A 190,023-nucleotide genomic window follows, 5' to 3' on the forward strand; every position below is an offset into this window, starting at 1 on the left:
GGTGAATCTAACTCGCGTGCTCGCAGCAACAGTGAAGGGCCCATAACGCGGCTACCAGCGTCCGACTAACCCACGACCTCGTACGGACCAAGGAGATACGACGTCAGCGAGCGACCAACACGATTTTCAGCCCGGAACGGGCCGCATCGCCAGAGGCGACAGGGACTAACCCCACCCCACCCCCGACGCCTCGTTGATCATGAGGTTATTGCCCTCCGGTTCGGCGTGTCGTGGCGATAACCTCATGATCAACGCCGCGGAGGGCGCTGCGGAGGGGCCCTGCGGAGGGGGTCTGGGTGGGTGGTTTTTTGGGGGTTGGGCGCATGTTCTGCGGTGTGCGGGATAGAAGGCCACATGACCACCGAAGCCTCCGCCGCGCCGGTGCTGAATCGTCAGCAGATCCGGCTGCTCATGTTCGGCCTGATGACCGGCATGCTGTTGGCCGCACTCGACCAGACCATCGTCGGTACGGCCCTGCCGACAATCGTCGGGGAGTTGGGCGGGATCAACCACTACTCGTGGGTGGTCACCGCGTACCTGCTCGCCTCGACGGCGTCGACGCCGTTGTACGGCAAGATGGCCGACCTGTACGGACGCCGTCCGGTCTTCCTCTTCTCGATCGGCACGTTCCTGGTCGGGTCGCTGCTGGCCGGGCTGTCGCAGAACATGACCCAGTTGATCATCACCCGGGGCATCCAGGGCCTCGGCGCCGGCGGTCTGCTGACGCTCGCGTTCACCATCATCTCGGACGTGGTGTCACCCCGTGAGCGCGGGCGCTACCAGGGTCTCTTCGGTGCGGTCTTCGGGATCTCGTCGGTGGCCGGGCCGCTGGTCGGCGGGTACTTCGCGGAGACCGACTGGCGGTGGATCTTCTACATCAACGTGCCGCTGGCGATCCTGGCCATCGTGGTCTGCTACCACGTGATGCGGTTGATCCCGTTCGAACGACGGGACCACTCGATCGACTGGCTCGGTGCCGGGCTGTTGGTCGCCGGGGTGAGTTCGCTGCTGCTCGCGCTGAGCTGGGGTGGCAACGAGTACGCCTGGGGATCGGGTGTGATCATCACGCTGTTCGTCGTCGGTGCGGTGCTGGGGGTGCTCTTCGTCCTCCAGGAGGCCCGGGTGGCCGAGCCGATCCTGCCGCTGCGGCTGTTCCGCAGCGCCACCTTCGCCCTGGCCAACTCGGCGCTACTCGTCATCGGTCTGGTGATGTTCGGTTCGATCATCTTCATCCCGCTGTACCTGCAGATCGTCAAGGGCGCCTCGCCGACCCGCAGCGGTCTGCTGATGCTGCCGATGATGGCCGGCATCATCATCACCTCGATCCTTACCGGTCGCGCGATGACCCGGATCGGCCGGTACAAGTGGTTCCCGGTGGCCGGTTCGGTGACCCTGCTGGTCGGCATGTTCCTGTTCACCCGGCTGGAGGTCAGCACCTCCCTCTGGGTGGCGTTCGGGTTCATGGTGGTGATCGGCGTCGGTCTGGGTCTGTGTATGCAGTCGCTGATCCTGGCGGTGCAGAACGCGGTGTCCGTCCGCGACCTGGGCGCCGGTACGTCCTCGGCGACCTTCTTCCGGTCACTCGGTGGTTCGTTCGGGGTGGCGATCCTCGGCACGGTGCTCTCGTCCCGACTGGCCAGTGGGCTCGGCGACCGGCTGCCCGGCGCGATCGCGCAACTGCCGCCGCAGGAGCAGGCCGCCGTGGCGGCCAGTGGCGGCACCAACATCTCGATCAACGATCCGGCCACCATCCTGGCCCTGCCGGGGCCGGTACGCGCGGCCATCCAGGGCGCCTTCGTCGACGCGCTGGACATGGTCTTCCTGACCGCCGGCCTGATCGCCATCGTGGCGGTGGTGGTCACCCTGACGTTGCCCAACACGCAGCTGCGGGGTGCCGGCCCGCAGGGTGCCACCGGCGGTGCCGACCCGCTCGGCGGTGAGGCCCCGGCCCCGGGCGGCAAGCCGCTGACCCGCGAGTCCAAGGAGGAGGCCGCCGCCGACATGGAGGCCAAGTCCCAGACGATGATCTGACCGGTGCCTGCCGGCCAGTTCGGCCCGACCGCGGGCTGAGGCAACCGGCAGGCCACCGTGCTCGACTCGGGGTCAGTGAAGTCGGGGTGTCCGGGTGACAGGGATGCCCCGACTTCCGTGAGCCGGAGTCGATCTTGAGGGGCCGAAAGGGTCAGTTGGGGCGGCGGTAGACGCCGTACCACCAGGTTGCGGCCAACTCCCGGGCGGCCGCCGCGTCGGTCTCGGGGTCGGCCGAGGTGGCGCTGACGTGGTCGGCGAGGAAGCGGTCACCGCCGACCACGATCAACCGGCTCGCGGTCTCCGCGTCGATGCTCGCGGGGGTACGCCCGGCCTCCTGCTCGGCGCGCAGCGCCTGCGTGGTGCGGGTGACGAACTGCTCCAACCCCGCCGCCCAGTACTCCCGGACCACCTCGTCGTAGGCGGCGACCTCGCTGATCGCCGCCAGCACCGGGGCGTACGTCCGGTATATCCGGATCACGTCGGCGAAGATCTCGGTGAGCACCGCGAGCGGATCACCCGCACCGCCGGGGTTCCAGTCGCCGGTGCGGCCGAACGAGCTCTCCCGCATGGTGCCGGCGAGGCGCATGAGCAGCTCACTCTTGTCGCGGAAGTGGGTGTAGAAGGTCGACCGCGCCACCCCGGCCTCGGCGGCGATCCGCTGGACGCCGAGGTCGGTGAACCGAACCCCCTGTTGGAGCAGTCGCTCGGTGGCCGCCAGCACCCGTGCCTCGACGGCTGCTCGTCCGTCGGGGTTGCTCGGGCGGCGGCGGGTGATCGAGGGCATAGCCGGAATCCTAGGTGGCCAGGTCCTCGATCGGCGACGTACGCTCGTTGCCGGACACACTGTCCGACACTATGACCAGGGAGCGCCCGACCGTGGCCTCCGAACCGCGCACCACGAGGAGCGACACGTGAAGTACCGACTGCTGGGCACCACCGGGGTGTACGTCTCGGAGATCTCGCTCGGCGCGATGACCTTCGGCGGCAGCGGGCATCCGCTCTGGGGCACCCTCGGCGGCCTGGCGCTGCCCGAGGTGCAGCGGCTGGTGGACACCGCGCTGGACGCCGGGGTCAACTTCGTCGACACCGCCGACGGCTACAGCGACGGCGAGAGCGAGGAACTGCTCGGCAAGGCGCTCGGCAAGCGCCGTCGCGACGTGGTGCTGGCCACCAAGGTCCACTCCCGGACCGGCCCCGGCCCGAACGACGTCGGCACCTCCCGGCTGCACATCATGCAGAACCTGGAGGACAGCCTGCGGCGGCTCGGCACCGACCACATCGACCTGTACCAGATCCACAACTTCGACCAGGTCACTCCCATGGAGGAGATGCTGCGCGCGCTCGACGACGCGGTCCGGCAGGGCAAGGTCCGCTACATCGGCGCCGCGAACTTCGCGGCCTGGCAGCTGTCCAAGGCGCTGGGCATCTCCGCCCGGGAGAAGCTGGCCGGCTTCGTCTCGGTGCAGGAGTACTACTCCCTGCTGGGTCGCGACGTCGAGCGCGACGTGGTGCCGATGGCACTCGACGCGGGCATCGGGCTGACCGTGTGGAGCCCACTCGCCGGCGGTTTCCTCTCCGGCAAGGTCAGCCGGGACGGCGCCGTCGCCGACAGTGGCGCCCGTAGCGCCCAGCCCGGCTACGCCAGCTTCACACCGTTCGATCCTGACCTCGCCTTCGGCGTGGTCGACGTGCTCAAGGGCGTCGCCGCGCGGCACGAGGTCAGCCCGGCCCGGGTGGCGGTCGCCTGGCTGCTGTCCCGGCCGGCCGTGACAAGCGTGATCGTGGGGGCCCGCAAGCACGAGCAGTTGGTGGACAACATCGCCGCCTCGGATCTCACGCTCACCGCGCAGGACCTCACCGAGCTGGACGAGGTCACCAAGCTGCCGGTCGCGTACCCGAACTGGATCCAGGAGGGGTTCTTCGCCGGCCTCCGCCTGCCGCAGTGAGGCACGGCCCCGGGGTCGGTGACCCCGGGGCCGCCCCCTACTTGAGGATGAGCCGGTTGGTCTGTTCGAAGACGTCCAGGTCGGCAAGGGTTTCGGTGACCGAGGTGGAGAGCGGGGCGGGCAAGCGGTCGCGGGGGAAGAAGCCGGCGTCGGTGGTCTCGTCGGTGACCCGGGCGAGCTGCCCGTCCCACTCCTCCACCCGGAACGCCGTGGTGAAGACCTGGTAGGTGTGCCCGTACATGTTGGTGCTCGTCCGGTCCGGGCCGGTGTAGAGGGCGAACGCGCAGACCCGCAGCGCACGGAGCCCGGTCTCCTCGCGGACCTCGCGGACCGCGCAGTCGGCGATCGACTCGCCCAACTCCATCGCCCCGGCCGGCATGGCCCACTGGCCGTTGTCCGAGCGTTGGATCAGCAGGATGCGTCCGGCGTTGTCGCTGACCACGGCGCGGGCACCGACGAACATCAGCGTCCGATCCCCGGCGAGCGCGCGCAACTGCCCCACGTACGAGTCGGCCCAGGAAATGCTCACCTGCGACAATTTACGGGGGTTCCCAACGTGTGATCGCCGACACTAGCTTGTTACCCATGCGTAGCACGATGATGGACGCCCCTCTGCAGGTCTCCCGGATCCTCGATCACGGCGCAGGAGTGCACGGTTCTGCCGAGGTGGTCACCTGGACGGGCGCCGAGCCCCGCCGGATGACGTACGCCGAGGTGGGTCGCACCGCCGCCCGGCTGGCACACGCGCTGCGCGACGAGTGTGGGGTGACCGGCGACGAGCGGGTCGCCACCTTCATGTGGAACAACAACGAGCACCTGGTCGCCTACTTCGCGGTACCGAGCATGGGCGCGGTGCTGCACACGCTCAACATCCGGCTCTTTCCCGACCAGGTCGTCTACATCGCCAACCACGCCGAGGACCGGGTGGTGCTCGTCGACAGCACGCTCATCCCGCTGCTGGCCCGGGTGATCGGTGAGCTGACCACGGTGCGGCACGTCGTGGTGGTCGGCGGTGGTGACCCGGCGCCGCTGGTGGCGGCGGCCGGTGACCGGATCACCGTGCACCACTGGGACGCGCTGCTCGCCGACCGGCCCGAGGTGTACGACTGGCCCGAGGTGGACGAGCACGACGCCGCGGCGCTCTGCTACACCTCCGGCACCACCGGCAACCCGAAGGGCGTGGCCTACTCGCACCGCTCGATCTACCTGCACTCGTTGCAGGTCTGCATGCCGGAGGGCTTCGGTCTCGGGCCGACCGACCGGGAGTTGGCCATCGTGCCGATGTTCCACGCCATGTCGTGGGGTCTGCCCTACGCGGCCTTCCTCTCCGGCGCGTCGCTGATCATGCCGGACCGGTTTCTCCAGGCCGCGCCGATCGCCGAGATGATCGCCGCCGAGCGGCCCACCCTGGCCGGCGCGGTCCCGACCATCTGGACAGATCTGCTGGCCTACCTGGACGCCCACGACGTGGACACGTCCTCGCTCACCGAGGTGATCGTCGGCGGCTCGGCGTGCCCGCCGGCGCTGATGCACGCGTTCGACGAGCGGCACGGAATCGACGTCATCCACGCCTGGGGGATGACCGAGATGTCCCCGCTGGGGTCGGTCTCCCGTCCGCCGGCCGGTGCCACCGGCGAAGAGGCGTGGCGCTACCGCTACACGCAGGGGCGGGTGCCGGCGGGCGTGCAGGCGCGGATCGTCGGCCCGTCCGGCGACCCGATGCCCACCGACGGCACGGCCGTGGGCGAGCTGGAGGTCCGTGGGCCGTGGGTGACCGCCCGGTACGTCGGTGACGACGCCCCGGACGAGGAGAAGTTCCGCGACGGCTGGTTGCGCACCGGCGACGTGGGCACGCTCTCGCCGGACGGCTACATCAACCTGACCGACCGCGCCAAGGACGTGATCAAGTCCGGCGGTGAGTGGATTTCCTCGGTCGAGCTGGAGAACGCGCTGATGGGCCACCCGGCGGTGCTGGAGGCGTGCGTGGTGGGTGTGCCGGACGAGCGGTGGGACGAACGTCCGCTGGCCACCGTGGTGGTCCGGGAGGGCGCCGCGGTGACCGCCGAGGAGCTGCGGGACTTCCTGGCCGGCTCGGTGGCGCGCTGGCAGCTGCCGGAGCGCTGGGCGTTCATCGACACGGTGCCGAAGACCAGCGTGGGCAAGTTCGACAAGAAGGTCGTCCGTTCGCGGTACGCCGACGGCGAGCTGACTGTCCGGGAGCTGACAGCGCCGTAACGTTCCCCCCGGCACTGTCGCCGCACGGCGGGGAGTGCCACGCGACATTCCTCCGCAGGGGCGGCCCCGGCGTTCGCACCGCGCCGGGGCCGCCCGTTCCACGCGGGGTGACCCGCATAGTCATTGTTGCGAAACTTGTTCGCCTCTGTCCTGATGACGGGGAAATCAGGTGGTCAGCGGACCCGATCAGGCATCGCTCGTGGCGATGAGCACCTTGCCCACCGTCGAGTCCTCCACCGCCTGGTGCGCCGCAGCCGTCTCGGCCAGCGAGTAGCGGTGCAGCGGCAGGCCGGCGTCGGCACCGACCCGCAGACCGCCCTGGTTGGCCGCCGCCGCCACGTCCTTGACGCCCTGCGCCTTGGCCGCCTTCGGCTCGGTGTAGACAAGCACGAACTGCCACCTGGCGTTCGGCACCATCATCGCCCGGATCGGGATGCTCACCTCGTCGCCGCCGTCGTCGGCGTACATGCAGACCGCGCCGCCGTGCCGCAGCACCTGTGCGTCGATCGCGGCGTTGCGGGCAGGGGAGACCTCCACGATCGTGTGCACCCCGTCGGGAGCGATCTTGCGGACCTCCTTGACCACGTCCTGCTCCCGGTAGTTCACCACGTAGGAGGCACCGGCAGCCGCCGCGAGCTGTGCCTTCTCGGCGCTGCTCACCGTGGCGACCACCGTGGCGTCGGCCCAGCGGGCGAGCTGGATCGCGGCGTTGCCCACCGCGCCCGCCCCGCCCTGCACCAGCACCGTGTGGTCGGCCAGCGCACCGGCGCGCAGCGTGTCCGGCATGAACTCGCCGGCGGTCAGACAGCGGTGCGCGGTGAGGAACGGAATGCCCAGCGCGGCCCCCAGCTCGAACGGGGCGTCGCCGAGGCGTACCGCCTGCCGGACCGGCACCAGCGTGTATTCCGCCGCCGTGCCCCACGGCCGCTGCCAGGCGGCTTCCCAGATCCAGACGCGCTCACCGATCAGGTCCGGGTCGACACCCGCACCGACCGCCTCCACCACTCCCGCGCCGTCCTGCCCGGGAATCTGCCAACCCTTCGGCGCGAAGGAGCGCCGGGACTTCCAGTCGGTCGGGTTGACCCCCGACACCGCCATCCGGACCAGGACCTCGCCAGCCCCCGGTTCGGGCACCGGCCGATCGACCAGCTCCAGCACCGAAGGGTCGCCGGTCTGCTCGTACACGATCGCTTTCATCCGTGGTCTCTACCCCTCTCGACCGGTGTCAACCCAGGCTCTCCACCAGCTCCGGGGTCAGCTCCCCGATCGCCCCGAGCGTCACCGCGGCGAGCCGGGCGGCATCCGGGTCGAGCGGGTACGACAGGTGCGGCACGGCCACCACCCGCATCCCCGCCGCGGCGGCCGACCGCACCCCGTTCGACGAGTCCTCCACCGCCACACAGCGGGCCGGGTCGACGCCGAGGCGCTCAGCGACGCTCAGGTAGACGTCCGGTGCCGGCTTGCCGCGCTCGGTCTGCTCGGTGGAGAGCGTCGCCCCGAACGCGTCGGTCAGACCGGTGGCGGCCAGCGCCGCCTCGATCAGCCGGGTCGGCGACGAACTGGCCAACCCCAGCGGCCACCGTGCGGCCAACCGGCGGACGACCTGGTCGGCGCCGGCGATGAGGGGTACGTGGTCCCGGTAGCGTCGGGTCATCTCCTCGACCACCTCGGCGGCGACCTGCTCGGGGGTGCGGCCGACGCCCAGCTCGCCGCTGAGATAGTGGGCCCACTCGCCGGTGCTCATCCCCATCAGCCGACGTTGCGTGTCCGGCTGCCACGTCCCGCCGTGCGTCGCCACGTACGCCCGGCGGACCTCCTCCCACACCGGCTCGGAATCCACGATCACGCCGTCCAGGTCGAAGACCACCGCATCTGCCACGGGCCCATCCTGCCCGATCGGCGGGTGCCCGGTCAGCCCGGCAGCGCGGGCAGGGCGAGCGGGCTGCTCTCGGGGAGCAGGGTGTGGCCGGACCTGGCGATCGGCTCCAGCAACTCCCGGAGCCGGTCCGTGCCGTCCGGGCCGAGCGCCTGCCACGGGTGGGCAGCCGCCCGGTCGGTGGCGTCCTCGATGGCCTGGAACCCGTCCCGGGCGTGGTCGGTGGCCGCGCCGTCCCCGGTCAGCCAACCCCGCTCGGTGAGCCGCTTCCGGGCGGCGTGCCACTGCTCCTCGGACCAGCCCCGGCCCAGCAGGTACTGCGGCGACGAACCGTCCAGAGCGACCCGCCCGGTCAGCGTCTCCACCGGGTCCAGTCCGGCGGCCACCAGCGCCGCCACGTGCCCGTCTCCACGATGCTCACGAAGCGTGGTCGCGGCCTGCCAGAGCCGGGCCAGCGGATATTCCCCGACCGGCAGCGCCGCGTTGACCGCGCCGAGCACCCGGCCGGCGGTCTGCGCCGCCGAGGCGGCCCGCTCCAGCAGGTCGGCGGCCTCCGCCAGGTGCGACTCCGGCAGCTCGTAGGTCAGCTCGGCCAGCGCCTGCACGGCACCGGTCAGGCGGGCGCGCAGCGCCTCCGGCGGGGTGGCCAACCCCCACACCGCCGGCAGCGCGCGGGACACCATCGGCGGCGCGAAGGTGAAGAAGGCGGCGATCACCGGGGCCGCCTCGGCGGCGCCCAGCGGCGCGGCCCGGCCGGCGAAGTAACCGCGCCAGTAACCGCGCAGCCCAACCGCCTCGTACGCGGCGCGGGCCCGAGGGTGCAGGTAGGTGACCGCGTGCACCGGCTCGAAGTAGGCCCACATCGACCGGGCGGTCCGCCCAGGCTCGTCCAGCGCCGTCATCTGCACCTCCGCGTCGGAGTCCCGGATCACCCCGGACGGCGAACCGCCCGGGGTGAGGCCGAACCTACTGCCGCTGGGTGACGGGCCGGAAGCCCCATGTGAACAACTCCATCGCGCCCCGGCGACAACCGGGGCGATCCGGACGGGGTCACTGGGCGGCGAGCACGTCCACCACAAAGCGCAGCGGCCCCTCGGGAGCACCCTGCGCGGCGGCGTCCTTGCCGTACGCCAGCTCCATCGGGATGTCGAGCTGCACCCGACTGCCCACGGTCACGCCGACCAGGCCCTGATCCCAGCCGGGGATGACCCGGCCGACGCCGATCGGAAAGGTGGCCGGCTGCCCGCTGTTCCAGGACGAGTCGAACTCCTTGCCGTCCTTGTAGAGCACCCCCACGTAGTTCGTGGTGATGTTCTGGCCCTTCTGCACGGCCGGGCCGGACCCCTTGATCAGCGGGGTGACCGTGAGCTTCTTGAGCTCGCCCGTGCCCGGCTTCACCGTCGGCTTGCTGCCCAGCGCCGGGTCGGCGCCGGCCGGCAACTGCGGAGCGGGGGGCGCGGCGGCGTCGGGGCCGTCGGGGGCCGGGGCGGACGCGGACGGCGTCGCGTCGGCCTGGTTCTTGGGCTTGTCGTCGCCACCGCCGCCGATCGCCACGAAGACGGTGATCAGCACGCCGGCAACGGCGACGGCGGCGAGACCGCTGGCCCACGCGTTGCGCCTGCGCTTCCGGTCGGCAGCCTTCTTCGCCGCCAACTGGGCGGCCAGCCGGCGCCCCGACTTGGTCGCCGGGCTCTGGTCCTGGTCCGCCGGCCGGTTCTGCTGCGTCCGCTCGCTCACGTCGTCGACTCCCTGCTGCGAAGTGTGGCCGGCACCCGGTGCCGGGGGGAAAGCCGACGCACACGGTACCCGCACCACGGCCCACCGTGCCGGCCACGGACACCTCGGATCGCCCAGCGCGGCAGTTCCGGGCTCATCCCGGGCGGTTATCCCGGGATGACCATGAAGTCGGTCACGAACGAGGTGACCCGACCGTCGGCGGTACGCCCGATCCAGGTGCCGTAGCAGCCGTCGCCCCAACCGGTGGCCACGGTGACGACGTTGGCGCCGCTGGCCTCGTCCAGGACGGCGTTGATCAGCCTCGGGACCGGGGACGTGGGCAGCTCGCCGGAGAGGAAGACCTGCTCGACCCGGTCGTAGTCCCAGCTTTCCAGCACACCGAGCGCGGTCGGGTCGGCGAGGGTGCCGACACCGGCGTCCACCCCGTACCCGAAGTAGTCGTCCGCGCCGAGCGTGGACACGTCCTGGTCGCCGGCGACGGCCGGCTCCCACCGGGTCGTCGGCTCGGCGGAGACGACCAACTCCAGTGCGGCCACCCGCCGGTCGACCTCGGCGTCCTCCCGGAGCACCACGGCCACCCAGGCACGGGCGGCATACCGCCCCGGCGGCACGACCACCGTGAACGGCTCGGCGTCCGGGCAGACCAGCGGGTCGCACCCGACCACCTGGCCGGTGGGCAGCGCCACGTCGTCCACCGGGTGGACCTCGATCAGGTACGCGCCGTGCTGGTCGGTGAAGCGGGCGCCGGGCGTCAACAACCGGTCCAGGTCAGGGGTGTACGGCATGGGGGCTCCTCCGGTGGCCAGCGGCCGGCGGAGCGTACCCGGCCCGCCGGACATCGCCGTCGCTGCCGTACCGGTCAGGCGCTCTTGCGGGGTGCGGTCTTGCGGGCGGTCGTCTTCTTCGCCGGCTCGGTCTTCTTCGCGGCGGTCTTCTTGGCCGGCTCGGCCTTCTTCGCGGCGGTCTTCTTCGCCGGCTCCGTCTTCTTCGCCGCGGTCTTCTTCGCGGGGGCCTTGGCGGCCTTCTTCTCCGCCGCCTTCTGCGCCGACCGGGCCGACGAGATGGGTGTCGGCTCGCCACCGCCACCGCCACCACGGGCGGGTTGCTCGCCACGGGCCGCCTTGGCCCGCTCCACCGAGGCCTTCAACGCGGCCATCAGGTCCACCGCCGCGGCCGGGGCCTCCTCGGCCTCCTCCGGCTGGACGACCTCCCGACCCTCCACCTTGGCGTCGATGACCTCCTGCAACGCGGCCCGGTAGTCGTCGGTGAAGACGTCCGGCTCGAACTCGCCGGTCATCGAGTCGATCAGGGAACTGGCCATCGCCAACTCCGGTGGGCGCACCTTGAGGTCCTCGTCGAGGAAACCGAAGTCCGGGGTACGGATCTCGTCCGGCCAGAGCATGGTGTTGAGCAGCAGCACACCCTCGCGGACCCGCAGGGTGGCGAGCTGCTCCCGCTGGCGCAGCGCCACCTTGACGATGGCCACCCGCTCCGAGTCGATGAGCGCGTCGCGCAGCAACACGTACGGCTTGGTGGCCGTGCCCTCCGGCTCCAGGAAGTACGCCTTGTTGTAGAGGATCGGGTCGACCTGCTCGGCCGGCACGAACTCCAACACGTCGATCGCGCGGGAGCTGGTCAGCGGCAGGTCGGCGAAGTCCTCGTCGGTGAGGATCACCATCTCGCCGCCGCCGATGTCGTAGCCCTTGGCGATGTCGTCGTAGGTGACCTCCTCGCCGCAGACCGAGCAGGTGCGCTTGTAGCGGATCCGGCCACCGTCCTCACGGTGCACCTGGTGGAACCGAATGTCCTTCTCCTCGGTGGCCGAGTAGAGCTTCACCCCGATCGAGACGAGCCCGAACGACACGGCTCCCTTCCAGATGGCACGCATCCTGCGCTCCCTTCCCCGGTATCGACCATGCTCGCATCCCGATGAACCGGACGCGAGGTGTTCGGCCTGCTACTACAGTCGGGTCGTGCCCGGCGCGCCGCTCAAGCCGATGCTCGCGATGACCGGGCCGCTCCCGGCGGGTGACGGCTGGGCGTACGAGTTCAAGTGGGACGGGGTTCGCGCGCTCGCCGACATCTCCGGCGGCGACCAGCACCTGTACGCCCGCTCCGGCGTGGAGATCACCGCCGCGTACCCCGAGCTGGCCACCCTTGGAGAGCAGGTCGACGACGTGCTGCTCGACGGCGAGGTGGTGCTGCTCGGTCAGGGCGGGCAGCCGTCGTTCACCGCGTTGGCCGAGCGGATGCACGTCCGGGACCGGGCCAAGGCGGCCCGGTTGGCGGCGGTCATGCCGGTGACGTACATGATCTTCGACCTGCTGCGGCTGAACGGCGACGACCTGACCGGCTGGCCGTACGAGCACCGCCGGGAGGCGCTGGACGCGCTCGCGCTCGGTGGTCTCCGGTGGGCGGTGCCGCCGATGTTCGCCGACGGGCCGGCCACCTACGAGGCGGCCGGTGAGCACGGCCTGGAGGGAGTGATGGCCAAGCGGGTCGGTGCCGTCTACCGCCCGGGGGTGCGCTCGCCGGACTGGGTGAAGGTCAAGCTGGAGGTGACCGGCGACTTCGTCATCGGCGGCTGGCGACCGGGCGCGCGTCGGATCGGCGGGCTGCTGGTCGGGGTGCCCGGTCCGGACGGCCGGCTGATCTACCGGGGTCGGGTCGGCGGTGGGATCGGGGCGGCCATCGAGCGACAACTCCTCGCCGAGTTGGAGCCGTTGCGCTCCGGCGTGTCACCGTTCGCGCCGGGTGTGCCGCGCGAGGATGCCCGGGGTGCCATCTGGGTAGAACCTCGGGTGGTGGTGGAGGTGAAGTACGGCCAGCGCACCCCGGACGGCCGGCTGCGCTTTCCCCGGGTGCTGCGGTTGCGCCCGGACAAGCCGCCGGAGGAGGTCGACGATGCCGGCTGAGCGGCTACGGGTGGACGTCGAGGGCCGCCCGCTGGAGCTTTCCAACCTGGACAAGGTGCTCTACCCGGCGGCCGGTTTCACAAAGGGTGAGGTGATCGACTACTACACCCGCATCTCTCCGGTGCTGCTGCCGCACCTGCGGGACCGGCCGGTGACCCGGATCCGCTTTCCCAACGGCGTCGACGACAAGTCGTTCTTCGAGAAGAACACGCCGGCCGCCACCCCGGACTGGGTGCGGGTGGAAAATCTGCCCGCGCCCGGGTCGACGAAGGGCCGGGAGACCATCGACTACGTGGTCGCCGACGACCTGCCCACCCTGGTGTGGCTGGCCAACCTGGCCGCGTTGGAGCTGCACACGCCGCAGTGGAAGGTCGGCCAACACCCGGACATGATGGTCGTCGACCTGGACCCGGGGCCGCCGGCCGGGCTCGCCGAGTGTTGTCCGGTGGCGGTGCTGATGCGCGACCGGCTCGCCGACGACGGCATCGAGTCGTACCCGAAGACGTCCGGCAAGAAGGGCATGCAGCTCTGCTGCCCGATCGCGGGCACCCAGCCCTCCGACGACGTCTCCGCCTACGCCCGGCGGATCGCCCAGGAGTTGGAGCAGGCCCACCCGAAGCTGATCGTGTCGAAGATGGCGAAGAACCTGCGCCCCGGCAAGGTCTTCATCGACTGGAGTCAGAACAACGCGGCGAAGACCACTGTCGCGCCGTACTCGCTGCGGGCCCAGTCGGTGCCGTCGGTGTCGACGCCGCTGACCTGGGACGAGGTCGAGGCCGGCGCCCGCGGCCGCAAGCCGGCCGTCCGCCAGTTCACCGCCGCCGAGGTCCTGGCCCGGGTCGAGGAGTACGACGACCTGCTCGCCCCCCTGCTCGACGGAGGCCCGGAACTGCCGGCCATCAGCCGGTCGAGCTAGCGCGGACCGAGGCCCCGGGAGGACGGGTTTGAACGGGTCGTGACAGTTGTTCTTGTCCGGTACCGTCCGAGCCGCAACTCCTAACAACCGGGGGAACCCTTGACCAAGTCCTTCACTTCCCGCCGCGTGCTGGCCTGGACCGCGCCCGTGGCGCTGGCGCTGACCGCGCTCGCCCCGGCCCTGCCGGCCCAGGCCGCGGCGAAGCCCACGCCCACCGTCACCGCCGGTCCGGTCGACAAGGACCTCAACGGTGACGGCGTCGCGGACCTGGTCGCCGTCGGCGGCCCAGGCACTCGCCTCGCCTCCGGCGTCTGGTCGGCGCTCGGCCTGAAGTCTCGCAAGACCGGCGTCGGCACCGGCAAAGTGCAGACTCCGGCCACCAACATCGGCCTACTCGGCAATGGTGTCACCGGAAACGCGTCCGGAGCGGACTTCGACGGCGCCCAGGTCATCACCGGTCGCTTCACCGGCACCGAACGCCAGGACTTCCTCTATTACTACCCGACCGGCAACTCCGCCGGTACCGGCGGCGTCCTCCGCGGTGCCGGAGACGGCACGATGCCCAGCCCCTACAACAACCAGTTCTCCATTCCGTACGAGTTTCTGGCAGACGCCAACGGCAACAGCCCTCTGCAACTCGCGAACGCGTTCCAAGCTGACGGCGTCGACACCGGCATCCCGGATCTGTTCGGCATCGCCGGCGACGCCACCAACGGCTACCGGCTCGGCTACCACCCCAACTTCCACGCGCCGGGCCTCTACTTCGGTGTCACCGGCCTGACCAACCCCACGCCGACCGGCGCGGCCGACTGGCAGAACTGGACCATCGCCAGCACCGAGACCGCCTCGGGGGTGGCTCTCATCCTGCGTAACGCCGGCACCGGGCACCTGTACCTGTGGACCGGGGTCACCATGGTCGACAACGGTGACGGCACCGGCACGTTGACGCACACCCAGTACCGGGTGGCGACGAACTGGAACACCGGCGTCGCGATCAGCGCGCTGCAGGCCGCCGACATCAACGCCGACGGCACCCCGGACCTGTGGACGGTGCTGCCGAACGGCACCTACCGGGCGTACCTGATCTCCGGTTTGTCCAGCAGTGGCACCGCGACGGTCACCGCCACCCGCGCCCGGCGGCTTGCCTAACCTCCAGGAGTGCCCTGCCCGGCGTTTCGATCGGTGTCGGCGACCTCGTGCTGGCAAAGAAGGAGGCCCGGCGTCCACGTGGGTGGACGCCGGGCCAAGGTGACTTCTCCGAGCGTTGCCGGTCAGCGGTGTCCGAAGACCTTCCGGCTGGAGCCGAGCCGCAGGAGTACCGTCTCGCCGGTGGCGTCCTGCACCCCGTCGTTGTCGGTGATCGCGTACACCTCGCCGTTGCCGGCGACGGTCAGGCCCTCCAGCTTCTCCTGGGTCCAGCCGTTCGTGGCGCGCAGCGCGGGCAGCACGTCGACGGCGAGCGTCTTCGGCAGCACGGTCAGCGGGCCGGACGCCGCCGCGCCCGGCAGCGGCACCGTGTAGATCCGCTTGACCCTGGCGGCCGGCCCGTTCAGCTTGTCCCGCTCGACGACCGCGAGCCGGTCGCCGACCACGGTGATCTCGGAGAGGCCCATCCAGTCACCGGGCACGCTGGTGGCGCCCAACCGGTAGCCGTACCAACTCCAGGTGCCCGCGTTGACGTCGTAGCGGCCCAGCCGGACGATCCCGGCCGGGTCGGTGCTCAGCTCCCGCTGCACGGCCACCCAGACGACCTCCCGGCCCTGCCGGTCGGTGGTCGCGGTGACCCCCTCCAGGCCCTGCTTGCCCAGGCCGGCGGCGACCTCGGCGGGCAGCGCGACGGTCTGCCGGGTCACCCCGGCGGCGTCGAGCCGGACCAGCTTGTTCTCCGCGCCCTTGGCGCCCTCGACGGCGAGCCAGAAGCCGCCCTGCGGGCGGGCGAAGATGCCCTCCGCGTCGTACCCGACCGGGGCGCCGGCCGTGTCCCGCACCGGCAGCGCGCCGGTGATCAGGGCCGGCGTCCGCTTCGCGTCGATGGTGAGGATGCGGGTCTGGCTGTACGCCGCGTCGGTGACGCTGTAGAGCTGGTCCCGCTTGCCCGGTACCGCGCTCAGCGCTCCGAGCGCGCCCCAACCGATCGGGGTGCCGGTGCGGTCCGCGCCGGAGACGATGCTCGGGAACTCCGGGGTGCCCTTGCCGAGTTGGAAGAGCGACACCGAGGCGCGGACGTTGACCGAGGCGTCGTCCTCCTCACTGGAGACCGCGAGCAGCCCGCGTGACGGGATGGGCAGCAGCCCCTCCGGCCCGTTGGTGGTCGGCAGCACCTGCTTGAACACCGGCCGGACGGGGTTGCCCAGGTCGTAGACGGCGACGAAGTTGCTTCGCTCCGAGCCGACGAACGCGTACCGCACGCCGTCGTACTCGGCGACGGCCACGCCCTCCGGCTCGGTGCCCTTCTTGCCGGCCCGGTCCTCGTTGTGCAGCCCGTAGGTGACGGCGAGCCGCTCGAAGGTGTTGCCGGCGTCCCAGGCGACCCGGCCACTACGGCTGTCGAAGATCGTCCAGCCGCGGGTGCCGCCGTGCCAGTCACCCTCGTTGGCCGTGGCCAGGTAACGGTCGTCGACCCAGGCCACCGCGTCCGGCTCGCGGGGGACGTCGGTGATGCTGCCGGTCAGGTCGATGACACCGTCCTTCCTGGTGTCGATCCCGTTGATGGTGGCGGTGCCAGCACTGAACACCGTGGTGATCCGACCGGTGGGCAGGTCGATGAGGGCGACACCGTTGTTCTCCTGGAGCGTCACGGCCAACTGGTTGCGGCTGTTGATCGAGACGTACTCCGGCTCCGGGTCGGTCGGCGCGGCGAGACCGGCCTGGACCAGGGCGGGCAGCGCGCTCCCGTCGGCGCCGGTAAGCGCGACCGGGCGCAGCCGCCAACCGGCCGGGGACTTCCCGGTCAGGTCGACGATCTGCACGAAACCGGCGGGCGCTTGGGGCAGGTCGCCCTCCGCACCGCCGGGCGGGGTGGCCTCCTCGTCGCGCTCGTTCTCGATGGCGATCGCGGCGTACCGCTTGTCCTTGCTGATCGCGATCGAGTCGGGTTGACCACCGAGGTCGAAGCTGGCCACCCGCTCGCGGCTGGCCAGCTCGATCACGTCGAGGCGGCCGGTCGGCTCGGTGTAGTTGGCGCTGGTGTTCACCACCACCAGCACGTATCGACCGACCACGGCGACCGAGGTGGGCTCGTCCTCGGCGTTGCCGAGCTGCGCCAGGGAGAGCGTGCCGAGGCCGCGCGGCCGGTCGGCGCGGGAGATGTCCAGGAAGCCGATGCGCCGGGCCAGCGCGTCGGTGTGGATGAGTGTGCGGCCGTCCTCGCTGACCGCCGAGATCTCGGCGACCGTCGGGGTCGCCGGGTCCTCCCCGGCCGGGCGGTTCTGGAACACCGGGTACGTGGCGACCCGGTCGAAGGCGAGCGACGGGTGGTGGTGTCCGCCGGCCGACGCGGGGGTGGCCCCGGTCAGGCTGGCGGCGGCGACACCGGCTGCGGTGAGCGCGGCGACTGCATTTCTGAGAGTCAAGGACTTCCTCCGTTAGGTCGTACCCGCACGGAGGCTGACAGTTGTTGGGGAGCGTCAGCTTGCGCCGACATGAACAGTCGGCGAAGCCCGTCGCAGCCGCCACCAGGCACCGCCGAACAGGGTGACCGTGACGACGGTGACCGCGATGTCGCCGGCCAGGGCCGCCGCCGGAGAGGCCGGGGAGTACGGCGGCACCACGTACGCGAACGCGGCGGCCATGACCAGGCCCGCGCTACCGGCGACGAGTACGTGCCGCTGCCCCCAACCGCTGAGCGACGACAGGTAGGCGATCAACCCTCCGGCGGTGGCCGCGAGCGCCAGTGCGATCGCCATCCCCGGCCAGCCGGGCGACAGGTCGGAGCCGAGGCGGACGAGGACGACAGGCAGACCCACCCAGAGCGGATGCGGCGCCCGGCGGGTCCGGCGCGGGTGGTGGCGGCGCCAGCGGGGCAGCAGCGCGGCTCCGACGAGCGCGAGGACCACCGCGGCGGTGGAGGCCAGTTGGAGTGGGCTGGCCAGGAAACCCTTGTCCTGGTAGATGTTGGAGAAGATGAACAGACTGCCGAGCAGGTAGATCAGGCCGACGACGAGGAGACCGGGTCGGCCCAGCCACGGCCGGAGCCGGCGGTCCGGCCCGAGGAACGACTCGATCAGCACGATCGGCGCGCAGATCGTCAGCACGATGTGGTTGCCCACGTAGTCGAGGGCCTGCCGGAGGCTGAATTCGAGCCCCGGCACCAGCGTCGCCTCGGCGGCGGCCCGGGTGTCGGCGTACTGGGTGTCGTCGAGGAAGTCGGGATTGAACAGCGACTGGTCGACCAGCCCGGCCTGGAGTACGCCGAACGCGGCGGCGAGCAGCACGATCGTCGGCCAGCTCGCGCCGAGGTGCCGAGCGGTCTCCCGGATCAGGATCGCCGCGCCGCCGTACATCGGACCCAGGAAGATCAGCACCGGGAGGAAGTCGTCGATGGCGAAGCCGCCCCAGGAGCACTCCGCCGCCCAGGGTGCGAGCAGCAGCAACGCGATCACCGGCAGGAGCCGCCGGCGCAGCGGCAGCCGGTCGGCGGTGGCGGGGCGGTCAAGGGCGACGGGGCGGTCGGCGCTAGCAGGCCGGTCGGCGGTGGCAGGCCGGTCGGCGGTGGCAGGGCGGTCGGCGGTGGCAGGGCGGTCGGCGGTGGCGGGGCCGTCGACGGGGTCGGGTCCGGTGGGCACGGGCGCTCCTCGGCGTTTCGGGGGTCACCTGCACCGTGCGCCGGCCACCCGGTCACCCGATACGGCCATCGGCCGACGACCGGCGCGACCAAAGTCGTTGAGTAGGGTGGTGCCGACGTCGCACTCGGGGAGCGTGGGAATGCAACCAACCGTCACGGCCGAAGCCGAGTACCCGCTGCTCAGTTACCGCGACGAGGCGACCGGCGAGCGTGTCGACCTCACCGCACAGCAGATCGGCTCCTGGGCGGCGCGCAGCGCGAGCCTGCTGCGCGACGGCTGCGGTCTCGGCCCCGGCAGCCGCGTGGCGGTGCTGCTGCCGCCGCACTGGCGTACCGCCGCGGTGTTGTTGGGCGCGTGGGCGTCGGGCCTGGCGGTGTCGTTCCGACCGCGCGCCACCGCGGGCCTGCCCGTGCTCGAACCGGGCGGCGACCGGCCGTTCGACGCGGTCCTGGTGACGCCGGAGCGGCAGGACGACTGGCTGGAGGACGTCCCGGACGCACCGCACCGCTACCTCGTCGGCACCGGCCCGGGGCGGTTGGCCGACGTGCCGCTGGGTTGGTTGGACTGGTCCGCCGAGGTGCTTCGCCACGGCGAGGCAACGCCCGAGCACGCCGCCATCCGCCAGTCGGACCCGGCCACCGCGGACGGCACCACCTATGGCCAGTGGGGCGCGATCGCCCAGGAGTACGCGAAGATGCTGGGCCTACGCGCCGGTGATCGTCTGCTGGTCGACGCCGCCGAGCACGAGGAGCCGTTGAAGTGGCTGCTCGCGCCACTCTCGGCTGGCGCGTCCGTGGTGATCAGCGCCAACCTCGACCCGACGCGACGGGACGCCATCGTCGCCGCCGAGCGGGCGACGCGCATCCTCTGATCAACTCGGCTTTCATGAAACCGGGGCATCGACCTGTCCCGGACGCCGCGACTTCCTGAAAACCGAGTCGATCAGGGCCGCGTCACCCGTCCGGTGGAGGCGGTCAGTTCCGCCCGCTCTCACGTTTTTCCTGCTCCTACGCTTCGCCGAAGGCACGCGCGTGGTCAGTGCGCCGGCCACTGTGCACGTTGGCGGAGGAGACATGGCGTCACGGCGTACCCGTCGGGGTTGTGGTTTCGGTGGTGGCCGGCGGCCTGTTCGCCCTCGGGGTGGTCGCGCCGGGTCCGGCAGCGGCGCCGCTGCCCCGCGTGGCCCAGGCCGACGGCTCCACCGCCCCCGACCCGCGCGAGCCGCGCCCGCCGCTGCTCCCCGCCGACTTCCAGGGCACCGGCCGGTACGTCGTGCGGGACCTCGGCATCGACGTGCCATTCAGCTGGCAGGGCCGCAACGGCAACAGTCAGATGATCGCCGGCGGACCGGAACACCCGATCTGGTTCACCAACCTGATCTACGAGAACACCCTCTACACACTCACCTACAGGTGGCCGAACATCCCGCTCTTCCCGCCCCGCGCCTGTAGCAAGGTTCCGGGGTTCTTCAACCGGCAGATCTTCAACGACAAGCTGAAGACCGCGCGGTACGTGGGGCCGGAGGTCCTGCAGGGTGACCAGGACCGGCACGTCGACCACTGGCGGGTCGGTGTGGTCGGGGGATCCACCGTGCCGGGGGAGTTCTTCCGGTTCCCGCTCGCGCTCGGCGACATCTACGTCGACCAGCGGGACCCGACCCGCTGGTGGCAGGTGTTGCAGTTCGGCCTGCAGAACCTCTTCGACCCGGAGTTGGACGAGTGGTTCACGATGGACACCTTCGACCACCGCCCCGGCGAGGTCATCCTCCCCGACCGCTGCCCACCACCCACGTCGTAACGCTCCAGCGGTCCCGCGCCCTCGCCCTTGATCGACTCGGCTTTCTTGAAAGCGGGGCATCAACCTCTTCCGGATGCCCCGACTTCCCGGGAGGCCGAGTCGATCAGGCCCGTGCGGCACGGCAAGGCAGGTGGCTACAGGGCGAACAGCAGGGCGGCGTCCAGGAGGACGACGACGGCGGTGGCGAAGTGGATGCCGAAGGCCACGGCCTTCGTCCCGCCGTTGCGGAGCACGATGACGGTGTCGCCCAGCGGGACGAGCGCGACGACCAGCATGAACCACGCGACCGCGTCGGCGGTGGTGAAGGCGATCAGGGCGAGGCCGAGCAGGCCGTAGCTGAGATCGCGTACGCCCTTGACGGAGAGGTAGGCGGGATCTCCGTCCGGCCGGGCCGGCACGCCGTACCCGGCCGCCGACGCGGTGGGCACCAGCAGGAACCGCGCACCGATGAAGACGATGAAGAGGTTGAGTACGACGGCGAGCCCGTAGGCGAGGGGTGACAACATGGTCCGCTCCAATTGCTAGCGCTGCTAGATGTGAGAGCGACGCTAGCAGAGCGACGGCAGTATTCCTAGCGGTGCTAGAGTTCTGGCCATGTCGACTCAGACGCGCCGGGAGCGCGAGCGGGCGGAACGGGAACGGGCCATCATCGCCGCGGCTCGTGACCTGGCCCTGGCGGAAGGCTGGGACGCGGTCACCACCCGCCGGCTCGCCGCCGAGATCGAATACAGCCAGCCCGTCCTCTACAGCCACTTCAGAGGCAAGGACGCCATCATGGCGGCGGTCGCCGTCGAGGGCTTCGCCGAACTGGCCACCGCGCTCGCCGCGGCCCGCGCCTCGGCCGCCGACCCCCGGCAGGCGGTCGCCGACGTCGCGGCGGCGTACACCACCTTCGCCGAACAGCGGCCCGCGCTCTACGACGCGATGTTCACCCTCGCCGTGGACCTGCCGTTCGCCAGCCAGGACGTCCCGACCGATCTGGCCCGGGGCTTCGCCGAACTGGCCGAGGCGGTGCGCCCGGCGGCCGGAGACGACGACCTGGAAGCGGTCACCGAGACGTTCTGGAGCGGCCTGCACGGGCTGGTCACGCTGATGCGCGGCGGCCGGCTCCGCCGCGCCGACCACGATCGCCGGCTCGCGGTCCTGGTGGACCGCTTCTCCCGCTGAGGGTCAGGGCTGACCGAGCCGTCGTCCGCGCGGCGCGAGGTGGTCGACCGGCAGGGCACAGCGCGCGCTGCCGGGCAGCGGCCGATCACAGAACACCCAGTGTCGTACGCCCTGCTGGTCCTCCGCCGAGACGGTCACCCCGCCGGGCTCGACCCGCGCGCTGAGCCGGACCAGCACCCGAGCTGCGGTACGCGCGAAGATCCGGGCGCGCAGCAGGTCCGGCGCGGTGATCGGCAGGTGGATCACCCAACGCTCGCTCATCAGCGACTGCCCTTCGTCGGACGGGATCGACGTGCAGGGGCGGCCTCCGCCGGTTGCGGTCGGCGGAGACCGCCCCGCCCTGCTGCCGTTCCGGAGGTACGGCGGCAGGCCCGCGCCGGGGGAGCGCGGCGGGAGGGGTCTCGGCGGCGATGCGAGCCGACACGAGAGGCGCCAACCGACCGCAGCAGCACCGCATCACCGAGAGCGACGCTATTGCCACTGAGTCACCTATGTCAAGCGCGTCAGTGAGTTATCTACCCGCTTATGTCACTCGCGCTACATGCGTTGCCTGCGTCGAAGCGGCTGATCAATACTGGGCGGGCCAACCGACTGCAAGGGGCTCCGCGTGCCTATCCCGCCCACAATGGACGAGCTGCTCGACGATCTCCTGAAGAAGATCAAGGACGGCACCTACGCGCCGGGGTCGCAGCTCCCGTCCGGGCGGGTCTTGGCGGACGAATACGACGTCTCCCAGTCCACGATCAGCCGGGCGGTGGCGAAGTTGCGGGAGCAGGGCGTGCTGGTTGGCCGGCCAGGGCGTGGCGTCTTCGTCGCGGAGTCCCGTCGACGTTGATCGGCCTTCACGGCCAGTGCTCGCGGCGCGGCTGCCGTCTGGGAGTTTGCGGCGCGTGACCCTGTCGTACGTTTGCTCCGCGCGGCGGGTGCCGACTCGTCACCGCCCGCGATGACCAGGACCTCGGCGAGCATCCTCCAGCTCGGCCGGGTCGGACCAGATTGTGCTGGCACCTCCCACCCGAGGGCTGATTCGTTTACGACATCAGCTCCACAGCGAGCGCGAGCAGCACCCCGCCCCGGACGACGTGGCCCCCGACCGGCATCGATCGACTCGGCTTTCGTGTAATCGGGGCATCTACCTGCCCTGGACACCCCGACTTCCGGGAAACCGAGTCGATCAATGTCGCACCGGCGCGGGCGCCGCGATCTTTGGTCAGGCGGCGGCGCTTTCCTGCTCCTGCTTGAATCCGGCCGCTGTGCCCTTGCTGGCGCTGCCGCCCGCAGCCTTTCTCGGTGCCAACTGCGAGACACGCTGCGGCGAAATGCCAAGGAGTGCACCCGCGTCGCGGACCGTATAGCCCTTCGCCAGGAGTGCCTGTGCGGCGGTGACTGTCGCCTCCTCGGCGGACTCTTCGGCCTTGCGCAGGGCGCTTCGGGCTTTGCGGGCGCGGGCCACCTCTTGCGGGAGGTCGGGCTGCACATCGATGTCGAAGCTGTGTGGCTCGATGTCGAGCATCAGCGCAATGGCTTCACGTGTCATGGCTTCTACCTGGTCTAGGCGACGTGCCTGGGAGAACACACCCTTGATCTCCGGCACGGTGATGGCCCACCAGTCACCTGAGCGTACGCACTTCGCGGTGTACTTCATCGGCGAGCGCCCCCTAACTCAAGCCCAGGCTGCGGAGGATACCCCGCGCCGTCAGTTCGTTGATCTCCTTGTGGCGAGGTATGACGACGTTCTGCGAGTCGTACCGCTAGATCGTGTGGCTGCCACCTTCGCGGACCTTCTCGAAGGTCACGCCCGCGTTGGCCGCTGCCTTACTGATCCTGTTGATCAGGTCAACCCGCTTCACGCGCCTAGTCTAGGGTACTGGATCGAATAAGTAGAGTGCCCTGGACTTGCGTCGCCGCCGGTCAGTCGACCGTCGGGAGCTTCGGGCCGAGGACGTCGTCGGCGTCGATGATCGTGTACGCGTACCCCTGCTCGGCGAGGAAGCGCTGCCGGTGCGCCGCGTACTCCGTGTCGATCGTGTCCCGGGACACCACCGTGTAGAAGTGCGCCTGCCGCCCGTCGGCCTTCGGCCGGAGCACCCGCCCCAACCGCTGCGCCTCCTCCTGCCGCGACCCGAACGTCCCCGACACCTGAATCGCCACCGCCGCCTCGGGCAGGTCGATGGAGAAGTTGCCGACCTTCGAGATCACCAGCGTGCGGATCTCACCGGTGCGGAACGCGTCGAACAGCCGCTCCCGCTCCTTGTTCGTGGTCGAACCCTGGATGATCGGCGCGTCGAGATATTCGCCGAGCTGGTGCAGCTGGTCGATGTACGCCCCGATCACCAGCACCTGGTCGTCCGGGTGCCGGTCGACGAGCGCCTTCACCACCGGCAGCTTCGTGCGGGCGGTCGCCGCCATCCGGTACCGCTCCTCGGCCTCCGCCGTCGCGTACGACATCCGCTCCGCGTCGGTCAGCGTCACCCGGACCTCGGTGCACTCGGCCGGGGCGATCCAGCCCTGCGACTCGATGTCCTTCCACGGCGCGTCGTACCGCTTCGGGCCGATCAGGCTGAACACGTCACCCTCGCGGCCGTCCTCGCGTACCAGGGTCGCGGTGAGGCCCAGCCGACGGCGGGCCTGGAGGTCCGCCGTGAACCGGAAGATCGGCGCGGGCAGCAGGTGCACCTCGTCGTAGACGACCAGGCCCCAGTCGCGGGCCCCGAACAGGTCCAGGTGGGTGAACGCGCCGCCGCGCCGCGAGGTGAGCACCTGGTACGTGGCGATGGTGACCGGGCGGATCTCCTTACGCTCTCCCGAGTACTCCCCGATCTCCTCCTCGGTCAGCGACGTGCGGGCGATCAGCTCCCGCTTCCACTGCCGGCCGGCGACCGTGTTGGTGACCAGGATCAGCGTGGTCGCCTTCGCCTCGGCCATCGCCGCCGCGCCGACCAGGGTCTTACCGGCGCCGCACGGCAGCACCACGACACCCGATCCGCCGGCCCAGAACGCCTCGACGGCCTCCCGCTGGTACGAGCGCAGCGTCCACGGCTTGCGCCCGTCCTTGCCGGCCTCGGCCAGTTCGATCGGGTGCGCCTCACCGTCGACGTAGCCGGCCAGATCCTCGGCCGGCCAGCCCAGCTTGAGCAGCGCCTGCTTGAGCCGGCCGCGCTCGGACGGGTGCACCCGGATGGTGTCGTCGTCGATCTTGTCGCCGAGCATCCCGGCGAGCTTCTTGCTCTTGGCCACCTCGATCAGCACCAGCCGGTCCAGTGCGCGCAGCACCAACCCGTACGCCGGGTCGTTGGCGAGCTGGAGCCGCCCGTACCGGTCCATCGTGTCGGCCACGTCCACCAGCAGCGCGTGCGGCACGGGGTAACGGGAGTACTTGAGCAGCGAGTCGACCACACCCTCCGCGTCGTGCCCCGCCGCCCGGGCGTTCCACAGGCCCAGCGGGGTCAGCCGGTAGGTGTGCACGTGCTCCGGGGAGCGCTCCAGCTCGGCGAACGGCGCGATCGCCATCCGGCAGGCCTGTGCGTCGGGGTGGTCGATCTCCAGCAGCAGCGTCTTGTCCGACTGCACGATCAGTGGTCCACCGCTCACGCCAGCGTCCTCTCCTCGGTTGGTCGCCCGGCTGGAACGGGTGCATACCCGCCGCTGGCCGACCATCCAGTGTTGCACGATGTGGGATCCCCGAAGAAAGATGCGCACCGGCCGCAACCGTGACGGCACTCACGAACGTCTAGTAAAGGGACGATGGCTGGGGAGGTTCCAATGCAACGAGTCCGGATCACCTCCCGACTGGTCGCCCTGACGGTGGTTGTGCTGGTCGGCGTCGGTGCGTGCGCGTTCGATCCGCAGTCCGGTGGGAGTGGTGGCGGGGGAGCGGCCCCAGCCGGTGCGGCGGAACAGGCAACGGGGGCGAGCGCCACGCCCGGCCCGGACCAGCGCGGCCGGCCCACACCGGCCGCACCCAGCCCGACGCCGAAGGCAACCCGGTCTCCGGCGCCGAAACCCACAGGCAGCGCGTCGCCGAAGCCGACCACCGGCACCGGTACGCCGACGGTCGCCGGCTGCCCCCAGGGGCAGCACCAGCGCGAGGTGGAGACCTACCTGGCCCGACTGGGCGGATTCGGGGCCGTGACCGTGGACGGGCGGCAGTCCGCCGCTGACTGCGCCGCGATCAAGAAGTTCCAGAAGAGGTACGGCATCCGCCCCGTCGAGGGTCGCGCCGGACCAACCACGTACGACGTGGCCCAGCGCCTCGCCACCACCGACCCGGCACGGTGCAAGGCCGGCACGGGCACCACGTTCTGCGTGGACCTGACCCGGCAGACCGTCTGGGCGGTCCGCGGCGGCAAGGTGATCATGCCGCCGACGGTGACCCGCACCGGAATGTCCGGCTACCGCACCCCGGCCGGCACGTTCACCATCAACTTCCGCAACCCGAAGGAGTGGTCCGACCCGTACGAGGTGTGGCTGCCGTACTGGCAGCACTTCACCCAGGGCATGGGCTTCCACGAAACCACCACCTACCTGCACGACAAGTCGATCGGCTCGCACGGCTGTCTCAACCTGCTGCACGCCGACGCCGTCCGGATGTGGGAGCTGGGCAGGGTCGGCACCCGGGTGGTGCTGATCGGCCGCCGGCCCGGCACCTGACCGACGCCCAGCGAATCGCGGGGGATAACCCCCTGTCCGACCGGCCCAACGAGTGTCACGCTGGGAGGCCAGGGCCGGACCGGGCGGGGAGGCTGGGCATGACGGTCGACCGTGAGGTGATCCCAGAACACGAACAAGCTCCACCCGACGAGGTGTCCCGTGCGACAGTGCTCGCCTATGCCGTCGCCGCGACGCTTCTCCTCGGGTGGTTCCTCTTCGGCTGGCTGGTGCTGCGCCAGGGCTTCGTCGACTCGGTCGGGGAGTCCGCCGGCGCCGGCTTCGCACTGCTTCTGGTCATCTCGGTGGTCGGCACCGTACGCCGCAGCCGCAGCCGCAGCCGCCGCTGACCGACCAGCCCAACGACCTCGCCCCGCTCAGTCCGCCAGCACCGCCGCGGTGATCCGGTGCAACGCGAACGTGTGCAGCATCTCGGTCCGTTCGTCCTCGGCGCGGAGGTAGCCCGCACCGATCGACACCGGTTTGACCAGCCGGGACGCGGTTGCCCCGTGCGCGTCGACGTAACCGACCCAGACCAGCGCCTTGTCGCGGACCGCCTGCTGGAGCACCGCCAGAGCCTCGCTGTGCGTGTGCGCCGGCACCGGGCCGCCGCCCAGCCCTGCCGCCCCGCCCCGCACCACCGCCGGTGCCCGCCGGGCCGCCCGCGCCGCCGCGTCACCCCGCCGGATGTGCTCCACCACCCCGAGCAGCCGGGGCATGGGCAGCTTCGGGACGGCCAGCGGATCGAGTGTCCGGGTGGTCATCGACACCCGGGCCGGGGCCCGCCGGATCCGTGGCCGGGCCAGCACGGTGCTGCCGGTGCCGTCCTCCTGCACCGGGGCGAACCCGGCGTCGCGCAGCGCGCCCAACAACCGACCAACCTGGTACGGCGTGCACAGCACCGTCGGTGCGAGCCGGCGCAGAGCCAGCGACTCCAACCGGCGGTCGGCCAGCACCTCGCTGATCAGCGTCTCGTCGTCGCTGCGCAGGTACGCACCGGCCAGCCCCACCCGCAGCCCACCGTGCTTACGGGCCACGTCGTCCACCAGGTAGGTGAGCCCCTGCGGCACCGGGGTACGCGACCGTCGCCGGAACACGTCGTGCAGGTCGTCGGCCGTGTAGCCGGAATCCAGTGCACGCCGCACGCTCGCCGTGGTGACCCGGTGCACGCTGGCCCCGCCGGCCGACTCGAGTTCGGTCATCGCCTCCAACTCGGCGGCGAGCGCCGGCTCGGGTGGGCCGGGCACCACCACGGTCAGGTCGGCCTGCACCAGGAAGTGGTCGACCGGGGCGGGCAGCAGCGCGTCCAGGGCTCGGGCGGCACTGGACGGGTCACCGCTCTCCACGTCGGCGTGTACGCCCAGCGGGTCGTCGCCCCGCTCGTCGGCCGACGTCAGGTCACCGAGCAGCAGCCGACCGTACGACGTGAGTGCCCCCAGCCCGGTCACGCCGAGCTGCGCCGCCTCGGCCAGCACCTCCCGGTGGGCGGCGTCCCGGCCCCGGCTGCGCCGCGGCGCCCGCCAGTCCAACAGGTCCTGCACCTCTTCGGCGGTGGGCGCGGTCGCCGGCTCCAGGTCGGCGAGCACACCGAGCACCGCCCGCCGGGTGGCCGGCGCGCTGGCCCGTTCGGCCTCGGCGGAGAGCGCGGTGATGGGCCGGTCCCGGTCGTCGCGGCGGCCGACCAGCCCGACCTGCCGGCTCATGCTCAGCCAGGCGCGGGCGAGCTGCTCCCATCGTTGGGCCAGCGAGGCGGCCCGCCACACCTCGTACCCGCCGGTCGGCAGCACCTGCTGGTCCGCCCCGTACCGGCTGGTGGTCGCACCGGGCATCTCCAGCTCACCCGCGAGCCCCGCCGCGTACGCCACCTCGAGCAGCAGCGCGGTCGTCGACTCGTCCAGCCCGGCGGTACGCGCCAGCCGTCGCAGGTCCCGCACACCGATGCCACCCGAGCGCAGCACCGGCGCGGGCTCGTCGGCGAGCTGCTCCAGCAGCCCTTCGGTGTGCCGGACCACCTCCATCGTCTGCCCGGCGCCGGCCGAGTCGACAGCCTTCGGCTCGCGCGGCGCGGCGGTCACCGGCGGTGGGCTGGTGCGCAGCGGCCCGAGTGGCCCGCTGTCGCGGCGGAGCAGCAGGCCGACCTCACGGGGCAGCTCCACCGTGCCGCTGGCCGTCGACGAGCCGGTCGCCACGGGGACCAGGAGCCGGTTGTCGACGAGCCACCGCACCGGGGAACCGGTCGGGGCGCCACCGTTTGTCGGGTCGGCGAGCACCGGATCCTCCGCACCGAGCGGCGGCGCCTGCAGAGCGCCCGGGGGCACGCTGCCCACGGGCGGACCAGCCGCCAACCGGTCCAGGATCGCCCGGGCCGAGGGCGGGGCGGCGAGCAGCGTCCGTCGTAGCTTTGCCGGGTCCGCGCAGAGCGCGGCCGTGCGCGGGTCCAGCTCCGCCGCTGGCCGGCCGAGCCCGGCGGGGTACGGGGAGACTTCGTCGACGGCGGGCACCACGTGCAGCGCGTGCTCCGGGCCGTACAGCAGGAAGAGCGCGCGCAGCCGGCCCACGGCGGCCCGGACGGCCGTCGGCGCGGGCGGGTGCGGCCCGGTGGTCGCCAGGGCGAGTACGGCGTCGGTGGCCGTGGTGCCGTCGTCCGGGTCCCGGGTGAGGCGGGCGGCGTCGAGGATCTGCTGGGTGAACTGGTCCAGCCCGTCCAGCGCGCGGGCCACCGACACCCGGGACTGTGCCCGGATGGACAGGGCGGAGATGTCGGCTGGCACGGGCACGACGAGGTCGGGCCGCAGCTGGAGGAGCGCGGCCAGTGACTCGTCGGGCAGCGACCGCAGGTGGTCGGCGAGTGAGGTGGTCATCGTGTTTCCACGCTAGCCCGGCAGTGGGCTTCCGCGCCCCTCGGACGTCCGGCCGACCGGGGGTCGCCGGGTAGGTTTCTCGACATGCCCGCACTGACCGTCGGATTCGACCTCGACATGACCCTGGTGGATTCCCGCCCCGGCATCGCCGCGGCCTACCGGGCGCTGACCGCGAGGACCGGTGTGCCGGTGGACGCCGAGTTGGCGGTGTCGCGGCTCGGTCCGCCGCTGCGTACCGAGATCGCGCACTGGTTCCCGCCGGAGCAGATCGAGTCGGCCGTACGGGTGTACCGCGAGCTGTACCCGGCGTACGCGATCACCCCTTCTGTCCTGTTGTCGGGCGCGCGCGAGGCCATCGACGCGATCCGTGCCCGGGGCGGACGTGTGCTTGTCGTCACGTCCAAGATCGGCCGGTTGGCCCGCCTGCACCTGGACCACCTGGGCCTCGCGGTCGACGAGTTGGCCGGTGACCTCTTCGCCGAGCAGAAGGCGACGGCCCTACGGGAACACGACGCCACCCACTACGTCGGTGATCACGTGGCGGACATGGTCGCGGCGGCGACCGCCGGGGTGCCCGGCATCGGGGTCGCGACCGGCCCGTGCTCCCACGATGAGCTGCGCACGGCCGGGGCGAATGTGGTGCTGGACGATCTCACCGAATTCCCGGCGGCGCTCGACGGCATGATCCAGCTAGCCTTGGAGCAGTAGCGGCTCAAGTGAAGCAGGGGTTTTCAGGTGCCTACGGGTCGAGTGAAGTGGTACGACACGGCCAAGGGATATGGCTTCGTCACCAGTGACGAGGGCGGCGACGTGTTCCTGCCCAAGGGTGCGCTGCCGGCGGGTGTCACCGACCTCAAGGGTGGCCAGCGGGTCGACTTCAGTGTGGTGGACAGTCGCCGGGGCGCGCAGGCCATGGGAGTCAAGCTGCTGGACGCGCCGCCGTCGATGGCGGAGTTGCGCCGTCGGCCGGCCGAGGAGCTGCACGGCCTCGTCGAAGACATGATCAAGGTGCTGGAGGCGAAGGTCCAGCCGGACCTGCGCCGCGGTCGATACCCGGACAAGAAGGCGGCGCAGAAGATCGCTCAGCTCGTCCACGCGGTCGCACGCGAGCTGGAGGTCTGAGGCACCAGGCCGGCGGTGGCGGCTCGATCGAGCAGTGCCGCCACCGCGGCGAAACCGGCCTCGCCCAGGTCCGCGGTGAACTCGTTGACGTAGAGGCCGATGTGCCGGTCCACCACGTCGAGTTCCATCTCCTGGGCGTGCGCCAGCACGTACTCCCGGCTGGCCGCCGGGTCCGCCCAGGCCTGGCGGACCGACTCGCGGACCCAGCCGGCCGCGGCCTCCGGGTCCACCGCGCCGCGGCGGGCGAGGATCGCGCCGAGGGGAATGGGCAGCCCGGTGTCGGCCTCCCACCACTCGCCCAGGTCGACCAGGGCGGTCAGCCCGTGCCGGTGGTAGGTGAACCGGGCCTCGTGGATGACCAGCCCCGCGTCGTAGCGGCCCGCCGCGACGCCCGGCATGATCTCGTGGAACGGGACCACCTCGATCCGGGCCGGCGGCCGTCCGGCCGACCAGAGCCGGAACAGCAGGTACGCGGTGGTCCGGTCGCCCGGCACCGCCACCGTGGCACCGGTCAGGTCGGTGCGGTCGCCCTTGGTGAGGACCAGTGGCCCGCAGCCACGACCGAGTGCGCCGCCGCAGGGCAGCAGGTGGTAGTCGTCGAGCAGCCAGGGCAGCGCCGCGAAGCTCACCTTCACCAGGTCGAACGCGCCCCGCTCGGCCGCCGTGTTGGTGACGTCCACGTCGGCGTACGTCACCTCGACCGGCGGCGCGCCGGGCACCCGCCCGTGGACCAGGGCGTGGAAGACGAACGTGTCGTTGGGGCAGGGCGAGATCGCCAGAGAGAGCGCCACGCCCGTCACGTTAGCCCCGCCCCAGCGTGTCCGGTCGGCGCGGTCCGGTGCCTGTGACCTGTCGGGCACCCACCGCCTGTCCGCGAGCGACCGCCAGTCCCGGCCGCCGATCGTCCGCGCGCCGCCGCCGGGTCCTGGCTGCTTGTTGTCCGCGCGCCGCCGTCGGGTCCTGGCTGCCTGTTGTCCGCGCGCCGCCGCCGGGGCACGGTCGTCACCTCTGCTCCCTGTAGAGCTGCCCCAGCTGTGGGGCGCGCCGGCGTCCGCGAGGTGCCGGGGCCGTGTCGCGCCATGCTGTGCCGTGGCCGTGGCCGTGGCCGTGGCCGTGCCGTGCCGTGCTGTGCCGTGGCGGTGCCGTGCCGTGGCCGTGGCCGTGCGGTGGCCGTGCCGTGGCCGTGCCGGCGAGGTGCACCCCCTCTTGCCCCACTGCCGGGGCAGCTCTACAGGTGCTGAGGGAAGGATGTACACAGCGGCAGGGACGCTGTCCACAGGGTTATCCACAGGCGGGCTGATGCTGTTGACGGCGCGAGCTGACCGGAAAACCATGGACGGGTGGCTGCCGACAAGGGTGCGATCGACGTGGGGGCGGCCCTGCGGGATCTTCGTCGACGTGCCGACTTGAGCCAGCGCGAGTTGGCCGAGCAGTCCGGGATCCCGAAGAGCACGTTGGCGCGCATCGAGGCGGGGCAGGGTGCCGGGCCGGCGTTCCGCACGGTGGAGCGGCTGGTCCGCGCTGCTGGCGGTGAGCTCGTGCTCAAGCTCCCCGACGCCTCTTCCGCCGCGGCGGTTGACGAGTCACCACCGGCGCCCGACCACGAGCTGCGGGACGAGGCCGGCCGCCGCTACCCGGCGCACCTCGACGTCCGTCGGGTCCTGACCCTGAAGGACTGGCCCGGTGCCTGGTGGGTGCACTCCTACACGCTTCCGCGGCGGTTGTGGCCGGTGCGCGTCCCGGAGCTGACCTACGACCTCGATCGGGCGCGACGTGACGAGCGGCGGTTGCGGGCACAGGCGCGGGCCCAGGTGCGGTTTCGGCGCGCCCTCGAAGGGCTGCCGGCCACGTCGTGGCACTTTCTCGCCGAGCTGCCCGGGGCCGGGCCGGTCGGTGAGTTGAGGGCCCACGAGCGAAGCCTGGATCTCCTCCTCGGTGAGGATTGGGGCGACCGACGTGAGCTGGTGCTGGAGGGCGTTGTCGTTGCGCCCGGCCTCCGGACGCTGGGCATCGCGCGTCGGCTGATCGAGCTGCTGGCCAGCGAGATGGCAGTCGCTGACATCCGGACCGTGCACGCGACAGCCGACGGTGGCAACGTGCTCTTCCTGCTCGCCTGCGGGTTCGAGGTGCAGGCGGGTCGGCCGTCGGCGCTCACGCTCGACGTCCGTCCCCCTCGGTCGTAGTCAGCGCAGCGCCGGGGCCGCCGCCGTGAGGGCGGTGAGGGCTTCGCGCAGGCGCCAGCCGTCGCGATCGCGGGGGCCGATCGGGTTGGAGATGGTGCGCAGCTCGGCGAAGGGCACCCCGGCCTGCGCTGCGGCGACCGCCACGCCGTACCCCTCCATGGCCTCGGCGACTGCCTCCGGATGCCGGCGGCGCAGCCCTTCGGTGCTGGCGGCGCTGCCGGTGACCGTGCTGACCGTGAGCACCGGGCCAGCCGTGGCCCCGGGAAGGGCGGCCCGCAGTGCGGCCAGCAGGATCGGGTCGGCCGGCACCACGCTGCCGGTACCGAGCAGCGCGAGTGGCATGCCCAACTCGTCGACGGGGATGAAACCGTCGGGTGACTCCGCGCCCAGGTCGGCCGCGACGCTTGCGGTGCCGAGCACCGTGGCGCCGACCTCGGCCCGGCCGGTGAAGCCACCGGCCACGCCGGCGCTGACCACCGCGCGGTACGGCCGTCCGGCGGCCTCGGCCAGCACCAGCAGGCGTGCGGTGGCGGCAGCGGCGGCGGCCGGACCCACACCGACCGGGGCGACGGTCACGGTCGGGTCGGTCAGCCCGGCGCGGACCGCGTCCGCTTCGGCCGGCACCGCCGTCACCACCAGCAGACCAGTCACGAGAGCGAGCCGGGGGACTCGCGGCGGGTCTCCTCGTCGGCGCCGCCACCCGGGCCGCCGACAGCGGAGGACGGCCGGTAGATGTGGTAGCCCGGCGGGGCCAGGCTCGGATCCTCGTACGACGGGGAGCTGCTCTGCGCCGGTGCCGGCGAGGTGGGCGTCGCGTCTTCGGGCTCGTCGGCCGGCTCGTCCTCGGTCAGTTCGTCGTCACCGAGTGGTCGGCCGGCCAGCTTCTCGCCGCGCAGGCGGGCGGCGACCAGCACACCCCGGATCGCGGCCAGGACGCCCACACCGGCGGCCACCGCGATACCCACCCGGCCGTCGAACGGCACCAGGCCGAGCCCTCCACCGGCGACGAAGGCGAGCATCAACGCCGTCTCGGAGTGGGCGAAGGAACTCGCTCGCAGCCGCTCCGGGATGCGCTCCTGGATCGAGGCGTCCACGGCCAGCTTCGAGATCCCGCTGACCAACGCCGCGACCAGGCAGAGCAGGGCGACCATCACCAGCGAGAACTGGATGACGGTGAGCACCGCCACTCCCGCCACGATGATCATGCTGCTGGACTGGATGGCGGTCGGTCGGTGGATGCGCAGCCGGGTGCCGACGGCGGTGGCCAGGAACGTGCCGACCGCGAGCGCACCGCCGACCAACCCCAACGCCCACTCGGCGCCCAGATCCCGGCCGAACGCCACAGTGGTCAGGTCGCCCTTCTTGATCGCGAAGGCGAGGAAGAGCAGCAGGAAGCCGTACACCGCGCGTAGCGTCGCGGAACCGATCAGGGTGGCGATCACCAGCCGGCCGGCGGGCCGCCCCCGACCCAGTGGCCGGTCGCCGCGGTGTCGACCCAGCGCGCGTAGCGGCCGGGGGACCCGCTCCGGCGGCTCCGAGTCGGCCTTCGGTGGCAACCGGAGCGAGATCACCATGCCGATCAGGAAGATCACCGACGCGACGCGTAGCGGCCACTGCGGGCCGAACCAGAACGCGGCCAACCCGATCGGCGCCACCAGCGCGCCCGCGACCGTGCCGTAGACGCTGGCCCGGGCACCCACCTGGGAGAGACCGAGCCCCTCCGGCAACAACCGGGGCACCGCCGCGGAGCGGGCCACGCCGTACGCCCGGGACAGGGCGAGCACCCCGAACGCGGCCGGATAGAGCCCGAAGCCGTGGATGTAGTCGGAGATCAACCAGGCCAGGAACGCGCGGCCGAGCATCGTGGCGGCCAGCGCGTAGCGCCGGCCGTGCCGGAAGTGGTCCAACAGCGGACCCACCACGGGGGCGAGCATGGCGAACGGCACCATGGTCACCAGCAGGTAGAGCGCGACCTTGCTGCGGGCCTCGCCCAGCGGGACGTTGAAGAAGATCGTCCCGGCCAGGCCGATGGCGATCAGCGTGTCACCGGCACAGGAGACCGCGTGCAGATCGAACAGGCGAACCATGCCGACCTCGCCGCCAGCACCCCGGGCCCGGGCCCGGCCGGCCCGCCGGGTCACCCAGCGGCCGCTGCCCACCGAACCACGCAGCAGCAGGCGAATGGCGCGAATGGCGGTGCCGACGGTGCGCCCGAGGACGGATCGCCCGGAGCGGGAGTACGACGGCATGTGCACCATCCTCGCCCATCTGATCCGGGTACGCCGCACCACCGCGGGGAAAGGTTCCCCGGGAGTCACTGTCACCCCTGCGGGGCGCATGGGGAACAATGGTCAGGTGACCAGGCCCGCCTCCACCCGTGCCGCCCGTCTCGACCAGGTCTGCGCCGCCGCCGTCGAGGTGGCCCGCGCTGGCATCACCGAGGTGGACGCCGACGACGTCGGCGACCACCTGCAGGTCGTGGCCGAAGGTGAACGCCTGGTCACCCACTACTTCGAGTGCCTCCTCGCCGGCTATCGCGGCTGGCGGTGGGCGGTCACCGTCACCCGGGTGTCGCGCAGCAAGACCGTGACCATCTGCGAGACGGTGCTGCTGCCCGGCCCGGACGCGCTGCTCGCGCCCGGCTGGCTGCCCTGGCAGGAGCGGCTCAAGCCGGGCGACCTGGGTCCGGGTGATCTGCTGCCCACCGCGCCGGATGACGATCGACTGGTCCCCGGCTACCTGCTCTCCGACGACCCGGCGGTCGAGGAGACGGCGTGGGAGCTGGGCCTCGGGCGGGCGCGCGTGCTCTCCCGCGAGGGCCGCATCGAGGCGGCGCAGCGCTGGTATGACGGCGACCACGGCCCCGCCGCGCCCATCTCCACCGCCGCGCCGGCCGCTGCCCGTTGCGGCACCTGCGGGTTCTACCTGCCGCTGGCCGGTGCGATGCGGCAGGCGTTCGGGGCCTGTGGCAACTTCTACGCACCGGACGACGGCCGGGTGGTGAGCGCCGACCACGGCTGCGGCGCCCACTCCGAGACGCTCATCGAGGCGGCCGAGACCGCCGTCGAAGAACTACCGACGGTGTACGACGACAGCGCGGTGGAGGCCATGTCGGTCAGTCGCGCCCCGGGCTCGGTGGAGGCGGCCGAGCCGGCGGAGCCGTACGGGCACTCCTGACCGTTCGCGCCGGGGTGACCCGGGCGCAGTGGTCAGGTCAGTTCGCGCGACGGCGGCGACGGTTGGCGTCGTGCCGCAGCATCACGGCGAGGCCCGGGAAGCCCCACAGGAAACCGGCGAGGCAGGTCCAGAGCCAGTTCTGATGACCGTGGTCGGTCAACCAGCCCCGAAAGAAGATCAGCAGGACCAGCCCGGCCACCGCCCAGGCGATCAACCCGGCGAGAGCGAACGGCACCATCGGCGGGTCCAGTGGTGCCGGCCGCGGCGGCTGCTCGTTCGGCATTCGGCAAGCGTACGCGATCCACTTCCCCTGCCCGCTGGTGATCTGGGACGATGCGCGCGACAACCGGAAGATCACCTGCGAGGACCTGATGGCAGTAGCGCCGCCCGAGACCGGCACACCTCCCAACCCCGCTCATCCGCGTAACAGCTTCGACCGGTTCTTTGAGATCTCCGCCCGTGGCTCGACGGTGAGCCGTGAGGTACGCGGCGGCCTGGCGACCTTCTTCACGATGGCGTACATCGTGGTGCTCAACCCGCTGATTCTGGGTGGTGCCGTCGACGGTGACGGCAAGACCCTCCCGATTGCCGCGCTGGCTGCCGGGACCGCGTTGGTCGCCGGCCTGATGACGATCCTGATGGGTGTGGTCGGCCGATTCCCGCTGGCGCTCGCCGCCGGTCTGGGTGTCAACGCGCTCGTCGCGTACGAGATCGCTCCCGAGATGACCTGGGCCGACGCGATGGGCCTGGTGGTGATCGAAGGTGTGATCATCGCGGTGTTGGTGCTGACCGGTCTGCGGACCGCCGTGTTCCGTGCGGTGCCGACGCAGATGAAGACCGCGATCGGGGTCGGCATCGGGCTGTTCCTGACCATCATCGGTCTGGTGGACGCCGGCTTCGTCCGGCGGCTCCCGGACGCCGCCAACACCACGGTCCCGGTTGGCCTGGGCATCGGCGGCAAGCTGGTGAGCTGGCCGCTGCTGGTCTTCGTGGTGGGTCTGCTGATCACCCTGGTGCTCCTGGTGCGCCGGGTGAAGGGCGCGATCCTGATCGGCATCCTCGCCTCCACCGTGCTGGCGGTGATCTTGGAGGCGATCGGCAACATCGGCCCGTCGTTCGTGGACGGGAAGCCCAACCCCAAGGGCTGGGCGTTGAACGTGCCGGAGTTGCCGAAGACGGTGGTCGACCTGCCGGACCTGTCGCTGCTCGGCAAGTTCAACCTGTTCGACTCGTGGGGGCGGGCCGGCTGGGTCGTCGTGCTGATGTTCGTCTTCACGCTGCTGATCACCGACTTCTTCGACACCATGGGCACGATGGTGGCGGTGGGCCAGGAGGGTGGCCTGCTCGACGAGCAGGGCACCCCGCCCCGGGCCAAGGAGATCCTGCTCGTCGACTCGATCGCGGCGGCGGCCGGCGGTGCGGCCAGCACCTCCAGCAACACGTCGTACATCGAGAGTGCCGCCGGTGTCGGCGAGGGTGCCCGGACCGGCGTGGCCAGCCTGGTCACCGGCGTGCTCTTCCTGCTGGCGATGTTCCTCGCGCCGCTGGTGGTGATCGTGCCGTTCGAGGCGGCCTCGACGGCCCTGGTGGTGGTCGGTTTCCTGATGATGACCGCGGTCCGGACGATCGACTGGTCCGACTACGAGATCGCCATCCCGGCGTTCCTCACGATCGTGCTGATGCCGTTCACCTACTCCATCTCCAACGGCATCGGTGCCGGCCTGATCACCTTCGTGGTGCTCAAGCTGGTGCGGGGTAAGGCCCGGGAGGTCCACCCGCTGCTGTACGGGGTGGCCGCGCTGTTCGTGCTGTACTTCCTGCGTGGACCCATCGAATCGCTCGTGCTCTGACGCGTGTCCGGGCGGGGAGTCGAACGGGACTCCCCGCCCGGAACAGCACTGACCTCCTCGTGAGCCTGGTCATAACCGATGTCGTTAGCCATGCTCATTAGTTAAGCTAACTACTGTGACGGAGCGGACGGTGACGGCGAAACGCGTGCCACCGGCGCAGCTGGCCCCCCAGTTGCGTGATGCGATCACCCGACTCAACCGGCGGGTCCGCCAGGCCCGACCGGTCGGCGACCTCACGGTCACCCAGGTCTCCGCGCTCACCAGCCTGCGGCTGGCGGGTGCGATGACCCCCCGGGAACTGGCCGATGTCGAGCGGGTGCAGCCACCGACGATGACCAAGATCGTCGGGAAGTTGGAGGACCGCGGCCTCGTGCGGCGGACACCCCATCCGACCGACGGTCGGCAGGTCATCCTCGCGGCGACCGAGGGAGGGCACGCCGTGCTCGACCAGTTCGAGCGGGCCCGCGACGAGTGGCTGGCCCACCGGCTGGCCGCGCTCGACGAGGACGAACGGGAGACCCTGCAGAGGGCCGCCGAGATTCTTCAGCAGCTCGCTCGCGCCTGAGTCGCACCAAGCCCCACCGGGCCGTGCCGTCACCTGTCGATGACGCGTACGTCCGAGGAGGCGCACCAAGAGTGCAGGCCAAGCTGAGCACGATGTTCCAGTCCCTACAGGTTCGCAACTACCGGCTCTTCGCATCCGGGCAGCTGATCAAGTTGATCGGTGTCTGGATGATGTTCATCGCCCAGGACTGGCTCGTCCTCGACCTCTCCAACAATTCGGCCACCGCGCTCGGTGTGGTGACCGCCTGCCAGTTCACCCCGGTGCTGCTGCTCACCCTGCTCTCCGGCCGGCTGGCCGACCGGTACGACAAGCGGGTGCTGCTCTTCGTCGCAAACGCCTTCTGGAGCCTGCTGGCGCTCGGCATGTCCCTGCTGGTCCTCACCGACCTGGTGCAGCTCTGGCACGTCTTCGCCTTCGCGGCGCTGCTCGGCACGGCCAACGCCGTGGAGACCCCGGTCCGCCAGGCGTTCGTCTCCGAGTTGGTCGGCACGCCCCTGCTGCCGAACGCGCTGTCGCTGAACGCCGCCGTGTTCAACTCGGCCCGGATCGTCGGCCCGGCCGTCGCCGGCCTGGCCATCGCCGCGTTCGACGTCGGCCCGGTCTTCCTCTTCACCGCCGTCAGCTCCATCGCGCCCCTGGTCAACGTCGTCCGGATGCGGACGGCCGAGCTAGAGCGCGACGCCCTGCTGCCGCGCGACGAACGGGCGTCCGCACGGGTCATCGACGGGCTGCGGTACGTGTGGCGTCGACCCGACCTGCTGTTGCCGATGGCGGTCATGTCGGTGATCGGCATGTCGCTCTTCAACTTCCAGCTCACCCTGGCCGCCCTGGCGAAGACGGTCTTCCACACCGGTGCCGCCTCCTTCGGCCTGTTCAGCACGGCGCTTGCCGTCGGCGCGCTCGGCGGTGCGCTCAGTGGCACCGGCCGGCGCAGTCGCCCGTCGGTCTGGCTGGTGCTCGGTGCCGCGATCGCCTGCGCCAGCTTCGGCACCCTGGTCGGCCTCGCGTCGGCGTACTGGCTGGTCGTGGTGCTGCTGGTGCCGACCGGCTTCTTCATGGTCTTCTTCGCCCAGGCCGCCAACCAGCGGGTTCAGTTGGGTGTGGATGCGGCCTTCCGGGGTCGGGTGATGTCCCTGTGGGTGCTTGTCTTCCTGGGCACCAATCCGGTCGGCGCGCCGCTCATCGGCTGGGTCGCGGAGCACTTCGGCGCCGGCGCCAGCATCTGGATGGGTGCGTTGATTTCGTTGGCCGCCGCACTGATCGCCCTCACCTGGCAGCTGCGCCGCTCCGGCGCCCGGCTGCGCTTCCGGGTGCTCCCGATGCCCCGCTTCTACGTGACCTCCGCCGACTGCTGACGTTTACCGCCACTCGGGCCGCGTCGTGTTGATCGGATTGTGCGGATGCGGCCAAATCGCTGGCGACTCGGCACGGCGGGGCTTAGCGTCGATACGTGGGAGTCGGACGCGCGCTGGTGCTGGCCTTGGCGTTCCTTGCCGTCGCCAGTCTGCCGGCCGCATTCGCCCTGCTCTTCTGCTATGACGAGATCCTCGACCGGGTCGTCTGCGGCTGGTCCGAGTGGCGGGAGCGCAGGCAGGAGAAGCGCACCATCGCCCGCCTGGACCGGGCCGTCGAGGCCGACGCGCTGACCCGCGACATCGATCTCAGCGCGTTCGACCGGGTCGACCGGCGCCCCCTGGAGCAGCTCGCCGCCGACCTGCGCCGCCTCGGCGGTCAGCGGCTCGGGGGCAGCGGTCGATCGATGGTCTGGCATGGCGCGCTCCTCCAGGCGTACGACGACCGGCTCCGGCTGGCCTGCCGCGCCCTCGGCATCGACGAACACCTCGCCGACCTGGAGGGTGTCGACCAGGAGATCGAGCGGGTCCGGGTGGAGGGTGTGCTGCACGCTGCCGGGCTGGCACTGCCCGCGGCCCGCGCCGGGCACCGGCAACGGCACCGCTGAGCGCACGACGGCATGCGGCTCTTCGTTGCCGTCAACCCGCCTGCCGCGGCGATCGATCACCTCGGCGCACAGGTCACCCGGCTGCGCGTCACGGCGGCGAGCGCCGCCGGCGTCAACGTCCGGCTCGCCGGTCCGGCCCAACTGCACGTCACAGTGAGTTTCCTTGGCGACGTCGAGGCGGCCCGGCTGGTCGAGGTGGAGAGTGCGCTGGGGTCGGCCGCCCAGCATCTCCATGACGGCCGGCACGCCGTGCCCCGGCTCAGCCTCGGCGGCGGGGGCCGGTTCGGTCAGGGCCGGTCGACGGTGCTCTGGGTGGGCCTGCGAGGCGAGGTCGAGGCGCTGCACGTGCTGGCCGGGCTGGTCCGGTCCCGATTGCGGCAGGCCCGGCTGCCGTACGACGCCCGGCCGTTACGCCCACACCTGACCGTGGCCCGGCCCGCCGACCGGATGGACCCGGCCGACATCGAGGCCGACCGTGCCGACCTGGACGACTACCGGGGACCGGAGTGGCAGGTGACCGAGCTGCTGCTGATGCGCAGCCAGCTCGACCCCCGAGGCTCGCGCTACGACCGGCTCGCCGCCTGGCCGCTCTGACTCGTCGAGCGTCAGGACGACTCGCGCGCGGCCGGCCCGCTGCCGAAGAGCACGTCGTCCCAGCTCGGCAGGCGCTTGCGCGGCTTGCCGTTGGCGTCGGTGGACTCGCCACCGGCGGCTGCCGCGGCGCCCGTGCGGCGGGGCCGCAGCACCGCCAGCGACGGCACGGCCGGCACCTCCTTGGGCGCGTCCGAGTCGTCGTCGAAGGCCGACCCCTGGCCGCCGCCGAGCAGCGCGGCGGCACCCCCGCCGACCGGCCGCTGCCGAGGCGCGTCCGAACCGGCATGAGCAGCCGGGGTGCGCGGCTCAAGGCCACGACCCGACGAGGCACCGAGCGGGCGGTCCAGCGAGGCGAGCAGCGCGTCCCGCCCGGCCCGGATCGGGTCCCGACCAGGGCGCGGATGCTCGGAAGCCGCCGGCAACCCGTGCCCACCACGGCTGGGCTCGCCGCGCGAGGGACCGGGCAGGCCGTGCCCGCTCCGCTCCGGCGCCGGCTCCTGGCCGAGGATCGGCGTGGGCCGCTCAGCGCACAGGTATTGCGCCATGTCGTCGTGCGGGGCGACCGACTGCCGGGTCTTGTCGAGATCCCAGATGGCCTGCGCGGTGGCCTTGCCGGACGGCCAGGTGGCGATGATCCGCCAGGTGCCGTCGTCCCGCCGGTACGCGTCCCAGGAGATCTTCTCGGTGTCGATGCCGTGCTGGCTCAGCCGACCGTTGACCACCTCGGCGAGCGGGGTCGGCTTCTCCGCTCCCTTGAGGCGGGTGCGGCGGGCATGCTGCGCGAGCATCGCCCGCTCCTGGAGCACCGGGCCGGCATAGCGCAGCACCCGGTCGACCGGCACGCCGGCGATCCGGGCGACATCCTCGGCGGACTCACCGGAGCGGATGCGAGCCTGAATGTCCCGAGGGGACAGGGACGGAATCGGGTCGGCAGCGGCCGGTGCCGCCGGCAGCGGCGGCGCCCCGGGCTCGGCGTGCAGCGCACCCGAGATCCGGTCGTCGATCGGCAGGGCGAGCAACCGCCCGACCTCGTCGGCGAGAACCAGGGCATGGCCGTCCTCGGAGAGGGCGACGAAGCGTACTGGGCGCATAGCGTTGCCTCCGTCCCGCTTCGCTGGCCGCACGCCACGAGTCGGCCACCCAGGCGTCTCGGACCACCGTACGCGCATCTGTCTCGGGGTGGGGGAAGCGACACCCCGCATGTCGCGACTGAGCTGCAACGATGATCACGGTCGGTGTCCGTGGAGGCCTCCACGAACACCGACCGTGACGAACGTCAGAGTCGCTCGATGACGTAGTCGATGGACGCGGTCAACGCCTCGACATCCGCCGGCTCGACGGCCGGGAACAGCGCCATCCGCAGTTGGTTGCGGCCGAGCTTGCGGTACGGCTCGGTGTCCACGATGCCGTTGGCGCGCAGCGCCTTCGCGATCGCGGTGGCGTCCACTGCGTCGGCGAAGTCGATCGTGGCGACCACGTTGGAGCGCAGTGCCGGGTCGGTGACGAACGGGGTGGCCACGCTGGACCGGTCCGCCCAGCCGTACACCGTGGCGGCGCTCTCGGCGGTGCGCTTGGCCGCCCAGGCCAGGCCACCCTGCGCGTTCATCCAGTCGGTCTGCTCGGCGGCCAGGAAGATGGTGGCCAGCGCCGGGGTGTTGTAGGTCTGCTCCAGCCGCGAGTTGTCGATCGCGGTGGCCAGGTCGAGGAAGGCGGGGATGTAGCGCCCGGACGCCTTGATCTCGGCGGCGCGATCCAGCGCGGCCGGTGACATCAGAGCCAGCCAGAGACCACCGTCGGAGCCGAAGCACTTCTGCGGAGCGAAGTAGTAGACGTCGGTCTCGCCGACGTTGACGTCCAGGCCACCCGCGCCGGAGGTCGCGTCGACGAGCAGCAGCGCGCCGTCGTCTGCCCCGGCCACCCGGCTGATCGGGACGGCCACGCCCGTCGACGTCTCGTTCTGCGGAGTCGCGTAGGTGTCCACGCCGGACTCGGCGACCAGGGTCGGCGCGCTGCCGGCCTCGGCCTTGCGAACGGTCGGCTCACCGAGGAACGGCGCGTCCTTCACCGACTTGGCGAACTTGGCACCGAACTCGCCGAAGCTGGCGAACTGGGCGCGGTCGCGAACCAGGCCGAAGGTGGCGACCTCCCAGAACGCGGTGGTGCCGCCGTTGCCGATCACGACCTCGTAACCCTCGGGCAGCGAGAAGAACTCGGCGATGCCGGAGCGCAGCCGGGCCACCTGGTCGCGGACCGTCTTCTGCCGGTGCGAGGTGCCCAGGTAGCTGGTGGCGACCTCGGTAAGTGCGGAAACCGCCGCGGGGCGGACCTTGGACGGGCCGCAGCCGAAACGTCCGTCGGCGGGCTTGAGGTCATCGGGAATCCGGATGGTCGGTGCGTCAGCCACGGTCTTGAAGATCCTTCCGCAAGGGCGAGGGCGGGCCCGGCGACACTGCCGGCCCTCATCCTCGCACTCGGACCCATCGGTGGAAGCCGGGCCCCCGAGGGCGGGGCTGAGTCCTTCGCCACACCTCGACGGCACCCGCCCGCCAGACGCAGCGAAGGGTCCCTCCGCCACGTCCGGCGTGGCGGAGGGACCCTTCGCGACCGGTCAGACGCCGTGCGGAATGGCGGCCCAGCCTTCGACGCCGGACGGCTTGCGGGGCTCCGGGCCGACGTAACGGGCGGACGGGCGGACCAGCCGCTGCAGGCGCTTCTGCTCCAGGATGTGCGCGCTCCAACCGCCCATCCGCGCGCAGGTGAACATCGAGGTGAACATGTGCGCGGGCACCTCGGCGAAGTCCAGCACGACGGCCGACCAGAACTCGACGTTGGTGGCCAGCACCCGGTCCGGGCGGCGGGCCTGCAACTCGGCGAGCGCGGCCTTCTCCAGCGCCTCGGCGATCTCGAAGCGCGGCGCGCCCAACTCCTTGGCCGTGCGGCGGAGCACGCGGGCGCGGGGGTCCTCGGCCCGGTAGACCCGGTGGCCGAAGCCCATCAGCCGCTCGCCGCGATCGAGCACGCCCTTGACGTAGCCCTCCGCGTCGCCGCTGCGCTCCACCGCCTCCAGCATGCTGAGCACCCGGGACGGCGCGCCACCGTGCAGCGGGCCGGAGAGGGCGCCGATGCCCGACGAGATGCAGGCCGCCGCGTCCGCTCCGGTGGAGGCGACGATGCGGGCGGTGAAGGTGGAGGCGTTCAGACCGTGCTCGGCGGCCGAGATGAAGTACGCGTCGACGGCCTTGACGTGCCGCGGGTCGGGCTCGCCGCGCCACCGCTTCATGAACCGCTCGACGATGGTCTGCGCCTTGTCGATCTCCTTCTGCGGCACCGCCGGCAGGCCGAGGCCCCGAGCCGACTGGGCGACGAAGGAGAGCGCGGTCACCGAAACCCGGGCGAGGTCCTCGCGGGCCTGCTCGTCGGAGATGTCCAGCAGTTGGTTGAGACCCCAGTACGGGGCCAGCATGGCGACCGCGGACTGCACGTCGACACGGATGTCACCGGAGTGCACCGGCACCGGGAACGGCTCCGCCGGCGGCAGGCCCGGCCCGAACCGGCCGTCGACCAGCAGTGCCCACACGTTGCCGAACGACACCTGGCCGATCAGATCCTCGATGTCGACTCCGCGATAGCGCAGCGCACCGCCCTCACGGTCAGGTTCGGCGATCTCGGTCTCGAAGGCGACGACGCCCTCCAGCCCGGGTTTGAAATCGGCCATGTCGCTCTCCTGGATCTGGTCGGTGCGCCCGGTCGGCTCATCCGGCCCGGTCGGCCGAGCGCCCTCTAGGCGACCATCAGGGATGTGTTCGCAACATCTTGCCTGCTGAGTGACCGGATACGCGACCCACAGCGACTGTGCTGCACGCGACATCCCCAAACGCGCATTCTCCGCCGGACTCGGTGAGACTGGGCGGTGCGGGCTGGCCAGCGCGGGAGGGCGCCGCCGGACCTGCCGAGAAGGAGTGGGGACGTGACGGGCGACACACCCGCCCCGGCCGCGATGCGTAACGAGTACGCCGCGGACCTGGGCCTGACCGAAGCTGACCTGGCCGCCGACTGGCACACCCAGTTCGGCACCTGGTTCGCCGACGCGGTGGCCTTCGGGCTGCCCGAGGTGAACGCGATGGTGCTGGGCACCGCGGACCCGGCCGGCCGGCCGAGCGGTCGGACGGTGCTGCTCAAGGGGTACGACCCGGACGGCTTCGTCTTCTTCACCAACCACCTGTCGCGCAAGGGCGTCGAGGCGACCACCAACCCGTACGCCAGCCTGGTCTTTCCGTGGTTTCCCATGCAGCGGCAGGTGGTGGTCGCCGGGCAGGTCGAGCCGGTCGACCGCGCGACGAGCGCGGCGTACTTCGCCAGCCGACCGCGCGGCTCCCAACTGGGCGCCTGGGCCAGCCCGCAGTCCCACGTGGTGCCGGACCGGGCGGCGCTGGAGGAGAGCTACCAGGAGGTGGCCGAGCGGTTCGCCGACGAGGCGGAGATCCCGATCCCGCCGCACTGGGGTGGGTTGCGGGTCCGACCCGAGTCGGTGGAGTTCTGGCAGGGCCGGGCCGGTCGGTTGCACGACCGCCTCCGCTTCCGCCTCGACGAGGGTGGCTGGATCGTCGAGCGGTTGGCGCCGTGACGGGTGTGCGGGAGGCCGGGTCGCGCGGGGCGCGCCGCTGGGCGATCGACGTACGTCCGCTGCGGGTACCCGCGTACCGGCGGCTCTGGCTCGGCAACACCGTGGCGATGTTCGGGTTCCAGTTCACGGCCGTCGCGGTGCCGGTGGAGATGTACGCCCTGACCCGGGACTCGTTCTGGGTGGGCCTGCTGGGCGTGGCTGCCTTCGTACCGTTGCTGATCTTCGGGCTCTGGGGTGGCGCGGTCGCCGACGCCCACGACCGCCGTGCCGTGCTGCTCGGCGGGTCGGTCCTGCTCTGGGCGTCCACCATCGGGCTGCTGGTCCAGGCCCTGCTGAACGTGGGCAGCCCGGTGTTGCTGCTGGCGTTGATGGCGTTGCAGTCGGTGGCGTTCGCGATCACCTCGCCGGCCCGCAGCGCCATGCTGCCCCGTCTGGTGCCGGACGACCTGGTGCCGGCGGCCAGCACCCTGAACTACACGACCTTCACGGCGGCCTCGGTCGCCGGCCCGCTCGCTGCCGGCCTGATCCTCTCCGCCTCGGCCGACACCACAGTCGTGCTGCCCATCGCGTACGGGGTGGACGCGGTGTTGTTCACCGCGATGCTCTGGGCGGCGCTGCGCCTGCCCGCGCTGCCGCCCGAGCCGACCGCCGACGGTGAGCCCCGCCGCGCCGGCCTGGCCAGTGTGGTCGACGGATTCCGCTATCTGGCCACCACGCCGGTGCTGCTGCTGTCCTTCGGGGTGGACCTGATCGCGATGATCCTCGCCATGCCCCGCGCGCTCTTCCCGGAGATCGCCCACGAGAGGTTCGGCGGCGGCGGAGCTGTCGGCCTGCTCTACAGCGCCATCGCGATCGGTTCGATGATCGGTGGGTTGACCTCCGGCTGGATCGGCCGGCTCCGCCGGCAGGGCCTCGGCCTGGTGGTCGCGGTGGTCGCCTGGGGAGTCGCGATCGCCGCGGCCGGCCTCGCCCACCAGCTCTGGTTGATGGTCCTCCTGCTCGCCGTGGCCGGGGCCGCGGACCTGGTCAGCGCGGTGCTGCGCCAGTCGATGATGCTCGTCTACGCACCGGACCGGATGCGTGGCCGGCTCCAGGGCGTCAACACGGTCGTGGTGGCCGGTGGTCCTCGGCTGGGCGACCTGCGGGCCGGAACGATGGCCGCCGGGTTCGGCGGCGGGGTGGCCTGGGTGGCCGGCGGACTTGCCTCGGCGGTGCTCGTCGTGGTGCTCGCGGTCGCGTTCCCGGCACTGCTGCGCTACCGGGCGGCGGCGTCGAGCGGCGACCGGACGTGACCGGTTAGGGTCGCCGACATGGAAAGCCCCGAGCAGCGCGCGTTCTCCGGCGCCCAGTGGACCATCTCCGCCGCCGGTCACGAGGCCGTCATCGTGGAGGTGGGTGGTGGGCTCCGGACGTACCGGCACGACGGTGTCGACCTGGTCGACGGTTACCAGACCGACGAGGTCTGCCCCGGCTGCGCCGGACAGGTGCTGGCGCCCTGGCCGAACCGGATCCGCGATGGCCGCTACCCGTTCGGCGAGCGGACGCACCAGCTCCCGTTGACCGAGCCGGAGCGGCACGTCGCGATCCACGGGCTGGTCAACTGGGTGCCGTGGCAGTTGCTGGAGCAGTCGGCGGACGCCGTGACCCTCGGCTACGACCTGCCGCCGCAGCCGGGCTACCCGTGGCCGTTGCGGCTGGTCAGCCGGTGGAGCGTCGGCGCGGACGGGCTGCGCGCCGAGCACGAGGTGACGAACGTCGGTGACGAGTCGGCGCCGTTCGGCTTCTCCGTGCACCCGTACCTGCAACTGCCGGGCGTCGCGGTCGACGACCTGGTCATGCGGCTGCCGACCCGGACCCGGATGCTCGTCGACGGCCGGCTGCTGCCGATCGGCGCGACGCCGGTGGCCGGCACCGAGTACGACTGGACCAGCCCGCGCCGGATCGGTGCCGCCGAGCTCGACCTGTGCTTCGGCGAGGTGATCCGCGACGCCGACGGCGGCTCGTCGGTGAGCCTGTCCGCCCCGGACTCCTCGGCCGGGGTGAGCATCTGGGCCGATGCGGAGTTCGGCTGGTGGCAGGTGTTCACCGGGGACGTGCTCACCGGTGTGCGGCACCGCCGTTCGGTGGCGATCGAGCCGATGACCTGCCCGCCGGACGCGTTCCGGTCGGGGAGGGACCTGCTCTCGCTCAAGCCGGGCACGACCTGGCGGGGTGCCTGGGGCATCCGGCCGGGGGCCTGATGGAGTTCGCCGAGGTCGTCCGGCGTCGGCGGATGGTGCGCAACTACGACCCGGACCGCCCCGTCCCGCCCGACGTGGTGGACCGGCTGCTCGACCACGCGATCCGTGCCCCGTCGGCCGGCTTCGCCCAGGGCTGGGGCTTCCTGGTGCTGGAGGAGCCGGCCGACCGGGAGCGGTTCTGGGCGGCCACCACCCCCGACGGCGGTGGACGGGAGCGTTGGCTGGCCGGGATGCGCCGGGCGCCGCTGATCGTGGTGCCGCACGCGAACGAGTCGGCCTACCTACGGCGCTACGCCGAGCCGGACAAGGGCTGGACGGACCGGTCCACCGATCGTTGGCTGGTGCCGTACTGGCACGTGGACACCGGCTTCGCGGCGTTGCTGATGCTGCTCACCGCCGTGGACGAGGGGCTGGGGGCCTGTTTCTTCGGCATCGCGCCGCAGCGGCTGGCCAGCTACCGGGACGCGTTCGGCGTGCCGACCGAGTACCAGCCCATCGGTGCCGTCACAATCGGTTACGGCGCACCCGACCATCGGTCACCATCGCTGCGCCGTGGGCGTCGTGGAGTGGACGAGGTTGTCCGTCGCGGCAGGTGGAGCTGAGCAGGAGTGTCCCGTTCGTCCGGTTGAGGATCGGACGAGCGGTAGCGAAACTGACATCAGGGAGCAGAACGCAGCGAGCGATGGGCGGCTAGGCTGGCACGGTCATCGGTGCCGCGCCGCGCGGTGCCCGCCGCGGCCCGGCTCGGCGCTGTCGGTCGGCCCGGCCACGGGGAGGGGAGCGTGCCGTCGTGATCTTCAGAGCGGTCCGGGACGGGCGTCCCTACCCGGAGCACAACCTGACCCTGAAGCAGTGGGCGGAGATCCCGCCCCGTCCGCTGCGCCTGGATCAGATGATCACCACCAAGCGCGAGTTGGCGCTGGACAAGCTCCTCGCCGAGGATTCCACCTTCTACGGCGACCTCTTTCCGCATGTCGTGCAGTGGAACGGCGGGCTCTACCTGGAGGACGGGCTGCACCGTGCGTTGCGCGCCGCCCTGCAGCAGCGCAACCAGATCCACGCCCGGGTGCTGGTGCTCGCCGAACCGATCGAGTGACGAGCCCTTCTTCCGCGCGCTGAACCTTCGTTAAGGTGGCGTCCATGACCGCTCCGCTCGATCTGCTCGACCTGGACCAGTCGCTCAGCGAGGAGGAGCGGCAGATCCGCGACGTCGTCCGCCAACTCGTCGACGACCGGGTGCGTCCGCACGTCGCCGACTGGTACGAGGACGGTCAGGTGCCCGCCCGGGACCTGGCCCGCGAATTCGGCAAGCTCGGACTGCTCGGCATGCACCTGAGCGGCTACGGCTGCGCCGGCGCGTCCGCGGTCGCCTATGGACTCGCCTGCCAGGAGCTGGAAGCCGGAGACTCCGGCCTCCGTTCCCTGGTCAGCGTGCAGGGCTCGCTCGCCATGTACGCCATCTGGCGCTACGGCAGCGAGGAGCAGAAGCAACACTGGCTCCCGTCGATGGCCACCGGCGAGGCGATCGGCTGCTTCGGCCTGACCGAACCGGACCACGGCTCCGACCCCGCCTCGATGACCACCCGGGCACGCCGCGACGGCGACGACTGGCTGCTCACCGGCGGGAAAATGTGGATCACCAACGCGCCGATCGCCGACGTCGCGGTGATCTGGGCGCGCACCGACGAGGGCGTGCGCGGTTTCGCCGTACCCATGGACACGCCAGGTGTCACGGCCCGCGAGATCCGCCGCAAGATGTCGCTGCGCGCGTCCGTGACCGGCGAGATCGTGCTCGACGACGTCCGACTCCCGGCGGACGCCCAACTACCCGAGGCGGTCGGGCTCAAGGCGCCGCTGAGCTGCCTCACCGAAGCCCGTTACGGCATCGTCTGGGGCGCGATCGGCGCCGCCCGTGACTGCCTGGAAACAACCCTGGCGTACGCCACCACCCGCACCCAGTTCGGCCGCCCGCTGGCCGGCTTCCAGCTCACCCAGGCGAAGCTCGCCGACATGGCCGTCGAGCTGGTGAAGGGGCAACTGCTCGCGCTGCACCTGGGCCGGCTCGCCGACACCCACCGGCTGCGGCCCGAGCAGGTGAGCGTCGGCAAGCTGAACAACGTGCGGGAGGCACTGGCCATCGCCCGGCAGTGCCGGACCATCCTCGGCGCCAACGGCGTCTCCGGCGAATACCCGATCATGCGGCACGCCAACAACCTGGAGAGCGTGCTGACGTACGAGGGCACCTCCGAGATTCACCAGCTGGTCGTCGGGCAACGGCTCACCGGGTTCTCCGCGTTCGCCTGACCTGCCCTCTTGTCACTTCCCGGCGCTCGACGCGCGGCTGTCGCAGTGGGGCCGTACCGTCATCGGCAGACGACGTGTCTGACGAGGACGGTGAGCGTGATGGCCCGCGACGCTGGCAACAACGAGCCCACGAGGGAGTTCCCCGGTTACCCGACCGGCGACGATCTCCGGGAGCGGTCGACCGCTACACCCGAGCCGACCGCCGACACACCGGGCGGCTTTGGAAGTGCTGGCGGCCCGGGTGGCCCCGGTGGCCCTCCGGCCGGCCCTCCCGGTGGCCCGACGGCCGGTGGCGACGGCGGTGGTGGGGCCGCTCGCGGCCTGCTCCTGCTGCTCGGCGCCGCCGCGCTCGCCGTGGTGGTGCTGCTCGGCATCCAGGCGACCGGCTTCCTGCCGGAGTTCCGCAACCCGTTCGCCAAGGAGCAGACCGACCGCAGCCAGCCACCGCTGCTGAAGTCGATCCAGGACCTCAGCCGCTACGTGGCCGCGGAGGGCAACTTCCAGGTCGTCGTCGACACCCAGAACGACAGGCGCAACGTGCCGGACTTCCTGCTCAACGAGCGCACCCTGTTCGTCGGAGCCGGGAGTGTCGAGGCGTACGTCGACTTCACCAAGATCAGTGACGGTGCCATCGTCCGGTCCGCCGACGGCAAGTCCGTCGAGATCAAGCTGCCCGCGCCGCAGCTCGGCGAGACCAACCTCGACATGGAGAAGAGTTACGTCTTCGCGGAGGAGCGTGGTCTGCTCAACCGGCTCGGCGACCTGGTCGGCAACGACCCCAACCGGCAGCAGCAGGTCTACCAGCTCGCCGAGGAACGGATCACCGCCGCCGCCCGGGACAGTGGGCTATCTGCCCGAGCCGAGGAGAACACCCGCAAGATGCTGGAAGGGCTGCTGCGTTCCCTTGGCTATGAGCAGGTCACCGTTACCTACACGGCCCCCTGACCTGGCAATTCCGTAATGCCGAGCGCCCGCCCCGACGTCCGTCGGAGCGGGCGCTGCGGTTCCCCGTCACCGCCCGCTCCGTCATGATCCACACGACATCAGCGAAAACGGGGTGTCCCGATGCTTCGGTCACCCCGCCATCAGCAATGCCGAGTGGATCTACAGCTGGGTCGAGACGGCATCCGTCGGAGGTGCCCGATGCGGCGTGGGCCGGGCGTGCGGGCGCGGCGTCGGCGGCCGTGCTGGCGTGCCGGCCTGCCGGTGGGGCGTGCGGCGTGGGCCGGGCGTGCGCCGAGCGGGCGTGCCGCGCCTCCGCCCACCCCCGGGCCCCTTGCTCAAGATCTGCGCAACTTCAGGGATGGTGCTGCCTCCGCCGCTCGTGAGGCAGCAGCTTCACCGAAGTTGTTGCCGCACGGCCTGGGTGAGGCGGGGTTGGGGTGGCGATTGGAGGGAGTCGGTGGGTCGGCACTGCGCCAGCCCGGGAGACCGGCTGGCTTCGGCTTCGCGGAAGGCCACCACAATCATGTTGTGGTGGCCTTCCGGACGCGATGTGGCCCCGACGGGGCGGTGTGCGGCGAGCGTCAGTGCTGGGTGGAGGCCAGGTAGCGGTCCTCATTCGGCATGAGCACCCAGAGGACCAGATAGACGATCACCTGGGTGCCGGGCAGCAGCAGGGACAGCAGGAACAGCAGCCGGACCATCCCGGCGGACATGCTGAACCGTCGACCGAGGCCGGCGCAGACACCGGCGAGCATGCGCCCCTCGCGGGGCCGGACCAGTTTGCGACTCATCGTCGTACTCCCACTCTGCGGCGGTGCGCCGCGTCTGCAATCCACGGTAGAAGGGGGTGGCCAGCTCGCCCTCCGTCCCGAGGATGAGCGGCGACCCGTGGACCCGTAGGTGCTTTACCCGGGTAGCCCCTCGCTGACGCCTCCCTGAGCCCGCCTGCCGCCGCCCGCCGCGTCCGTCGGCCCCGGTGTCCGTGCGGACCAGGCGAAGATCGCGCTCGATCCTGGTTGTAGTGGCATCGAGGACCGAGGGAGACCACTACAACCAGGATCGAGCACGATCTTGCGAGGCGAGGCGAGGCGAGGCGCGGCGGCGCGGAGCAGAGCGGCGCGGGGCGCGGGCAGAGCGGCGCGGGGCGCGGGCAGAGCGGCGCGGGGCGCGGGCAGAGCGGCGCCGGGGCGCGGCGGTGCGGCGCGGGGCGCGGGCAGTGCGGCGCGGGGCGCGGGCGGAGCGGCGCCGGGGCGCGGCGGGCGGGCGCAGGGCGCGTGAGGCCGGCAGTGGACCTCCGGGCCACGGCCGTGCGAGGTGGCGGTGGAATGGCGGGCAGGTGCACACTCCCGGTGGTCGGGTTGGGCGTTGAGCTGGGCGGGTAGGCTGGCAGATCGGCCACCCACACCCCGGGCGGCCGGAACTCATACCCCGGTGATCACGAGCAGGGCTGCCAGACCGGCGGTCCTGGGGCGGCCGGGTCCCGTACGCCGGGTCGACGGCGAGGAAGCGCAGCCATGATCAGTGTTTTCGACCTCTTCAGCGTCGGTATCGGGCCGTCCAGCTCGCACACGGTGGGGCCGATGCGGGCCGCGCGGACGTTTGTTGCCGGGCTCAAGGCCGACGGGCTGCTCACCGAGGTCGCGCGGGTGCAGGCTGAGCTGTTCGGTTCGTTGGGTGCCACCGGGCACGGCCACGGCAGTGGTCCGGCGGTGCTGCTCGGGTTGGCGGGCGAGTCGCCGGAGACGGTCGACACGGACACCATCGGTCCTCGGGTCGAGCGGATCCGGGCCGAGCGGCGGATCAGCATCCTGGCCGCGCACGAGATCGACTTTGACCCGGATCGGGACCTGACGTTGCACCGCCGTCGATCGTTGCCGTACCACCCGAACGGGATGACCTTCGCGGCGTACGACGACAAGGGCGCGGAGGTGCGCAGCCGCACCTACTACTCCGTCGGTGGTGGGTTCGTGGTGGACGAGGCCGCGGCCGGCGCGAACCGGATCAAGCCGGACAGCACGCGGGTGCGGTATCCCTTCCTGACCGGGGGGCAGCTCCTCGACGTCACCACCTCCACCGGCCTGTCGATCAGCGAGGTGATGCTGGCCAACGAGCGTTCCTGGCGCAGCGAGGCGGACATCCGGGCGGGCCTGCTGGAGATCTGGCGGGTGATGCGGGAGTGCGTGGAGCGCGGCTGTGAGCGCGACGGCGTACTCCCTGGTGGGTTGAAGGTTCGGCGGCGGGCTGCGGAGCTGCGGCGTGGCCTGGAGGCGGACGCCGGGACGGCCGACCCGCTGCACGCGATGGACTGGGTGACGCTGTTCGCCCTCGCGGTCAACGAGGAGAACGCGGCCGGTGGCCGGGTGGTCACGGCGCCGACGAACGGCGCGGCCGGGATCATTCCGGCGGTTTTGCACTATTACACCCGGTTCGTTCCGGGTGCCAGTGACGATGGTGTGGTGCGGTTCCTGCTGACGGCCGGCGCGATCGGCGTGCTGTTCAAGGAGAACGCGTCGATCTCCGGCGCGGAGGTCGGCTGCCAGGGTGAGGTGGGTTCGGCGTGCTCGATGGCGGCGGCCGGGCTGGCCGAGGTGCTCGGCGGCACCCCGGAGCAGGTGGAGAACGCGGCCGAGATCGGGATGGAGCACAACCTCGGGCTGACCTGTGACCCGGTGGGTGGCCTGGTGCAGATCCCCTGCATCGAGCGGAACGCGGTGGCTAGCATCAAGGCGATCACGGCCGCCCGGCTGGCGCTGCGCGGCGACGGTGTGCACAAGGTGTCGTTGGACAAGGTCATCAAGACCATGCGGGAGACGGGCGCCGACATGAAGGTCAAGTACAAGGAGACGGCGCGTGGCGGTCTGGCCGTCAACGTGATCGAGTGCTGAGTCCGGCGGATTCGGGGCACTCGTTCACCGACTGCTAACCTGTCGTCCGTTTCAGGAGGCGGGAGGCTCGCGGTGACCTCTGGCGTCGCGGCGTTGTGGTCGCACCGCAACTCGCTGCGCATCCTGGTCCGCCGGGATCTGGCGGTCAAGTACCAGCAGTCGGTGCTCGGCTACTTCTGGTCGTTGATCGAGCCGCTCGGCATGGGTGCCATCTACTGGTTCGTGTTCGGGGTGCTCTACTCCCAGGACACCGGCCGGCATCTGGGCGAGGCGGCGGGGTCGTACCCGTTGTTCCTGATCACCGGGATCTTCGCCTGGATGTGGACGAGTTCGGCGCTGAGCGAGGCGACGAACGCGCTGACCGGCCAGTCCCGGTTGATCACCACGATGAACGTGCCGCGGCAGGTCTTCCCGATCGGCCGGGTCACCGGCCGGTTCGCCGAGTACGCCGCCGGCCTGCCGATCCTGATCGCCATCGCGGTGATCTACGCGGTGCACGGTCGGATCCACCCGGGCTGGTCGCTGCTCGCCCTGCCGCTCGCGGTGGCCGTCCAGGCCGTCCTGTTGACCGGGCTGGCCCTGCTGCTGTCCGCGTGGAACGTGTTGATGCGCGACGTGGAACGGTTCCTGCGGCTCGTCATCCGGGTGCTCTTCTACGCCACGCCGATCATCTATCCGCTCAGCCTGGTCCGGGAGTCCGAGCTGCCCGGCTGGCTGAAGGTGGTGTACGAGCTGAACCCGCTGGTCGGGATCTTCCAGCTGCACCACGCGATCTGGTACCCGGACGAGTTCCCGAACGCCCGGCTGCTCGCCACGACCGTCGTCGGTAGCGTGCTGGTGCTGGCCGCCGGCTGGTGGTCGTTCCGCCGGTTGGAACCCGCCGTGCTCAAGGAACTCTGACGTGGCCGCGCCGATCATCGAGGCCGACGGCCTGGGCATCCGGTTCGTCCGCAACCGGCGCCGGCAGCTACGGCTGCGGGAGTTGTTGATCCACCGGGGCGGGCGCGGCGCCCTGCCCGGCCAGTTCTGGCCGCTGCGCGACGTGTCGTTCACCGTCGAGCCGGGCGAGACGGTCGGGGTGATCGGCCGCAACGGCACCGGCAAGAGCACCCTGCTGCGGCTGATCGCCGGGGTGCTCATCCCGGACGAGGGCAGCATCCGGGTGCACGGCGCGGTGGCGCCGTTGCTGGAGTTGTCCGCCGGCTTCGCCAACGACCTGACCGGACGGGAGAACCTGCACCTGGTCGGTGGGCTGCACGGGCTGTCGACGGGCTACCTGAAGCGGCACTTCGACGAGATCGTCGAGTTCGCCGGTGAGCAGGTGCAGGGTGCCATCGACACGTCGGTGCGGCACTACTCGTCGGGGATGAAGGTGCGGCTGGGCTTCGCGATCATCTCGCACCTGCCGCACCCGATCCTGCTGATGGACGAGGTGACCGCGGTCGGAGACGCGGAGTTTCGCAAGAAGTGTTACGCGACGATTGATCGTCTGCTCGGGGAGGGGCGCACGCTGGTGCTGGTGTCACACAACGAAAAGGACCTGACCCGGTTCTGCCGTCGGGGGTTGTACCTCGACGCGGGCCGGTTGACGCTCGACGGCACCATCGCCGAGGCGCTCGACGCGTACCACGCCGCGGTTCCGCGGTGACGCTCGCGATCGTGCTCGCCGCCGAGACGCCCGCGGCGGGCCTGACCACGTCGACCGGCGAGCCCCTGACCGAGCGGCTGGCCGGCCAACTGCGCCGGGCCGGCGCGGACGAGGTGCGGTTCGCCGCCGACCTCGACGAGCTGGCCGCGCTTGTCGACGCCGCCGACGGCCCGCTGCTGATCACCGCCGCCGACCTGGTCGCCCACACGGCCGTGCTGCGGCACCTGGCCACCAGCCCGGTCGGGCCGACGGTGGCGTTGGTACTCACCGACCCGCCGGTGCCCGGTCGCACCGCCGTGCGGGAGGAACGCGGCCAGGTGGTGGACGCCGGCCCGCTGGAGGCCCTCGACGGCGACGCCACCGGCGTGTTCGGTGGCGCGCTGCGGGTCGGTGTGGACGACCTGCCGACGCTTGCCGCCGCCGCCCGTGCCGCCGCGTCCGGGGTGCTTCCGGTCGCCGCCCCGATCGGTCCGGTCGGCGACGTGTCGCCGCTGCCGGCTGCCGGGGGAGCCGGACACGGCGTCCCCGGGTCCGCCGTGGACCGGCTCGTCGCGGGTCTCGCGGCGCTCGGCACCCTGATCTTCGCCCAGCGGGTACGACTGCTCGTCGCGCACCGGGTCACGGACGCGTCCGGGTTGGCGGCTGCCGAAGCCGCGGTGACAGCTGTCGACGAGGACCGGGCCGAGCTGCGGCTGTCGGTCAAGGAGAAGGACGACTTCTTCTCCACCTACTTCGTCAGCACCTGGTCGCCGTACGTGGTCCGGCTGTCGGCCCGACTCCGGCTCACCCCGACCGGGGTGACGGCGATCTCGGTGCTGTTCGCGCTGGCGGCGGCGGTGCTGTTCGGGGTCGGCGGGCGACCCGCCCTGGTCGGCGGCGCGGTGCTGCTCTACCTCGGCTTCGTGCTGGACTGCGTGGACGGGCAGTTGGCCCGCTACACCCGGCACTTCAGCGCCTGGGGCGGCTGGCTGGACACCATGGCGGACCGCGCCAAGGAATACCTGGTCTACGCCGGCCTGGGCTTCGGGGTGAGTCACGCCGGGTTGGGCAACGGTTGGGCGTTGGCGATCGCCGCGATGACGCTGCAGACCGTCCGGCACATGACCGACACCTGGTACGGGGTGCTGCACGACGAGGCAGCCCGCCGACCCCGGGTGGCGGCGGGCGCCAGCGGTGGCATCGGCGACCGGTTGAACGCGGCGTCGACCCGGGTGCAGGCGGACACCGGCTCGGTGTCGTACTGGCTCAAGCGCACGGTGGTCTTCCCGATCGGTGAGCGCTGGGCGTTGATCGCGGTGACCGTGGCGCTGTTCAATCCGCTGGTCAGCCTGATCGCGGTGCTGGTCTGGGGGGTGCTGGCGTTCGCGTACACCGGGGCTCTGCGGACGCTGCGCGCCCGCTGGATGTGGGTGCCGGTGCTGGACACGGTCGACGCCACCCTGCACCGCGACGACGGGCCGTTGGCCCGGCGGCTGCCCGTGGTCCGCCCGATGGGGCCGCTCACCCTTGCGGTGCTCGCCGCACTCGGCCCGGCGGTGCTGCTGGTCGTCGCGCTGCTGGGGGATGCGCCGGGCGGGCTGCGCTGGGCGGTGCCGGTGGCGCTGCTGGTGCTGCTGGCCGGTGGTCTGGGCGCCGGGGCGGCGCACAACGGGCCGTTGGACTGGCTGGTGCCGGCGGCGCTGCGGGCGGCCGAGTACCTGTTCGCCATCGCGGTGGGCGTGGTCGGCGACGTGCCAGGTTGGCTGATCTTCGGGTACGTCTTCGTGCTCACCGTGCACCACTACGACCTGACCGCCCGGCTGGAGAAGCGGCAGGCGGCGCCACCGCTGCACGCGGCCACGCTGGGTTGGGAGGGACGGTCGGTGCTGCTGGCCCTCGCGGCGATTGCCGGCATCGCGGGTATCGGGCTGGCTACACTCGGTGCGTACCTTCTCGTGCTTTTCGTGGTGAGCGTCGTCCTGGCCTGGTTCGTCCGACCGGCCCATAGCGCGCGGGCGTTTGTCGCGCCGGTGAGCGCCGGAGGTGCCGCGCCACGCTGACGGAGGGACGGCCGGATGACCCTGATCAGCTTCGTGGTGCCGGCCTTCCGGGTGCAGGGATACCTGCGCGAGTGCCTGGACTCCATCCTCGGTCAGCCGGAGACCGACATCGAGGTGATCGCCGTCGACGACTGCTCGCCGGATGCCAGCGGCGACATCATCGACGAGTACGCGGCCCGCGACCGGCGGGTCCGGTCGGTCCGGCTGCCGGAGAACGTCGGCCTCGGTCCGGCCCGCAACATCGGGCTGGACCGGGCCGTCGGCGAGTACGTGTGGTTCCTCGACGGCGACGACTGGCTGGCGCCGGAGTGCCTGTCGGAGGTCGCCGAGCGGTTGCGGGTGACCCGACCGGACGTGCTGCTCGTCGACCACGTCCGGACCCACTGGAACGACACCGCCACCCGCAGCGCGATGGCCGAGGTGTTCCCCGAGTCGCCCGGCTCGGGCACCTTCCGGTTGCGGGACCGGCCGGCGGCGATGCGCCTGCTGCACACCGCGTGGAACCGGTTGGTCCGCCGGGAGTTCCTGACCGACCTGGGGCTACGGTTCGCGCCCGGCTGGTACGAGGACGTGTCGTTCAGCTACCCGGTGCTGATGGCGGCGCAGCGGATCGGCGTACTGGATCGGGTCTGCGTCAACTACCGGCAACGCCGCGCCGGCGCGATCACCCGGACCCGGGGGGACCGGCACTTCGAGGTCTTTCCGCAGTGGCACCGGGTCTTCCACCTGATGGACGCGTGGGGCTCGGCGACGGACTCCCTGCGCCCGGCGGTCTTCGAGCGGATGATCTGGCACTACCTGACCGTGCTCGGCAACGGTCAGCGGATCGCCCCGGAGTTGCGGCCGGCGTTCTTCGCGCAGATCACCGCCGACTACGAGCGCTGGTTGCCCCCCGGCGGTTATCCGGTGCCGGACGGAGTGGAAGGGCTCAAGCACCGGCTTGTCGCTTCCGGTCGGTGGCACACCTTCAGCGCGTTGCGGGCCGCGAGCCGGGCCCGGGACGCCGCCCGCCGGAAGGCGCGCACCGCCCGGCGTCGGGTAAGCCCGGTCGCTCGGCGCGGTGCTCGGCTGACCCGCGACGGGTTGCTGCGCGAGTACTACCGGGCTGAGCTGCGACGACCTGTCGATCCGACGCTCGCCGTGTACGCCGCCTACTGGTACCGGGGTTACTCCTGCAACCCGGCGGCGATCTACGAGGTGGCCCGCCGGTTGGCGCCGGGGATCCGTGGGGTGTGGATCGTGCGCCGGGACCGGGTGGACGCCGTGCCGGCCGGGGTGGAGTACGTGGTCGCCGGCACCCCGGCGTACTACCGGGTGCTCGCCCGCGCCCGCTGGTTGGTCAACAACGTCAACTTCCCGGACTTCGTCCGCAAGCGGCCCGAGCAGGTGCACCTGCAGACCCACCACGGCACTCCGGTCAAGGTGATGGGGCTGGATCAGCAGCGCTACCCGATCGGTGCGGGCCGGATGGACTTCGCCGGGCTGCTGCGCCGGGTGGACCGCTGGGACTACAGCGTCAGCGCGAACAGCTTCTCCACCCAGATGTGGGACCGGGCGTACCCGGCCACGTACACGACGCTGGAGGTGGGTTACCCGCGTAACGACCGGCTGGTCACCGCCGGCCCGGACGAGGTGCGCCGACTGCGCGCGGAGTTCGGCCTCGGCCCCCACGAGCAGGTCGTGCTGTACGCCCCGACGCACCGCGAGCACCTGCCCGGCTACCGGCCGCCGTTCGACCCGGACCGGTTCGTGCGGGCGCTCGGTGACTCGGGCCGGCTGCTGATGCGCAGTCACTACTTCCACGACCGGGATCGGCGTCCCGGTCGACCGGCGGACTGGGAGCGGGTCCGCGACGTCAGCGGCCACCAGCGGGTGGAGGATCTCTACCTGGTGGCGGACGTACTGGTCACCGACTATTCGTCGGCGATGTTCGACTACGCGGTGCTGGATCGGCCGATCGTTCTGTATGCCCCGGACTGGGAGGCGTACCGGCTGGCCCGTGGTGTCTACTTCGACGTGACGGCCGAACCGCCGGGTGCGGTGGCCACCACCTTCGACGATCTGCTCGACCTGTTCCGGACCGACGCGGTGCGGTCGGACGCGGCGGCCAGGGCGCGCGAGCATTTCCGGGGTCGGTTCTGCACATTGGACGACGGGCACGCGGCGGAGCGGGTGGTGCGTCAGGTGTTCCTCGGCGAGCCGGGTGAGCGGTCCGGAAGCTGCTGATCGGACTTTTGTCGCTTAATAGCAGCGTCACTCACTGAACATAGGACGTTTACCCGATGTCCTAAACCAATGATCCTGGTCACAGTCTTCAGGGGTTCGGCCGAACAACTGGGGGGGACGACGGTGAGTACCGTCACGCTCAAGGATGTGACCAAGGTATTCAGAGATGGCACCATGGCCGTCGACAGCATCAATCTCGATGTCAACGACGGCGAGTTCATGGTGCTCCTCGGGCCGTCCGGTTGCGGAAAGTCCACCGTGCTGCGGATGATCGCCGGGTTGGAGGACCCGACCAGCGGGGCCGTCCTGCTGGACGGCGAGCTGGCGAACGACCTGCCGCCCCGGGACCGCAAGATCGCCATGGTCTTCCAGGACTTCGCGCTCTACCCGCACATGACCGTTGGCGACAACATCGCCTTTCCGCTGCGGCTGGCCGGGGTGGAGCCGGAGCCGCGCGGTGAGCGGGTCGGTGACGTGGCCAGCGCGCTGGGCATCGGTGACGTACTGGCCCGCAAGCCTGGCCAGCTCTCCGGTGGGCAGCGGCAGCGGGTGGCGATGGGCCGGGCGATCGTCCGCCGACCCGGCCTGTTCCTCATGGACGAGCCCCTGTCGAACCTGGACAGCGGCCTGCGGGCGGAGTTGCGCGCGGAGATCTCGGGCCTGACCCGGGAGCTGGGCGTCACCACCGTCTACGTCACCCACGACCAGGCCGAGGCGCTCACCATGGCCGACCGGGTGGCCATCATGCGTAAGGGTGTTCTCCAGGACGTGGGCACACCCACCCAGGTGTACGGCCGGCCGGCGACGCTCTACGTGGCCGCCTTCCTGGGCAGCCCCCGGATGAACCTGTTGGAGGCGTCGGTCTACGTCCACCTCGACCGCTACGTCACGCTCAACCTCGGTGACCAGTCGCTCTACCTGCCCTGGAACGACATCCGCAGTCGGGCGGTGGCGCATTACCACGGTGAGCGGATCGTGGTCGGCATGCGGGCCGAGGCGCTCACCCCGGTCGCACCGGACAGCCCCGGCGACGTGCTGCGCGGGCGGATCCGCTACCTGGAGCACCACGGGCACGAGTCGCTGGCGTTCCTCGACATCGGCGCCACCGCGATCATGGTCGACGAGATGGGTGCGCCGCTCGACCCGCCGCCGGTGGGCCAGCGCGGCCTGCGTCGGTTCGGCTCGGTGATGCAGCGACTCACCGGTAAGCCGGTGGAGCCCCAGGAGACGCCGAGCAGTGGCACCCAGACCAGCGTGCTTCCCGATCCGGGCCGGCACCACCGCCGCCCGGCGGAGCTGGCGGTGCGGTTGGCGCCGTACCCGGCGGTCAGCGCCGGCCACCCGCTCGCCGTCTCGGTTCGGATGGACGCGCTGCACTTCTTCGACGAGCGGGGCGCCCGGATCGACGTGGGTTGGCGCTGAGGACTCGCCGGAGCAGGGTGGCGGCCCGGCCCGGGGTGCCCTACCGTCTGCCCACCAGTCCACAGTGAAAGACCACCGAAAGGGGTGCGCCCGTGTCGGGTGACCGTCCCAGTCCGCTCGTCATCGAGCGCATCCTGCGTGATCGTGAGGGCATCTGGCAGCAGATCGTGGCCGAGGGTGACCTCAACAAGCTGACCGGGCGCATGCTGACCAGCTCCGCCATCGCGTTGGCCTGCTACGGGGCGGTGCTGGGCTTCTTCCACAGCCCGCTGATGGCGCTGACCTCGGCGCTGAAGCTGCCGCTGCTGTTCCTGGTCACCCTGGTCATCTGCCTGCCCACGCTCTACCTGTTCAACCTGGTCTTCGGCGCCCGGCTCTCGGTGCGTCAGTCGTTGGCGCTGGTGATGGTGGCGATCACGGTCACCTCGATGCTCGCGGTGGCCTTCGCGCCGATCAGTCTCTTCTTCCTGATCACCGCGAACGACTACGGGTTCTTCAAGCTGCTCAACGTGGCGATCCTGGCCCTGTCGGCACTTGTCGGGCTGCGCTTCCTGACCAGCGGCATGCAGGTGCTCAACGACCACGGCCTGCTCGCCGCGCCGTCGACCGCCAACGCCCAGGTCAACGCGCACGCCACCGCCCCGGCTCCGGCGGCGCCGGCCGCGGTGCCCACCGCCTCGGCGCCGGCAGCCGCCCCGGCCGTCGGTGCGGGTGCCGCGCCGGCGACCGTACCGGCCGCGGTCGCGGTGGCCGAGCCCGCTCCGAACGGCGCGACCGCCGCCCCGGCGCACGTTCCGGCGCAGGGGAGTGGCCAGACCGCCGGTGCGGCTCCGATGGGCACGCTGCCGCCCGGTTACCCGCTCTCGTGGAACGACCGCTCGATTCGACGGAGCGAACCGGCGCAGCGGCCGGCGAGCATGACCCTGCTCTACATCTGGATCCTGCTCTTCGGCTTCGTCGGCACCCAACTGGCGTGGACGCTGCGTCCGTTCTTCGGCGACCCGGGTCAGGATTTCGCCTTCTTCCGCAGCATCGACGGCAACTTCTACGCCGAGATCCTGCGGACGATCGCCAACCTCTGAGCCTCGGCCGAAGGTGAGAAAAACGCCTGTTGCCGGCCTGGTTACCGGCTAGTAACGTCGGCTCATGACCATCGACTCCCGCCAGGTGGCGGCCGGCATGCTCGAAGCGGTGCCCTTCGCCCGTACGCTCGGGCTCGAATTCGTCGAGGTGGCGCCCGAGGCGGCGGGCGGGGTCCGGGCAGTCGTCCGGATGCCCGACTCGCCGGCCACCCACAACCACGTCGGCGGCCCGCACGCGGGCGCCCTCTTCACCCTCGGCGAGACGGCCTCCGGCGCGGTCGTGCTGGCGGCCTTCGGGCACCTGCTCGACCGCGCCGTGCCGCTCGCCGTCCGAGCCGAGATCGCCTACCGCAAGCTCGCCATGGGTCCGGTACGGGCCACCGCGCGGCTCGGCCGGCCGGCCCTCGACGTGATCGAGGAGTTCGAGTCCGGCCGGCGGCCGGAGTTCGGGGTCGACGTGGAGATCGCGACCGAAGACGGCACGCCGACCTCGGCCCTGACGGTGATCTGGACGCTGCGACCCAACTGAGACCGTGCCAAGGAGGCCGAAACGGGTTTGCGGGCCCAGCGGGGTGGATAGATTCGTACCGTGCTGGGCCTACCTGCTCACGTGACCGCCTGTCTCTTCGATCTGGACGGTGTGCTGACGCAGACCGCCCGCGTGCACAACGCCGCCTGGACGCAGACGTTCGACGAGTTTCTCCGGCAGCGCGCCACCGTCTCCGGCGAACCGTTCCAACCCTTCGATCCCGGGCCGGACTACAACCGCTACGTCGACGGCCGACCCCGCGCCGACGGCGTCCGGACGTTCCTCGCCTCCCGCGGCATCGTGCTTCCCGAGGGCACCCCGGACGACCCACCGGACGCCGACACCGTCAACGGCCTGGGTAACCGCAAGAACGTCCTGCTGCTGCAACGTCTGCGTACCGCCGGCGTCGAGGTCTACCCGGGCTCGGTGCGGTATCTGCAGGCGGCGGCCGCCGCCGGGCTGCGCCGGGCAGTGGTCACCGCCAGCGCCAACGGGGCTGAGGTGGTCGCCGCGGCCGGGCTGACGCCGCTGCTGGAGGCCCGGGTCGACGGGCTGGTGGCGCGGGCCGAAGGGCTGCGCGGAAAGCCGGAACCGGACACGTTCCTCGCCGGGGCCAGGCTGCTCGGCGTGGACCCGACGCAGGCCGTCGTCTTCGAGGACGCGCTCTCCGGGGTGGCCGCCGGCCGTGCGGGCGGCTTCGGTTACGTGGTCGGCGTCGACCGGGTCGGGCAGGCCGACGAGTTGCTCGCGCACGGCGCCGACATCGTGGTGCAGGACCTGGCCGACCTGCTCGACGCCGCCGATCCGCCGGAGCCGGCGCGCACCGCTGCCCCGCACCAGCCGAGCGCCCAACGGGACCAGACGTGATCCGGGAGCGGGCCTATCCGGTCGAGCCGTGGCACGTCCGCGAGACCCGGCTCGACATGGACGTGCTGGCCCAGTCGGAGTCGGTCTTCGCGCTCTCCAACGGGCACGTCGGGCTGCGCGGCAACCTCGACGAGGGCGAGCCGCACGGCCTGCCCGGCACCTACCTCAACTCGTTCTACGAGCTGCGCCCGCTGCCGTACGCGGAGGCCGGCTACGGCTTCCCCGAGTCCGGGCAGACGATCGTCAACGTCACCAACGGCAAGCTGATGCGGCTGCTCGTCGACGACGAACCACTCGACGTGCGGTACGGGGAGCTGCTGGCCCACGAGCGGATCCTCGACATGCGGGCCGGCACCCTGCACCGGGAGCTGCACTGGCGCTCGCCCGCTGGCCGGGAGGTCAAGGTCCGCAGCACCCGCCTGGTCTCGTTCACCCAGCGCTCGGTCGCCGCGATCAGCTACGAGGTGGAGGCCGTCGACGGCCCGCTTCGGCTGATCGTGCAGTCCGAGCTGGTGGCCAACGAGTCGCTGCCCGCGCAGAGCAAGGACCCCCGGGTCGCCGCGGTGCTGGAGTCACCGCTACAGGCCGAGGAGGAGCTGACCACCCCGGACGGGGGGCAGCTGATCCACCGCACCAAGGTCTCCGGGCTGCGGGTCGCCGCCGCGATGGAGCACGAGGTGCACGGCCCGGACCACACCACCATCGAGTCCGAGGGCTACCAGGACTGGGTGCGCACCACGATCGCCTGCGTGCTCAAACCCGGCGAGAAGCTGCGGGTGATCAAGTATCTGACGTACAGCTGGTCGAGTCGGCGGTCTCTGCCCGCGCTGCGCGACCAGGTCGGCGCGGCACTGGCCGGCGCCCGGCTGGACGGCTGGGACGGTCTGCACCGGGAGCAGCGCAGCTACCTCGACGCGTTCTGGGACGCGTCCGACGTGCTGGTCGAGGGTGACCCGGAGGTGCAGCAGGCGGTCCGGTTCGGTCTCTTCCACGTGCTTCAGGCCGGCGCGCGGGCCGAGCAGCGGCCGATCTCGGCGAAGGGGCTTACCGGTCCCGGGTACGACGGGCACGCCTTCTGGGACACCGAGATGTTCGTGCTTCCGGTGCTCACGTACACCCAGCCGAGCGCGGTGCGCAGCGCGTTGCAGTGGCGGCACAGCACGCTGGACTCGGCGCGGGAGCGTGCCGAGACGCTCAACCTCAGGGGTGCCGCGTTTCCCTGGCGGACCATCGAGGGGCCGGAGTCCTCCGGCTACTGGCCGGCCGGCACGGCGGCTTTCCACATCGCTGCCGACATCGCCGACGCCGCGCGCCGCTACGTGATGGTCACCGGAGACACCCAGTTCGAGCGGGACATCGGGTTGGAGCTGCTGGTGGAGACCGCCCGGCTGTGGCGTTCGATCGGCCACCACGACCGGCACGGCCAGTTCCACATCGACGGTGTCACCGGCCCGGACGAGTACACCGCCGTGAAGAACGACAACATCTACACCAACCTGATGGCACAGCGGAACCTGCTCGCGGCCGCCGACGTGGTGATGCGCTACCGGGACGAGGCGTTCCACCTCAAGGTCACCGACGAGGAGGCGGCGAGCTGGCGGGATGCCGCCACCTCCATGCACGTTCCGTACGACGAGGAACTCGACGTGCACCAGCAGGTGGAGGGCTTCACCCGGCTACAGGAGTGGGACTTCCCGCACACCCCCGCGGAGAAGTACCCGCTGCTGCTGCACTACCCGTACTTCGAGCTGTACCGCAAGCAGGTGGTCAAGCAGGCCGACCTCGTCCTCGCCATGCACTGGCGAGGGGACGCGTTCACCGCCGAGCAGAAGGTCCGCAACTTCCTCTACTACGAGCGTCGCACCGTACGCGACTCGTCGTTGTCGGCCTGCACGCAGGCGGTGCTCGCCGCCGAGGTGGGCCACCCGGAACTCGCGCACAGCTACCTGCGTGAGGCAGCCCTCATGGACCTGCACGACCTCAACGAGAACACCCGCGACGGCGTGCACATGGCGTCGTTGGCCGGCGCCTGGCTCGCCCTGGTCAGTGGGCTCGGCGGGCTCCGGGACCACGACGGCGAGTTGTCCTTCGCGCCCCGGCTCTCCAGCCGACTCAGCCGACTGGAGTTCTCCCTGCAGTGGCGGGGGCTGGCGCTGCGGGTGGATGTCCGCCCGCACCAGACGACGTACTCGCTGCGTCACGGTGGTCCGGACGACGTGGTGGAGTTGCGCCACCACGACCAGGTGCTGCGGGTGACCTGCGACGAACCGGTGACGGTGCCGGTGCCGCAGGCCGAGCCGTCCGGTCCGCCACCCGAGCAGCCACCGGGCCGGTCACCACTGCTGCGGTTGCCCGAGCGCACGAACGCGCAGTGACGGTCGGGGCGGGAGTGGTCCCGCCCCGACCGTCACCATCCACGTCACGTCAGACGGGTTCGCCGGTCGACGGCCGCCCGATCGCGTCTCGGGGCGCCGCGGCCTTCGGATCGTCGGGCAGGCGGGCCGAGGCGGCCTGGTCGCCGAAGTCCGGGTCGCGCTTGGCGTCCTGTTCACGCCGGGCCTGCTCGGTCGTCTGCTGCTGTTGCTGGGAAATCTGCTGCTTGGCCATGGCGATCCTCGCGATCCGTCGGGGCGCGGTTGCGCCGACACGGTCTGCGGTCGTTCGTCGCCTACCCGATGGGCCGTCCGGCAAACGGGGCCGACGGCGACTCCGTTCGGGTGCGTGCGGTGCGGTGGGTGGGGTATCCGGGGCGGCAGACGAGCGCTCCGGAGGTGGGCATGGACGAGCAACGCGGCACGGTGACCATCCCGGTCGGCGACGTTCAGCTCCCCGCCGACCTGATGCTGCCTCCCCAGCCGGTCGGCGTGGTGCTCTTCGCGCACGGCAGTGGCAGCTCCCGGCACAGCCCGCGCAACGTCGCGGTGGCCCGTACGTTGCACGGCCGCGGGCTCGGGACGGTGCTGGTGGACCTGCTCAGCCCCGCCGAGGACGAGGTGGACGCCCGCACCGCCGAGCTGCGGTTCGACATCGGGCTGCTGGCCAGCCGGCTGGCCGGGATCATCGACTGGCTGGCGGTCGAGCGTCCCGCCGGTGACGTTCCGATCGGTTTGTTCGGGGCCAGCACGGGAGCCGCCGCCGCCCTGGTCGCGACGGCGTCCCGCGCGGATCGGGTGGGTGCCGTGGTCAGCCGGGGCGGTCGGCCGGACCTGGCCGGTGCCGCGCTGGCCCAGGTGCGTACCCCCACGTTGCTGCTGGTGGGCGGTCTGGACGAGGAAGTGATCACGCTGAACGAGCGGGCGCTCGCGGAGTTGGGGGAGGTCGGTGAGCTGCGGGTGATCCCCGGTGCCACCCACCTCTTCGAGGAGCCCGGCACCCTGGAGCAGGTCGCCGAGCAGGCTGGCGAGTGGTTCACCACGCGGTTGCGCTGACGATCACCCTCAGGACGTGAGGGCCGAGGCTGCGCGACGCTGTTGGACGGTGTCGATGACGCGCCAGAGGACGGCGGTGATCGGGACGCTGACGAACGCGCCGGCAATCCCCGCGATCAGCGTGCCGGCGGTGACCGCCACCAGGATCACCGCCGGGTGCAGCCGGACCTGCCGCTTCATGACCAGCGGCTCCAGCAGGTTGCCCTCGATCTGCTGCACGGCGATCACGGCGGCCAGGGTGAGCAGGGCGGTGGTGGGACCCTTCGCGGCCAGTGCCACCAGTACGGCGACCGCACCGGCCACCGTCGCCCCGATGATCGGCACGAACCCGCCGAGGAAGGTGATCAGCGCCAGCGGCAGGGCGAGCGGCACCCGCAGCACCACGAGCGCCAACCCGATGCCCAGCGCGTCGATGGCGGCGATGAACATGGTGCCCCGGCTGTACGCGCCCAACGTGTGCCAGCCGGCCCGGCCGGCCTCCGCCAGCACCGGCTGGTTCGGGCCGGACACCCGGGACAGCACCCAGTGCCACATCGACCGGCCGTCCTTGAGCAGGAAGAAGAGCAGCACCAGGGCGAGCAGCGCGGAGCCGAACACCTCGGTGGCGGTCCGGGCACCGGCCACGGGGTCCGGCGAGCTGCCGCTGAGCCCCTGCCGGGCCTGGTCGACCAGCCGGTCCAGCTGTGCTTCGCTGACCGGCAACGTGGACGTCACGAAGTCCCGGCTGCGCTCCACACCCTGCGTCAGCTCCTGGCTGAGCTGATCGAACTGGCTGGCGGTCAGGTTCCACACCAGAGCGCCGACACCGACCAGGATGCCGAGCAGCAGGAGTACGGTGCACAGCGCGGCCAGCGCCGCCGGCAGGCGCAGCCGCCGGAGCAGGAGCAGCACCGGGTCGAGCAGTGCGGTGAGGAAGATGGTGGCGGCCAGCGCGATGGCCAGCGGTGCCAGCAGGACGGCGATCCGGCCCAGCAGGTAGAGCCCGGCGATGATCACCACCAGGCAGGCGCTCCACACCACCGCGCTTCGGACCAGCCAGGGCAGCGCCGCCCACGAGTGGCGTGGTCCGGCGCCGTCCGTTGTCTCCCCGGTGCCCGCCCCGGAATCCTCTGCCGCCATGTCGGTCCTCCTCGATCTCGGCGAGTCGGTACCCGCCCGGGCGTACGCCGACACCCCGTCGCACCAACGCCTGATGACGGGTCGACGTGGCGGGGATGACGTACCCGGTGTCTCCCGGGCCGCCGAGGTGTCGGCGACCCGGGAGTGTCCGGTCCGGACCGTGCGGTCAGCGCTGCTGCTTCTCGCGCAGCTCGCTCATCGAGGTCGGCCGGCCGCTCAGCGCGTCGCGTAACCGGTCGATCATCCCGGTGCCCGGGTTGAGCAGCTTGTTCGCCGGCGGGTGGTCCGGTGCGTCCGGGTGTGGTCGGGTCGGCGCGACCTTTTTGAACGCCGTCACCTTGCCGGCCAGCTCGACGAGCTCCTCTCGGGCCGTGGCGGCACGCAGCCGGGGGAACAACTCGTTCTCCTCGTCCTGCACGTGGTGCCGGATGGTGCTGGTCAGGTGGGCGAGCAGTTCGTCGAAGCGGGGGTCGGTCGGATCGAGCGACTCCAGGTCCTTCATGGTCCTCTCGGCGTCGGCGTGTTCGGTGATCTCGTGATCGGCGATCTCGTCGCCGTCGGGGAGTGTCTTGCGGGCCGTCGGGTAGACGTACGCCTCCTCGGCGACGGCGTGTCGGACGAGCTCGGCGATCACCACGTCGACGACCTGCCGGCGGTACTCCGGGGTGCCCTGCCGGGTCTCCAACTCGACGAAGAGTGTCTCGACCTCACGGTGGTCGGCGACCAGGATGTCGACGACGTCCTGGTCGGCGTTCGGTGGGTTGGTCATGTCACGGCCCCTTACCGGTTGCGGATCGGTGGGAGGTGTGTGGCCCTGGTACCCCCACGGGGCTGCACAAACCTACGGATGCCGATGGGCTGCACGGTGCCGGTGGTGTCGGTGGGGCGCGTCCGGCACGATTGCGCGGCCGATGCCGGGGTAACCGCCGCCATGACCGACGACCGCCCACCCGCCGACCGCGAGCAGTCGCGGCTCGACGACGCCGCCCAGCGGGGCGGCCGGGCGGTCCGACGGGTGCGACACCGCAGCGGGCAGGCCGGCCGGATCCGGGCCCGACAGTGGGAGGTCACCCTGGTGATCTCACTCCAGGCCGGGTTGGCCGCCGCGATCGCCGCGCTGCTCGCCAAGAATCTGCTCGGTCCCGGATCGCACGTCTTCGCCCCCGCCGCCGCCGTCGGTACGATCGCCACCGCCATCGGGCAGCGGGCCCGGCGCACCTTCGCGCTGCTGGCCGGAGTGGCCCTCGGCATCGTCATCGGCGACACGCTGCGTTTCCTGCTCGGCTCCGGTCCGTGGCAGACCGGCGTGGTGGTCGCGCTGGCCATCGCCGCCGCGTTGCTGGTGGCCGGCAAGGGCGGCCCGCTCGTCGGTCAGGCCGGCGGTACGGCCGTGCTGATCGCCACGCTGGCCCCGATGGAACGAGGGCTGGAGCTGCCCCGGATCTTCGACGCGCTCGTCGGCGGGGTGGTTGGTCTGGTGGTGGTGGCGCTGCTGTTGCCGATCAACCCGATGCGCGTGCTGGACCGGGCCGCGGCGCCGATCTACGCGACCCTCTGCGCGCAACTCGGCGATCTGGCGACCGCGTTGCGGGCGCGCGACGGCGACGGGACGTTGCGCGTCCTGGAGCGGCTGCGCAGCACCGACGCCGACCTGGGTCGGCTCCACGACGCGCTCAGCGGCGCGGAGGAGGTGGTGACGATCGCGCCGGTCCGCTGGCACCGCCGCGAGCAGTACCACAGGTACGCCCGCAGCGCGGATCACCTGGAGCGGCTGCTGCTGGACACCCGCGCGTTGGCTCGCTGGGCGTCGACCGCACTTCAGTACGACGAGCCGATCCCACGCGAGTTGCCGGACGCGATGGGCCGGTTGGGTCAGGCGGTGGCAGAGATGCGCAGGGAGTGCCGGGTGGGTGATGATCCCCGGCGTACCCGCCGGCTGGTCGAGGAGAGCGCCGAGTTGGCCGGGCGGGCCTCCGCGAGCGGGGTCAAGTCGTTCGGCGAGGCGCTCGTCACCGGGTTGCGGACGTCGGCGAGCGACCTGCTCCGGGCGTCCGGTTGTGAAGCCGACGACGCCAACCGGATCGTGCGCCGGGCGGCCGGCGTCGGCGTGGCCGAAGTCCACCCGCCGGTGCGGCGACAACTGCGGCGGATCCGTCCGACCCGGGCCGCCCGGGTTCGTCGTCGTGAGCACCTGGCCGCCCGGATGCGCGACGACAGCCGGGCCGGCCGCCCCGCGAGGGAGCGACCGGCCCGGTGAGCCGTTCGGGTTGGTCAGGAGGAGTAGCCGCGCTCGGCGATCCAGTTGGCGACCTTCGGCAGGCTCATCCAGTACTCGCCGAGCGCCGGGTCGGCCGGGTCGGCGACCCGGATGCTGTCGCCACCGTCGCCGTAGCCGACGAGGGCCACGTAGTGGCCACCCTCGTACGAGTGCGGGTTGCCGTCGGTGTCCACCGTGGTGCCCTTGATGTTGGCCACCACCGGTCGGCCGGCGTCCACCGCGGCCCGCACGTCCCGGCGTAGCTGCTCGACCTGGTCCGGGCGGGCCACCGAGTCACGAATCTCGGTGGTCCGGTACTTGCCGCCGGTCAGCTCGTTCAGCACCCGGGTGGTGTCCAGAGCCGACGGGGTGCCCGCCTCGGTGGTGCCGAGCAGCTTGGCCACCTCGTCCTGGGAGAGCGCCTTGCCCTGGGCGGACAACGCGATACGCGTCGCGGCCGGGCCGCAGTAGAAGAAGTTCGGCTGCGCCTGGTAGTCGACGCTCAGGACCCGCTCGGCGGACCGGTCGGTCTGGCTCGACGAGGTCGGCGCGGCCGCAGCCGGTGCGGCCTGGGCGGCTACCGCCGGGCCGAGGGCACAACCGCCGGCGACCAGCATGCCGACGACGGACAGACCGCTCTTCTGGATGATCGGGTTCATGGTCGAGTCTCCGTTCGGGGGTTGGCGCCTCCTACTGGCGGAGGGCGCAGCACCGGGAATGGCGCTCGGCTCAGCACCGGGGCGACGACCAGCGGGGATCTGGGCCGCTGCCGTACCGGGGACGTAACGGCCCTGCTCCGGCGGGCATTCCGCCGGTCGCGGAGGTGCGGGGGTCGCGAGAGGGTGCAACGACTGCCGGCCGGGCGGGATTCCTGGGTACCTCGGGGGTCAGAGGCTCCCGAGCAGCCCGGTGACGGTGATCTCGATGACGACGCGTTCCGGATTCGGACGTGGGGTGCGATACCGCTCGGCGTAGCGGCGCTCCGCGTCCGCCACGGCGGCCCGATCCGACCGCAGCACCGCGCGGCCCTCGATGGTCAGCCAGCGGCGGCCGTCCACGTGGCAGACCGCCACCGCCGCGCCCGCCGCACCGGCGGCGGCCACCTGACGGGCCTTGCGGGAGCTGCCGGAGGTGATGACCCGGGCCAGCCCGGCCGCCGGGTCGAGGGTCACCCCGACCGGTACGACGTGTGGGGTCCCGTCCGCACGAATGGTGGTCAGGGTCGCGAGGTGCCGTTCCGCGCAGAAGGCGACAACACGCTCGTCGTGCACGTCCAACCGATGATCGCCCGCCATGCCCGTCCCCTGTCCACCGAACCGACCCCGATCATGGCACCTGACGGCGTGCCCGCTCCCGATCGGTCGACGAATCAGGCTGGCCGGGCAGTTGGTGGCCGGCTGCCCGGCGCTTGTGCACCAGCCGGGTGAGGTAGATCAGCGCGCCGGCCAGGACACCCATGTCGTCCAGGTAGATCGGGTCCGGGAGGACGTCGATCGGGAAGATCGTGTAGATCAGCGCGCCGTAGAAGGCGACCTTGCCGCCGGTGCCGAGGCCGGTCAACATCCGCCGCGTACGCACCACCCGCACCGCCAGCACCACGGCACCGACAAGTGTGGCGATGGCCAGGATGCCGGCGATCACCACGAGGACCCACGCCTCTCGGGACATGCCGTCACGCTAACCCACCGGGAGCCGCGCGGCTCAGAACGCGGGCACCGCCGCGCGGCTCAGAATGCGGGCACCGCCGCGCGGCCGCGAGCGGTCACCGTGTTTTCCCGGGTCTGCTCGACCGACGGCTTGACCACCTCGCTGAGCGGCAGCACCGACGCCGACTCGGCGACCCGTCGCCCGGTGGCGGCGTGGGCCTCCTCGCGCAGACTGCGGGCCGCCGCGACGGCCATCTCGGCCGCCCGCCAGGCAACCTGCTCCTGCTCGCGGGCCGCGGCGTGCCGGGCCGCCAGGTTGTCGCGAATCGCCCGCCGCAGCACCAGCTCCTGTGCGACCGGGTGCAGCCGTGGGTCCCAGCCGTCGCGGTGCGCGAAGACGTCGCTGAGCTGCTCCACCGACAACTCCCGCCGCCAGTACGCGTCAAGCGCGGCACGGTGCAGGTAACGCTCGCGGTCTGCGTACTCGGCGGGAGTGCGGGTGGTCTGCGGCAGGGGCATGGCGGCTGCCGCGTCGAGTCGCCGGACGGCGGCCTCGGCCGCCTCGTACGTCTGCCAGGCTGCCTCGACCGCCTCCTGCGCGGCCACCCACTCCGTTCGGCGGCGCTGAGCGGTGGTGGTCGCCCGCGCCGCGGCCACCGCGACCTCCTGCGCGTAGCGGCTCTGCTCCCGCTCCTCCTGCGCCTGTTCGAGTTGGCTCGGCATGGCCGCGCGGCGGATCCGGGCGCCCGGGTCGAGGCGGAGCCGGCCGGGCCGTAGCAGCAGAGCGGCGACGGCGACGCCGACGAACCCGAGCAGGCTCAGCCAGATGACAGCGGCCCGGGACAGGTCGGGCAGGGCGGCGGAGAGGATGGTTTGCATGATCAGCACCTCGCGGTCGAAGGCGGGTATCGACGGGTGGCAGGAGGAGCCCGACGGGAGCGGGCGGCCGGGCGACGGGGTCATCCCGTCGGGGGCGACTCAGCTGCTGTGGCGGACTACCGGAGGCCGGGCAGGGCCCCGGGGATCACCGGGCCAGGATCAGCGGACGGGCGGACCGCGTCGCGCGGGGGTGCCACGGCCGGGATCGATGGCTGGGGCCTGACCCCGGCTCTCCGCGATCGGCGAGGTCTCCGCGGTGGTGCCCGCCGGGTCAGCCGGCCGGACGGCAGCGGGCTGGGCCGCCCGCTCGGTGGCCGGCGCGGCATCGGGGCGGACAGTCGCCACCCGGCTGCTCACGGCACTGGGCCGCAGCTGCGTCGAGGCAGGTGGTGGGGTCGCGGCGAGGGCGCCGCCCAGGCCGACCGCGAGCACCAGCGCGGTGATCGCCAGTCGGGTCAGCTCACGCAGCGACCGCAGCACAGCCCAACGGGCCGGGCGGACCAACACTGCGGACGACACCCGACCAACCTAACGCCTGCCCTGCCGTGGCGCAGCACGGCGACGGCCCGGGAGGCCGTGACCGCCACCACCCTGCGCACTGTGGACGGCGGGTGTCCCACCTGGTGTCGAGTGGGTCAGACCTCGGGGTCGACCTCCGTGGTGGGCGTTTCGGCGAACAGCGCGAGCAGGTCACCGACCTGGCGGTCGGCCTCGGCGGGGTGCCGGAACCGGCCGGCCGGATTGAGGGTGTACTCGTTGCGCCGTCCGACGCGGGTGCGGTGCAGGTAACCCTCCGCCTCCAGGTCGGCGACGATCGCCTGCGCGGCCCGTTCGGTCACGCCGACCTCCGCGGCGACGTCGCGTAGCCGGGCGGTGGGGTCGCGGGCGATGGCCAGCAGCACGTGCCCGTGGTTGGTGAGGAACGTCCAGTTCCGCCCGCCGCCGGTGGCACCCGTCGCGGTGCTCGCCATCGTGTGACCGCCTCTCCGGGCGTCCGCCCTGCCCTCCGGGAGTCTCGCCCGTCGTGCGTTCGGCGCGTCACCCAGGGGTCGAACCGACGTCAACGTATGAAATCTAAATCACGCATACCTTGACGCATCTTAGGGTGCGTGTGACGGTGGAGCCCGAGCCAGCGCCGTCGCCGGCCCGCTGATAAGCCCTCTGACCAGGTCAGACGCATGAAGACGAGGTGCGGGGATGAGTCGTCCTGGAACTCCCGGCGGGCAGCCGGGTCCGCAGCGGATCGCCGACCGGGCGTCCGCGCCCACCGAGCCGGCCCAGGCGTACGCCGAACTGACCGCCGGCAACCGGCGCTTCGTCAGCGGCGCCCCGCGCCACCCCAACCAGGACGCCGGGCGCCGGTCCGCCGTGGCCGACGGGCAGCACCCGTTCGCGGTGATCGTTGGCTGCTCCGACTCCCGACTGGCCGCCGAGATCATCTTTGACCGAGGGCTGGGCGACCTGTTCGTGGTCCGCACGGCCGGGCACACGGCCGGTCCGGAGGTGCTCGGCAGCGTGGAGTACGCGGTGACCGTCCTCGGCACCCCGCTGGTGGTGGTGCTCGGCCACGACTCGTGCGGGGCGGTCCAGGCGGCGCGGGAGACCGCGGCGACCGGCACCCAGCCTCCCGGGCACCTGGGCGCGGTCGTCGATGCCGTGCTGCCCAGCCTGCGCCGGGCCGAGGCCGAGGGCGTGGACGACATCGACGGGATCGTCGACATCCACATCGCGCAGACCGTCGAGACGCTGCTCGGGCAGTCGCCCGTGCTGGCCGCCGAGGTGGCGCAGGGGCGGTGCGCGGTGGTGGGGGTGTCGTACCGGCTCGCCGCCGGGGTGGTGCGCCCGGTGGCCGCCGTACCGGCCGGCTTCGCGACGCTCGGCGTGCCGACCGGGTCGGCCGACCCGGCCGCGGCCGCCTGACACGTCGAGGGCCGCTCCGCGCGACGCGGAACGGCCCTCGACGAAGGATGCTGCGGGTCAGAGCATCGACATGTGCACGTGGTCGGTGTGGTTCGACGGCCCGCTGTACGACTTCCAGCCGGTCGCCGGGAACCAGATCTGCCGGTTCCAGATCACGTAGTAGATGCCGAGCCGGTCCGCGTTGCGGATGAGGAACGCGGCGACGTTGTTGCCGTACGTCCGGGTGTCCTCGTTGTGCCAGGGTGAGAAGCCGCTCTTCTGGAGCGACCAGTCGCAGGCGCGGCCCTTCGGGTGCTCGTACGGTCCACCATTGCGGTGACAGCCGACGAACCGGGTGAAGCCGGCCCGCCGGACCTCCTTGTACGCGTGCAGCGTGCGCGGCGTGACGCAGCCGGACGTGGTGGGGTCCTTCTCGCTACAGGACTGCGCCTTCCAGTCGCCGTCGGCGGTGCGACCCGGGCCGATCTTGGCGACCGGCGAGGTGGCGTCCACCAGGCCACCGGTGAAGCCCTTGCCGCCGACCAGGGCGAGCGCCTTGTCGGCCTCGCTCTTGCGCTTGGCCATCACGGCGGTCTGCTTCTGCTGCTCGCGGACCTCGGTGTCGAGGAGCAGCTTGGCCTGCTCGGCACGGGCCTTCGCCGCGTTGACCTCGGCGAGCTTGTTCTCGTTCACCATGTTGATCTCGTCGAGCATCGCGGCGCGCTGCACGAACGTGTCCGGAGCGTTGCTCTCGAGCAGCATCGCGAGCGCACCGATCCGACCGGTCCGGTACGACTGGGAGGCGATCTGCCCGACCTGTGGCGCCAGCGCGTCCAGGTCGGCCTTGGCCCGGTCCACCGCCACCGCCAACTCCAACTGCCGTTTCTTGGACTTGTCCAGTTTGGACTTGGCGGCGGAGTAGTCGCGGTTCACCTGCTCGATGACGTCGTTGAGCAGCTTGGGCTCGTCGTCCTCCTCGTGCCCGGACGGTGTGGGGGTCGTCGGGGCGGCGTGGGCCGGGAGGGGGCCGGCGAGCACGGTCAGTGCGGCGATCACGGCCACCACGGGTGTCAACCAGCGGCGTAGGGGTGCCGTCACAATGTTCCCTTCCGTCGACCGCCGACCGGGTTAGCTGACGGGTTCGGGGCGGAAGTGGCCCCTACCGCTGACGCGGATTCACCCCACACACCTGGGTCCCCGGCTCGCCGGTTGGCGATTGGGCGGTGGCACCGCAGGCGCCGCTTCGCGCCTTCATCGGTAACCGGCAGCGAGGTTACCCGAGAGTCGACTGGGTGAGCTACGCCTGGATGCCGACCAAAAGTGTCATTTCGCCATAGCGTTGGGTAACCAGTGACGCGGTTCTCAGGGGGGAGACCCGATCTGGTCACGCTGAGGAGTGTCACCATGCCGTATCCGTGCTCCTGTTCGACTCCGGCCACCCGTCGGTGGCGGTGGATGGGGGCGGGGTCCGCGTCTGGTCCGGCTCGTCGGGTCGAGAGGCGCGCGGCGAACTGAGGGCGGCCAGCGCCTCCGCCCGGTCGGCCTGGGGGCGCGGCCGAGCCACCTCGGCGGGCGGCGTGGTCTCGCTCGGCGGCGTGGTCTCGGCGCGCCCGGCGGCGGTCACGATCGCGGCCAGCCCGGTGGTCAGTGGCACGGCGGCGATCAGCCCGAGGGTGGCGACCGCGCTGCGGACGATCTCCTGCGCGAGGAACTCGCTGGTGAGCAACTGCCCGATCGGCCGAGCGTCGGCGGTGAGCAGGAGCAGCAGGGGCAGCGACGCGCCCGCGTACGCCAGCACGATGGTGTTGACAGTGGAGGCGATGTGCGCCCGGCCGACGCGGGTCGCCGCACGGTACAGCTGCAGCCGGGTCAGCCCGGGATTGGCGTTCGACAGCTCGGTGACGGTGGCCGCCTGGGTGACCGTCACGTCGTCCAGCACCCCGAGCGAACCGATGATGATCCCGGCGAGCAGCAGGCCGTGCAGGTCCACGTCACCCTGGAACATCGACAGTGTCGTCGCGTCCTCGCTGCCGAAGCCGGTGAGGTGGGTCGCCGCGGTGGCGACGGTGGCGAGCGCGCCGGTCAGCACCAGGCTGCCCAGGGTGCCGAGCACCGCGACCGAGGTCTGCGCGGTGACGCCGTGGGTCAGATAGAGCACCACGAACATGATCAGGGCGGCGCCGACCACCGCCACCAGGAGCGGTGACCGGCCGGCGCCGATGCCCGGCAGCACGAAGGTGAGCAGGATGGCGAAGCTGGCCGCCAATCCGGCGAGCGCGGCCAACCCCCGCCACCGGCCGAACGCGACGATCGCGGCGGCGAAGACCACCGCCAGCCACACCAGCGGGGTGCCGCGCTGGTGCTCGGCGATGTTCCAGTTGCTGACCGTGGGATCGGTCGGATCGGTCAACTCGACCAGGATGACCTCGTCGCCGACGTCGACACGTGGCGCGCCCGGGCCGTCGGGCACCGGTGTCCGCACCTGCTGGCCGGCTGCGGGTCCGTCGTCCACCCGGACGTCGACAGTGCCGCACGGCCCGGTGCCGACCCTGGGTGTGCCCTCGGGGCTCGACGGCAGCGGCGGGCACGGCTCGGTCACCACCCGGGTCACCGTGCCGGCGTAGCGCGGCACGTCCGCTCCGCCGTCGGTCTGCGGTGCTCCTCCGCGCGGCCAGAGCAGCGCCGCGGCGACCACGGTGGCGACGAAGAGGGGCACCACGGTCATGACGAGGATCCGTCGCACCCGGGGCGGGGCGGACGGAGCGGGGCGGGCGTGGTCGGAACCCAAGTCGAGACTCCCAACGATCCGGTGCGGGATACGTGTCAGCGGGCCGCGCGGTTCAGTGTCCTCGCCGAAAGGCGGCGCGAGGCGCGGCGGATCGCGGACCGACGACCACGCGATCACGGACGGTCAGTGCCCGACCCTGGTTGCCCGGAAACCGACCTCGCGCCGCGGGTGCCGGCACCCGGGCGTGTCGTCAGCTGCGCTTCATCAGCCGGCCGACCGCCGCCATCATCTCGGTGGCCATCTCGTCGGCCCGACCCTCGGCGGCCCCCTCGTGCATGCAGTGCCGGGCGTGCCCGTCGAGCAGCCCCAGCGCCACCTTGTCCAGTGCGGCCTGGATCGCGGAGATCTGGGTGAGCACGTCGATGCAGTAACGGTCGTCGTCGACCATCTTCTCGATGCCGCGGACCTGACCCTCGACTCGGCGGAGTCGCGCGAGCAGCTGGTCCTTGCTGGCGGTGTACCCGCGGATCGGGGTGGGTGCGCTCATGCCGACCAGGATAACCTACCCCCTGGGGGTATGGTACGGTGCAGTCCGGTGGTGATACCCCCACCGGGTACCGGTACGGCGAAGGAGACGATCCGATGGTCAACACGACGTTCCAGGTGCAGGGCATGACCTGTGGGCACTGCGTCAGCGCGGTGAGCGTCGAGGTCGGCGGCATCGCGGGCGTCCGCGACGTCCAGGTCGACCTCGCGACCGGGCAGGTCACCGTGAGCAGCGAACAGCCGCTGGACGTGCAGCTCGTCCGGGCGGCTGTCGACGAGGCCGGCTACGACCTCGTCGACGCGTGAGCGGAGGGGCCGACATGCGTACCGGGACGAGACTTGTCGGATTCGCTGTCGGCCTCGCGGCGATCTTCGGGGCGACGTACGGGATCGGCCGGGTGGTCGACCGCACTCCGGTCGCCGAGAGCCGGCACGACGGGGGCGCCGCGAGCCGGCACGACGGGGGCGCCGAGAGCCGGCACGACAGCGACGCCGTCCCGGCGACGGGAGAGCGCGGCGGGCCGGCCGACCGGATTCCCGGTGGGCTGCTCGTCACCGACCGTGGCTACACCCTCGACCCGGTCGACGCCCCGGCCGACGAGTTCGCCTTCCGGATCACCGGTCCGGACGGCCAACCGGTGACCCGGTACGACGTGGCGCACGACAGGAGGATGCACCTGATCGTGGTCCGACGGGACCTCTCCGGTTTCCGGCACGTACACCCCGACCTGGCTGCGGACGGCACCTGGCGGGTCGGCACGCCGCTGGCCGGCCCCGGGCAGTGGCGGGCGTTCGCCGACTTCGCCCCGACCGGGGGTGAGCCGCTGACGCTCGGTGTCGACGTGACAGTCCCCGGCGAGCTGACCGAACGACAGCTGCCCGCCCCGGCGACCAGCACCACCGTCGACGGCTACACGGTGACCCTGACTGGCTCGCCGCAGCCCGGCCGCACCGCCCCGCTCACGTTCACCGTCAGCCGGGACGCTCGACCGGTCACCGACCTGGAGCCCTACCTGGGCGCGTACGGGCACCTGGTGGCACTGCGTCGGGGTGACCTCGCGTACCTGCACGTGCATCCGGACGGGACGCCGGGCGACGGACGGACCCGGCCCGGCCCGGCCGTCAGCTTCCTCGCCGAGGTCCCCTCGGCCGGCAGTTACCGGCTCTACCTCGACTTCCAGCACGGCGGGACGGTGCACACCGCCGAGTTCACAGTCGTCGCCGGCACCCCGCCGACCGGCACCCCGCCGACCGGCACCAACCCGAGCGGACCCGCGCCGAGCGGGGGCGCCGACCACGGCACCCCCGGACACGGGCACAACTGACGGGACCACACGATGACCACCACCAGCAGACCGCTGCCCGCGGCGCCCAACCGGATCGAGTTGGCGATCGGTGGGATGACCTGCGCCGCCTGCGCCGCCCGGATCGAGAAGAAGCTCAACCGGATGGACGGCGTGAGCGCCGCCGTCAACTACGCCACCGAGAAGGCCACCGTCCGGTACGCCGACGGCGTCACGCCGGACGACCTGATCGAGACCGTGCGCAAGACCGGGTACACGGCGGCGCTGCCGACCCCGCAGCCGATCGAGGAACCGGCCGATCCGCTGCGTGGCCCGCGTACCCGGCTCTGGGTCTCGGTGGTGCTCAGCGTCCCGGTGGTCCTGCTGGCCATGGTCCCGGCCTGGCAGTTCGACTACTGGCAGTGGCTGTCGCTGACCCTCGCGGCCCCGGTGGTGGTCTGGGGTGGGCTGCCGTTCCACCGGGCCGCCTGGACGAACCTCCGCCACGGCGCGGCCACCATGGACACGCTTGTCTCACTCGGCACCCTGGCCGCGTTCGGCTGGTCGCTCTGGGCGCTGTTCCTCGGTGACGCCGGCCTGCCCGGAATGACACACCCGTTCCGCTTCGACATCACCCGCACCGACGGCGCCGGCACCATCTACCTGGAGGCGGCCGCCGGGGTGACGGTGTTCATCCTGGCCGGCCGCTACTTCGAGGCCCGGTCCAAGCGGACCGCCGGTGCGGCCCTGCGCGCCCTGCTCGACCTCGGCGCCAAGGAGGTGGCGGTGCTGCGCGACGGGGTGGAGACCCTGATCCCGGTGGACCGGCTGGCCGTCGGTGACCGGTTCGTGGTGCGTCCCGGGGAGAAGATCGCCACCGACGGGGTGGTCGACGAGGGTACCTCCGCCGTCGACGCCAGCATGCTCACCGGTGAGTCGGTGCCGGTCGAGGTCGGTCCCGGCGACGGCGTGGTCGGCGCCACCATCAACGCGGGTGGACGGCTGATCGTCAGCGCCACCCGGGTCGGCGCGGACACCCAACTCGCCCGCATGGCCGACCTGGTCGAGCAGGCGCAGAGCGGCAAGGCCGCCGTGCAGCGCCTCGCGGACCGGATCTCCGGTGTCTTCGTGCCGATCGTCATCACCCTCGCCGTGGGCACGCTCGGCTGGTGGCTGGGCACCGGGGCCGGCCCGACCGCCGCGTTCACCGCCGCCGTCGCCGTGTTGATCATCGCCTGCCCCTGCGCGCTCGGCCTGGCCACCCCGACCGCGCTGCTGGTCGGCACGGGTCGGGGCGCCCAACTCGGTGTGCTGATCAAGGGTCCGGAGGCGCTGGAGTCGACCCGCCGGGTGGACACCGTCGTGCTGGACAAGACCGGCACCGTGACGACCGGCCGGATGACCCTGGTGGACGTGGTCCCGACGAGTGGCGTGGATCGGGGCGAGTTGCTCCGGCTCGCCGGTGCGGTGGAGGCCGCCTCCGAGCATCCGATCGCCCGCGCGGTCGCGGCGAGCGCCGCCGAGGAGGGGTCGCTGCCCCCGGTGACGGGCTTCGGCAACCTCGAAGGGCTGGGCGTGACCGGCACTGTCGACGGAAGGGTCGTGCTCGTCGGTCGGGTCCGGCTGCTGCGGGAGCGGGAGATCGACGTACCGCCGGAGGTCGAGTGGGCCGTCCGCGACGCGGAGGCCGCCGGCCGTACGGCGATCGTCGCGGCCTGGGACGGGCGCGCCCGGGGCGTGCTCGCGGTCGCCGACGTGGTCCGGCCGACCAGCCGGGCGGCGGTGGCCCGGCTGCGGGCGCTGGGGCTCACCCCGGTCCTGCTGACCGGGGACAACACCACGGTGGCCCGCGCGATCGCCGCCGAGGTGGGCATCGACGAGGTGATCGCCGAGGTGCTGCCGGCCGGCAAGGTCGACGTGGTCAAGCGGCTCCAGGCGCAGGGGCGGTCGGTGGCGATGGTCGGTGACGGGGTCAACGACGCCCCGGCGCTGGCCCAGGCCGACCTGGGGTTGGCGATGGGTACCGGCACCGACGTGGCGATCGAGGCGTCCGACCTCACCCTCGTCCGGGGCGACCTGGACGCCGCCGTCGACGCCATCCGCCTGTCCCGCCGCACGCTCGGCATCATCCGGGGCAACCTGTTCTGGGCGTTCGGTTACAACGTGGCGGCCCTGCCACTGGCCGCCGCCGGGCTGCTCAACCCGATGATCGCCGGCGCCACGATGGCGCTGTCCTCGGTCTTCGTGGTGGCGAACAGTCTGCGGCTGCGCCGGTTCCGCCCGGCCGCTGTCGGTCGCGGACTGTGACGGCGGTAATGGTTGGAGCGGTGACGGTGGGGGTACTGGTCGAGTTGTAGCGACGCTTGCAATGGAGGTTGGCAATGGGATTCGACGACAAGATCAACAACGCCACCGAGGACGCGACCGGCAAGCTGAAGGAAGGCGCTGGTCGCGCCACCGATAACGAGCAGCTCGAGGCCGAGGGTCGCGCTGACCAGTCCACGGCCAAGCTCAAGCAGGCCGGCGAGAAGATCAAGGACGCCTTCAAGAGCTGACGTACGACGTAACCCGCACGCCGGGTCGGTGATCATTCACCGGCCCGGCGTGTCTGTGTGTCCGGCCCCGTTCCGCGACCCTGAGAACCCCCTGATTCCACCCTCGGTCCGTATCGCCGTGTCGGCATACCTGCTAACTTCTCTTTGCATGTGCGAGGGCCGGTTGTGAGCAGTGCTCCATCGCCGATCGGCGACGACCTGGTGCGGGTGCTGGCCTCGTTGGCCAACCCGCACCGGCTGCGGATCATCGCCGCGCTGGCCCGCGAGCGTGCCTACGTCAGCGGGCTGGCCCGGCAACTGGGAATCAGCCGAGCGCTGTTGCAGGTCCACCTACGGAAGCTGGCGGCGGCCGGGCTGGTCACCGCGAGCCTGGAGTTGTCGGAGGACGGGAAAGCCATGAACTACTACGAGGTGCAGCCGTTCGTGCTCACCCTCACCCCCGAGATCATCGCGGCGGCGGCCGAGACGCTGACCGTGCCCGACTCGGTCGAGCAACCAGGAGCGAACCGATGACCGGAATGAGCGACCACGACTGGACCGAGGTGGTCGGCGCGATCGGCATCTTCGCCTTCCTGGTCAGCGTGGTCACGGTGACCATCGTGCAGCTCGCGAAGACCCGGCGGGCCCGGTACGAGGCGTCCCGCGCGGACGACTACCGCCGGCTCGCCGAGACGGCCGCTCAGGCCCAGGCGGAGAACGCCCGACTGCTCGCGGCCATGGACGGCCGGCTCGCCGGGATGGAGGCCCGGATGACCACTGTCGAACGCGTCCTGGTCGAGGTCGACTGACCGCTGACGAAGGCCCCGGGCCGTCGAGCGGCTACTCGACGGCCCGGGTGGAAGCAGCATCACCTCGCCCAGTGGGCGAGTTTCACCGGCAACGCTCCCTCACGGAGAGGACAGCACTTCATGCTGCGTGTACGCAAATCCGCCGTCGGCTGGGCGACCGCTCTGGCCCTCACGGCAGCCGGGCTGACCCCGGCCAGCCCGGCCACCGCCCACCCCACCATCGAGTGGCAGCCCTGCGTCGAGGAAACCCCCGCCCAGGACACCCCCACCCAGGACCCCCCAGTCGAGGAGACCCGCGCCGAGTGCGGCACCCTCTCGCTGCCGGTCGACTGGAGTCGACCACGGGGGGAGCGCTTCGACCAGGCACTGGCCCGCCGGGTCGCCACCGACCCGTCCGCCCGACAGGGTTCGCTGATCTTCGGCCCCGGCGGGCCGGGTGACAGCGGCGTCGACCGGATGGTCAACGGCAGCTCCCGGTTCAGTGCTGACCTGCGACGCCGGTTCGACATCGTCAGCTTCGACCCTCGCGGCACCGGCGGCAGCAACCCGGTGGTCTGCTCCCGGGCACTGCTCGCCCAGCAGCCGCAACTGATCGCCGACCAGGCCCAGTTCGACGCCACGCTGGCCGGCAACGAGTTGCTGCGGGCCGACTGCCGGGCGCGCACCGGGCCGCTCTACGACCACGTGGACACGATCAGCGCCGCCCGCGACCTGGACGCGATCCGCGCCGCGCTCGGCGAGCGGCAGCTCACGTTCCACGGCAGCTCGTATGGCACCCTGCTCGGTGAGCAGTACGCCGAACTGTTCCCGCACCGGGTCCAGGCCATGGTGCTGGAGGCCGCGGTGGACCACAGCGTCGGCACCCGCGCCTTCCTGGACACCCAGGCCGTCACCTCGGAGGACGCGTTCGACGAGTTCGTCGCCTGGTGTGACAGGTCCGCCGCCTGCGCCCTGCACGGGCGGGACTTCCGGGCCATCTGGGAGGGGCTGCGCGCCCGCGCCGAGGCCGGCATGCTCACCGACCCGAAACGGCCAGGTGTCGTGCTGACCCCGTTCGAGTTGAGCCGGCTCACCCACCGGGAGTTCTACGACACCTGGCGCTGGCCGGGGCTCGCCGAGTGGTTGGGCGCGATGGAAGCCCCCGCCACGGTGCGAAGGGCCGGCCCGTCCATAGGTGACGCTGTTGCGCCGTACCCCTTCGCGGTCTTCTGCCAGGACTGGAGCCTGCCGGTCCGCGACTACCGGGAGTACGACGAACACCTGCGCCGGGTGGCCCGGCTCGCGCCCGACCTGCGCTACCCGACGGCGGTGTTCGCCCTCGCGACCTGCCTGGGCACCCCGACGCCCGTCGCCAACCCGCAGCACCGGCTGCGGGTGCGCACCGACGTGCCGTTGCTGATCGCCGCCACCGTGCACGACCCGGCCAGTGGGTACAACTGGGCCACGAACGTGGCGCGGCAGTTGGGCAGGCACGGCGTGCTGCTCACCTACGCGGGTTGGGGGCACGGCAGCTACAGCACCAGCCCGTGTGTCAAGCGGGCCGTCGACGCCTACCTGATCGACCAGAAGGTGCCGGCCCGGGGCACCACCTGCCCGGCCGTCGACCCCGACGTGTGACCGCGCCGCTGCCGGCCGCCGGGGGTCAGACCTGCCCGGCGGCCGGCGGCCGTCGCACTCCCGCCAGCCGGGCGGCCTTCAGCTCCAGGTACCGCTGCTCGGGCCGGCTCGTGGTGCCCCGGGCCGCCGCCAGGTACGCCTCCCGCGCCTCCCCGACCTCCCCGGCCAGCTCCAACAGGTGCGCCCGGACGGCGGCGAGCCGATGGTGCCCGGCGGTGCGCTCGTCCGCGTCCAGGGACGTGAGCAGGGCCAGCCCGGCCCGTGGACCGTCCACCATGGCAACCGCCACCGCCTGGTTGAGGGTGACCATCGGGTTCGGCGCGATCCGGGCCAGCAGCCGGTAGAGCGCGACGATCTGTCGCCAGTCCGTCTCCGCCGCCGTCCGGGCCTCGGCGTGCACCGCGGCGATCGCCGCCTGGAGTTGGTACGGCCCCGGCGGCGACCAGGTCAACGCGTCGGTGATCAGCGCGATCCCCTCGGTGCTGGCGGCGACGTCCCACCGGGTGCGGTCCTGCTCGGCGAGCGGCACCAACTCCCCGTCCGGGCCGAGCCGAGCCGCCCGGTGCGCGTCGGTGAGCAGCATCAACGCCAGCAGCCCGCTCACCTCGCCGTCGTCGGGCAGCAGCCCGTGCAGGATGCGGGCCAGCCGGATCGCCTCGCCGGTCAGCTCGGCCCGGTGCAGATCCGGGCCACTGGACGCGGTGTAGCCCTCATTGAAGATCAGGTAGAGCACGCGGAGCACCGTGCGCAGCCGCTCGTCCCGTTCGGCGGGACCGGGCATGGTGAACCGGGCTCCGGCGGCCTCGATCCGCTGCTTGGCCCGGCGGATCCGTTGGCTCATCGTCGCCTCCGGCAGCAGGTGCGCCCGGGCGATCTGGGCGGTGCTGAGACCGCCGACCGCGCGCAGGGTGAGCGCCACCTGCGCCGATCCGGTCAGCGCCGGATGGCAACAGAGAAACAGCAGGGTGAGGGTGTCGTCGGCGTCCGCCACCGCGGGCTCCGCGTCGGCCGCCGGGGCCACCCCGGCGTACGCCGGCTCGCGCAGCGTCACCGCCAGCTCGCGGTCCCGGCGGGCGTTCTCGCTGCGCCACTCGTCGGTGAGCCGGCGGGTGGCCACGGTGAGCAGCCACGCGCGCGGACTGTCCGGTACGCCCTGCGTGGGCCACTGCGTCGCGGCGGCGAGCAGCGCCTCCTGGACCGCGTCCTCGCACCTGTCGAACTGGCCGTGCCGGCGAACCAGCAGGCCGAGGACCTGCGGCGCGACCGTGCGCAGCAGATCCTCGACCGTCCGGTCGTCGGTCACATCTCCGCTCCGGACTCGTCCATGATCGGGCGAACCTCCATGGCGCCGCCGAAGCGCACGTCCGGCCAGCGGGCGGCGATCTCGGCGGCCCGCTGCGGGCTGTCGCAGTCGACCGCCAGGTAACCGGCGAACTGCTCCTTGCTCTCCATGAACGGCCCGTCGATGACCTCGGCCCGGCCGTCGACGGCCCGGACCGTCAACGTCTGCGACGGGTTGGCCAGCGCCTGCCCGCCGATCAGCTCGCCGGTCTCGGTCAACTCCTTCATGATCTCGTCGACCTCGCCGAACAGGGTGGTGCGGTCCTGCTCGGAAAGCTCCTCGGTGAAGCCGGGCCGGTTCCAGATCAGCAGCATGTACTTCATCGCGACGCTCCTCAGACTCGTGCCGTACCCCGGTCGGGGCGCGACTCACCGGAGGGTCGGAGCCGACGACCCGTTCCCTACGGCGTAGCGCAGAAAATCGCAGATATCGCCGCCGGTGGTGGTCCCACGCCGGGCGGCTCAGCGCCGATCGGGTCGGCCCGGCACCTGGCGGGGCTTCCGCCCGCCGCCGACGTCCAGCGACGCCCGGTCGGCGGCCGAGGTGCCCGACGACCAGCCCTCGGCGTCGCGCACGCTGAGTCGGTGCCGGGTGACGCCGGGAAAGAGCGTGTCCAGCCGCTCCCGGACCGCCTCGCCCCGGGCGGCGAGCACCGGCAACAGTCGCTCCGCCCCGGCCGTCTCGGCCGCCGCCTGGTCCGCCGCGTCGGTTGCCGCCTCGGTGGCCGCGCGCAGCCGTTCGCCGATCCGCAGCGCGAACGCGTTGAGGAACGACTCGTCCCAGACCTTCGTCCGCCGTCCGGACCCCTGCCGACGCTCGACCCGCCCGCGCAGCATGGCGGCGGTGGCCTGGACCAGCAGCGAGGTGTAGAGCAACTCCACCGCCACCAGGTCGGCCGGCCAGCCCAGCACGGTGGCGAAGCCGAGATCGTCGGACCAGACCGCCTCACACCTGTTCGCCGCCGCCACCTCCTGCACCAGCAGTGCCTTCGCGCCCGCGTACGGGGTGTCGGTGCTCAGGCGTACCCCGCCGGGCACGTCGCCGCGCTCCGCCCCGGCGGCCAGCAACGCCTCGTCGATGCTGTGCCGGGCGATCAGCTCCTGCGCCTTACCGGTGAGCGCCTCCGCCTCGGCCGGGAAGGTCGTCGACTCGGCCTTGGCCAGTAGCGCCCGGACCCGGTCCAGCATCGGCGACCCGCTGCGCGCCGGACCGGCCGACCGGGCGGTCGCCGCCCCGCTCGACCCGGGTGGCGGGCGCAACACCGCGATCGGCGGCAGGCTCTCCACAAGCGCGAGGACGTCCACGGCGGTGCGGAGCGCGTCGACCCGGTCCAGCGCCTCCCGGGCGGACCAGCCGGACAAGACCCGGTCGTCGTCCGCCCGCACCTCGGCGGCCAACGCGCGCAACTGCTCGTCGAACCAGGCCGGTACCGGATCCGACTGCTCGCGCCGCTGCACGGCCATCGCGTCCCGGACCAGTCGCGCCGCGCGGCCGTCGAGCCGCCGCCCGGTGATCCGGTCCACGTCGACGGGCTGCCAGCCGCGCGGCCAGAGCCGCGCCAGGCCACGGACCAGGCGACGCAGCAACGCCGCGTCCACCGCCGTGGTGCCGTCCGCCGCGCCGGTGCCGACCATCAGTTGGTCCAGCTGCCGTTCGGCCTTCCGTACGTCGGTGCCGCGCACCGCCGCGAGCGCGTTGGCGACGAGTTCGTCCGCGTCCGGCACTGGCACCTCCTTCTCGGGTTCCGCTGCCGGCGAGGCTGCCCGACCCGCCCCAGCTCCATGATCATGCCGCGCGAGGCCCCGAAGGCACGAAACGGGGATGTTGCCGCCGACCGCGCCCGCCGTGCGCGGTGCCCGTCCGGCGGCCTCGATCGCCCGGCGTGCCCGTCCGGCGGCCTTGACCCGCCCGGCGTTCCCGTCCGGCGGCCTTGACCCGCCCGGCGTGCCCGTCCGGCGGCCTTGACCCGCCCGGCGTTCCCGTCCGGCGGCCTTGACCGCCGCGCCTGCGCTTGATCAACACGGGGTACTGAAAAGCGGGGCATCCCACCCGGCCGGACACGCCGATATCGCTGATCTCGTGTTGACCTTGGGGTGGGCGTGTCGCCGCGCCGGCCTTGGTGGCCGAGATTCATGGTGTTTGGGGGTATTTTGGCCTCGACCGGTGGATGCGAGGTGTGTGGTGGCCGAGTCGAGTCTGCCGAGGGCACGCACCGTCGACGTTCGGGCCTCCGTCCTCGTCGGCGTCCTGATCGGCATCGCGATCATGGCCGCGGTGGACGAGATCGTCTTCCATCAGTTGCTGGCCTGGCATCACTTCTACGACAGGTCGACGCCGTCGGTGGCGCTGCTCTCCGACGGGCTGCTGCACGCGGCCGAGGTGATCGCCCTGGTCGCCGGGTTCTTCTGGTTCGCCGACCTGCGCCGGCGACACGCCCTGTCGGCCCGGCTCGCCTGGGGTGGCCTCCTGCTCGGCGCCGGGGGGTTCCAGCTCTTCGACGGGCTGGTCGACCACAAGGTCCTCCGGCTGCACCAGATCCGTTACGGGGTGCACCTCGTGCCGTACGACGTGGTGTGGAACGTGGCCGGCGCGGCACTGCTGCTGGCCGGCGCCGTGCTGATCTGGCGGGCCCGGTCGCGCGACGGCCGCCGATGACGGTGCCGCTGCCGGCTCCGCCCGCCTGGTCCGTTCCGCCGTTCGCGCACGGCGGGCAGGCGGCGGATGCGTCGTCCTGGCTGTCGCTGTTCCCGGTCGCGCTGCTGGCCGGCGGCTACCTGCTGGCCGCCGCGCGCGACCCCCGGGGTTGGGATCATCGCCGGACCGCCGCCTGGCTGGTCGGGTGCGGAATGTTGGCGATCGCCGTCGGGCCGTTGGCCCAACTCCCCGGCGATCCGCGCGGGCATCTGGCGCAGCATCTGCTGCTCGGCATGCTGGCCCCGCTCGGGCTGGTGCTCGGTGCCCCGGTCACTCTGCTGCTGCGGGTCGCGCCGCCACCGGTACGCCGGGCCGTGGGCCGGTTGCTGCGTGCCCGCCCGCTGCACCTGATCGCACACCCGGTCATCGCCGCGCTGCTCAGCACGGGTGGGCTGGCGCTGGTGCTGCTCACCCCGCTGTACGCGACGGCCGAGCGTCAGCCCGCGCTGCATCACGCCGTACACCTGCACTACCTGGCCGCCGGCTATCTCTTCGCCTGGTCCCTGACCGGGCCGGACCCGGCGCCGCGCCGTCCGGGCCTGGCGGTACGGGTCGGCGCGCTCCTGGGTGCGGCGGCCGGACACGCCGTTCTGGCCAAGTACCTGTACGCCCAGGCCGAAACCCTCCCACCGGGCCTCACCGACCGGGATCCGGAGGCGTTCCGTTCCGCCGCCCAGCTCATGTACTACGGCGGCGACCTGGCCGAGCTGCTACTCGCGACGGCCCTCTTCGCCACCTGGTACCACTCCCGCCGCCCCCACCCCACTCACTCGATCAGGAGGTTTGCGTCGCCGAGGGGCGGCTCCCTGGCGCAAACCCCAAGATCAACAGGGTGAGGGCGGGGTCAGGGCGGCGGAGAGCTGGTGCAGGAACGAACGGATGCTTTCCTCACTGTGCCGCGTCTCAGCCTGGTCGTTCAGCGGACCCGAACAGCGCAGCGCCTGGCCCAATGCCTCCCGCGTCTCGGCGCGGTTCCCCGGGTAGAGCCCAGCGGTGACCCCGTCGGCCACCCGAGTCACCACCGTGTCGTCGAGCACCTGGTCGAACTGCACTCCATAGAGGATTCCGTTGACGTGGCTCTTCCACAGGTCCATACTCGTTTGCTCCCTGCGTCGAGGTACGCGGTGATCTGGGAGACGGCCGCGCGTCGCGTGCTCGTCGCCGAGATCCGCCGACACACCGACAGGATCCACCGGACCGGGTCGGTGAGACAAACCCGCCCTGCGCCACCGCGTTGGGTCAGTTGCGCCGCGGCCAGTCGGTGAGGATCTGCTCGACCGGTAGGACGTCCTGCTCCGGGTCCGGTGCCGGAGTTGGCCGGTCGGCCGGCGTCCGGTCGAAGCGGGGCGCCGGGGCCGGTTGGATCTCGCCGCCGACCTCGACGAAGGTGCCCCGCGCGGCGTTGTGCGGGTGTTGGTGCGCCTCACCGGGGGCGAGCACCGGCGCCACGCAGGCGTCCAGGTCGGTGAAGACCGCCGTCCACTCGTCCCGGGTCCGCTCGGCGAACCGTGCGGTGAAGCGCCGGCGCAGCTCATCCCAGCCGCTCGGGTCGTACTGCGCCGGCAGGTCCGGGTCGTCGGCCAGGTCGAGGCCGGTGAGGAGTACGTCGTAGAAGGCCGGTTCCATCGCGCCGACGGCCATGAATCCGCCGTCGGCGGTGGCGTACGTGTCGTAGAACGGCGCACCGCCGTCGAACATGTTGCGCCCGCGCGGCGCGGCCCACAGGCCACTGCCGAGCAGCCCGTGCAGGAACGACGTGAGCAGCGCCGACCCGTCCACCATCGCCGCGTCGACCACCTGGCCGACACCCGAGCGTTCGCGTTCCAGCAGCGCCGCCAACACGCCGACGGCGAGCAGCATGCCGCCCCCGCCGAAGTCGGCGAGCAGGTTCATCGGCGCGTACGGGCGCTCGCCGGCCCGACCCAGCGGCTCCAACGCCCCTGCCACCGCGATGTAGTCGATGTCGTGCCCGGCCCGGGACGCCAGCGGGCCGTCCTGGCCCCAGCCGGTCATCCGCGCGTACACCAGCCCGGGGTTGCGCCTCTGGCACACCTCCGGGCCGAAGCCGAGCCGCTCGGCGACCCCCGGGCGGTACGCCTCGACCAGCACGTCGGCCCGCTCGACGAGGCGCAGCAGGTCGGCCACCCCGGCCGGGGACTTCAGGTCCAGTGCGGTCACCCGCCGGCCGCGCTGCAACGGCCCGCCGGTCGGCGCGGCCAGTCGCCCCGCGCCCGGGGCACCCGGCCGGTCCACCCGCACCACGTCCGCCCCGAGGTCGGCGAGCACCATGCAGCCGAACGGGGCCGGCGCGAGGCTCGCCAACTCGACCACCCGCACCCCGGCCAACGGCCCGCCGCGCGAACCGCCCGGTGCGGCGCCCGGGTCGTCGCGCCGTGCGGCGCCCGGGTCGTCGCGCCGTGCGGCACCCGGGTCGTCGTGCCGTGCGGCGTCTGGGTCGTCGCCCCGTGCGGCACCCGGGTCGTCGGCCCCATCCGGTCTGCCGGGGCTCGGCCAGGAGGCCGTCACGCGACGCCAGCCGGTTCGGCGGGACGGGCGGCGAGCCTGTCGACCAGGTCGGCCGGGGGCGTGAACCGGTCGCCGTACCTGTCGGCCAGTTCGCCGGCACGGGTTGCGAAGCCGGCAGGGCCGCCCGCGTACTGGCGGACGTAGCGGATCACGCCGCCGGTCCAGGCGGGGAACCCGATGCCGAAGATCGAGCCGATGTTGGCGTCGGTCTCGGTGCGCAGCACCCCCTCGTCGAGGCAGCGCAGCGCGTCCAGCGCCTCGGCGAAGAGCATCCGCTCCTGGAGGTCGGTGAACGGCACCGCCCGGCCGGCGTCGGTGACCAGGTCGGCGAGGCCGGTCCACAGCCGGCCCCGGGTGTCGTCGTCATAGGAGTAGAAGCCGCGACCGGCCGCACGTCCCGGCCGGTCGTACGCGTCGACCAGCTCGTCGACGAGCCGGTGCGCGGGCAGCGGCAGGTACTCCTCGCTGGCCGCCTCGAACTGGCGGCGGATCCGCTGGATCAGGGTGAGGCTCACCTCGTCGGCCAGCGCGAGTGGCCCGGTCGGGTAGCCGGCCTGCAACGCGGCCTGCTCCACCGACGCGGCCGGTACGCCCTCGGCGACCAGGCCGACCGCCTCGTCGAGGAACCTGCCGATCACCCGGCTGGTGAAGAAACCCCGGCCGTCGTTGACCACGATCGGGGTCTTGCCGATCCGCCGCCCCAGGTCGAACGCCCGCGCCAGGGCGGTGTCGCTGGTCCGCTCGCCGACCACGATCTCCAGCAGTGGCATCCGGTCCACCGGGGAGAAGAAGTGCATGCCGATGAGGTCGGCCGGCCGGTCCACCCCCTCGGCCAGCCCGGTGATCGGCAGGGTGGAGGTGTTGGAGGCGAGCAACGCGTCGGGTGCCAACACCGGCAGCACCTCGGCGAAGACGGCCTGCTTCAGCGCAGGGTCCTCGAAGACCGCCTCGATGACCGCGTCGCAGCCGGCCAACTCGTCCACCTGGTCGGTGGTGGTGATCCGGTCCAGTACGGCACGGGCGTCCGCCTCCGTGGCGCGGCCCCTGCGCACCGTGCGGGTGAGCAGCCGTTCGGCGTGCTCCCGGGCACGGCCGGCGGCCTCCGGCGTGACGTCCTTGACCACGACGTCCAGGCCGGCGCTGGCGCAGGCGTAGGCGATGCCCGCGCCCATCATGCCGGCGCCGAGCACGGCCACCCGGCGCACCGGCGGGGCGTCCACGCCGGACGGTCGGGCGGCCCCTCCGTTGACGGCCTTCAGGTCGAAGAAGAACGCGCCGATCATGTTCTTGGCGACCTGCCCGGTGAGCAGGCCGATCAGGTGCCGGGTCTCCACCGTCAACGCGGTGTCCAGGTCGACCTGTGCGCCCTCGACGGCGGTCGCCAGGATCGCCTCGGGTGCGGGCAGCCGGGCACCCTTGAGCTGCTTGCGCAGGGTGGCGGGGAAGGCCGGCAACTGGGCGGCCAGCGAGCGGCTGGCCGGTGTGCCACCGGGCATCCGGTAGTCCGGTCGGTCCCACGGCTGGGCCGGATGCGGGTTCGCCGCGATCCAGGTGCGTGCCCGGTCCAGCATCTCGGTGTGCGTGGCGGCCACCTCGTCCACGATGCCCGCGGCCAGGGCGTCGGTGGGGCGCATCCGCCGACCGGTGAGCAGCACCGTGGTCAGCGCACCGGCCAGGCCGAGCATTCGTACCGTCCGGGTGACACCGCCGGCCCCGGGCAGCAGGCCCAGGGTCACCTCGGGCAGCCCGAGCCGGCTGTCCGGCGCGTCCAGCGCGATCCGGTGGTGGCAGGCGAGCGCGATCTCCAGGCCGCCGCCGAGCGCGGAGCCGTTGATCGCGGCGACCACCGGTCGGCCCAGCGTCTCCAGTCGCCGCAGGTCCCGTTTGATGGTGCCGAGCAACTTGGCGAGGGCGGGCGCGTCGGCGCGGGTGGCCCGGATCATCTCGGGCAGGTCACCGCCGGCGAAGAACGTCGACTTCGCGCTGGTCACGAGCACGCCGACGAGATCGCGCTCCGCCTCCAAGCGGTCCAGCGCGGCGCTCATCGAGGCGGCGTACGCGCGGTTCATGGTGTTGGCGGACTGCTCGGGGTCGTCCAGGGTGAGCGTGACGATGCCGTCGTCGCCGCGGTCGTACCGGATGGTGGTGGTCATGTGTCTTTCCCCCGGGTCAGCAGCGCTCGAGAACGGTGGCGACGCCCATGCCGCCGCCGATGCAGAGGGTCACGAGGGCACGGCGCAGGTCGCGGCGCTCCAACTCGTCCAACGCCGTGCCGAGCAACATGGCTCCGGTGGCCCCCAGCGGGTGGCCGAGCGCGATCGCGCCGCCGTTGACGTTCACGCGGTCCGGGTCGAGGCCCAGGTCGCGGACGTACTTGAGCACCACGGCCGCGAACGCCTCGTTGATCTCGAACAGGTCGATGTCGTCGACTGTCAGCCCGGCGACGGCGAGCGCCTTGTGGGTGGCCGGGATCGGGCCGGTGAGCATCAGCGTCGGGTCGGCCCCGGTGACCGCCGCGCCGACGATCCTCGCGCGCGGGGTGAGGCCGAGGTCCTGCCCGACCTGCTCCGAACCGATCAGCACCAGCGCCGCGCCGTCCACGATGCCGGACGAGTTGCCGGCGTGGTGGACGTGCTCGATCGCCTCCAGCCAGTGGAACTTCTGCAACGCGACCGCGTCGAAACCGGCTGCCTCGCCGAGGGTGGCGAACGACGGGGTGAGCCGGGCCAGCGCCTCCCGGGTGGTCTCCGGGCGGGGGTGCTCGTCGACGGCGAGGATGTCCAGCCCGTTGCCGTCGCGGACCGGCACCACCGAGCGGGCGAAGTGCCCGCCGGCCCACGCCTTCGCGGCCCGCTCCTGCGACCGCAGCGCGTAGCCGTCCACGTCGTCGCGGGTGAACCCCTCCAGGGTGGCGATCAGGTCGGCGCTGACGCCCTGCGGCACGAACGACGTGGCGAGCGCGGTCTGCGGGTCGGTGGCCCAGGCCGCGCCGTCGGAGCCCATCGGCACCCGGGACATCGACTCCACCCCGCCGGCGAGCAGCAGGTGCTCCCAGCCGGAGCGGATCCGCGCGGCGGCGGAGTTGACCGCCTCCAGTCCGGAGGCGCAGAACCGGTTGAGCTGCACCCCGCCCACCTCGTCGGGCAACCCGGCCAGCAACGCGGCGGCCCGCGCCAGATCGCCGCCCTGCTCGCCGACCGGGGTGACGATGCCGAGCAGCAGGTCCTCCAGCCGACCGACGTCCAGGCCGGGGTTGCGCTCACGCAACGCGTCGATCAGGCCGACGACCAACGAGATCGGCTTGACCCCGTGCAGCGCGCCGGTGTCCCGGCCGCGTCCGCGCGGGGTGCGGACCGCGTCATAGACGTACGCCTCAGAGGGCACGGGCGATCAGCTCCTTCATGATCTCGTTCGTGCCGCCGTAGATCTTCTGGACGCGGGCGTCGGCGTACATCTGGGCGATCGGGTACTCCGTCGTGTAGCCGTAGCCGCCGAAGATCTGGAGACAGCGGTCGATGACCTCGCACTGCCCGTCGGTGAGCCAGGACTTCGCCATCGCCGCGGTCGCCACGTCCAGGTCGCCGCGCGCGTGCCGGACGATGCAGTCGTCCAGGAAGACCCGGCTGACCCGGGTACGCGTGGCGCACTCGGCGAGCACCATCCGGGTGTTCTGGTGGCCCATCAACGGCTTGCCGAAGGCGGTGCGCTGCTTGGCGTACGCGACGGTCAGCTCGACCGCCCGTTCCATGGCCGCGACCGCGCCGACGCCGATGACCAGCCGTTCCTGGGGGAGTTGCTGCATGAGCTGGACGAAGCCCAGCCCCTCGGCGTCGCCGAGCAGGTTGGCCGCCGGCACCCGGAACCCGTCGAAGAACAGCTCGGCGGTGTCGTTGGCGTGCAGCCCGATCTTGGACAGCAGTCGGCCCCGACGGAAGCCCTCCGGATCGCCGCCGACCTCGCAGACCAGCAGCGAGACACCTGCGGCCCGCTGCTCGGGATCGGTCTTCACGGCCACGATGACCAGGTCGGCCAGGCCGCCGTTGGTGATGAACGTCTTCGCGCCGGTGATCAGGTAGTCGTCGCCGTCGCGGACCGCCCGGGTACGCATCGCCTGGAGATCGGAGCCGCCGTCCGGCTCGGTCATCGCGATCGCGCCGACCAGTTCACCGCTGCACAGGCCGGGCAGCCACCGCCGCTTCTGCTCCTCGCTGCCGTACGCGACCAGGTAGCCGGTGACGATGCCACTGTGGACGGCCAACCCGAGGCTGCTCTCCCCGGTGTACGCCTGCTCGTGCAGCAGCACGGCCTCGTGGGTGAACCCGCCGCCCCCACCGCCGTACTCCTCCGGGACGGACAGGCCCAGCAGCCCCAGCTCGCCGGCGCGGCGGTAGTGCTCGCGGTCCGGGTGGCCCTGCGCCAGCAGGCGGTCGGTGTGCGGCAGCACCTCCTTGGTGAAGAAGGTGCGGGCCAGGTCGGCGAGGTCGTCGTGCTCCGCCTCGCGCCAGGGCGAGGGGGGACCGTCGGGCGTCGGCATGTGCACCACCCTCGCGCGCTGTTGGCAACATGTCAATAAGTCTCGATCGGCAGCCGGCCGCAGGTCGTCAGGACGTCCGCGGCGGGCGGGTGTCCGCTGCCCGGCACCGCTGCGCCGGACCGCCGGGGCCTGACTGGGGTACGACAGCACGAGATCGCGCGGCCCCGGGGCCTAGACGCTGTCGATCATGGAGTCGTGGTGCCCCGCAAAGAGGGAACGCGCGGCCATATCGCCCACCACAACTCCATGATCGACGACGGCCAGGGCGGCACGCGCGGAGATCTTGGACAGTTTCCGTTCACCGCTAACGGAAACTGTCCAAGATTGCGGAGAACTCGCGCCTTCGGGCGTGCGGCGTGTCGATCACGGGGTTGTGCAGGGGGATCGATCGTGCGAACCCGGTGCTGCTGGGCGCCGAGCCGGTACTGATGCCCAGTTCGACCGGGCGCCATGGGCGGGCGGCGAGTGGGCGGGCGCGAAGCGGGGCGTGCGGGCTACTCGGCCTCGTCGCCGTCGGTGGGGCGCGGCGGTCGGTGCTCGGCGATCCACGCCTCCACGTCAGCGCGCAGCCACACCTTCATTCCGCGCAACTCCTGGTAGGGCTTCGGAAAGCTTGGCCGCATGGCGATCTGCTGAAACCGGCTCCGCGACACGTTGAGCCGCTGGCCGATCTCATACGGCCCCATCAGCTCGCCCGGCCCCTCAGCTCCCACACCTGGACGGTAGGCACGTTCAACCATCCCCAATCGGTGATACCCGATCGGGGGTCCCCGACTTGACAGGGCGTGGGACGCTGACCGAGAGTGGTCGGAGGGTGTCGTTCCGCTGCTGGACCGGGCGGGCGTCGGCGTTGTTCCGAGAAAGGTGGGCCGCGATGGATCAGGCGACGGAGTTGGCGTGGCTGCGGGAGCGGGTCGGGGGATTGGAGACAGCGCTGCACTGTGCGCGGAGGGAGTTGTTCGATCTCCGTTGTCGATTGACGTTGATCGGCCGGGTGGTCCAGGACGTGGATCGAGTGCAGCGAGCGCCCGGGGTCGCGGTTGGGGCGATCAACGCGGCGCTCTACTCCGAGACGTCCAACCTGCGCCACGTCGCCCGGCACCTGGTCCGGCGCCATCAGGGTGTGCGGTGATCAAGGTGAGGGCGATGGTCGCCCTGTGAGCGCTCGATAGGGTCGTGCAGATGAGTGTCGAGACGACTCCTCGCCGCCGCCGTTTGGAGCCGGACGCCCGGCGCGGGCAGATCCTGGCCTGCGCGGTCCGGCTCTTCGGCGAGCGCCCGTACGCGGAGGTGTCGACCACCGACGTCGCCCGGGAGGCGGGTGTCGCTCGTGGGCTGGTCAACCATTACTTCGGCGCGAAGAAGGACCTCTACCTGGAGGTCGTCCGGGTCATGGTGACCATCCCGGAGGTTGCCCTGGAGCGGCTACCCAAGGGGGATCTGCGGACCCGGATCGACGCCAGCGTCACCTGGTTCCTCGACGTGGTGTCCCGGCACAGCACCTCCTGGTTGGCCGCCGTCACCGCGCGGGGCATGGGCGGCGACGCCGACGTGGAGCGGGTGCTCGCCGAAGCCGAGGAGGTCGCCGCGGACCGGATGCTGGTCGCCGTCGGTCTGGCCGGCGAGGCGGAGCACCGCGAGGAGTTGCGCGGGATGGTCCGGGCGTACGGCGGGCTAGCCACGTCGACCGCCCGGGAATGGCTCCAGCGTGGCGCGCTGACCCGTGCCCAGGTACACCTGCTGCTCACCACCACCCTGCTGACCATCGTCGAGCAGGTCATCCCGCAGGCCATCGCCGACCCGACCCGGCCAGCGCCGCCCGCCTGAGCTGCCCGATCCCGCCCTGGTCGGGCCGCCCGCCGACGAAGTCCAGGCACCGCCACCGGTGCCGGGCTTCAGACCGGCGCGGCGGCGGGGGCCGACTCGCGGAGCTGGAGCGCGATGACGGCGGCCAGGATGACGATGGCGATCGGGTCGAACACCAGCGAGACGAGGTTCAGGTCGGCTCGCATGCCGGCGTCGACGGCGGTCAGGGCGAGAAACACCGACTGGCCGAGGACGAACGGCGGCAGCTTCACCGCCAGTTGTCCCTGCTCTACGCCGCCCACGACCCCGAATGTCAGACCGACGAGACGGGGGAACCCGGGACCGCGTAGCCCGCTTGCCGGTGACGCGGAGCACCGAAGAAAGTCTCGCCGGTCGACGCCGCCGGCGATCAGGCGGCGCGACGTCCGCCGGCCCGCCCACCGCGCTCGGCACGCGCCGCCGCGGCGGCAAGGCCAGCACGCGCCGCCGGGGCGGCATGCCGGTCGGCGGCCTGCGCCGGGTACGACTCGGCGCGGACCACCCGCAGCGGCCGGTCCACCTCGTCGGTGCCGAACCGCCAGCGCGACGGTGCTGGCTGCCGCTGCGGCGAAGGTCCACCGGGGCGCAGGCCGGGCCGGGACAACAACACGGTGATCAGGTAGCCGACCACCAGGAACCCGTGACTGACCAGCCGCTCCCCGCCCACCGATCCGGTGGCCAGGTCGTTGACCGAGAGCAGCAGCAACGTGCCGACGAAAGCGCTGAGCATCGGCAGCAGCCCGGCCGGCGGGCTGCGGCGGACCGCCACGAAGAGGAACCCGGCACCCACCGCCACGTTCCACGCGGCCGACTCGTGCCACAGGTGCTGGCCGGCCGGGTGCAGATGATCGGCGGTCGCGCCCCGGCCCACCTGGGCCAGCCCGAGCACCAACTGCACCGCGCCGAGCAGCCCGAGCGCCGCGCGTAGCCCGGCGACCAACCCCGCGCGCCCGGAGGCCGCGCGTAGCCCGGCGACCAACCCAGCGCGCCCGAACGCCGCGCGCAGGCCGGCGACCAACCCAGCGCGCCGCCACCACGACCGGCGGGCCGGTTCCGCCGCGACGGCGGCCAGGATCGCCGCGGTCCGGTCGGGCACATCGGCCACCAATCGGGTACGAACCCGACGCGTCACCGCGGCCGCCGCCGTGAACCAGGCCCGACAATCGGCACACCCGTCCAGGTGCCCCTGCACCGCCGTCAGTTCGGCGGCGGTCTCCTCCCCGTCCAACTGCGCGGACAGGACCTCCCGCCACTGCTCACACCCCATGTACCGGTAGTCGCTCCGGGGGGCGCTCCGGTTCCCGGCGACCGGGGGCTGTTGTGGAATACTCGCCCGATCATGACGCGTTACGGCCTGCTGATCCTGCCCGCCACCAACCGGGTGTACGCCCGCTCCGCCATCGACCTCACCCGGGCCGAGCTGGAGATCTTCGGCCGTTCGGCCCTCGACGGCCAGATCGGCGAGCTGGACACCGAGATGGTCGGTGGGGCGTCCTACGTCACCTTCACCGGTGACGGGTTGACCGAGCGGGACCTGGCCGCCCTGGGCAACCTCTCCGCCGGGTACGCGCTGTTCGAGATCGTCGGTGAGCTGCTGCGGCCGATCGAGTGGAGCCGACTGGACCGCTACGACGACGACCTGCTCACCATCCAGAAGTACCCGGGCAAGACCAACGAGCAGTTCACCAAACTGCTGCTCAACGTCACCCTGCTCGCCTCGGACTGGGCCGGTGAGCTGACCACCCGCCGGTTCCGGGTGCTCGACCCGCTCTGCGGCCGGGGCACCACCCTCAACCAGGCCCTGATGTACGGGTTCGACGCCGCCGGCATCGAGCGCGACCAGAAGGACGTCGAGGCGTACCGGGCGTTCATCACCACCTGGCTGAAGCAGAAGCGGGTCAAGCACCGGGTGCTGGAGTCGGGGCCGGTACGGCGGGAGCGCAAGGTGGTCGGCCGGCGGGTACGGATCGAGTTGGCCCCGACCCGCGAGGAGCACAAGGCCGGCCAGACCCAACTGCTGGACGTGGTCAACGCCGACACCGCCCGCTCGGCGGAGTTCTTCCGCCCGGAGACCGTGGACCTGGTCGTCGCCGACGCGCCGTACGGCGTGCAGCACGGCAGCCGTACCGCCGACAAGGGCCTGACCCGCGATCCGCTGGCGTTGCTCGCGGACGCCGCGCCGGTCTGGGCGCGGCTGCTGCGTCCCGGCGGGGCGCTCGGGATCTCCTGGAACACCCACGTCGCCAGTCGCGAGGACGCGGCGGCGGCGTTGGCCGACGCCGGCCTGACCGTGGTCGACACCGAGCCGTACCGCGCGCTGCGGCACCGGGTCGACCAGTCGATCATGCGCGACGTGCTGGTGGCCCGCCGCCCGGCCTGACCCGGCCCCGCACCTCCGCCCGCCCGGGACCCCGCCCCGCACCTCCGCCCGGCCCCGCACCTCCGCCCGCGCTGCACCTCCGCCCGCGCTGCACCGCGCCGCCGTCCGCTCCGGGTCGCGGACGGTCCCTCCGCGTCCTTTGCTCTGCTTCAACCAGCGCAACGGTTAGTGCGCCTCGTTGTTGCGCCCGCTGAAGCAGAGCAAAGGACGCGCAACTGGCCCCCACCCCCGGACAAGCGCGGAGTCTGTGCCGCATTTCACCTGTTCAGTGGGCGGGTGTGAAAACCACGTCAAGAAAAGGTTCGGCTCCGTCATGGTCGCGTTATGACCCCTGCCGTCGGCGAGTGGTGGGGCTTTGATTGCCCGGCGCGACCGGAAGGCGGTCGCGACGAACCTTTCCGGCTGAGGAGTCAGCGTGTCTGACGTGGTGTTCGTGGTCCTGACGGTGGTGCTGTTCGCAGTGCTCGCCCTGGTGGTCCGGGCGGTGGAGAAGCTGTGAACGCGGTAAACGCCGTCGGTCTGGTGCTCGCGATCGTCCTGGGCGCGTTCCTGGTGTTCGCCCTGCTGTTTCCGGAGCGCTTCTGATGACCATGACAACAGCGGGCGTCATCTTCATCGTGACGCTGGTGGCGGCTCTCGTCGCCGTCTACAAGCCGTTCGGTGACTACATGTTCCGGGCGGTCGCCGGCACGAAGCAGTCCCGGGTCGAGCGGGGCATCTTCCGGCTGGTCGGGGTCAACCCGGCCGCCGAGCAGACCTGGGGCGTGTACGCCCGCAGTGTGCTGGCGTTCTCCGCCGTCTCGATCCTGTTCCTGTACGTGTTCCAGCGGGTGCAGAACCACCTGTGGCTGTCCCTGGGCTTCGACCCGGTGGTGCCGCACGGCGCGTGGAACACGGCCGTGTCGTTCGTGACGAACACCAACTGGCAGTCGTACTCGGGTGAGTCGACGATGGGCCACCTGGTGCAGATGGCCGGTCTGGCCGTGCAGAACTTCGTGTCGGCGGCGGTCGGCATCGCGGTGGCGGTCGCGCTGGTACGCGGCTTCGCCCGCAGCCGCACCGGGCAGCTCGGCAACTTCTGGGTCGACCTGACCCGGATCGTGCTGCGGATCCTGCTGCCGATCGCCGTGCTCGGCGCGATCGCGCTGATGATCGGCGGCGTGGTGCAGAACCTCTCCGGCGGCACCGACGTGAGCACGCTGACCGGCGGCTCCCAGACCATCACCGGTGGTCCGGTCGCCAGCCAGGAAGTGATCAAGGAGCTGGGCACCAACGGTGGCGGCTTCTACAACGTCAACAGCGCGCACCCGTTCGAGAACCCGACCACCTGGACGAACTGGCTGGAGATCTTCCTGATCTTCCTGATCCCGTTCAGCCTGCCCCGGGTCTTCGGCCGGATGGTCGGGCAGAACCGGCAGGGCTACGCCATCGCCGCGGTGATGGGCATCCTCGCGTTCCTCAGCGTCGCCATCACCAACATCTTCGAGCTGGCCGGCCACGGCACGGTGCCGCAGGCGGTCGGCGCGGCGATGGAGGGCAAGGAGGTGCGGTTCGACGTGTCGAACTCGGCCACCTTCGCCGCCGCCACCACGCTCACCTCGACCGGTGCGGTGAACTCGTTCCACGACTCGTTCACCTCGCTCGGCGGCATGATGACGATGGTCAACATGATGCTCGGCGAGGTCGCGCCGGGCGGCACCGGTTCGGGTCTCTACGGCCTGCTCATCCTTGCGGTGATCACGGTCTTCGTGGCCGGCCTGATGGTGGGTCGCACCCCCGAGTACCTGGGCAAGAAGATCGGGTCGCGCGAGATCAAGTTCGCCTCGCTCTACTTCCTGATCACGCCGATCCTGGTGCTCGTCGGTACGGCGGCCGCGTTCGCCACCGGTAACAACTCCACGGCGCTCAACGTCGGCCCGCACGGCCTCTCCGAGGTGCTGTACGCGTTCACCTCGGCCAGCAACAACAACGGCTCCGCCTTCGGCGGCATCACCGTCAACACGACCTGGTGGGACACCGCGCTCGGGTTGTGCATGCTGCTGGGCCGCTTCCTGCCGCTCATCTTCGTGCTCGCGTTGGCCGGCTCGCTGGCCCGCCAGGCACCCACCCCCGCGTCCGAGGGCACCCTGCCGACCCACCGACCGCTGTTCATCGGCATGGTCGTCGGCGTCACTGTGGTCCTCGTCGCGCTGACCTTCCTGCCCGCGCTCGCGCTCGGCCCGCTGGCAGAGGGGCTCTGACCATCATGAGGAACGAGGACATGTCCGTCACGTCCGCCCCAACAGAGCAACTCCCCGGCACGCCCGCCACCCAGGGCAACCGGATCGGCGGGGGCCTGCTCGACCCCCAGCAGCTCATCCGGTCCCTGCCGGACGCGGTACGCAAGCTCGACCCCCGCACGCTGTGGCGCAACCCGGTGATGCTGATCGTCGAGGTGGGCGCGGCCTTCACCACAGTCCTGGCGGTGCTCGACCCGTCGGTGTTCGCCTGGGCGATCACCGTCTGGCTCTGGCTGACAGTGGTCTTCGCCAACCTGGCCGAGGCGGTCGCCGAGGGCCGGGGCAAGGCCCAGGCCGCGACGCTGCGGCAGGCGAAGAAGGACACCATCGCCACCCGGCTGATCGACTGGAAGCCGGGCGCGCGGGCCAACACCTACCGTGACGAGGCGGTACCCGCGCCGGAGTTGCGCCAGGGCGACGTCGTGCTGGTCGAGGCGGGCGGCATCATCCCGGGCGACGGCGACATCGTCGAGGGCATCGCCAGCGTCGACGAGTCGGCCATCACCGGCGAGTCGGCCCCGGTGATCCGGGAGTCCGGCGGTGACCGCAGCGCGGTTACCGGCGGCACCAAGGTGCTCTCCGACCGGATCATCGTCAAGATCACTCAGAAGCCGGGCGAGAGCTTCATCGACCGGATGATCGCCCTGGTCGAGGGCGCCAACCGGCAGAAGACACCGAACGAGATCGCGCTGAACATCCTGCTCGCCGCACTCACGGTCATCTTCCTGCTGGCCGTGGTCACCCTCCAGCCGCTTGCCATCTTCTCCAAGGCGTACCAGGCGGCGGCGCCGGACAGCGGCGCGATCACCGGCTCCGGCGTCACCGGGGTGGTGCTGATCTCGCTGCTGGTCTGCCTGATCCCCACCACCATCGGCGCGCTGCTCTCCGCCATCGGCATCGCCGGCATGGACCGGCTGGTGCAGCGCAACGTCCTGGCCATGAGCGGCCGGGCCGTCGAGGCCGCCGGCGACGTCAACACCCTGCTGCTGGACAAGACCGGCACCATCACGCTCGGCAACCGGCAGGCCGCCGAGTTCGTACCCGTCGAGGGGGTCGACCCCGCGGCGCTTGCCGACGCCGCGCAACTGTCCAGCCTGGCCGACGAGACCCCGGAGGGGCGCTCGGTGGTGGTACTGGCGAAGAACGAGTTCGGAATGCGCGAGCGGGAGCCCGGCGTGATGCCGCACGCCACGTTCGTACCGTTCACCGCGCAGACCCGGATGAGCGGCGTCGACCTGACGCCGGACGGCAGCGTGGACGGCGGCGCGGTGGGCACGGCCCGCCGGGTCCGCAAGGGCGCCGCCGCAGCGGTGATGAAGTGGGTACGGGAGAACGGCGGCCACCCGACCGAGCAGGTCGGCGAGATCGTGGACGCGATCAGCGGCACCGGCGGCACCCCGCTCGTGGTCGCCGAGCACGTCGACGGTGAGCCCGCCCGCGCACTGGGCGTCATCCACCTGAAGGACGTCGTCAAGTCCGGCATGCGGGAGCGGTTCGACGAGATGCGCCGGATGGGCATCCGGACCGTGATGATCACCGGCGACAACCCGCGTACCGCGAAGGCGATCGCCGACGAGGCCGGGGTGGACGACTTCCTGGCCGAGGCCACGCCGGAGGACAAGCTCGCGCTGATCAAGCGGGAGCAGGAGGGTGGTCGGCTGGTCGCGATGACCGGTGACGGCACCAACGACGCGCCGGCGCTCGCCCAGGCCGACGTCGGGGTGGCCATGAACACCGGTACGTCGGCCGCCAAGGAGGCCGGCAACATGGTCGACCTCGACTCCGACCCGACCAAGCTGATCGAGATCGTGGAGATCGGCAAGCAGTTGCTGATCACCCGGGGCGCGCTGACCACGTTCAGCATCGCCAACGACATCGCGAAGTACTTCGCGATCATCCCGGCCATGTTCGCCGGCCTCTACCCGAGCCTGGACGCGCTGAACATCATGCGGCTGGCCAGCCCGGAGTCGGCGATCCTGTCCGCGGTCATCTTCAACGCCCTGGTGATCATCGCGCTGATCCCGCTCGCCCTGCGGGGCGTGCGGTACCGGCCGGCCGCCGCGTCGAAGCTGCTCGGCCGCAACCTACTGGTCTACGGCCTGGGCGGCATCATCGTGCCGTTCATCGGGATCAAGCTCATCGACCTGCTCATCCAGTTCATCCCGGGGATTTCGTGATGCGCCTACCCACCTGGATCGCCCAACACCTCGCCGCGCTGCGCGCCGTGCTCGTCTTCACCGTGCTGCTCGGCCTCGTCTACCCGCTGGCCCTGGTCGCGCTCGGTCAGCTGCCCGGCCTCCACCACAAGGCCGACGGTTCGCTGATCACCGCAGGCGGGAACACCGTCGGCAGCGCGCTGATCGGCCAATCCTTCACCGACGCGGACGGCAACCCGATCGCCCGCTACTTCCAGTCCCGCCCCTCCGCCGCCGGCGACGGCTACGACCCGACCTCGACCTCGGCCAGCAACCTGGGTCCGGAGAGCGTCGTCGACACCATCGCCACCGACCCGGAGGAGTCCAGCGAGAGCCTCCTCACCCAGGTGTGCGGGCGCAGCAAGTCCGTCGGCGAGCTGAACGGCGTCGACGGTCGACGCCCGTACTGCACCGACGACGGGGTGGGTGCCGTGCTCGCGGTCTTCCGCGCCGACGGTCTGACCGGCCGCGTCACCCGGGTGGTGAGCGTCAACCAGGCCGCCCCGGCCAGCCCGTTCGTCTCGTCGTACCAGGGGGTGACGGTGGAGCTGGCCCAGCCCGGCGAGGACTACGTGGCCGCAGGCGGGGTGGTCACACCGATCCGCGGCGACGCGCCCGCCGACCCGGCGGTCCCCGCCGACGCGGTCACCGCCAGCGCCAGCGGTCTCGACCCACAGATCAGCCCGGCGTACGCCGAGTTGCAGGTGAACCGGGTCGCGCGCGAGCGCGGCGCGGACCCGGCGGCGGTCCGCGACCTGGTCGAGAAGCACACGGCAGGGCGTGGGCTGGGCTTCATGGGTGAGCCCGGGGTCAACGTGTTGGAACTCAACATCGCCCTCGACAAGCAGTTCGCCGCGCGCTGAGCGCATTGGCGGGCGGGGCCGTGCCGACCGGGCGCGGCCCCGCCCGCCGATCTGACCAGGGAGGATGGTCCCCGTGCCACGCGGAGAACTGCGCATCTATCTCGGGGCCGCCCCCGGCGTCGGCAAGACGTACGCCATGCTGGAGGAGGCTCGGCGGCGGGCCGCGCGCGGCACCGACGTGGTGATCGGCTTCGTGGAGACCCACGGCCGCCAGCAGACCGCCGCGATGCTCGGCGACCTGGAGCAGGTGCCCCGCCGCACCATGGACTACCGGGGCGCCGAGTTCACCGAGATGGACCTGGACGCGGTGCTGACCCGCCGGCCCGAGATCGCGATCGTCGACGAGCTGGCGCACACGAACGTGCCCGGCTCCCGGCACGACAAGCGCTGGCAGGACGTCCAGGAGTTGCTGGACGCGGGCATCGACGTGCTGTCCACGGTAAACGTGCAGCACCTGGAGTCGGTGAACGACGTCGTCGCCCAGATCACCGGCACCACCCAGCGGGAGACCGTGCCGGACGAGATCGTCCGCGCCGCCGAGCAGGTCGAGCTTGTCGACATGACCCCGGAGGCGCTGCGCCGGCGGATGGCGCACGGCAACATCTACCGACCCGACAAGATCGACGCCGCGTTGGGCAACTACTTCCGGGTCGGCAACCTCACCGCGCTGCGCGAGCTGGCGCTGCTCTGGCTGGCCGACAAGGTCGACGAGCAGCTCGACCGCTACCGCAGTCAGCAGGGCATCGCGGCCACCTGGGAGGCCCGGGAACGCGTCGTGGTCGCGTTGACCGGTGGCCCGGAGGGCGAGACGCTGATCCGCCGGGCGGCCCGGGTCGCGGCCCGCAGCAAGGGTGCCGACCTGCTCGCCGTGCACGTGGCCCGCAGCGACGGCCTGGCCGGCGCCGACCCGGCCCAACTGGCCCGGCAACGGGTGCTGGTGGAGAGCCTGGGCGGCACGTACCACCAGGTGCTCGGCACCGACGTGCCGGCCGCGCTGCTGGACTTCGCCCAGGGCGTGAACGCCACCCAACTGGTGCTCGGCGCCAGCCGGCGGGGTCGCCTCGCGCAGATCTTCGCCCGCGGCGTCGGGGTGACCACCACCGCGCTCTCCGGCTCGATCGACGTGCACCTGGTCACCCACAAGCAGGCCGGCAAGGGCCGCCGGGCGGCGGCCGTGCCGGCGGCGCTGTCCCGACGTCGCCGACTGCTCGGCTTCGGCCTGGCGGTGCTGGGCATGCCGCTGCTCACCCTCCTGCTGAAGACCCTGCCCGACCTGACGTTGACCAACGACATTCTGCTGTTCCTCGCCGGGGTCGTCGGGGTCGCGCTGGTCGGCGGGGTGTGGCCGGCCCTGGTGGCCGCGCTCGGCGGGTCGCTGCTGCTCAACTGGTTCTTCACCCCGCCGTACCGGACGCTGACCATCGCCGAGGCCGACAACCTGCTCGCCCTGGCCGTCTTCGTCGGGGTGGCGCTCGCGGTGAGCTGGATCGTCGACAAGGCCGCCCGGCGGACGAGGGAGGCCGCCCGCGCCGCCGCCGACGCGCAGACCCTCGCCGCCCTCGCCGGTGGCGTGCTGCGCGGCGAACGCCCACTGCCCGCCCTGCTGGAACAGCTCCGGGAGACCTTCGGGCTGCGCGCGGTCAGCGTGCTGGAGCTGGCCGAGGACGCCAGCGGGCGCCCGGAGCGGGCCCGTGAGGAGCACGCCTGGTCTGTCGTGGCCAGCGTCGGCGAGAGCCCGCCCTGCACCCCCGAAAGCGGTGAGACCGCGGTGCCGGTCGACGACCGGATCACCGTCGTGCTCTGCGGTCGACGGCTGGAGGCCGCCGACCGGCGCATCGTCGAGGCGTTCGCCGCCCAGGCCGCCGTCGCGCTGCGTCAGGAACGGCTCGCCGAGGAGGCCGCCACCGCCCGGCCCCTCGCCGCCGCCGACCGGATGCGCACCGCGCTGCTCGCCGCGGTCAGCCACGACCTGCGTACGCCCCTCGCCTCGGCGAAGGCCGCCGTGACCAGCCTGCGCAGCCACGACATCGAGTTCGACGAGTCCGACCGCGAGGAATTGCTGGAGACGGCCGAGGAGTCGCTGGACCGGCTCGCCCGGCTGGTCGGCAACCTGCTGGACATGAGTCGACTCCAGGCCGGCGTCCTCGGCATCACGGCCACCACGATCGGCCTGGAGGACGCCGTACCCCTGGCTCTGGACGAACTTGGCCCGGCGGCCGCGACGGTCGGCACGGACATCCCGGCCGACCTGCCGGCCGCCACCGCCGACCCGGGCCTGCTGGAACGGGTGCTCGTCAACATCGTCGCCAACGCGCTGCGGTACAGCCCGCCGGACCAGCCGCCCACCATCACCGCCAGCGCGCACGCCGGCCAGGTGGAACTGCGGGTGATCGACCGGGGGCCGGGCATCCCGGAGGACCAGTGGGAGCACGTCTTCCTGCCGTTCCAACGCCTCGGTGACCGGGACAACCAGACCGGCGTCGGTCTCGGGCTTGCCCTGTCCCGGGGGTTGGCCGAGGCGATGGGTGGCAGCATCACCCCGGAGACCACCCCCGGTGGTGGGCTCACCATGGTGCTGCGGCTGCCAGCCGCCGCGCAGACCAGCTCGGGGGGGCCGCAGGAATGACGCGCATCCTGGTCGTCGACGACGAACCGCAGATCCTGCGTGCCCTGCGCATCAACCTGCGCGCCCGCCGGTACGACGTGGACGTCGCCGACACCGGGGCCGCCGCGTTGAGGGCCGCCGCCAGCCACCCGCCCGACCTGGTGGTGCTGGACCTCGGCCTGCCCGACATCGACGGCGTGGAGGTGATCCGGGGTCTGCGTGGGTGGACCACCGTGCCGATCATCGTGCTCTCCGGCCGCGCCGGCAGTGAGGACAAGGTCGCCGCCCTGGACGCCGGCGCCGACGACTACGTGACGAAGCCGTTCGGGGTGGAGGAGCTGCTGGCCCGCATCCGCGCCGTCACCCGTCGTCTCGGCGGTCCCAGCGAGGCGGTGCCGGCGCTGCGGATCGGCCAGCACACCGTCGACCTGGCCGACCACAGCGTGCGGCGCGACGACGGCACCGAGATCAAGCTGACCCCCATCCAGTGGAGCGTGCTGGAGAAGCTGCTGCGCCACCCCGGCAAGCTGGTCAGCCAACGTCAGCTCCTCCAGGACGTGTGGGGGCCGGAATACCAGAACGAGACCAACTACCTACGGCAGTACCTGGCCCAGCTGCGGCGCAAGCTGGAGGACGATCCGGCCCGCCCCCGCCACCTCATCACCGAGCCGGGAATGGGCTACCGCTACCGCCCCTGACCCGTTGACACCCGCCGGCAGGCATTGAAGAATATCGTTCGCAGCGGCAGCGGCGTGCTTCTGTAACCGTCCCCTCCACCGGTTACCCCACGGGAGCCCCGCCGTGTCCGAGCCCCTGTCCCGTCGTCGGCTGCTGACCGCCGGCGGCGCCGGCCTCGTCCTGGCCGGTCTCACCGACCCGTTCCGCGCCGGCCCCGCCCGAGCCGCCGTCACCACCGCCGACCTGGTCGTCTACGGCGCCACCTCCGGCGGGCTGGCCGCCGCGATCACCATGCGCCGACTCGGTCGCACCGCCGTGGTGGTGGAACCCACAAGCCACGTCGGCGGGCTGAGCACCGCCGGGCTCGGTGCCACCGACACCGGCGTCCAGGCGTCCATCGGCGGCCTCGCCGCCGAGTTCTACCGCCGGGTGTACGTGAAGTACCACGGCGGTACCCTCTCGCCGACGTCACCGCTGCGGATGACCTTCGAACCGCGCGTCGCCTCCGCTGTCTTCGCCGAGATGCTGGCCGAGGCGGGCGTGCCGGTGATCGTCGACGCCCGGCTGAGCAGCCTCGGCCGCAGTGGCGACCGGATCACCGAGCTGCGCACCGAGGACGGCTCGATCTACCGGGGCGGGGTGTTCGTCGACGCCACCTACGAGGGCGACCTGCTGGCCATGGCCGGGGTGGGGTTCACCGTCGGGCGGGAGTCCAACGACACCTACGGCGAGACGATCAACGGGGTGCAGTCGCGCAACACCCACCAGTTCGCCTACCCCGTCGACCCGTACGTGACGGCCGGTTCGCCCGCGAGCGGTCTGCTGCCGGGCATCTCCGCCACACCGCTCGCCCCGCAGGGCAGCGCCGACGACCGGATCCAGGCGTACTGCTTCCGGATGTGCCTGACCCAGGCGGCCAACCGGATCCCGTTCGGCAGGCCGTCCGGCTACGACCCGATCCGGTACGAGCTGCTGCTGCGCCACATCCAGGCCGGCTACCCCGGGCCGTACTTCACCACCCACTCGATCGGCGGCGGCAAGACCGACTCCAACAACAACGGCGCCGTGTCGACCGACCACATCGGCTTCAACCACGCGTACCCGACGGCGAGCTGGGCCGTGCGGGAGAGCATCATCGCCGAGCACCGCACCTACCAGCAGGGGCTGATGTGGTTCCTGGCCAACGACCCGCGACTGCCGGCGTCGGTCCGCGACTCGACCGCCCGGTGGGGCCTGCCGGTGGACGAGTTCACCAGCACCGGCGGCTGGCCACCGATGCTCTACATCCGGGAGGCCCGCCGGATGGTCTCCGCGTACGTGTTGACCGAGGCCGACTGCCGGGGCCGGGTACGGGCCACGGACTCGGTGGGTCTGGCCAGCTACACGATGGACTCGCACAACTGTCAACGGGTGGTGGTCGACGGCAAGGTGCGCAACGAGGGGGACGTGCAGATCGGGGTGCCGGCGCCGTACCCGGTGAGCTACCGGGCGATCGTGCCGCACCGGGCGCAGTGCGCCAACCTGCTGGTGCCGGTCTGCCTCTCGGCGAGCCACATCGCGTACGGCTCGATCCGGATGGAACCGGTGTTCATGATCCTCGGGCAGGCGGCGGCCACCGCCGCGTCGCTGGCCCTCGCCGGGAACCTCGCCGTGCAGGAGGTGCCCGTGCCCACCCTCCAGACCCGGCTGCGGCAGGACGGCGCGGTGCTGGAGTGGGGCTCCACCAGCGAGGTGATCCTGGACAACGCCGCGAGCAGCGGGATCACCCGGGCCGGCACGTGGCTGCGCAGCACGAGCGTCGGCGGCTACTACGGCCCGGACTACGAGCACGACGGCAACACCGCCAAGGGTGTCAACCGGCTGCGGTTCCGCCCGACACTGCCCGCCGCCGGCTCGTGGAACGTGCAGTTGCGCTGGACCGCGGATCCGAACCGGGCGACAAACGTGCCTGTGGAGATCGAATACTCCGGCGGGCTGGTCACCCGCACGGTGGACCAGCGGCAGGCCGGCGGCCAGTGGGTGCCGCTGGGCACCTACCCGTTCACGGCCGGCAGCGACGGGAGCGTGCTGATCCGCACCGAGGACACCAACGGTTATGTGGTCGCCGACGCGGTCCGCTTCGTCCGCGCCTGAGCGGTGGCGGGTGCGGTGCCGACCGGGACCGGAACGGCCTCGGACCATGGGCCGGCGGGTGCGGCCGGTGCGCGGGCCGGCACGTTCGGCGCGGCCCGGTCTCCGCTGCTCGGGTCGAGCGGCGGCGCCACCAGCAGGGGGTCGACCTGGATCACGTCGATGCCGAGCGGGCGCAGCATGCCGCGCAGCGCGGACTCGCACAGCTCCTCCCACTGCTGATCGACGCCCATCGCGGCGGCCAGGAGCTCCGGCCGGGTGAAGGCGATGCCCAGCCGCTGGCCCTGCGGCGAACGACCGGTCCGCACCGTCCGCACCAGCCGTCCCGGCAGGTCGCGCACCGGAACGGCGTAAATTATCGGGGCCTCGTCCATGGTGGGGCTGGTCCTTTCGAAAGCGGTGGGGAGAAGGGGTCATCGGCTGAAACGTTCGAGGTCGTGCGCGAAGCGGCGGATCGTCGCGGCCCGCGCCCAGGACGGCGCGGGCACCGCGACGACCGGCACGGCCGCCCTCGTCACGCAGTACCGGGTGACGTGGCCACGCGACCGGCCGAACCGTCCGCGTTCCGGGCTACCGACGACCAGCAGGTCACTTTCCCGGTGCGCGTGGTCGACAAGCACCTGCCCGGCGTACCCCTGGGTTGCCACCAAACGGACGGTCACGTCCCGGGGCATGCCGCCGAGCGCCGCGTCGAAGACACCACGCAGGTAGACCACCGCGGCCCGGTCGCACTCGTCCTGCCAACGCCACGTCAGGGTGCCGGGCCGCCACGTCGGCGCGAAGACCCACGCACGCACGGCGTCCAGTTGCGCGCCGTCGCGGCGGGCGAGCTGCATCGCGCGGCGCAGGGCCTGCATTCCGGCGAACGACCGGTCGACGCCCACCACGATCCGGCGGCCTACGTCGGGGCGGCTCATGCGGCGGACACCGCCCACGTCGGGGCGTCCTTCCCGGTACGCGGCCCCGCCTGCGTCGTCAGGTCGAGCGCGCGGAGGATGTAGTTGGCCGCGGCCACCTCCACCCCGGCCCGGCGGCGCAGGTCGGCCACGGCCCGGTGCAGCACCGTCCTGCTGTCGGCGGAGAGTCGCACCACGGCGTCGATGTCGGCGGCGATCCACCACGCGTCGACGGCGCAGGGCTCGTGCCGCAGGTATTCCACCAGGTGACTGCCGGGCGCGGACGGTCCCAGCCGGACGCTCACCAGCGCCTCGTGCCGACGCTCCGGCTCGCCCGAGCTGCCAGGCGCGTCCGGGCCGCCGTCGGTGTCGCTGCCGGGTGGGAGGTCTCCGCGTTCCCAGCGTGTCATCCGCCAAGGACTCATGGACCCATCGTCACCACCGAGGGGCGACGGTGCGCCCGCCGATACGCCGTTTCGACGGGCCACCGCCAATTCTTGACGCCGCGTTCACGCGGACGCGTACGCCGGTCAGTTGCCGACGAACTCGACACCCACCAGCCGCTCCGAGACGGTCCACAGCCGTGCCGCGTCATTCGTGTCGCGCGCCGAGCGGTAGACGGCCAGCTCGGTCGGTTTGCCGGTGAACTGTCCCAGCCCGTCCGGGCCGTAGAACCGGCCGCCCCGCGCCTGTGGGCTGGTGGCGGCGTAGAGGGCGGGAAGCAGCCCGGCATCCACCGAGTGCACCAGGACGCCCCAGCGGGCCAGCCGGCTCATGATCGAGTGGTGGAGCGATGGCCGGCTGCGTCCCAGGTTGGGGCCGGACGCGTACAGGTTGGTCATGGTGGTGCCCGGATGGGCGACGTTGCTGACGATGCCCCAGCCGCCGGCCCGACTCCGTCGGTCCAGTTCCAACCCGAAGTGCAGGGTGGCCAACTTGGACGCGTTGTACGCGCGGATCGCCGCGTACCGCTGGGTGCTCTGCAGGTCGTCCCAGTCGAGCCGGCCAGAGCGGGCGGCGCTGCTCGACATGGTGGTGACCCGGGCGTGGCCGGCCCGCAGCAGCGGCAGCAGCCGCCCGGTCAGCGCGAAGTGCCCGAGGTGGTTGGTGCCGAACTGCAGTTCGAAGCCCTCGGCGGTGGCGTGCCGGGTCGGCGGCGTCATCACGCCGGCATTGTTGATCATGATCTGGATCGGTCGGCCCTCGCCGAGCAGCGTGTCGGCCAGCGCGGCCACCGAGTCCAGCGAGGCGAGGTCCAGGTGCCGGGTCGAGACGACGGCACCCGGCGCGGCGGCCCGCACGGCGTCCAGCGCGGCGGCGCCCTTGGCCGGGTTGCGGACCGGCAGCACCACCTCGGCCCCGGCGCGCGCCAGCCGCGTGGCCAGGCCGAGGCCCAGGCCGTCGCTGCCGCCGGTCACGACGGCGAGTCTTCCAGTCAGGTCCGGAACGGTCAGGTCGAGCACAACAACTCCCAGGTCGGCGGTGTCCCTCATCGGTCGTGGACAAGCCTGGATCGGTCGCCGACCACCACCCAGGGTCGCCTTATCCAGGGATCGACGCTCCCCGGCTGTCGCACGGGCCGGCTGCCCGGCGAGTAACGTCCTTGACGATCAAGGACTTTCGGACGAGGAGGCACGGTGCAGACGACGACGGTGGACATCCCGACCAGCGACGGAGTGGCGGACGCGTCCCTGACCCGGCCGGACGGCAACGGCCCCTTCCCGGCGGTGCTGCTCTTCATGGACGCCTTCGGACCGCGCCCGCGCCTGGTCGAGATGGCGGAACGGATCGCCGCACGGGGTTACCTGGTGGTGACGCCCCACCTGTTCTACCGGGCCGGCCGGGCACCGCTGTTCGACCTGTCCCGACTCGGTGAGCCGGACCAGCGCGGAGCGCTCTTCGAGCAGATCATGCCGCTGGCCGGCGCGTTGACCCCGGAGGTGTTCGACCGGGACACCACCGCGTACCTCGACTTCCTGGCCGCCCGCGACGACGTCCGGCCGGGTCCGGTCGCCATCACCGGCTACTGCCTGGGCGGCACGAACGCGCTGCGGGCCATCGAGGCGCACCCGGACCGCATCGCCGCGATCGCCAGCTTCCACGGCGGGTACCTCGCCACCGACGCGCCGGACAGCCCTCACCTGGCCGTCGGCGCGATCACCGGCGAGGTGTACTTCGGGCACGCCGACGCCGACCGGTCGATGACGCCGGAGCAGATCGCCACGCTGGAGAAGGCGCTCGACGCGGCCGGCGTGCGCTACCGCTCCGAGGTCTACCAGGGCGCCCACCACGGCTTCACCATGGCCGACACCCCGATGTACGACGAGCAGGCCACCGAGCGCCACTGGGCCGCCCTCTTCGACCTGCTGGACCGCGCCCTGCCGACAAACTGACGGGAGACGTCCCATCCGGTCAGCGGCGCAGCAGCACCGGGCCGGCGTCGATGCGGGTGCGGAACAGCGCGTACGGCTTACGCCGCAGGTCCTTGCCCCGCTGGTACTGCGCCTGCCGGTGCAGCTGGTTGGCGGTGACGTAGAGGTACCCGTCGGTGGCCACCGACATGGTGTCCGGCCAGAGCAGCCGCGGGTCGTGGACCAGCGTCTCGTACTGGCCGTCCGGGTGCCGCCGCAGCACCGCGTTGTGCTCGTACGAGGTGAGGTAGAGCCGCCCTGCGTCGTCGCTCTCCAACCCGTCCGAGGCGGTGCCCCGGTCCCCCTCGTCGACGACCGTCGCGGCGACCGCCTCCTGGGTGACGCCCGGGTCGGCAAGCGCTTCGGCGGAGACGCTGTGCAGCCTTCGCGATGCCAGCGGACAGTAGTAGAGCCGGCTGCCGTCGGCCGAGATGGCGATGCCGTCGGAGCCCATGCTCACCGGCTTCGGCGGCCCGTCCGCCGGCCGTTCGAGGAACGGTCGGCCCTCGACCACCGGCCGGAACGTCGCCAGCGGTTCCGCCTTCGTGGACGGGTGGTCGTGCAGCCGCCGCCAGGAAGCGCCACTGGCCAGGTCGACGACGATGATGCCGTTCGGCCCGGTCGACGCCGAGTCGGTGATGTACGCGACCCCCGCCTCACCGCGCCGCAGGTCGAACCGGACGTCGTTGAGGTACGTCGTCGGCAGCGCCACGTCCGCCGGAAAGGTGATCACCTGGGCGACCGTGTCGGTGTCCAGGTCGATCCGGACCAGCTTCGGGCCGCCCGGCTTCGTGGGCTGGAACATCGGGCTGCCGGTGTCCAGCACCCAGAGCCGGTCGGCCGGGTCCACCACGATGCTCTGCACCGACACGAACGCGCCCGCGTCGTCGTCACCGGACGGGGTGTTCCACGCCTGGTCGGGGTAGGGCACCTCCCGGCCGTCGCGCAGCTCCACGACGGTGGCCGGCACCTCGTCGCCCCACTTCGGGAAGTTGACGAAGATCCGGCCCCGGTGCGAGACGCTCACCCCGGTCGGCATCGGGCCGGTGAAGGTGTGCACCAGCTCCAGCTCGCCCACCGGCTCGTCGCCGACCGGTCCGTTCATGACGCCCACCCCACGATGCCCATCGTCTCGCCTCCTGCCGTGGGTCCGACCCACGCCGGCCGCGGGCTCCCCGCGCGCTGCTATTCCCGCCCGGGCGTCCGGTATGCCTGCGTCAGCAGCTATGCCTCCGTCAGCGCACCGGCGCGGCGGCGTACGCGACGGGCAGGCCGGGGACCTCGACGTCCACCGCGAGCAGCGCGCCGTCCTGCGGACCCGCGGCGCTCAGCCCGACCCGGGCGGTGCCGATGAAGAGTCGGCGCAGGTCGGGGCCGCCCAGGCAGATGCCGGCGGGCTGCTTCGCCGGCAGCCGAATCTCCCGGTCCAGGGTGCCGTCGGGCCGGTAGCGGCGGACCGCCGAGCCGCCCCAGAACGCGACCCAGAGGTGGCCTGCCGTGTCGACGGTCATGCCGTCCGGCCCGCCGTCGTCGGGGGAGAGCCGCAGGAACGGCTCCCGCCCGTCCAGGTCACCGGTGCCCGGGTCGACGGTGAACCTGTCGATCTCGCCGCGCGGCGTGTCGGCCAGGTACATGGTGGTGCCGGTGGCGTCGAACGCCGGCCCGTTCGGAATGGTCAGCCCGGTCACGGCGGGCACCGGTGCCGCGCCCGGGGCCAGCCGGTACAGCGTGCCCCCGCCGGGGACCGCGGCGTACGTCATGCTGCCGACCCAGAATCGGCCGTGCGGGTCGGCGACCGCGTCGTTCATCCGGGTCGGCTCGGGCGCGTCGCCGACCAGGTCGGCGACCGGTCGGGGGTCGCCGCCGGCGGGCAGCACGGTGATGCCGGTCCCGGCGGCGGCGAGCCACTCGCCGGCTCGGTCGGCCACCGGGGCGACCGCGCCGAGCGGAACGTCGAGGTGGCGGACCTCCCGCAGCGGGTTCGGAGCGTCGCCGTCGGTCTCCAGCAGCCGTCCGGCCAGCAGGTCGACGAGGACCAGCCGGTCGTCGACCCAGCGCAGCCCCTCGCCCAGCTCCAGCCGGTCGGTGCTCCAGACGGTCGGCTCGGTCAGCTCCATGGTGCTCCTCCAAGGGATCTCCGGTCGGCGGCGGCCGGTCCGCGCCGGTCGTCGGTGCGCCCGTGCGCCGGCCGCCGCACTCGTCAGCGGACCGTACCGCCGGGGCCGTGGTCGAGCAGCGTCAGCGGACCGTACCGCCCGGCCCGTGGTCGAGCAGCGTCAGCTCGGCTCGGTCGGGCAGGCCCTCCCAGTCGCCCCGGGTGGCGACCGCGAACGCGCCGGTGGTGACCGCCCGGTCCAGCCGGGTCGGCGCGTCGGCACCGTCGAGCCAACCGGAGAGCAGCCCGGCCACGAACGCGTCGCCCGCGCCGACGGTGTCCACCACCGGCACCGTCCGGGCTGGACGGTGCACCCGGCCGGTGGCTCGGTGGCTGGTCGCCCCGTCGGCGCCGTGCTTGACCACGACCTCGGTCACGCCGGCCGACAGCAGCGCCGCGACCGGGTCGGACGCGTCGGTCAGCACGGCCAACTCGTCGTCGGAGGCGACCACCAGATCGATCGAGGGCAGCAGCGGGCGCAGCGCGTCGGCGGCGTCGGCGACCGACCAGAGCCGCTGCCGGTGGTTGACGTCCAGGCAGACGGTGGTGCCGGCGGCACGGGCGCGCCGCACGGCCGCCACCACCGCCTGGTACGGCTCGTCGCCCAGCGCGCAGGTGATGCCGGTGACATGCAGCAGCCGGGGCGGCGACCCCGGCGCGTCGAAGGGGCCTGTGACGTCGGCCGGTCGCAGCCGGGAGCCAGCGGAGCCCGCGCGGTGGTAGGTGACCCGGTTGATGTCGGCGACCCGGTTCTCGACGAGGATCAGCCCGGTGGGCGCGGTCGGGTCGATCCGGGACCAGGTCAGGTCGACACCCTCGGCGCGCAGCGTACGGCGGACCAGCTCGCCGGGCTCGTCGGCGCCGGTGACCCCGACCCAGGCGGCCCGGTGGCCGAGCCGGGAAAGCCCGATGGCCACCGTCGACTCGGCCCCGGCGACGGAGATCCCGGCGGTGCCGCCCAGCCGCAGCGGGCCGCTGCTGCGGAAGGCCGCCATCGTCTCGCCGAGCGTGAGCAGGTCGGTCACCGCTGGACCGCCGTGCGGAAGGTGGCCGCGCGGTCGCGCAGCGCCGACAGGTCGCCACCCCGGACGGCGTCACCGAGCAGCGGGGAGCCGACACCCACCGCCACCGCGCCCCGGTCGAGGTACCGTCGCGCTCCGTCCGCGTCGATTCCGCCGACCGGTACGAACGCGGTGCCGGGGAACGGGTCCCGCAGCGCGCCGAGGTAGTCGGGTCCGCCGAGGGACGCCGGGAAGAGCTTGACGGCGGTGGCCCCGGCACTGCCGGCCTGCACCACCTCGGTGGGGGTGAGCGCTCCGGCGAGCACCGGCAGGCCGAGCCGGCCACCCTCGGCGAGGCTCGGCGCGAGCGCCGGGGTGACCAGGAAACCGGCGCCCGCGTCGGCCGCGGCGCGGGCGTCCTCGGCGCTGAGCACGGTGCCCGCGCCCAGGGCGTAGTCCGCCCCGAGTGCCGCCCGGGCGCGGCGGATGACGCCGAGCGCGTCGGCGCCTGTCAGGGAGACCTCGACCAGGGCGACGCCGCTCTCGGCCAGGGTGAGTACCGCGGTCAGCGCGGCGGCCGGGTCCGGGCCGCGCACGATGGCCAGCAGCCGGTGGGTACGCAGCTCGTCGAGCAGGTTCATCGCGGTGTCCTCAGTGGATGCGGTGGGCGGAGATGGTGAGTCGCCAGGTGACCTCACCGGCGGGGGGAACGACCACGGCGTCGGCGGGGCCGGCGTCGGCCAGGTCGAAGGCCGCGCCGAGCATCGGTTCGACGCCGACGCTGCGGTAGGGGCCGTCGGTCGGCCAGCCGCCCAGGTTGCGCCAGAGGGCGGTGCTGCGGGGCTGGCCCGCGCACTCCAGCTCCAGGGTCAGCCGGTCGACGCCGTCGATCACCTGGACCCGTGGGCAGTCGAGCAGTACCGCGCCGAGCGCGGTCCCGTCGTCCGGGCCGAGGGTGTCGAGCGTCAGCCCGGCGGGGGACGGCCACTCCCCGGTGAGCCACGGGGCGTCGGCGGGCCAGGTGCCCGGCGGCAGGAGCGCGGCGGCCTCCGGGTACAGCCGGGTCGGGGTGCCGGCGGGCGCGTCGAGGCGGGCCGCGGGGGAGAGGTCGAGCAGGGCGTGCGCGGCCCAGACGAACCGGTGACCGGGGTCGGCGGCCAGCCGGTAGTCGGCCACCACCACACCGCCCTCGTCGGTGATCCGGCGGCTCAGGGTGAACGTTCGCCGCTGGATCACCAGTGTGTCGGGGCCGGCGCGGCGCCACGGCCGCGACCACACCTCGCCGTGGTCGGGCTTACCGCGCACCGTGGGCAGGCACTCCTCCAGACCGCCGGCGTCGACGAACGCGTCGTCGGGGCGTACCCCGTGCCGGCCGGGGTCCGGGCCACGCCAGAGCCACTCCCGACCGCCACCGTGCAGGCTGGTCCACCGGCCGCCGTGCGCCACGTCGTACGCCACGCGCAGCGGCACCGGAGTCGCGCCGGTCACCATTCCGCGAACGACCCGTCGGCGTGCTGCCAGACCGGGTTGCGCCAGGTGTGCGGTGTCTTCGCGGCCTTGCGGACGGCCGCCTCGTCCACGGTGATGCCCAGGCCGGGCCGGTCGAGTCGGGCGATGTGCCCGTCCACGAACCGGAACGGTTCCGGGTCGACCAGGTAGTCCAACAACTCGGAGCCGACGTTGTAGTGGATCCCGATGCTCTGCTCCTGGATCAGGAAGTTCGGCGTCGCGAAGGCCACCTGGAGGCTGGCCGCCAGCGAGATCGGGCCGAGCGGGCAGTGCGGGGCGAGCAGCGCGCCGTACGTCTCGGCCAGCGCGGCGATCCGGCGGACCTCGGAGATACCGCCGGCGTGCGACAGGTCGGGCTGGACCACGGCGACTCCGGCCTGCAACGGGCCGAGGAACTCGGAGCGGCCGTAGAGCCGTTCGCCGGTGGCCACCGGGATCGGTGTGCTGGCGACGATGTAGCGCAGGTGGTGGGCCTGGTCGGGCAGGACCGGCTCCTCCACGAAGAACGGGCGCAGGGGAGCCAGCTCGGGCAGGATCCGGCGTACCGCGGCCAGCCCGGCCCGGCCGTGGAAGTCCAGCGCGATGTCCCGGTCGGGGCCGAGCACCTCGCGGGCGGCGGCGACGCGGCCGACGACCTCGTCCACCTCGGCGGAGGTGGGGATGGGGGAGAGTCGCCCGCACGCGTTCATCTTGACGCCGGTGAGGCCGGCGGCGACCTGCGCGGCGGCGGCGTCGGCGACCTCGTCGGGCTCGTCCCCGCCGATCCAGGAGTAGATCCGCACCTTCTCCCGCACCGGGCCGCCGAGGAGCGCGTGCACCGGTGCGCCGTACGCCTGCCCGGCGATGTCCCAGAGCGCCTGGTCGAGGCCGGCGACCGCGCTGGAGAGGATCGGGCCGCCCCGGTAGAAGCCGCCCTTGGTGAGCACCTGCCAGTGCTGCTCGATCCGCAGCGGGTCGGCGCCGATCAGGTATTCGGCGAGCACCTCGACGGCACTGCGCACCACTTCGGCGCGCCCCTCCACCACCGGTTCACCCCACCCGACCAGCCCGTCGTCGGTCTCCACCCGGCAGAACAACCACCGTGGCGCGACCAGGAAGGTCTCGATGCGCTCGATCTTCACTGACTGCCCCTTCGTCCCCGTGCCTTCTCGACGTCGCGGACGGCCTTGTCCAGCAACTCACGCATGGCGGTCTCGGCCGCCGTCTCGTCGCGCTCGCGTAGCGCGTCGACGACGGCACGGTGGCTGGGCACGGGGTCGTCGTGCGCGGCGCCGCCGTGCACCAGGCGGTCGCGTTCGGCGAGCCCGGTCTCCATCACCACCTCCATCCGTTCCAGCAGCTCGTTGTGCGTGGCGGTGAGCAGCGCGCGGTGGAAGGCGAGGTCGGCGGCGACGGCGGCGGCGGGATCACCGTTGGCCTCGGCCATCTCGGCCAGCGCCCGGTCGAGGGCGGCCAGGTCGTCCTCGGTCGCCCGGGTGGCGGCCAGCCGCGCGGCGGCCGGCTCGATGATCGCGCGTACCTCGTGCAGCTTTTCGAGCAGACGCTCGTCGGGGCCCTCGGCGAACTGCCAGCGGATCACGTCGCCGTCGAGCAGGTTCCAGTCGGCGCGGGGCCGGACGAAGGTGCCGCGCTTCTGCCGGGCGTCGACGATGCCCTTGGCCGAGAGGACCTTCAGCGCCTCGCGGAGCGCCGTGAGGCTGACGTCGAACTCCTCCTGGAGGGCGACGATGTTCAGCGTCGCGCCGGCGGGGATCTCACCGGTGAGGATGCGACGGGCGATCGCTTCGACGGTCTGCCCGTGGACGCCGCGGCGTGCGTACTGTGCCAATGCTCCTGGCCTTTTCGCTGGTCGGTATCGATCTCTCAGGCCGAGGCTTTCACCGCTGTCCAGCCACCGTCCACCACGAGGCTCGCGCCGGTGACGTAGGCGGCGTCCGGTGAGGCGAGGAAGGCGACGGTCGCCGCCACCTCGTCCGGGGTGCCGAAGCGTTTCGCCACCGTCTCGGCGACGCTGCGCTCGCGGTCCTCTTCGGACACGTCGGCCCAGGCCGCGGTGAGGATCGGGCCGGGCAGCACGGTGTTGACCCGCACCTGTGGGCCGTACTCCACGGCGAGTTGGCGGCCGAGCGCGACCAGGCCGCCCTTGGCCGCGGCGTACGCGGGGCGGCCGGGCAACCCGACGAGCGCGTGCACCGAGGAGATGAGCACCACCGCGCCGGAGCGGGTCAGCAGGTCGTCCAGGCAGGCGCGCACACCGAGGAACGAGCCGGTGAGGCTGACGCCGAGCTGCTGGTCCCAGGACTGCCGACTGGTCTCGTGGGCCGGGGCGACCCGCACGGTGTACGCGGTGCTGACCAGGATGTCGATCGGGCCGAGGCCGGCGTGTACTGCCGACACCGCAGCCGCCCAGTCGCTCTCGTCGCTGACATCGGCCACTACGGACAGTGCGCGGACGCCTCGCGCTGTCAGTTCTTCGGCAAGCGGTGCCGTGTCGGCCACGTCGAGCAGCGCGACAGCTGCCCCCTCGGCGGCGAGCCGCCGGGCGGTGGCCGCGCCGATCCCACCCATCGCGCCGGTGACCAGCGCGTTCTTGCCCTCAAGCCGGCGCATAGGCTGATCCACCTGACCCTCGCCTTGATCTCATCTAATCATTAATTACGAAGATATCTTGACAGCCGGCGACGTCCGATGCAACCTTCTCGACACAGCATTCACATGGACGACACACTGCGCGGTGACGCTACGTGTCGTAGAGGAAGGGATACCTCCGTGAGCGACTTCGACCCCGGTCGCCGGCGATTCCTTGGCCATCTCGGGCTCGCTGGCCTGGGTGCCCTCGGCGCCAGCTCGTTCCTCAGCGCGTGCGCCAGTTCCGCCAGCGGACCGACGACGAGCAACGGCTCGGGCGCGGTCACCATCCAGTCCAACCTCTCCTCGCCGCAGGCCAAGGCCGCGATGGAGAAGCTGATCGAGACGTTCAACGCGCAGGGCAAGGGCACGGCCAGCCTCAACACGATCGCCTCGGAGACCTTCCGGACCCAACTGCCGACGTACCTGACCTCGGCGAACCCGCCGGACCTCTACACCTGGTACGCGGGCTCGGTCGCCAACGACTACGCCAGCAAGAACCTGCTGCTGGACGTCTCCGACGTGTGGAAGTCGCTCGGCGACTACCCCCAGTCGCTGCGCACCCTCTCCACCGACGCCAGCGGCAAGCAGATCTTCGTGCCGATGAACAACTACTGGTGGGGCTTCTTCTACCGCAAGTCCAACTTCGCCAAGTGGGGCGTGCAGGAGCCGAAGACCTGGACCGAGTTCCTGGCGCTCTGCGAGACGTTGAAGAGCAAGGGCGTTCCGCCGATCGGCATCGGTCTCGGCGACACCCCGTGGGTGGCCTCGGCCTGGTTCGACTACCTCAACATCCGGATCAACGGCGCTCCGTTCCACCGCGAACTGCTCGCCGGCAAGCAGCGCTTCGACGACCCGAAGGTCAAGGCGGTCTTCACCCGCTGGCGTGAGGCGCTGCCCTACTTCGACCCCAAGGGCAAGGCGTACCCGTTCCAGGAGGCGACCACCGCGCTCCTGGCGGGCAAGACCGGCATGTTCCTGATCGGCACGTTCTTCGCCGACGCCGCACCCAAGGATGCCCTCGGTGACCTGGACTTCTTCCGGTTCCCGATCATCGACCCGGCGGTGCCGCTGGCCGAGGAGGCCCCCACGGACGGCTTCTTCGCCAGCGCGAAGACCGCCAACCCGACCGGCACCAGGGCGCTACTCAGCTACCTCTCCGGGGTCGAGGCCCAGGAGGCGTACGTCAGGGCCAGCTCCGGCATCGTCCTGCCGGCCAACCCGAAGGCCAAGGCGTCCGACTCGCCGCTCGTGGTCAAGGGCAAGGCGATGCTCGACGAGGCCAAGGAGTTGACCCAGTTCTTCAACCGCGACTCCAGTGACGCACTCCAGCCGACCGCGGACACCGCGCTCACCAAGTTCATCGACAAGCCGGACCAGATCGACGCGATCCTGCGGGAGTGGCAGGCCGGCGCCGAGAAGGTCTTCAAGGGCTGACGTGACAGCAACGATCTCCACGACTTCGGTCACCCCCACCCGGCGGCGGCGACGGTCGGCTCGACTGTCGCCGCTGCTGGTGGCGTTCGTCCTGGTGCCGTTCGCGGTCGAGAGCATCTGGGTGTTCTGGCCGGCGCTCCAGGGCTTCTGGTTCTCGCTCACCCGGTGGGACGGAATGTCGTCACCGGCCTTCGTCGGCACCGACAACTACGTCGAGCTGGCCGGTGACGCCACCTTCCGCGGCGCGCTGATCAACACGGTGATCTGGCTGGTGCTCTTCGGCGGCCTCTCCGTGCTCGGCGGCTTCGGCATGGCGCTGGTGTTGCAGAAGGAGCGACGCGGCGTCGGCTTCTACCGGGCCGCGCTGTTCACCCCGGTCGTGTTCTCGCTGGTGGTGACCGCGCTGGTCTGGCGGGTGTTCTACCAGCCCGACGGTATCGCCGACACGCTGCTGCGGGCGGTCGGGCTGGAGAGCCTGATCCGGCCCTGGCTCGCCGACCCGCAGACCGCCCTGTACGCGGTGATCCTGCCCGCACTGTGGCGGCAGATCGGGTACGTCATGGTGCTGTTCCTGGCCGGCCTGAAGGCCATCGACCCGGCGCTGCACGAGGCGGCCCGGATGGACGGCGCAAACTCCTGGCAGCGGCTGCGACACGTCACGATTCCCCAGCTCAAGGGGGTCAACGCCGTGGTGCTGTCGGTCATCGTGATCGACTCGCTGCGCTCGTTCGACATCGTCTGGTCACTGACCAAGGGCGGGCCGTACCACTCGTCGGAGCTGCTCAGCACCTACATGTACTCGACCGCGTTCCAGAGCCTGCGGCTGGGCTACGCCTCGGCCATCGCCGTCGTGATCTTCGTGCTCGCGCTGGCCGTCATCCTCGGCTACCTGGTCCGCGCGTTCCGGGAGGAAGCCTGATGAACAAGCTCCGTACCGGGGCCTTCCACACCGGCATGATCCTGCTCTCGCTGCTGTGGCTCGGGCCGGTGATCTGGGTCGTGGTGATGTCCACCCGGTCGTTCGACGACATCGCCGCGCACGGCGTGGGCAGCCTGCCCCGCTCGTTCACGCTGGACACCTATCGGCAGGCCTGGACCGACGGCGGTGAGTTGCGCGCGTTGATCAACAGCATGCTGGTCACCGTCCCGTCGGTGGCGTTGAGCCTCGCGCTCGCGGCGATGGCCGCGTTCGCGCTGAGTCGCTTCCGGATCCCCGGGCGGCGGACCATCCTGCTGCTGATGCTCGCCGGCAACCTGCTCCCACCGCAGATCCTGCTCATCCCGGTGGCCAAGTTCAGCGAGCTGACCGGCCTGTACGACACGCTCTGGGCGCTGATCGCGGTGCAGGTCGGCTTCGGGCTCGGCTTCTACACCTTCGTCCTGCACGGCTTCATGCGGGACCTGCCGGGCGAGATCCAGGAGGCGGCCACCATCGACGGCGCCGGCACGGCGCAGATCTTCACGAAGGTGATGCTGCCGCTGACCCGCCCCGCACTGGCTGCCCTCGGCGCGTTGTCGTTCACCTGGATCTTCAACGACCTGCTCTGGGCGATCACCGTGCTGCGTACCGATGACAACATGCCGGTCACCCCGGCGCTACTCGCCCTCCAGGGGCAGTTCGTCTCGTCCTGGAACGTCATCGCCGCCGGCACGGTCATCGCGGCCGTCCCCACCGTCGCGGTCTTCCTCCGCTTCCAGCGGCACTTCGTCTCCGGCCTGGCGCTCGGAGCCGTCAAGTGACCGCCGCTACCGGGCAGCGCTGGACGCTGCGCGGCACGCACACCGAGTACACCGTCACCGTGCCCGCGCACGGCCGTTGGCTGGAACTTGTCGCGTGGGGGCCGCACGGCGTCTCCGACGGGCCGTCGCCGGTCGCCTACGACGGCCCGGTCCCGTTCCTCACCGCCGGGGACGCCGCCCCCATCGAGTACGCCACCGACGCCGACCGCCCGTTCACCGGCGCCGACCTGGTGATCGAGACCGTGGACCGGCAGCGCCGGGTGGGCTTCGTCCACACCGAGGCGCGGATCGACGACGACCAGCGGGAGCTGGCCGTCGAGTTCGCCGACCCGGTCACCGGGCTGCGTGCCGCCGTGCACTACCGGGTGCCCGCCGGCACCGACGTGGTGCAGCGCTGGGTCGAGCTGACCAACGACGGCACCGACGCGCTGCGGGTGGTCCGGGCCGGATCGGGCGGGTTCTGCGTGCCCACGCCGCACGGCGCGCTGCTCAGCCACCAGTGGGGGCAGTGGGCGCAGGAGTTCCAGCTCTCCCACGTCGAGCTGGGCCACGGCGCGTTCAGCATCGGCAGCTCCCAGGGCGTACCCGGGCATCTGCACGTGCCCTGGCTGGCCGTGCGGGACACCGCCGACCTGGCCGGTCCGGCGTGGGGGATGGCGTTGGCCTGGACCGGTTCGTGGGAGATCAGCGCCGAGCGGGACACCGGCGGCCTGACCCGGGTCCGGGCCGGCCGTCAGCTGGTCGACGGCCCGCTGGACCTGGCCCCCGGCGAGGTGCTGACCCTGCCGGTGGTCACCGGCGCGTACAGCCCGGACGGCCTGGACGGGCTGGCCCGCGTCTGGCACACGCACCAGCGGTTGCTGGCCGCCGACCGGCTCACCCCGCGCCCGGTGCTCTACAACTCCTGGGAGGCCACCTACTTCGCCGTCGAGGCGCAGAGCCAGTTGGCGCTCGCCCGGATCGCCGCCGAGCTGGGCGTGGAGACGTTCGTGGTGGACGATGGCTGGTTCGTCGGTCGGAACGACGACACGGCCGGGCTGGGTGACTGGACGCCCGACCCGGCGAAGTTCCCGGCCGGGTTCGACGCGTTCATCGCCGACGTCCGGGCACTCGGGCTGAACTTCGGGCTCTGGGTCGAGCCGGAGTGCGTCAACCCGAAGTCGACCCTGTACGCCGAGCACCCGGAGTGGGTCTACTCCGTCGACGGTCGGCCGCTCACCCCGGTGCGCAACCAGTACCTGCTCGACCTGGGTCGGCCGGAGGTCGCCGAGTTCGTCCACTCCACGGTGGACGGTCTGCTGCGCCGGTACGACATCGACTACCTGAAGTGGGACTTCAACCGCCCACGTACCGAACCGGGCCGGCCCGGTGGGGTCGGCCCGCTCGACCTGGACGGCGCGCACGTCGCCAACCTGCACCGGATCTACGAGCGGCTGCGCCGGGACCACCCCGGCGTGCTGATCGAGGCGTGCGCCGGCGGCGGCGGGCGCACCGACCTGGCGATGGCCGCCCGCGCCGACGTCTTCTGGCCCAGCGACAACACCGGCCCACTGGACCGGCTGGCCATTCAGTACGGCTTCCTGCACGCCAACGCCCCGCACCTGCTCAGCTCCTGGGTCACCGACGCGCCCGGTCTGTTCGATCCGCGACCGCGCTCGCTTGCGTTCCGGTTCGTCCTCGCGATGGCCGGCGTGCTCGGCGTCGGCGCGGACATCCGGGCCTGGACCCCCGCCGAGCGGGCCGAGGCAGCCGGCTGGATCGCCCGCTACAAGAAGATCCGGGACGTCGTCACGTACGGCGAGGTGCACCTGATCGGCGGCCCCGACCAGGCCCGCTGCGCGGTGCAGTACACCTCCCCGGACCAGCGCCGAGTGGTAGTCCTGGCCTGGCACACCGGCCGGCTCGACGGGACCGGACTGCTCCCGTCCCGCCCGGTCCGGTTGCCCCTGCGTGGCCTCGACCCGAAGGCCCGCTACTCCCACGGCGACCGGCACTACTCCGGCAGCCACCTCGGAGCGGTCGGCCTGCCCGTGCGGTGGAGCGCGACCCACGACGCCGACCTCATCGTGCTGACCCGCGACTGAGGCCGGAGCACCACCACCCCCACCCCCGAGGGACAGGAGTACCTCCATGCGCCTGAACCGACCGCTGACCGCCGCCCTGGCCGTGCTCGGCCTGGGCCTGGCCAGCCCCACACCGGCCATGGCCGGCCCCCCACCGGCTGGCCCTCCGCAGGCTGGTCTTCCGCAGGCTGGCCCCTCGCAGGCCGGCCCTCCACAAGCCGGTCTTCCGCAGGCCGGCCCCTCGCAGGCCGGCCCTCCGCAGGCTGGTCCCGGTCCCGGTCGTCCCGGCCACCCGCCGGTCAGCGCCGGGGCCGAGGACCAGGGCGCGCCCACCTTCTTCGACAGTGGGCTCGCCCCGACGCCCTACCAGGGCTGGAACACCTACTTCGGCCTCGGTGGCGATCCCACCGAGGCCGAAGTCAGGTCGGTCACCGACCACATGGTCCGCAGTGGCCTGCGCGACGCCGGCTACACCTACGTCTGGATCGACGGCAACTGGGCCGCGCCCACCCCGCGTAACGAGGCCGGCCAACTCGTCGCCGACCCGGCCCGCTTCCCGGGCGGGATGGCCGCGCTTGCCGCGTACATCCACAGCAAGGGCATGAAGGCCGGCATCTACACCGACGCCGGGCCGTACCTGCCCGGGCAGTGTGGGCTGGGCAGCAACGGCCACTACCGGGCCGACATCGCCCAGTTCGCCGGCTGGGGCTTCGACGCGCTCAAGGCCGACTGGCTCTGCGGCCGGGCCGCCGGCCTCGACCCGGAGGCCACCTTCCGTGAGCTGGCCGAGGCGGTACGCCAGTCGCCGCGACCGATGCTGCTCAACATCTGCAACCCGGTCAGCTCCGACTGGGGTGGCGGCCCGTACACCCCGGAACAGCTCTCCACCTGGAGCTACACGTACGCGCCCACCATCGCCGACTCCTGGCGGACGTACACCGACGTGGGGCTCACCGACCCGAGCCCGCAGTGGGCGTACCCGTGGGTGCTGCGCAACATGGACGTCAACGCGTACCACCCGGCGGCCACCGGGCCGGGGCACTACAACGACCCGGACTACCTGCTGCCGATGCGCCCGCTGCCCGACGGCGGGTACGAGCTGAGCCTGGAGGAGTCCAAGACGCAGCTCGGCATGTGGGCCATCATGGCCGCGCCGCTGGTGATCGGCTCCGACCCGCGTGGCCTGCCGAAGGAGATGATCTCGGCGCTGACCAACCCGGAGATCGTCGCGGTCGACCAGGACCCGCTGGTCCGGCAGGGCGTCAAGGTCGCCGACACCGGCACCGACGCGCAGGTCTGGAGCAAGGTGCTCACCGGCTCCGGCAAGCGGGCCGTCGCCCTGCTGAACCGGCACGACACCGCGCAGCAGATCACGGTGAGATTCGCCGACGTCGCACTCGGCGGGTCGGTGCGCGTCCGCGACCTGTGGACCCGTGCCGACGTGGACGCCCAGCCGAACACCCCCGGCGTGCAGCCGTTCACCGGCTCGTACACCGTCGAGGTGCCGGCGCACGGGGTGGCGATGCTCGGTCTGACCGGCGCCGACCAGGTCGCCGGTGCCAACCTCGGCGGGACCGCCAGCGCCAGCCCCGCACTGGTCCGGGTGGATGACACCCACGCCACCGCCTTCGTCCGCGACGCTTCCGGCGCACTGGCGGTCAACACCCGCACCGGTACGACGTGGGGGACGCACTGGACGTCACTCGGCGGCCCGGTCGGCGGCCGGATCCTCGGCCAACCGGCCGTGTACGCCTCCGCCGGCGGCCGGCTCGACGTCTTCGTCCGGGGCACCGACAACGCCGCCTGGCAGCGCAGTTTCACCGCCGGGAAGTGGGGACCGTGGCGCAGCCTCGGTGGCACACTCACCGACGCGCCCACGGTGGCCTGGACCAGCCCGACCCAGTGGACCCTCGTGGCGCGCGGCGCCGACGGCAAGATCTGGTCGCGTACGCCGAACACCGGCTGGGTCGGCGTCGGGGCACCGGAGAACCGGCCGTTCTACGGTCGGCCGAGTGCGGTCGTCGACGACGCGGGCGTGCTGCACGTGGCGGTCCGCAGCCGCACCGACGAGGTGTGGTGGACCAGCCGGACCGGTACCACCTGGTCGGCCTGGACCAGCCTGGGCGGCACCACCAGCGGCAGCCCGACGTTGCTCGCCACGGCGGGCCGGGTCTACCTGTTCTCGTTGGCCGCCGACAACCGCCTCTGGCAGCGCAACCTGAGCGATGGTGCCTGGGGCGGCTGGTTCCAACGCGGTGAGTTCGCCACCGACGCCTTCCGGGGCGCACCGGGGGCGGCCGCCGGCGCCAACGGCAGCGCCTGGCTGGCGGTACGCGGCGTGGACGACCGGGTGCACCAGATCGTCCTCTGATCCACGGTGGCGGGCCGTCGCTGGGCGGCCCGCCACCGTGCGCCCGTTACCGGCTTCCCGCAGCGACTGTTCCGCCCGCCGTGCCTTGTCGTCCCCGGCGGCGGTATGGCCAGCACGGTGGCGGTGCTCGGGGACTTCCACGGTCTACCGCACCCGGTCGGTCCGTCGGTCTGTCTCGGCCGGTCGTCTCGGTGTGTCTCCGCCGGTTGGTCTCGATCGGTCTCCGCTTGTCAAACAACCGCCCCGTCCAACTCGCCCAGGACGAGAGCCGCCCGCGCCAGCCAGTGCACGGCCAGTCCCGGCAGGCGGCAGAGCATCGCGTCGGTCGGACCCGGTCACGGGAGTGCGGTCGGGGTGAGGGCGGGCCAAGCCTGGTCGGGGTGAGGGCGGGCCAAGGCTGGTCGGGGTGAGGGCGGGCCAAGGCTGGTCGGGGTGAGGGCGGGCCAAGGCTGGTCGGGGTGAGGGCGGGCTAAGCCTGGTCGCGGTCGGGCCGGGCCTGGTCGCGGTGGATCAGGCCGGCCCGCAGGAGGGCGCGCCGGGACCTGGTGGCGTAGGAGTAGACCGTCACCGGGGTGCTGGGCGGATCTGGCCGCCGACGGGTCGGATCTTGCTTAGTGGTGATGGTGTGGGTGGCGTCGGCCGGATTGTGTTCACGTTCGTGGGTGGTAGTGGTTGCGGCGGGGGACCTGGTCGGGGTCGAGCCAGGTGGGTGGGATGAATTCGGGGTGACCGTCGCCGCCGAGTTGCACGGTCCAGTCGTTGTGGTGCAGGTGTCGGTGGTGGTGGCCGCAGAGCAGGACGGCGTTGCTGAGGGTGGTGGTGCCGCCGTCGGCCCAGTGGTGGATGTGGTGGGCGTCGCACCAGCGGGGTGGGCGGTCGCAGCCGGGGAAGGCGCAGCCGCGGTCGCGCAGGACGAGAGCGCGGCGCAGGGGGCCGGTGACGAGGCGGCGTTGTCGGCCGAGGTCGAGTGGTTGGCTGGTGCTGTTGAGGACGGCGGGCAGGATCGCGGCGTCGCAGGCGAGTCGGCGCACCGTTTGCGGGGTGAGCTGGAGGCCGGTGTCGAGGGTGCCGGCGCTGAGGTGCCCCGCGAGGGCGTCGAAGCTGGTGGTGATGACGATCTGCGCGGGGTCGCCGCCGTGTTCGGGTAGGTCGCCGGTGCGCAGGGTGAGGCGGCAGAGGTCGGCGAGGGCGTCGTGGCGGCGTTGTCCGGGGGTGCGGTTGTCGTCGGGGCCGGAGGGTGCGGTCAGTGGGTCGATCGCGGCGCGGAGCAGGCCGGCGGTTTCGGTGTCGAGGGTGCCGGTGAGTCGCAGGCGGCCGTCGGTCAGGGTGGAGAGGGTGAGGTGGCGGTCACGGCTGGTGCGGCGGGCGTCGGCTTCCAGCGCGGCGTGGGCGGCGGCGTCGGCGAGGTCGGGGGCGACGTGCTCGAGGATGCGGGTGCCGAGTTTTCGCAGCAGGGTGGGGTCGAACTGCCCGGCCCAGTCGGTGAGCACCCCGACGGCCTTGTCGGCGGCCTCCGCGTCGGCCGCGGTGTTGACGGTGGTGACGGTGTCGGTGATGACCCGGGCCTGCTCGACGGTGATGTCGCCGTGGGCCAGAGCGGCGCGTATCCCGGGGTTGCCGGTGTCCAGGGCGGCGGCGAGGTCGACGAGGCGGCGGGCGGCGGGGACGGTGAGGCGCAGTCGTTCGCGTAACCAGACTGCGGTGCTGGAGGCGCCCTGCGCGTGGGCGGTGCCGCGACCGTCGATCTCACGGACCAGGGCGAGCGTGACGGCGGCGAGGCGTTGCTCCAGGCGGTGCGCGGCGTCGAGCGCCGCGACCAACTCGTCCTCGGCGAGCGCCCAGGCAGGGTCGTCGACGCAGGCGGCGACCGCGTCGTCCGCCTGCGCCAACTCCTCAACCATGACCAGACACTAGAACACCTGTACGACACTTTCAGTGGCCAAGATCGATTCGGTGGCGGCACTCCACTGGCACTGTGAGGTCCTCAGGCTGACAGCCCGCACGCCAATTTCGCGAGGTATGACGCGTGGCCCGGCGGCACGCATGCCAGGCTGTGCCGGTTGTAGCCTGCCTCGGCGGCCTGCGCGACAGGCCGCGTCGGTTCGAGCCCGGCCCGCCTGTCAGGCCGCGTCAGATCGAGCCCTCCCGGCGGCTGCCCCAGCCGTCAAGCCGGTAAGGCTGACCCCCGGCCTGGCCTGCTGACCCCCGGCCTGGCCTGCTGACCCCCGGCCTGGCCTGCTGAACCCCGGCCTGGCCTGCTGAACCCCGGCCTGGCCTGCTGAACCCCGGCCTGGCCTGCTGAACCCCGGCCAACGGGGGCGACCCTGGCCCGCAGTCCCGGGCGCGTCCGGATTCGCCGAGGGGTCGGCCTCGCTGGATCAGGCCGGACCGCCGCCGCCTCGGCCGTCAGCTGCGCCGGATGATGCCGGGGCCGGCGGCGATGTCGATGTCGCCGTCCGTGATCTCGTGGCCGGCCGCGCAGCGGAGCACCGCGCGGACCGGTTGGCCGCAGTCGTGGTGGGTGGCGACGATGGACGGGCCGGCGTCGTCGGCGGCCCAGGTGTCGCCCCAGTTGCGCAGGGCGGTGATGACGGGCAGGAGTTCGCGGCCCTTGCGGGTGAGTTGGTACTCGTGCCGGGTGCGCTGCCCCGGCTCCCGGTAGGGGATCCGTTCGAGCAGGTCGGCGGCGACCATTTCCTTGAGCCGGGCGGCCATGGCGGGTTCGCCGACGCCGACCCGGCGGACGAAGTCGTCGAAGCGGCGCGTGCCGAGCAGCGCCTCACGCATGATCAGGACCGTCGACCTGCTGCCCACGATGTCCATCGCCCGGGCCACCGAGCAGTTCTCGCTCGACCAGGAGTCGCGGTCGTCCCGTAGGTCCTCCATGCCGCCCAGCCTACCTGACTTGCATGGCGGTTAGTCAGGTGCTTCACTGGGGTGCGCTGACTTCAGCATGAGCAAGTCAGCTCAACCAGCCCTGAGGAAGTCCCGTGACCGGCAACACCGCAGCCCCACCCGCGCCCGGACCGGCCGGCGTCGTCCGTTCCGCCGTCCGCGGCTCCCGCCCGGTGACCCTGGTCGCCATGTGCCTGGGCGCGATGATCACGTTCCTCCAGATCACCGCGACGGTCTCCGCACTCACCACGATCCAGCAGGACCTGCGGGTCGACCCGACGACCCTGATCTGGGTCCCGAGCGCCTACACGCTGATGGTGGCGAGTGTGGTGCTGTCCGCCGCCACCCTCGGCAACCGCTACGGGCGCAAGCGCATGTTCGGTGCCGGAGTCCTCGCGATGATCGTTGGTGCCGCCGTCGTGGCCGGTGCCCCGACCGTGGCCTGGGTGATCGTCGGGCAGTTGGTCGCCGGCCTCGGCGGAGCCCTGATCCTGCCGAACAGCCTGGCGATCCTCGGCGCGACGTTCACCGACCCGCACCGACGTACCGAGGTCATCACCGCGTGGTCGGCGGCCTCCGGCATCGGGCTCGCGATCGGCCCGCTCATCGCCGGCACGCTGCTGAAGCACTACGCGTGGCACAGCGTCTACCTGTCGACGATCGTGCTGGGCGTGGTCACCCTCGTCGCCGCCATCGGAGTGGCCGAGTCCCGGCCGAGCGCAGGCCGACTCGACGTACCCGGCCTGCTGCTCGGCACCGTCGCCATCGCCGCGGCCGTCTACGCCCTGATCCAGGGCGGCAAGGACGGCTACACCAGCCCGGTGGTGACGGTGGCCTGGATCGCCGCGGCTGCCGCACTCGTCGCGTTCGTCCTGGTCGAGCTGCGTTCCGATGCGCCGATGCTCGACCTGCGGCTGTTCCGGTCCGCGTCGTTCAGCGCCGTCATGGTCGTCGCCGCGGTGTCGCTGTTCGGCTTCACCGGCGTGGCGATCCTGCTGGTCCTCTTCCACGAACGCGCCCAGGCGCTCAGCCCGCTGGACACCGGCTGGCGGATGCTCGTGCTCTTCGGCGCCTACGTGGTCGTCGCCTTCGGCGCCGGGCGCGCGATCCGTCGTACCGGCTTCAAGGCGCCACTCACCCTCGGCCTGGTCCTCGGTGCGGTGGCGAGCTTCGGTCTGGCGGCCCAGGGTCCCACCGCGTCCTTCGGTCACCGGTGGCCGCTGTTCGCCGTGTTCGGTGCCGCAGGCGGCCTGGTGGTGGCCCCGGCGACCGCCGCCGCGTTGGCCAGCGTCGTGCCCGCGCAGGCCGGGATGGCCTCCGGCGCGGTGAACGCCGCCCGACAGGTCGGCTCCGTGCTCGGCACGTCCCTGCTGGGCACGCTCTTGACCACCACGATGCTGGCCGATCTGCCCGACCGGTTGGCCGCGCACCAGGTCGGCGAACCCACCCGTGGCGCCGTGCAGGCGGCGGTGGCCGCCGGTGCCACCGGCGACCAGCCGCTGCCCGACCCGGTCCGGGCGGCGATCGCCGAAGCCATGACGTCCGGCGTCCAGGCCGGGTTGCGGATCAACGGCATCGTCTTCCTCGCCACCGCCGTGCTCACGCTCGCCCTCGTCCGCAACCGGCCGCACCAGCACTGAGGCCGGCCGCACCAGCACTGAGGGCCGCGCTGCGCCGATCGCCACGAAGATCAGCCGTCAACCAGTGGTCACGGCCGCGGTGATCTCGACCTCCAACACCGCGCCGTCGAGAAAGAGCCGGCTCACCTCGACGGTGGTGCTGGCTGGCCTGGTCCGCCCGAAGTAGCGGTTGCGGACCTCCGCGTAGCCGGACAGGTCGCCGAGGTCGGTCAGGAACGTCCGGACGTGCAGCACGTCGGCGAAGGTGGCGCCGTGCGCCGCGAGCAGCGCGCCGATCAACTCGAAGATTCGTTCGGACTGCGTCCGCACGTCGCCGGGTGCGACGACCGCGCCGGCGTCGTCCACCCCGACCTGGCCGGAGAGCATCAGCAGCGCGCCCCCGGGCAGGTCGAGGCGGGCGACGTGCGCGAACCGGTCGCCGAACGGCGCGGCGACGGTCGTGGGGTTGTCCAGGGTCACGTTCACGACTTCTCCTCGGCTGCAGCGGGGTCAGTGAGACGGGCGATGTCGTCCTGCGGATGGCGCGCGGCCGCCAACGCCGACGCGGCGGCGCGCAGCAGGGGCGCCGGCGCGTCGCCGAGCGCGTCGAGGGCGAGCCGGGCGTCCTTGGCGGCCAGGGCTGCGGCGAACGCGGCGTCCGTGGCGGTCGCCCGGGCGACCGCGCCACCGAGCGGCCCGGTGCCAAGTGCGTCGATCGCGGTACGTCTGTCGACGCCGACGGCGTCCGCGACGGTGAGCGCGTCCGCGACCGCGGTGACCGCGGTGACCAGAGCGGTGTTGAGCACCAGCTTCAACGCGGCGCCCCGGCCGGAGCCGCCGCAGCGACGGACGGTGCCCAACGTCCCCAGCAGCGGGGTGATCCGCTCGACGACCGCCTCCTCCCCGCCGACCAACACCACGAGCCGGCCCGTCTCGGCAGCTCCGGCGCTGCCGGCGACCGGAGCGTCGACAAGCGGTGTTCCCGCCGGCAGCAGGGTGGCCAGTTCGGCCACGGCCCAGGGGCCGATGGTGGACATCTCGATCACGGGGGTGCCCGGCCGCAGCGCCAGTGCCGCACCGGAGTCGACAAGCGTGTGCCGGACGGCGGCCGCATCGGTGAGCATGGTGATCACCACGTCGGCGTCGCGGACCGCCTCGGCCGGGCTGCCGGCGGCTCGCGCCCCGGCGTCGACGAGCGGCGCCGTGCGGGCGGACGTGCGATTCCAGACGGTGAGCCGATGCCCGGTGGCCAGCAGCCGACGGCCGATCGCGGTGCCCATCGTGCCCGTACCCAGGAGGGCGATCTCGTTCATCTCGCCAACGCTAGGGTGCGGGAAGCCATGTCACCAGCGACTGTTCCGCATCACTGCCATGCTGCGGGAACATGTCACGATGCAGCTGAACGCGCTCCAGGTCTTCCGTGCCGTCGCCGAGCACGGCTCCCTCACGGCTGCGGCCCGCAGCCTGCGCTACACCCAGTCGGCGGTGTCCCGACAGATCGCCGCGCTGGAAGCCGAGACCGGGTCGCCGTTGCTGGACCGGCTGCCGCGCGGTGTCGCCCTGACCGAGGAGGGCCGTTGCCTGCTCGGCCACGCCGAGGCGGTGCTCGACCGGCTGGACACCGCCCGGCGGGACCTGGCGGCGCTGCGCGACCTGTCCGCCGGCCGGTTGCGGGTCGGCGCGTTCCCCACGGCGGTCGCCGCGCTTGTGCCACGTGCTCTGGCCAGCTTCAAGTCCGAGCATCCCGAGGTGGCCCTGTCGCTTGTCGAAGGGCTCACGCCCGGGCTGCTGGAGCGCCTGGTCCACGGCGACGCCGACGTCGCCGTGGTGAGTGCCGCGGTGGACCAGCCGCTCGACGCCGACCAGTTCGACCTGCACCACCTCGTCGACGAGACGCTCCTGGTGGCCGTACCCCGGACGCATCGACTCGCCCACCGGCGGACCATCCGCCTGCGCGACCTGGCCGACGAGTCGTTCATCGCCGGCTCGGCGACCGCCGAGGAGACTCTGCTGCGGGCGACCCTACCGGCGGGCTTTCGCCCGCGGATCGACATCGTCGCGGCCGAGTGGACCGGCAAGCTTGGCTGTGTCGCGGCCGGTCTGGGCGTCGCGCTGGTGCCGGCCCTGGCCGTACGCGCCGCTCCATCCGACCTGACCCTGCTCCGCCTGCACCCCGACGACGCCTCCGTCCGGCGGATCTTCGCCGCGACCGTCGCCGGTCGGAGCCGACCACCGGCGGTGCGGCGGTTCCTCACTCACCTGGACCGGGCGGCGGGCCTGAGCGAAGCGGGCGGGTGACGCGGACCGCCGTGCGGCGGTCCGCATCCGGGCGTCACCCGCCGATGGCGTCGAGTTCCTCGATCGCGTCGGCCGGCAGCTTCAGATCTGCCGCCGCGAGGTTCTCCCGCAGGTGTGCCAGCGTCGAGGTGCCCGGGATCAGCACGGTGGTGGGGGAGCGCTGAAGGAGCCAGGCGAGGGCGACCTGCTGCGGCGACGACCCCACCCGGGTGGCCACGTCGTTGAGCGTGTCCGACTGCAACGGCGTGAACCCGCCGAGCGGGAAGAACGCGGCGAACGCGATGTTCTCCGCCGCGCACCTGTCCACCAGGGCGTCATCCTGCCGGTTCGCGACGTTGTAGAGGTTCTGGACAGTGACCACCGGGGCGATGGCCTGGGCCTCGGTGAGCTGGGTGAGCGTGACGTTGCTGAGCCCGAGGTGCCGGATCAGCCCCTCCTGCCGCAGGTCGGCGAGGGCGCCGAACTGCTCGGAGAGGGGATCGTCGCCGGTGCCCTCCGCCACGCCTACCCGCAGGTTGACCACGTCGAGGACGTCCAGGCCGAGGTGCCGGAGGTTGTCCCGGACCTGGGCCTTCAGTTCGTCCGGCTCCAGGGCCGGGATCCAGGAGCGGTCGGAGCCGCGTCGCGCGCCGACCTTGGTGACCAGGTGCAGATCCTCGGGGTACGGGTGCAGCGCCTCGCGGATCAGCTCGTTCACCACCACCGGCCCGTAGAAGTCGCTGGTGTCGATGTGTCGGACACCGCTGTCGACGGCCTCGCGGAGCACGGCGAGCGCCTGCTCGCGGTCGCGGGGTGGGCCGAAGACACCGGGGCCGGCCAACTGCATCGCCCCGTAGCCCATCCGGCTGAGGGTGAGGCCGTCAGCCAGGGTCAGGGACCCGCCGGGAAGGTTCTCGCTCATGTCGTCCTCTATCCGTAATCGGAGTGGGTATGCGTCGACTGTGCGCCGACAGTCGGTCGGCCGGCAGGGCGAGCTGTTCCTGGTAGTGACACAACCAGTCACCGGGCGCTCGGGCGATCTACCGTCGGTGGCATGGACGCGACGAACCCGCTCGGCGACTTTCTGCGTGCCCGTCGGGAGCAGACCCGGCCCGAGGACGTTGGGCTCGGTCCGGGCGTGGGCCTGCGCCGGGTGCCGGGGCTGCGGCGTGAGGAGGTGGCGATGCTGGCCGGCATCAGCGCCGACTACTACCTGCGGCTGGAGCAGGGTCGCGAGCGGCATCCCTCGGTGCAGGTCCTCGATGCCCTCGCCGGGGTGTTGCGGTTGGATCCGGAGGCGACCGCGTACCTGATCGGGCTGAGCCGCACGCGGTCGCGACGGGCGGTCCGACCTGCCGTCGAGCGGGTGCCGGCCAGCATCCTGCATCTGCTGCGGCAGCTCGACATGCCGGCCTTCGTGCAGAACCGCTACCTCGACATCCTGGCCTCGAACCCGATGGCGAGGGCACTGTCGCCGAATCTCGCCCCGGGCGCGAACCGACTCCGCGCGGTGTTCCTGGACCCGGCCGAGCGGGAGCTGTTCCGCGACTGGCGGCAGGCGATGCAGGGCGTGGTGGGGCAGATGCGCGCCGACTCGGGCGGGGCCACCGACGATCCTCGGTTGGCGGCGCTGGTGGGGGAGTTGTCGCTCAAGAGCGACTGCTTCCGCCAGTTGTGGGCGCGGCACGAGGTGCGTCGGCGGGAGGGCGTGGTCAGCCGGCTGCATCATCCGGAGGTGGGTGACCTCGACCTGTACTGCGACAAGCTCGCGGTCGCGGGCGCCGACGGGCAGTTGCTGGTGATCTACCACGCCGAGCCGGGTACGGAGTCCGCGCGCTCCCTGGGGCTGCTCGGCTCGATCGCCGCCAGTACCCGCGATGACGTCCCGGACAGCCTCCGACCCGGTGACCCGGCCCGGCTCTACCCCCTGGAGTGAGCCGGTACCGGGCGGGCTTGACAGCCTATGTTTGTGAGTGCACACTTACAAACATGCGATCCACTGCCGAAGCCCGTCGGGTCACCGTGCTGAACGGCGCGGTCTCGGCGTTCGCCCGCACCGGCTTCCACGCCACCCCGGTCACCGCCGTGGCCGCCGCCGCCGGCATCTCCGAGGCGTACGTCTTCCGGCTCTTCGCCGGCAAGCTCGGCTTGTTCGTGGCGGCTGCCGACACGTGTTTCGAGCGGATCGCCGTGGCGATCGAGGCCGGGGCCGAGCGGGCCGCCGGCGGCAGCCCGGAGGAGATCCTCGACGCGATGGGCGGTGCCTACGCGGAGCTGATCGCCGACCGCGATCTGCTCCTCTTCCAGGTGCAGGCCCAGGCCGTCACGGACATCCCCGAGATCGCCGACGCGGTACGGGCCGGCTACCGGCGGATCGCGACCCTCGTGCAGGACCGGGCCGGCGCCGACGACGCGCAGGTGCAGCGGTTCTTCGCGTACGGCCAGCTCTGCCACCTCATCGTCACCGTCGGCCTGGAGCAGGTCCCGGAGCCGTGGGCCCGTGCCCTGACCGCCGGCATCCGGCACCCCTGACCCGACCACCGACCCCTGGGCCGCGACAGTGGCCCGCTTTTTTCACCCCGATAAGTGTGTGAGTGCACACTTACAAACGAGGAGGATCCGATGACCAGCAATGCGATGATCACCGAAGTGGTGCTGCCCGGCGTGGTGGAGCCCGACGGACTCCAACTGCACCGACGCGCCATGCCCGTCCCCGCCCGGGGCCAGGCGCTCGTCCAGGTCGAGGCCACCGGCATCTCGTTCGCCGAGCAGCAGATGCGCCACGACCGCTACCCCGGCCAGCCGAAGTTTCCCTTCGTGCCCGGCTACGACCTCGTCGGCACGGTCCGGTCGGTCGGTCCCGGCGCGGACGGCTCGCTCGTCGGCACCCGGGTCGCGGCGGTCACCAAGACCGGCGGCTGGGCCACCCACGCGCTCGTCGACATCGACGCACTGACCCCCGTACCCGCCGAGCTGGACCCCGCCGCCGCCGAGACCGTCGTCGTCAACGGGGTGACGGCCTGGCAGATGCTGCGAAGTGCCCGCCTGCGGGCCGGGCAGACCATCCTCGTGCACGGCGCGAACGGTGGCGTCGGAACGGTGCTCGTCCAACTCGGACGCCACCTCGGCCTGCGGGTCATCGGCACCGCCGCCGCACGGCATCACACCGCGCTGCGCGAACTCGGCGTCGAACCACTCGACTACCGTGACCCGGACCTGGCCGCGCGCGTCCGTGAGCTGTCGCCGAACGGTGTGGACGCCGTCTTCGACCCGGTGGGCGGCCCAGGCGTACGCACCTCCTACGGCCTGCTCGCCCCCGGCGGCACGCTCGTCGTCTACGGCAACGCCGCCGCCGTGAACTCCGGCCAGTCGGTCGCGTGGGTCTTCGTGAAGCTGCTGTCCCGCCTCTACACCTGGAACGCGCTGCCCAACGGCCACCGCGCCGGCTTCTACAACTTCTGGGCCGGACACCTCACCCGCCGGGCCGCGTTCCGCCGTCGCCTGCGTACCGACCTGGGTATCGTGCTCGATCTCCTGCGGCAGGGCGTGATCGTGCCGCAGATCGCCGCCCGCTACCCGCTCACCGAGGTCTCCACCGCGCTGGTGTTCGCCGAAACGCGCAGCCGGGCGGGCAAGGTGGTGCTGGAGCCCTGATCACCGGATCCGGCCCGCCGGTGTCGCGTCCCGGCGGCCCGCCGGTCGGTGCAGGTGCGGTCGCGCACCGCGAGGGCGTACGGTGAACATGTCGCCCGGGATCCCGGTGGCCGCCGGACGCCGTCCGCCACCAGCCCAGACAGGGCGTAACCGATCGTCATCCCCATCGCCGCGACGGCTGCTCGTGTTGTTGATCGCCGACCCCGTCCCGGCTGTCGGGTTCGCTGGTCAGCACCGCCGGGACGGCAGTGTCCGGACCATCGGCCTCCGTGCGAATGATCGTTCTGAACGCCTAACAGGGGAGCACCAGATGAGGATCGCCAGGGATCGGATCGTCACCGCACTTCGCGACCGGGGTCAGCAGGCCCGGGCCGACTGGGTCGAGCGCGAGCTGCCGGAGCTGGTCGACCCGGCGAAGCACTCCGGGCTGCTCGCCACCCTGCACCTCAATCCAGCTGATCTCGCCGACGCGTCCTCCCCTTGAGGGTTGCGCTGCTCGGACCGGTCGCCTGGCGTACGCCTCCACACCACTACGGCCCGTGGGAGCAGGTGACCGGCCTGCTCGCGGAGGGAATGGTCAGCCGCGGCGTCGACGTGACGCTCTTCGCGACACTGGACTCCGTCACCTCCGCCCAACTCGACGGAGTCTGCCCCCGGGGGTACGCGGACGACCCGGACCTGGACGGCCGGGTGTGGGAGGCGATGCACGTCTCGCACGCGCTGGCCCGCTCGGCCGAGTTCGATCTGGTGCACAGTCACCTCGACTGGCTCCCGTTGGCGTTCGCGGAGCACTGCCACGCTCCGCTGCTGACCACGGTGCACGGCTTCTCCGGCGCGGGAATCCTGCCCGCCTACCGCCGAGCCCGCTCGTCGTACGTGTCGATCTCCGACGCCGACCGGGCACCGGAGCTCGACTACGTCGCCACGGTGTACCACGGCGTCGATGTCGGCGGCCTGCCGTTCACCCACGAGGCCGGCCCCGGGCTGGCCGCCTTCGGCCGGATCCACCCGGACAAGGGCACCCACACCGCGATCGAGATCGCCCGCCGCGCCGGCCGACCCCTGACCATCTGCGGCATCGTGCAGGACGAGCGGTACTTCACCGAACAGGTGGCCCCGCACATCGACGGTGACCAGGTGGTGTTCCTCGGATCGGTGGGTCCGCGACGGCGAGCCGAGGTGCTGGGGGCCAGCACCGCACTGCTGCACCCGATCGCCTTCGACGAGCCGTTCGGACTGTCGGTGGTGGAGTCGATGGTCTGTGGCACGCCTGTCGTCGCGTACCAGCGCGGGTCCATGCCCGAGGTCGTCGACGAAGGGGTGACGGGCTTCCTCGTCCACACCGTCGGCCAGGCCGTCGAGGCGATCACCCGGGCCGCCGACCTCGATCGGGTCGAGTGTCGGGCGCAGGCTCTGCGGCGCTTCAGCGCGGAGCGAATGGTCGCCGACTATCTCGCCGTCTACGACCAGCTCGTTCGTACCTGACTGGACCACACACCTCTCCGTTCCGCCGGTCACACACGCTGACCTGCGTACGCCGTTCCCGCGTGAGGCCCCGCCCGTACTCCAGGCGGGGCCGACAACCGGAAAGGCTCGACGTTCATGCCCAGCTACGGATTCCTCAGCACCCACCCACCGACCCGGTGTGGACTGGCCACCTTCAACTCCGCACTCGCCGCCCAGTTGACCGCCGACGGCACTCGCGGCGGCATCGTCCGGGTCACCGATCACGGCGACGACCAGCGGCCGGTGCCCGGGGTCGTGCACACCTGGTCGGCGCTCACCCCGACCGGCTGGCGGGACGCGGCGGCCGCCCTGAACACCTTCGACGTGGCGATCGTCCAGCACGAGTACGGCATCTACCCGGGCAACGACGGCGAGGACGTCCTGCCGCTGCTGCGGCGGCTCACCGTGCCGAGCATCGTGGTCCTGCACACCGTGCTGCGTCAGCCCACCGCCCGGCAGAAGTCCCTGTTGGAGCGGATCGTGGCCACCGCCGGGGCGGTGGTCACGATGACCGAGACCGCTCGGGACCGGCTGCTCGTCGGGTACGCCGTGCCCGCGGGCAAGGTGACGGTCATCCCGCACGGGGCCGCCGAGCTCGCCGACGTACCCGTCGAGCGGCGTTCCCGACCGCACCTGCTGACCTGGGGGTTGCTCGGCCCCGGCAAGGGTGTCGAGTGGTCGTTGCGGGCCCTCGCGCGGTTGCAGGACCTGGAACCGACACCCACCTACACGGTGGCGGGCCGGACCCACCCGAAGGTGGTCGAACACCAGGGCGAGGCGTACCGGGCGGGGCTGCACCAGCTCGGCGCCCAGTTGGGCATCGCGCACGCCGTCGACTATCAGGACGTCTACCACGACCAGGAGGCGCTGGGCCGGTTGATCCGCTCCGCCGACGTGGTGGTGCTGCCCTACGACAGCCGCGAACAGGTCACCTCCGGCGTACTCATCGAGGCCGTGGCCGCCGGGGTGCCCGTCGTGGCCACGGCGTTCCCGCACGCCGTGGAGCTGCTGACCGGTGGGCCGGGTCTGGTCGTACCCCATCAGAACCCGGCGGCGCTCGCCGCGGCGATCCGGCGGGTCCTGACCGAGCCGGGCCTGACCGCGCGGCTGGCCGGCCGGGTCCGGCCGCTGGCCGCGCACCTGCGCTGGCCGGCGGTAGCGGCCCGCTACGAAACGCTCGCCGACCAGCTCAGCGAGGCCCGCCCGCCGGCGGTCAGCGCGGTGCCGGCGTGACCGCGACCACCGGCCGACCCCGGACCTCCCCACGCGGGCGCTGGGCGACGGCGCCCGCGCCGAGCTTCGCGCACCTGATCCGGATGAGTGACGACACCGGTCTCTTCGAGCACGCCCGGCACGCCATCGTCCGTCGTGAACACGGCTACTGCACCGACGACGTGGCCCGTGGCCTGGTCGTCGTCAGTCGCGAGCCGGACCCGGGCGAGGAGTTGCTGCGGCTCGCGGAGCGGTACCTCGCGTTCCTGACCCACGCGCAGGGCACCGACGGGGCCTTCCACAACCGGCTCGGGCACGACCGGCACTGGGCCGACGAACCAGGGCTCGGCGACTGGTGGGGTCGGGCGCTGTGGGGTCTGGGCACGGCCGTCGCCCGCAGCCCCGCACCCTGGGTACGGGAGGAGGCGCTCGTCGCCTTCAGCCGGGGCGCCGGCCGGCGTACCCGGGCACCACACGCGATGGCCTTCGCCGGCCTGGGGGCGGCCGAGGTCCTGCGCCGCCACCCAGGTCACGTCGCCGCGGCGTCTCTGCTGGCGGACGCCGCCAGCACTGTCGGACCGCCGGGCGCCGACCCGCGCTGGTCGTGGCCCCGGCAGGAGCTGACCTACGCCAACGCCGCCCTCGCCGAGGTGGTCATCGTCGCCAGCCAACTGCGCGAGGGCGGTCCACCCCTGGACGACGGCCTGCGGATGTTGGCCTGGTTGCGGGACGTCCAGCTGCGCGACGGACGGCTGTCGGTCGTACCGGTCGGAGGTTGGCGGCACGGCGCCGTGCGGTTGCGCCACGACCAGCAGCCGATCGAGGTCGCCGCGTTCGCGGACGCCTGTGCCACGGCGGCCACGGTCACCGGTGACCCGGAGTGGGACACCGGGGTACGACAGGCGGTGGGGTGGTTCCTCGGCGACAACGACCTCGGCGCGCCGATGTGGGATCCGGCGACCGGTGGCGGCTTCGACGGGCTGACCGCGCACGGACCCAACCTCAACCAGGGCGCGGAATCCACCCTCGCGCTCCTCTCCACCCTCCAGCACGCCCGGCGGTGGTCGTGACCCGGAGTCTGGCCGTCCGGCAGGACGCCACTCTCGTCCCGGATCCACGGCGGGTCATCGTCAAGCTCTTCGTCCCGGGGGAGGACGCCGCGGTGGTACGCACCCGCGCGCGGGCACTCATCGACCGGGTCGCCCGAATCGACGACGAGGAGACCGGCCGGCTGTTGCGGGACACCTTCGACCGCTTCGGCGCCCGGCACCGCGACCTGGCCGGCACGTTCCACCACCACTACGAGCTGGTCCGGCACCGGGCCGCGCGGGCCGGGGACCTCTCCCCGACCAGCCGCCTGCTGGTCGGCGCGTACTTCAGCCACGAGTACGCCGTGGAGGCCGCCGCCCTCTGCAACCCGTCCATGGTGGCCCACCCGGACCAGACCGGTCTGGGCGCCGGGCAGTTGCGCGTCGCGGTCAGCCTCCGTCAGATCGGCGAGGGTCATCTGTCGTCCATCGGGTTCGCCACCGCGGTCCTCGGACCCGGACGTCAGCTCACCGTCGCCGATCGGGCCGGCCCGCTGGCCGTCGGGCAGCGGGTGGGCGTACGGCACCGCCGGGACCTGCTCGTCGCCGGCCTGGCCGAGGAGGGCTGCGACAACGAGGTCGCCGCCACGGTGCTGGACGCCCTGCCCGAGTGGTACGACGAGGCCACCTTCGAGCGGGCGCTCGCCAACCTGCCACCCGATCTGCTCTCCCGCAGCACCGGGTTGAGCACCCTCGAACAACTGCGTCGCACCAACGCCGGCAGCTACGCCACGGCCTTTCCCGCCGACACGGCCCTGCACCAACGGGTGCTCTGGCCGGCCACCCCGGCGGAGAGCAACGGCATGGAGGACGCGCGGTTCGTCCGGTTCGTCGACGAGTCCGGGCCGGTGTACCGGGCCACCTACACCGCCTACGACGGCCGGAGCATCGCCACGCGCGCGCTGGTCAGCAGCGACCTGCGCCGCTTCGAGATGACCCCGATGCGCGGGCCGGGTGCCCGGAACAAGGGGATCGCGCTGTTTCCGCGTACCGTCGGCGGCCGGCACCTGGCGCTGTGTCGGGCCGACGGCGAGACCATCGGCCTGACCAGCCTGGACGCTGACAACCGCTGGCAGGCCCCGATCCCACTGCACGCGCCGCGGGACAGCTGGGAGTTGATCCAGGTCGGTAACTGCGGATCCCCGATCGAGACCGACGCCGGCTGGCTCGTGCTCACCCACGGCGTCGGACCGATGCGCCGGTACGCGATCGGCGCGCTCCTGCTGGACCTGGACCGACCGGAGCGGGTCATCGCGCACCTTCCGGGTGCGCTCCTGTCACCCGACGAGGACGACCGGGACGGGTACGTGCCCAACGTCGTCTACTCCTGTGGGGCGCTCATCCACGACGGTGAGGTGTGGCTGCCGTACGGGGCGAGTGACGCCCGGGTGGGTTTCGCCACCGTGCCGGTGGCCGAACTCCGGACTGCGATGGTGGACTCCCCACCACCGGCCGGGCGGAACGGATGACCGTCGATGGTGCGGCCGGGAGCACGGTGGTGGCCACACCGCTCGCGCCGCCGTGGTCGTAGGGTTTGGGGAGGACGGGGAGGTGGGGCGTGGGCGACGTCGGCGAGATGGTGCGGTGGCTGCAGCTCAACGCACCCCGGAGCGGCCCGGACGAGCTGTCTCAACTCGTCGCCCGGGCGGCGCCCACCATCGACGCCACCGAGATCGTGATCTACCTGGCCGACTACACGCAGTCCCTGCTCGTGCCGCTGCTCGGCGCGGGTCTGGTCCGGGAGGAGTTGTCGATCGAGACGACCCTCGCCGGCCGGGCCTTCACCAACCTCGACATCCAGCGCGCGCCCGACAACCCGGACCGGGTCTGGGTGCCGCTGCTGCTCGGGTGCGAACGGATGGGCGTGCTGGAGATCGTCTCGCCGGCAGCCGCCGACGCGACCATGGACGGGCCAGCCTGGGAGGTGGCGGTCAACATCGCCCAGATCCTGGTCAACCGGCGGCTCTACGGTGACGTGGTCGAGCGGATGCGGCGGCGTCTGCCGATGCAGGTCGCGGCCGAGATCGTGTGGGGGCTGCTGCCGCCGCTGACCTTCGCCACCGACGACCTGGTGATCACCGCCATCCTCGAACCCTGCTACGACGTCGGCGGCGACATCTTCGACTACGCGTTGAACGGCGACGTGCTCAGTGTGGGGCTCTTCGACACCTGTGGGCACGGCATCAAGGCGAGCACGCTGGCCTCGCTCGTGGTCAGCGCGTACCGCAACGCGCGCCGGTGTGGCCTCGACCTGGTCGACACGGCGATCAGCATCGACAGGTGGGTGCGTTCCGAGCACCCGAACTTCTTCGCGACCGGGCTGCTCATGGAGTTGGACCATCGGACCGGCCGACTGAGCATGATCAACGCGGGTCACCCGGGTGCGATGTTGCTGCGCGACGGCAAGGCCATTCGGGAGTTGCCGGGGCCGACCGCGTTGCCGCTCGGGCTGGGTCACCTGTCGGGCCGCCGCCCGAGGGTGCACGTGGAGGAGTTGCACCCGGGCGACCGCATCCTCGCCTACACCGACGGCATCACCGACGCGCGGAGCGCGGACGGCGAACAGTTCGGGTTGGACCGGCTCGTCGACTTCGTCAACCGCGCCCTCAACGACGGGTTGCCCAGCCCGGAGACGATGCGTCGCCTGGTGCGCGCCGTCGTCGGCTACCAGGACGACCGGCTCGAGGACGACGCCACGGCCCTCTTCCTGGAGTGGCGACCGCCGCACCTGCCGCTCGCGCACCTCCGCGACCTCGCCGCGTCCCGCTCCTGACCGGAGACAGTGGGATTTTGCACTCCCAGTGCACTTGTCTGGTTCGGGAGGGGTGTCTAGCGTCACCTCATGGCCGACTCATGGACCTTCGCCGTGGCGCGTGACGACCTCGGAAAGACCACGCTCGTCGATGGCGCCCCGCCCGCCGTGGCCGACGGCGAGGTGCTGCTGCGGGTGGACCGGGTCGGCCTCACCGCCAACAACGTGACCTACGCGGTGCTCGGCGAGGCGATGCGCTACTGGGAGTTCTTCCCACCGGCCGGGCTCGGGCCGCAGTGGGGCCTGCCGCCGCTCTGGGGCTTCGCCGAGGTGGTCACCTCGACGGTCGCGGGCGTCGAGACGGGGCAGCGGGTCTACGGCTACCTCCCACCCGCGGGTCACCTGCTGGTGCGGCCCGACCGGGTGGACGCGTCCGGGTTCCGGGACGCGAGCCCACACCGGGCCGAGTTGCCGTCACCGTACAACGCGTACCGGTCGACCACCGGTGACCCGGCGTACCGGCCCGACCAGGAGGACCTGCTGATCCTGTTCCGGCCACTGTTCTTCACCTCGTTCATGCTGGCCGACCAGGTCGTCGACAACGACTTCTACGGTGCCGGGTCGCTGCTGCTGTCGTCGGCGTCGAGCAAGACCGCGTACGCCGCCGCGTTCGAGCTGCACGGTCGCGGGCCACGCCTGGTCGGACTCACCTCGCCCGGCAACCTGGCCTTCACCCGCTCACTCGGCTGCTACGACGAGGTCGTCCCGTACGACGACATCGACGCTCTCGACGCCGTCGCGTCCGTCTACCTCGACCTGTCCGGCGCACCCTCGACCCGGGCCGCCCTGCGTCGGCACCTCGGCGACCGGCTGGTCCGGGACATCGCGGTCGGCCTCACCAACCAGACGCCGAACGCCGACGCCGCCGAAGAGGTGTTCTTCGCGCCGGTCCAGATGCGCAAGCGCGGCCAGGACTGGGGTCGTGCGGGGCTCGACCAGCGGTTCACCGAGGCCTGGCAACGCTTCACCGCAATCGTCGGCGGTTGGCTCGACGTTCAGGTGGGCACCGGGCCGGAGGCCCTCCAACGCGCCTGGCTCGACGTCCTCGGTGGCCGTACGCCGCCACGGGTGGGTCACGTCGTCCAACTCTGAGCCGTCGGGGTGCTGCCGGCCGCGGCTCGGCGGTGCCAGCCTCAGAACGCGCTGTGGTCGAGGTCGACGAGGTGATGACGCAGCGCCGTCAACGACCGGGAGATCAGTCGGGAGACGTGCATCTGCGAGACGCCGACCCGGTCGGCGATCTGCGCCTGGGTCAGGTTGCCGTAGAAGCGCAGCGTCAGGATCTGACGTTCGCGGTCCGGCAGCGTGGCGAGGGCCGGCTCCAGGGCGACGCGGATCTCGACGAGGTCGAATTCGTGGTCGTCGCCGCCGAGGGTGTCCCCGAGTTCCCGGCTGCCGTTGGCCCCGGCCGGCGTGGACAGCGACGTGGCCCGGTAGGCACGTGCGCCCTCCAGCCCTTCCAGGACGGTCTCCTCGGACAGGTCGAGGTGGGACGCGATGTCCGCCACTGTCGGCGAGCGACCGAGGGTCTGGGTCAACGCGCTGTTCGCCGCGCTGATCGACAGGCGCAACTCCTGGAGGCGACGGGGCACGCGCACCGACCAGGTGCGATCCCGGAAGTACCGCTTGATCTCGCCGATGATCGTGGGAATGGCGTACCCGCTGAAGTCGACACCCCGGGTGGGGTCGAAGTTGTCCACGGCCTTGATGAGCCCGACCGAGGCGGTCTGGGTCAGGTCCTCGTCGGGTGCGCCGCGTCCCGAGTAGCGGCGCGCCAGATGCCGGGCCAGCGGCAGCCACGCCTCGATGGCGCGATCCCGCAGTGCGTGGCGGTGCGGGTCGTCCGCCCCGGTCGCCGCCAGGGCGACCAGGAGTTCGTCGGGGGTCTGGTCCGTGCTGCGCTGGTCGAGGCGGGTGCTGGGGGCCGTTCCGACGATGCTGGCCATGGGGGTGGTCCTTCCCAAACCTGCCCGTCGATCGGATCGACCGGAAGATCTCCGAACCGGCTTGCCGCCGGAGCGCACGTACGGGCGAAGATGCGCTGTCGCAAGGCCACGAGCACGGGCCTCGCCACCGCGTCATGTCGTTCACTTGATGGCCCGTACGCTACCCGAAAGGCGTAGCTATTACTAGCCGAAAGTATGAGTGGGCGTGGTGGACCGGACCGCTGGATCAGCCGCGCGGGTCGTGCTCGTCGCCGGCGGTCGGGCTCTGCGGGGCGGGCTGCACCGCGAACGGATGGCGCAGCCGGCGCATGGCCTCCGCGCTGCCGTCGACGGTCACCGCCGACCCGTCGGCCGCGTCGGCGTTCGACGTGGCGAGGAACAGGGCCGGTCGGGCGTTGTCGTTCGATGTCATGCAGGATCCTGTCTTCGGTGAAGGAGGGGCGTCCGGGCCACGGGACGTCTCGCCCGGTGACCTCGTGACGGTGTGGCGCTGCACAGCGGCGCCCGATCAGGGTGTCTCGTGCACGGGCGTACGCCCGGCGACACCGACACCCCGCACCATACCCGGCGCTGTCGATCCGCACGCGCCGCCGACGGACCCCGGCCGGGCCAGCTCGCCGACGACGGAGAATTCTGTAATCCAACCTGCCGGTGCCAGTCTCCGAACGTGAGGGCGGTCAGCGCACACAGCGCGGGTCCGCGCGGATCAGCACCTGAGGAGTGACAGCCATGCCGTCAGCCGGTCGAGCACTACCCGATGTCGGGTTGGTCGTCGCGGCCCGACAGGGCGACCAGCGTGCCCTCGACGACGTCGTCGCGGCCTCGCTCCCGTTGGTCTACAACATCGTCGGGCGTGCGCTGCGCGGGCACGCCGACGTCGACGACGTGGTCCAGGAGACGTTGGTACGGGTGATCCGGCACCTGCCCGCGCTCAACGACGCGGCGGCGTACCGGTCCTGGCTGGTGGCGATCACCATCCGCCAGGTGCGCGACTGGGAACAGCGCCGACGTGTCGCGCTCAACCGTGACGCCGGGCTCGACGTGATCCACAACGTGCCCGACCCCGCGTCCGACTTCGCCGGCATGACCATCCTCCGGCTCGGCCTCACCGACCAGCGACGCGAGGTCGCCGAGGCGACCCGCTGGCTCGACCCGGACGACCAGGAGTTGCTCTCGCTCTGGTGGCTGGAGGAGACCGGCGAGATCACCCGCAACGAGGTCGCCGACGCGCTCAGCCTGTCGCCCGGACACGTCGCGGTGCGGATCCACCGGATGAAGGAGCAGATCCAGAGCGCCCGCGGCGTCGTCCGCGCACTGCGCGCCCGCCCTGGTTGTCCGGACCTCGAGGCCGTGACCGTCGACTGGGACGGCACTCCCAGCCCGTTGTGGCGCAAGCGCCTGGCCCGGCACGTCCGCGACTGCGCGATCTGCGGGCGGCTGGGCTCCACCCTGCTGCCGATCGACCGGCTGCTCGCCGGACTGCCGATGCTGCCGTTGCCGACGGATCTCAGCGCTCATTTTCCGAGCGCGGCGGTGCCTTCGGCCGGCGCGCCGGCCGTCGGGCCCCACCCCCCGGCGGCCGGGCCGGGTCCAGCCGGTGGTGTGCCCACCGATGCGGGCGGCGGCCCGAGCGCCGTCGACCTCGCGGTGAACCGGCCCCGTGGCCTGCTGCCCTCCCTCGCCGCCGGGGTGGCCGCGGCCGTTCTCGCCATCACCACGGTGGTGGTGGTCCTGCCGGAGGATCCACCCGCACCCTCGTGGGCCGCGCCGCCCTCCGCGGCGCCCACCGCCGTCGCCTCGCCGAGCGCCGTGCCGTCGCCGAGCGTACGACCCCCGTCGAAGGCTCCGGTCGCCCCGGCGGTCAGCTCCGCCCGCAAGGGCGTCGGGGTGTGGAACTTCGCCGGGGCCAGTCAGGCGCTGGCGAACTCGAAGGCCGGCTGGTACTACACGTGGGGCACCCAGCACCCGGGGATCAGTACGCCGCGGGGCGTGACGTTCGTGCCCATGATCCGTGGCGCGGAGAACGTCACCGCCGCCGAGTTGACGCGGGCGAAGGCGGCGGGGCCGGATCTGCTCACCTTCAACGAACCGGACCTGCCCGAGCAGGCGAACATGACAGTCGAGCAGGCGCTGGACCTGTGGCCGCAGCTGATGGCGACGGGCAGCAGGCTGGGCAGCCCGGCGGTGGCGTGGGGCGCGCCGGATCCGCAGGGTTGGCTGGACCGGTTCATGACCGGCGCCCAGGCCCGGGGCCACCGGGTGGACTTCATCACGCTGCACTGGTTCGGCGCCGACTTCGCGAGCGCCACCGCGGTCGACCAGCTCCGGCAGTATCTGCAGGCCGTCCACCAGCGGTACCAGAAACCGATCTGGCTGACCGAGTTCGCCCTGATCCGCTTCGACGGGGGCCGTCAACAGTTCCCGAGTCAGGAGCAGCAGGCGGCCTTCCTCACCGCGGCCACCGCCATGCTCGGTCGACTGTCCTACGTGCAGCGGTACGCCTGGTTCGGCCTGCCCGCCACCGACCAGGACCGATCCGGGTTGTTCAGCGATGGCACCCAGGCGACAGTTGTCGGCCGCGCGTTCCAAGCCGCCCGGTGAGCGGGGGCGAACGGATGGACGAGCACCAGATCGGCAGCGATCGCCCCAGGCCGCCCACCGTCCCCGGCGGGCGGATCGCCGGCGTCGCCGTGGCCCTGGTCGCGACGGCGCTGGCCGTCGGTCTGACCCGGGGTTGGGGCAGCGCCGACCACCCTCCCACCACCCCGTCGGCCGCCCCGGTGGCGACCGCGCCCGTGCTGCTCAACGGCACCGATGACGCCTTCATCCAACTGCTGATCCCGATGAACGAGGGCGCGCTCGCGTTGATCGACCACCTCGACAGCCGGCCGGCGGACGCGGACCCGTCGCTGCGGGCACTCCTCGACGACGTCCGGGAGGCGCATCGGGCGGAGTTGCGGGACCTCCGGGGGCTGCTGGCCGCGGGCAACGTCCCGGAACTGAACATCCACGAGGGGCATCAGATGCCCGGCATGGTCACCGACGTCAGTCTCGCCGAGTTGCGCGGCGCGCCCGACGCCGAGGTGCCGTCCCGGGTGGCCGCTCTGCTCCGGGCGCACCTCGCGCAGACCGTGGTGCTGTGCCGGGGTGAACAGACCGCCGGGGGAAGCCCTGAGTTGAAGGCGCTGGCCGGCCGGATCCAGCAGGCGCGGGCCACCGAGCTGACCGCCCTGGACGGTCGGCCCGGTGCGGCCCAGGCCGCACCGGTCGACTGAGTGACGCCCACCGGGCCGGCCGATGTCGGCAGCTGACCTTCGGGCCGACATCCCCTCTTCGCGGGCGTCCCGTCCCGCTCACCGGGCCGGCACGTCGGACATCTCCCACCCTGCCCGGCGTGCGGCGCACCGTACCCGGAGGGCGTCGCCGCCCGGCCTGCCCGCCTCGACACCGACGGCGGGTTGGCGTGGTGGCCATCGTCGCGCGGCCGGGCGCGCCGCCGTCACCGCGTCGATCCTGACGGTGGGCGTCGGGTGGCTGCTCGCGATCCTCGCCGCGCCACACGTCACCCTCTCCCCCGGTTGGCGGATGGTTGCCCTCTTCTGCCACCTGTCCTGTCTCGTGGTGGGCTTCGGGGCGGTGCTGACGGTGGACTGGTTCAGCCTCCGGTGGCTGCTGCGCCGGGAACCGCTCGGCACCGTGCTGACCGCCGCACGCGGCGCGCACCTGCTCATCTGGCTGGGCCTGGTAGGTCTGCTCGGCAGTGGCGCCGCCCTGGGTCCGGACACGTCGTCCGGGCTGGTCTGGGTCAAGCTGCTCGCGGTGCTGGTGGTCAGCGTCAACGGGCTGTTCCTCGGCCGGGTCCGGGACCGGCTCGCCGCCGTGGACGGTCGCCCACCCTGGTCCGCCCTGCTCCCCGGCGCCGCCGCCGCCACCCTCTCCCAGCTCGGCTGGTGGACCGCTACCCTCGTCGGCTTCTGGAACGCCAACAGCTGACGCCCGCCGTCCGCCGTGGTGATCAGGCCGGCGTCGGGTGCCTCGCCTCGAACCGGTCGCGCGTCAGGAACGCGAGCTGGGCACGCTTGTCCGGCATGTCGATCTCCGAGTCGAAGGTGAAGCCTTCGATCTCCAGCCGGCGCAGGGCGAGGTGGTTGCGAACGTCCGGCTCGACGACGATCCGCTGGGCGGCCGGGTCGCGGAACAGGAAGCGCGCAAGGGCCGGCCCGACGGCATTGGTGAGGCCCCGGACGATCCGCCGGTCGGGACTGAGCAGCAGGTGCATGCCGATGTCACCGGGCTGCACGCGGTAGCGCTCGCCGACCGGGTCCGCCTCGGGCTGGTACGTCTGGAAGAGACCGACCGGCTCCGCGTCAACCGTGATCAGGTAAGCGTGGTGCGTCGGCAGGCTGTCCACGAAGGCGTAGATGTCGCGGACCTCGTCGAGGGTGTGTGAGCCCATGCCCCAGAAGGAGTTGCGGGGTCGGGTGACCCAGTCGTGCAGGAGAGCGGCGTGCCGGTCGGGGTCCACGGTCAGCAACGACAACTCACCGAGACCGGCGACTTTTCCCAGCTGTGTCATCGGGCGCTGTCCTCTGTTCCATCCGGGGTGCGACTTAGGTTAACCTCCCCTAACCAAGGATGACCTTACCTGGAGGGGTGCGTGAAACGGAACTGGGAGGCCCTGGTCCTCAAGGCCATGGGCGGCCGGGACTTTCGGTTGACCGTGCTGGGCACCGAGTCGGTCGATGGGCACTATCAGCGGCTGCTCCTCGACGGGGGTGGCCTGCTGGAGGCGTGTGGGGTGCACCCCACGATGTGGATCCGGCTGTGGTTCGACAACGACGGGCGGGCCCACCAGCGTGCGTACACGCTTGTCGACCCGGACCCGGCCACCGGTCGGTTCACGCTCGAATTCGCCGTCCACGACGGCTGCGCCGCCCGTTGGGCCACCACGGCCGAGGTCGGCGACACCATCACCGCGACCGTCCAGGGCAGCGCGTTCGAACTGCCCGACCCCGCGCCGGACCACCTCTACCTGGTCGGCGACGCCGCGTCGCTGCCCGCGGTGAACAGCCTGCTCGACGCCGGCGCCGACATCCCGGCCACGGTCTGGCTGGAGTACGCCCACGAGGGCGAGAAGGCGCTCGCGCTGCGGACCCGCGAGCACCACGACGTCACCTGGGTGCCTCGGCGCGACGATGGTCAACACCTCGTCGAGACGGTGTGCGCGGCTCTGCCGGCCAGCGGCGCGGCGCACTACTGGGTGGCCTGCGAGGCCGCCAGCACCCGTGGCATCACCCGGCACATCCGGCGGACGCTGGGCGTCGACAAGGAACGGTTGACCTCCCTGGGCTACTGGAAAGCCGCATGAAGGGCCGGCTCGGCACACTGACCGCGCTGTACGTCACCCAGTACCTGGGCGTCGGCTTCATCACCGTCGGCCTGACCGCCATCCTGCGCGACGGCGGCACCTCACTCGACACCCTGGCGTTGTTGCAGATCGTCGGTCTGATCTGGCCCATCAAGTTCCTCTGGGCACCGATCCTCGACCGGTACGGTTCGCGGCACCGTGGCCACTACCGGTCCTGGTTGCTCGTGCTCCAGAGCGCCCTGGTGCTCGCTCTGCTGGCGCTGCTGCCGTTCACCGACCCGGCCGACGCGCTCGGGCCGATCGTCGCGATCTGCGCCGCGTACGTCTTCTTCTCCGCCACACAGGACATCGCCGTGGACGCGGTGGCCGTCCGGATGCTCGCCGAGTCGGCCCGGGGCACCGGTAACGGCATCCAGGTCGCGGCCAGCTATCTCGGCAACCTGCTCGGCGGCGGCGCCTGCGTCCTGGTCTACGACCAGTTCGGCTGGGCACCGGCGATCGGCCTGCTGGTCGCGATGACGGCGGTCGGCCTGCTTGTGGTGTGGCGGTTCCGGGAGCCTCCGCGTACCGACCGGGTGGCCCGGGTGGGCACGGCGTACAAGGCGTTGCTGTCGGTGTTCAGCCAGCCGGGCTGCCGGTGGTGGACCTTCGGTGTGGTGCCGCTGGTCTACGTCGGCGCGGGAATGGCGTACTCCCTGGTGACGCCGGCCCTGGTCGACGCGGGCTGGTCGTTGGGTCGGATCGGCGTCGTCACGGGCGTGGTGACGAGCGCTCCGGCCATCGTGGCGGGCCTGGTCGCGGGTTTCGGGGTCAGTCGCTTCGGGCGCAGCGGTGTGCTGGTGGTCGGCGGGGTGACCCTCACGGTGTCGACGTTGCTGCTGTTGCCGCTGATGGACGGCCGTGCGCCGTTGGCGGGCACGGTGGCCGCGCTCTGCTGCTTCATGGTCGCCTACACCGTCGCCAACGTCGTGCTCTACACGGTCAACATGGACTACTCGCGACCCGACACCGGCGGCACCGACTTCACCGTCCTGTCGTCGTTCGGCCTGGTCTGCTCGTTCGTGGCGGGGTCCGTCGGTCTCGCGGCCGCCGCGCGGGTCGGCTACCCGGCGGTCGCGGTCGCGGCCATCGTGCTGGTGGCCGCCGGCGTCGCGCTGGGCCTCGCGCACCAGCGACGATTCCCGCACCAGCCGGGTCCCGTCGCCGACCCGGCGGCGGAGCAGCCGGCGGCGGAGGCGGTGCGGGCGGTGGCGTGACCGCGATGTGTGGTCCATCTCCACCAGGTTGGACAGACCGCACCATATCCGTCTAATAAGGGTAGGCTACCCTAATCATGGCATCGGGTAGTCGACGGAGGCGGTATGAGGATCTGTCTGACCGCGCTCAACCCCACCGACGCCGTCCTGGAAGGGTTCCTCCCGGCGGCGGCGTCGCTGGGGCTGTCGGCCACGGTGCTGACCGACCGGCCCGCGGAATGGCCCGCGGACGTGCCGGTGACGCGCTGTGCGGTCCGGGACGCGGCAGCGGTGGTCGCGGCGACGGCACCGACCCGGCCGGTGGCGCTACTGTCCAACAGCGACCATCTCCAGGAGGCCACCGCGATCGCCGCCCGAAAGCTCGGCCTGCCCGGCAAGGACCCGGACGCCGCCCGTCTCTGCAAGGACAAGGCCGCGGCCCGGCGGGCGATCGCGGCCGCCGGCCTTGATCTGGTCCGCACCGTCACCGTCGACCCCGGAACCGCGCCGGAGGTGCCGGCCGGGATGTTCCCCGCGGTGGTCAAACCCCGCGAGGGGGTGGCCAGCGAGGACGCGTACCTGGTGGTCGACCGGACCGAGCTGGTCGCCCGGGTCGCCGAGATCCGGGGCCGGCGGCCGGAGGTGGCCCTGGTGGTGGAGGAATATCTCGCCGGGGAACTGCGGACCTTCGAAACCCTCGGTGACGCCACCGATCTCACCTCCCTCGGCGGGTGGCGCACCGGCCTCGGCCCGCCGCCCACCTTCACCGAGGAGAGCCTTGCCTGGTCACCCCCGACCGAGCCGGCGAGCGCCCGACTGCGGGCGTGCCTCGACGTGCTCGGGGTCGGCTTCGGCGCCTGCCACACCGAGTACGTCGTCTCCGGCGACGGCCGGGTCCGTCTCATCGAGGTGAACTACCGCCTCATCGGCGACCGGATGGACCTGATCCTCGCCGAACTGCTCGGCGTGCCGCTGTTCGAACACGTCATCCGGCTGCACCTCGGCGAACCGGTGGCCGCCCTGGGTCTGCCCGCCACCGTCGACAGGTACGCCCAGGTCGAGTACGTCTGCGCGGACCGGACGGGCCGGCTCACCGCCGCACCGGGCCCGCTGGACACCGGGGACGGCGAGGTCCGGCTGGGCTGCCGACCCCTGCGCCCGGTGGGCCGCTTCGCCGAGCACAGCGGCACGAACCGCGACTACCTGGCCGTGCTGCACGCGATCGGCCCGGACCGGGACAGCGTCCAGACGTCGTTGGCCGCCTTCCGCAGCGAGCTCCAGTGGACCATCGTCGAGTGAGCGACGACTGCGAGCGGGAGGTGTTCACCCGGGTGCTCGACGCCCTGCTGCGCGAGGACCACCTCGGTCTGCTCAGCACCGGCAGCCCGGACGGGCCGGACTGGTGGCAGGTGCCGCACCCCGCCGGCCTGCTGCGCATCCCGGTGCGGGTGGACGGCTTCCAGCAGGCCCTGCGCAGCGCCGCTCCGACGGTGCTGGTGCTGGCCGACGGCACCACCCACCGGACGGACACCCTGGCCGGGCTGCTGACGTTGCTCGCCCCCCGGGACGACGCCGAGGCGGCGACCGGTTGGCGGGACTTCAGCGCCGAGTGCCGCGCCGACCTGCGGGCCCGCCGGCTCGCAGCCCGGCACCGACCACGGGTCTTCGCCGAGGTGGCCGCTGCGCGCCCGAGCACCCCGACCGGTCTGTCGGCGGCCCTCCTGGACGACGTACTCGCCGCCCACCACGGCCACCCCGTCTACCCCACCGACCGGTGCCGGCACGGTCTCGGCGACGACGACCTTCTCCGGTACGCCCCGGAGCACGCCCCGCGTTTCGCGCTGCGCTGGTACGCCGCCCCCACCGAGGACGTCCGGCTCGCCGGTGAACTCCCGTCCTGGTGGCCGCGCGCCCGACGACCGGACCAGCTGCTGCTGCCGGCGCACCCGATCACCGCCGAGCGCGACGCGTTACCGGTCACGGACCTGCCGGCGATCACCGTACGGCCCACCCTCTCCATGCGGACGGTGGCGCTCGACCACGACCCGTACCTGCACCTCAAGCTGCCGCTGCCGACCGCGAGCCTCGGCGCCCGCAACCGCCGTACGCTGCGCCCGGACTCGCTCGCCGACGGTGCGGCCGTCGCCGCGCTGCTCGGCCGGATCGCCAACGCCGAACCCACCTTCGTCGGGCGGATCCGGCACGTCGACGAGAGCACCTGGGCGCACGTCGGGGGCGACGAGCGGCGCAGCTTCCTGCTCCGCAGATTCCCGGGTGACCTGGCCGGCGTGCACGTGGTGCCGGTCGCGGCCCTCGCCGCACCCGACCCGGTCGCGGGCACGGTCCTCGAACGGATCAGCCCCGATCAGCCCGGGGCACTGCTGGAGTCCTACCTGGACCTGCTGCTCGACTGGCACGTCTTCCTCTGGCTCCGGCACGGGATCGCGCTGGAGGCGCACCCGCAGAACATCCACCTGCTGGTGCACCCCGACGGCACGGTCGGCCTGCTCTACAAGGACAACGACGGCGCCCGCCTAGACGTGCGGCACGGCGGCCCGGGTGGGCTCACCCTCGACGACGACCGGATGTGGGCGCGCGACCCGCAGGAACTGGCGGACGTGTTCATCACCATCACCCTGCACCTGGCCGCCGCCGCACCCCTGCTCGCGCTGGCCGCCCGCGGGCTGCCCGTGCCGTCACCCGCCGAGGCGCTGGCACCCCGGCTCGCCGCCGCCCGCGACCGGTGGGGTGACGGACCAGCGGCGCGAACCTTCACCGACCGGGTCCTGCGGGCCGCCCACCTGCCCATCAAGGCGATGCTCACCGCCGGCACCCTGCTACCCAAACAACGGCTGGGCTGCGCCGACATCAACAAGTACTACCGGCGTACCGGCCCGAACTACCTCCGGGAGACACGATGACGAGCGCCCAGTTGCGCTCCCGCCCGGCCACCGAGACCGGTCAGCTCGCGGACCTGGCCACCGCCCACGCCGTCTTCGGTTGTCTGGTCCGCGAACTCGCCACGCCGGACGGCGGCCCGACAATTGTCGACGGTGCCGCGCATCAGCTGCTGCGGCACCTCGACGTCACGCTGCGCTGCGAGGTCGCGCGACACTCGCCGCTTGGGGCGCACCGCTACGTCGGCCCGGTGCAGCGGCGGACCGACAGCGGACGGTGGGTCGATCTGGACGCGGACGGGCTCGCCAGCCTGGTCGCCGCCGAACTCACCACCCGCACCGGCCTGGTAAACGACGAGTTCGTCGAGCAGGTCCAGGCCAGCCGGGACACCGTGGCCCAGCTGCTGGCCGACCGGCCGGCCGAGAACCCGACGCCGACCGGCGACCCGGCCATCGACGCGTACGTCGACTCCGAACAGTCACTGGTCTTCGGCCACCCGCACCACCCCACCCCGAAGTGGCGCAGCGGTGACCCGGAGAGCTGGCGGGCGTACGCCCCGGAGCTGCGCACCTCGTTCCGGCTGCACTGGCTCGCCGTACCCGATGACCTGGCCGCCGGCGCTGGGCCGTTCGACGCGCTCGTGGCCGCCCTCGACCCGCCCCGACCCCCGCGCGGGCACCGCGTCCTGCCGGTGCATCCCTGGCAGCTCGCACTGCTCCCGCCGACCCACCCACGGCTGCGGGACCTGGGAGAGGCCGGCGTGCCGGTGCGGCCGACGGCGAGCGTCCGTACCCTCTACGCCCCGACGGCCGACCTGTTCGTCAAGACCAGCCTGCACGTACGGATCACCAACTGCCTGCGCAAGAACGCCCGCTACGAACTCACCGGCGCGGTGGCCCTGACCAACCTGCTGGCGCGGGTGCCGATGCCGGACGGGGTCGGGCTGCTCACCGAACCCGCCTACCGCACGGTCGACGTACCCGGCCCGGACGAGGCGTACGGGACGATCCTGCGCACCGGCCTGCGCCCGCACCTGCGTCCGGGAGACACCCCGGTGCTGGCGGCGGCGCTGGCCGCCACGCCACTTGTGACACCCGATCCGTTGGCCTGGTGGCGGGCGTACCTCGGACTGTTGGTGCCGGCGGTGCTGCGCTGCTGGCTCAGCCACGGCGTCGTGCACGAGGCACACCTGCAGAACGTGGTCGTCGTGCTCGACCGCGACCGCCACCCGGTACGCATGCTGCTGCGCGACCTGGAGGGGGTGAAGCTGGACGCCGACCGGTGGGTGACCTGGCCGGACGGCGTTCCCGCGCAGGTCCGCTACGGTCGGGTGGACGCCCGCCGACGGATCGTCTACTGCCTGTTCGTCAATCACCTCGGGGGCATCTGCGGGGCCCTCGCCGACGCGCGACCGGGCATCGAACGGCGGCTGTGGCAGGAGCTGCGGGCCGTCGTGGAGGCCGTCGCCGCCGACCTGGACGACCCACCCGAGCTGCGTGCGCTGCTGAACGGTGAGCCGCTGCTGGCCAAGGCGAACCTGCTGGTCCGGTGGCGGCGCGACGCGGACCGGGCCGCGCCGTTCGTGCCGGTGCCCAACCCGCTGGGCGGGCCGCGGTGACCCGACCCGTCTACGTCCACGACCTCGACGCGCTGGCCACGCAGGCCCGGGCCATCCGGGCGGCGCTGCCCCGGTCGGTGGAGCTGCTCTACGCGGTCAAGGCCAACCCGGACCCCGGTGTGCTGCGTACCCTCGCCCCGGTCGTCGACGGGTTCGAGGCCGCGAGCCGCGGCGAGCTGCGCAGACTGGCCGAGGTGCTGCCGGGACGCGCGCCCGCCGCGTACGCCGGGCCGGGCAAGACCGACGCGGACCTGGCCGCCGCCCTCGCCGCCGGGGTGCGCCGCATCCACGTCGAATCGCCCGCCGAGCTTCGGCGACTCGGCGCGCTGGCCACCGCCTCGGGCACCACGGCCCAGGTGCTGCTGCGGGTCAACCTGCCGGTCGACGCGCCCGGTGCGAGCCTGGTGATGGGCGGCGGACCCAGCCCGTTCGGCATGGACCCGGCCGACGCGGTCGAGTGCGCCCGCCGCCCGCCCGCCGGCATCGACGTACGCGGAATCCACGCCCACCTGGCCAGCGGGCTGGACGCGCCCCTCGCCGGCGCGGTCGCCGCCGCCGTGGTCGACTGGGCGGTCACCGAGGTCGGTGCCGCCGAGGTCGACGTCGGCGGAGGCATGGCCGTCGACTACACCGACCCGGCCGCGCGATTCGACTGGGTGGGCTACGGCCGGGCCCTGGCGGACGTCGTCGACGCGTACCCGGGGGTGCGGCTGCGCATCGAGCCGGGCCGGTCGGTCACCGCCTACTGCGGGGCGTACCTCACCGAGGTCATCGACGTGAAGCGCTCCTACGGCGAGTGGTTCGTCGTGGTGGCCGGGGGCACCCACCACCTGCGGACACCGGCGGCGAAGGGGCACGCGCAGCCCTTCACCGTGCACCCGCGGCACGGCCTCGACGGCCCGCGTGCCGACGGAGGACCGGTCACCGTGGTCGGGCAGCTCTGCACCCCGAAGGACGTGCTGTCCCGGTCGGCCACCGCCGGGCCGATCGGCGTGGGTGACGTGCTGGCCTTCGCCCTGGCCGGGGCGTACGCCTGGAACATCAGCCACCGCGACTTCCTGCTGCACGAGCCACCGCTGTTCCGTACCGGTGACCCGCAGAAACTGGCCGCCGAGTGGGCGGCCCGACCGCTGCGGGAACGACACCAGGGGCCAGCCGACGGCTGAGCGTGGCGACCGGACGGTCAGCCGGCGCGGGCGACGGGACCGATCAACTGGTGTTCGGTGGGGGTCATGCTGAGCATGACCCACTGCACCCTGCCCTTGGTGATCAGGCCGATCATCTCCGGGTGCAGCTGGGTGAACCAGCTCTGCACGCTCACCAGCCCCAACGCATTCGCCGCCGTAGCTGCCTCCGCCCCCGTCAGCCGCTGGAGCACCACGATGTCACTGCGGACCAGCACATCGACGTCGTAGCCACTCAGATCGTCGCGCACCACCAGGGTGGCCCGCCACGGCGCGCTGAGGCCCGTGTCGGTGGCGGTCACCGGGCCGGTGTCGATCACCACGAGCTGCGGCTCGGTCGGCGTGGCCGCGGTCGGCGGCGGGACGCCCGGCGGAAGGAACGAGGCGATCTCCCGGCCGATGACGCAGCGCCGCAGGAAGGCGTCCCACTCCTGCTCGCGGGCGGTCTGGATGAACAGCCGGGCGCCGATCCCGAGGGCACGGAAGGCGATCAGCTCGGCGCACCGAACGCCGCCGGTCAGCATCAGCCGGGTCGGTTCGGCGCGGAACAGGCGCAGCCCCACCGGCTCCTGCTGCCGGTTGCGACCGACGACGAGGCCGCCGCCCCCGGCGACCACGTGCAGGCCGCCGACCGAGGCGGTGTCCGTCCGGTGCAACCCCATCCGGCTGCCGGGGAAGGCGACGCTCTTCACCGCAGGAAACCTCCGAGCGGTAGCGTGGCGGCCACGCCGTGCGCGTGCTCGCCATCAAGTCGTTGCAGACGTCCGCCATGGCGGCGGATCGCCTCGTGCAGGGCCTGGTCGGCGGCGGCCAGTGCGGCCGGATCGGCGCCCAGCAGGCGGAAGGCCACCTCCACGGCGAGGTCGTCGCCGTCGGGGCGGGTGGCTGCGATCGACACCACGCTGGCGGCGGCGGGGAGCCCCCGCAGCAACGAATCGACCTCCCACGGCTCGCGGGGCCAGTCCAGCAGCCGGTGGCAACTCTGCTGCGCGCCCCGGGTCGACCAGGCCCGCCAGGTCTCCCGGGCCAGCACCTGATCACCCGTCCCGCTGGGCGCCGCACCGGTCAGGTGGGTGAGGGTGGTGACCGCGACGAGCACCTCGTCCCGGTTGAGCATCCGCGCGGCCACCCGCTCCTGCCGCAACTGCCGCCGGGTCCGCCGGATCACCGCGAGCAGCGTCGGGCGCAGGTCGTGGTCGGCGTGGAAATCGGGGGTCCGCGCGGTCTGGAGCACCACCCATGCCTGCCGGCTGGCGGGCACCTCACCGTTTGTCAGTTCCCGGTACGCCCGGTTGACCGCCGCCGCGCCGGAGCGGGCACGTGGTGCCGGCGTCACCTGGATCAGCAACTGCACCACCACCGGCGGTGCCTTCTCGTCGACGGCCGGTAGGAGTGCGGCGGGAGACGGCAGTGCCTGCGGAGCGCTCATCAGCAGGGCACCCTCGGTCGGGTCGACCTCGAAGATGGCGCTCAGCCCACCCCCGTGGGTCAGCAGCACGGCCGGCTGGTCGTCGATCTCGACGACCTCCAACTCGACACCGCGCTCCAGGTGGGTCAACAGGCGCAGGGCCGGCTCCGCATCGGTGCCGGTGAGCTGCCGGCGCCGCCCCCGGAAGCCCCACCAGATCGGAATCCACTCGTGCAGCCACCGGCCCCGGAACCGGATCACCGTCGGGGCGAGCAGCAGCACGGCCACGACGGCCACCGCAGCGGTGAGCGGGACGCCGTGCGGGGTGGCGGTGAGCACCGCCGCCGCCCCTACCTGCCACGCCAGCAGTTGGGCGACGTTCACGCCACCGACCCGGAGCCCGCGCTGGAACGGCCGCACCTTCCGCGTGGCTGCGGCTGCGGCGTCGCCCGCGGCGGTGGCCGGGGCGTCAGCGGCGGCGGAGGGAGCCGCGGCAGCCCTCGCGGCCGGTGCGACGCTCGTCGTCTGCGCGGCCGTCGCGGCCCGTGCTCCGGCGGCCACCTGCGTGGTGTACGTGGTCCCGGTCGCCGCCCGGCCCTGCCCGCGCTGCGCCGCCTGGGCCTGCCCCGGGCCGCCACCCGCCCAGCTCACCGTCGGCGGGGGCGCTGGTACGCCGGTCTGCTGCGGTGCTGCCACCCGTTGCCCGGGTGGCATCTGCTGCGCCGGTGGGGCACCCGGATGGTGCTGCCAACCCGGTTCACCCGGCCGTGCCGCACCCGGATGCGTCACCGCACGTCCCTCCTCACCTGGGCCGGCACCGCTCAGCGACCGATCGCGGCACGGATGTCGGCCGCCGTCACGGTCCGCAGCTCGTCGAGGCTGGGGCGCTGACCGGACTGGCGCAGCCGCTGCGCCTGCGCCTTGCGTACGCCCTCGAAGAGCTTGCGGGCCTCACGGGCGTTGCCGAAGTTCTGGTCCCGCTCGATGGTGGCGAAGTGCGCCTGGAGCAGATCGGAGACCCCGTCGCCGAGCAGGTACTCGTCGCCGCCGGCCATCCGCTCCACGATGATGACCAGCTGCTCGGGGCTGTAGTTGCCGAACTCGATGGTCTTGGCGAAGCGGGAGGCGAGACCCGGGTTCGCGTCGAGGAACTGGAGCATCTCCCCGGTGTAGCCGGCGGCGATGACAGCGATCTCGTCGCGATGGTCCTCCATCAGCTTGACAAGCGTGTCGATGGCCTCCTGGCCGAAGTCGCCACCACTGCCGAAGGAGCGGGAGAGGGTGTACGCCTCGTCGATGAAGAGCACCCCACCTCGGGCCGTGTCGAACGCCGCGGCCGTCTTCTCCGCCGTGTGGCCGAGGTACTGGCCGACGAGGTCGCGCCGGGACACCTCCCGGAAAGCCCCGCCGGGCAGCGCACCGAGCGCCGCCAGCAGCTCGCCGTAGATGCGGGCCACCGTGGTCTTACCGGTGCCGGGGGCACCCGCGAAGATCAGGTGATGGCTGACCGTGCCGACCGGCAGGCCGGCGCTGCGCCGCCACTCGTTCACCTGGATCTCGTCGATGACCCCACGCACCTCCTCCTTCACCGACTCGAGGCCGACCATGGCCGCAAGGTCGGCGAGCAGCTTCTCGGTGCGCTTGGTGTCCTGCTGGGTGCTGGCCTGCGCCGCCTCGGTCCCGAAGGTGGCCCGCCGGCTGGTGGTGCCCTCCACGATGGTCGGTGTGGCGCCATCGGCCACGTCGATCGCCGGCTGCGCGGTGTTCTCGGTGGTGCACTCCTCGACCGTGCCGTGGCAGCCACGGGCAAAGGAGATGGCCGGGCCGCGGGTGTCGCGGATCCGGCACCGGCGCAGCACCGGGGCGCTCTGGTGCACCACGGCGACGCCAGCTTGCCCGGTATGGGAGATGTCGCAGGCCTCGATGATGGGGCGGGCGTACTGGTAGACGTAGATGCCCCGGTTACCGCAGCGGGTGATCGTGCTGGTACGGATCGTCGGGGCGGCACCGATCCGGAGGATGATGCCGTCCTCGCTGAGGTCGCTGAACTCGCACCCGTCCACGGTGCCGTCGGAATCCTCGACGACGAGCCCGTAGCGGGCCCCGTCGACCCGGCAGCGGGTCAACGTGAACTCAGACCGGCTGGCAACCGAGACGGCCGGGCCGAACCCGGCGCTCAGCTCGCACCCGGTCATGGTCAGCGTCGCCCGGTCCACGGCCACGACCGGTGCGTCTCCGGCCTTGAGGACCAGATCACGCAGCTCCAGGCGGCCGGAGTTGCAGGACACCGTGGGGTACGCCCCGGACGAGGCGTCGATGGTGACGGTGCCGGCGCCCTGTGCGGCGACGATGGTGATCGCGCGGTCGTTGACGAACAACGCCTCGTAGTAGGTGCCGGGGTTGACCGAGACGACGGCGTCGTCGTCCGCCACCGTGAGCGCGTCACCGATGGTGGGGTACGCGCCGGGCTGGTCCGGGGAGACGAGAAGGGTGCGCGTCATGGCTCCGGCTTCATACGGCAGCGGAAGGGTTACGCCGACGATATCCCAGGCGGTCGACACGGGGGGAGCCCCCGTGGTCGCGACCGGCGATCGTGCACGGTGGCGGGGCCGATCGATGCGGCGGTGGGCCGTTAGGCTCGGGTTCGCACGCAGTGCCGGAAACCAAGAGCGGGAGGACGGATGGCGGAAACCCGGGTGTTGCCGCTCGCCGCGGGCGCGTTGCTGGTCGACGGAACCGTCCACACGCACACGTCGGTCCGCGGTGACCTTGCACCCGACCTGCACCCGGTGATCCGGCGGTTCCTGCACGAACTGCCGACCGCGCAGCGGGAGCGGTTCGCCGGCTGGTGCGCCGAGGTGGTGCTGCTCTCCGACCGCCTCTACGCGGCCGAGGCCGACGGCGGGCCGATCAGCTCGGCCCGGGCCCGCGCGCTGTTGTGGGGGGCGAAGGTGCGGGTGACCCGGGTCCGGGAGGAGGGCGACCCCCGCCACGGTGAGGTGCAGCCGCCCTGCCGCTCGTGCGCGGCGCTGCTGGACTGGTGTGGCGTGGAGGCGCTGGTATGAACGACCGCTTCCCACCCCTGGTGGCCGAAACGCTTGAGGTTGCCGGCTGGGTTCCGGGTCGCCGCGACGACGACCGGGCGCGGCAGTGGGCGCTGCGGTTGGCGGCCAACGCCGCGCCGGACGGACGGCAGCACACCGTCGTCCGGGCCGCGGTGGAGACGTACGCCGAGTTCGGGGGCCTGCTGGTGCGCCCGCAGGGCGACGGCGAACAGATCGCGCCCAGCCCCTTCCACCTGGATCCGTTCCTGGTGGGCCAGTCGGTGGACACCCTCGCCGCGCTCGCCGCGGCAATCGGGGCGCCGCTCACACCGATCGGCGAGGAGGGCGACGGCACCGGCATCCTCGCGATCGACGATCAGGGGCGGGTGTTCGTGCTGGACCACGGCGGTGACTGGTTCCTCGGCGAGCATGTCGACGAGGCGATCACCGCGCTGGTGCTGGGCCGGCAGCCCCGCCGGGTACGCCAGGACGGCACGTGGTGATCGACTGGCGGCCGGCGACGCCGACCGAGGGTGCGCTGCTGGCCGCCGCCGAGGCCGCGGACCGGGACGCGTTCCTGGCGACGCTGGCCGGCGCTCCGCTGCTGCTGCCGGTGTCACCGGAGGCGGCGGCCGGTCGCGCGCCGATGGCCTGGCCGACGGGCCGGCACGACGGGCGAACCCACGTCATCGCGTTCACCTCACCCGAGGCGATCGCCGCCTGCCTGCCCGGCCAGTCGGTCAGCTACCGCGCCCTCAGCGTCCAGGACCTGGCGAGCGGCTGGCCGGACGACGACTGGCTGCTCGCGGTCGATGCCGGGCTGCCGATCGGCGTGCAGGTCACCGCCGGTGAGCTGCACGTGATCGCCGGTCCCGCTCTCGAGGCCGAGCAAGACCTGCGCGACGCGATCGCCGGGCAGGAGCCGGACGCCCTGATGGCGGCGCTGCTCCGCACGGAGTTGCTGGTGCCGCTGCGGCCTGGGGGGTCCGAGTCGAGGGACCTGTCCGATCCGGACTTTCCGTGGCTGTGCCTCTCGGACGAGCAGGGGCAGCCCTGCCTGCCGGTCTTCACCGCCGAGGTGCGGCTGCGACAGGCCCTCGGCGACCTTGACCTGGTCGCGGTCAGCAGCCTCCACCTGGCCGAGCAGTGGCCGGACCCATCGTGGCAGCTCCTGCTCAACCCCGACACCCCGCTGGCGGCGACGCTGCCCGGCGAGGCCGTCCGAACCCTTCGTGACTGGCTCGGTCAGCTACGGCGGGTGGTCACCGACGCCGCCGAGGGGGAGCGCCAGCACCTGGAGACGGCCGCGTACGCCGAGCCGGCCACGGTGGGCGTACCGGCGCAGCGGACACCGCCGGACGAGGACGACGAGCCCGATCTGGACCCGGATCTGCCGATCCGGCTGCAACTGGTGATCCCGCACCGGTACCTGCCGTCCTACCTCGAGGACGGTTACCAACGGGCCGCCGGGCTGGTGCACGCCTGGGCCGGCCCGGGCCGGGACACCCCCGCCCGGCTCTACCGGCGCCTCGGCCTGCTCGGCGAGGGCTCGCCGTTCACGGAGTCCGACGAGTGGACGGCCGTGCTGCGGTGGGATCCCAACCAGGACACGCCCGAGGACTGGGGGCGCGGCCAGCCGCGAATGGAGTCACTTGTCGTGCCGGACGGGACGGGCCTGCACTGCCTGCACCACGATGGCCGCGACGAGCTGCTGGCCCGCTTCGACGCGGCCACCGGGCGCTGGCTGCCGACCTGACCGCGGAGCGGCCCCCACGCCGGTGGTCAGCGTCGAATGCCGGCGAACCAGTCCTTGGCCGGCCGACTGTCGAGCAGGACGACCGCCACCCCGGCGAGCCCGCCCACGACCAGGGGCGTGACCATCGTCGGCTGGAAGCTGAGCTTGCCCGTGACGAGCAGGCCGACCAGGAAGACGACGAAGAGCCCACAGGTGAACACGGCTGGGATCCGCAAACCCTCGGGACCCACCCGACGCCAGGCGAAGACCATCCCACTCACCGTTAAGGCCACCAACAGCAGGCAGAGCGCGAGGATCAGCACGGCGATGATGATGATGAAGATCATGCCGTCTCCCTCGGCCCTCATCATCGCCACGAAGAAGGCGATGCCCGCGACGAGCCAGGTGACGGCCACGGGGACCATCAGCAGGATCGCCGCGATCACCGCCGCCGGCCGCCGGCCGGCCGTCGGCGGCACCGGCACACCGGACGGTACGGCAGGCGGGGGTACGGCAGGCGGGGGTACGGCCCCCATCTGCGGCGGCGGTACGGGGTTGGGCGGCGGTACGGCACCGGGAGGAGGCACGGCACCGGGGGGGAGGGTCGACATCTCGTCTCCGTTGATCGTCAGGTGCCCGGCCGACGCCAGCCGGCCTCACCGATCGGCTCCGTCGGGTGGGTCGACTGCCCGCCCTGCGGCGGCATGCCCGGGGCTGGTGCCGGGGGCTGTGGTGCGGGCGGGTACGGCGTACCGCTGGATGGCAGGTGCGGCGCGGGCGGGTACGGCGTTCCGCTGGCTGGCAGGTGCGGCGGGGGCGGGTATGGCATACCGGCGGCGGTGGGTGCCCCGACCGGGGTGGGAACCTCTGCCGAGGATGCCACGGTCCGCTTGCGTCGCCGCCGCCGCAAGATCAGCATCACCGCCGTTGCCACGAGGCCGAGGACGACGAGTATGACTGCCAACTGGATCACCAAGGTGCCGTATCTGTTGCCCGACTCCGTTGAGGACGGCCGGGCCAGGGTCGGGTCGACCTCGGGCTCCTCGGCCGCCTGGCTACGACTGTTACGGCCGTCCGGCTCACCGGTCAGCGCCTGGCGCAGGTCGAGCAGCCCCCAACCGTAGTCAACGTCATGGCCCGGCTTGCCGGCGTCCTTGCTTGTCTCCATCATCCGCTTGAACAGGTCGTACGACTTGAGGTCCGGGTACTTCGCCTTGACCAGGGCGACCGCGCCGGAGACGAGCGCGGTGGCGGAACTGCTCCCGCCGGCCATCTTGTACCCCCCGTTGCGCTCCGCGGCGTACAGGTCGTCAGCGGGCGCGGCGAGGTCGGTCTCCTCGGCCGGGATGTGGGCGATTTTGCTCAGTTGCCCGTTGCGGTCGGTGCCGGTCACCGCGATCGCGCCGGGGTGGTTGGCCGGGCTGCCGATGATCACGTCCTTCTCGTTGCCGACGGCGGCGACGACGATCACCCTCTTCTGGTACGCCCGCTTGACCGCCCTGTCGAGGTCGACGTTGTTGGAGCTGCTCAGCGAGACGTTGATGACGTCGGCGCCGTGATCCACCGCCCAGTCGATCCCGGCGGCGACCGCAACCGGCTCGATGATCGACACGCCCTCGCGACCCTGTACGGTCACCGGCAGGATCTTGGCCTTCGGTGCGACGCCGAGCACGCCTTCGCTGCCACCCGAGCCGTGCCCGTGCCCGGCGATCAGGGACGCCATCGCGGTGCCGTGCCCGTGTCGGTCCTCATGTCCCTTGCTCTTGTCGTCGTAGAAGTCCACGCCGGGAAGCACGTTGTTCTTCAGGTCCGGGTGGCTGGCGTCCACACCGGTGTCGACGACGGCCACGGTGATGCCCTCACCCTGGGTGATCTTGTGCATTTCGGTCAGCTCGAGGGCGTCGATGTACCAGGCGTCCTTGCGGTCGACGGCGTGTGCCGGCGCGACCGGGACGACCAGGGCAGCCAGGACGCTCAGCGTCAGTGCGGCCACTGCGGACGCCGGACGGGGAACGAGGCGCATCTGCGCGTACCTTCCTCTGTGGGCCGTCGAGCGGCCGGTTGGACGGTCACCGCATGGTACGGGCCGGCCACCCATGGTGTGGTGACCGGCCCGCCCGTGTATCAACCCTGACCGAGCGCCTTGCCCTGCTGCTGCGGTCGGTGCTCGGTCGGTGCCTCGATGGTGCCGACTGCGGCCGAGTCGGTGGTCCAGAGCTCGTCGTCGCCCTCGCCGTACTCCCAGGTTTCCTGCTCGTCCTCTGCCCGGCGCGCCCCGGGGCGGGGGCCAGGGACGGCCGGGCCACCCCGCCGACCGCCGAGCGACGGCGCCGGCCCGGTGGTGGGAGCCGGGCGTGCCGTGCCGCGACCGGTGAGATCCGGACGGGCGCCCTTGCCGGGGGTGAGCGGGCCACCACCGGCACGAGTGCCGCCGGTGCTCGGCGTGGCCGGACGAGCCGCACCCGGAGAGCCGCCGCGCTGGCCGCCGAGGCTCGGCGGTGGCGACGCCGGTCGGCCCGGAGTGCCTCCTGTGCGCTGGGGACCGGCGGTGCTGCCCGGCAGGCGCGGACTGGCCGGCGGGGCCGACCGGTTACCGAGCCCCGGCGCGCCGGGACGGGATCCGCCCGGCCGGCCAGAACCGGTGTTGCCGGGCAGGGTGGGTCGGTTCGGTGCCGCGCCCTTCCCCGGGCTCCCACCCGGGCTGCCGCCACCGCCGGGCAGGGTGGGCCGCCCAGGCGCACCGCCGCGCCTGGGCGGGCTTCCGCCGGGGTTGCTGGCGCCGGGCAGGGTGGGTCGGCTCGGTGACGGGCCGCGGGTGCCCGGGGTGGGACCGCCGGCTCCCGGCAGCGTGGTGCGGGGGGTGCCGGGCCGACCGGCGATGTTCGGCGCGTTCGGACGCGGACCGCCCAGGCCGCCCGGCAGCACCGGCGTCGGCGGGGGCGGGACTCCTGGCGTGCCGGTGACCGGCGGCGCCACGGGCGGCGGCCCGGGTGGCGCGGGAGGGGCGGTAATGGTGCCGGCGAGCCCCACACCGTCAGGTAGGCCGTCCGGCGGAGGCGTTGGGGTCGGCAGGGCTGTCACGTCGGGCCGGTTCGGCGCGTCGGGCCGGTTGGGCGCGTCGGGCCGGTTGGGCGCGTCCGGCCGGATCCGCCCATCAGCGGTCATGTTGACTGCCGCCGGGCCCGGCCCGACCGGTCCCTTCGGGCGAGACGGCCGCGGGATCGTGCCCGGAACGGCAACAACCGCGTTCGTCGGCCCCTTGTAGGTGCCGCCGCGGGTGATGTGCGAGATGTAGACGTCGATGTAGAGATCCGCGAGCGGCTTGACGATGTTCTTCGCCCGCTCGTGGAAATCTTTCTGCACGTCGGAGACCGTCTTGGGGTTGTTCCAGCCGGCGATGTCGCCCAGTGAGGTGGTGTCGGCATCCTCCTTGCGCAGCCGGGCTTGGTTCTCCTGTTCGGCCTTGTATTCCAGCCAGAGCTTGCGCATCTCGGTCTGCGTCGTCTCGATCTTGCCAGCGATCTGATCCAGACCGCTGGCCGTCTTGTCGGCGACCTCCTTCCACTCGTCAAGCGAGTGGAGGGCCGCGCCGACCTTGCCCATGAAGACCCGGCCCGCCGGCGACCGCCACTTGGCGTCCAGCGCGTCGGCGTGCCGCTTGAGGCTCTCCCGCGTGGTCTGCAGCAGAACGCTTGTCCGCCGCCAGGTCTCGACGAGGCCGCGGGTGCGCTCGTCGCTCTCCTTGCGGGCCTGCTCCCACATTTCCTCGATAGTGAGCGCGTCCCAGGATGTGGGATCATATGGTGCGGCCCCGGCGGCCCGCTCGGCGGCGTAGTCGTCCGAAACGCCCGTGTAACCCGGGGTGTAGGTCGGCGTCCATCCGTAGTAGTTGTCGCTCATCCCCGCTCCTCCGCGTCCCGTTCCCCGCCCACCATCAGGACCGCAGGTCCGGGCGGGCCACCTGGTCGCCGTACATCTGCTCGTTGTCGCCATGGACCGTATAGGCGCCGGTGCCCTCGCCGATGGTCTCCGACTTGTCGATTTCCGGCGTCGCCTCCGGATCCTGACTGTTGTTGGCTTCCGGGGCGAAGTAGGCCTCCGGATCCAGGACCTCCGGCGGGATCGCCTTCGCCGGGTCCGAGGTCTTCTTGTCGTCGCCCTGCCGCCAGAGGTCGTCGAGCGTCTTCTGACCATCGACGGCGGTGAAGGCGTTGTAGATGTCGTCCGTGTCGGCCTGGGCCAACGCGTCTCCGGTGCGGTATTCGCTGGCGATTGACATGGCAGCCATCTGCAGCGACACCAGACCCTTCATCGCGTCACCGAGCATCTTCCCCACCGCCACGCGACTGTCGTCGTGCCGGACACGGAAGAACGCGCCCTCCTTCATCCCACCCGCGCCGAACGGCGCCTGCACGGTGAGCATGGGGCGTACGCCGTTCTCGAAGCTGGGCTTGAAATGCTCGTTCAGCTCTTTCTCAATGGCCTCGGCAAAGTTGATCAGCTGCTGGATGTCGACGTCGATGTTCTCGCCGACGAGCCACTCGTCGCCCATCTGTCTCCCCGTTTCGTCCACATGCCGACACCGCGGCTGTGTCCCGAGCCGCGACATTCACAGTCCACTCTGGCCGAGGGTAGCGTCATCGGGCAACCCCGTAGTGTGGTCAGGCTCGCGACGGCAGGTTCACCAACTGCACGAGGCGGGTGCCCTCCCGCCGCGTGACCAGCCAACCTCGGCCGGGTGGCAGCGGCCCGGGGCGGACGGTGCCGAGCAGAACGCCCTCGTCCCGGTTACCGGACATCACGATGCCCGGCGTGCTGATCTCCCGCATCCGCATCAGCACCGGCTCGTACAGCGCCCGGCTCGCCCCGCCGGTGCGGCGGGCGATGATCAGGTGCAGGCCGATGTCCCGGGCCTGGGGCAGGTATTCGAGCAGCGGGGTCAGCGGGTTGCTGCCCGCGCTCGCCACCAGGTCGTAGTCGTCGACCAGGACGTAGAGGTCCGGCCCCTTCCACCAACTGCGGGCCCGCAGCTGGTCCGGCTTCACGTCGTTGGGGGGCAGCCGGTCCCGCATCACCGCGGCGACCTCGGCGATGATCTTCTCGGTGATCTGGGCCGACGAGCCGTACCCGATCAGGTGCGGGCTGGTGATGTCGCCGAGCATGCTGCGCCGGTAGTCGACGATGACCAGCCGGGCCTCGGTCAGCTCGTTGCGGTCGACGATCGTCTGTGCCAGCGCCCGCAGGAAGGTGCTCTTGCCGGACTCGCTGTCGCCGAAGAGCAGGAAGTGCGGGTCGGCGGCGAAGTCCAGGTGCACCGGTTGGAGGTCCACCTCGGCGATGCCGACCGGCACCCCGGGACGACCGGTGGCCGGCAGGCTGCCGTGCGGGACCACCGGCGGGAGTTGGCGGATCGGCGGCGCGCCCGGCCCCTGCCAGGCGCCGGCCAGGTCGTTGACCAGCTTGCGGGACCCCTCGGGCAGGGTGTCTGCCTCCTGCGCGCCGTCGGTGCGGGGCAGGGCGGCGAGGAACTGGTGCCCATCGGCGGTGATGCCTCGGCCGGGAGACTTCTCCGGCACGTTCATCGCGGCCCGACGGTCCAGGGCGGAGTCGCCCGCGTCGGACAACCAGAGCTCGAGCCGGGTGCCGAAGACGTCCCGCACGGCGGGGCGCAGGTCCATCCAGCGACCCGCGGTGACGATCAGGTGGACGCCGAAGGACAGACCGCGGTTGGCGATGTCGTTGATGGTCGGCTCAAGATCTTCGAACTCGGACCGGATGCTGGACCAGCCGTCGATGACAAGGAAGACGTCGCCGAACGGGTCGTCGTTGTGCTGGCCGTGCCGACGGGCCCGCCGGTACGCGGCCATCGAGTCGACCCCGCGCTCGCCGAACCGCCGCTCCCGCTCGCCCATCAGCAGTTGCAGCTCGGCGACGGTACGGCGGACCAGGCTGGCATCGAGGCGGGTCGCCACCGCGCCGACCTGCGGCAGGTCACGTAGCGAGGAGAGCGCGTTGCTGGTCAGGTCGAGGCAGTAGACCTGCGCCTCCCGCGGCGTGTGGGTCAGCGCCAGCGACGTGACGATCGTGCGCAGCACGGTGCTCTTGCCACTCTGCGGACCGCCCACGATCACCGCGTGGCCGGCCGAACCTGCCAGGTCGAACCAGAGCACGTCCCGCCGCTGTTCGAACGGCTTGTCGACGATGCCGACGGCCACCTGCAACTCGCCCACCAGGCCGGCGTGCGCCACCGTCACACCCCGGGCGGGGTCGGCGGTCAGCGGCGGCAGCAGCTGATCCAGCGTCGGCGGATCCGACAGCGGGGGCAGCCACACCTGGTGGGCCGGTGCGCCCCGGCCGGCGAGCCGGCCGACCAGGATGTCCAGCACACTGTCGCCGCCCGTGTCGACCGGATCCGGCGTCGTCTCCTGGGCCTTACGGGTCACCGGCGGCGCGACGTAGGCGGTGCTGTATTCCCGCACCCGCTCCTCGCCGTCGCCGGCGGCGACCGCCTCGGCCGTCTTGCTGCGGTAGGTGCCGGAGACGTACGCGGCCTTGAAGCGGATCAGTGGTTCCATGCCGAAGCGCAGGTAGCCGTGGCCCGGGGAACGGGGCAACTCGTACGCGTCGGTGGCACCGAGCACCACCCGGCTCTCCATCGCCGAGAAGGTCCGCAGACCGATCCGGTACGACAGGTGGGTGTCCAGACCGCGCAGCCGGCCCTCCTCCAACCGCTGCGAGGCCAACAACAGGTGTACGCCGAGCGACCGGCCGACCCGACCGATCTGCACGAACATGTCAATGAAGTCAGGTTTGGCGGTGAGCAGCTCGGAGAACTCGTCGCAGATGATGAGCAGGCTCGGCAGTGGCGCCAGTGGAGCACCCGCGGCTCGGGCCTTCTCGTAGTCGCGCTGGGAGGCGTAGTTGCCGGCCGAGCGCAGCAGCTCCTGGCGACGCACCAGCTCACCGTTGATCGAGTCGGTCATCCGGTCGACGAGCGGCAGCTCGTCGGCCAGGTTGGTGATCACCGCGCTGGTGTGCGGCAGGGCGTCCAGCCGGGTGAAGGTCGCACCACCCTTGAAGTCGATCAGGACGAGGTTCAGGCTCTCCGAGCTGTGCGTGACGGCGAGCGCCAGCACCAGCGTGCGCAGCAGCTCGGACTTGCCGGAACCGGTGGCACCGATGAGCAGGCCATGCGGCCCCATGCCGTCCTGCGCGGACTCCTTGAGGTCCAACTCGACCGGGATCCCGTCGACGCCCACCCCGATCGGCACCCGCAGCCGGTCCCGGTTGGGCCGCGGCTGCCAGGCCAGCTCCATGTCGAACTCGTACGGGTCGCCGATGTTGAGCAGTTCGGCCAGGCCCAGCTCGCTGGTGAGCGGGGCGTCGCCGCCGCGGGACGCGGCCGAGAGACGCAGCGGGGCCAGCTGCATGGCGAGCGCCTCGATCTCCGCGACCCGGCAAACGTCGGCCCGCCCGATGTCGGCCTGACCATCCACGGTGGTGCTGTGCAACTGGCCGTCAGCGCCCACCTCCAGCACGAGCCGAGCCCGGTCCAGCACCCGCGGCGCCGGGTTGGAGAGGTCGAGCAGGGTGACGCCCTCCACACCACCCTCGGTCATCAGGTGGTCCGACCCCGCCGTGTCGCCGCCGTCGATGACGACCAGGAGATGCGGCCCGCTCGACTGGGGCGACCCGCCGGACGAGTTGAACCGGGGCCGGCTGGCCAGCACGTCGTCGAGCATCGCCTCCAGCCCGGTGACCGAGGGCGCGACCAGCCGAAGCTGACCGAGCGCGTCGGTGCGGCTCGGGTGCAGCGCGTGCGGCAGCCACTTCGTCCACTCCCACGCGCCCCGCCGCTCGGCGGTGACGCAGACCGCGACGAGCATGTCGTCCGGCGCGTGGAACGCGGTGGCCTGGGCCAGCACCGCCCGGACGAGTCCTCGGACCGCCTCGTCGTCGCCGCGCAGGTGGACCCGGGCGAACCCGTTGAGCGCCATCGTCACCGGCAGATCCGGCACCTCGCCGTACGTGGTGAGGAAGCGACGCAACGCTAGCGCGCACATCGGCTCCAGCTTCTCCAGCGACGTCGCGGGCGGCGGAACCAACGGTGTGGCCAGCTCCTGCGGGCCGAGACCGATGCGTACGGTCGCGAAGTCCACGTCGCCGCGCCGGCGCTCCCACAGCCGTGGCCCGAGCGGGACCGACCACAGCGCGTCCGGGTCCGGGTGCCGGTAGAACGCCGCCTCCCGCTGCTTCTGGACCGTCTTGAGCACTCGCCGGCGCTGCCGCGACAGGTGCGTCATGTACTCGCGTCGCTTCTGCAGCATCTCCTGCTTGGTCGGACCGCCGGAGTTGTTGGTGAGCTGGGAGCCGAGCATGCCGATCGCGGAGAGGCCGAAGAGGCCTCCGGTGACGTAACCGAGGGTGCTGCCGCCTCGGCCGGCGAACATCAGCGCCATCGCGAACGAACCGGCGAGCATCGGCAGCATCATCATCATCTGGCCCCAGGCGCGCCCGCTGGGCGCGGGTACCTCAGGTGGTGCCTCCAGCAGGACCTCGCCGGACGGGTACTCCGGCTCCGGCTGTCGGGCCGGGCGTTTCACGACGACCGTGCTCACCTATCAGACCTCCCCGCTGGGGTCCGGACCCGACCGGGCCGAACCGGCGCCCGCGCCATGGCACATGGTAGGTAGCCTTCTCTCGTCATGACAGCCGCGGGCCACGTCGGCCCGCTCCTCGTTCGAGGGGTCGTCAGTGGTCACCCAGGCCGGAACCGGACTCGCGCGCATCGCCGTCGTCGCCCCCAACCGGCGGCTTGATCTCGCTCTACCCGAGCATCTGCCGCTGGTCGGGCTGCTCCCCGCCGTGCTGCGGCAGGCGGATGAGCATCCGTCGGACGGGACGGCACACGGTGGCTGGATGCTGCGCCGTACCGATGGCACCACTGTGGACCTCAATCGTACGCTCGCCGCGCAGAACGTCCGGGACGGCGAGACGCTGCATCTCGTGCCGCGCCGCACCGACTGGCCGGAGCTGGCGTACGACGATCTGATGGAGGCCGTCGCCGCCGGCGCCCGCCGACGCGGGGTGGCCTGGAGCCCGCCCGCGACCCGGCTGACGGGCCTGATCGTCGCCGGTGTGCTGCTGCTGCTCGGCCTGGTCGTCATCGTCACGTCCGACGAGCCCGGCCTGCTCGGTGGCGTGATCGCCCTCGGCACCGCCGGGGTGCTGCTGCTGGTCGGGATCGTGCTGTCCCGGGCGATGGCCGACTCCCTCGCGGGGGCCGTGGTCGCCGCGGCCGGCCTGCCGTACGCCTTCGTCGGTGGCGTCCTGGTGATCGGGACCGGGGAGTCCGTCTGGGCGCTCGGCGCCCCGCACGTGCTGCTCGGCTCCGCCATCCTGTTCCTCACCGGCCTGCTCGGATTCCTCGGGGTGGGCGACGCGACCCGGGTCTTCGTCGCGGCGGTCTTCGCAGGTTTCTGGGGCATGCTCGGCGGCCTCTTCGCCCTCGGCACGATGGACGCGGCGCAGGGCGCGGCGATCATGGTCAGCGCGGTGACCCTGCTGCTGCCGGCGATGCCGCTGCTCGCCGTACGGCTCGGCAAGATGCCGATGCCGGCGCTGCCGCGCACCGCCGAGGACCTGCTGCGCGACGAGCCGCAGCCCCGGCGCGAGCTGGTCTATCAGGCCACCGCCCGGGCCGACGAGGTCCTCACCGGCATGATCTTCGGCTCGTTCCTGGTCACCGTCGGCTGCCTGATCGTGCTGACCGCCCACGGCTCGGTCGCCGCCCTGCTGCTGGCCGGTGTGGTCGCGCTCGGTCACCTGCTGCGGGCCCGGCTGGTGCCGACCGTGCGGCACCGCGTGCCGCTGCTCGCCGGAGGGCTGGTGGGGTTGGCCCTGCTGCCCCTGGTCGGTGCGGCCGACGCCGGGACCGGGCTACGCGTGCTGGCCGTGCTTCCGGTGGCGGTGGTCGCGGCCGGGATCTCGGTCAGCGCCGGGCTCGCCTACAGCCGCCGTGCCCCGTCGCCCCGGCTGGCCCGTCTCGGGGACACCCTCGACATCCTGCTGCAGTTGGCCGTGGTGCCGGTGGCATGCAGTGTGCTGGGCCTGTACGCGTTCATGCGAGCACTGAACGGCTGACGCCAACGTCGGCGCCGACGAAGAGGTCGTCCACGCGGCGCTGCGCGTGCCGTCCGACGGTCACCCGGCTCTCCTCGATCAGGGCTGGCGCTCTGAGTACCACTCGGGCATGGGCGCCGGCTCGTCCCAGGTGAGGTCGCTTGCCTCTGGCATCTGGCCACCGCGGACGAGCTTGACGATCGCGGAGTCGATGTCGGGGCCAACGAAGAAGTCGTCGGCCCAGTGCAGCTTGAAGACCCGCCCCTGGGCGTCGATGACGAGTTCGGAGGGTCCGTCGGCATTGTTGCCGAGCGGAAAGACCGGGTTGTCGAACTCCTCGGTGAAGACGAGGGCGTCCTCGGCGAGCATTCCGCCGCCGGTCGGGTGGATGTAGCTCCAGTAGCCCTCTTCTGGCTCGCCGAATCCGCCGAACTGGGGCAGGCGTAGGCCGCCGAATTCGACGAGAGCGGCCCGTGCGGCGGGGAAGAACTCCAGGCCGGCGAGGTCGTCGGCGAAGTGGGTCAGCCACAGGTCGACGGCGGCGGTCATGTCGCGGCCGGGGAACCAGCCGGCCTTGTCCAGCACCTCTCGGACGTCCGGCGGGAAGCGGCCCTCGGCGGCGCGGCGCTGCGCGTACCGCTTGGCGATTGACGCACCGGCCAGCGAAGGGCACTCGGACAGCTCGCCGGTCTCCCGGTCGATGACGATTGTGGGTTGTCCGGTGGCCGACGGTGGTCGGGGTGGGCCGTTCGTCGGCTCCGGCCGGGGTTCGCGGCGGGAGACGACGAAGCCGAGGTCGAACTCGTACATGTCGACCTCGGGCGGCGGGCCGGGGTGGCCGACGGCGGCCCACTCCCGGGCTCGGACCAGTGCCTCGTCACGACTGATCATCGAAACTCCTAGCGTCGTGGTCGTCCTGTCGTCATGTCCGACGAGCCCGACCTGCTCGGCGTCGTGATCGCCCTCGACGCCGCCGGGACCTGCTGCGCGACGAGCCGCAGCCCCGGCGCGAGCTGGTCTATCAGGCCACCGCCCGGCTGACCAGGCTCACAGGGTCACGTCAGAGACTGCCGGTGCCTCGCCTCCTCGGATGAGCGCGATGATCGCGGTGTCGATGTCGGGGCCGACGAAGAAGTCGTCGGCCCAGTGCAGTTGGAAGACGCGCCCCTGGGCGTCGATGACGAGTTCGGAGGGTCCGTCGGCGTTGTTGCCGAACGGGAAGACCGGAATCCCGTACTCCTCAGCGAAGATCTCGGAACCATCGGCCAGCACCCCGCCCTGGGTGGGATGGACGGCGCTTCCGAAGCCGCTTCCTGAAACGCCGTCTCCGCCGAACTGGGGCAGGCGTAGGCCGCCGAATTCGACGAGTGCGGCCCGTGCGGCGGGGAAGAACTCCAGGCCGGCGAGGTCGTCGGCGAAGCGGGTCAGCCAGTTGTTGACGGAGGCGGTCATGTCGCGGCCGGGGTACCAGCCGGCCTTGTCCAGTACCGCTCGGACGTCGGGCGGGAAGCGGCCCTCGGCGGCGCGGCGCTGCGCGTACTGTTCGGCGATTGCCGGCCCGGGCAGTGGCGGCCACTGGGACAGTTCGCCGGTCTCCCGGTCGATGACGATTGTGGGCTGTCCGGTGGCCGACGGTGGTCGGGGTGGGCCGTTCGTCGGCTCCGGCCGGGGTTCGCGGCGGGAGACGACGAAGCCGAGGTCGAACTCGTACATGTCGACCTCCGGAGGCGGGCCGGGGTGGCCGACGGCGGCCCACTCCCGGGCTCGGACCAGTGCCTCGTCACGACTGATCATCGAAACTCCTAGCGTCGTGGTCGTCCTGTCGTCATGTCCGACGAGCCCGACCTGCTCGGCGTCGTGATCGCCCTCGACGCCGCCGGGGTGCTGCTGCTCGTCGGGATCGTGCTGTCCCGGGCGATGGCCGACTCCCAGCCCCGGGCCGTGGTCGCCGCGGCGGACTGCCGCATGCCTTCGGCGGCAGCGTCCTGGTGATCGGGACCGGGGACTCCACACAGCCGCCGCGCCCCGTCGCCCCGGCTGGCCCGCCTCGGGGACACCCCCGCAACCTGCTGCAGTTGGCCGTGGTGCAGGTGGCATGCAGTGTGCTGGGTCTGTACGCCTTCGTGCGCGCGCTGAACGGCTGACGCCAATGGCCGCAGGCTTACAGGGTCACGTCGGAGACTGCTGGTGTCTCACCCCTTCGGATGAGCGTGATGATCGCGGTGTCGATGTCGGGGCCGACGAAGAAGTCGTCGGCCCAGTGCAGTTGGAAGACGCGCCCCTGGGCGTCGATGACGAGTTCGGAGGGTCCGTCGGCGTTGTTGCCGAGCGGGAAGACCGAAATCCCGTACTCCTCGATGAAGCCGGCGATCGTGTCGGTTGCTACGCCACCGTCGGTGGGATGTATATAGCTCGTATAGCCCGGCTGGCCGTGCCACTCCAATTGGGGCAGATGCAGGCTGCCGAATTCGACGAGTGCGGCCCGTGCGGCGGGGAAGAACTCCAGGCCGGCGAGGTCGTCGGCGAAGCGGGTCAGCCACAGGCTGACGGAGGCGGTCATGTCGCGGCCGGGGAACCAGCCGGCCTTGTCCAGTACCGCTCGGACGTCCGGCGGGAAGCGGCCCTCGGCGGCGCGGCGTTGCGCGTACTGTTCGGCGATTGCCGGCCCGGGCAGTGGCGGCCACTGGGACAGTTCGCCGGTCTCCCGGTCGATGACGATTGTGGGTTGTCCGGTGGCCGACGGTGGTCGGGGTGGCCCGTTCGTGGGCTCCGGCCGGGGTTCGCGGCGGGAGACGACGAAGCCGAGGTCGAACTCGTACATGTCGACCTCGGGCGGCGGGCCGGGGTGGCCGACGGCGGCCCACTCCCGGGCTCGGACCAGTGCCTCGTCACGACTGATCATCGGAACTCCTCGCGTCGTGGTCGTCCTGGTCACCGGCCCCGGCCGGATGCCGGCACCACAGCGGTCGACGCGGTGCCTATCGTAGGCACCGCGGTCCGGCACCTGTCCGTGCCGACCGTACGCCAGGGGGAGGTGCCATGCCGTCACGGCGGGACCAGGTCCAGTCGTACCAGTTCTTCGTCCAGCGGATGACGTCCGCGCTCGTGGCGCGCGAGCCTGATCCGGAGGCCGCGCCGTTCCGGCGGCTCGGCGGCGCCGGCCTCGCGGGCGTCATGGTGGCGGTGCTCTGCCTCGCCGCGGTGGGCGTCTACGGGTTGCTCCGCCCCGGTGGCGCCACCAAGTGGAAGTCGGCCGAGGCGGTCATCCTGGAGAAGGAGACCGGCACGCGGTACGTCTACCGGGACGGTCGCCTGCACCCGGTGGTCAACTACTCGTCCGCGCTGCTGGCGATGGGGTCGGCGGTGCCCACCATCTCCGTCTCCCGCAACTCACTTGTCGGCACGCCGCGCGGGCCCCGGATCGGAATCCCGAACGCACCGGACGCCCTGCCCGACCCGAAACGGATCCTCACCGGCCCGTGGACGCTCTGCACCCAGCCGGCCCGGGACCAGGCGGGTGGGACCGTGGCCACGACGGTGCTCACCCTCGGTAGAGCACCCAACGGTGGGCGCGAGATGGGCGACACGGCGCTACTGGTGAAGGACACCACGACCAACCGGTTGCACCTGGTCTGGCACGACCACCGGTACGAGATCCGCAACCAGGCGGTCGTCCTCGAAGGACTGACCATGACCGCGGAACCGGTGGTCGAGGTCGGCGGGGCGTGGCTGAACGCGTTGCCCGCCGGTGAGCCGATCGGCTCGGAGGGCGTGGCCGGCCGCGGCGAGTCGTCGACCGCACTGCGGGACGCCCGGGTCGGCCAGATCTTCGTCGTGCAGAGTCAGAACGGCAGCCGTCAGTACTACCTCGCCAACCTCGACCGGCTGCATCCGCTGACGCCGCTGCAGGCAGACGTGCTGCTCGCGGACCCGGAGACGCGGAAGTCCTACCAGGGCGAGGCGGCTCCTCAGGCCCTGACTCTCGGGGCCGGGGCCGCCGCGGCGGCCCCCAAGGCGCCGCCTCCGGCCGAGGGGCGTCACCGCGCACCCGGCGAACGCCCCGACATCGCCCGGCTGACCGGTGATCAACCGGCGATCTGCGCCGCCTACCGTCCGGGGCAGGATGAGCCGACCCTGCTGCTGGACGCGCAGGTGCAGCCGGTGAAGGAGCCGGTACGCACCGCCGAGCAGACCGGCGACGGCATCCCGCTCGCCGACCGGGTGGTCATCGAGCCGGGGTACGGCGTCCTGGTTGCCGCCATGGCGTCACCGGAGATCACGACGGGCACCCTGAGCTTGGTCACCGACCTGGGCTATCGGTATCCGCTGGCATCGAAGGAGGTGTCGGAGATGCTCGGCTACCGCGGCGCGCGGCCCGTCGAACTGCCCGCGAGTCTGGTCGTCCGGCTTCCGGCCGGCCCGGCGCTCGACCCGACCAACGCGAAGCGGGCACTGGACCCGGAGTGACCGAAGCTGCCACAGTGGAGGTAATTGCGAGTCTGAATGCGGCCGGCCTAGCGCGGGCTGGACATGACCCGTTACCGTTCGTAGAGCAATGGCGCGTCAGCGCCACAATAGAGGCTGCCCCCGACGATGGGGGGCTATCGATGAGGACGGGGGTGACTCACCATGTCGATGGGTACCGATACCGGCTTGATGGTGAAGACCGAGGGCGACGTAGATGCCGTCGCGGATCGGCTCACCGGTAACCTGAACCAGCTGATGGACCAGCTCGCACCGCTGTACGACCAGTGGAAGGGCGCCGCTGCCGGCTCCTTCCAGGAGGTTCGGACGAAGTTCGACGAGGACATGGCCCGGTTGAACGTGGCGCTGCGGGCGATCGCCGAGGCCGTCGGGTCCGCCGGTAAGGACTACGACGTCAGCGACGACGAGCTCCGGTCCGAGATGACCTCTGCCGGCGCGAGCGCCGGTCAGATCACCGCAGCGCTCAAGCTCTGACGGGGGAGGAGTTCCGAAATGGAAATTCGTTACAACTTCGGTGCACTGAACGCTGCCGCGGACAGCTGCGGCGGTGCCGTGCGGAATGTGACAGGTGAGCTCGAAGGTCTCAAGTCGGGCATCGCGCCGCTGCTCGCGACCTGGGACGGTGACGCCCGCGAGGCGTACTTCCGTCGGCAGAGCGACTGGGAGGCGGCGGCAAACGACCTGCGCGACCTGCTCGGGCGCATCGAGAAGACGCTGCGCGAGTCGGCGGCCAGGATGCAGGCCCGCGAGGCCGCCAACCGGGCGAAGTTCGGCGACTGAGCCCGACCGCACGTAACGATGGCCCGGCCGCGTGCCGGGCCATCGTCGTTCGCACTGCCGTCTGTGCCGAAGCCCCGGCCACGGGCTGCCGAGACGATGAGGGTCGGGCGGGGCGGGCCGTCAGCCGCGGGGCAGCGAGGTGGGCACCCGGAAGAATGCCTCTTCGGGCTCGTCGATCTCGCCGACCGGAGGCGGCGGGGCCGCCGGCCGAGTCGGTCGCCACCGCAACCGACGTCCGCGCGGCAGCAGGGAGGCCATCGCGCCGATGGCGAGCGCGAGCACTGCGACCAGCAGCCCGACCCAGAGGGCCACCCGGCCGAAGACGCTCCACCGCTCCGAACGCTCCTGCGCCGCCGCGTCGTACGACGGGTCGGGCATCGGGGGTTGGGTAACCGGCGCGTCATTCGTCAGCCGTTCGGTCACCGCCCGGTACGGATTCAGCAAGCCACGCCCGTAGCCCTCCGCGGGGCCGCCACGCGCCGGGTCCACCGTCGCGAGGAGACGGCGGTTGACCCCCTCCGCGGACAGGCCAGGTTCGGCAGCACGGATCAGGGCGGCCGTTGCGCTCACCAGCGGGGTTGCGAAGCTGGTGCCGCTCCAGACGGCGTGGCCGGCGAGGCGGGTCGCCGCCACCACCGCGCCACCAGGGGCCACGAGGTCGACGTACGGCCCGACCTGCGACTGCTTCACCCGCACGCCCTCCTGGTCGATGGCGCCGACCCCGATCACACCGTCGTAGGCGGCGGGGTAGGGCACCGGATCCGGACGGTCGCCGTTCTGGTGCAGGTTGCCGGCGGCGGCGACCAGCACGACGTCGTGCTCCCGCGCGTACCTGATCGCGCTCTCGACGGCGGGTTCGGGGCGGTAGAGCGTCACGGACATGTTGACCACGGCGGCACCGTCGTCGACCGCCCCGCGGATGGCCTGTGCGAAGACCTCCGCGGAGACACTCTGACCCCGGGCCTCCTCGCCCTCGTTGCCGGCGCGTTCGCTGACCCGGATCGGGATGATCGTGGCGTCCGGGGCCAGGCCGTGGAAGCCGACGCCGTTCTGCGGGCGGGCGGCGATGAGGCTGGCGACCGCGGTGCCGTGCGAGACACAGTCGACGTTGCCGCCGGGGGTTCCACGCAGGGCATCGAAGCCGGTGGCCACCCTGCCGCTCAACTGCGGGTGGTTGTCGTCGGTACCGGAGTCGATGACGGCCACCTTGACGTTGAAACCGGTACTGAACGGCCACACCCGTTGCGGCGCGAGCCACCGCTGGTGCCACGGTGTCTCGCTGATGACCTGACCCGGATCGCTCGGGTTCTTGCAGATCGCCGGTGCCGCGACAGCCCGAGCCGGCGCGCCGAGGATTGTCGAACCCATCAGCGCCACCACCAGAGCAGCGGCGGACGTACGACGGTCGAGACCCATTCCGCGCTCACCTCCCGTCACTACGGCGCCGGTGCATCGTAACGATCCTCGGACGATTACCGGATCCCCGATGTCGCGTCGATTCAGTATGGTCGAGCTGTCACGCCGTTGGCGGGTTGCGGCGGCACGTGGACGTGCAGGGGGAGGACGCCATGGACACGCAAGGACTGCGCGCTCGGGCCGACGAGCTGATGGCCCAGTTCGAGCGGATGCGCTCGGGCGTGGGTGACCTTCAGCAACGGCTCAAGGCAGTGAACGCGACCGTCACCTCCGAGGATGGCTACGTCTCGGTGACGGTCGGCCCGCGTGGTCAGGTGGTCAAGGTGGAGTTCGATCCGCGCATCTACCGCCGGCCAAACTCGAAGGAGCTCTCCGCCACCGTCACGGAGACGATCCGGAGGGCCACCGAGAAGGCGATGACCGAGGTCGAAGAGCTGATGCGGCCCTTCGTGCCGGACAGCCAGTTCCAGGCGTACATGGGCCACGACCTGGACGGCATCTTCCGTCAGCTGGACAGCGAACTTCCACGGGAGGACGACCGATGAGCGAAGCAGACGAGACCTTCCTCAAGCCCGACGCCGCCCGGGCCGGTGCCCAGCGGCTCGGTGTCGCCGGCGCGACACTGGCCAGCCGTTGGGCACAGCACGCGGCCACCATCTCGTCGCTGAACGCCTCCGCCCCCTGGGGCACCGATGAGCCCGGCCAAGGCTTCAACAAGCACTACCTGGAGGGTGGCGACAAAGCCCCCGCCACCAACGTCCTGAGTGGGGGCAAGGCCATCGTGGACCTGATCAAGGTGCTGGGGCCGGACGTCCTCAGCGCCGTCGATGGCACGGTCGAGGTCGACGACATGGTCGACAAGTGGTTCGGCGGCGAGGACAAGTAGCGTCCGACCTCCGATCGACCTGATCAGGACAGAGGGGCAGAGCGGGTGGCGGTACCAAATCCCAGGGGTTTGCTCGGCGATTACACGTGGGTCTGGGACGCCGTCTGCTGGGCCAGTGCCGGTGAGGCATGGCCGACCGGCGACGAGGACCGCATGCGCGAGCTTGCCGACGCGTGGGAGGGCCTCGCCAAAGCGATCGGCGATGCCCTCGGTGACGCAGACCCGGCCGCCATGAAGATCCTCCAGAACTGGGGTGGCGGCGCCGGCGGCGCCTTCGGGCAGCTCTGGAACCAGATCGGCGTCGATCCGGGCTCCGGCCTCCCGCTGATGCAGGAGGCCGCGTCCGCCTTCGCCAGCGGTTGCGACAACGCGGCCATGGAGATCGAGTACGCCAAACTGACAGTCCTCATCGCCGTGATCATCACCGTGATCGCGGTCTTCGTGGCGCTGCTGATGGCCTGGCTGGGTGGGGTCTCGGCCGGAGCGATCCCGGGCATCCTCGCCGCCGGGCGGCATGCCGTGACTATCGCGTTCCGGCGGCTGATCGCACAGATGGGCCGGCAACTCCTCACCCGCGCCGGGATGCAGGCTGCCCTGCGCACCGCAGGCACCCAGATCACCCGGCGGGTCACCAGCGAGGCGCTGCGCAACGCCGGGAAGCGGTTCGCCCTCGAACTCGCCGAGGAGGTCGGTGAGGAACTCATCATCGACATCGGCGCTCAGGCGTACCAGATGAAGAACGGCACGCGGACGGAGTGGGACGTCCGCCGCACCGCCACCGCGGGCGTCGGCGGCGCCTTCGGCGCGGTCCTCGGCACCGGCCTGAACGCCGGCACCCGCTTCGCCCGCAACAATGTGGCGCCGCGGATGCCGATCTCGTTCAGCCCGCCCGCGATGAACTTCCGTGGCGCCGGGGTCGTCCGCTGGGGCGGTAACTCGCTCGCGGCCGGTGCGCAGAACGCCGTCATCTCACCAGCAGCCAGCGTCCTGGCCAACGGCGCCATGTCCGGTCAGTGGAGCATGCCCGGGGGCGAGGCGTTCCTCGGTGGCTTCACCAGCGGTGCCGGTCGCGGCGGTGCCACCTTGGCGGCCAGCAACGCCGGTACCGGCCTGGCGAATTGGCACAACAAGCACGCCGGCTTCGACCTCGACGCCCCGACGGGCAACGGCATCGGCACCGGTAATGGGACTGGCACGGGCACCGGAGACCCGACCGTCGGCGAAGCGGACCTCGGCAACCTCGGCGGCACGGGCAATGGCACGGGCTCGGGCAGTGGTTCCGAGAGTGGGTCGGGTTCGGGCAGTGGGTCGGGTGCGGAGGGTGGCTCCGGGTCGGGTTCGGGCAGTGGGTCCGGCTCGGGTTCGGGCAGCGGGTCGGGTGCGGAGAATGGGTCGGGTTCGGGCAGTGGGTCCGGCTCGGGTTCGGGCAGCGGTTCGAGCGACAGCAGCCAGGGCGACGGAAGCGCCGACGCCGGTCCGAGCAACGCGCCGAACACCGGGTCCGGATCGATCTCACTCGCCCCACCAACGGCCGATGCCGGCGCTCCGCCGGCCGTGGACACGTCCGACCCGGCGGGCACGGGCACCGGTCAGGGCACCGATCCGGCCGCGACCACCGGTTCGCCGGCCACCGGCACCCCGGTCGCCGCCGAGGCGCCCGCCGCTGGTCCGGTTGCCGACCAGGGCACCGCCGACGTCAGTTCCGGTGCGGGGACAGACTCCGACGTCAGCGCAGCCCCGGGCACCGATACCGAAACCGAAACCGCTGTTCCTCCCGCAGGGGACACGAACGCAGGCGTGGATTCCGGCAGCTCGGCTCGTGGCGTCGACGGCGACACGTCCGGTGGTGGCAGAGCAGGGTCCGACACCTCGACCACCGGCGGCCCCCAGGTCGACTCGTCCACGACCAACGAGAGCAGTTCCACTGGACCCTCGTCGGGCTCGACAGTGGATAGCTCGCCGTCGCGGACCACCGACAGCTCCGTACCGGGTGACACGAGGTCAGACTCCGCGAATGACCCGCTCTCCAGCGACCAGGCACCCGCGGTCGTACCCGGCACGACGGTGGGCAACCCCACAGCCGCCGGACCTGCACCGGGCACCGTGCCGTCGGCACCGGTCACGGGTGGCGCCGCCACAAACCCGGCCGTAGCCGGGTCGCCGGCACCGACGACCGCGCAACCGGCTGCCACCACGAACGCGCCTGCCACGAACGCGCCTGCCACGAACGCGCCTGCCACCGGCACGAGCAGCCAGACCACGACGGGTCCCCAGACCACACAGGCGACCAACACTGGCACCAACACCCAGCCGACCAGCGGCCGCCCGACGCCGACGGTCAACCCGACGGTGGCGAACTCCGCCGGCTCCATCTCGCTCACCCCCGCCACCACGCCTCCGACAGGTGCCCCGACGACAAACACCGCGCCGGACGGCAGTACCACTCAGGGCACGACGAACCAGCCGGGCACACCGGTGCAGCAAGCGGAGACCAACCAGCCCGGCACCAGCGAGACCAGTCCATCGGGACGGCCCGACGGGCGTACCCCGGTCGTCGGGGTTGGGCCCACGGACGTTGCCGCCGCGCCGGATGGCTCGACTCGGTCGGACGCCGCGCCGGATGGCTCGACTCGGCCGGACGCCGCGCCGGATGGCTCGACTCGGCCGGACGCCGCGCCGGCTGTTCCGGAGACGAGCGGTGACGCCAACCAGTCGAGCACGCCGGATCCGGCGGCCGACCCGGACGCCAGCACCGACCCGGCGACCGACCCGGACGCCAACACCGACGCGACGACCGACCCGGTTCCCGCCCAGCGGACTCCTGGCGACGGCGTGGTGATCGTCGTCCCGGGTTCGACCAGCACCACCGACCCGACCACGGGTACTCCGACCGCGCCAAATGCCAACACCGGGACGGTGGACCCGGCGACGCTGAAGCGCTCCAAGGGCCCGACCGGAAACGGCACCTACAGCTGGCACCTCGACCCGATCACCGTCCCCGGTGACCCAAGCGGCCCGGACGCCGAACGGATGCTCATCGAGGCGTCCCGGACGTTGGCCGAGACAGTCCGGACGGCCGTCAAGGCCAAGACGATCTCCAAGGGCAAGATGCCGGGCATGGCGGGCGCGCTGATGATGCCGAACGGCGACATCACCACCCACACCAGCATGACGCCCGACAAGAGCACCAAGCCGGCCACCGAGCCGGCGGTGCACCCGCTCGCTCAGGCTGCCCTAGATCTCGTCAAGGCCGCACTTGGCCCTAATATCGGTAAAGGGCATGGTAGCTGCGCTGAGGTGGCCCTGGTCTCCGACCAGCTCTACAAGCTTGAGCAGCAGTGGCGTGAGGCCGGTGAGCCGGGCAGCTTCGCGCAGTACGCAAGGGACGGTCTTCGCGGTGCCAAGATAGTCACGCACCAGGTCAATTTTGGATTCGAAAACGGGGTTCGGTACGACCTGGGCCACTATCGTCCGCCGTGCCGTTCCTGCACGGATTTCCTGCCGCGGCTCAACGTCGAGCCGATCACGGACCCGGAACGATCGCCGACGGTCTACCAGCCTCCGGTCCCCGGAGTGGTGGGCACCGGGCGGCCGCTGAGCGACGCTCGTCCGTTCGGGGATCCCCAGGGCCTGGTCCCGCCGGACCCGGCCGACCAGCAGACACTCGACGATGCGGTGCCCCGCAACCCGGACACCGGCCGGCCCGAGGTGCACCCTGACCCTCGTCAGGGCAGATGGGCGCGCCTGCTCAACGACGGCGGTCCAACGGTCTCCGGCCGGGCCCAGAACTGCGCCGACGCGGGTCTCTCCTTCCTGTCAACCTGGTTCGGTCGGCCCGAAGTGGCAGCGGCCGTGGCGGACCCGGGGAGCGTCGAGAGCAACAGCACCGCCCGGCAGGAACAGGCGTTGCGCACGCCATTCAGCCACCGTGGCACCGGACCGGCCGGGTTGGCCGACGTCGCCGCTGCTCTGCGGGAGGCCGGTCACGGCTCGGCTGCCATCATCATCACCACACCCACTGACGCCGACGGCCGGGCGCACACCTGGAACGCGGTGAACCACGAGGGGACGATCGTCTGGGTCGACGCTCAGACGGGAGCGGTCTCCGACACGGACCCGATCTACAGCGCCGTCGTCGACAACGTCTGGTCGATCACGCTCGACGCCGAGGGTGACCCGATCACGCCGGCAGTCGACCGGACCGGCACCGACGCGACGGCCGCTGGGCCAGACCCGGTGCCGCCGCACTCCACCGCACCGGCGGATCCGAATTCCGAGATCAGCGCCAACGACCCCTCGGTCGCGCCGGACCAGACGGGCACGACGGACAGCGACTACCTGGGCGGGTTGTCCGACGCCGACCAGACGACGTTGGTCGAGGCCGTCGCTGCTGCCCTGCAGGATGCCAACCAGATCCTCGCCGATATGCAGGGTGTCGCCGCCGAGGTGAACGAGCAACTCGGACTGACTGGCGAGAATGCACTGCGGACCGTGGGCGAGGGCAACCGGGTCAAGGACACCGAGTCGCTCGCGCGCAAGTACGTTACCGAGTTTGAGCCGCTCGGCCTCGACGTTCCGACCGCCCTCACACAGTTGAACGACGTCGTCCGGTTCTCCGTCCAGGCCCCCGAGACGGACGCCTACGGAGCGGGCGTCGATGCCGTACTTGGTGCATTGGAGGCCCAAGGCTATCGACTCACCGACGCCAAAAACTTCTGGCACCCAGGTAACCGTTATCTCGGATTGAACTGCACGCTAGAGGCGCCGGGCGGCCGGACTTTCGAGCTGCAATTTCCCACCGCTAGCAGTTGGGCGGCGGGCAAGCAGACGCACACGTCGTACGCGATTGTGCGAGACCCCAGGGCTGCTGCGGTCGACCGGGTGCACGCGTTCCTGGACATTCTGGCCGTCAACCAGTCGGTGAGCCGACTGCCTGGTGGCATGCGGCCACTGCAGGATCGGGTGGGCGAGGCCAAGGACACCAGCTTCGCCAAGTGGATTACCAAGCCTGCCCAGGACGGGGTCCGCCGGGCCTACACGAACTGGCTGGCTGAGCAGGGCCGTACATTCGACGAATCCTTGACCGACCGTGGCCTCAGCAGGTCCGACGTGCCCGGTCTGGACGTCGGCCTTTTGAGGGGTACACATGGAGAAAATGAACTTCAACTACTTCCTGGTGATGAGGCCGGACGTACCGACGGGCCCACCGGCCAACGTGATAGCGGTGGCCGAGACGTCCACGGGGACGCAGGCGGTCAGCTGGGACCGGCGGACCGGGACGTGGAAGTACAGCCCGGACGTGGCAGTGGCGATCCTGTACACGGACTGGAACGAGATCCACACCAGCCGGAAGGTCGACCGGGCCACGGCCGAGAGGGAGACGGCCCACTTCACGACGGTCCCGCTGCCGACGGAAGCGGAGTTGACGGAGATCTGCCGCCAGGGGACCTGACCGTCGATGCGCCGGCCGCCGACGCGTTGGCCGAGGAGACGGCCGACGAGCAGACCGTCGAAGATTTGTCCGGGGACGACCAGGCCGAGGGTTACCCGGACATGCGGGGCTGGCCGATGCCGGACACCAGGCGTTTCGGGCCGGACGAGCTGACGCAGCTCGAGGATCCCCAATTCCAGGACGATGTCGCCGACAGCCTGTTGACTCCCGACGGGTACGCCACCCTCAGGGATCCGTCCGTCCACCCATACGGCCAGCTGATCAACGACGGCGGGCCTGGCCAGCCTGGCCGGAGCAACAACTGCATCGATTGCGCGTTGGCTGCGCTGGCCAGCTTCCTGGGCGATCCCCAGGTGGCCCTTCCGCGCTGGCCGGACCAGCTCGAAGATGGCTCCCTCGACACTGAGACCGGTGAGCTGGACGGCTTCGGCCGGGTGGAGAGTTGGATCGGCGGCGAATGGACCGGCGACAGCGACGCGATGCCGTCGGCTCCCGCTGAACGCGCTGCAGCAGTTTCCGATCGGTACGCAGAGCTCTACCAGCGGATTCGGGACGCCGGCCCGGGGGCAGCGGCGGTCGTGGTCGTCGAGTGGCTCGCATTCGACGAGAACACCGGTGAACCCGCGCTCGACGAAGACGGCAACGTGCTCGGGGCCGCGCAACACGCCTTCCTGATCGTGTTTCCGGAGGGTGCGGACGGGCCGGTCTGGTGGGATCCGCAGAGCGGCGACACCATCTCGGAGGTGCTGCCCGGAGACTACGTTGATGGGACGTACGACCTATGGTCGATGGAGGTGGAGCCGAGCGATGGCGATGACCAAAGAGGAAGCCAGGCAACTGATAACCCGCCTACTGGGGACCAGCAACCCGGTAGCGGTGATCCCGTTCGAGTTCGGCTGGGCGGCACAGGAGACCCTCTCGCCACAGCAACGAGCGCAGGGCAGGCATCTGGGCCAGGGGGTCTTCATCATCGACGAGACGGGAGTGGTGACGGCCCATCCCAGCTTGCCGCCACCAATGGTGATGAAACGGTACGCGGCGGCACGCCGGGAGGGCCGGGTAACCGGCCGGCAGGTGTGGCCGAAAGTGGCCCAGCCGGACTGACCCCAACCGCCGCCGACACCGACACGACCGCGCCGGCCGTCGACACAGAAACCGACACGACCGCACCTACCGTCGACA

Annotated in this window: 176 protein-coding genes and 1 riboswitch; of the genes, 98 read left to right on the top strand and 78 right to left on the bottom strand. The window is 71.9% G+C overall.

Translation table 11 applies throughout. The annotated features are described in order from the left end of the window. Positions 1 to 354: 354 nt before the first annotated feature. A complete protein-coding gene (locus tag AB0C25_RS00005; RefSeq protein WP_357368116.1) occupies positions 355 to 2,031 on the top strand; it encodes an MDR family MFS transporter in 1,677 nt (558 codons plus the stop codon). A gap of 151 nt (positions 2,032 to 2,182) precedes the next feature. Here AB0C25_RS00005 and AB0C25_RS00010 read toward each other — a convergent pair whose 3' ends face one another. Next, positions 2,183 to 2,815, bottom strand: a complete 633-nt coding sequence (locus AB0C25_RS00010) for a TetR/AcrR family transcriptional regulator (RefSeq protein WP_357368117.1) — start codon at positions 2,813 to 2,815, stop codon at positions 2,183 to 2,185. A gap of 127 nt (positions 2,816 to 2,942) precedes the next feature. Between AB0C25_RS00010 and AB0C25_RS00015 the strand changes: the two genes are divergently transcribed. After that, on the top strand, positions 2,943 to 3,977 hold the full coding sequence (locus tag AB0C25_RS00015) for an aldo/keto reductase (protein ID WP_357368118.1): 1,035 nt from the start codon (positions 2,943 to 2,945) through the stop codon (positions 3,975 to 3,977). Positions 3,978 to 4,014: 37 nt separating this feature from the next. Here AB0C25_RS00015 and AB0C25_RS00020 read toward each other — a convergent pair whose 3' ends face one another. Further along, a complete protein-coding gene (locus AB0C25_RS00020; RefSeq protein ID WP_357368119.1) occupies positions 4,015 to 4,506 on the bottom strand; it encodes an NUDIX domain-containing protein in 492 nt (163 codons plus the stop codon). A gap of 71 nt (positions 4,507 to 4,577) precedes the next feature. Here AB0C25_RS00020 and AB0C25_RS00025 point away from each other — a divergent pair, with 71 nt between their 5' ends. Continuing rightward, on the top strand, positions 4,578 to 6,212 hold the full coding sequence (locus tag AB0C25_RS00025) for a fatty acid--CoA ligase (RefSeq protein WP_357368994.1): 1,635 nt from the start codon (positions 4,578 to 4,580) through the stop codon (positions 6,210 to 6,212). A gap of 186 nt (positions 6,213 to 6,398) precedes the next feature. Here the strand turns inward: AB0C25_RS00025 and AB0C25_RS00030 are convergent, their stop codons facing one another. The 6 genes from AB0C25_RS00030 to AB0C25_RS00055 form a co-directional block, all read right to left on the bottom strand. Next, complete coding sequence (locus AB0C25_RS00030) at positions 6,399 to 7,409, bottom strand: NADPH:quinone reductase (RefSeq protein WP_357368120.1); 1,011 nt, start codon at positions 7,407 to 7,409, stop codon at positions 6,399 to 6,401. A gap of 28 nt (positions 7,410 to 7,437) precedes the next feature. Next, positions 7,438 to 8,091, bottom strand: a complete 654-nt coding sequence (locus AB0C25_RS00035; protein ID WP_357368121.1) for an HAD family phosphatase — start codon at positions 8,089 to 8,091, stop codon at positions 7,438 to 7,440. Positions 8,092 to 8,123: 32 nt separating this feature from the next. Next, positions 8,124 to 8,951 carry a hypothetical protein gene (locus AB0C25_RS00040; RefSeq protein ID WP_357368996.1) on the bottom strand — a complete coding sequence of 276 codons (828 nt, stop codon included), beginning with the start codon at positions 8,949 to 8,951 and terminating at the stop codon, positions 8,124 to 8,126. A gap of 187 nt (positions 8,952 to 9,138) precedes the next feature. Continuing rightward, a complete protein-coding gene (locus AB0C25_RS00045; protein WP_357368122.1) occupies positions 9,139 to 9,825 on the bottom strand; it encodes an FKBP-type peptidyl-prolyl cis-trans isomerase in 687 nt (228 codons plus the stop codon). 146 nt (positions 9,826 to 9,971) lie between these two features. Beyond that, positions 9,972 to 10,610, bottom strand: coding sequence for a DUF4241 domain-containing protein (locus tag AB0C25_RS00050; RefSeq protein ID WP_357368123.1), 639 nt, complete (start codon positions 10,608 to 10,610; stop codon positions 9,972 to 9,974). A 74-nt stretch (positions 10,611 to 10,684) separates the two neighbouring features. Further along, the gene (locus AB0C25_RS00055; RefSeq protein ID WP_357368124.1) at positions 10,685 to 11,713 is read right to left on the bottom strand and encodes a Ku protein; all 1,029 of its coding nucleotides are present in this window, start codon (positions 11,711 to 11,713) and stop codon (positions 10,685 to 10,687) included. 85 nt (positions 11,714 to 11,798) lie between these two features. Between AB0C25_RS00055 and ligD (AB0C25_RS00060) the strand changes: the two genes are divergently transcribed. The 3 genes from ligD (AB0C25_RS00060) (at position 11,799) to AB0C25_RS00070 (ending at position 14,805) form a co-directional block, all read left to right on the top strand. Continuing rightward, on the top strand, positions 11,799 to 12,740 hold the full coding sequence (gene ligD, locus AB0C25_RS00060) for a non-homologous end-joining DNA ligase (protein WP_357368125.1): 942 nt from the start codon (positions 11,799 to 11,801) through the stop codon (positions 12,738 to 12,740). Then, on the top strand, positions 12,730 to 13,656 hold the full coding sequence (ligD, locus tag AB0C25_RS00065) for a non-homologous end-joining DNA ligase (protein WP_357368126.1): 927 nt from the start codon (positions 12,730 to 12,732) through the stop codon (positions 13,654 to 13,656). Before ligD (AB0C25_RS00060) ends, ligD (AB0C25_RS00065) begins: the two co-directional genes overlap by 11 nt. A 99-nt stretch (positions 13,657 to 13,755) precedes the next feature. After that, positions 13,756 to 14,805: a hypothetical protein gene (locus AB0C25_RS00070; RefSeq protein ID WP_357368127.1), complete on the top strand. Its 1,050-nt coding sequence runs from the start codon at positions 13,756 to 13,758 to the stop codon at positions 14,803 to 14,805. Positions 14,806 to 14,927: 122 nt separating this feature from the next. On the opposite strand, the gene AB0C25_RS00075 is transcribed toward AB0C25_RS00070, so the two are convergent. Both AB0C25_RS00075 and AB0C25_RS00080 read right to left on the bottom strand, forming a co-directional pair. Next, positions 14,928 to 17,228: an esterase-like activity of phytase family protein gene (locus AB0C25_RS00075; protein WP_357368128.1), complete on the bottom strand. Its 2,301-nt coding sequence runs from the start codon at positions 17,226 to 17,228 to the stop codon at positions 14,928 to 14,930. 54 nt (positions 17,229 to 17,282) lie between these two features. Then, positions 17,283 to 18,440 carry a hypothetical protein gene (locus AB0C25_RS00080; protein WP_357368129.1) on the bottom strand — a complete coding sequence of 386 codons (1,158 nt, stop codon included), beginning with the start codon at positions 18,438 to 18,440 and terminating at the stop codon, positions 17,283 to 17,285. A 139-nt stretch (positions 18,441 to 18,579) separates the two neighbouring features. Here AB0C25_RS00080 and AB0C25_RS00085 point away from each other — a divergent pair, with 139 nt between their 5' ends. Further along, entirely contained in the window at positions 18,580 to 19,311 is a 732-nt protein-coding gene (locus AB0C25_RS00085) for a TIGR03089 family protein (protein WP_357368130.1), read from the top strand. Positions 19,312 to 19,541: 230 nt separating this feature from the next. Then, complete coding sequence (locus AB0C25_RS00090) at positions 19,542 to 20,237, top strand: hypothetical protein (protein ID WP_357368131.1); 696 nt, start codon at positions 19,542 to 19,544, stop codon at positions 20,235 to 20,237. A 134-nt stretch (positions 20,238 to 20,371) separates the two neighbouring features. On the opposite strand, the gene AB0C25_RS00095 is transcribed toward AB0C25_RS00090, so the two are convergent. After that, positions 20,372 to 20,743, bottom strand: coding sequence for a DUF4267 domain-containing protein (locus tag AB0C25_RS00095; protein WP_357368132.1), 372 nt, complete (start codon positions 20,741 to 20,743; stop codon positions 20,372 to 20,374). Positions 20,744 to 20,831: 88 nt separating this feature from the next. Between AB0C25_RS00095 and AB0C25_RS00100 the strand changes: the two genes are divergently transcribed. Then, entirely contained in the window at positions 20,832 to 21,404 is a 573-nt protein-coding gene (locus AB0C25_RS00100; protein ID WP_357368133.1) for a TetR/AcrR family transcriptional regulator, read from the top strand. A gap of 3 nt (positions 21,405 to 21,407) precedes the next feature. Here the strand turns inward: AB0C25_RS00100 and AB0C25_RS00105 are convergent, their stop codons facing one another. Then, positions 21,408 to 21,665 (bottom strand): hypothetical protein, encoded by a 258-nt coding sequence (locus tag AB0C25_RS00105; protein ID WP_357368134.1) that lies wholly within the window; start codon positions 21,663 to 21,665, stop codon positions 21,408 to 21,410. Between the two features lie 364 nt (positions 21,666 to 22,029). On the opposite strand from AB0C25_RS00105, the gene AB0C25_RS00110 reads away from it, so the two are divergent. Next, on the top strand, positions 22,030 to 22,239 hold the full coding sequence (locus AB0C25_RS00110) for a winged helix-turn-helix domain-containing protein (RefSeq protein WP_357368135.1): 210 nt from the start codon (positions 22,030 to 22,032) through the stop codon (positions 22,237 to 22,239). Positions 22,240 to 22,614: 375 nt separating this feature from the next. Here AB0C25_RS00110 and AB0C25_RS00115 read toward each other — a convergent pair whose 3' ends face one another. Then, positions 22,615 to 23,049 (bottom strand): type II toxin-antitoxin system HicB family antitoxin, encoded by a 435-nt coding sequence (locus AB0C25_RS00115; RefSeq protein ID WP_357368136.1) that lies wholly within the window; start codon positions 23,047 to 23,049, stop codon positions 22,615 to 22,617. A 266-nt stretch (positions 23,050 to 23,315) separates the two neighbouring features. Then, on the bottom strand, positions 23,316 to 24,995 hold the full coding sequence (locus AB0C25_RS00120; protein ID WP_357368137.1) for a DNA repair helicase XPB: 1,680 nt from the start codon (positions 24,993 to 24,995) through the stop codon (positions 23,316 to 23,318). A 171-nt stretch (positions 24,996 to 25,166) separates the two neighbouring features. On the opposite strand from AB0C25_RS00120, the gene AB0C25_RS00125 reads away from it, so the two are divergent. After that, positions 25,167 to 26,054 carry a L,D-transpeptidase family protein gene (locus tag AB0C25_RS00125; RefSeq protein ID WP_357368138.1) on the top strand — a complete coding sequence of 296 codons (888 nt, stop codon included), beginning with the start codon at positions 25,167 to 25,169 and terminating at the stop codon, positions 26,052 to 26,054. Positions 26,055 to 26,152: 98 nt separating this feature from the next. Then, positions 26,153 to 26,401: a hypothetical protein gene (locus AB0C25_RS00130; RefSeq protein WP_357368139.1), complete on the top strand. Its 249-nt coding sequence runs from the start codon at positions 26,153 to 26,155 to the stop codon at positions 26,399 to 26,401. A 27-nt stretch (positions 26,402 to 26,428) separates the two neighbouring features. Here AB0C25_RS00130 and AB0C25_RS00135 read toward each other — a convergent pair whose 3' ends face one another. Next, the gene (locus AB0C25_RS00135) at positions 26,429 to 28,912 is read right to left on the bottom strand and encodes a helicase-associated domain-containing protein (RefSeq protein WP_357368140.1); all 2,484 of its coding nucleotides are present in this window, start codon (positions 28,910 to 28,912) and stop codon (positions 26,429 to 26,431) included. 84 nt (positions 28,913 to 28,996) lie between these two features. Between AB0C25_RS00135 and AB0C25_RS00140 the strand changes: the two genes are divergently transcribed. Next, positions 28,997 to 29,620, top strand: a complete 624-nt coding sequence (locus AB0C25_RS00140; RefSeq protein WP_357368141.1) for an HAD family hydrolase — start codon at positions 28,997 to 28,999, stop codon at positions 29,618 to 29,620. A 27-nt stretch (positions 29,621 to 29,647) separates the two neighbouring features. Beyond that, the gene (locus AB0C25_RS00145) at positions 29,648 to 30,034 is read left to right on the top strand and encodes a cold shock domain-containing protein (RefSeq protein WP_074316242.1); all 387 of its coding nucleotides are present in this window, start codon (positions 29,648 to 29,650) and stop codon (positions 30,032 to 30,034) included. On the opposite strand, the gene AB0C25_RS00150 is transcribed toward AB0C25_RS00145, so the two are convergent. Continuing rightward, positions 29,995 to 30,825: a 1,4-dihydroxy-6-naphthoate synthase gene (locus AB0C25_RS00150; protein WP_357251864.1), complete on the bottom strand. Its 831-nt coding sequence runs from the start codon at positions 30,823 to 30,825 to the stop codon at positions 29,995 to 29,997. The two genes, AB0C25_RS00145 and AB0C25_RS00150, sit on opposite strands and share 40 nt — an antisense overlap. Before the next feature lie 549 nt (positions 30,826 to 31,374). On the opposite strand from AB0C25_RS00150, the gene AB0C25_RS00155 reads away from it, so the two are divergent. Beyond that, positions 31,375 to 32,217 carry a helix-turn-helix transcriptional regulator gene (locus AB0C25_RS00155; protein WP_357368142.1) on the top strand — a complete coding sequence of 281 codons (843 nt, stop codon included), beginning with the start codon at positions 31,375 to 31,377 and terminating at the stop codon, positions 32,215 to 32,217. Here AB0C25_RS00155 and AB0C25_RS00160 read toward each other — a convergent pair whose 3' ends face one another. Together AB0C25_RS00160 and AB0C25_RS00165 are read right to left on the bottom strand one after the other, a co-directional pair. After that, positions 32,218 to 32,868, bottom strand: a complete 651-nt coding sequence (locus AB0C25_RS00160) for a futalosine hydrolase (RefSeq protein WP_357368143.1) — start codon at positions 32,866 to 32,868, stop codon at positions 32,218 to 32,220. It lies immediately after the preceding gene. Then, entirely contained in the window at positions 32,865 to 34,466 is a 1,602-nt protein-coding gene (locus tag AB0C25_RS00165) for an MFS transporter (RefSeq protein WP_357368144.1), read from the bottom strand. Before AB0C25_RS00165 ends, AB0C25_RS00160 begins: the two co-directional genes overlap by 4 nt. 88 nt (positions 34,467 to 34,554) lie before the next feature. Between AB0C25_RS00165 and AB0C25_RS00170 the strand changes: the two genes are divergently transcribed. Beyond that, a complete protein-coding gene (locus AB0C25_RS00170; RefSeq protein ID WP_357368998.1) occupies positions 34,555 to 35,394 on the top strand; it encodes a DUF3027 domain-containing protein in 840 nt (279 codons plus the stop codon). Positions 35,395 to 35,431: 37 nt separating this feature from the next. Here the strand turns inward: AB0C25_RS00170 and AB0C25_RS00175 are convergent, their stop codons facing one another. Continuing rightward, complete coding sequence (locus tag AB0C25_RS00175) at positions 35,432 to 35,677, bottom strand: DUF2530 domain-containing protein (protein WP_357368145.1); 246 nt, start codon at positions 35,675 to 35,677, stop codon at positions 35,432 to 35,434. Positions 35,678 to 35,765: 88 nt separating this feature from the next. On the opposite strand from AB0C25_RS00175, the gene AB0C25_RS00180 reads away from it, so the two are divergent. From AB0C25_RS00180 to thpR, 5 genes are all read left to right on the top strand, one after another. After that, complete coding sequence (locus AB0C25_RS00180; protein WP_357369000.1) at positions 35,766 to 37,244, top strand: NCS2 family permease; 1,479 nt, start codon at positions 35,766 to 35,768, stop codon at positions 37,242 to 37,244. 115 nt (positions 37,245 to 37,359) lie between these two features. After that, positions 37,360 to 37,809 (top strand): MarR family transcriptional regulator, encoded by a 450-nt coding sequence (locus AB0C25_RS00185; protein WP_357251878.1) that lies wholly within the window; start codon positions 37,360 to 37,362, stop codon positions 37,807 to 37,809. 71 nt (positions 37,810 to 37,880) lie between these two features. Continuing rightward, positions 37,881 to 39,164 carry an MFS transporter gene (locus AB0C25_RS00190; protein WP_357251880.1) on the top strand — a complete coding sequence of 428 codons (1,284 nt, stop codon included), beginning with the start codon at positions 37,881 to 37,883 and terminating at the stop codon, positions 39,162 to 39,164. A gap of 95 nt (positions 39,165 to 39,259) precedes the next feature. Further along, complete coding sequence (locus AB0C25_RS00195) at positions 39,260 to 39,769, top strand: hypothetical protein (protein ID WP_357368146.1); 510 nt, start codon at positions 39,260 to 39,262, stop codon at positions 39,767 to 39,769. Between the two features lie 12 nt (positions 39,770 to 39,781). Further along, positions 39,782 to 40,363, top strand: coding sequence for an RNA 2',3'-cyclic phosphodiesterase (thpR, locus tag AB0C25_RS00200; RefSeq protein ID WP_357368147.1), 582 nt, complete (start codon positions 39,782 to 39,784; stop codon positions 40,361 to 40,363). A gap of 11 nt (positions 40,364 to 40,374) precedes the next feature. Here the strand turns inward: thpR and sepH are convergent, their stop codons facing one another. From sepH to AB0C25_RS00215, 3 genes are all read right to left on the bottom strand, one after another. Continuing rightward, positions 40,375 to 41,454, bottom strand: coding sequence for a septation protein SepH (gene sepH / locus AB0C25_RS00205; protein ID WP_357368148.1), 1,080 nt, complete (start codon positions 41,452 to 41,454; stop codon positions 40,375 to 40,377). A 185-nt stretch (positions 41,455 to 41,639) separates the two neighbouring features. Beyond that, positions 41,640 to 42,767, bottom strand: coding sequence for a phosphoserine transaminase (gene serC / locus AB0C25_RS00210; protein ID WP_357368149.1), 1,128 nt, complete (start codon positions 42,765 to 42,767; stop codon positions 41,640 to 41,642). Between the two features lie 204 nt (positions 42,768 to 42,971). Continuing rightward, positions 42,972 to 44,078 (bottom strand): citrate synthase 2, encoded by a 1,107-nt coding sequence (locus AB0C25_RS00215; RefSeq protein WP_357368150.1) that lies wholly within the window; start codon positions 44,076 to 44,078, stop codon positions 42,972 to 42,974. 282 nt (positions 44,079 to 44,360) lie between these two features. On the opposite strand from AB0C25_RS00215, the gene pdxH reads away from it, so the two are divergent. The 7 genes from pdxH to AB0C25_RS00250 all read left to right on the top strand — a co-directional run bounded on the left by pdxH (position 44,361) and on the right by AB0C25_RS00250 (position 50,476). Next, positions 44,361 to 44,987, top strand: coding sequence for a pyridoxamine 5'-phosphate oxidase (gene pdxH, locus AB0C25_RS00220; protein WP_357369002.1), 627 nt, complete (start codon positions 44,361 to 44,363; stop codon positions 44,985 to 44,987). After that, positions 44,984 to 46,279, top strand: coding sequence for an MFS transporter (locus AB0C25_RS00225; protein WP_357368151.1), 1,296 nt, complete (start codon positions 44,984 to 44,986; stop codon positions 46,277 to 46,279). Before pdxH ends, AB0C25_RS00225 begins: the two co-directional genes overlap by 4 nt. Positions 46,280 to 46,297: 18 nt before the next feature. Continuing rightward, on the top strand, positions 46,298 to 47,227 hold the full coding sequence (locus AB0C25_RS00230; protein ID WP_357368152.1) for an aldose 1-epimerase family protein: 930 nt from the start codon (positions 46,298 to 46,300) through the stop codon (positions 47,225 to 47,227). Beyond that, on the top strand, positions 47,227 to 47,829 hold the full coding sequence (locus AB0C25_RS00235; RefSeq protein WP_357368153.1) for a nitroreductase family protein: 603 nt from the start codon (positions 47,227 to 47,229) through the stop codon (positions 47,827 to 47,829). The genes AB0C25_RS00230 and AB0C25_RS00235 overlap by 1 nt, the downstream gene beginning before the upstream one ends. 188 nt (positions 47,830 to 48,017) lie before the next feature. Then, positions 48,018 to 48,323, top strand: coding sequence for a type II toxin-antitoxin system VapB family antitoxin (locus AB0C25_RS00240; RefSeq protein ID WP_357251917.1), 306 nt, complete (start codon positions 48,018 to 48,020; stop codon positions 48,321 to 48,323). Between the two features lie 44 nt (positions 48,324 to 48,367). After that, complete coding sequence (locus AB0C25_RS00245; protein ID WP_357368154.1) at positions 48,368 to 49,531, top strand: acyl-CoA dehydrogenase family protein; 1,164 nt, start codon at positions 48,368 to 48,370, stop codon at positions 49,529 to 49,531. A gap of 99 nt (positions 49,532 to 49,630) precedes the next feature. After that, a complete protein-coding gene (locus tag AB0C25_RS00250; protein WP_357368155.1) occupies positions 49,631 to 50,476 on the top strand; it encodes a DUF4230 domain-containing protein in 846 nt (281 codons plus the stop codon). A 581-nt stretch (positions 50,477 to 51,057) separates the two neighbouring features. Here the strand turns inward: AB0C25_RS00250 and AB0C25_RS00255 are convergent. Next, positions 51,058 to 51,267: a PspC domain-containing protein gene (locus AB0C25_RS00255; protein ID WP_357368156.1), complete on the bottom strand. Its 210-nt coding sequence runs from the start codon at positions 51,265 to 51,267 to the stop codon at positions 51,058 to 51,060. Positions 51,268 to 51,990: 723 nt separating this feature from the next. Here AB0C25_RS00255 and AB0C25_RS00260 point away from each other — a divergent pair. The 10 genes from AB0C25_RS00260 (at position 51,991) to AB0C25_RS00305 (ending at position 65,549) form a co-directional block, all read left to right on the top strand. Further along, positions 51,991 to 53,361, top strand: a complete 1,371-nt coding sequence (locus AB0C25_RS00260) for an L-serine ammonia-lyase (protein ID WP_357368157.1) — start codon at positions 51,991 to 51,993, stop codon at positions 53,359 to 53,361. A 72-nt stretch (positions 53,362 to 53,433) separates the two neighbouring features. Beyond that, positions 53,434 to 54,261 carry an ABC transporter permease gene (locus AB0C25_RS00265; RefSeq protein WP_357368158.1) on the top strand — a complete coding sequence of 276 codons (828 nt, stop codon included), beginning with the start codon at positions 53,434 to 53,436 and terminating at the stop codon, positions 54,259 to 54,261. Between the two features lies 1 nt (position 54,262). Beyond that, positions 54,263 to 55,009, top strand: a complete 747-nt coding sequence (locus tag AB0C25_RS00270) for an ABC transporter ATP-binding protein (RefSeq protein WP_357368159.1) — start codon at positions 54,263 to 54,265, stop codon at positions 55,007 to 55,009. A gap of 41 nt (positions 55,010 to 55,050) precedes the next feature. After that, positions 55,051 to 57,048 (top strand): DUF5941 domain-containing protein, encoded by a 1,998-nt coding sequence (locus AB0C25_RS00275; RefSeq protein ID WP_357369004.1) that lies wholly within the window; start codon positions 55,051 to 55,053, stop codon positions 57,046 to 57,048. 15 nt (positions 57,049 to 57,063) lie between these two features. Beyond that, positions 57,064 to 59,274: a bifunctional glycosyltransferase family 2 protein/CDP-glycerol:glycerophosphate glycerophosphotransferase gene (locus AB0C25_RS00280; protein ID WP_357368160.1), complete on the top strand. Its 2,211-nt coding sequence runs from the start codon at positions 57,064 to 57,066 to the stop codon at positions 59,272 to 59,274. A gap of 123 nt (positions 59,275 to 59,397) precedes the next feature. After that, positions 59,398 to 60,696 carry an ABC transporter ATP-binding protein gene (locus tag AB0C25_RS00285; protein WP_357368161.1) on the top strand — a complete coding sequence of 433 codons (1,299 nt, stop codon included), beginning with the start codon at positions 59,398 to 59,400 and terminating at the stop codon, positions 60,694 to 60,696. Between the two features lie 92 nt (positions 60,697 to 60,788). Continuing rightward, the gene (locus AB0C25_RS00290) at positions 60,789 to 61,778 is read left to right on the top strand and encodes a hypothetical protein (RefSeq protein WP_357368162.1); all 990 of its coding nucleotides are present in this window, start codon (positions 60,789 to 60,791) and stop codon (positions 61,776 to 61,778) included. Between the two features lie 64 nt (positions 61,779 to 61,842). Beyond that, positions 61,843 to 62,307: a DUF4442 domain-containing protein gene (locus tag AB0C25_RS00295; RefSeq protein WP_357251944.1), complete on the top strand. Its 465-nt coding sequence runs from the start codon at positions 61,843 to 61,845 to the stop codon at positions 62,305 to 62,307. A 60-nt stretch (positions 62,308 to 62,367) separates the two neighbouring features. Continuing rightward, entirely contained in the window at positions 62,368 to 63,174 is an 807-nt protein-coding gene (locus AB0C25_RS00300) for a beta-phosphoglucomutase family hydrolase (protein WP_357368163.1), read from the top strand. Beyond that, positions 63,171 to 65,549, top strand: coding sequence for a glycosyl hydrolase family 65 protein (locus AB0C25_RS00305; RefSeq protein ID WP_357368164.1), 2,379 nt, complete (start codon positions 63,171 to 63,173; stop codon positions 65,547 to 65,549). Before AB0C25_RS00300 ends, AB0C25_RS00305 begins: the two co-directional genes overlap by 4 nt. A 49-nt stretch (positions 65,550 to 65,598) precedes the next feature. On the opposite strand, the gene AB0C25_RS00310 is transcribed toward AB0C25_RS00305, so the two are convergent. Next, a complete protein-coding gene (locus tag AB0C25_RS00310) occupies positions 65,599 to 65,781 on the bottom strand; it encodes a hypothetical protein (RefSeq protein WP_357368165.1) in 183 nt (60 codons plus the stop codon). A gap of 170 nt (positions 65,782 to 65,951) precedes the next feature. Here AB0C25_RS00310 and AB0C25_RS00315 point away from each other — a divergent pair, with 170 nt between their 5' ends. Continuing rightward, a complete protein-coding gene (locus tag AB0C25_RS00315) occupies positions 65,952 to 66,602 on the top strand; it encodes a hydrolase (protein WP_357368166.1) in 651 nt (216 codons plus the stop codon). A gap of 9 nt (positions 66,603 to 66,611) precedes the next feature. Here AB0C25_RS00315 and AB0C25_RS00320 read toward each other — a convergent pair whose 3' ends face one another. Then, positions 66,612 to 67,721: an AI-2E family transporter gene (locus tag AB0C25_RS00320; RefSeq protein ID WP_357368167.1), complete on the bottom strand. Its 1,110-nt coding sequence runs from the start codon at positions 67,719 to 67,721 to the stop codon at positions 66,612 to 66,614. Positions 67,722 to 67,887: 166 nt separating this feature from the next. Further along, complete coding sequence (locus tag AB0C25_RS00325; RefSeq protein ID WP_357368168.1) at positions 67,888 to 68,490, bottom strand: hemerythrin domain-containing protein; 603 nt, start codon at positions 68,488 to 68,490, stop codon at positions 67,888 to 67,890. A 162-nt stretch (positions 68,491 to 68,652) separates the two neighbouring features. On the opposite strand from AB0C25_RS00325, the gene AB0C25_RS00330 reads away from it, so the two are divergent. Continuing rightward, the gene (locus tag AB0C25_RS00330; RefSeq protein ID WP_357368169.1) at positions 68,653 to 69,978 is read left to right on the top strand and encodes an FUSC family protein; all 1,326 of its coding nucleotides are present in this window, start codon (positions 68,653 to 68,655) and stop codon (positions 69,976 to 69,978) included. 14 nt (positions 69,979 to 69,992) lie between these two features. Here the strand turns inward: AB0C25_RS00330 and AB0C25_RS00335 are convergent, their stop codons facing one another. The 6 genes from AB0C25_RS00335 to AB0C25_RS00360 all read right to left on the bottom strand — a co-directional run bounded on the left by AB0C25_RS00335 (position 69,993) and on the right by AB0C25_RS00360 (position 73,474). Then, a complete protein-coding gene (locus AB0C25_RS00335; protein ID WP_357368170.1) occupies positions 69,993 to 70,637 on the bottom strand; it encodes a C39 family peptidase in 645 nt (214 codons plus the stop codon). 228 nt (positions 70,638 to 70,865) lie between these two features. Then, positions 70,866 to 71,273 (bottom strand): TIGR03618 family F420-dependent PPOX class oxidoreductase, encoded by a 408-nt coding sequence (locus tag AB0C25_RS00340; protein ID WP_357368171.1) that lies wholly within the window; start codon positions 71,271 to 71,273, stop codon positions 70,866 to 70,868. 31 nt (positions 71,274 to 71,304) lie between these two features. After that, positions 71,305 to 71,646 (bottom strand): YkvA family protein, encoded by a 342-nt coding sequence (locus AB0C25_RS00345; protein WP_357368172.1) that lies wholly within the window; start codon positions 71,644 to 71,646, stop codon positions 71,305 to 71,307. A gap of 59 nt (positions 71,647 to 71,705) precedes the next feature. Beyond that, positions 71,706 to 72,503: a hypothetical protein gene (locus AB0C25_RS00350; RefSeq protein WP_357368173.1), complete on the bottom strand. Its 798-nt coding sequence runs from the start codon at positions 72,501 to 72,503 to the stop codon at positions 71,706 to 71,708. 159 nt (positions 72,504 to 72,662) lie between these two features. Next, entirely contained in the window at positions 72,663 to 73,022 is a 360-nt protein-coding gene (locus AB0C25_RS00355; RefSeq protein WP_357368174.1) for a hypothetical protein, read from the bottom strand. A 116-nt stretch (positions 73,023 to 73,138) separates the two neighbouring features. Beyond that, positions 73,139 to 73,474, bottom strand: a complete 336-nt coding sequence (locus AB0C25_RS00360; RefSeq protein ID WP_357368175.1) for a MarR family winged helix-turn-helix transcriptional regulator — start codon at positions 73,472 to 73,474, stop codon at positions 73,139 to 73,141. Positions 73,475 to 73,700: 226 nt separating this feature from the next. Between AB0C25_RS00360 and AB0C25_RS00365 the strand changes: the two genes are divergently transcribed. Continuing rightward, on the top strand, positions 73,701 to 74,423 hold the full coding sequence (locus AB0C25_RS00365; RefSeq protein WP_357368176.1) for a carbonic anhydrase: 723 nt from the start codon (positions 73,701 to 73,703) through the stop codon (positions 74,421 to 74,423). Positions 74,424 to 74,480: 57 nt separating this feature from the next. Here the strand turns inward: AB0C25_RS00365 and AB0C25_RS00370 are convergent, their stop codons facing one another. The 3 genes from AB0C25_RS00370 to AB0C25_RS00380 all read right to left on the bottom strand — a co-directional run bounded on the left by AB0C25_RS00370 (position 74,481) and on the right by AB0C25_RS00380 (position 77,677). Further along, the gene (locus tag AB0C25_RS00370; RefSeq protein ID WP_357368177.1) at positions 74,481 to 75,500 is read right to left on the bottom strand and encodes a hypothetical protein; all 1,020 of its coding nucleotides are present in this window, start codon (positions 75,498 to 75,500) and stop codon (positions 74,481 to 74,483) included. 4 nt (positions 75,501 to 75,504) lie between these two features. Then, positions 75,505 to 75,635: riboswitch (cyclic di-AMP (ydaO/yuaA leader) on the bottom strand. Positions 75,636 to 75,801: 166 nt separating this feature from the next. Next, entirely contained in the window at positions 75,802 to 77,190 is a 1,389-nt protein-coding gene (locus AB0C25_RS00375; RefSeq protein ID WP_357368178.1) for a YibE/F family protein, read from the bottom strand. 190 nt (positions 77,191 to 77,380) lie between these two features. Continuing rightward, entirely contained in the window at positions 77,381 to 77,677 is a 297-nt protein-coding gene (locus AB0C25_RS00380) for a metal-sensitive transcriptional regulator (RefSeq protein WP_357368179.1), read from the bottom strand. Positions 77,678 to 77,772: 95 nt separating this feature from the next. Here AB0C25_RS00380 and AB0C25_RS00385 point away from each other — a divergent pair, with 95 nt between their 5' ends. From AB0C25_RS00385 to AB0C25_RS00415, 7 genes are all read left to right on the top strand, one after another. Continuing rightward, positions 77,773 to 77,982 (top strand): copper ion binding protein, encoded by a 210-nt coding sequence (locus tag AB0C25_RS00385; protein WP_357368180.1) that lies wholly within the window; start codon positions 77,773 to 77,775, stop codon positions 77,980 to 77,982. A 14-nt stretch (positions 77,983 to 77,996) separates the two neighbouring features. After that, positions 77,997 to 79,001: a hypothetical protein gene (locus AB0C25_RS00390; protein ID WP_357368181.1), complete on the top strand. Its 1,005-nt coding sequence runs from the start codon at positions 77,997 to 77,999 to the stop codon at positions 78,999 to 79,001. A 12-nt stretch (positions 79,002 to 79,013) separates the two neighbouring features. Beyond that, entirely contained in the window at positions 79,014 to 81,266 is a 2,253-nt protein-coding gene (locus tag AB0C25_RS00395) for a heavy metal translocating P-type ATPase (RefSeq protein ID WP_357368182.1), read from the top strand. Between the two features lie 74 nt (positions 81,267 to 81,340). Next, positions 81,341 to 81,514, top strand: a complete 174-nt coding sequence (locus AB0C25_RS00400; protein WP_036410891.1) for a CsbD family protein — start codon at positions 81,341 to 81,343, stop codon at positions 81,512 to 81,514. A gap of 165 nt (positions 81,515 to 81,679) precedes the next feature. Next, positions 81,680 to 82,027, top strand: coding sequence for an ArsR family transcriptional regulator (locus AB0C25_RS00405; protein WP_357368183.1), 348 nt, complete (start codon positions 81,680 to 81,682; stop codon positions 82,025 to 82,027). Then, entirely contained in the window at positions 82,024 to 82,302 is a 279-nt protein-coding gene (locus AB0C25_RS00410; protein WP_357368184.1) for a hypothetical protein, read from the top strand. Before AB0C25_RS00405 ends, AB0C25_RS00410 begins: the two co-directional genes overlap by 4 nt. 120 nt (positions 82,303 to 82,422) lie before the next feature. Next, on the top strand, positions 82,423 to 83,919 hold the full coding sequence (locus tag AB0C25_RS00415) for an alpha/beta hydrolase (RefSeq protein ID WP_357368185.1): 1,497 nt from the start codon (positions 82,423 to 82,425) through the stop codon (positions 83,917 to 83,919). A gap of 25 nt (positions 83,920 to 83,944) precedes the next feature. Here AB0C25_RS00415 and AB0C25_RS00420 read toward each other — a convergent pair whose 3' ends face one another. From AB0C25_RS00420 to AB0C25_RS00430, 3 genes are all read right to left on the bottom strand, one after another. After that, positions 83,945 to 85,222, bottom strand: a complete 1,278-nt coding sequence (locus tag AB0C25_RS00420; RefSeq protein ID WP_357368186.1) for a DUF6596 domain-containing protein — start codon at positions 85,220 to 85,222, stop codon at positions 83,945 to 83,947. Then, positions 85,219 to 85,584, bottom strand: coding sequence for a YciI family protein (locus AB0C25_RS00425; protein WP_357368187.1), 366 nt, complete (start codon positions 85,582 to 85,584; stop codon positions 85,219 to 85,221). Before AB0C25_RS00425 ends, AB0C25_RS00420 begins: the two co-directional genes overlap by 4 nt. 138 nt (positions 85,585 to 85,722) lie before the next feature. Next, positions 85,723 to 86,985: a DUF2786 domain-containing protein gene (locus AB0C25_RS00430; RefSeq protein ID WP_357252020.1), complete on the bottom strand. Its 1,263-nt coding sequence runs from the start codon at positions 86,983 to 86,985 to the stop codon at positions 85,723 to 85,725. Between the two features lie 457 nt (positions 86,986 to 87,442). On the opposite strand from AB0C25_RS00430, the gene AB0C25_RS00435 reads away from it, so the two are divergent. Together AB0C25_RS00435 and AB0C25_RS00440 are read left to right on the top strand one after the other, a co-directional pair. Further along, positions 87,443 to 87,916, top strand: coding sequence for a DUF2243 domain-containing protein (locus tag AB0C25_RS00435; protein WP_357368188.1), 474 nt, complete (start codon positions 87,443 to 87,445; stop codon positions 87,914 to 87,916). Continuing rightward, complete coding sequence (locus AB0C25_RS00440; protein ID WP_357368189.1) at positions 87,913 to 88,791, top strand: cytochrome c oxidase assembly protein; 879 nt, start codon at positions 87,913 to 87,915, stop codon at positions 88,789 to 88,791. The genes AB0C25_RS00435 and AB0C25_RS00440 overlap by 4 nt, the downstream gene beginning before the upstream one ends. Here the strand turns inward: AB0C25_RS00440 and AB0C25_RS00445 are convergent. The 6 genes from AB0C25_RS00445 to AB0C25_RS00470 all read right to left on the bottom strand — a co-directional run bounded on the left by AB0C25_RS00445 (position 88,780) and on the right by AB0C25_RS00470 (position 95,728). Then, positions 88,780 to 89,049, bottom strand: coding sequence for a hypothetical protein (locus tag AB0C25_RS00445; RefSeq protein ID WP_357368190.1), 270 nt, complete (start codon positions 89,047 to 89,049; stop codon positions 88,780 to 88,782). The genes AB0C25_RS00440 and AB0C25_RS00445 overlap by 12 nt on opposite strands. A 145-nt stretch (positions 89,050 to 89,194) precedes the next feature. Beyond that, positions 89,195 to 90,481: a CaiB/BaiF CoA-transferase family protein gene (locus AB0C25_RS00450; RefSeq protein ID WP_357368191.1), complete on the bottom strand. Its 1,287-nt coding sequence runs from the start codon at positions 90,479 to 90,481 to the stop codon at positions 89,195 to 89,197. Further along, positions 90,478 to 92,634, bottom strand: coding sequence for a 3-hydroxyacyl-CoA dehydrogenase NAD-binding domain-containing protein (locus tag AB0C25_RS00455; protein ID WP_357368192.1), 2,157 nt, complete (start codon positions 92,632 to 92,634; stop codon positions 90,478 to 90,480). Before AB0C25_RS00455 ends, AB0C25_RS00450 begins: the two co-directional genes overlap by 4 nt. A 16-nt stretch (positions 92,635 to 92,650) precedes the next feature. After that, a complete protein-coding gene (locus AB0C25_RS00460) occupies positions 92,651 to 93,865 on the bottom strand; it encodes an acetyl-CoA C-acetyltransferase (RefSeq protein ID WP_357368193.1) in 1,215 nt (404 codons plus the stop codon). Then, a complete protein-coding gene (locus tag AB0C25_RS00465; RefSeq protein WP_357368194.1) occupies positions 93,855 to 95,015 on the bottom strand; it encodes an acyl-CoA dehydrogenase family protein in 1,161 nt (386 codons plus the stop codon). The genes AB0C25_RS00460 and AB0C25_RS00465 overlap by 11 nt, the downstream gene beginning before the upstream one ends. A 494-nt stretch (positions 95,016 to 95,509) precedes the next feature. Then, positions 95,510 to 95,728 carry a hypothetical protein gene (locus AB0C25_RS00470; RefSeq protein WP_357368195.1) on the bottom strand — a complete coding sequence of 73 codons (219 nt, stop codon included), beginning with the start codon at positions 95,726 to 95,728 and terminating at the stop codon, positions 95,510 to 95,512. Positions 95,729 to 95,889: 161 nt separating this feature from the next. On the opposite strand from AB0C25_RS00470, the gene AB0C25_RS00475 reads away from it, so the two are divergent. Beyond that, positions 95,890 to 96,147 (top strand): hypothetical protein, encoded by a 258-nt coding sequence (locus AB0C25_RS00475; RefSeq protein WP_357368196.1) that lies wholly within the window; start codon positions 95,890 to 95,892, stop codon positions 96,145 to 96,147. A 50-nt stretch (positions 96,148 to 96,197) separates the two neighbouring features. Next, positions 96,198 to 96,842 (top strand): TetR/AcrR family transcriptional regulator, encoded by a 645-nt coding sequence (locus AB0C25_RS00480; RefSeq protein ID WP_357368197.1) that lies wholly within the window; start codon positions 96,198 to 96,200, stop codon positions 96,840 to 96,842. 68 nt (positions 96,843 to 96,910) lie between these two features. Here AB0C25_RS00480 and AB0C25_RS00485 read toward each other — a convergent pair whose 3' ends face one another. Then, on the bottom strand, positions 96,911 to 97,123 hold the full coding sequence (locus AB0C25_RS00485) for a hypothetical protein (protein WP_357368198.1): 213 nt from the start codon (positions 97,121 to 97,123) through the stop codon (positions 96,911 to 96,913). A 107-nt stretch (positions 97,124 to 97,230) separates the two neighbouring features. Then, positions 97,231 to 98,127, bottom strand: coding sequence for a zf-HC2 domain-containing protein (locus AB0C25_RS00490; protein ID WP_357368199.1), 897 nt, complete (start codon positions 98,125 to 98,127; stop codon positions 97,231 to 97,233). Between the two features lie 72 nt (positions 98,128 to 98,199). Here AB0C25_RS00490 and AB0C25_RS00495 point away from each other — a divergent pair, with 72 nt between their 5' ends. The 8 genes from AB0C25_RS00495 (at position 98,200) to AB0C25_RS00530 (ending at position 109,993) form a co-directional block, all read left to right on the top strand. Beyond that, positions 98,200 to 99,240 (top strand): SAM-dependent methyltransferase, encoded by a 1,041-nt coding sequence (locus AB0C25_RS00495; RefSeq protein WP_357368200.1) that lies wholly within the window; start codon positions 98,200 to 98,202, stop codon positions 99,238 to 99,240. 495 nt (positions 99,241 to 99,735) lie between these two features. Continuing rightward, complete coding sequence (gene kdpF, locus AB0C25_RS00500; protein WP_036390805.1) at positions 99,736 to 99,825, top strand: K(+)-transporting ATPase subunit F; 90 nt, start codon at positions 99,736 to 99,738, stop codon at positions 99,823 to 99,825. Continuing rightward, positions 99,825 to 101,480 (top strand): potassium-transporting ATPase subunit KdpA, encoded by a 1,656-nt coding sequence (kdpA, locus tag AB0C25_RS00505; RefSeq protein WP_357240738.1) that lies wholly within the window; start codon positions 99,825 to 99,827, stop codon positions 101,478 to 101,480. Before kdpF ends, kdpA begins: the two co-directional genes overlap by 1 nt. A gap of 20 nt (positions 101,481 to 101,500) precedes the next feature. Further along, positions 101,501 to 103,696, top strand: a complete 2,196-nt coding sequence (kdpB, locus tag AB0C25_RS00510; RefSeq protein WP_357368201.1) for a potassium-transporting ATPase subunit KdpB — start codon at positions 101,501 to 101,503, stop codon at positions 103,694 to 103,696. Continuing rightward, positions 103,696 to 104,577 carry a potassium-transporting ATPase subunit C gene (locus AB0C25_RS00515; protein ID WP_357368202.1) on the top strand — a complete coding sequence of 294 codons (882 nt, stop codon included), beginning with the start codon at positions 103,696 to 103,698 and terminating at the stop codon, positions 104,575 to 104,577. The genes kdpB and AB0C25_RS00515 overlap by 1 nt, the downstream gene beginning before the upstream one ends. A 73-nt stretch (positions 104,578 to 104,650) precedes the next feature. Beyond that, a complete protein-coding gene (locus AB0C25_RS00520) occupies positions 104,651 to 107,203 on the top strand; it encodes a DUF4118 domain-containing protein (protein WP_357368203.1) in 2,553 nt (850 codons plus the stop codon). Beyond that, positions 107,200 to 107,880: a response regulator gene (locus AB0C25_RS00525; RefSeq protein ID WP_357368204.1), complete on the top strand. Its 681-nt coding sequence runs from the start codon at positions 107,200 to 107,202 to the stop codon at positions 107,878 to 107,880. Before AB0C25_RS00520 ends, AB0C25_RS00525 begins: the two co-directional genes overlap by 4 nt. A gap of 103 nt (positions 107,881 to 107,983) precedes the next feature. Beyond that, positions 107,984 to 109,993 carry an FAD-dependent oxidoreductase gene (locus tag AB0C25_RS00530; RefSeq protein ID WP_357368205.1) on the top strand — a complete coding sequence of 670 codons (2,010 nt, stop codon included), beginning with the start codon at positions 107,984 to 107,986 and terminating at the stop codon, positions 109,991 to 109,993. Here the strand turns inward: AB0C25_RS00530 and AB0C25_RS00535 are convergent. The 4 genes from AB0C25_RS00535 to AB0C25_RS00550 form a co-directional block, all read right to left on the bottom strand. Further along, positions 109,954 to 110,364: an SAV_915 family protein gene (locus tag AB0C25_RS00535; RefSeq protein WP_357368206.1), complete on the bottom strand. Its 411-nt coding sequence runs from the start codon at positions 110,362 to 110,364 to the stop codon at positions 109,954 to 109,956. The genes AB0C25_RS00530 and AB0C25_RS00535 overlap by 40 nt on opposite strands. Positions 110,365 to 110,403: 39 nt before the next feature. Further along, on the bottom strand, positions 110,404 to 110,907 hold the full coding sequence (locus AB0C25_RS00540) for a universal stress protein (protein WP_357368207.1): 504 nt from the start codon (positions 110,905 to 110,907) through the stop codon (positions 110,404 to 110,406). Then, positions 110,904 to 111,311, bottom strand: coding sequence for a hypothetical protein (locus tag AB0C25_RS00545; protein WP_357368208.1), 408 nt, complete (start codon positions 111,309 to 111,311; stop codon positions 110,904 to 110,906). Before AB0C25_RS00545 ends, AB0C25_RS00540 begins: the two co-directional genes overlap by 4 nt. Positions 111,312 to 111,416: 105 nt before the next feature. Continuing rightward, entirely contained in the window at positions 111,417 to 112,379 is a 963-nt protein-coding gene (locus tag AB0C25_RS00550) for an SDR family oxidoreductase (RefSeq protein ID WP_357368209.1), read from the bottom strand. A gap of 144 nt (positions 112,380 to 112,523) precedes the next feature. Here AB0C25_RS00550 and AB0C25_RS00555 point away from each other — a divergent pair, with 144 nt between their 5' ends. After that, positions 112,524 to 113,279 carry a dienelactone hydrolase family protein gene (locus AB0C25_RS00555; RefSeq protein ID WP_357368210.1) on the top strand — a complete coding sequence of 252 codons (756 nt, stop codon included), beginning with the start codon at positions 112,524 to 112,526 and terminating at the stop codon, positions 113,277 to 113,279. Positions 113,280 to 113,298: 19 nt separating this feature from the next. On the opposite strand, the gene AB0C25_RS00560 is transcribed toward AB0C25_RS00555, so the two are convergent. The 8 genes from AB0C25_RS00560 to AB0C25_RS00595 all read right to left on the bottom strand — a co-directional run bounded on the left by AB0C25_RS00560 (position 113,299) and on the right by AB0C25_RS00595 (position 120,572). Next, positions 113,299 to 114,402 carry an L-dopachrome tautomerase-related protein gene (locus AB0C25_RS00560; RefSeq protein WP_357368211.1) on the bottom strand — a complete coding sequence of 368 codons (1,104 nt, stop codon included), beginning with the start codon at positions 114,400 to 114,402 and terminating at the stop codon, positions 113,299 to 113,301. Between the two features lie 130 nt (positions 114,403 to 114,532). Beyond that, positions 114,533 to 115,414: an SMP-30/gluconolactonase/LRE family protein gene (locus AB0C25_RS00565; RefSeq protein WP_357368212.1), complete on the bottom strand. Its 882-nt coding sequence runs from the start codon at positions 115,412 to 115,414 to the stop codon at positions 114,533 to 114,535. A 121-nt stretch (positions 115,415 to 115,535) separates the two neighbouring features. After that, complete coding sequence (locus AB0C25_RS00570; protein WP_357368213.1) at positions 115,536 to 116,477, bottom strand: sugar kinase; 942 nt, start codon at positions 116,475 to 116,477, stop codon at positions 115,536 to 115,538. Next, positions 116,474 to 117,094, bottom strand: a complete 621-nt coding sequence (locus AB0C25_RS00575; protein WP_357368214.1) for a bifunctional 4-hydroxy-2-oxoglutarate aldolase/2-dehydro-3-deoxy-phosphogluconate aldolase — start codon at positions 117,092 to 117,094, stop codon at positions 116,474 to 116,476. Before AB0C25_RS00575 ends, AB0C25_RS00570 begins: the two co-directional genes overlap by 4 nt. A gap of 10 nt (positions 117,095 to 117,104) precedes the next feature. Beyond that, positions 117,105 to 117,944, bottom strand: a complete 840-nt coding sequence (locus tag AB0C25_RS00580; protein ID WP_357368215.1) for a hypothetical protein — start codon at positions 117,942 to 117,944, stop codon at positions 117,105 to 117,107. Further along, positions 117,938 to 119,083 carry a galactonate dehydratase gene (dgoD, locus tag AB0C25_RS00585; RefSeq protein ID WP_357368216.1) on the bottom strand — a complete coding sequence of 382 codons (1,146 nt, stop codon included), beginning with the start codon at positions 119,081 to 119,083 and terminating at the stop codon, positions 117,938 to 117,940. Before dgoD ends, AB0C25_RS00580 begins: the two co-directional genes overlap by 7 nt. Then, complete coding sequence (locus AB0C25_RS00590; protein WP_357240789.1) at positions 119,080 to 119,790, bottom strand: FCD domain-containing protein; 711 nt, start codon at positions 119,788 to 119,790, stop codon at positions 119,080 to 119,082. Before AB0C25_RS00590 ends, dgoD begins: the two co-directional genes overlap by 4 nt. Positions 119,791 to 119,825: 35 nt before the next feature. Beyond that, positions 119,826 to 120,572, bottom strand: a complete 747-nt coding sequence (locus AB0C25_RS00595) for an SDR family oxidoreductase (protein WP_357368217.1) — start codon at positions 120,570 to 120,572, stop codon at positions 119,826 to 119,828. A gap of 159 nt (positions 120,573 to 120,731) precedes the next feature. Here AB0C25_RS00595 and AB0C25_RS00600 point away from each other — a divergent pair, with 159 nt between their 5' ends. The 5 genes from AB0C25_RS00600 to AB0C25_RS00620 are packed head-to-tail and all read left to right on the top strand — an operon-like array spanning position 120,732 to position 128,201. Next, the gene (locus AB0C25_RS00600; protein ID WP_357368218.1) at positions 120,732 to 122,027 is read left to right on the top strand and encodes an extracellular solute-binding protein; all 1,296 of its coding nucleotides are present in this window, start codon (positions 120,732 to 120,734) and stop codon (positions 122,025 to 122,027) included. A gap of 1 nt (position 122,028) precedes the next feature. Beyond that, a complete protein-coding gene (locus AB0C25_RS00605; protein ID WP_357368219.1) occupies positions 122,029 to 122,946 on the top strand; it encodes a sugar ABC transporter permease in 918 nt (305 codons plus the stop codon). Further along, on the top strand, positions 122,946 to 123,767 hold the full coding sequence (locus AB0C25_RS00610; protein WP_357368220.1) for a carbohydrate ABC transporter permease: 822 nt from the start codon (positions 122,946 to 122,948) through the stop codon (positions 123,765 to 123,767). The genes AB0C25_RS00605 and AB0C25_RS00610 overlap by 1 nt, the downstream gene beginning before the upstream one ends. Further along, positions 123,764 to 125,851 (top strand): alpha-galactosidase, encoded by a 2,088-nt coding sequence (locus tag AB0C25_RS00615; protein ID WP_357368221.1) that lies wholly within the window; start codon positions 123,764 to 123,766, stop codon positions 125,849 to 125,851. The genes AB0C25_RS00610 and AB0C25_RS00615 overlap by 4 nt, the downstream gene beginning before the upstream one ends. A gap of 46 nt (positions 125,852 to 125,897) precedes the next feature. Then, entirely contained in the window at positions 125,898 to 128,201 is a 2,304-nt protein-coding gene (locus AB0C25_RS00620) for a glycoside hydrolase family 27 protein (RefSeq protein WP_357368222.1), read from the top strand. A 650-nt stretch (positions 128,202 to 128,851) separates the two neighbouring features. Here the strand turns inward: AB0C25_RS00620 and AB0C25_RS00625 are convergent. Then, on the bottom strand, positions 128,852 to 130,102 hold the full coding sequence (locus tag AB0C25_RS00625) for a DUF222 domain-containing protein (protein ID WP_357368223.1): 1,251 nt from the start codon (positions 130,100 to 130,102) through the stop codon (positions 128,852 to 128,854). Positions 130,103 to 130,607: 505 nt separating this feature from the next. Then, the gene (locus AB0C25_RS00630) at positions 130,608 to 131,087 is read right to left on the bottom strand and encodes a helix-turn-helix domain-containing protein (RefSeq protein ID WP_357368224.1); all 480 of its coding nucleotides are present in this window, start codon (positions 131,085 to 131,087) and stop codon (positions 130,608 to 130,610) included. Positions 131,088 to 131,191: 104 nt separating this feature from the next. On the opposite strand from AB0C25_RS00630, the gene AB0C25_RS00635 reads away from it, so the two are divergent. Continuing rightward, positions 131,192 to 132,736 carry an MFS transporter gene (locus tag AB0C25_RS00635; RefSeq protein WP_357368225.1) on the top strand — a complete coding sequence of 515 codons (1,545 nt, stop codon included), beginning with the start codon at positions 131,192 to 131,194 and terminating at the stop codon, positions 132,734 to 132,736. A 57-nt stretch (positions 132,737 to 132,793) separates the two neighbouring features. Here AB0C25_RS00635 and AB0C25_RS00640 read toward each other — a convergent pair whose 3' ends face one another. Then, entirely contained in the window at positions 132,794 to 133,201 is a 408-nt protein-coding gene (locus AB0C25_RS00640; RefSeq protein WP_357368226.1) for a RidA family protein, read from the bottom strand. After that, on the bottom strand, positions 133,198 to 134,028 hold the full coding sequence (locus AB0C25_RS00645) for an NAD(P)-dependent oxidoreductase (RefSeq protein ID WP_357368227.1): 831 nt from the start codon (positions 134,026 to 134,028) through the stop codon (positions 133,198 to 133,200). Before AB0C25_RS00645 ends, AB0C25_RS00640 begins: the two co-directional genes overlap by 4 nt. Positions 134,029 to 134,107: 79 nt before the next feature. On the opposite strand from AB0C25_RS00645, the gene AB0C25_RS00650 reads away from it, so the two are divergent. After that, on the top strand, positions 134,108 to 135,013 hold the full coding sequence (locus AB0C25_RS00650; protein ID WP_357368228.1) for a LysR substrate-binding domain-containing protein: 906 nt from the start codon (positions 134,108 to 134,110) through the stop codon (positions 135,011 to 135,013). Between the two features lie 34 nt (positions 135,014 to 135,047). On the opposite strand, the gene AB0C25_RS00655 is transcribed toward AB0C25_RS00650, so the two are convergent. After that, on the bottom strand, positions 135,048 to 135,914 hold the full coding sequence (locus AB0C25_RS00655) for an oxidoreductase (protein WP_357368229.1): 867 nt from the start codon (positions 135,912 to 135,914) through the stop codon (positions 135,048 to 135,050). 132 nt (positions 135,915 to 136,046) lie between these two features. Here AB0C25_RS00655 and AB0C25_RS00660 point away from each other — a divergent pair, with 132 nt between their 5' ends. The 10 genes from AB0C25_RS00660 (at position 136,047) to AB0C25_RS00705 (ending at position 146,356) form a co-directional block, all read left to right on the top strand. After that, entirely contained in the window at positions 136,047 to 136,928 is an 882-nt protein-coding gene (locus AB0C25_RS00660) for a helix-turn-helix transcriptional regulator (protein WP_357368230.1), read from the top strand. Positions 136,929 to 136,981: 53 nt separating this feature from the next. Continuing rightward, positions 136,982 to 137,524: a TetR family transcriptional regulator gene (locus AB0C25_RS00665; RefSeq protein ID WP_357368231.1), complete on the top strand. Its 543-nt coding sequence runs from the start codon at positions 136,982 to 136,984 to the stop codon at positions 137,522 to 137,524. A gap of 90 nt (positions 137,525 to 137,614) precedes the next feature. Then, positions 137,615 to 138,646, top strand: a complete 1,032-nt coding sequence (locus tag AB0C25_RS00670; protein WP_357368232.1) for a medium chain dehydrogenase/reductase family protein — start codon at positions 137,615 to 137,617, stop codon at positions 138,644 to 138,646. A 310-nt stretch (positions 138,647 to 138,956) separates the two neighbouring features. Beyond that, positions 138,957 to 139,130 (top strand): hypothetical protein, encoded by a 174-nt coding sequence (locus AB0C25_RS00675; RefSeq protein ID WP_357240840.1) that lies wholly within the window; start codon positions 138,957 to 138,959, stop codon positions 139,128 to 139,130. Next, the gene (locus tag AB0C25_RS00680; RefSeq protein WP_357368233.1) at positions 139,127 to 140,131 is read left to right on the top strand and encodes a glycosyltransferase family 4 protein; all 1,005 of its coding nucleotides are present in this window, start codon (positions 139,127 to 139,129) and stop codon (positions 140,129 to 140,131) included. Before AB0C25_RS00675 ends, AB0C25_RS00680 begins: the two co-directional genes overlap by 4 nt. A gap of 117 nt (positions 140,132 to 140,248) precedes the next feature. Further along, on the top strand, positions 140,249 to 141,385 hold the full coding sequence (locus AB0C25_RS00685) for a glycosyltransferase (RefSeq protein WP_357368234.1): 1,137 nt from the start codon (positions 140,249 to 140,251) through the stop codon (positions 141,383 to 141,385). Next, a complete protein-coding gene (locus tag AB0C25_RS00690; RefSeq protein WP_357368235.1) occupies positions 141,382 to 142,434 on the top strand; it encodes a glycosyltransferase in 1,053 nt (350 codons plus the stop codon). Before AB0C25_RS00685 ends, AB0C25_RS00690 begins: the two co-directional genes overlap by 4 nt. Beyond that, on the top strand, positions 142,431 to 143,921 hold the full coding sequence (locus AB0C25_RS00695; RefSeq protein ID WP_357368236.1) for a glycoside hydrolase family 130 protein: 1,491 nt from the start codon (positions 142,431 to 142,433) through the stop codon (positions 143,919 to 143,921). The genes AB0C25_RS00690 and AB0C25_RS00695 overlap by 4 nt, the downstream gene beginning before the upstream one ends. A gap of 89 nt (positions 143,922 to 144,010) precedes the next feature. After that, positions 144,011 to 145,225, top strand: coding sequence for a PP2C family protein-serine/threonine phosphatase (locus AB0C25_RS00700; protein WP_357368237.1), 1,215 nt, complete (start codon positions 144,011 to 144,013; stop codon positions 145,223 to 145,225). A 69-nt stretch (positions 145,226 to 145,294) separates the two neighbouring features. After that, entirely contained in the window at positions 145,295 to 146,356 is a 1,062-nt protein-coding gene (locus AB0C25_RS00705; protein WP_357368238.1) for a DUF2855 family protein, read from the top strand. Positions 146,357 to 146,397: 41 nt separating this feature from the next. Here AB0C25_RS00705 and AB0C25_RS00710 read toward each other — a convergent pair whose 3' ends face one another. Together AB0C25_RS00710 and AB0C25_RS00715 are read right to left on the bottom strand one after the other, a co-directional pair. Further along, positions 146,398 to 147,210 carry an RNA polymerase sigma factor SigF gene (locus AB0C25_RS00710; protein ID WP_357368239.1) on the bottom strand — a complete coding sequence of 271 codons (813 nt, stop codon included), beginning with the start codon at positions 147,208 to 147,210 and terminating at the stop codon, positions 146,398 to 146,400. Between the two features lie 226 nt (positions 147,211 to 147,436). Continuing rightward, positions 147,437 to 147,622 carry a hypothetical protein gene (locus AB0C25_RS00715; protein ID WP_357240865.1) on the bottom strand — a complete coding sequence of 62 codons (186 nt, stop codon included), beginning with the start codon at positions 147,620 to 147,622 and terminating at the stop codon, positions 147,437 to 147,439. 317 nt (positions 147,623 to 147,939) lie between these two features. On the opposite strand from AB0C25_RS00715, the gene AB0C25_RS00720 reads away from it, so the two are divergent. The 3 genes from AB0C25_RS00720 (at position 147,940) to AB0C25_RS00730 (ending at position 151,203) form a co-directional block, all read left to right on the top strand. Beyond that, complete coding sequence (locus AB0C25_RS00720; RefSeq protein ID WP_357368240.1) at positions 147,940 to 149,811, top strand: sigma-70 family RNA polymerase sigma factor; 1,872 nt, start codon at positions 147,940 to 147,942, stop codon at positions 149,809 to 149,811. A gap of 14 nt (positions 149,812 to 149,825) precedes the next feature. Next, on the top strand, positions 149,826 to 150,485 hold the full coding sequence (locus AB0C25_RS00725) for a DUF305 domain-containing protein (RefSeq protein WP_357368241.1): 660 nt from the start codon (positions 149,826 to 149,828) through the stop codon (positions 150,483 to 150,485). Positions 150,486 to 150,729: 244 nt separating this feature from the next. Next, the gene (locus tag AB0C25_RS00730) at positions 150,730 to 151,203 is read left to right on the top strand and encodes a hypothetical protein (RefSeq protein ID WP_357368242.1); all 474 of its coding nucleotides are present in this window, start codon (positions 150,730 to 150,732) and stop codon (positions 151,201 to 151,203) included. Between the two features lie 22 nt (positions 151,204 to 151,225). Here the strand turns inward: AB0C25_RS00730 and AB0C25_RS00735 are convergent, their stop codons facing one another. Next, positions 151,226 to 151,786: a GNAT family N-acetyltransferase gene (locus tag AB0C25_RS00735; protein ID WP_357368243.1), complete on the bottom strand. Its 561-nt coding sequence runs from the start codon at positions 151,784 to 151,786 to the stop codon at positions 151,226 to 151,228. An 81-nt stretch (positions 151,787 to 151,867) separates the two neighbouring features. Here AB0C25_RS00735 and AB0C25_RS00740 point away from each other — a divergent pair, with 81 nt between their 5' ends. From AB0C25_RS00740 to AB0C25_RS00765, 6 genes are all read left to right on the top strand, one after another. Next, complete coding sequence (locus tag AB0C25_RS00740) at positions 151,868 to 152,578, top strand: siderophore-interacting protein (RefSeq protein WP_357368244.1); 711 nt, start codon at positions 151,868 to 151,870, stop codon at positions 152,576 to 152,578. Further along, positions 152,575 to 153,834 (top strand): MFS transporter, encoded by a 1,260-nt coding sequence (locus AB0C25_RS00745; RefSeq protein WP_357368245.1) that lies wholly within the window; start codon positions 152,575 to 152,577, stop codon positions 153,832 to 153,834. The genes AB0C25_RS00740 and AB0C25_RS00745 overlap by 4 nt, the downstream gene beginning before the upstream one ends. A gap of 105 nt (positions 153,835 to 153,939) precedes the next feature. Next, positions 153,940 to 155,112, top strand: a complete 1,173-nt coding sequence (locus tag AB0C25_RS00750; RefSeq protein WP_357368246.1) for a siderophore biosynthesis protein — start codon at positions 153,940 to 153,942, stop codon at positions 155,110 to 155,112. Next, positions 155,109 to 156,734 carry an IucA/IucC family siderophore biosynthesis protein gene (locus tag AB0C25_RS00755; protein ID WP_357368247.1) on the top strand — a complete coding sequence of 542 codons (1,626 nt, stop codon included), beginning with the start codon at positions 155,109 to 155,111 and terminating at the stop codon, positions 156,732 to 156,734. The genes AB0C25_RS00750 and AB0C25_RS00755 overlap by 4 nt, the downstream gene beginning before the upstream one ends. After that, entirely contained in the window at positions 156,731 to 158,329 is a 1,599-nt protein-coding gene (locus tag AB0C25_RS00760) for an IucA/IucC family protein (RefSeq protein ID WP_357368248.1), read from the top strand. Before AB0C25_RS00755 ends, AB0C25_RS00760 begins: the two co-directional genes overlap by 4 nt. Beyond that, a complete protein-coding gene (locus AB0C25_RS00765) occupies positions 158,326 to 159,495 on the top strand; it encodes an alanine racemase (RefSeq protein ID WP_357368249.1) in 1,170 nt (389 codons plus the stop codon). Before AB0C25_RS00760 ends, AB0C25_RS00765 begins: the two co-directional genes overlap by 4 nt. A 17-nt stretch (positions 159,496 to 159,512) precedes the next feature. Here AB0C25_RS00765 and AB0C25_RS00770 read toward each other — a convergent pair whose 3' ends face one another. The 3 genes from AB0C25_RS00770 to AB0C25_RS00780 are packed head-to-tail and all read right to left on the bottom strand — an operon-like array spanning position 159,513 to position 163,422. Continuing rightward, the gene (locus AB0C25_RS00770) at positions 159,513 to 160,205 is read right to left on the bottom strand and encodes a hypothetical protein (protein ID WP_357368250.1); all 693 of its coding nucleotides are present in this window, start codon (positions 160,203 to 160,205) and stop codon (positions 159,513 to 159,515) included. Beyond that, positions 160,202 to 161,710, bottom strand: coding sequence for a type VII secretion protein EccE (gene eccE / locus AB0C25_RS00775; protein WP_357368251.1), 1,509 nt, complete (start codon positions 161,708 to 161,710; stop codon positions 160,202 to 160,204). The genes AB0C25_RS00770 and eccE overlap by 4 nt, the downstream gene beginning before the upstream one ends. A 32-nt stretch (positions 161,711 to 161,742) precedes the next feature. After that, positions 161,743 to 163,422: a right-handed parallel beta-helix repeat-containing protein gene (locus tag AB0C25_RS00780; protein WP_357368252.1), complete on the bottom strand. Its 1,680-nt coding sequence runs from the start codon at positions 163,420 to 163,422 to the stop codon at positions 161,743 to 161,745. Between the two features lie 180 nt (positions 163,423 to 163,602). Here AB0C25_RS00780 and AB0C25_RS00785 point away from each other — a divergent pair, with 180 nt between their 5' ends. Genes AB0C25_RS00785 through AB0C25_RS00795 form a run of 3 tightly spaced genes read left to right on the top strand, consistent with a single transcriptional unit; the run spans position 163,603 to position 165,721 of the window. Beyond that, positions 163,603 to 163,986 (top strand): YwqJ-related putative deaminase, encoded by a 384-nt coding sequence (locus AB0C25_RS00785; RefSeq protein ID WP_357368253.1) that lies wholly within the window; start codon positions 163,603 to 163,605, stop codon positions 163,984 to 163,986. After that, on the top strand, positions 163,983 to 164,468 hold the full coding sequence (locus AB0C25_RS00790) for an SUKH-3 domain-containing protein (protein WP_357368254.1): 486 nt from the start codon (positions 163,983 to 163,985) through the stop codon (positions 164,466 to 164,468). The genes AB0C25_RS00785 and AB0C25_RS00790 overlap by 4 nt, the downstream gene beginning before the upstream one ends. Next, positions 164,462 to 165,721: an SseB family protein gene (locus AB0C25_RS00795; protein WP_357368255.1), complete on the top strand. Its 1,260-nt coding sequence runs from the start codon at positions 164,462 to 164,464 to the stop codon at positions 165,719 to 165,721. The genes AB0C25_RS00790 and AB0C25_RS00795 overlap by 7 nt, the downstream gene beginning before the upstream one ends. Before the next feature lie 26 nt (positions 165,722 to 165,747). Here AB0C25_RS00795 and AB0C25_RS00800 read toward each other — a convergent pair whose 3' ends face one another. The 5 genes from AB0C25_RS00800 to eccCa all read right to left on the bottom strand — a co-directional run bounded on the left by AB0C25_RS00800 (position 165,748) and on the right by eccCa (position 174,318). Beyond that, complete coding sequence (locus AB0C25_RS00800; RefSeq protein ID WP_357368256.1) at positions 165,748 to 166,311, bottom strand: hypothetical protein; 564 nt, start codon at positions 166,309 to 166,311, stop codon at positions 165,748 to 165,750. Between the two features lie 17 nt (positions 166,312 to 166,328). Continuing rightward, positions 166,329 to 167,723 carry a type VII secretion-associated serine protease mycosin gene (gene mycP / locus AB0C25_RS00805; protein ID WP_357368257.1) on the bottom strand — a complete coding sequence of 465 codons (1,395 nt, stop codon included), beginning with the start codon at positions 167,721 to 167,723 and terminating at the stop codon, positions 166,329 to 166,331. A gap of 101 nt (positions 167,724 to 167,824) precedes the next feature. After that, positions 167,825 to 169,600 carry a hypothetical protein gene (locus tag AB0C25_RS00810; protein WP_357368258.1) on the bottom strand — a complete coding sequence of 592 codons (1,776 nt, stop codon included), beginning with the start codon at positions 169,598 to 169,600 and terminating at the stop codon, positions 167,825 to 167,827. Positions 169,601 to 169,634: 34 nt separating this feature from the next. Continuing rightward, positions 169,635 to 170,252 carry a hypothetical protein gene (locus AB0C25_RS00815; protein WP_357368259.1) on the bottom strand — a complete coding sequence of 206 codons (618 nt, stop codon included), beginning with the start codon at positions 170,250 to 170,252 and terminating at the stop codon, positions 169,635 to 169,637. 109 nt (positions 170,253 to 170,361) lie between these two features. After that, positions 170,362 to 174,318: a type VII secretion protein EccCa gene (eccCa, locus tag AB0C25_RS00820; RefSeq protein ID WP_357368260.1), complete on the bottom strand. Its 3,957-nt coding sequence runs from the start codon at positions 174,316 to 174,318 to the stop codon at positions 170,362 to 170,364. Between the two features lie 136 nt (positions 174,319 to 174,454). On the opposite strand from eccCa, the gene eccD reads away from it, so the two are divergent. Beyond that, a complete protein-coding gene (gene eccD, locus AB0C25_RS00825; RefSeq protein WP_357368261.1) occupies positions 174,455 to 175,843 on the top strand; it encodes a type VII secretion integral membrane protein EccD in 1,389 nt (462 codons plus the stop codon). Between the two features lie 78 nt (positions 175,844 to 175,921). On the opposite strand, the gene AB0C25_RS00830 is transcribed toward eccD, so the two are convergent. Next, a complete protein-coding gene (locus tag AB0C25_RS00830; protein WP_357368262.1) occupies positions 175,922 to 176,713 on the bottom strand; it encodes an SUKH-3 domain-containing protein in 792 nt (263 codons plus the stop codon). A gap of 156 nt (positions 176,714 to 176,869) precedes the next feature. Next, positions 176,870 to 177,616, bottom strand: a complete 747-nt coding sequence (locus AB0C25_RS00835) for an SUKH-3 domain-containing protein (RefSeq protein WP_357368263.1) — start codon at positions 177,614 to 177,616, stop codon at positions 176,870 to 176,872. A gap of 33 nt (positions 177,617 to 177,649) precedes the next feature. Here AB0C25_RS00835 and AB0C25_RS00840 point away from each other — a divergent pair, with 33 nt between their 5' ends. Further along, positions 177,650 to 177,814 (top strand): hypothetical protein, encoded by a 165-nt coding sequence (locus AB0C25_RS00840; protein ID WP_357368264.1) that lies wholly within the window; start codon positions 177,650 to 177,652, stop codon positions 177,812 to 177,814. Positions 177,815 to 177,983: 169 nt separating this feature from the next. Here AB0C25_RS00840 and AB0C25_RS00845 read toward each other — a convergent pair whose 3' ends face one another. Further along, the gene (locus tag AB0C25_RS00845) at positions 177,984 to 178,724 is read right to left on the bottom strand and encodes an SUKH-3 domain-containing protein (RefSeq protein ID WP_357368265.1); all 741 of its coding nucleotides are present in this window, start codon (positions 178,722 to 178,724) and stop codon (positions 177,984 to 177,986) included. Positions 178,725 to 178,861: 137 nt separating this feature from the next. Here AB0C25_RS00845 and eccB point away from each other — a divergent pair, with 137 nt between their 5' ends. The 3 genes from eccB (at position 178,862) to AB0C25_RS00860 (ending at position 181,087) form a co-directional block, all read left to right on the top strand. Then, on the top strand, positions 178,862 to 180,289 hold the full coding sequence (eccB, locus tag AB0C25_RS00850; protein WP_357368266.1) for a type VII secretion protein EccB: 1,428 nt from the start codon (positions 178,862 to 178,864) through the stop codon (positions 180,287 to 180,289). A 162-nt stretch (positions 180,290 to 180,451) separates the two neighbouring features. Next, positions 180,452 to 180,781: a WXG100 family type VII secretion target gene (locus tag AB0C25_RS00855; protein ID WP_357240938.1), complete on the top strand. Its 330-nt coding sequence runs from the start codon at positions 180,452 to 180,454 to the stop codon at positions 180,779 to 180,781. 18 nt (positions 180,782 to 180,799) lie between these two features. Beyond that, entirely contained in the window at positions 180,800 to 181,087 is a 288-nt protein-coding gene (locus AB0C25_RS00860) for a WXG100 family type VII secretion target (RefSeq protein ID WP_357240941.1), read from the top strand. A 120-nt stretch (positions 181,088 to 181,207) separates the two neighbouring features. Here AB0C25_RS00860 and mycP (AB0C25_RS00865) read toward each other — a convergent pair whose 3' ends face one another. Continuing rightward, complete coding sequence (mycP, locus tag AB0C25_RS00865; protein WP_357368267.1) at positions 181,208 to 182,503, bottom strand: type VII secretion-associated serine protease mycosin; 1,296 nt, start codon at positions 182,501 to 182,503, stop codon at positions 181,208 to 181,210. A 152-nt stretch (positions 182,504 to 182,655) separates the two neighbouring features. Between mycP (AB0C25_RS00865) and AB0C25_RS00870 the strand changes: the two genes are divergently transcribed. The 3 genes from AB0C25_RS00870 to AB0C25_RS00880 form a co-directional block, all read left to right on the top strand. Then, entirely contained in the window at positions 182,656 to 183,048 is a 393-nt protein-coding gene (locus AB0C25_RS00870; RefSeq protein ID WP_357368268.1) for a YbaB/EbfC family nucleoid-associated protein, read from the top strand. Further along, the gene (locus AB0C25_RS00875) at positions 183,045 to 183,389 is read left to right on the top strand and encodes a hypothetical protein (RefSeq protein ID WP_357368269.1); all 345 of its coding nucleotides are present in this window, start codon (positions 183,045 to 183,047) and stop codon (positions 183,387 to 183,389) included. Before AB0C25_RS00870 ends, AB0C25_RS00875 begins: the two co-directional genes overlap by 4 nt. 153 nt (positions 183,390 to 183,542) lie before the next feature. Continuing rightward, on the top strand, positions 183,543 to 190,023 hold a 6,481-nt coding region (locus tag AB0C25_RS00880), incomplete at its 3' end, for a toxin glutamine deamidase domain-containing protein (RefSeq protein ID WP_357368270.1).

Source organism: Micromonospora sp. NPDC048839 (assembly GCF_040649915.1).
Classification (GTDB): Bacteria; Actinomycetota; Actinomycetes; order Mycobacteriales; family Micromonosporaceae; genus Micromonospora.

What these genes read in the sequence shown, in the direction of transcription:
- AB0C25_RS00005 (WP_357368116.1), top strand. Translation starts at nt 355, where the DNA reads ATGACCACCGAAGCCTCCGCCGCGCCGGTGCTGAATCGTCAGCAGATC.
- AB0C25_RS00010 (WP_357368117.1), bottom strand. Translation starts at nt 2,815, where the DNA reads ATGCCCTCGATCACCCGCCGCCGCCCGAGCAACCCCGACGGACGAGCA.
- AB0C25_RS00025 (WP_357368994.1), top strand. Translation starts at nt 4,578, where the DNA reads ATGGACGCCCCTCTGCAGGTCTCCCGGATCCTCGATCACGGCGCAGGA.
- AB0C25_RS00030 (WP_357368120.1), bottom strand. Translation starts at nt 7,409, where the DNA reads ATGAAAGCGATCGTGTACGAGCAGACCGGCGACCCTTCGGTGCTGGAG.
- AB0C25_RS00040 (WP_357368996.1), bottom strand. Translation starts at nt 8,951, where the DNA reads ATGTGGGCCTACTTCGAGCCGGTGCACGCGGTCACCTACCTGCACCCT.
- AB0C25_RS00050 (WP_357368123.1), bottom strand. Translation starts at nt 10,610, where the DNA reads ATGCCGTACACCCCTGACCTGGACCGGTTGTTGACGCCCGGCGCCCGC.
- AB0C25_RS00055 (WP_357368124.1), bottom strand. Translation starts at nt 11,713, where the DNA reads ATGCGTGCCATCTGGAAGGGAGCCGTGTCGTTCGGGCTCGTCTCGATC.
- ligD (WP_357368126.1), top strand. Translation starts at nt 12,730, where the DNA reads ATGCCGGCTGAGCGGCTACGGGTGGACGTCGAGGGCCGCCCGCTGGAG.
- AB0C25_RS00085 (WP_357368130.1), top strand. Translation starts at nt 18,580, where the DNA reads ATGCAACCAACCGTCACGGCCGAAGCCGAGTACCCGCTGCTCAGTTAC.
- AB0C25_RS00095 (WP_357368132.1), bottom strand. Translation starts at nt 20,743, where the DNA reads ATGTTGTCACCCCTCGCCTACGGGCTCGCCGTCGTACTCAACCTCTTC.
- AB0C25_RS00100 (WP_357368133.1), top strand. Translation starts at nt 20,832, where the DNA reads ATGTCGACTCAGACGCGCCGGGAGCGCGAGCGGGCGGAACGGGAACGG.
- AB0C25_RS00105 (WP_357368134.1), bottom strand. Translation starts at nt 21,665, where the DNA reads ATGAGCGAGCGTTGGGTGATCCACCTGCCGATCACCGCGCCGGACCTG.
- AB0C25_RS00110 (WP_357368135.1), top strand. Translation starts at nt 22,030, where the DNA reads ATGGACGAGCTGCTCGACGATCTCCTGAAGAAGATCAAGGACGGCACC.
- AB0C25_RS00115 (WP_357368136.1), bottom strand. Translation starts at nt 23,049, where the DNA reads ATGAAGTACACCGCGAAGTGCGTACGCTCAGGTGACTGGTGGGCCATC.
- AB0C25_RS00125 (WP_357368138.1), top strand. Translation starts at nt 25,167, where the DNA reads ATGCAACGAGTCCGGATCACCTCCCGACTGGTCGCCCTGACGGTGGTT.
- AB0C25_RS00130 (WP_357368139.1), top strand. Translation starts at nt 26,153, where the DNA reads ATGACGGTCGACCGTGAGGTGATCCCAGAACACGAACAAGCTCCACCC.
- AB0C25_RS00135 (WP_357368140.1), bottom strand. Translation starts at nt 28,912, where the DNA reads ATGACCACCTCACTCGCCGACCACCTGCGGTCGCTGCCCGACGAGTCA.
- AB0C25_RS00140 (WP_357368141.1), top strand. Translation starts at nt 28,997, where the DNA reads ATGCCCGCACTGACCGTCGGATTCGACCTCGACATGACCCTGGTGGAT.
- AB0C25_RS00165 (WP_357368144.1), bottom strand. Translation starts at nt 34,466, where the DNA reads ATGCCGTCGTACTCCCGCTCCGGGCGATCCGTCCTCGGGCGCACCGTC.
- AB0C25_RS00170 (WP_357368998.1), top strand. Translation starts at nt 34,555, where the DNA reads ATGGGGAACAATGGTCAGGTGACCAGGCCCGCCTCCACCCGTGCCGCC.
- AB0C25_RS00175 (WP_357368145.1), bottom strand. Translation starts at nt 35,677, where the DNA reads ATGCCGAACGAGCAGCCGCCGCGGCCGGCACCACTGGACCCGCCGATG.
- AB0C25_RS00180 (WP_357369000.1), top strand. Translation starts at nt 35,766, where the DNA reads ATGGCAGTAGCGCCGCCCGAGACCGGCACACCTCCCAACCCCGCTCAT.
- thpR (WP_357368147.1), top strand. Translation starts at nt 39,782, where the DNA reads ATGCGGCTCTTCGTTGCCGTCAACCCGCCTGCCGCGGCGATCGATCAC.
- sepH (WP_357368148.1), bottom strand. Translation starts at nt 41,454, where the DNA reads ATGCGCCCAGTACGCTTCGTCGCCCTCTCCGAGGACGGCCATGCCCTG.
- AB0C25_RS00215 (WP_357368150.1), bottom strand. Translation starts at nt 44,078, where the DNA reads ATGGCCGATTTCAAACCCGGGCTGGAGGGCGTCGTCGCCTTCGAGACC.
- pdxH (WP_357369002.1), top strand. Translation starts at nt 44,361, where the DNA reads ATGCGTAACGAGTACGCCGCGGACCTGGGCCTGACCGAAGCTGACCTG.
- AB0C25_RS00230 (WP_357368152.1), top strand. Translation starts at nt 46,298, where the DNA reads ATGGAAAGCCCCGAGCAGCGCGCGTTCTCCGGCGCCCAGTGGACCATC.
- AB0C25_RS00235 (WP_357368153.1), top strand. Translation starts at nt 47,227, where the DNA reads ATGGAGTTCGCCGAGGTCGTCCGGCGTCGGCGGATGGTGCGCAACTAC.
- AB0C25_RS00245 (WP_357368154.1), top strand. Translation starts at nt 48,368, where the DNA reads ATGACCGCTCCGCTCGATCTGCTCGACCTGGACCAGTCGCTCAGCGAG.
- AB0C25_RS00250 (WP_357368155.1), top strand. Translation starts at nt 49,631, where the DNA reads ATGGCCCGCGACGCTGGCAACAACGAGCCCACGAGGGAGTTCCCCGGT.
- AB0C25_RS00255 (WP_357368156.1), bottom strand. Translation starts at nt 51,267, where the DNA reads ATGAGTCGCAAACTGGTCCGGCCCCGCGAGGGGCGCATGCTCGCCGGT.
- AB0C25_RS00260 (WP_357368157.1), top strand. Translation starts at nt 51,991, where the DNA reads ATGATCAGTGTTTTCGACCTCTTCAGCGTCGGTATCGGGCCGTCCAGC.
- AB0C25_RS00280 (WP_357368160.1), top strand. Translation starts at nt 57,064, where the DNA reads ATGACCCTGATCAGCTTCGTGGTGCCGGCCTTCCGGGTGCAGGGATAC.
- AB0C25_RS00295 (WP_357251944.1), top strand. Translation starts at nt 61,843, where the DNA reads ATGACCATCGACTCCCGCCAGGTGGCGGCCGGCATGCTCGAAGCGGTG.
- AB0C25_RS00310 (WP_357368165.1), bottom strand. Translation starts at nt 65,781, where the DNA reads ATGGCCAAGCAGCAGATTTCCCAGCAACAGCAGCAGACGACCGAGCAG.
- AB0C25_RS00315 (WP_357368166.1), top strand. Translation starts at nt 65,952, where the DNA reads ATGGACGAGCAACGCGGCACGGTGACCATCCCGGTCGGCGACGTTCAG.
- AB0C25_RS00320 (WP_357368167.1), bottom strand. Translation starts at nt 67,721, where the DNA reads ATGGCGGCAGAGGATTCCGGGGCGGGCACCGGGGAGACAACGGACGGC.
- AB0C25_RS00325 (WP_357368168.1), bottom strand. Translation starts at nt 68,490, where the DNA reads ATGACCAACCCACCGAACGCCGACCAGGACGTCGTCGACATCCTGGTC.
- AB0C25_RS00330 (WP_357368169.1), top strand. Translation starts at nt 68,653, where the DNA reads ATGACCGACGACCGCCCACCCGCCGACCGCGAGCAGTCGCGGCTCGAC.
- AB0C25_RS00335 (WP_357368170.1), bottom strand. Translation starts at nt 70,637, where the DNA reads ATGAACCCGATCATCCAGAAGAGCGGTCTGTCCGTCGTCGGCATGCTG.
- AB0C25_RS00340 (WP_357368171.1), bottom strand. Translation starts at nt 71,273, where the DNA reads ATGGCGGGCGATCATCGGTTGGACGTGCACGACGAGCGTGTTGTCGCC.
- AB0C25_RS00345 (WP_357368172.1), bottom strand. Translation starts at nt 71,646, where the DNA reads ATGTCCCGAGAGGCGTGGGTCCTCGTGGTGATCGCCGGCATCCTGGCC.
- AB0C25_RS00350 (WP_357368173.1), bottom strand. Translation starts at nt 72,503, where the DNA reads ATGCAAACCATCCTCTCCGCCGCCCTGCCCGACCTGTCCCGGGCCGCT.
- AB0C25_RS00360 (WP_357368175.1), bottom strand. Translation starts at nt 73,474, where the DNA reads ATGGCGAGCACCGCGACGGGTGCCACCGGCGGCGGGCGGAACTGGACG.
- AB0C25_RS00365 (WP_357368176.1), top strand. Translation starts at nt 73,701, where the DNA reads ATGAGTCGTCCTGGAACTCCCGGCGGGCAGCCGGGTCCGCAGCGGATC.
- AB0C25_RS00380 (WP_357368179.1), bottom strand. Translation starts at nt 77,677, where the DNA reads ATGAGCGCACCCACCCCGATCCGCGGGTACACCGCCAGCAAGGACCAG.
- AB0C25_RS00385 (WP_357368180.1), top strand. Translation starts at nt 77,773, where the DNA reads ATGGTCAACACGACGTTCCAGGTGCAGGGCATGACCTGTGGGCACTGC.
- AB0C25_RS00390 (WP_357368181.1), top strand. Translation starts at nt 77,997, where the DNA reads ATGCGTACCGGGACGAGACTTGTCGGATTCGCTGTCGGCCTCGCGGCG.
- AB0C25_RS00395 (WP_357368182.1), top strand. Translation starts at nt 79,014, where the DNA reads ATGACCACCACCAGCAGACCGCTGCCCGCGGCGCCCAACCGGATCGAG.
- AB0C25_RS00400 (WP_036410891.1), top strand. Translation starts at nt 81,341, where the DNA reads ATGGGATTCGACGACAAGATCAACAACGCCACCGAGGACGCGACCGGC.
- AB0C25_RS00410 (WP_357368184.1), top strand. Translation starts at nt 82,024, where the DNA reads ATGACCGGAATGAGCGACCACGACTGGACCGAGGTGGTCGGCGCGATC.
- AB0C25_RS00415 (WP_357368185.1), top strand. Translation starts at nt 82,423, where the DNA reads ATGCTGCGTGTACGCAAATCCGCCGTCGGCTGGGCGACCGCTCTGGCC.
- AB0C25_RS00425 (WP_357368187.1), bottom strand. Translation starts at nt 85,584, where the DNA reads ATGAAGTACATGCTGCTGATCTGGAACCGGCCCGGCTTCACCGAGGAG.
- AB0C25_RS00440 (WP_357368189.1), top strand. Translation starts at nt 87,913, where the DNA reads ATGACGGTGCCGCTGCCGGCTCCGCCCGCCTGGTCCGTTCCGCCGTTC.
- AB0C25_RS00445 (WP_357368190.1), bottom strand. Translation starts at nt 89,049, where the DNA reads ATGGACCTGTGGAAGAGCCACGTCAACGGAATCCTCTATGGAGTGCAG.
- AB0C25_RS00455 (WP_357368192.1), bottom strand. Translation starts at nt 92,634, where the DNA reads ATGACCACCACCATCCGGTACGACCGCGGCGACGACGGCATCGTCACG.
- AB0C25_RS00465 (WP_357368194.1), bottom strand. Translation starts at nt 95,015, where the DNA reads ATGCCGACGCCCGACGGTCCCCCCTCGCCCTGGCGCGAGGCGGAGCAC.
- AB0C25_RS00475 (WP_357368196.1), top strand. Translation starts at nt 95,890, where the DNA reads ATGGATCAGGCGACGGAGTTGGCGTGGCTGCGGGAGCGGGTCGGGGGA.
- AB0C25_RS00480 (WP_357368197.1), top strand. Translation starts at nt 96,198, where the DNA reads ATGAGTGTCGAGACGACTCCTCGCCGCCGCCGTTTGGAGCCGGACGCC.
- AB0C25_RS00490 (WP_357368199.1), bottom strand. Translation starts at nt 98,127, where the DNA reads ATGGGGTGTGAGCAGTGGCGGGAGGTCCTGTCCGCGCAGTTGGACGGG.
- AB0C25_RS00495 (WP_357368200.1), top strand. Translation starts at nt 98,200, where the DNA reads ATGACGCGTTACGGCCTGCTGATCCTGCCCGCCACCAACCGGGTGTAC.
- kdpA (WP_357240738.1), top strand. Translation starts at nt 99,825, where the DNA reads ATGACCATGACAACAGCGGGCGTCATCTTCATCGTGACGCTGGTGGCG.
- kdpB (WP_357368201.1), top strand. Translation starts at nt 101,501, where the DNA reads ATGTCCGTCACGTCCGCCCCAACAGAGCAACTCCCCGGCACGCCCGCC.
- AB0C25_RS00515 (WP_357368202.1), top strand. Translation starts at nt 103,696, where the DNA reads ATGCGCCTACCCACCTGGATCGCCCAACACCTCGCCGCGCTGCGCGCC.
- AB0C25_RS00525 (WP_357368204.1), top strand. Translation starts at nt 107,200, where the DNA reads ATGACGCGCATCCTGGTCGTCGACGACGAACCGCAGATCCTGCGTGCC.
- AB0C25_RS00535 (WP_357368206.1), bottom strand. Translation starts at nt 110,364, where the DNA reads ATGGACGAGGCCCCGATAATTTACGCCGTTCCGGTGCGCGACCTGCCG.
- AB0C25_RS00540 (WP_357368207.1), bottom strand. Translation starts at nt 110,907, where the DNA reads ATGAGCCGCCCCGACGTAGGCCGCCGGATCGTGGTGGGCGTCGACCGG.
- AB0C25_RS00545 (WP_357368208.1), bottom strand. Translation starts at nt 111,311, where the DNA reads ATGAGTCCTTGGCGGATGACACGCTGGGAACGCGGAGACCTCCCACCC.
- AB0C25_RS00550 (WP_357368209.1), bottom strand. Translation starts at nt 112,379, where the DNA reads ATGAGGGACACCGCCGACCTGGGAGTTGTTGTGCTCGACCTGACCGTT.
- AB0C25_RS00560 (WP_357368211.1), bottom strand. Translation starts at nt 114,402, where the DNA reads ATGAACGGACCGGTCGGCGACGAGCCGGTGGGCGAGCTGGAGCTGGTG.
- AB0C25_RS00565 (WP_357368212.1), bottom strand. Translation starts at nt 115,414, where the DNA reads ATGGAGCTGACCGAGCCGACCGTCTGGAGCACCGACCGGCTGGAGCTG.
- AB0C25_RS00575 (WP_357368214.1), bottom strand. Translation starts at nt 117,094, where the DNA reads ATGAACCTGCTCGACGAGCTGCGTACCCACCGGCTGCTGGCCATCGTG.
- AB0C25_RS00580 (WP_357368215.1), bottom strand. Translation starts at nt 117,944, where the DNA reads ATGGTGACCGGCGCGACTCCGGTGCCGCTGCGCGTGGCGTACGACGTG.
- AB0C25_RS00595 (WP_357368217.1), bottom strand. Translation starts at nt 120,572, where the DNA reads ATGCGCCGGCTTGAGGGCAAGAACGCGCTGGTCACCGGCGCGATGGGT.
- AB0C25_RS00610 (WP_357368220.1), top strand. Translation starts at nt 122,946, where the DNA reads ATGAACAAGCTCCGTACCGGGGCCTTCCACACCGGCATGATCCTGCTC.
- AB0C25_RS00620 (WP_357368222.1), top strand. Translation starts at nt 125,898, where the DNA reads ATGCGCCTGAACCGACCGCTGACCGCCGCCCTGGCCGTGCTCGGCCTG.
- AB0C25_RS00625 (WP_357368223.1), bottom strand. Translation starts at nt 130,102, where the DNA reads ATGGTTGAGGAGTTGGCGCAGGCGGACGACGCGGTCGCCGCCTGCGTC.
- AB0C25_RS00630 (WP_357368224.1), bottom strand. Translation starts at nt 131,087, where the DNA reads ATGGAGGACCTACGGGACGACCGCGACTCCTGGTCGAGCGAGAACTGC.
- AB0C25_RS00645 (WP_357368227.1), bottom strand. Translation starts at nt 134,028, where the DNA reads ATGAACGAGATCGCCCTCCTGGGTACGGGCACGATGGGCACCGCGATC.
- AB0C25_RS00650 (WP_357368228.1), top strand. Translation starts at nt 134,108, where the DNA reads ATGCAGCTGAACGCGCTCCAGGTCTTCCGTGCCGTCGCCGAGCACGGC.
- AB0C25_RS00655 (WP_357368229.1), bottom strand. Translation starts at nt 135,914, where the DNA reads ATGAGCGAGAACCTTCCCGGCGGGTCCCTGACCCTGGCTGACGGCCTC.
- AB0C25_RS00660 (WP_357368230.1), top strand. Translation starts at nt 136,047, where the DNA reads ATGGACGCGACGAACCCGCTCGGCGACTTTCTGCGTGCCCGTCGGGAG.
- AB0C25_RS00665 (WP_357368231.1), top strand. Translation starts at nt 136,982, where the DNA reads ATGCGATCCACTGCCGAAGCCCGTCGGGTCACCGTGCTGAACGGCGCG.
- AB0C25_RS00670 (WP_357368232.1), top strand. Translation starts at nt 137,615, where the DNA reads ATGACCAGCAATGCGATGATCACCGAAGTGGTGCTGCCCGGCGTGGTG.
- AB0C25_RS00675 (WP_357240840.1), top strand. Translation starts at nt 138,957, where the DNA reads ATGAGGATCGCCAGGGATCGGATCGTCACCGCACTTCGCGACCGGGGT.
- AB0C25_RS00685 (WP_357368234.1), top strand. Translation starts at nt 140,249, where the DNA reads ATGCCCAGCTACGGATTCCTCAGCACCCACCCACCGACCCGGTGTGGA.
- AB0C25_RS00705 (WP_357368238.1), top strand. Translation starts at nt 145,295, where the DNA reads ATGGCCGACTCATGGACCTTCGCCGTGGCGCGTGACGACCTCGGAAAG.
- AB0C25_RS00710 (WP_357368239.1), bottom strand. Translation starts at nt 147,210, where the DNA reads ATGGCCAGCATCGTCGGAACGGCCCCCAGCACCCGCCTCGACCAGCGC.
- AB0C25_RS00715 (WP_357240865.1), bottom strand. Translation starts at nt 147,622, where the DNA reads ATGACATCGAACGACAACGCCCGACCGGCCCTGTTCCTCGCCACGTCG.
- AB0C25_RS00720 (WP_357368240.1), top strand. Translation starts at nt 147,940, where the DNA reads ATGCCGTCAGCCGGTCGAGCACTACCCGATGTCGGGTTGGTCGTCGCG.
- AB0C25_RS00725 (WP_357368241.1), top strand. Translation starts at nt 149,826, where the DNA reads ATGGACGAGCACCAGATCGGCAGCGATCGCCCCAGGCCGCCCACCGTC.
- AB0C25_RS00735 (WP_357368243.1), bottom strand. Translation starts at nt 151,786, where the DNA reads ATGACACAGCTGGGAAAAGTCGCCGGTCTCGGTGAGTTGTCGTTGCTG.
- AB0C25_RS00745 (WP_357368245.1), top strand. Translation starts at nt 152,575, where the DNA reads ATGAAGGGCCGGCTCGGCACACTGACCGCGCTGTACGTCACCCAGTAC.
- AB0C25_RS00750 (WP_357368246.1), top strand. Translation starts at nt 153,940, where the DNA reads ATGAGGATCTGTCTGACCGCGCTCAACCCCACCGACGCCGTCCTGGAA.
- AB0C25_RS00760 (WP_357368248.1), top strand. Translation starts at nt 156,731, where the DNA reads ATGACGAGCGCCCAGTTGCGCTCCCGCCCGGCCACCGAGACCGGTCAG.
- AB0C25_RS00780 (WP_357368252.1), bottom strand. Translation starts at nt 163,422, where the DNA reads ATGACGCGCACCCTTCTCGTCTCCCCGGACCAGCCCGGCGCGTACCCC.
- AB0C25_RS00785 (WP_357368253.1), top strand. Translation starts at nt 163,603, where the DNA reads ATGGCGGAAACCCGGGTGTTGCCGCTCGCCGCGGGCGCGTTGCTGGTC.
- AB0C25_RS00790 (WP_357368254.1), top strand. Translation starts at nt 163,983, where the DNA reads ATGAACGACCGCTTCCCACCCCTGGTGGCCGAAACGCTTGAGGTTGCC.
- AB0C25_RS00800 (WP_357368256.1), bottom strand. Translation starts at nt 166,311, where the DNA reads ATGTCGACCCTCCCCCCCGGTGCCGTGCCTCCTCCCGGTGCCGTACCG.
- mycP (WP_357368257.1), bottom strand. Translation starts at nt 167,723, where the DNA reads ATGCGCCTCGTTCCCCGTCCGGCGTCCGCAGTGGCCGCACTGACGCTG.
- AB0C25_RS00810 (WP_357368258.1), bottom strand. Translation starts at nt 169,600, where the DNA reads ATGAGCGACAACTACTACGGATGGACGCCGACCTACACCCCGGGTTAC.
- AB0C25_RS00815 (WP_357368259.1), bottom strand. Translation starts at nt 170,252, where the DNA reads ATGGGCGACGAGTGGCTCGTCGGCGAGAACATCGACGTCGACATCCAG.
- AB0C25_RS00830 (WP_357368262.1), bottom strand. Translation starts at nt 176,713, where the DNA reads ATGATCAGTCGTGACGAGGCACTGGTCCGAGCCCGGGAGTGGGCCGCC.
- AB0C25_RS00835 (WP_357368263.1), bottom strand. Translation starts at nt 177,616, where the DNA reads ATGATCAGTCGTGACGAGGCACTGGTCCGAGCCCGGGAGTGGGCCGCC.
- AB0C25_RS00840 (WP_357368264.1), top strand. Translation starts at nt 177,650, where the DNA reads ATGTCCGACGAGCCCGACCTGCTCGGCGTCGTGATCGCCCTCGACGCC.
- AB0C25_RS00845 (WP_357368265.1), bottom strand. Translation starts at nt 178,724, where the DNA reads ATGATCAGTCGTGACGAGGCACTGGTCCGAGCCCGGGAGTGGGCCGCC.
- eccB (WP_357368266.1), top strand. Translation starts at nt 178,862, where the DNA reads ATGCCGTCACGGCGGGACCAGGTCCAGTCGTACCAGTTCTTCGTCCAG.
- AB0C25_RS00855 (WP_357240938.1), top strand. Translation starts at nt 180,452, where the DNA reads ATGTCGATGGGTACCGATACCGGCTTGATGGTGAAGACCGAGGGCGAC.
- AB0C25_RS00860 (WP_357240941.1), top strand. Translation starts at nt 180,800, where the DNA reads ATGGAAATTCGTTACAACTTCGGTGCACTGAACGCTGCCGCGGACAGC.
- mycP (WP_357368267.1), bottom strand. Translation starts at nt 182,503, where the DNA reads ATGGGTCTCGACCGTCGTACGTCCGCCGCTGCTCTGGTGGTGGCGCTG.
- AB0C25_RS00870 (WP_357368268.1), top strand. Translation starts at nt 182,656, where the DNA reads ATGGACACGCAAGGACTGCGCGCTCGGGCCGACGAGCTGATGGCCCAG.
- AB0C25_RS00875 (WP_357368269.1), top strand. Translation starts at nt 183,045, where the DNA reads ATGAGCGAAGCAGACGAGACCTTCCTCAAGCCCGACGCCGCCCGGGCC.